Consider the following 230,686-nt stretch of genomic DNA (forward strand, 5'->3'; position numbering starts at 1 on the left):
CCATCGCTGACATACCGCCACCGTTGATGGTGGAGTTACCGCCCAAGACTGGCATTTTTTCTAAAACAACTACGTTTGCGCCTGCGCGTTTTGCTTCAATCGCTGCAGACAGCCCAGCAAAACCACTACCGACCACGATCACATCAAATGTTTTGTCCCAGCTTTTTGGAACAGGTACAGCTTCAGCTGCTTGAGCAGTACTTAAACCGCTTAACGCTAATCCAGAAACAGCTGTTGCTGCACCAGTAAATTTGAGAAAATTACGTCTTTCTAAATCAGTAGTATTTTTTAAGTTGCTCATATTCGCCCCACTTAATCTTATTGCGTTTAATCAGTAATTTTTAATTTAATCTCAACTTTAAAATTGAGTTTTTATCTATGCATTCTCAATATGGCAGTATCTGTGCCAACTTTAAAAATATCCTAACTTACTGATTAAACTAGATTTAAGAAAAACATAATTTAATATTGAATTTAAATATGAGAATATTTTTATCGAATTTAATACATATGACAAATGACTTTTAGTGAGTCAGCTCAAAAATATAAAAACACTAAAGTAATTAAAGTAAACGAGATGACAAACATCACAATTGCTTATATTTTTAGCCTTATTTAACGCATAAAAAGATATTTGTAACGGCAGGCAAACTTTTTTAAAAAAGTGATATTGGCTCACAAATATTTATATTTGTGTGAAGTTAAAAAAGCCGTAGATCACATATTTTAAAAAGTTAATACATTGAATAAATATTAATTAGTGAATTACCTTAATTTAATATTCACCAAAACGGGAGCGTGATCACTCGCGTAATCATCGTGGGGATGTTGGGGGCTAATCAGGTGTTGATTGAAGATTTGGTATTGGCTTACAGAGCCGAGACTATGTTGCTGTTGGCAATCAAATTCTTGGCTTAGCAAAATGTGGTCAACGATGAAACCGAGCGCACCGTGGTAATGACTTACCCGCCGCTGATGCTCAGGCGCACAGGCTTGAGCAATGGCTTGCGCATCTTGCAGCTGAAAGTGGCGTAAGTGCCGTAGCCGCTCCCGTTCGGTTAACGCCAGCAAGCCGGTGGCGTGCAGATCGCCACGGTACAGCTGATGTGGAGCAGTCAGCAAGCCACGGAGCTCACTGCTATCAATGGTGGCGTTAAAGTCGCCCATCACTACCACCGCATTGCCACTTTGGCCTCTGCGCTCAATAATGGCTTGATAGAGCAACATCGCTTCAGTACCGCGCTTGACCACTGAAGCCCAGCGCCCAAGGGCACTGCCAGCCAGCGCTGCGCCGTAACCATCAAGATTAACGTCTTGATGATCGAGCATAGCGCGTGGCGATTTGAGATGGACGACATAAATATCTGTGGTGCCGAGATCCGGCAAAATCACCGTTGCCCGCAGCATCTCACGGCTTGGGCTGAACTCTTCATTCACACCAAAGCGGGCTGCCAAAGTGAAATCAAGCGGAACATAGGCGGATTCAAGGATAGGAAACTGGCTGGCTAACATCACCACACTTTGATTGGCGACATAGCCCTCAATTGAAGGTTCACCTGCTTTCGCAAAATGAGAAAAGCCATGCGTAGCCAGTTGCGCTTGCAGAGCATCGGGGCTAAATACCTCCTGCATGCCAAGCAATTGCGGCTGTACTACGTTGACCCAATCGGATAACCACTGCTGTTTTAACTGCCACTGTGCTTGAGTGTAGATGCTATCAAACTCATGGTATGCCAGCGGCGGCTCGGCATAGTTAAACAGGTTGAGCGTGGCAATCTTGACCTCAAATGTCATAGCAACGGCTTAAATCAAAAGTTCCTTTACTAGCATCTTAGGTCAGTGTGGGTATTTGTAAAGCCATAGCGAGGGCGACATATTTCGCAAAATAAGGCGGTTAGCACGCTGCCCTAACAAGGCTATGATGCCAATCGATGTGCAAATTGAGCAGCAGACGCAAGCAGACAGGCCTTACTGCGACAGCATTAGCGCAGCAAGGCCAAACAGCAGTAGTCAAAATTGATAGCGAGATATCACTGCGCTTGAATGTAGTCCACGAAACGTTGCATTACCGCACTATTTGCCAAAATACGGCGGTCAAAATTTTGCGTTGCCGGTGTTTCGCTACAGGCGCCGACTTTGGCACCACTGCGCACCAGCCAAGCTTCAAATGAGCTATCAAAGTGATTGAAGATAAACCCATTTTCCACCGGGCAACCGTCAATATCGTCATCCTGAGCAACATCAAAATACTCTGACAAAGCACCCAGTAGCTGCTGGCTGAACTTGCCAGGCTGCTGCCGTGGTTCAAACGAGTAAAGATAGGTGCGGGTTTGCAGTACATCTTCGTGACAGGTCAAAATGCCATCTTTACTGGCAGCTTGGATCAACTGCCCATGCTCCAGCAAGATTTTACCTTCAACGGTTGGCTTAGCGTCATCCACGCCCGCGAGATAACCGCGATTTGGGTTTTCGCCAAAGATATTAAAGCGGTGACCTTTGATAAAGCCAGTGGGATTATTCAGCGGCAACAGGGTTAAATTAACCCGCTCGAACAGCTCGGGTGACACACTAGAAAGAAAATGCAGCATTCCCCATGGACCGGCAGCTTCTTCGCCGTGGAAGCCAGCGCTAATGAGAATAGATGGTAAGCCAGCAGAAGCATTGGGGGATTGCAGCATCATAATCGGCTGCCCTTCAACTTTACCTAATACTCGTTGCTGCAAGTTAAGTCGCTGACACTCCTCGTTTAACAACGCCATAAAGCGTTCAATGTCATTGTTTGCAGTTTCAAAAATATCAGATTGCCAGCTATAACGCTGATAGGGCGAGCGACTCATGAGTAAAATCCTTTCAACTAATTCGCTGCTATCTTAGCAGCTGTTTTTGCGAATTCCTTGCACTTGATGCGGCGCATTATTCACTTTGCTGCTTTTCTGGCCCAAGGATATCGCCATAAATCTCCACCACCTGTGTGGCTTGGCGCGCCACCTCTTCGAGCGGTAAATGGGAAGGTTTCCCCGCTAAGGTCAAATGATGACTTTCATCGCGTAATTGGCAGTAAATTTGGGTCAACGCCTGAGCGCACATCACCGGCAGCAACTCCAAATCGGCGGCAACCTCAAAAATGCGTACGTTATCAGACCAGACACACAACTCGTGATATTGCTGGGCATGTGCCAGCACTAAAAATTGGGCAATGAATTCAATATCAGCAATCCCACCTGGGCTTTGCTTTAGATCGAACATCCCTTTCGGCACTTTAAGCAGATGCTCACGCATCTTCAGCCGCATCTGATGCACTTCGGTGGCCAAGGTCTTGGTATCGCGGCTGCGACTCAGCACTTCGGTGCGAATATCAGCAAAGCGCTCGGCCAGCGCCGCATCACCATGAATAAAGCGTGCTCGCACCAACGCTTGATGTTCCCATGTCCAGGCTTGTTCGCGCTGGTAATCAGCAAAGCTGTCGATGCTACTGACCAGTAAGCCAGAAGCGCCGCTCGGGCGTAAGCGTAAATCCACTTCGTAGAGGATGCCGGACACGGTGCGCGTAGAAAACAGATGCTGAATACGTTGGGCTAACTTGGCATAAAACAGCCCGACTTCAATCTGCTTATCGCCATTTGTCATCCCTTCCGGCGCGTTATGTAAAAACACGAGGTCGAGATCGGAACCATAACCCAACTCGATGCCGCCGAGTTTGCCATAACCCACCACCGCAAATGCCATATCACCGGCTTCTACGCCGTTTGGCGTGCCATAACGTTCGGTCAGTTGCAGCCAAGCGTAATGCACCACTTGCTCAATCAGGGCTTCAGCTAAAAAGGTTAAGTGATCGCTGACCTGCATCACCGGCAGCACACCGGTGACATCGGCGGCGGCAATCTTTAACTGTTGTGACAGCTTGAATTGGCGCATGCCTTCCATCAGCTGTTCCATATCATCAGCGGGGATGCGCAGCAGATATTGGCGCAACTCACTGGCGTAATCATCAAGCGAAGTAGTGTTGTATAACTGTGCCGGATCAATCAGCTCATCAAGCAGCATTGGAAAGCGGGCTAACTCGGAGGCAATCCACGGACTGGCGCTACAGAGGCTAATTAACTGTTGTCGCGCCCCCGGATTTTCATACAGCAACTCTAAATAGGTGGTGCGGGTTAGGATCTGTTCCAGCACGCCGCTGACCGGCACAAAGGCATCAACAGGCGCAGCACACAGACCAATCTCTTCCAACAACTTAGGCATTAATTTGTCGAGCGTTTCACGACCACGCGGCCCAATCGAGCGACGCGCAATCGCATCTTTCCACTGGAACAGTCGCTCCGCCAAGGCATCGTCTTCGACGCCATGCTCTTTGAGCATCAACTTGGCATCATTCAGTTGATGTGCGCACCACAGCTGCACAGTCCAACAGTCGTAAGTGGCATCAGTGTTCTCTTCACCGCCGACGGCATCGCGGAAATGACGGTGGATCTTCTTCATCGCCGCTTCGATTTCAGCGCGCAGCTGCGCTTCATTGGCGGTATCGGTGGCATAACACAATCGGTGCCAGCTCAGACCGTCCGACGGCAAGGTTTGGGTTTGTTTATCGTTGATCGCTTGCAACAAATTCTCGACCCGTCGCAGCAGACTGTAACTTTGGCGCAGTTCGTCAGCAGCAAAGTAATCCATTTGATGCAGTTGATACAGGGCGTCAATTGCTTCGTAGATACTCTGACAGCGCAGCTCTGGCTCACGACCACCGCGGATCAGCTGAAAACTTTGCACCACGAATTCCACTTCGCGAATGCCACCCGCGCCTAACTTGATGTTATCGGTCAACTGGCGACGACGTACTTCCTGGGCAATCAACTGTTTCATCCGCCGCAACGAGTCGATGGCGGAGAAATCGATATAACGGCGATAGATAAACGGACGCAGCAAATCGTGCAGTTGATCTGAGTATCGGTTCCACGGCCCTAACGCACGCGCTTTCACCATGGCGTAACGTTCCCACTCACGCCCCTGCTCTTGATAGTAATCTTCCAACGCGCTGTAACTGACCACCAGCGGGCCACTTTCACCATAAGGGCGTAAACGCATATCAACGCGGAAGACAAAGCCATCTGTCGTGACCTGCCCAAGCAGATTTACCAAGCGCTGCCCCATACGGATAAAGAATTGTTGGTTGTCGAGGGTGCGGCGACCGCCCACAGTTTCACCATGTTCTGGGAAGGTAAAAATCAGATCGATATCGGAGGAGAAATTGAGCTCACGGCCACCGAGTTTGCCCATCCCGAGGATCATCAACGGCTGCGCTTGGCCATGTTTATCACACGGCATCCCCAGCGAGCTGCACATCTCATCATAAAGCCAATCACGGGCGGCAATAATCAGCGATTCGGCCAGTACCGAGAGATCGAGTAACGAATTTTCCAGCGGAGCAAGCCCCATAAAATCGCGCCATGCAAGCCGCACCATCTGCTGATTACGGTATTGGCGCAATTTTGCTTTAGCATCTTCTTCGTCGTGAACATCGCGCATTAGCTCAGCGATATGACGGGCAAAATGCTGCCGTTCAGGCACGTTAAATTCTGTCTCGAAGAAGTCGACAATCCAGTGTGGATGACGCAACAGTTGCTCAGCGACAAAATCGCTCAAACCGAGTACATGGTGTAACTGGGTTAATTGCTGTGCCGTCAAAGACTGCCACTCAGGCCATACTTGCTTGAGATCTGCTAGATATTTGTCAGCCGCTTGGTTGAGCAACTCAGACTGGTATTCGCCCCGCTCTAACGTCATTACCGAATCGCCCTCGCTAAAATTCGTTCGACATATTATGTCAATGTATGCTATAGATCAGCTCACTCTGGGTTTGTATCATGCATCAAAATTTGTTGATATGGTGCAGAGATATAACAGGCAACGCCTTTATCAGTCGAACAGATTACACCAACTCTAGGCCGAGGCATATGGTCGGATGAGAACAGAGTGTTTCGTGCTGATGATTTATAAACAATGGAGATGACATGGCGAGGATTTTTATCCGGATTGTCGGCGTATTACTGCTGCTATCGCTTACAGGATGTGGTGATGACACCGCTGAACGTATCGCGCAGCTGCAACAAGCAGATAATCAACGACTCAGTCGCTTAAGCCAAATGTTGGATAATGGCGAAATCCGCAACGCGATGCTGCTCAAGCATTACACTGAGTTATTAGCCAGCGAACGCAGCGATCTTAAACCGCTGCTCACACAGCTGGGCTTAGACGCCACCGCTGAGGGCCCGATGTTTAAGTCGCTGCAACAACGGCTGAGCGATGCCAGCAACAGCGCCAACTTTCCCGATAAAGCCACTCAACTTGCCGAACTGCAAAATATCTACGAGGCGGCAGATCCCACTCAATATAACGATATGTTGTCCGATCCTCTGAACGTGGTGGCCGATATGTCCAATGGCACCTTAGCGCGGGTAAACGCCATCAGTAACGAAGCCTCAAAGCTGGCAAATGGTGCTGAAAATTACGGCGCGGGTAGCCAATTGGTCGGTAACCCATCGTATGGCCATTGGCGCACTGACAGTAGCGGCATGTCGTTCTGGGAATGGTATGGCATGTACTCGATGTTCAATAACATCTTTAATCGCCCCATTTACTACGACAACTGGTCACGTCACCGCGACTACAGCTATTACAACGATGTTGGCCGCTATCGCTATTCTTCGCCGGAGCAACGCCGGACGCAGGATAGCGTTTATCAACGCACCAAGAAAAGCTTTGATTCTCAGGGGAAGCGCTTTGATAGCCCGTATGCCAAATCAAGAACTGGCTCAAGTGCGCTCTCTCGCCAAAGCACCAGCACCCCAAAACCAACCACCTCGGCAAGTCAATCGAAGAGTAGCAGTAGCACCTTCCGTTCTAACTATGCCAAGGACAGTAGTTTTAGAAACTCCAGTTCCCGCACCACTCGTGGTATTAGCCGCGGTAAATAACTGACAAAGAATTAAGGAACGACAATGACGCTTTTTCAGGACTTCGGTATTACTCAAGAATTGGTGACCATGCTGGCCATTGACCTTGGCATTGCGGTGTTACTGCTGACGGTTATCCGCTACATGCAAGGTTGGAGCGCTAAGGTCAATAGCAGTGACGAACTGGCAGTACGCGATAATTTTGCCTTTGGGATTAGCACTGCCGGTGCGGTTGCGGCGCTGGGGATTGTGCTCACTGGCGCCATTACTGGCGCGGCAGCACATACCTACGCCCAAGAAGCGATCGGCATGGCAGCTTACGGTGTATGTGGTTTAGTGCTGATTAAATTTGGCCGTTTTATTCACGACAAAGTCGCGTTAAATCAAGTGGATAAAACTGCTGCGATTTTAAAAGGCAATATTCCCGTCGCCATTGTGGATGCCGCCGCGGCAATGGCAACCGCGCTGGTGATCCGCGCGGTATTGCTGTGGGCTGAAGATCTAACCGTAAACACTTTTATCGCCATTTTTAGCGCCTTTATTGTGTCGCAGCTGATGTTAGTGGTGTTGACGCGCGCGCTGGAAATCACCTATCGCCGCCGCAATCTCGGCCAAGATCTGCAGCAAGCGCTGCAAGAAGGCAATACCGCGCTGGCGATTCGTCATGCCGGCAGTATGATTGCCATGGGCTTTACCTTTAACGCCGCCAGCCATTTTATGCTGTATGAGCCAACGGCTTACATGACCAATCTGTTTGGCTGGTTTGTGTTTTCCTTGGTGATGTTGTTGGTACTCAGCATTTTGCTGTGGCTGGTGAAAAAACTGGTGCTGGCTCGCATCAACCTGTCGGATGAGATTGAACGCCAACAAAACATCGGCCTTGCTGCGGTTGAGATGGCCATTAGCATCGCAGTCGCGATCATCATGACTGGATTGATGGCATAAGCTGATGTCCACCACTCCCATGCAGGCGCAATCGCGGCGTGGTCCCCATTGGTTTGATGACATGTTGCTGCTTGGCATCATGGGGGTTCTCGCTGCTTGCGGTCTTATCTACGAATATCTGTTATCCCACTACGCCGGACGGGTACTTGGCGCTTTAGAAGCCGCCATCTACACCATGATTGGCTTGATGATTGTATCGATGGGCTTGGGTGCCTTTGCGGCACGGCATATCAAGTCCGCTTTCACTGGCTTTGCCTTGCTTGAACTCACCGTTGCCTTTATTGGCTCGTTAGCGATTTTGGCAACCGCAGCCATTATCGGCTTTGGCCATGAACTGCCGAAAATCGTTGCAGAAACCCTCGGTTTACCACCCGATCAACTGCCCAATGGCGGCTTTATTGGCAGCTTTCAAAAGTTGTCCGTCTATCTGCCGTATGTCTGGGGCGTGTTGTTGGGGTTGATGATTGGCATGGAGATCCCCCTGATTGCGCGGGTTCGTCAAGCATTGTCAGAAGAACACCTGTTGCATAACGCGGGCACCATTTATGGCGCGGATTATATTGGCGCTGGTGTGGGTGCAGCAATTTGGGTTGGCTTTATGTTGGCACTGGATACTCAACTGGCCGCCTCGATCACCGCCGCGTTTAACTTGCTGGCTGGCCTAGTGTTTATTCTTCGTTTTCGCGACCGCATTAGCGCCGCAAACGGGTTGATAGTCGCCCATACGCTCGTTGCTGGCGTGTTACTGATGCTGGCTATTAAAGGGCCATTTTGGGAGCAAAGCTTTAATAATTTGCTTTACCAAGACAAGGTGATTTACGCCAAGGCGACACGCTTTCAGCAAATCAACTTTACCGAACGTTTGATGGGCAACCAGCAAGCGCCAGTGTATTCGCTCTACCTCAATGGTCGCTTACAGTTCTCATCGATTGATGAGCATATCTACCATGCGTATTTAGTCCACCCAACCTTGGCAGCCAGTGCCCGCCAGGACAATATTTTGGTGATTGGCGGTGGTGATGGTTTGGCGCTAAAACAGATTTTTAAATGGCAACCCAAACATGTCACACTGGTCGATTTAGATGCGGAGATGATCAAACTCTTTTCCGAGCCACCTGCGGATATGCCGCAGCGACTGCAACAGGCGCTACTGCAGTTAAATGGCGATGCCTTTCATGAGCCGCGAGTCGAGGTAATGATTGCCGATGCCTTTAACGGAGTTGATAAGCTGCTGGAGCAAGGTAAAAAGTACGACGCCATCATTGTGGATCTGCCCGACCCTTCGCACCCCGATTTGAACAAGCTCTATTCCGACCTGTTCTATCGTAAGCTCGGGCAACTGCTCAGTGGTGATGGCGCGATGACGATTCAATCCACCTCACCTTATCATGCTACTAAAGCCTTTTTATCGGTCGGTAAAACCTTAACGGCGGCAGGTTTTGATACCAAGCAATATCACCATAATGTGCCAAGCTTTGGCGAATGGGGCTGGACCATAGGCACACTGCGCGGCCAAAACGCCCAGCAACGTTTAGCGAGTATGCAACAACTGCCGGTTGAAGATGAATGGCTTACCGCTGGTTTAGTACACGCGGCATTTGAATTTCCGAACCATTTTTATGACAAGTTAGACCAAGTGCAGGTCAACACACTTGGGTCGTTGCAGCTGTATCACTATCACCAACAGGCGTGGAGTGATAATCAAGGCATAGCGACATTTTAAATATCCGAGATAACGCTTGACATAATATGTCTCAGTGCTATCTTAATCCACAGACATAATATGTCAGCGAGGAGCAAAATGAATATTCACACTATTGCCAACCATCTGAACGGAATTGGCGACAACAGCTCTACCGGTTTTCGGTTTGACTGTTACCCCATTGATGGGGACGTGGAAGTATTACAAGTGAACGTGGTTGGCCGTGAAGAGATCCCGATTTTCGTATCGGTCACGGAAAACCAAGTGCTGTGCATTAGCTATCTGTGGGGTGAAGAGGAAGTTAAGCCTGAAACCCGCACTGAAATGTTCGAAACCATGTTGGGGCTGAACATTCCAATGCCACTCTCTTCATTCGCCAAAATTGACGACAAGTATGTGCTATTCGGCGCCTTGTCACTTGAATCCAGCTTGCTGGAAATCGAACAAGAATTGTCAGTGCTTTCAGACAACTGTTTGGAAGTTATCGACGAGTTGGTCGACTATTTGAAATAAGGAGCCACATCATGGGTATTTTAAATAAAATTCTGACCGCATTTCGCGGCGGCGCCACTGAGATCGGCCAAGGAATTGTCGACGCCAACGCCACCCGTATTTTTGAACAAGAGATCCGCGATGCTGAAAAGCATCTCACTAAAGCCAAACGCGACCTAACCGATGTGATGGCAAAAGAGATGCAAGCAGCACGTGAAGTAGAACGTCTGAAGCGTTCTATCGCAGAACATGAAGGTTATGCCACCCAAGCGCTTGAAAAAGGCAATGAGCCACTGGCGTTAGAAGTTGCCCAAAAAATTGCTGAGCTGGAACAGCAACTGGAAGAGCAAACTACGGCGAACCAAAGTTTTAGCGACCATGCCGTTCGTTTGAAAGATCTGGTGAAGAAAACCGAGCGTCAATTGGCTGATTACCAACGCCAACTGTCGATGGTAAAAACCACCGAAAGCGTGCAGAAAGCAACCGCTTCAATCACTGACTCATTTGCGTCTAGCAACTCTAAGCTGCTGAATGCAAAAGATTCACTGGAGCGTATTAAAGCACGTCAGCAACAATTTGATGACCGCCTGAAAGCAGCTGAAACGCTGGAAGATGAAAACAGCGATAAGTCACTCAAGGCCAAGTTGGCTGAAGCTGGTATCGGCGAACAGAAAAACAGCGCCAACGACGTACTGGAACGTTTGAAAGCTAAGAAAGGAGCCTAAGGATGGGCTTCTTTGGCAAGCTGTTTGGCAGCGATGAGAAGCAACCGGCACGGACGCTAAACCATCCATCGCAGCTTAACGTCGGCGATATGATCTCCCTCGACGACAGTTTTGCCCTGCCTCCGCAGTTGCGGGGGCAGCAGTTACGCGTTGAGGCGGTCAATACTTATGAATTTGAGCGCCAACACTCTCCTGAATGGGTGCTGAAAGGCAAACTTGGTGATACTCTGTTTATGGGACTCGATGAGGACGATGAAGTCTGGTTGAGTTTCTCTATTAAACTGCCCCGTGCGGATGTTGAAGCACTGTTCGATATGGATGCCTTTGCCGAGATTTTTGATGAACCAGGCAAAGCCCAATTGGCACCGCTGCCCATCACATCAGCAACCGCTGACTTTGAACAGTGGCTCGGCCAGCAGTACTATCAAACAGGTTTCGCCCAGTTCGGATACTTCCATAGAAAAGACTATCGCAATGGTAAACCGTCTCAATATATGGAAAATGATCCGGGTGAACCTTTTGAATCCTATGAGTTATTGGATAGCCAAGAAGCTCACGCCATCGAGATTGAAGTGTACGAAGGCGGCGACACAGATGTGATGCTGACCCTCTACCGTCCGTTGAGTGATATTCGCGAGTATTGGCCCGGAGAGTAAAGTTCAATGAGTAAAGACCACCCGTTACCGGAAAAATGGCTGCAGAACCAAAAGGCCGCCAAAGCCACTCAAGTCGCCTTCGACTTGGATGAAAATTTCCAGTACTCCATTCGCAAAGCCGCATTGGATACGGGGGTTAGCCCATCAGATCAAATCCGCATGATTTTGGGGCTGAGCGTCGCACGCCGCCCCAAACGTCCGCGTCTAACCGTGTCGCTGAGCGCTGAAGACTATGTGCAATTAGCGGAAAAATACGGTCTCCCCGTCGAAGCCCAGCTCGACATCAAAAAGCGGGTGTTAGAAGACCTCGTCAACTACGTGAAAGAACAAGACTGATTTTGCCGTTTACAGGCGAATGGATTCTTTTTAACCTGTCACTATGGTGACAAAAAGCCCAACCACCTCATGGCACATAAATACCGTTGGTTTGTAGCAAAGGAGATTGTCAGCCCGTTTGAGTTGGCAATGATGCTGTTATCGTTTATCTCAGTGATTCTGATCATCCTGATGACGTTTGTGCCCATGGATAAAGAGACCAAACGCTTACTGTTTCTTATCGATACCAGTATTTGCGTGATCTTCTTATTGCACTTTTTTGTCGGTCTGTTGCAAGCAAATGACAAAAAAGGCTTTCTCAAACTGCACTGGATCGATTTTATCGCCAGTATTCCTGCCATCGAACCGCTGCGTTTTGCTCGACTATTCCAAATTTTACGGGTTATTCGGCTGATCCGAATGAGCCGCTCAATCATTGCGGTACTGCTCAAACAGCGGCGACAAGCCACCCTCGCCAGCCTTATGGTGGCAATGGTGACGATTATTGCCTTCTCTTCGGTAATGATTTTGTTAGTGGAAAGCGGCATCGACAGTGCCAATATCAAATCTGCGGAAGATGCCATCTGGTGGTCGCTGGTGACTATCTCAACCGTTGGCTACGGTGATTTTTACCCGGTGACCACCGTGGGCCATGTGATTGGCGCTATTGTCATCGTCTGTGGGGTGAGCTTCTTCGGGGTGATTTCGGGGTATATGGCCTCGTTATTTGTCGCCCCAGATGAAGAGGAAAATAGAGAAAGCCAACGCAAAGAGATGCGTGAGGAGTTAGCCGTAGTTCTCAGCCGCATGGAGCAGAATCAACAGCAGATGATGAGCGAGATTACTCATTTAAAACAGGCTCTTACTGAGGCTAAATCGCAGCAAGCAAATCCCTCGGCACAATCCACCCCATCAGATTAAGCCGAGGAATAAGCCTCTTGCGCGTGATTCTACGCCGCTTGCGCCATCAGTATCGCTAACAGCTGCAATTGCAGTTGGCCGTAACGCACATCGTGTTGCAATGCAGTCAATTTCTGCGCTGGCGCCAAGCTTGATGCGGTTTGGGTTTCGCCAATTATCCACAAGGCTAAACCACTTATCGCCTCATCCAATGCCCGCTCACCGAGAACTCGCGGTAGTGCTGCCTGTAACTCGGCTAACCATTGCCAATACTGCTGAGCTAACTCGCAGTCATCGCCAAAGCAATAAATCGCCTCTTCTAACAGCTGCCAAGCGCTTAACCACTCAGTTAAGTTCATATTGGTCAACACTGGCTGAGTTGGTTGCTTAGCCTGTTGCTGCCCAGATAAGCGATAACCGCGCTGTGCCTTGCTCGCTTTGCCTAATCTTACGGGCACCACCGCCGCCACTTGTTTAGCTAAGGTAAGTAATGCGTTGGCATCACCGGAAAACAGTTCAAACTCCAATTCACAAATAGGCTCTTGTTTACCATTGGCCGCGACTGTGCCTTGGTCAAAAGCCACTTCTACTTCAGCATCAGCGCGCTGAATTAACCAAATTGTTCGCACAAAGTCAGTACTAAAAATGCAGCGCAGTTGTTGCTGCAACGCTGCCACATCAGTGCCTTCTGGCCAAATTTCTGCCGGGAACAACGCCAATGTAGGTTCTTCTGAATTGATATCGACATTGTATTCAGGGCGGCTATGAAGACCACCGACCACCTTACCTGCGGTTTTAATGGTTTGCTCCAGCGCCCCATTGCAACCGCGCACGCGCAAGCCCATATCCAACTGACGTAACGCCAGTGATGGCGTATCAAAATAGCGGTTTACTAAGGTCTTCTGTTGACCCGCTTCAACGTTGGCTAACTGATTAACGGTGGTTTTTAAGGCGCTAATGGACTCAGGCGCCAATAATAATTTCAGCTCTATCTCTTGTGGTTGTGCATTGTTCGACATCGGCTAAATCGCTCACTCAGTCATGAAATCATCATAAAATTGTCACACATACACTTATATGTCACACAATTGTCATAAAAGTGTCTTACTCTCTGCGCGCTTGATATATAACCCAAATAAATTAAAACTGTGGTTATGTATGAAAAAACACAGTTTCAATAAATGGGCGCATGGGGTAACATTCGCCCGCGTTTCCAATAGTGGAACTAAGCTGAGTAGGTAAACGGCTATGCCAGTAAACTCTATTTTAGGCGTGTTCGCCAAGTCGCCGATTAAACCGCTGCAAGAGCATATCGACAAAGTATACGATTGTGCATCTTTGCTGGTACCTTTTTTTGAGGCTGCCAATGCCGGAGATTGGGACAGTGCAGTCACCATTCGCAAAACCATCAGTCAGGAAGAAAAAGACGCTGATACATTGAAGCGTGAAATTCGTCTGACATTGCCCGGTGGTTTGTTTATGCCCGTTGAGCGAACCGATTTGTTGGAGCTGTTAACCCAACAAGACAAAATCGCCAACAAGGCAAAAGATATCTCTGGTCGAGTGATCGGCCGCCAATTGCTTGTACCACAAGCAATTCAAACTCCTTTCATCGCCTATCTACAGCGTTGTTTAGATGCCGTAGCACTGGCAAAAGAAGCGATTAACGAACTTGACGATCTGCTCGAAGCGGGCTTCCGTGGCCGCGAAGTAGAGTTGGTTGCCAAGATGATCAGCGAGCTCGATATCATTGAGGAAGACACTGACGATCTGCAAATTCAGATCCGCCGTCAACTCTATGCATTAGAGCCAGGGTTGAATCCAATCGACGTAATGATTCTATATAAGGTAATTGAATGGGTCGGAGACCTAGCGGATCTTGCGGAACGGGTTGGTTCTCGTCTTGAGCTGATGTTAGCTCGCGTTTAAAAAGAATAACATTACAAGGTTACAGTATGGTTGAGGTATTAGTAACTAACGGTCCTTGGTTGATCGGAATTGCTGCTGTCTTTGGATTTCTTATGGCTTGGGGTATTGGAGCCAACGACGTAGCAAATGCGATGGGCACATCTGTGGGTGCCAACGCAGTTACCATTAAGCAAGCGATTGTTATCGCGATGATTTTTGAGTTTGCGGGGGCTTACTTAGCCGGTGGCGAAGTGACCAGCACAATCCGTAACGGCATTATCGACTCAAAGTTTTTTGTTGATACTCCAGAACTGCTGGTTTACGGCATGATTGCCTCGCTGCTTGCAGCGGGTATCTGGTTGGTTGTTGCATCTGCGCTTGGCTGGCCGGTATCCACTACTCACTCAATCGTGGGGGCGATTATTGGTTTTGCGGCTGTGGGTGTTGGCAGCGAGTCTGTTGCTTGGGGCAAGGTAGGCGGTATTGTAGGATCGTGGATTATCACCCCTGCGATTTCCGGTTTTATCGCCTTCTCCATTTTCCAAAGCGTGCAAAAGTTGATTTTCAATACTGATGATCCGCTGAAAAACGCTAAGAAATATGTCCCATTTTATATGGCAGTTGCCGCGTTTGTGATGTCACTGGTGACTATCACTAAAGGGCTGAAACACGTTGGTTTAAAACTGGAACCCGTTGAAGCCTACGGTTTAGCAATTGCGATTGCCGTTGTTGTAGGTATCTGCGGTAAGTTTGCCATCCAACGTTTGAAAATGAACCCTAAGAATGAACGCCAAGCCAACTACAACAACGTAGAAAAGGTGTTTGGTATTCTGATGATTGTGACCGCTTGCTGTATGGCATTTGCGCACGGTTCAAACGACGTTGCCAACGCGATTGGCCCATTGGCTGCGGTAGTTTCAGTGGTCAGTAGCGGCGGTGAGATCGCCAGTAAATCACCGTTGGTGTGGTGGATTCTGCCGGTTGGCGCGTTTGGTATCGTATTCGGCTTGGCTATATTTGGTAAGCGCGTAATGCAAACCATCGGTAAGAATATCACTCACTTGACCCCAAGCCGTGGTTTTGCGGCAGAGCTGGCAGCAGCAAGTACAGTGGTGATTGCATCAGGTACTGGTTTGCCAATCTCTACCACCCAAACACTGGTGGGTGCGGTGCTCGGTGTGGGTATGGCGCGAGGTATTGCGGCCATCAACATCAACGTGGTGCGTAACATCGTAGTGTCCTGGGTAGTGACGCTGCCTGCTGGCGCTGGCTTGTCTATCCTGTTTTTCTTCACCATTAAAGGTATCTTCGGCTAAACCCAACTGGCTGAGTAAAATCAGGAAAAATCAAGTTGATAAGAGGGAAGCTCAGCGCTTCCCTCTTGCATTTCTAAGGCAAGATCCCCTAGCATGGACGCAACACTTATTGAGAGAGACTTGACCCGTGCTGAGAGGGATTTTACTCCTAGGAGCATTAGCGTTCGCATCGGTTGCTAGTGCCGAGGAACAAGCTGGCTATATTTCTGACGACATTTATATCTACATTCATGGCGGCCCAGGCAATCAGTTCCGTATTTTGGGCAGTATTGAAGCGGGGCAACCGGTCACTGTCACAGGTGAAACCGAGAGTGATTACAGCAAAATTGTTGACCATAAAGGCCGTGAGGGTTGGGTTAAAACAGAATTTTTGACAACCCAGCAGACATTGCGCTTTCAGGTGCCAGAACTGCAAAACCAGCTCACCGAAGCGCAGCAACAGTTACAAACCGCCATCAGCGACAAAGCCAATGAACCGGAGCAGCTCAGTCAACTGACCGCCGAGCTGGCACAAGTCAAACAAGCCTTGGCAGAAGTGACTCATGCACGCGATCAAGCACAACAACAGCTAACGGCGATACACGATGATGCCCAATATAAGATGTGGCGTGAAGGCGGCATTATTGCAGCAATCGGCGCACTCATTGCGGTAATTTTGGTGTATCTGCCAAGACCGCGTTCTAAAAAGCGCGATCGTTGGTTTTAAGCGTACATAAATCAATACAAAGGCGATGTTTTCAAACATCGCCTTTTTTATTTTTACTATGTAAATCAATTTGAAAAACCTAGTAACTAAACAATGATCCCAATAACACCCAGATAAGTGCTATAGCTCACATTTTGTAGGTATAATCGCTGCGCGTAAGCGCCTGATGTTCAATAAAAACGATAAGCGCTGGCTGTATATTTGAGATGTTTAGCAGACCCTAACTGCCTTCTGGCTTGGATGGATAAAAACTATGTTTAAAGCGAGCGAAGTACTTGCTGGCTATTATGACAATGCCACTCTCGACCAACTCTTTAGCGCCATCAGCGACAATTACATCGTTGATGAAGAGCTGTACCTACAAGAGTTAATTCAATTGGTGCCCGCCGACGATGCAACCGTCACTAAAGTGACCCAAGCGGCACACGATCTGGTAAGCCAAGTGCGCCAGTACGACAAAAAAGGCTTAATGGTCGGTATCGATGCCTTTTTGCAGCAATACAGCTTAGAAACTCAGGAAGGCATTATTCTGATGTGTCTTGCTGAAGCACTGCTGCGGATCCCTGATGCTGCCACCGCAGATGCGCTGATTGATGACAAACTGTCTGGTGCTAAGTGGGATGAACACCTATCAAAAAGCGATTCGGTGTTGGTCAACGCTTCTACCTGGGGCCTAATGCTGACCGGTAAAATCATCAAGTTGGACAAAAACATTGATGGTACCCCGAGCAACTTATTGAAACGTTTAGTCAACCGTGTCGGCGAACCGGTGATACGCCAAGCTATGTATGCCGCGATGAAAATCATGGGCAAACAGTTTGTGTTGGGGCGTTCAGTTAAAGAAGCCCTGAAAAATAGCGAAGCGAGCCGTAAACTCGGTTACACCCACTCCTACGACATGCTCGGCGAAGCAGCGTTAACCGCCAAAGATGCGCAAAAGTATTATAACGATTATGCCCATGCCATCGCCGAACTTGGCGCGAATCAATACGATGAAACTGAAGCGCCACGCCCTACCATTTCTATCAAGCTGTCGGCACTGCATCCCCGCTATGAAGTCGCCAACAAAGAAAGAGTGATGACTGAGCTGTATGCCACCGTCATCAAACTGATTGAACAAGCACGCAGCCTCAACGTGGGCATTCAAATCGATGCCGAAGAGGTGGATCGACTTGAACTGTCGCTCGAACTGTTTGCAAAGCTTTATATCTCTGAAGTCGCCAAAGGTTGGGGCTTACTCGGCTTAGTGGTGCAAGCCTACTCTAAGCGCGCGTTGCCGGTGCTGCTGTGGATTACCCAACTGGCCAAAAGCCAAGGCGATGTGATTCCGGTGCGTTTGGTGAAAGGCGCCTATTGGGATAGCGAACTGAAATGGGCGCAACAAGGGGGCGAAGCGGGTTATCCGCTTTATACCCGCAAAACCAACACTGACTTGTCATATTTGGCGTGTGCGCGGTATCTGTTGTCTGAGAAAACCCAAGGGGTTATCTATCCGCAATTTGCGACCCATAACGCACAAACAGTTGCGGCAATCATGAATATCGCCGGAACACGCCAATTCGAGTTCCAACGATTGCATGGCATGGGACAAGAGCTGTACGACACACTGCTGGCAGCCACCGACAAACTCACGGTTCGAATTTATGCGCCAATTGGTGCCCATAAAGACCTACTGCCGTACTTAGTACGCCGCCTGCTGGAAAACGGCGCCAATAGCTCATTTGTGCACAAACTGATTGACCCGAAAACCCCGATTGAGTCACTGATCCAGCATCCAGTTGTGGCAGCACGCAAATTTACTACCCTGGCCAATAACAAAATCGCCCTACCTACCAATATCTACGGCGGTGAGCGTAAAAACTCCAAGGGATTGAATATGAACATCATTTCTGAGTCGATGCCGTTCTTTAACGCACTTGAGCGCTTTAAATCACAACAATGGCAAGCCGCACCGTTAGTGGCAGGCAAGAGCTTGAGCGGCACCGCACAAGCTGTGTTGAGCCCTTACGACACCACCGAACAAGTGGGCAGTGTGATTCATGCCGACGATGCCGCGATCGAACAAGCACTCAGTAGCGCCAGCGTGGCATTTAGCGATTGGTGCCGTACACCAGTAGCACAACGGGCAACAGCATTGCAAAAACTGGCCGATCTGCTGGAAGAAAACCGCGAAGAACTGATTGCCCTCTGCACCCGCGAAGCAGGTAAAAGCTTGCAAGATGGTATCGATGAAGTGCGTGAAGCAGTTGATTTCTGTCGTTACTATGCCATCAACGCGAAAAAGATGATGAGCAAACCTGAACTGCTGCAAGGCCCCACAGGTGAGCTCAACGAACTGTTTTTGCAAGGTCGTGGCGTGTTCGTTTGTATCAGCCCATGGAACTTCCCGCTGGCGATCTTCCTTGGCCAAATCACTGCCGCGTTAGCTACCGGCAACACCGTTATCGCCAAACCGGCCGAACAAACCTGTTTGATTGGCTATCGCGCGGTGCAACTTGCCCACGAAGCAGGTATTCCAGCTGACGTGCTGCATTATCTGCCGGGTGCTGGCAGCGTTGGCGCTAAACTCACCGCAGATGAACGTATCGGCGGCGTATGTTTTACAGGCTCGACGGGGACTGCCAAAGCCATCAACCGTGCTTTAGCAAATCGCGAAGGCGCCATCATTCCGTTGATTGCCGAAACCGGTGGCCAAAATGCCATGGTGGTCGACTCCACCTCTCAACCTGAGCAGGTGGTCAACGATGTGGTCGCGTCATCATTTACCAGCGCTGGTCAACGCTGTTCAGCACTGCGAGTATTGTACCTGCAAGAGGATATCGCTGAACGTACCTTAGATGTGCTCAAAGGCGCAATGAACGAGTTAAGCATAGGCGATCCGAATCTGCTGCAAACCGATGTTGGTCCCGTGATCGATGCAACGGCGAAATCGAACCTTAATGGCCATATTGAGCACATCAAGCAGGTTGGTAAACTGCTGAAGCAGGTTGAACTGCCACCCGCCTGTAGTAAAGGCCATTTTGTGGCGCCAACGGCGGTTGAGATCAACTCAATCAAAGTGCTGGACAAAGAGCATTTTGGCCCGATTCTGCATGTGATTCGCTACAAGGCGGCCGACTTGCCGAAAGTGATTGATGAAATCAACAGCACAGGTTTTGGTTTGACGTTGGGCATTCACAGCCGCAACGAAGGCCATGCGCTGGAAGTGGCTGATAAAGTCAATGTGGGCAACGTCTATATCAACCGTAACCAAATTGGTGCGGTTGTGGGGGTACAACCTTTTGGAGGTCAAGGGCTGTCTGGTACTGGGCCAAAAGCCGGTGGTCCACACTATCTGCAGCGGTTTGTGACTGAGAAAACGCGCACCAACAACATCACCGCAATTGGCGGTAACGCCACCTTGTTATCGCTAGGTGACGCAGACTAATCACTTCCGTGAGTGTACAAAAAAGCCACCGAACTCGGTGGCTTTTGTTTGGCTAAAACAGCGCAGTTTACGCTACTTTGTCGGCCTCTTTCGGCGCGTACTTATCCATGATAATCGCACAGGCCGCATCACCTGAGATATTCAGCGCGGTGCGGATCATGTCAAACAAACGGTCGAGCGCGAACAGCAGTGGCAAACCATCAATTGGGATGCCCGCTGACAGCAATACCGCCACCACCAAGAAGGTTGGGCCGGGTACACCCGCTTGGCCAACTGCGCCCAGCGTCGAGGTCAAAATGATTGCCGCATAAGCCGTCATCGACAGATCGATGTGGTACATCTGGGCAAAGAAGATTGCCACCAAACCGTAATAAATTGCGTTGCCGGTCATGTTGATGGTGGCACCTAGTGGCAGCACAAATGACGCAGTGGCGTTGCTGACTTTGAAGTCTTTCTCAACGGTTTGCATATTGACTGGCAGAGTCGCCATCGATGACGCGGTCGACAAGGCCATCACCTGCGGCTTTTTCATCAAGCTGATAAATTTAATCGCCGAGACAGACGACATCAGCTGCACCAACAGCGGATAAACAATAAAGCCAAACACCAAGATAGCCGCGACGTAAACCCAGAATAGATCCAGCACCACTTTCAAACGGTCAAAACCATAGGTTCCTACCGCTTCAGCCATCAAACCAAAGACCCCCAACGGCGCAATCACCATTACTTTGGTAATCATCCATACCAGCGCATCTAATACCGTTTGTAAGCCACGTTGCAGCGCTTCAGCCCCCTCACCTTTCACCTTGGTCAACGCGATACCAAAGAAGATGCTGAACACCAAAATTTGCAGAATGTTACCGCTAGTCAGCGAATCAAACACGTTGGTGGGGATCATGCCGATAATGGTATCCACTGCGCCTGGCAATTCACCTTGTTTAGCAGTGATTTCCATCAAATCGTGTGTAGCTTGATTGCTAAAATCGACCGATACACCCGGTTCAAACCAGTGACCCATCAATAATGCCCAGACAACGGCAATGGCTGAGGTGGACAAAAAGAACACAAAGGTGCCAATACCAATTTTACCGGCGGAGGGTGTGTTGCCCAGACTGGCTGAACCCGTGACAATCGCCACCAGTACCAGCGGGATAACTAACATCTTGATCAATGAGATAAATAAGGTACCTAACGGTGCAAAAATTGCGGCGTCAGCGCCCATCAGGCTACCAACGACTGCACCAATCAGCATGGCAATAACCACTTGCACGCCGATGCTGCTAATCCACTTTTTGATTTTCATTATTGTTGTCTTCCAATTGTTATTTTACAGCCTGTAGGAGGTTGACTGTGGGTACAGCTGAAGACGTTAACACAGAAAAACATCAGATTGGATTAAAAACCCGTATCAAAAGATTAAAATCACATTTTACGCTGAAGCAGAGCGCGACTAGGACTAAGGTCAGTAAGCAAATTTAGCAATGGCTTACTATACTTTCGCGGTGACAGCATTTAGGAGCCAAACCATGAGTAATGATATGTTGACCTTGGAAGAAGTCTGCGCCTTGTTAGACAAGACCCCAAGCACCATCAAGCGCTATGCCCGCGAGAATCTGCTATCGAGTGTGCAGGAAAACAATCAGTTACTGTTTCCTGCGGAAGAGGTGCATCGCTATCTGGAGTTTTCCAAAAAGCTAGGCCGCTGATGTGTAAACTCCTGAGCTAAGCCATGAGCCCAACGAAAAGGACGCTATTTGAGCGTCCTTTTGCTTTGTTATTCTGGCGAACAGGGTTTGCTACTGCAGCTTGTTATAAAGCGCACTGTAAGCGGGCTCACTGGCCAACAACTCAGTGTGTGTGCCCGATGCCTTAATCTGGCCGCCATCCAACAGGTGAATACAATCCATTTGCGCCATGCCGGTGAGACGGTGGCTGATCATCAACATGGTTTTGCCCTGCGCATGATTCAGCAGCAGTTTAAGGATCTCTTGCTCCGTACGACGATCCAATCCCTCTGTTGGTTCATCCAGCAGCAAAATCGGTGCATCGCGCAGTAACGCTCGCGCCACGCCAATACGCCGTTGTTCACCGCCTGACAACTGACGTCCACCTTCACCAATCCAAGTTTTAAGCCCTTGGCCTTGCAGCAGATGAGCCAAGCCCACTTGGGTTAACACTTCAGCCAGTCGTGTATCATCCACTTTCTCTGGGGTCGCTAATTGCATATTGTCGCGCAGCGTTCCGGCAAGTAAGGCAACCCGCTGACTCACTACTGTGATAGCCGCTCTTAGGCTGGCTTCATCAAATTGTTCAACGGCCACGCCATCCAGCAGAATTTGCCCCTGTTGTGGCTGCCACTGACGAGTAATCAGCGCTAACAGTGTCGATTTACCACAGCCAGTTTTGCCCAATAACGCTACCTTGCTACCGGCGGCGATCGCTAAGTTCAACTGTTGTAACACCGGTTGTTGAGCAGACGCAAGCTGATAGCCAAAGCTAATTTGCTGTAGGCTGATTGCCCCTTGTGTTACATGAGCATCACTTGTGGCTGGAAAGGTAATATCCGCTTGCTGTGAAGTCAGCTCAGTGACTCTCTCTGCCGCCAATAGACAAGCGGAAAGATGTTGGAATGCCCCCGCTAACGGCATCATCATTTCAAAGATCGCCAAGGCGCAAAATACTGGCAGCGCCATCATTGGCCCCGGCGGCGCATCACTGCCGACACCATCGGCCGCAAACCACAACATTAACAACAGAATCATACCGTGGAACAAAATCAACGCAGCTTGGCTTAAGCCCGTCACCCACGCCATCGCCCGCTGACTCGCCAGCCATTGACGTTCAACTGCATCCAACTGTTGTCGCTGCTGCGTTGCAGCACCAAACAATGCCAGCTCCGCCTGCCCGGCTAACCACGCCAACAAGGCGATCCGGTATTGACGGCGACCTTCTAACACGGCGGTACCCGGCGCTTTGCCTAAGCGATAAAACACCCATGGCAGCAACAACCAAGCGAACAACAAGCCGCCGCAAAGCAGTGCGGCCAACTGCCAATCAAACCATCCGATAAAGCCAAATAACGCCACCAGCATCACTGCAAACGCGGTCAATGGTGTGAGTAAACGCAGATAAAGATGATCAAGGGTATCAATATCGGCCACCAAGCGATTCAGCAGATCGGCGCTGCGCATGCCTGCAAGGTTAGCTTCACTTAGCGGCAATAGTGACTTCCACGCCCACTGACGCAGGTCAGTCAGAATGCGGAAGGTGGCTTCGTGGGTCATCAAGCGCTCGCCATAGCGGCCAGCGGTGCGCGCGATAGATAAGCCGCGCACGCCGCCTGCCGGAGTAAAGTAGTTCATGCCCACGCCCGCCAGCCCAGCGACTGCTGCTGCAGAAAGGAACCAGCCAGAAAGCGATAGCAAGCCGATACCGGCAGCCAAGGTCAACACTGTAAGCAACAGGCCGATACACATCATCAACCACTGACGGCGGAATAAGCGCAGAAATGGCATTAACTGTTTCATGCTGCACCTCCTGCATTGACGCCAGTCTCAATTGTGTTCAGCTCTTCTTCAATATCAGTTTTCGTCGACTCGTCGAGATCTTGAGCGAGAGTATCCACCTGATCTAACGAGACTTGCAGTGGTAACTCGGCCAACATCTGCTGAAATACCCCCGGCTGCGCCGACAATGCGGCCAACGTGCCTTGCTGCACAATTGCGCCTTGCTGCATTACCCATACCTCATCAACCCGATCGAGTTGATCCAATCGATGGGTGATCATCAAACAGCTTTTATCGGTTAAGGCTTGCCATAAGGCATCTAACACCCATTGCTCATTTTGGCTGTCGAGACTGGCACTTGGCTCATCCAGCAGCAGTAACGGCGCCTGCTTGGCTAAGGTTCTCGCCAGAGATAACCGCTGCGCCTGCCCCACCGACAACCCCGCACCAAATTCGCCGATAGTGTGCTGTAAACCGTTCGGTTGCCCGTGCACAAAATCATCAACCCGTGCCTGCTTTAACCAATGCCACAGTGCGTCATCGGTCAGGTCTGTTTGCCCTAATCGCAGATTGTCGGCAATGCTGCCATGAAACAGCTGCGGGTTTTGCCCCAGCCAGCCCAAGCGTTGACGCCAGCTGGCAATATCAAGTTGTTTAAGCTCTATACCGTTAATACGAAGGCTGCCTTCATAAGGTAAAAAGCCCAATAACGCATTGAGCAAACTGGTTTTACCGGCACCGCTTGGGCCCACTAATGCCAGCTTTTGCTGCGGCTGAATGGTGAAAGATAACGGCCCAACTAAGCTCACCCCATCCATGCTCAACACACTGAAGTTTTCGGCAACAATCGTGAGTTCGCCTTGCGGCACTGGAGTATCCCCAAACGCCAACGGCTCAGGGGCGTTGAGCAATTCCATCAAGGCTTCTGCCGCGCCAATCGCTTGCGCTTTAGCATGATAGTGACTACCCAGATCCCGCAGTGGTTGATAAAACTCTGGCGCCATAATCAAGATAAACATGCCGGTAAACAGTGAGATAGGCGCGCCATAATGACCAAAATTCAGCTCACCGAGATAGCTAAATCCAAAATAGACCGCCAGTACTGCAATTGATACCGCGGCAAAAAACTCCAGTACCGCCGAACTTAAAAAGGCCAAGCGCAACACCGCCATAGTACGTTCGCGAAACTCTTCTGACGCCTTGGCAATCGCTCGCTCTTCGGCGGCGGCGCGGTTAAACAGTTTTAGAGTCGACAGCGCTTTTAAGCGATCCATAAAATGGCCGCTCAGTTGCTGTAATGCGCTGAAGTTACGCCGGTTCGCATCAGCCGCGCCCATGCCCACCAAAATCATAAACAGCGGAATTAACGGCGCAGTAATAAGCAGGATCAGCCCCGCCGCCCAGTTTAATGGAAAGGCACAGCAAAGAATGATCAGCGGAATAAAGCCTGCTAGGCTCATTTGCGGCAGATAACGGGCGTAAAAATCTTGCAGATCTTCAATCTGTTCCAACACGATGCTGGCCCAAGCGCCTGCCGGTTTGCCATTGATATACGCCGGCCCCAGTCGCGTCAATTTACTCAGTACCACCTCACGAATGTGGGCGCGTAAGCGCAAACCAGCTTCAAAACTGACCTTTTCGCGACTAAACGCCACCAAGGCTCGCAAGCCAATCAACAATGCAAAGGCGGCAATATGTGGCACAAATTCAGCGCGGGCTTGCTGTTCAATAATCACGCCATGCAGCACAGTAGCCAGCAACCATGCTTGCACCACCAGTAATGCACCGTTAAGCACGCCCAACATCATCGACAATTTAAGATATACACCACAGGCGCCTTTTTGGTTGCGTAACCACAGAGCCAGTTGATTTTCGAGGGATTTATCCATGAAGTGAAATTAAAACAGCAAGTTAGTATCAGTATGACGCCAAACACTCGTTAAGGTTCACAGCGCTTGACCCACGGCCATCAGTTCGATAGGAGCCAGTATCGCAGGCCTTAGCAGCAGAATAAACCTCAACCGCCGTTTTTGTTGCTGAAGGTGCCCGACCAGCACAGACATCAGCCCCGGTCAGCAAACTGAGTAAACTTGACCATCACCACCCTTGAGAATGGCGAACGACGGCCTTTTGCTGTAAACTTGCCGCCCGCCCAACATCGGGCGCTTTTAATCTTCGGCCCGCGGCCAATAACTGAGTATTCTGCATGAGTTTTGCCTCTCTCGGCTTATCTACCCCAATCCTAAATGCCATCACCGATATGGGTTACAGCAACCCATCGCCCATTCAAGCACAAGCGATTCCAGCGGTATTGGAAGGCAAAGACGTGATGGCCGCTGCACAAACTGGTACAGGTAAAACCGCCGCGTTTGGCTTGCCAATGCTGCAACTGCTGACTGGCGGCCGTCGTCCAGCAGCTGGGCATATTCGCGCACTGATCCTGACGCCAACCCGCGAGTTAGCGGCGCAGATTGCTGAGAACATTGACCTATTCAGTAAAAACCTACGCTTACGCCATGCAGTTGCGTTTGGTGGGGTATCGATTAATCCACAGATGTTGGCGTTGCGACGCGGAGTAGATATTCAAGTGGCCACTCCGGGCCGCCTGTTGGATCTGTACCAACAGAACGCGATTAAATTTGACCAACTGGAGATGTTGGTACTGGATGAAGCTGACCGCATGTTGGATATGGGCTTTATTCACGACATCAAACGTATTCTGGCACTGCTGCCGCGCAAGCGACAAAATCTGCTGTTCAGCGCTACCTTTTCGGACGATATTCGCGCCCTTGCTAAAGGCCTTGTGAATAACCCGGTGGAAGTGTCTGTCACACCACCGAACAGTACCGCAGAGCGCGTCAGCCAAACCTTGTATGCGGTGAATAAAGATCAAAAATCAGCTGCATTGATTGAGCTGATTCAACGCGATGATTGGCAACAAGTCTTAGTGTTCTCGCGCACAAAACACGGCGCCAACCGCTTAGCTAAAAAGCTCGACTCGTGCGGCATTCATGCAGCAGCGATTCATGGCAACAAGAGCCAAGGCGCACGCACCAAAGCACTGGCCGACTTTAAAGCTGGTGCGGTAAAAGTGTTGGTGGCCACCGATATCGCCGCTCGCGGTTTAGACATCGATCAACTGCCGCAAGTGGTTAACTTTGAATTGCCAAACGTGGCAGAAGATTATGTGCACCGCATTGGCCGCACCGGCCGCGCAGGTGCATCTGGCCATGCTGTATCTCTGGTGTGTGATGAAGAGTTAAAGCAGCTAAGCGACATTGAAAACCTGCTGCGTGGCCATATTCCTCGCCAAGAGCTGCCAGGTTTTGCCCCAAGTAAGCCGCTGCCAGAAACCCGTTTGCGTGTTGATGGCCCGAAAAAGCCGAAAAAACCGAAGAAGCCCAAAGTGGTGCTCGATGACGCAGTAACCGCCGACAAAGCACAGGCGAAGCAACCGTCTGATAAAGCACCACAGGCGCAAAATGGACAGAAGCTGCAACGCCGTAGACCAGAACGCGCAGGCACGGCTAAAAACAGCAATGGTGGCAACGCAAACGCGAAACGTAAGCCAACCTCAAACGGTGGCCAGCGCCGACAAGAAGGTGCACAGCCGCAAGAGAAAAATGGTGCCGCACGAGGCAAACCACAAGGGCAATCGCGGCAACAGGCTGGGCAAAGCCAAAGCCAAGACTCACACACTAAAAATGCGCGCTACAACAGCAGCCAGCCTAAAAGTGCTAAGCAGCCAACAGCGCAGCGTCGAGGCAATCAGCCACAAGCAAAACCGCAGCGTTAAGCCTAATTAGCACTCAAAAAAAGAGGAACAGATGAATACCATCGTTCCTCTTTTTTGTTGTGAGTCTCTTTATTGCAGCGATAGCGACTTAACTCGGCACACCAAAACGCACCAGCACATGCCACAACAGTTTAAGTTGCTGCATCACCTCTCCTTGTCCGCCAAACTCACGCCAATTCACCGGCTGTTTACTGATCGACTCTGCTGCAACGCCGATATCCACCGCCGTCAGATAGCCATCTCGCGCAACTCTGGCGGCTAATGCTGGCATCTGCGCACCACGAAAATCATTCGGCACCAACGCTAACGCCATGCGATAACCTTGATGCCAACAGAGTTGGATGTTGTAACGCTGGCATAACTGCAGCATTAAGCGCTCAATTTCAGTGCCGCGATAACAAGGGTCAACCACCAGATGGGAGATATCGCGTTCCAGCCGTAATTCACCGTGATATTGCGCCTCAATGTAATGATCTAAATCGCCACTCATTGGCCGTGAAAAACGCTCGCTAATGCTTTCCGGCAACTGCTCACACAGATATTCCACCAAGGCTGCTGGACGCATTGGATAACAGCCGAGGGCAGTATCACGTTCGAAGCTTTCGTTAAATAACGCGGCAAACACATCTTCAAAACAGGCTAAGGTGCCACGCTCTTTCGGTTCACGACAGGAATCGAGGTAACAAAAAGTGCATTGTTCCATCAGTTGCGGTGTCGATAGCAGATAACAGCTACCAAACCGCGCGGCGGGGCCACTTTGGTGCAGACCAATATCCAATGCACCATATTTGGGGCGGTTACGTGCGCCAACGTAGCAGTCACCAAACTGTTGGTTTTCCCAGTGATCGCGAATGCCGCCGAGTTGCGGCGACAACTTACCGTTCGAGAGGCGGGTTTCAAACTGGGTGCGATAGACGCCGTCATTGAGCAGCCCCATAACCACCGGCCAGCCACGGCTATCAAGCCGATCGGGATGAAAGTGAAATGCAATACGACCAAACTCGCCGAGGTTAAGCAGAGCGTGATTTAGGCGCGGCGTGGCAATGGCAGACATCTGCTGCACGTTACGGATCAACGCCAATGCTGCGTCCCGTCGCGATAACGCTTGCTGCCGAATAAATTCAAGAGCGACCATAACCTTGCCTTCCATTTGCCTGATCTCTATCAAGATACTGCAATTACAGTGTTTTTGTTAGCCTAGACAGAAGGATCTTCAGCGGAGATTCAGATAAAAAAAAGCCGATGGGGAAACCATCGGCTTAACGCAACATGAAGACCTGAGAAGCACTCAGGCAAGTAGGTGCTCAATGACTTGAGCGATACCACTAAACTCTGGGGAAGCCGTGGTCAAAATTGTCACAACAAACAAATTAGGAAAACATCCAAGCAAACACTGGGGCGAAAATCACCATCACAATGCCAGCAAAAATCATGGTTAAACTGGCCACCACACCTTCTTGTTGACCAATCTCAGTCGCTTTCGCAGTCCCAGAACCGTGAGCACTTGCACCAAGCGCCACACCTTTACCAAGTGAGGTGTGGATTTTAAATAACTTCATCAGCGGCTCACCGATCACCATGCCGATAATGCCGGTCAGCATCACCATCAATGCGGTCAGCTCAGGCACGCCGCCAAACGCACTGGTCGCTTGCAACGCAAATGGGGTCGACACTGAACGCACCAACACGCTATGTACTAACTCATCTGGCAGCGGGATCACTTTGGTCAGCAACCACGTCGAGGTTAAGCCAAACATCACCCCCGCAATCACACCACAGGTAATGGTGAGCGGATACTGACGGATTAACTTGCGTTCGCGATAAATCGGAATCGCAAAAGCAATCGTCGCTGGCGCTAATAAGGTGACTAACCAATGGGTGTATTCAAAGTAAGTGGGCAGCGGAATCGACAGCAACACCACCAGAATTACCACCACAACGGGCGCCAAAATACTCGGCAATAACCACCAGGTTTTATGGCGTTTATACATCGCCTTGGCGATGTAATAACTGCCCACCGTAATGGCTAAACTCAGCAGCGCTAATAAAGTTGACTGATTCATTTTTCAGCCGACACCTGCTCAGCAAGGTGCTGCTCACGTTGATGTTTTACGAGCTGACGCTTGAGATGCTGTTTGCGCTCAAAACGAAACACGCGATCCACCACAAAGCCCGTACCCAACAACACTGAAATCACCCCAAGCACAATGGTCAGCAGAATATTGAAGCCATACTGTTTTAACAGGGTTTCGTACTTCAACACCGAGATCATTGGCGGAATAAAAAACAGCAATAAGTCACCGATAAACCATGCTGCACCAAGTTGTAGTGCTTTCTCTGGAATAATTTTGAGCGCCAGCGCCAACAGCACCACCGCGAGGCCGAGTACACTACCCGGAATTGGTGAGTGTAATGCCGTCGCCACAGCATGCGCCGCCCAAGCCATCAAACAGATCACCGCCACTTGCAACATAGCGAGGCTGATTTGAATGCTTTGGCGTCTGAGTAAAGCAAATCGCGCTGTGGAATGAGCCAGATGCATGATTGGTCTCGGATAAAATTGATAGCGCAATTGTAGGGTGCTATTTTAGATAAAAAAAATGAATATTATTAATACAAAACATTCCAAAGGGTTATATTAGTGGATCTTAAGGTTATTCGCTATTTCATAGAAATCGTCGACAACGGTGGATTTGCCAAGGCCGCCGAGGCGATTCATATCACTCAGCCCGCACTATCTAAAGCGATTACTCAGCTCGAGTCAGATCTGGATTTAGTGCTGTTAGAACGCGGTAAACGCGGCAGTCAACTGCGCCCAACCGCGTCGGGACAAGTGGTATATCGCTATGGCAAATCATTGCTGAATACCCGCGACGAAATGCTCAGTGAACTTGCGGCACAACGGAGTTTGCTGACCGGTGAGTTACATCTTGGCCTAGCCCCCTTAGGCAGTGCCGAATTATTTACCCCAGTCATTAGCCGCTATCGCGCGCTTTACCCCAACATCAAAATGCAGTTGCTGGTTCGTGGTGGCACCGAACAAACTCAGAAGTTGAAAAAAGGCGAAGTGGAGCTCGCCACCGGGATTATCTCCTTAGACGATAATTTTGAAGGCTTCTGTATTCGGCGCGATCCGATGATGGTGGTGTTACCGCAGCAACACCCTTTTGCCAGCGAAACTGAACTTAGTCTCAAACAACTATCTGAAGACCCGCAGATTATCTTCAATGAAGAATATGCCTTACATGACTTAGTGCTGAACGGCTGTGTGCAGCGCGGTTTTATGCCCAAAATCGTCACCAAGGTCAGCCATCCTGACTTTGGTGTAGCCTTGGTTGCCGCCGGGACTGGCGCAATGATCATGCCGCGCTTTTTGGCCACTCGCCATCAAGTGCCTGGGGTGGTGAATGTGCCGTTGAGCCAACAGGATCTGATTTGGGAGCTGTCGATGTATTGGCGCAAAAGCCACACGCTTTCGTTTGCGGCGCTGGCGATGGTCGAGCTGGTGCGGGAATATCATGTTGCAGATCACTAAGCCGCGATTACGGCTGGGTATGGCGATGTGGTCGCTGCCGCAGTGGCAAAAATCGTTACAGCAGGGTTGCCGCACGCCCGCAGAGCGACTGATGGCCTACGCTGAAAAGTTTGATAGCGTTGAAGGCAATACTAGCTTTTACGCCCTGCCCGATGCCAACACTGTGGCCATGTGGGCGGCGAGCGTACCAGACAGTTTTCGCTTTACCTTTAAATTGCCAAAAACCATCACCCACGATAAGCAATTGCAGCATTGCGAGTTAGAGCTCAACGAGTTTCTGCAGCGGATGGCACCACTGCAACCCCATACCAGTATCTGGAAGATCCAACTGCCGGCGCAATTTGGCCCAGACGCACTGCCCCACTTGGCGACTTTTTTATCGCAGCTGCCACCTGAGTTCACGACCGGCGTGGAAGTGCGCCATCCTGCGTTTTTTGCCAAAGGCGAAGCGGAGCAACAACTCAACCGCTTGCTGCTGCAGTACAACAGCAACCGCATCATCATGGACAGTCGGCCGATTTTTGCTAAACCCGCTACCAATGAGCTGATGCGTGATGCGCAACGTAAAAAACCACGAGTCCCGGTACACGCCATCGCCACCAGCGATATGCCCATCGTCCGTTTCATCGGTGACTTAGAGCAAACGCAGAATGACGCTTTTTTCACGCCTTGGTTAGCCAAACTCAGCCAATGGCTTAGCGAAGGTAAAACGCCGCACCTGTTTGTACACACCCCAGACAACATCCATGCACCGGAACTAGCCCACCGACTTTACCAACAGTTACAGCAACATATTGCCAGCCAGCAGCCGTGGCGGCTCGACGATTTAGCACCACTGCAAAACTCGGAGCAACAAAGCCTGTTTTGATAACAAAATGGCACATTGAAACTCAGGTTTAGCTGCGGCGTTGCTGGGTATTTCCGACTATGCTGAAATGAATTGGCGAATTGATTTTGGTCGGTACTGCTCATGCTCTCCAAAGCGCAATTATCACAACTGCTCGATAAACTGCCCATTCCGGCGTATCTGCTTAATGCCCGCGGGAAATGCCTGCAACGCTTTGGTGCGCAAACAACCACAGCACAGCCTGAGCTGATACAACCGCAAATGGCACTCGCGGAACTACTGTGCCCTGAAAAATGTCAGTGGTTATTAGCCCAGTTGCAACAGGTGTTAACCTCAGCCCAGCCGCTAGAAGTGGCTTTTACAGTGAGTCAGCAGGAGTTACTGTCCCCCCATCTTTTGGCGGCACCGAAACGCTGGTTTAACGCCCAACTGCAACCGCTAGAGTTTCCCATCAACAGCGCCCAACTGGTGCTGATGCAGCTGCAAGATGTGACCTTGTATCAACAGCAACTGGAGAAGTCGTCGCACATTGATGGCGTCGACACACTGGCGAATCTTTATAGCCAACGCCATATGGATAAAGAGCTGTCTGCCTATTTTAGCCTGTATCACCGTCATCATGCCCAATCGAGCTTAGTGCTGTTTGAACTGGATTACTTCAATGAGCTCAAACGTCAATGTGATGCCGCGACCTGTGAGCGAATTATTGAGTTGGTGGGGAATATCAGCCTGAGTGCGATTCGCCAAGAAGATCGCGCATTTCGTTATCAACAAAATGGCTTTGTGATTTTAATGCCCTACACAGATGCTGAACACGCTTGGGGGCTCATCGATCGCTTACGCCAAACACTGCATCTTCGCCTGTTGGATATGGATTTACCGCAAGCCTGTACCTTTATCAGCGGTGGCCTTAGCCAATTTCATCACAGCGATCAACGCTATATCGATGTGCTCAGCCGCGCCGACAGTGGCTTAATCCACGCCAAAGAGTTAGGCCATAACCGCATCTGCATGGAACAGCTACATTAAGCAAAATCCTTTTTGAGTGAGCACCTTAGCCATAAAAAAACCGGTCGAGTGACCGGTTTTTAGTGTGCTTGCGGTAACTAATTACGCTTGTGGGCGCATCGCCGGGAACAAGATCACATCACGGATGGTGTGGCTGTTGGTGAACAACATCACCAGACGGTCGATACCAATACCTTGACCCGCTGTTGGTGGTAAACCGTGTTCCAGTGCAGTGATGTAGTCTGCATCGTAGAACATCGCTTCATCATCACCCGCATCTTTGGCAGCAACCTGTGCTTTAAAGCGGCTGTCTTGGTCTTCTGCGTCGTTCAACTCACTGAAGCCGTTGGCCACTTCGCGGCCACCGATGAAGAATTCAAAACGGTCAGTGATGAATTCGTTGTCATCGTTACGACGTGCCAGTGGCGAGATGTCCGCTGGGTAGCCAGTGATGAAGGTCGGTTGCATCAGCTTAGGCTCGGCGGTTTCACCGAAGATCTCTTCCAGCAATTGACCACAGGTCCAGAAGCTTTCGATATCCAAACCGACTTCTTTACCCAAAGTGCGCATAAATTCCAGATCTTTAACCTCCTCGTAGGTCATTGCTTGGATTTTGGCATTGTCTGGATTGTAGTGTTGAATCGCTTCCAACATGCTCATGCGCGCATATGGGCCACCGAAATCAATCACATGTTCACCGTATGGCAGTTTAGTGTCGCCAGTCAGTTTCAACGCAATTGATGACAACATCTCTTCGGTCAGATCCATCAGATCTTTAAAGTCTGCGTACGCCATATAGAATTCCATCATGGTGAATTCTGGGTTATGACGTGGTGACAAACCTTCGTTACGGAAGTTACGGTTGATTTCGAACACGCGTTCAAAACCACCTACTACCAAACGCTTCAGGTACAATTCTGGCGCAATACGCAGGTACATATCGATGTCCAGCGCGTTATGGTGAGTAATAAATGGACGCGCAGAAGCACCGCCTGGGATGACATGCATCATAGGGGTTTCCACTTCCATAAACTCTTTGCTTTCCATAAAGCTACGGATAGCACCAACCACTTGTGAACGCATTTTAAACGCATTACGAGATTCTTCGTTCACAATCAAATCAACATAACGTTGACGGTAACGCATCTCTTGGTCGGTCAGACCGTGGAATTTTTCTGGCAATGGACGCAGTGCTTTGGTCAGCAGTTGATATTCATCCATATGCACATACAGCTCGCCTTTACCAGACAAGTGCAGTTGGCCTTTAACACCGATGATGTCGCCGATATCCAAACCTTTGTAGCGCTCTTTCAAGTCAGCTTGCACTTCTTTTTCAGCGTACGCTTGAATGCGGCCAGACACGTCTTGCAGCACCAAGAAAGGCCCACGTTTTGCCATCACACGGCCCGCAATCGCGGTGGTGAAGCCCAGAGATTCCAGCTCTTCCTTAGTCTTATCGCCAAACTCAGCTTGCAGCTCAGCCGCCTTATGGCTACGACGAAAAGTGTTCGGGTGACCATTAGCAGGACTGCTAGTGCGGATTTGGTCCAGCTTAGCGCGACGTTCCGCGATCAGTTTGTTTTCATCCAAATGTTCAGTCATTTTCAGCGTCTTCTCTGTTACAGCCCTGATTTAAGGCTGGCTTCAATAAACTTGTCTAAATCGCCGTCTAGTACGGCTTGTGTGTTGCGGGTTTCAACACTGGTACGTAAATCTTTGATGCGCGAGTCATCCAGCACGTAAGAGCGGATCTGGCTGCCCCAACCGATATCAGACTTCAGGTCTTCGGCGGCCTGCTTCTCGGCATTTTGCTTCTTCAATTCCAACTCGTACAGCTTAGCTTTCAACTGCTTCATCGCAGTATCTTTGTTTTTATGCTGTGAGCGATCGTTCTGACATTGCACCACGGTATTGGTGGGCACGTGAGTAATACGTACAGCAGATTCAGTACGGTTAACGTGCTGACCACCTGCACCTGAAGCACGATAAACGTCGATACGTAGATCGGCAGGATTGATATCGATGTCGATAGAATCGTCAATTTCAGGGTAAACGAACACAGAGCAGAACGATGTATGGCGACGACCACCTGAGTCAAACGGTGACTTACGCACTAAACGATGTACACCAGTTTCAGTACGCAACCAGCCATAGGCATATTCACCGGTGAACTTGATTGTGGCACTCTTGATACCGGCCACATCACCGTCTGAAACTTCAATGAGTTCAGGACTATAGCCGTGATCTTCACCCCAACGCAGGTACATACGCAGTACCATGTTGGCCCAGTCTTGGGCTTCAGTGCCACCAGAACCAGATTGAATATCAAGGTAACAATCAGACGCGTCACTATCACCAGAGAACATACGGCGGAACTCGAGCTCAGCCAAACGCTGTTCTAGTTCGTTCAGTTCACTGCTGGTTTCGTTAAAAGTATCTTCATCTTCTTCTTCAACGGCCAGTTCTAACAAACCTTCGACGTCTTCGAGACCAGAGGTTAAGTCATCAATAGTTTCAACGACAGTTTCAAGGGCAACCCGCTCTTTACCGAGCGACTGGGCGCGTTCAGGGTTATTCCAAACTTCGGAGCCTTCGAGCTCCCTGACAACTTCTTCTAGACGCTCTTTCTTGGCGTCATAGTCAAAGATACCCCCTCAGGAGTTCTGTACGCTCTGACAGCTCCTTGATTTTGTTTTTGACTGGATTCACTTCAAACATGTGATTTCAATTACTCGATTGGAATGTTACTAACGGAAATTTGCAAACGCGGGATTTTAACTCAAAGGCGTGTCAAAACCTATGCTGCGGCGAAATTTAAATCGAAAAAATGGCAAATTGCAGCAAAAGCAACAAAGCTTTTTAGCGCTGAAGTTGAAACTCGACCCACAAATAACAAAAACGGCGCCCGAAGGCGCCGCTATATTAATCTAATCGATGATTAGACGCGGAACTGATTCACCAAGGCGCCCAACTTATCACCGCTCGCGCTGACCTGTTTACTGACATCCGCAGCAGACTGGCTGGTTGCCATCAACGCATTCACAATCTCTTGAATTGCATAGACATTCCGGTTGATTTCTTCCGTCACAGAGCTCTGCTCTGTGGCTGCTGTCGCAATTTGGGTACTCATATCATTAATGCTGGTCACAGATGAGGTTACTGCGCCCAAACTGTCGGAAATCAAACGTGAAGCCGACACACTGCGTTTACAGTTTTCTTGGCTTTGCTCCATCGCCGTTACAGCGCTGGTCACCAAACTGTGTAGTTCATTGAGCATCTCATTGATTTCAAGGGTGCTGGCTTGAGTACGGCTGGCGAGATTACGCACTTCATCGGCCACCACCGCAAAGCCACGGCCTTGCTCACCGGCTCGAGCCGCTTCAATTGCCGCGTTCAATGCCAACAAGTTAGTTTGCTCAGCAATGCCACCAATCACAGACAACACGCTGTTAATTTTCTGCGATTGCTCATGTAACTTCTGAATGTGCGATGCGGCGTTATTGATTTCGCCCATCAGCGCCGAGACTTGCGTTAATGAATCATCGACACACCCTTGCGCTTTGGCCACTTCAGCAGAAGCATCCTGTGTCGAATCAGCCACTTGGTTAGTATTTGCAGCCACCTCGTGTGCCGTAGACGACATTTCGGTAATCGCAGTCACCACTTGCTCCGTCTCGTGGTTATGACTGGCCAACTGACGCGCAATCAACTGGTTTTGGGTTTGTATTTCATGAGATGCCTTCACCACATCATTGGTGGCGTCAGTAACGTCACGAATAATTCGCTGCAGCTTGTCCACAAAACGGTTAAACGCACTGCCCAATGCGGCAATTTCATCGGATCCCGTCACCGGTACACGGCGGGTCAAGTCACCTTCGCCTTGCGCGATATCATTCAGGTTATCCAACATGTTGTTCAGTGGCTTCACCATGCGGTTACTGAACACTGTGATGATAACGGCGGTCAGCAGCACTAACACCAAGGTAGAAATCGAAATCACCCACAACTTGCTGCTCATTTCGCTTTGCGCCGATTGACGGTAGATGCCGACCGCTTCATCGATATCATCGTAATAAGCGCCAGTACCAATAATCCAATCGGTACCAGGAACAGGTTGGACGTAGCCCAATTTTTCAATCAGCTCAGTGCTGCCGGGCTTTTGGTAATAGAATGTCAAAAAACCATCTTGCTGGTTGGCGCTTTTTAACAGACCTTGGACAATCTTGATCCCTTTCGGATCGGTCATGTTGATCTGCTCTGTGCCTTCTAGCTTAGGTGATAGACCGTGAAAAATGTTACGGCCTTGGCCGTCATACATGTAGAAATAGCCTGAATCACCGAACTTAGCATCACGCAGCGCAGCTTTAAAATCACCACCTTGCTGTTGCTGGAACACCACAATCTGTTTAGCAATTTGGGTGACATGCACTAACTCTTGTCGACGCTCTTTAATCAACTTGGCACGAAAATCAGCCACTGAGTTGTCGAGCGTTTGCAACTCCATTTGACGAGCAAACAGCGAGGTCACGATAGTAACGATTATCAAAGGTAGAAGCGCCAAAATCATGATTTTGGTGCGAATGCCCAAGTTATTCATAGGAGAGTCTCAACTACACGATTAGATATTTCTAATTATAGTGTGAAACTTGATTACTCAAACTGGAACTTGTCACAAAAACCAACATTTTAGTGAAATTAAGCAAACTTTAGTTTCAATAACACAGAAAATGTTAAATTTGTGGGCGATTAGCAGTTTTCATTCTAAAAATTTGCTAAGCACATAATTTAACCAGATTTTCTTTGTAGCAGTACTAAAACTTCGTAATGGTCTGTGTGCGGAAACATATCAAACAGCTGCGCCCTTAGCGTTGCATAGCCCTGCAAATGGCCCAAATCTGCCGCAAGAGTTTGAGGATTACAACTGGAATACAGAATGTAGTTGGGGGCAAACTGGTTGAGAGCAATGCTTAACGCTTGGCCTAAGCCCCGCCGAGGTGGATTCACAATAACCAGATCCGGCACTTGCCCAGCAGACTGTTCATCCGCAAAGCTGGTCGAATCTAAGGCGTTAAACTCAACCTGTTCAAGCCCAAGCTCTTCGGCAGAGAGTCTGGCACATGCGATGGCTTCTGGCTCAATTTCAATGCCGGTCAGTTGAGTGGTTTTATCGGCGCAGTGCAATCCAAAGCCTCCTACCCCGCAAAATAGATCCCATAAGCGAGTTAGCTTCAACGGGGCTAACCATGCTTTGGCGGCCGCATACAGTTGTGCCGCCACTTCAGGGTTGGTCTGAAAAAAGCTTTTCGGGCGAATATAGAGCGGAATGTCGTTAAACACTTCGCGCAGGCGCGGCTCGCCATGCAGCCAGATCTCCTGCTCACCTTCCAAACGTGCCATATGCACAGGCTGGATATTGGCTGTCACCAATTTGATCTTAGGAAACTCCGCCAGCAATGCGGGTAACTCACGCTCGATGCGAGGAATTGCCTGTTCTGAACGCAACACAAAGCGCAGCATGAACTCGCCGCTGCAGTGCGCTTGGGTTAACAGAATAAACTTAAGTTCGCCTTTGGCTTTGTCGACACGATATGGCGGAATTCCCGCATGTTGAATAAAGGGTTCCAACCGTGCCAGCAAGGATTGCATCGATGCTGGGTAAAGTGGGCAATGGACTAGACTTACCGCTTCACCACTGGGGCTGACAATCCCTAAAATCGGCTGATGTGCCGCGCCCAACGCCACCATTTTCGCTTTGTTACGAAACGCTAACTCAGGCCCAGCAACGGGCGCAAGCCATTCACTGATTGCAAACGGAGTCAACAGTTGTTGTAGCTGTTGTTGTTTGTGCTGCAGCTGTTCGGCTAACGGCATCTCAATGCGCTGACAAGATTGGCATTTGCCTTGTTGGAAAAATTGGCACGGGGATGGGTTGTTCACGCAATACACCTTTTAACTCAATGGGGCTTGGCGCGGTAAAGCGCTAAGTGGCGGCAAATGTACCCTGTTTGCCGCGGAAAATCACCTCTTGGAAGCCTTACCAGCGGAGCTTCACGCGACAATCTGAGATTATGCTGATTCAAATAAGCTGTCGGTCACTTGATCGCACAAGCGTTTGAGTTCAGCTAACAGGGTTAGCTCAACGCCAAGTTGGCAGAACATCTGTTCAGGCACGGCCGCAGCTTGCTGCTTTAATATGAGACCTGCATCAGTCAACTCAATGACGCGCACACGTTCATCCTGCTCACTACGGCCACGCTTGAGCAGTCCTTTGGCTTCTAAGCGCTTGAGTAATGGCGTTAGGGTACCCGAGTCCAGATGCAGTTTTTCACCGAGATATTTGACGCTGGCACCATCGTTTTGCCACAGCACCAGCATCGCCAAATATTGGGGATAGGTGAGATCCAGTGAATCTAACAAGGGACGATATGCGCGCACCATGGCATTAGCAGCGCGATAGAGCGAAAAACACACCTGATTATCGATGCAAAGAAGCTGTTCCACTGACATTTGCGACATCGAAGTAACACCAAAACACAATTAAATTGCGCACAATATACTTACATTCCGCCTAGAACTCGAATTAACATTGCTCACAATTTAATTCATCACAATATAAAATTAAGCCATCAACATCGGAGTATCATTTATGCTGTACCTAATCTCAGCCACTGCGAGTGTCGGACGTCAAGGTTAGGTTGAAACCGATGATAAACTGTTAGCTGTCGCGCTTTTCTACCCGAAACAGGTGGGAGGCAGTGGCAACACTACTAATCCACAACAGTTATTTTCCGCAGGTTATGCCGCCTGCTTTTCCAACGCTTTATTGTTTTTAGCCAATAAACAAATCTGCCGTTGGCAAAGGCTACTGTCACTTGCACTATCGGTATGCTCAGCAACGAGGTGGTAGTTTTGGCCTCACCGCCGCCCTAGCCGTAACGCTGGATTTGCCCGACGAAGCAGCAGAACAATGAGTACGCCACGCCCACCAAGTCTGCCCCCATTTAAACGCAATATCAGGCAATGTTGACGTTGCGCTCAGCGTCAACGGTAATTCACTCTAAGCTAATGAATGACCAATATAATTTTCCATTATGTTGGTCATAATTTTGGCGCATTACGGAATTTCAACACCGCAACACCACCCGTCAAAAAACCATCTAATTTATTGTTTTTTATAAACTAAACAGTTTCAATTTTTATTTGGAATAGTTTGCTTTTCAATTGTAAATGTTCTAATTTCATCCACCAGCGGCAATCTAGGTCTTCGTATTTGCAAGGAGGGCAAGTGATGCGTGCTATCGCACTTAGTACAGTATTGATACTGTTGTTTTCTAAATCAGTGATGGCGTCATGTAGTGACCAGCAGCAACTCGGACAGGTCGAATATCCATCCAATAGCTCCTATTTCAACGCCCAAGCATCAAATAAGCTCGATGAGATTTCTAAGGCGACGCATGATAAAGGGAATGGCTATTTAGTATTAGAGTTCAACCTGTTTCCGGTGGCAGCTGATAAGAAACTACAGCAATACAATATGTGGTTGGCGAATCGCCGTATCGAGCGGGTAAAGCAGTATTTAGCTAAATCTAAGCTGACAACGCCGATTGTCACCCGCATTAAAACGGCAGCACCAATGGAACAACGCCAAGTAGATATTGTATGGTGTTCGCTCTCTGGTGAAGCACCACAGCAAGTGATTAATCACTAATAACAAAATCCCAGCCCTAGTTGGATGACAAACCAAACTGAGGACTGGGATGTTGTATTTCTCTGATTATAAGCGGAACCGCCCCACCTCTTTTTGCAACGACTCAGCCAAACTCGACAGCTGCTGCGCTTTTTCAGTGGCGACCACCGATTCATCGGACAAAGTCATCGACACTTCACGAATCGATTCAGAGTTACGGCTAATCTCACTGGTAACCGAGGTTTGCTCTTCTGCTGCAGTAGCAATCTGGCTTGCCATTTCAGAGATATGATGAATCGCGTTGTTAATCTGCTCTAAACTACTGCTGGCAGATTCGGCATCTTGCACACTGGTTTCCGCCATGTGGTGACTGTGCGCCATCGAGGCGACTGCTTTTGATGCGGTTTGCTGCAGGGTTTCAATCATGGCCTGAATTTCTTGGGTTGACGCATGGGTACGCTGCGACAGCACTCGCACCTCATCCGCCACTACAGCGAAGCCTCGGCCTTGTTCACCGGCGCGTGCCGCCTCAATTGCCGCATTTAAAGCTAACAAGTTGGTTTGTTCGGCAATGCCACTGATGGTCAACAAAATACTGTTGATCTTTTGCGAGTGGTTATTCAGTTCACCGATGATTTGGCTAGCATTTTCAACTTCTTTGGCCAACCCATGAATTGATTGCTGACTTTTTACCACTTGTTGCTGGCCATCAACGGCTAAGGACACCGCATCTTGCGCAGTTTGTGCGGTTAACTCTGCATTGCTGGCGATCTCTGCGGTGGCACTCGCCATCTCGGTCACCGCGGTGGCCACCATTGTGATTTCATCTTGCTGAATCGCAATGCTTTGATTGTTTTGTTCCGCAGAGCGACGGGTATCTTGTGATTGGTTACCTAACTGCTCTGAAATCTGCCCCATACGACTGATCATGCCGTGCAAGTGCTCAACAAAGCGGTTAAAGCCGCCAGCGAGCACCCCGATTTCATCATAGTCTTTTTTAATATCAATCCGAACGGTGAGGTCACCCGCCCCTTGCGAGATATCATTGAGCGCTTGAGATACTCGCTCTAAATCGCGGAACTGAGCCTTAAATACTAGGAATAGCACTACGCCCAGCACGAGTAGGAAGGCCACGCCCACCATCGACATCATCCACGCTAATGAGGTCGCCGTAGACATGATGCTGCTCTTGTCCAACACAAACATCAGCGCCCAATCGGTATTGGGCACATTTTGCACATAGAGCAAGCTATCGGTGCCTTTGAGATTAAACTCCTCAAGATGATCCGAAGCTGCCCGCTGGCTGAGCCAACTGGCGCTGAAATGCGGTTCATGGTCGGTAATCGCTTTGCCATTTAACGCATCATTGGGGTGACTGATCACCAAGCCATTCCGCTCTAATAACACGCCATAGCCATCGCCCGGCAATTTGAGTTTGCGCACTGAGTTAGTGAGTTCTTCAATAGTCAGGTTCGCTGCGGCGGCTCCGACAAATTGCCCATTGACCATCACCGGATTGGAGATAGTCACCACCAGCTGTTTCATTGTGGCACTCACATAAGGAGATGAGATGAACACGGCGCGGGTTTCTTTGGCGCCTTTGTACCAGGGCCGAATGCGCGGATCGTAACCCGCGACATGTAGGCTAGGATCTTGGCGGTACATATTGCCCTGCTCGTCACCATAGTAAGTCAGCCCGAAAATCATGGCTTGATGCATCTCCATCAAGTAAGGCGTGACATCTTGTCCTTGCTGTTTTTCTAGTGTTTGCGCCAGTGATTTGACCGCATTTTCACGGTCTAACATCCACTGCCCCACCCCGCTAGAAAAGGTATTAATCAATTCGCGCACTTCTCGCTCAGTGCTATTCATGGCATTGGTTCGAATGAAGTAGGACGACATTCCCACCAGCAAAATCACGGTAAACAACACCGATAATGTACTGGCAGCTAACAGGCGAACTTTCAATGTAGTGCGCATGAAGACTCCTTGAAGATTTAGCAGCTGCGGTCAATCACAGGTAAGTTAACTATTCCTAAGTTTAGAAGGTAAACATACAAAATACCTACAAAGTCACAGACATTAGACCGGCAACCACGCAGAATGCAGCTAAGTAAGTGCAATAGATGATCACCACTGCTTTCTGACGTGGCTGAAATTCGATAATCACTAAACCATTTCGTCGAGCGAGGACATTGGACGACGAAACCGACGTAGAAAGGGTTGTTTTATGCTGAAAAAGCTAGTGCTGGGACTAACTTTAATGATGGCGGCGATTACCAGTGTGATGGCCGCCCCTGAAACTGTTGCATGGCATAAAGTGGACGCTCAAGGAGAGCTAAAAATTCCACTGTATTTCGTCTGGTCAAAGACCTGCCCACATTGTAAAGAAGCTCATCCATTTATCGATTCTTTAGCCGAAAAATACCCATGGATAGAACTGCACAGCTATCGTGTCGGTGATGAAGGCACCGCCGAAATGTGGCAACAATTGGCGGAAGCGACCAACAGTCCTAGCCGTTCTGTACCATTTTTATCTGCCTGCGGTAAAACCATCATTGGTTACTCTAGCCATGAAGTGACTGGCCAATTTCTGTTAAATCGACTGAAGCGCTGCTATCTCGAAAACGGTGGCCAATTGCCCACTGAGGAGATGCCCGGCAGTGATACCGTTGCCGCTGCACCGATTGCTGAGCCTGCCGAAGGTGAAAGCCTGTTTTCCACCTGTAGCAGTGACAGTGGTGATGGTGCTTGTGCCATTGGTGCAGATGAGCCAGAAGTACAACCGGTTGAATTACCATTAATTGGTAAAGTAAACCCTGACAGCATTTCATTGCCGATTCTTACCTTAGTGTTAGCCGGTGCGGATGCATTCAACCCCTGTGCCTTCTTCGTATTACTGTTCTTGCTATCGATTATGGTGAATGCGAAAAGCCGCAGCCGTATGCTGCTGGTTGGCGGCATCTTCGTGTTTTTCTCCGGCTTTATCTACTTCCTGTTTATGACCGCTTGGCTGAATATTTTTGAGCTGTTAGGCGCAAGCAGCGATGGGGGCATTATCATTTTAGTTGCAGGGCTACTGGCACTGGTGGCAGGCGCTATCAACGTGAAGGAGTACTTTTTCACTAAAGGCGAAGTGAGTTTGTCGATGACTGCGGAAAACCGCACCAGCTTAATTAAACGCATGGGCAAGTTGTCTAGCGCTTCAAGCTTATCAGCGATGATCCTCGGCACCACAGTACTGGCGATTTTGGCGAACGCTTATGAATTGCTGTGTACCGCCGGGTTCCCGATGATCTACACCAGTGTGCTATCGATGCATAATCTACCGACGTTTGAGCGGATGATGTATCTGGTGTACTACAACGTGGTTTACGTGATCCCGCTGATTGTGATTGTGGTGGCGTTCTCGATGACCTTGGGCAAACGTAAATTGACCGAGAAAGAAGGCCAAACTCTGAAATTAATGTCAGGCATTATGATGTTAGGTTTGGGGGGCACATTAGCGATGAATCCAGCGGCATTACAAAGTGTTACCGTTGCCATTGGGCTAATTTTTGGCGCAATCATCATCACCACTGTGATTGTGATTACAAGAAAAATTCTGCAGAAACGCGCAGCATAGCCGATAATTAGGTCATGAAGACTTAACACGGGGAACACGATGTCGACACCAGTAGCGTTACAACCTGCACAACTTAAGTTAGATGTCGGCGTTAGAGTCGCCCAACTGGCGAAGGAGCAGACCCAAGCGCAGGGTGAGATAATAATGAATCTCATCAGTGCCGCGGCTCCCACGCAAACTGTGGCACCAGCACCCGAAGGCAATCTTGGTAACAACATAGATGTGCATGTGTAACCCAGAGCAACACTAACCTTCACAAGCAAGTCTATTTCGAGAGCAGATCTAAACCATCTGCTCTCGTTATTTTTAGTGCTTGTGAACCTTCAGCACGCCATAGCTAAACCCAAAACTCTTTCACCGATAGCTGTAGCTCTTCAGCCAATTTTGCCACTTGGTAGCTGGATTCGGCGGTCTTATTGGCACCACTTGACGTTTTATCCGATAGGGTTGCAATGTGAGCTAACATCTCGGCCACTTGGCGGCTGACATCGGTCTGCTCTTGAGTCGCATTAGCAATTTGCGAGCCCGCTTCATGCGCCTGCTGCACCGCGCTGGCAATCGCTTGGAGAGCAAGATCAGCTAACTCGGTTTTTTGCACACACAATTGCGCTTGTTGCTGCCCCTTTTCCATTGTGGCCACCGCGTGTTTCGCGCCTTGCTGCAACACCTCAATCATCTGTTGTATTTCACGGGTTGATTGCTCTGTTCGTGATGCAAGATTGCGTACCTCATCTGCCACCACGGCAAAGCCGCGCCCTTGTTCACCCGCGCGAGCAGCTTCAATGGCAGCATTTAATGCCAGTAGATTGGTTTGCTCAGCAACCCCGCGGATCACGTCCAAAATCGAGCCGATGGCCCCGGTATCATGATGTAGTTGATTGATCACTTCACTGGCCTTAACCACTTCTGTCGCCAGTTGCTCGATGGTGCGTCGATTTTCATCGGCGATGGCACGCATTTTGTGGGTTTCTTCATCCGCTTGACTGATTTGAACCAAGGCGTGATCAGCACTATGTGACACTTGCTGGGCACTGGAGTCCAATTCGTTGGTTGCAGTGGCCACTTGATCCACCTGCGCTTGTTGCTGCTGAATACTGCTTAGCGATGCCGACATTACTGCCGAAGTTTGCTCCGCTGCACTACTGAGCTGATTGGCGCGAGATAAAATGCCGGTAATCAATAGCCGCAAGTTTTCAATTAAGGTGTTGCAGTTTTTAGCAACATCCGCCAACTCATCATTGCTGCTATCATCCAATCTGTGGGTGAGATTGCCCGAGGCCACCACGCTCAACGCCTTGTTAATTCGACTTAAGGCACTTTTTAACGGTTTAACAACAGCAATGGAAATCCCAATCGCAACCACAATTGCGAGTACCGCTACGGCAATCGTATTGGTTTGTGCCCCTTCAATTTGTGCCAGGGTTTGCTGATTAAGTTCTTGCGTCAGTCCCTCAATCGCGTTGGAGAGGTTTTTCATTGCGGTCAAAGTATCGGATTTGAGATTATCGGTTTGGCCAAGCATCTCAGCTAAGCGCTGCGTAAGCACCAGTTGCTGCCGTTTAGCCGCAACAATGGAGTCAGGCCCAACCAATTGCTGCAATAACTTGTCAGTGTTTTGCTTTAAGGCGCTGAGTTGCTGCTCATCTAGACTCGCTTTGCCGAGTCTAGTTATCTCTGCCAGCTTATTGTTTGCTTCTTGCACAATAAAACTCAGCTCCTGCGCGATAAGATCAAAAGTGCCTTGTTCGCCCGTTGCAACCAAGTCATAAATGCTGCTTACGGTGTTGGTCAGGCGCTGATCAAGCGTGGTAGCAATACTGGCGATTTGCTGCTGATTGGCATCGTCGCTCATGTCGAGATCCATCAACTCAAGCAGCACGACGCCGCTGTCATCAAGTTGGCGCTCAAATGCATTTCGGCGCTTAGTGAGTGTTTCTAACATCTGCAAACCGTTGGCCTTGTCTTCAATCATTCCTGCCGCTGCCAAGCTAAATTGTTGGTAGCGCTGCTGCAGTAGATCCGCCAACTGCAAAATGTCCTGCCGCTGTTGCACTAAGGTTTTGAGGTTAGTCAGTTGCTTGGCAAAAAATTGTTGCTGCTCGGAGAATCGGCTCGCAATATCGGCCATTGCCGAAATACTATCGTTGTGATAGCCGATAAGCAGCATACGTTGCTGTTCGGTCAGCGCTTCTGAAAGCCGATTAGTAGCATTGAGGGCAGGAATACTGAGCCCGTGGGTAACTTGAGTGGCTCGCTTTAATTCTTGATTGGCTAACCAGCTGACACTGCCCATCACTAGCAACAACAGTGTCAGCAGCGTAAAACCTGCAATTACGCGAGTTGATACATTCAGCTTCATATGCGGCTCCGCCTATCTTTGTCGCTCGTTCGGTTTTCTCAACCTGAGTATGGACAAAGTTTAGTAGGTCACCGCGCGAACGCAGGTTTTTAGCTATTTGAGTGCCGCTTGGGTAATGAACTGGTTAGCTTCTAGGTGCCACATGGTCATAAACTCACCCCAGCAACAGCCGGTATCCAATGGCAGAATCTCTGGATTGGTACGCTGCCCCATCAGTGCAGCCCAATGACCAAACACTTTTAAGGTCCCCGATGAGCGCGCTGGCACGTCGTACCATGGCGTCAATTCAGGATTACGCCCTCGCGCTGGTGGCAACTTACATTCAAAATCCAGTTGGCCATCTGCAAACAGATAACGCATACGGGTTAGCGCATTAATACAGTATCTGAGGCGCGCAAAGCCGGATAACGCTGGGTCCCAGCCTTCGGGGGTATTGGTGTACATTTTTTGCAGAATCGCTTCAACATAGTCCGGCTGCTGCAACGCTGCCGATACAGCTGCGGCTTCAGCGCGCGCGGTGGCAATATCCCATTGCGGCGGAATGCCAGCATGGGTCATGACCAGATTATGCGCAGGTAATTCGTGTAACAGCGGCTGTTGTCTAAGCCAATCGATCAGTTTATTGATGTCTTTAGATTCCAGTAATCTTGTCAGCTTATCGCCACTTTTGGCGCGACGAATACCGGCATGTACGCTTAACAGGTTGAGGTCGTGATTACCCAGCACCACGCGCCCCGCATTATCAAGCGATTCAAAAAATCGCAGCGTAGCCAAAGAATCTGGGCCGCGCGCCACCAAATCGCCCACCGCCCACAATACATCTTTAGAGGGATTGAAACTGACGCGGTCTAGCAGTAACCGTAACTCGTTAAAACATCCTTGAATGTCACCAACAAAATAGTTAGCCAAAACAACTCCTAATGAATAATTCCGGGTACTGCAAGGCGAAACGGTGCCACCATAGCGTAAAACTTTCGACCACTATCGGTCTTCATCTGATACTTACCTTGCATCACACCGACGGAGGTTTCAAGTACTGTACCGCTGGTATATTGATATGCTTCATTCGGTTTAATGTGAGGTGTTTCGCCGACCACGCCCTCACCTTGGACTTCATTAATCTTGCCGTTGGCATCGGTAATTAACCAATGGCGAGTCTCAAGCGTGACTGGTTCGTCGCTTAGGTTAATGATGGTGATGGTGTAACTAAAAAGGTATCGATCTTCTTTGGGAGAGGATTGTTGGTCTAAATACTGCGTTTTAACGTCTATTTTGATTGCGCTATCGTCAACAGTCATGTCCCATTCCATAAACAACAGGGCCGCTATTTAGCGGCCACATGCTTAACTATTTTTACTTGCCAGTAAGTTGGCGAGGGCAACGTATTGCTCAACGCTGACCTGTTCAGGCCTTAGACTAGCATCAATATTGAGGCGGCTAAACTCCTCATCACTGAATAGACCTTTGAGGTTGTTCCGCAGCGTTTTACGACGCATGTTGAATGCGGTAGAGGTCACATGCTGTAGCTGTTTGATATCGTCACATGGGTACGGCTTTTCTGCAAATGGCACCAAGCGTACCACGGCAGAATCCACTTTGGGCGGCGGTGTAAAGCTCTCTGGCGGCACTTCCAACACAGGAATCACTTGGCAGTAATATTGTGCCATCACTGTCAAACGGCCATAGGCTTTAGTGCCAGGTGAGGCAGACAAACGCAGCACCACCTCTTTTTGCAGCATAAAGTGCATGCTGGCAATCTGCTCGGCATATTCAAACAGATGGAACATCAAGGGGGTGGAGATGTTGTACGGCAAGTTGCCAAACACTTTCATCTTTTTGCCAGGCTGCATCAACTGCGAAAAATCAAACTGCAGTGCGTCACCTTGATGGATCTCAAGCTTGTCTTTCAGCACCGGATGCTGCTTTAAGCGCTCCACCAAGTCACGGTCAAGTTCGACGACGGTCAATTTATCAATCGATTCAGCAACAGGCTCAGTCAATGCCGCCAAGCCTGGGCCAATTTCTACCATCACGTGCTCGTTGTCAGGAGAAATTGCCCCAACAATACGGTTAATGATGTTGCTGTCAGTTAAAAAGTTCTGACCAAAACGTTTTCTGGCCGTGTGGCCAAGATGGACTTTATTACTCATTAAATTTCTGTATAGCTCAGTTTTTTGAGGCCAACTCAATGGCTTTGTTCAAGGCGCAGATAAAGCTACCTAAATCGGCTTTACCTGTTCCCGCAAGTTCAAGTGCGGTACCGTGGTCAACCGAGGTACGGATATAAGGCAAGCCGAGCGTAATATTCACCGACTGGCCAAAGCCCATCGATTTCAATACTGGCAAGCCTTGATCGTGGTACATAGACAGCACCACGTCTGCATCTTCGAGGTATTTAGGTTGGAACAAGGTATCGGCGGGTAATGGGCCGATAAGCGTGATGCCTTGCTCCCGCAGCTCGTTTAGCGCAGGGATCATTACATCAAGCTCTTCACGACCTAGATGGCCGTTTTCGCCCGCATGAGGGTTCAAACCACAGACGTAGATTTTGGGGTTTTCAATCGCGAAACGACTGACTAAATCGTTATGCAAAATACCAATGACTTGGTGTAAACGCTCGCGAGTAATGGCTTTTGAGACATACGCCAGCGGAATGTGAGTGGTCATCAACGCCACTTGCAATTTAGGACATGCCAACAGCATGACCACATCTTTGCATCCCGCTTGATGGGCAAAATACTCGGTATGACCTGAGAAAGGAATGCCTGCTTGGTTGATGATGCCTTTGTGTACGGGGCCCGTCACCACAGCATCAAACTCACCGCTGATATTTTTCTCACCGGCATAGGCCAAGGTTTCGACCACATAGCCGGCGTTTTGTTCGTCTAGCACACCGCAACGCGATTCAACCGCCATGCTAAAAGGCACAATCGTTAACGACCCTGCCTCTTGGGGTTTTGCTGGCATTGATGGCTGATAAGGTCGCAAATTCAAACCTAAGCCCAACATTTTGGCACGCGCTTGTAACAGTGACGGATCAGCACACACCACCAGCTCAACAGGCCAGCTGCGCTGAGCCAGTTGTACAACTAGCTCAGGCCCTATGCCAGCAGGTTCACCGGCAGTAATCGCGATACGTTTGGTAGTCAAACTGTTAACCTCTGATAGGCTCTGGTTCAAAGACTTCAATGTAAGCACTTGCGCGCATTTCGTCTAGCCAGGCTTGCAACTCTTCGTTGAATTTTCTTCTGAAGATCAACTGATGAGCGCGGTTGGTATTTAATTGCTGGGTCGCATCTGTCATGCGTGTATCATCCAGCTCAATGATATGCCAACCGAAGGTGGAACGGAATGGCTCGCTGAGCTCTCCCTTTTTCATGTTGTCGAGCGTTTGCTTAAACGCAGGAACATACGCGCTCGACTCAGACCAACCTAACTCACCACCTTTCGCAGCTGAACCTTCGTCTTCTGAATACTCACGCGCAAGATCGGCGAATTTAGCTTCACCACTGCGGATCTGCTTGAGAAACTCTTCCAACATCGCTTTGGCGCGCTCTTCAGACAAAATCGGTGATGGCTTCAGTAGAATATGACGCGCAAACACTTCTTTTACTTCTTTGGTTTCTAGACCACGCGCATCCAACACTTTAATGATGTGGAAGCCCGCACCACTCTTGATAGGACCAATAATGTCGCCCTTTTTCGCAGTGTTAACCACTTCAGCGAACAGCGTTGGCATCTCGTTGATGTTCATGTAATCCCAAATACCGCCTTCCAGCGCTTTCGGGCCTGAGGAAGACGCAATGGCTGTGGTACGAAAATCAGCACCACCTTTCAAGCGTTCAATAACCGCTTCTGCACGTTGGCGCGCAGAGGCTAACTGTTCGGTATCAGCATTTTCAGGGACATCAATCAGAATATGGCCGATTTGGAATTCGACGTTTTTCAGGCCTTGTTCTTGGATCATTTTCACCAAATGATCGATCTCTTGTGGCGATACCTGAATACGACGTTGCACCTGTATACGTTGAATTTCACCTAAGGTAATATCTTGGCGCAGCTGTTCACGATAGTGGCTAAAGCTTTCGCCGTCGGCTTCAACTTTGGCGCGCAGTTGCAGCAAGCTCATATTTTGCTGTGCCGCAATGTTGTTAATGGTTTCATCTAACTGCAGATCGCCGATGTGCAGACCAATACGGTCAGCGGTTTGCAGCTGCAAACGAGTCAAAATCAACCGTTCAATAACCTGGGTACGTAACGCTTTATCTGACGGCAGCGATTGCCCTTGCTTTTCAGCATCCGCTTTAACGTCATTGAGCATGTTCTGAACTTCACTTTCCAGAATCACCCCGTTATTAACCTGTACCGCAATTCGGTCCAAAGGCTGTGGTTCTGCCGAAACTGCATGGCTCATTGCCAGCGCAAACAATCCGAATATCAGTTTTTTACCAGGTGTCATTCAAAAATCCTTGCCACATTTTTTGTCTGGCGGCAGTCATTCCGCTGCCATTGTCGTTCAGTTTTGACTACGAGTTCATTTCGAGGTTCAGCAATCTACCACAAAAGTTGATTAATTCCTCAGATAAAGTGGTTTGCGGTAACTGAAGATACCGTCGTCCAGCATATCGCTGACCCCGAGCGGCCCTGAGCCACCTAACCCTTTAATCACGAAATTAAGCATAAATGCAGTTTCAAACAACTCGCGGTTATCTAGTACAGGGTTGTAGTTATCTTCGTAGTTAGTCTTGATATGGTAGTGATATGCAAAACGCACCGCCCAGCAGCAAGACTCATATTGGAATCCAGTATAGGTTTCGACCGCGCGCGATTCGTTAAGGTCGTAATAATAGTTACCCACAAAATAGACGTTATCGGTCAATGGCCACGCGGTACGAATACCGGCCTGCGAAATATCAACTTGGTCATTGGTGTTGCGGTTCACCAAGTCAGGCACATAACGGTAACTCAGCTGTACTAACTTATTAGGTCCCGGACGATAATCGAGGGTTACTTCGCTTTTTTTATTGTCGTGGTACTTGGTGTCATATTGAATTGCAGCACTGATAAACCAATCATCGTACAGATTGATATCGGTTTCAGCGGCCAGCACCGAGGTTGAAGTATCTTCGCTCAATTGGTCCGAATAAAGACTGACTTGGCTATTTTCAAAGTAGGCAATCTGACCCAAACTAAAGCGGAATTGCTCAACGTTATGCTCATCGAACATACGGGTAGTCAAACCCAAGGTGAGCTGGTTAGCATCAGCGATACGATCAAGCCCAGAGAAGCGACGATCCCGAAACAAACCCAGATAGTCTTGTTGCAGCTCAGCAGTATCATAGAGACCAATGTTTGACTGATCTTTGTGTCCAACGTACAGATACTGGAATTGTGGCTCCAAGGTCTGACGATACGGCATATCGAAGTAGTTGGTAAAACGCTCGAAATTCACCTGACCATTAATACGCAACTCAGGAACCGTACGACTGACATTATCCTTCAGCTGTGTATCCGCCCGCTCGACATCACGCTGGCTAAAGTAGGTTTGATAGAGTTTGACTTCACTGGTCAACGAGCCAGCTGGCCCTTGGAACGGCAAGGATATACTCGGTTCAACATGGAAACGGGTCGCCGTGTTGTAATGATTACCGCGATGTTCAAAGTTGGTCAGCTCAGTGTAGAGATTGAAATCAAGCTTGTTCCAGAATCTTGGTGAGCGATAGTTAACGCTCAACTGCGGCATCACTTGATAAGGGCTGATATCTTCGCCCAGCACCTTAATGTCCTGCACTCTGGCACTAAAATTCCAGAATTCGGTGAAATAGCTAATATCACCTACCCGCGACAACTGGTTCTCGGTGGAGCGATTGACATCAGAATTGAGGTCATTGAAATAGTTGTTGTCGGATACATCGATAAAGTTAGCCAGCACACGCCAGTTTTCATCGATTGCACCTTGATGACGGAAGTTCGCCATCCAGCGATCAGCGTTGTTCTCCAACATCGAATCGCTGCCTAAAAATTCGAGGTTAAACTGCCCCGATTGACGAGCCCCTGCGAGATAACGGAACTCGGTTTTGCTGAACAGTCCGCGCGAGCTCATGTAATCTGGAGTAAACGTAAGATCGTATTCAGGCGCAATGTTCCAATAGAAGGGAGTCGCAAATTCAAAACCATTCGTGGTACTTGAACTAATGCGCGGGAATAAAAAGCCAGTTTTACGCTTGCCCGAAATCGGCACTGTCATATACGGCATATAGAATACCGGCACATTGCCAATTTCTAACTTCGCATCCCAAATTTCACCCCATTCTTCAACCGGGTCAATTTTGATGCGGCGAGCCTTTAACAGCCAAGATTCGTCTCCCACAGGACAGGTAGAAAAATCACTGTCTTTTAACACCAACTTGTTGTCTTTGGTAATTTCCAGTTTATCGGCGCTGCCGTGCAACTGCTGACCATTCAACCAATATTGGGCGTTGTCTAGGGTAGCAACCTTGGAACCCATTTTGGCATTTAAGGAATCGGCCGTCACCGTGACCACGCTGTCTTGAAACACTAACTGACCATCGGCTTCAAACTTTTGCTCTTGCTGGTCGACCAACGCTTGCTCAGCAGTAACTTGACGCCCACTTTGGGTAAACACCACATTGCCATTAAAGGTTGCTTTATCGCCAAGCGTACCAGATGATGCATCAGATTTGATTTTGATAAGCTGACTCAACTCCTTGGCAGCGCCTTTTTCTGGCTTTGGCAAAGGAGGCACTGGCGGCGTGATGATACACTGATCGTCACTGCTTGCGTCAGTCTGCGGTGCCGTAGCTGCAACCGCGGTTACAGTCGGCAAAAGGCATAGCGTCACTAAATATCGTTTCAGCATCGTTGGTCTTTTTGCTGGATTCTCATTCGGGCTAATGTCGGTGGGAAAAGTTGCTTCACATATAAGCAATGCAGCTGTCAGAAAATCTCTGTCAATGCTGACTGTTTCCGGTATTTTTCCGCCGCTATAATAATGCAATTTTATGCCAAGAGCCACGAGGTTGCTTTGTCTGACTCTAGATTTCTTGCCCTACAGCAATGGCTTGCTGATTTTTTTGGCAGTCCTGTTACCCCAGTTTTAATCTCGGGCGATGCAAGCTTTCGCCGTTACTTACGCGTACAGCATGGCGGCAACAGCTATATTGTCGCCGATTCTCCGCCCGATAAAGTCGACAATCAGCCGTTTATTGCGCTTGCCAATGCCTACGCAGCGGCTGGTATATCAGTCCCTAAGATTATTGCGTTCAATGAAACAGCAGGGTTCATTTTGCAGCAAGATCTTGGTGATACCCAGCTATTGTCGCTGTTGAACAGCGACAATGTTAGCCACTGGTATGCAAAAGCCTTAGCGCTGCTGCCCCAAATTGCCAAGATCACCACATCAGCCAATGGCAGTTTACCCCGTTATGATGCAGCGTTCGTGGAGCGAGAATTAGCGATATTTCCAGAATGGTTGTTGGCGCATCATTGGCAGTTGTCACTTTCCGCCACCGAGCAACAACTGTTGCAACGCACGTTTAAATTGCTAACCGATAACGCCTTAGCACAACCGTTAGTGGGCATGCACCGAGACTTTCATAGTCGCAATTTGATGGTAATGAACGACGCATTAGCAGTGATTGATTTTCAGGACGCTGTGATTGGCCCACTCACCTATGACGGCGTATCGCTGTTGCGCGACTGCTATGTGCGCTGGCCGGACGCCTTGGTCGACCAATTATGTGTGCAGTTTTATCAGCAATGCCAGCAACAGCAGCTCTTGAGTAGCGAGGTAGCATTTAGCCAATTTCGTCGCTGGTTCGATTTGATGGGCATACAAAGACACATTAAAGCCGCCGGTATTTTTGCCCGATTACTGCACCGTGACGCTAAGTCAGGCTATATCAAGGATATTCCGCTTACATTAAGCTACATCCTTGATATCAGCCACCGTTACGCAGAGTTAACCGAATTTGCAGACTGGATGGAAAGTCGATTGTTACCACTGCTCGAACAGGATGTCAGCCATTGAAAGCGATGATTCTAGCCGCTGGGCGTGGCGAACGCCTGCGCCCTCTCACAGATCTGCTGCCCAAACCCTTGGTAACAGTCGCAGGCAAGCCACTAATTGAATATCATATCGAGCGCTTAGCGGCGCTGGGGATTCGAGAGATAGTGATCAACTGCGCTTGGTTAGCCGAAAAACTGATGGCGCATCTTGGCGATGGCTCTCGCTTTGGGGTGACCTTGTATTACAGCCAAGAAGCAAGCGCACTTGAAACCGGGGGCGGTATCAAGCAGGCACTACCGCTACTCGGCGATGCACCTTTTTTGGTGGTCAATGGCGACATTTTTATTGATAAACTTCCCGCACTGCCTACGCAGTTAGCGGCAGGCTGTTTAGCGCATCTGTGGTTAGTTGATAACCCGCAACATAATCCCAATGGCGATTTTGCGCTCATCAACAACCAGCTTTGCAGTGACGGCGAAAGCAAACTGACGTTCGCCGGGATCGGCCTTTACGATCCGGCCCTGTTTGCGAACTGCACTGAGCAACGTTTTCCGCTCGGGCCGCTGTTGCGCAACGCGATGCAGCTAAAGCAAATTAGTGGCGAACAGTTTACCGGTTTTTGGTGCGACGTAGGCACTATCGAGCGCTTAACAACAGCAGAAGCGTTCGCGTTAACACAACAATAATGGCAGTGGGATAACACACTGTTACGACAGGATTGATGATGCAAATTTGGGGTAAATTTTTTGGTGGTGTGATCGGTTTTATGTTCGGTCGTATTGCCGGGGCAATATTAGGCATTTGGTTAGGTCATCAGCTCGACAAGAGGATGTCGGGCGTACCACAAGGGATGCAAGAGCGCCAGGCGCTGTTCTTCGACACCACGTTTGCGGTAATGGGCCATATGGCCAAAGCCTCTGGCCGCGTCACCGAAAATGATATTCGCATGGCAAATGCGTTGATGGACAGTCTCAGGCTTAACGGCGATGCACGTCGTGAAGCGCAAGATGCTTTTCGCCGTGGTAAAGACAGTGATTTTGATCTGCAAGCCCACCTGCGCAGTTTTCGCGATCTGACCATTGGTCGCCGCGAAGTGCAGATGATGTTTCTTGAGATCCAAATTCAAACAGCCTTGTCAGATGGCGATCTTCACCCACGCGAATACACCATTCTGCAAACCATTGCGAAATACTTAGGCTTCAGTCAAGCGCAGCTCGATAACATGCTGCAGCGATGGCAAGCCGAAGCACGCTTTCAGGGTGCGGCCAATAATAGCGGCCCGTCACTCAGCGATGCTTACAGCGTGCTAGGGGTGGAAGAAAGTATTTCAGACCAAGATCTTAAGCGCACTTATCGTAAATTAATGGCGGAAAACCATCCTGATAAATTGGTCGCCAAAGGTCTACCGCAAGAGATGATGGAAATTGCTAAACGCAAGGCGCAGGATATTCAAGTCGCTTACGACAAGATCAAAAGTTCTCGAGGTATGCGCTAAACCGTTAATGCGCTAGATATCGGTCAGCTGTTATGGCAAAGACCGACAGGGAGGTGACGTGATACAGCGAATCGGATTATTAGTCGCGGCGGCGATGACTGTTTGCCTGAGCGCTCAAGCGTCTGCTGCCACCATTTTTGTAGCGCCCTTTGCTGGTTATAGCATCGGCTCAGCGGGATTAGGCACCAACACCAGCAACGATGGCTTCGGCTACCGCCCAAACGATAGAGGCGGCAGCTTAGATGACTCTGGCCACTGGGGCGTAAAGCTTGGCTATGCACGCGACGATTACACTGAATATTATCTGCTCTACAGCCATCAGCGCAGTACGCTACAACAGTACGCAGATGGGATAAATTACCCGATTGTCGATCTGTCCGTGCAGTACTTGCATCTAGGCGGTACGCACTATCTTACCTCTGGTCCACTGCAGCCGTATCTTGATGGAAGCTTGGGCGTAATACATTTTTCGCCCAATGTTTCTGACGACATAAATGACAGATTTTCCATCGCCATCGCAGGTGGGGCGCGTTATCTGTTTAGTTCGCATTTTTCGGTATTTGCTGAACTGCGGGGCTTGGCAACTTTCTTCGCCAATGATGATAGCGTGTCCTGTCAGCGAGATCGCAACTGTGTTTGGTCTGTCGATAAGAGTTTTTGGCAAGGACAAGCCAACCTTGGCTTGCAACTTCGCTTTTAATTAAATGGAGCAACACCCATGAGTACAAAGCCTAAAATCGTGGTGTTAGATGGATTTACCTTAAACCCAGGTGATCTTTCTTGGGAACCACTGCAAGCCATTGGGGAACTGCAGGTCTATGACCGTACCGCCCCAAACGACACCTTAGAACGTGCCCGCGATGCCGACATCGTCCTCACCAATAAAACAATATTGAGCGCGGAGTTGATTAACCAGTTGCCAAAGCTGCGTTATATCGGCGTGCTTGCCACCGGCTACAATGTGGTCGATCTTGCAGCGGCATCAGCTAAGGGGATTGTGGTCACCAATGTACCGGGCTACGGCCCAGACGCAGTAGCACAAATGGTGTTTGCTCATCTACTTCACCATACACAGCAAGTGGCAGCACACCACCAAGCAGTTGCCAATGGCGTGTGGCAAAACAGCATCGACTTTTGCTTTACCTTGTCACCGCTGACATCGTTAGCAGGCAAAACCATGGGCGTTGTCGGTTACGGCGATATTGGCTCACGGGTGGTAAATATCGCATTAGCATTGGGGATGAACGTACTCCTCAATACCCGTAGTCAGCGGGCTGACCTGCCCGAAGGTGTAAGTTGGGCACCAATGGAGCAACTGTACCGCGAATCTCATGCTATTTCGCTGCACTGTCCACTGACAGAAAGCAACGCGGGTATGATTAATCAAGATACCATCGCCTTGATGCGTGATGGCTGCATTATCATCAACACTGCACGTGGCGGTTTAGTGGATGAAGCGGCCCTAGCACACGCCCTCAACGCCGGCAAAGTCCGCGCTGGGGTTGATGTACTATCGAGTGAGCCACCAAAAGCAGATAACCCACTATTAACCGCAGCGAATATCAGCATTACCCCACACAACGCTTGGGCAACTACTGAAGCGCGGCAAAACCTACTCAATATCGCCATCAACAACGTGGCAGCATTTGTTCAAGGTAAGGTAACTAACTGTGTTAATCGCTAAGCGTTAGAACGACCGATAGACTACAAAAAGCCCAACACTTAATAAGTTATTGGGCTTTTGACTTTTATCCGTTTCGCAATTAGAAGCTAACTGTCACTTTAGCCGCTGCGGCTAATGCCTTTTCGACTGCGGCATCAATGTTCTCATCACGGGCTAGCGCAACGCCTAAACGGCGGCGGCCATTGATCTCTGGCTTACCAAATAAACGCAGTTGAGTGTCAGGCTGTGCTAAGGCTTCAGCTAATCCGTCATAACAAATATTGGTTGAGCAACCTTCTCGTAACACCACCGCCGACGCACTTGGGCCATGCTGATGAATATTGCTAATAGGCAAACCTAAAATAGCACGAACGTGCAAAGCAAACTCAGACAGGTCTTGACTGATCAAGGTCACCATGCCGGTATCATGTGGACGCGGCGACACTTCAGAGAAATAAACCTCATCGCCTTTGATAAACAGTTCAACACCAAATAAACCGTAACCACCCAACGCTTCGACGATCTTACGGCCAATGTCTTGAGCACGTTGCAATGCAAGATCAGTCATCGCTTGAGGCTGCCAAGACTCACGGTAGTCGCCATCTTCTTGACGGTGACCAATAGGCGCGCAGAAATGGATACCATTAACAGCAGAGATGGTGAGCAGCGTAATTTCATAGTCGAATGCAACGAAGCCCTCGACGATCACCCGCCCTTGTCCAGCACGACCACCTTCTTGGGCGTATTGCCAGGCTTTGGCGATCTGCGATGTATCACGAATGACACTTTGCCCTTTGCCAGAGGAGCTCATGACTGGCTTCACAACACAAGGCATGCCGATACGATTGACCGCATCATTAAACTCAGCTTCGGTGTCACAAAACTGATATGGCGACGTCGGCAGTGCCAGCTCTTCAGCCGCTAAACGACGGATCCCTTCACGATCCATGGTCAAACGCGTCGCGCGTGCTGTAGGTACAACATGCAGGCCTTCCGCTTCGAGTTCTAACAAAGTTTGGGTAGCGATCGCTTCGATCTCAGGAATGATCAGATGCGGCTGCTCCTGCTCAATCACCTTACGCAGCGCAGCACCATCCAACATATTAATTACGTGGAAACGATGCGCCACTTGCATCGCAGGTGCATTTGGGTAGCGATCCACACCAATCACTTCGACACCAAGGCGTTGCAGTTCAATGGCGACTTCTTTACCAAGTTCACCACAACCCAGTAACATGGCGCGTTTTGCGCCTTCACACAGCGGAGTGCCTAACATTATTTGGGTACCTTTATTTCGTTATAAGTGCGCTTTGCGCGCGATGGCGGTAGTGTACTCATTTGTGTGCCATCTTGCTGCGATTCCAGTAAAAATGTGAGCAAAATCACTTTGTGATTTTTAAAATAATCACGCTATACACGTTTAAAAAATCGCCTTTTATATGACAAAGTGCTATACCTTAGCCTCAAATACGAGTGATTTTCCTTTCCTTTAACCACAACAGCTGTAGATATTTAATGGAACAGTTAGCGTTTTTTGACATTCCCAGCCCCTGTATTGGTATCTGCCAAACAGATAATCGTGGTTACTGCAAAGGCTGTCTAAGAAGTCGTGAAGAACGCTTTGGCTGGTTAAATTTCTCCAACGCAGAAAAGAGCGACATTATTCGACTTTGCCAAGCCAGAAAACGTCGTCGACAACTGGCGATGCTGAAACAACGCCAAGAATCCGAAAAAATCGCCGCTGCAGAATTAAATCAACAACTGGACTTTAGTGCGTCAGAGGATACAACGTTAGATTTCAGTGATTTTTCGCTGGATTAATTTATTTCAGAACGGGACGCGGAAAAGCAAAAAGGCCACCCGTTTGGGTGGCCTTCTCTAATTGGGCGTCTGGCGATGACCTACTCTCACATGGGGAAACCCCACACTACCATCGGCGCGATTGTGTTTCACTTCTGAGTTCGGGATGGGATCAGGTGGGACCACAATGCTATTGTCACCAGACAAATTCTTTTCTGTTTCCGCCTTCTAGGCAAAAACAAGTAATTCGGAAAGCTGCTTTTTTGTAGTTCGTTTGAAATGGTGGTCGCTACTGGGTTCGAACCAGTGACCCCCTCCTTGTAAGGGAGGTGCTCTCCCAGCTGAGCTAAGCGACCCCTTTTCAAATTCTTTTAAGCTGTGTTCTCATACTTCAAATCAAGTATTTCTTTATTCATCAAGGTTACCAAAACCCATCGGGGTTGTATGGTTAAGCCGCACGAGTCATTAGTACAGGTTAGCTAAACGCCTCACAACGCTTACACACCCTGCCTATCTACGTCCTGGTCTTGAACGGCTCTTTAGTAGACTTAAAGTCTAAGGGATGACTCATCTTGAGGCTCGCTTCCCGCTTAGATGCTTTCAGCGGTTATCGATTCCGAACGTAGCTACCGGGCAATGCCATTGGCATGACAACCCGAACACCAGCGGTTCGTCCACTCCGGTCCTCTCGTACTAGGAGCAGCCCCTCTCAATCATCCAACGCCCACGGCAGATAGGGACCGAACTGTCTCACGACGTTCTGAACCCAGCTCGCGTACCACTTTAAATGGCGAACAGCCATACCCTTGGGACCGACTTCAGCCCCAGGATGTGATGAGCCGACATCGAGGTGCCAAACACCGCCGTCGATATGAACTCTTGGGCGGTATCAGCCTGTTATCCCCGGAGTACCTTTTATCCGTTGAGCGATGGCCCTTCCATTCAGAACCACCGGATCACTATGACCTACTTTCGTACCTGCTCGACGTGTCTGTCTCGCAGTTAAGCTGGCTTGTGCCATTACACTAACCGTACGATGTCCGACCGTACTTAGCCAACCTTCGTGCTCCTCCGTTACTCTTTAGGAGGAGACCGCCCCAGTCAAACTACCCACCAGGCACTGTCCCTAACCCCGATTAGGGGCCAAGGTTAGAACACCAACACTGCAAGGGTGGTATTTCAAGGTCGACTCCATCAGGACTAGCGTCCTAACTTCATAGTCTCCCACCTATCCTACACATGCAGGGTCAATGTTCAGTGCCAAGCTATAGTAAAGGTTCACGGGGTCTTTCCGTCTAGCCGCGGGTATACGGCATCTTCACCGCAATTTCAACTTCACTGAGTCTCGGCTGGAGACAGCCTGGCCATCATTACGCCATTCGTGCAGGTCGGAACTTACCCGACAAGGAATTTCGCTACCTTAGGACCGTTATAGTTACGGCCGCCGTTTACCGGGGCTTCGATCATGAGCTTCTCCGAAGATAACCCAATCAATTAACCTTCCGGCACCGGGCAGGCGTCACACCGTATACTTCCTCTTGCGAGTTCGCACAGTGCTGTGTTTTTGATAAACAGTTGCAGCCAGCTGGTATCTGCGACTCCCGTCAGCTTAGAGAGCAAGTCTCATCACCAACAGGAGCGTACCTTCTCCCGAAGTTACGGTACCATTTTGCCTAGTTCCTTCAGCCGAGTTCTCTCAAGCGCCTTGGTATTCTCTACCCGACCACCTGTGTCGGTTTGGGGTACGATTCCTACTAACCTGAAGCTTAGAAGATTTTCCTGGAAGCTTGGCATCAACCACTTCATCACCTTAGTGACTCGTCATCAGCTCTCAGTGTAAATGTGCCCGGATTTGCCTAAGCACAACACCTACTACCTTAAACGCGGACTACCAACGCCGCGCTGGCCTAGCCTTCTCCGTCTCTCCATCGCAGTTAGCAGAAGTACGGGAATATTAACCCGTTTCCCATCGACTACGCCTTTCAGCCTCGCCTTAGGGGTCGACTCACCCTGCCCCGATTAACGTTGGACAGGAACCCTTGGTCTTTCGGCGTGGAGGTTTTTCACCCCCATTATCGTTACTCATGTCAACATTCGCACTTCTGATACCTCCAGTGTGGGTTACCCCTTCACCTTCAACGGCTTACAGAACGCTCCTCTACCGCACATACAAAGTATGTACCCGTAGCTTCGGTGTATTGCTTAGCCCCGTTACATCTTCCGCGCAGGCCGACTCGACTAGTGAGCTATTACGCTTTCTTTAAATGATGGCTGCTTCTAAGCCAACATCCTAGCTGTCTAAGCCTTCCCACATCGTTTCCCACTTAGCAATAACTTTGGGACCTTAGCTGACGGTCTGGGTTGTTTCCCTTTTGACGACGGACGTTAGCACCCGCCGTCTGTCTCCCGAGTAGTACTCATTGGTATTCGGAGTTTGCAAAGGGTTGGTAAGTCGGGATGACCCCCTAGCCTTAACAGTGCTCTACCCCCAATGGTATTCGCTCGAGGCGCTACCTAAATAGCTTTCGAGGAGAACCAGATATCTCCCGGTTTGATTGGCCTTTCACCCCCAGCCACAGGTCATCACCGTCTTTTTCAACAGACGTGTGTTCGGTCCTCCAGTTGATGTTACTCAACCTTCAACCTGCCCATGGCTAGATCACCGGGTTTCGGGTCTACACCTAGCAACTAAACGCGCAGTTAACACTCGGTTTCCCTACGGCTCCGCTATTCGCTTAACCTTGCTACTAAATGTAAGTCGTTGACCCATTATACAAAAGGTACGCAGTCACGGTCTCAAGAACCGCTTCCACTGCTTGTACGTATACGGTTTCAGGTTCTATTTCACTCCCCTCACAGGGGTTCTTTTCGCCTTTCCCTCACGGTACTGGTTCGCTATCGGTCAGTCAGGAGTATTTAGCCTTGGAGGATGGTCCCCCCATCTTCAGACAACATGTCACGTGTGCCGCCTTACTCGTTTTCACTTAAGGTTAGTTTTCGTGTACGGGACTGTCACCCTGTACCGTTGCGCTTTCCAACGCATTCCACTAACACCCCAAAAGCTTAAGGGCTGGTCCCCGTTCGCTCGCCGCTACTAGGGGAATCTCGGTTGATTTCTTTTCCTCGGGGTACTTAGATGTTTCAGTTCTCCCGGTTTGCCTCATTAAGCTATGTATTCACTTAATGATACTTACTTATGTAAGTGGGTTGCCCCATTCGGAAATCTCAGACTCAAGCGGCTTTTACTGCCTCATCTGAGCTTATCGCAAGTTAATACGTCCTTCATCGCCTCTGACTGCCAAGGCATCCACCGTATACGCTTAGTCGCTTAACCATACAACCCGGATGAGTTTCCTCGACCGAATCGCATGCACGACCCATATGGTTTGTTTTCGCCTTGATTGTGTCCTTTCGAACACATGAATATCCAAAACACTTGATTGAAGTATTTTGAGAACTCAATTTCGATTAAATATCGCTATTTAATCTCTACTATCAGCTTTCCAAATTGTTAAAGAGCACATTAGTTAACAAGAACTAATGACTTGCTTCATCAGCAAGCAATCTGTGTGAACACTCATCAAATCATATATCGCTTAGGTAAGGAGGTGATCCAGCCCCAGGTTCCCCTAGGGCTACCTTGTTACGACTTCACCCCAGTCATGAATCACACCGTGGTAAACGCCCCCCCGAAGGTTAAGCTATCTACTTCTGGTGCAACCCACTCCCATGGTGTGACGGGCGGTGTGTACAAGGCCCGGGAACGTATTCACCGCAACATTCTGATTTGCGATTACTAGCGATTCCGACTTCACGGAGTCGAGTTGCAGACTCCGATCCGGACTACGACCAGCTTTAAGAGATTGGCTCCACCTCGCGGCTTCGCATCCCTCTGTACTGACCATTGTAGCACGTGTGTAGCCCTACTCGTAAGGGCCATGATGACTTGACGTCGTCCCCACCTTCCTCCGGTTTATCACCGGCAGTCTCCCTAAAGTTCCCGGCATTACCCGCTGGCAAGTAAGGATAAGGGTTGCGCTCGTTGCGGGACTTAACCCAACATTTCACAACACGAGCTGACGACAGCCATGCAGCACCTGTCTCACAGTTCCCGAAGGCACTGAGGTATCTCTACCAGATTCTGTGGATGTCAAGAGTAGGTAAGGTTCTTCGCGTTGCATCGAATTAAACCACATGCTCCACCGCTTGTGCGGGCCCCCGTCAATTCATTTGAGTTTTAACCTTGCGGCCGTACTCCCCAGGCGGTCTACTTAATGCGTTAGCTTGAGAGCCCAGTGTTCAAGACACCAAACTCCGAGTAGACATCGTTTACAGCGTGGACTACCAGGGTATCTAATCCTGTTTGCTCCCCACGCTTTCGTGCATGAGCGTCAGTCTTTGTCCAGGGGGCCGCCTTCGCCACCGGTATTCCTCCAGATCTCTACGCATTTCACCGCTACACCTGGAATTCTACCCCCCTCTACAAGACTCTAGCTTGCCAGTTCGAAATGCAATTCCCAGGTTGAGCCCGGGGCTTTCACATCTCGCTTAACAAACCGCCTGCGCACGCTTTACGCCCAGTAATTCCGATTAACGCTCGCACCCTCCGTATTACCGCGGCTGCTGGCACGGAGTTAGCCGGTGCTTCTTCTGCGAGTAACGTCACAGCTAGCAGGTATTAACTACTAACCTTTCCTCCTCGCTGAAAGTGCTTTACAACCCGAAGGCCTTCTTCACACACGCGGCATGGCTGCATCAGGGTTTCCCCCATTGTGCAATATTCCCCACTGCTGCCTCCCGTAGGAGTCTGGACCGTGTCTCAGTTCCAGTGTGGCTGATCATCCTCTCAAACCAGCTAGAGATCGTCGCCTTGGTGAGCCTTTACCTCACCAACTAGCTAATCCCATCTGGGCCTATCCATTCGCGGAAGGTCCGAAGAGCCCCTCCTTTCCCCCGTAGGGCGTATGCGGTATTAGCAGTCGTTTCCAACTGTTATCCCCCTCGAATGGGCAAGTTCCCAGACATTACTCACCCGTCCGCCGCTCGCCGGCAGAGTAGCAAGCTACTCCCCGCTGCCGCTCGACTTGCATGTGTTAGGCCTGCCGCCAGCGTTCAATCTGAGCCATGATCAAACTCTTCAATTGAAAGTTTTGACTCTAATGAATTCTGTTCGTATGAACACTCTTCATAAAGTCGATAAATCGTTGTCGATATATCAACCTGAGAGTGCCCACACAGATTGCTTGATAACTTGTTAAAGAGCAGCCTGAAGAACTCGCTTCAGGTCAGGGCTGCGTATTCTACACTTCCCCGTTCAGGCGTCAAGCTTGATTTCAAACTTATTTTCGCCTTGTGATGAGTCATCCTCATCACCACCTCAACCGCCTTTGCTTTCGCGCTGTGCCGTCTCAGTGGGTGCGCATTATAGGGACATCAGAAATTCGTGCAAGTGGGAATTTGCAAAAAATATTTCGATAGCGCAACAAATAATCAAATTAACTATTTGATTACGCTATCTACACCTGAAAACCCGATAAGTTAACGTATTCGAGACATTCGACCAAAGATAGCAACCTATTCTTTTGAAGCTGTGGTTGTTTTATCGGATGTTTCGCTATTTGTAGAGGTTGGCAAGATAGGTTCAATATCATCATCGCCTATCACGTCGGAGACTTTGAGTTTGTCGACACTTCGGAAGGTCGTAAAAGGCCCTGAGCACGCATAGAGGTAAAACAAACAACAGAGGATCAATGCCGGGTCAACAGATACCACCACAAACACTGCCACGACTAATAGCATGACGACGAAGTTTACTTTGCCGCGCCAGTCGATCTCTTTAAAGGATGCATAACGGAAGTTACTGACCATGAGTAAACCTGTGGCGGCGGTAATCAGGCCAAACAACCAAGAGACCGAACTGCTGTCGATGCCGTAATCCTGCCCCAGCCAAACAGTCCCTGCGATGATTGCCGCTGCTGCCGGACTGGCTAAGCCTTGAAAATAGCGTTTATCGGCAATTCCGACTTGGGTATTAAAGCGTGCTAAGCGCAATGCTGCGCCAGCGCAATAGATGAAGCAGGCTAACCAACCTATCTTACCCAGTTCTGATAAGCCCCAATTGTAGGCAATGAGCGCGGGTGCCATTCCAAAAGACACCATATCCGCCATAGAATCGTATTCGGCACCAAACGCACTTTGGGTATTGGTGAGCCTTGCCATACGACCATCTAAGCCATCAAAAATCATCGCCACAAAAATAGCGATGGCGGATGCTTCAAAGCGCTCATTCATCGAGGCGATGACGGCATAAAAGCCTGAGAATAACCCTGCGGTAGTCAGCAGGTTAGGTAACAGGTAAATCCCTTTGTTTTTTACTGTTGGCATAGAAGAATTTTGCATACACTTATCCAATACATGTTATAACGATGCACAGTGGCCAAAAAGATAGCACAGTATTTATGCCATCGTGCATAACCTAAGGACGGATTTGAACAATGTTACGGAACAGTTTGTTAATCGTCATATTGGCAGCACTCTCGCTACCAGTCGCCCAAGCCACCACTATCTATAAGTGGGTTGATAAAAATGGGGTGACCCATTTCAGTCAAGATCCACCTCCCGCTGATCAAACTGTGCAGCAGCTAGATGCCAACAGCATGGAACCACAGAAGATCGGCACTGTTGCGCCCGAACGCACTAACGATACCCCAGCCACGGATCCAGCTGCTGAGAAGCTGCGCGCACAAAATGCCGAGCAAGCCAAATCGATTTGCGAACAAGCGACCTTTAAACTTAATGTGCTAAAAACCCATACTCGCTTACAGACATCGGATCCAAAATCCGGTGATACGGTGCAGATGACGGAAGAGCAGCGCCAACAAGAAATCAAAGCTCAGGAAGAACGGATAAAGCTGTTCTGTAGTAAATAGCCGTTACCGCTGCACGGGTGTGATTACCGCCGAATAAAGAAAAGGAGCGCATTGCGCTCCTTTTTAACATCTAATGTTATTGATGGAAGTTCAAACCATCACTATCAGCATCAACATAGATGGTTTGCCCCGGCAACAACTTACCTTGCAGTAAACTTTGCGCCAATGGGTTTTCAACCTCTTGCTGCAATGCGCGTTTTAGCGGACGTGCACCGTAAACTGGGTCGAAGCCCGCTTGAGCAATATAAGCCAAGGCTGCATCGCTGATGTGCAGATCGTATTCTTTTTCCAACAGACGCTGACGCAGAATTTCAATCTGAATCGCCGCAATATTTTTAATGTGTTCCGCTTCCAACGGATGGAACACAACGGTTTCATCAATACGGTTCAGAAATTCTGGACGGAAGTGCATCTGCACCACATTCAATACTTGCTGCTTCATCTCATCGTAAGTGGCAGTAGCGAAGTGTTCTTGAATAACATCGGAACCTAAGTTCGACGTCATAATCACCACTGCATTACGAAAGTCCACTGTACGACCTTGGCCATCGGTCAAACGCCCATCATCCAGCACCTGCAATAGAATGTTGAATACATCAGGGTGCGCCTTCTCCACCTCATCCAACAAAATCACGGAATATGGACGGCGACGCACCGCTTCGGTCAAATAACCGCCCTCTTCATAACCGACATATCCAGGAGGCGCGCCGACCAAACGAGATACTGAGTGTTTCTCCATAAATTCCGACATATCGATACGCACCATGGCGCTCTCGGTATCGAACAAGAATTTTGCCAGCGATTTACACAGCTCGGTTTTACCTACCCCGGTTGGGCCAAGGAACAGGAACGAACCAATTGGCCGGTTTGGATCGGCTAAGCCGGCGCGACTACGACGAATCGCATTTGCTACTGCATCCACCGCTTCACTTTGACCGATCACTCGTTCATGCAGGGCATCTTCCATGTTCAGCAGCTTTTCACGCTCGCCTTCGAGCATTTTCGATACTGGGATACCAGTCGCTTTTGACAAGACTTCAGCGATTTCGACATCGGTCACCTTGTTTCGCAGCAGCTGCATATCTTGCATCTCAGCTTGTGCGGCTAAATCCAGTTGTTTTTCCAACTCAGGAATACGGCCATATTGCAGCTCAGACATGCGAGTTAGGTCACTTGCACGACGCGCCACTTCCAAGTCCATCCGCGCTTGTTCAAGATCCGCTTTAATATGTTGCGTTCCCGCCAGCGCCGCTTTTTCAGTAAACCAAATTTCGTTCAACTCAGCGGCTTTGCGTTCAACGTCATCAAGTTCGGTACGCAGATGATCCAAACGCTTACGGCTCGCCTCGTCGCTTTCTTTCGCCAGCGCTTGCTCTTCCAGCTTCAACTGAATAGCACGACGCTCCAATTTATCCAGCGGCTCAGGTTTGGAGTCGATTTGCAGACGAATTGAAGACGCCGCTTCGTCAATCAAGTCGATGGCTTTATCAGGCAACTTACGATCGGACACGTAACGGTGCGACATCGTTGCCGCAGCCACAATTGCCGGATCGGTAATTTCTACATGATGGTGCAGCTCATAGCGCTCTTTCAGACCACGCAAAATCGCGATGGTGTCTTCCACTGTGGGTTCATCCACCAGCACTTTTTGGAAACGACGCTCCAATGCCGCATCTTTTTCCACATACTGCCGGTATTCATCCAACGTGGTGGCTCCGACGCAGTGCAGCTCACCGCGCGCCAACGCAGGTTTGAGCATGTTGCCCGCATCCATCGAGCCTTCGGATTTCCCCGCGCCGACCATGGTGTGTAACTCATCAATAAACAGAATGACTTGGCCTTCTTCCTGCGCCAGCTCATTCAGCACGGCTTTTAAACGCTCTTCAAATTCACCACGATATTTTGCCCCAGCAACCAAGGCGCCCATGTCCAATGACAATACGCGTTTGTTCTTAATCCCTTCAGGCACTTCACCATTGATAATACGCTGCGCCAACCCTTCGACAATAGCAGTTTTACCTACACCAGGCTCACCAATTAATACGGGGTTGTTTTTGCTACGGCGTTGCAACACTTGAATGGTACGGCGAATTTCATCGTCGCGGCCAATAACCGGATCGAGCTTGCCTTGTTCTGCGCGCTCGGTCAGATCGATGGTGTACTTTTTCAATGCTTGGCGTTGATCTTCGGCGTTCGGGTCATCGACCTTTTGTCCGCCACGGATCTGCTCGATGGTTTTCTCCATCAGCTCTTTGGTCGCACCCGCTTGCTTCAAGCATTTGGCGAGAGTGTCACTACCTTCTAACGCCGCTAACACAAAAAGCTCACTAGAGATAAATTTATCACTGCGCTTTTGCGCTAATTTGTCGCACAGGTTGAGCAAACGGATCAGCGCTTGGGACAACTGTACATCACCGCCCGAACCATCCACCTGCGGCAAACGTTCTAACTCTTTGGTTAACAGTGAACGCAGCGTGCTAACTTGAATGCCCGCTTGGGTTAACAATGGATGAATAGATCCAGAATCTTGGTTTAACAAAGCCATCATCAGATGGACAGGTTCTATAAACTGATGATCGCGTCCTAGCGCCAGTGACTGTGCATCTGAGATAGCGATTTGGAATTTGTTGGTCATACGATCGAGTCGCATATCCCCTCCTAACAATCTCAAAATAGAGGAATAACTTCGTTGATTTAAATGTGGGGCTATTCGCGACTAATTCAAGCCTGAGAGGCAACTATTTTGCTGAGAGATTGCGCAATTTTAGCCGCTAGGCTGCAATGCGTTGACGTTAATCACGCCAAATAAGTGAGGCCATCCGTCCGGTGATCGGCGAGCGGCGGTAGGAAAAATAACGATCGGCAAGTGTGTAGGTGCAATCCCCTAAAGCATAAATATGGGCGACACCGGCGGCTTGCAATCGTAACTGGGCAAGTTTGACCAAATCAGCCAGATACTTGTCTGGTACGGCTGCATTTGTAGACGGGATAAAACAAGTTTCGGCTTGAGGCGTATTCGCCATAAAAGCAGCCCGCACCTCAGCCCCCACTTCAAAGGCCGATGGACCAATGGCGGGGCCAAGATAGGCGTACAGTTCACTGCCCTTAGCAAACTTAGCAATACCTGCTTCTAAAATGCCATGGCATAAGCCGCGCCAGCCCGCATGTAATGCAGCAATTTGCCCGCCTGCAGCATCACACACTAAAACGGGCAAGCAATCAGCGGTCATAACCGCTAACACTTGCTCTGCTTGACAGCTAAATGCGCCATCGGCACGGCGGTTTGCATCGATATCAACCTCGACCACATCAACACCGTGCACTTGGGTTAACCACTGCGGCGCCGCGGGTAGGCTAAGCTGCTCGATTAACAGAGCACGGTTATGCGTTACCGCGACTGGATCATCATCTACGTGATCGCCTAAATTTAGGCTGGCATAAGGCGCTTTACTGACGCCGCCAGTGCGATCAGTAAAGGCAATATGAACCCCCGCAGGGATAAACCAGTCAGCTGGGATCAATAGAGCATATCCTCAGGATGTTCTTCGGTATCCTTGCGCAGCGCTTTGGTCAGATTCTGCATATCTTCTGGGATTGGCGCTTGCCAACTCATCACTTCACAGGTGATAGGATGTGCTAACTCTAACCGAATCGCATGCAGCGCTTGGCGTTTAAATTCTTTCAAGATTTCGATGAATTCAGGGCTCGCCGCTTTGGGTGGTCGCGGACGACCGCCATAAACCGGATCACCGACCAATACATGACCGATGTGAGCCATGTGCACACGAATTTGGTGAGTACGGCCAGTTTCCAAGCGTAAACGCAAACGGGTGTGAGCACGGAATTTTTCCGCCACACGATAATGCGTTACTGATGGACGACCAGCATGATGCACCGCCATATGAGTCCGTTTGGTCGGGTGACGGCCAATAGGCTCATCCACGGTGCCACCCGCGGTCATGGTTCCCAACACAATCGCTTCATACTCACGGGTGATCTCACGCGCTTGCAGCGCTGCGACCAGATGCGTTTGCGCTTCGACCGTCTTGGCCACCACCATCAAACCTGTGGTGTCCTTATCGAGACGATGCACAATCCCAGCCCGGGGTACATGCTCAATGTTGGGGCAATGATGCAGTAATGCGTTCATCAAGGTGCCGTCACTATTGCCAGCACCCGGATGCACCACCAAGCCCGCTTGCTTGTTGATCACCAGAATGTGCTCGTCTTCATAGACGATGTCCAAATCTATTTGTTGCGCCACAGCGACCGTTTCTTCTTCGATCTGTGCGTCAATCTCAATAATTTGCCCTTCCAGCACTTTTTCGCGAGGTCGACTCACAACCTCACCATCAATGCTGACATTACCTGCCAGAATCCACTCTTTTAGGCGGGTTCTGGAATAATCAGCAAACAATTCGGCCACAGCCTGATCTAATCTCTGGCCTGTTTGGGTTGCTGATATCTCGCTTTTTAGATTAATCTCTTGCGTCATAGGAACCGTCCCCAATTATTGGGGTCATAGAACTGTGTTAAATTCAGTTAAACACGGAAATGATCCATTTTATCTTGAAATGGCAAATTTCTTAACTATAACTTTCAAAAAGACACTCATAGAAGTATGCATATATTTGTCAAAGGCGCTGCCATCGCCTTTTTTTCATTGGCCTTAGCAGCTTGTAGTAGCTCTCCAGACGAAGACGGTTTTACAGGAAAAGAGACTGTTGACGTGCTTTATAGCCAAGCACAAACCGCTATGGAGACCGGAAATTTCGCCAAAGCAGCCAAAACGTTGGAACAGATTGATTCTCGCTTCCCGTTTGGCGCCTACAAAGATCAGGTACAGTTGGATCTGATTTATGCGTACTACAAACAAGACAGCACTGCCGACGCGTTAGCGAATATCGACAAATTTTTAAAGCTGAACCCAACTCACCCAGACAGCGACTATGTCATTTACATGCGCGGTTTAGTGAACATGCAAGCAGATAACTACTTCCTGCACAATATGCTCAATATCGATCGTACAGACCGCGATCCACAGTACGCGCAAGATGCGTTCAAAGATTTCGGCCGTCTCATTCGTAGCTACCCAAACAGTAAATACGCTGTGGATGCACAGCAACGGATGCAGTTTTTGAAAGACCGCCTTGCCAGCTATGCGATTCGCGTGGCCGAATACTACGTCAAGATCGACGCTTGGAGCGCTGCAGCAGTTCGCGCACAAACTGTGCTGGAAATGTATAACGACACTCCGTATGTGGAACGCAGCCTCGAAATTATGGCGCAAGCCTATCAGGCACTTGGCCAAACTCAAATGCGTCAACACGTATTAGAGGTGATGAAAGCCAACTTTCCAAGCAACGAATTAGTGGCAAATAACCGCTAAAAAACAAAGTTGTTATGAAGCCCCAGTTATTGGGGCTTTTTTGTGACTGACGCGTAGGTTTCGCCGCTTAGCGTTCATAAAATCAGCGCCAGCGAATTGGCCGCAAAGGCTTATAAATAGGCGTTTTTGCCCCTGCTAAAAATCTTGTAAACCCTTTTCGAATAAATCTTGCTCAAACACTCGAACTTTTGAAATATTTCTCAGAAAAGAGTTGACTCAAAACCACAAAAGCCTTTTAATGCACGCCGTCGCCCGAATAGCTCAGTCGGTAGAGCAGCGGATTGAAAATCCGCGTGTCCCTGGTTCGATTCCGGGTTCGGGCACCACCTTTAATTTAAAGGTGCGGGAAACCGAAAATATAGTGAAGTACAGGGCAGGTGTGGTGGAATTGGTAGACACGCCAGCTTCAGGTGCTGGTGCCCTTACGGGCGTGGAAGTTCAAGTCTTCTCACCTGTACCAACTATATAATCGTAATCCTGACTCTGTTGTGCAGGTGTGGTGGAATTGGTAGACACGCCAGCTTCAGGTGCTGGTGCCCTTACGGGCGTGGAAGTTCAAGTCTTCTCACCTGTACCAATCTCAACAGAGTGACAATAAGATGCAATGCAGGTGTGGTGGAATTGGTAGACACGCCAGCTTCAGGTGCTGGTGCCCTTACGGGCGTGGAAGTTCAAGTCTTCTCACCTGTACCAACTTAAGACCTCGTCATGACGAGGTTTTTTTGTGCCTGAAATTCGGCATTTGATAGCCCTTTCTATAGCCCTTCACGCCGTTATTGCAGCTGAAACAGACCATCGTTTACTGAGCCCAACGCATACCTCATGCTACCTGCATCGATATAGCTGCTTATAATCCAACACTTGAGGCCACACAGCCAACATGCAGCCTCATCGTCGTTCGGTTAGTCAATGCTGGCGATTTCGGCCTCAGTTAAATAACGCCATTCGCCCGGCGCTAAGCTTTCATCCAACTCAATCGCCCCTATCGCTTCACGATGTAACTCAGTCACCTTGTTGCCTACGGCAGCAAACATACGTTTTACTTGGTGATATTTACCTTCGGTGATGGTCAGCAGCACTTCAGCGTCACTTATCCGTACGAGCGTTGCCGGACGGGTCAGCTCCTTTTCGCCATTCAATGCCACGCCATCAAGAAAACGCTGTTCAGCATCTTCCACTAGCGGTTCGGCGAGCCATGCGCGATAACGCTTGCCGCACTCGCGCTTGGGTGATGTGACCCGATGCGACCATTGCCCATCATCGGTGATCAGCAATAACCCGGTCGTATCCGCGTCTAAGCGTCCAGCAAAATGCAAACGGTCAACCAGCGGTTCATCAATCAGATTGAGCACACTTGGGTAAACTTCATCGACATTTGAGCATAAGGTTTCCAGCGGCTTGTGCATCATGATGTAGCGCATACCAATCAAACTCAGCAGTGCACCTTCAAGAGTTACCATCATATCTGGCTGCAACTTAAAGCTGGCGTCTTTCACCACATGGCCATCCACTTCAACCTCACCCTGCTTTAGCGCTCGCTTTGCCAAATTGCGGGTAAAACCAGTCGCTTCACAAATAAACTTATCCAGTCGCACGTTCACTACTCATCTGAGGCTAATCTCGGTGGCGCATTATCCGTGAAAGCGCATGGCAGCACAAACGCGATAACATTCGATGACAATTTCGTCACACGTAACACTTGAGACAAAATGTGATAACAACTTAACATGAGCCACCTGCAATGCGACAGCCAACGGCTGACGACGAACATCGTGCGAGCTCTTTGCAGACAACTCAATAATCGCAAAGCTATAAAGGACTAATAATGAATAAGTTACTGATTGGCGGCCTGTGCGCCACCATGATTGTGGGTCTGAGCGCCTGTAATGACGACAAAGCGGAAGTGAGCACTTCAGCCGCCCCAGCAACCCAACAAACTGCTGCGGCTACCGCGGTAAAAGCTGCCTTAACCTCCGGTATCGAGCTGGCAAATTTTGATTCTAGCGTCCGTCCACAAGACGACTTCTATGATTATGTTAACGGTAGCTGGATCAAAAACACTGAAATCCCTGCTGACCGCACTTCAGTAGGCGCGTTCTACGATCTGCGTGAAAAATCTAAAGACGACATCAAAGCGATTATCGAAGACGTTGCCGCGAAGACAGATCTGCAAGCGGGTACCGATGAGCAGAAAGTGGCAGATCTGTACCGCTCATTCATGGACACCGAAACGTTAGACAAACTCGGCATCAGCCCACTGAATCCTGAATTGGCTAAAATTGATGCCATCAGCAACACTGATGAACTGATGACCTATTTTGGTGAAAGCCAAATGGTCGGTGGCGGTACACCGATTGGGTTTTATATCGGCATCGATGCCAAAGATTCTAGCCGCTACGCCACCCATTTATGGCAGTACGGCCTGACCTTGCCAGAGCGTGACTATTACTTCAACGATGCAGAACGCTTCGTCAAAATCCGTGAGCAGTTTGTTGACCATATGATCAATATGTTCAAACTGGCAGGTTGGGAAAAGCCTCGCAAGAGCGCCGAAGCGATTTTGAAGCTGGAAACCGCGATAGCAGACGCCCACTGGGATGTTGTTGCCAGCCGCGACAGCACCAAAACCTACAACAAATATCTGTTAGCAGATCTGAAAACCGTTGCGCCAGAAATCAACTGGAATAACTACCTGCATGCCTTAGGTGGTGACAAGCAACCCGACATCATCATTGGTCAGCCTAGTTATGTCACTGCGTTAGGTAAGCTGATTAAAGATACCGATTTAGCGACTTGGAAAACCTACCTACGTTGGCACTTGCTGACCAGCTTTGCCAGTGATTTAGGCAGCAATTTTGATGAAGAAAACTTTGATTTCTTTGCCCGTAAACTGAACGGTCAAGCCGAACCAGAACCACGTTGGAAGCGCGGTGTGAGCAAGGTGAACGGCCTGCTCGGCGAAGTTGTGGGTAAAGTGTATGTGAAACGTCACTTCACTCCAGAAGCCAAAGCTCGTATGGAGCAGTTGGTTGAAAACCTACGCCAAGCCTACGCTGACAGCGTTGATGAACTGGACTGGATGACCCCTGAGACTAAAGCCGCCGCGAAAGCGAAACTGGCCAAGTTCAATCCAAAGATCGGTTATCCAAACAAGTGGGAAGACTACAGCAAGCTGACCATTAAAGCGGATGACTTGGTGGGTAACGAAATGCGTGCTGGCCAGTTGGAACATGAAAAATCACTGGCAAAATTGGGAGGTCCAATCGATCGCGAAGAGTGGCATATGACACCACAAACCGTGAACGCTTATTACAATCCAACCATGAACGAAATCGTGTTCCCAGCAGCCATTTTGCAACCGCCATTCTTTAATATGGAAGCAGACGACGCAGTGAACTACGGTGGTATCGGTGCGGTAATTGGCCACGAAATGGGCCATGGTTTTGACGACCAAGGCGCCAAATTTGATGGCGATGGCAACATGCGTGACTGGTGGACTGAAGCTGACTTGACCGCGTTCCACGAAAAAACCAAAGCCTTAGTTGCCCAATACAACGGCTTCTATGTGTTCCCTGATCTGCACGTTAACGGCGAGCTGACCTTAGGCGAAAACATTGGTGACTTGTCAGGCGTAACCATCGCCTACAAAGCATACAAGAAGTCACTGGAAGGCAAAACAGCGCCTGTACTGGATAACTTGAGCGGCGATCAACGCTTCTTCATGGGCTTTACCCAAATTTGGCGTGGTAAGTTTAAAGAGGAAGCAGTACGTAACCGCGTCGCGACTGATCCACACTCACCGGCTAAATTCCGCGCCTTGGGTGCATTGGAAAACATGCCAGAATTTTACACCACGTTTGATGTTAAACCGGGCGATGGTATGTACATAGAACCCGCGCAACGAGTGAAAATTTGGTAATTGTCATCTATTGATTAAAAGGCGCTGTAAAGCGCCTTTTTCATTTCTAACTCGCGAGGATTCGCACAAAACTTGTGCCTTTTTGCCAAGCCGTTATACTCTCGCACCTTAACTGCCATTTGAGGCCAAAACCATGCATGAAGTCATCGAACAACTGCAACAACAAAGTGAAACTGTGCCAGTGCCACTGGAGCTGCCAAGCTTTGATCAAATTGTTGAAGCAGAAGAACAAATCCTGCTGCCAATCCCGGCAGAAGTGAAAGAGTACTTAATGTATGCCAGTGATGTGATTGTCGGCTCGCTCGAACCTATCACGGTTGCCGATCCCTATTCACACACCTATTTGCCTGAAGTGACCGCATATGCTTGGTCGATTGGATTACCGCGTTATCTGATGCCAATCTGCCAAATTGGCGATGATTTTTACTGTGTGAATGAAGAAGGCATCGTCTACTTTTGGCAAGATGGCTACCTCGATGAAGACAACTGCTATGAATCGTTCTGGCAGTGGGTTGAAGAAGTGTGGCTGCCAAGCTAATCATCCAATAACAAGGAATCATTATGGCGAACAACGCCCTAAATCCGATTGAATTTCAATGCCTACGCCTGTCACTCGGTTTGTCAGTTGCGCAAACGGCTGAGCTACTCAAAGTTGACGTTGCCACCATCGAAGCGTGGGAACAAGGCGCAAGTGAGATTGCCGAAATCGCTGTTAAGAAGCTGCTTGAAATCGACGATATCATTGAGATGCAAGTGCTCAACACCTGCGATTCGATTGAAGCCTTATTTAAGAAAGAGCCGAAGCGTCGTTTGGCGTTTGTCGTCTATCCGACTCAAGCCCTTTATACCCAATACAACCACGAGTTTTTAGCCTCGCTGCCACTGACCGAGTTGTATAACACTGCTGCATGGCGCATCAAAAAAGAGTGCAAACTGGTGCTGGAAGTGGAGATCAGTTTGGTGCCGTTGAATGTGGAAAGCTACAAAGCATTCCGCGAGCAAGCCGGACTGGGCGAAAGCCGTGAAAGTCGCGCCAAGTGGGCAGCGAGCCAACTGTAAATGTACTGCGGTAGCGTTTAGCCAATACCGCCAAATAGATAAGATAACAGCATGACCAATAACGATATTCTGCGCCGATTGCGCTACGCTCTTAACCTGCACGATAGCAAAATGATCCGCATGTTTGCCCGCGTGCACCGCGAAATGGAGCAGGAGCAGCTGCTGGCACTGATGATGAAAGAGGACGAGAAAGATTACCGTCCTTGTGATAACCGCACGCTGTGCCAGTTTTTGGATGCACTGATCATTGAAAAACGCGGCCTAAAACCCGGCGCAGGAATTCCACAACCCTCCAATGATTTGAACAATAACATCATCCTCAAGAAGCTTCGGATCGCGCTGCAGTACAAAGAGGAAGATTTTATTGAACTGCTGGCTCTGGCAGATTTCCGCCTGAGTAAATCGGAGCTGTCGGCGTTTTTCCGCAATCCAGATCAGAAAAACTATCGTTATTGTGGCGATCAAGTGATGCGCTATTTCCTTAAAGGTTTGTCGACCAAATTGCGCGGTAAATAAGCTCAAACGTTCACTTCATTTTAGATGCCAGCAGCCGTCAGTTACTTATTGAACCTGCTGGCATAATTTCTCCTATAACTGCCGCAATATCGTTACTCACCACTCGCTCAAGCTGGCAAATCTATCAGCCGCATCTTTTTTAAACGAAATAAAGTCACTAAAGTCTCAAAAACCAAACAAAGGTCACATTTCGTGCTACGCTATGCCCATCAAGATCACGAAAAACCCAACCACTAAAAATCTAAAAAAGGTTCGCTATGGACGACAATAAACGCCCGCTCTATATGCCATTTGCGGGTCCAGCACTTCTAGAAGCACCGTTGATCAACAAAGGCAGCGCCTTTACCGAAGAAGAACGTACTTCGTTCAACCTCGAAGGGTTGCTGCCTTATTACATTGAAACCATTGAAGAGCAGGCATCTCGTGCCTACGACCAATTCCGTAGTTTCAATAATGCGCTCGATAAACACATCTATCTGCGCAACATCCAAGATACCAACGAAACCCTTTTTTACCGTTTGGTACAAAACCATATCACCGAAATGATGCCGATTATTTACACACCCACAGTGGGGTTGGCGTGTGAAAAATTTTCGAAAAACTGGCGTCGTAACCGTGGCTTATTCATCTCTTACCCAGCGAAAGAGCGTATTGACGATATCCTCAATAACTCCACTCGCCACAAGGTAAAAGTGATTGTTATCACCGACGGCGAACGCATTTTGGGCTTAGGTGACCAAGGTATCGGCGGCATGGGGATCCCGATCGGTAAACTCTCTCTGTACACCAGCTGTGGCGGTATTAGCCCAGCGTACACGCTGCCAATTACGCTAGACGTAGGGACCGATAATCCACACCTGCTGGAAGATCCTATGTACATGGGCTGGCGTCATAGCCGTGTCGGTGGCGAAGAATACGCAGAATTTGTGGATTCGGTACTCGAAGCCATTCACCGTCGTTGGCCTGATGCACTGATCCAATTTGAGGATTTCGCTCAGAAAAACGCAATGCCACTGCTGCAACGTTACAAAGATAAATACTGCTGCTTTAACGATGATATTCAAGGCACGGCTGCCGTGACTGTGGGTTCATTGCTGGCTGCATGTAAAGCCGCCAACACCCAATTGAGCGAGCAACGCATCGCCTTCTTGGGTGCCGGTAGCGCCGGTTGCGGTATCGCTGAAGCTATCGTTGCCCAAATGGTGTCTGAAGGTATCAGCGATGAGCAAGCACGCCGCCAAGTGTTTATGGTGGATCGCTGGGGTCTGCTGCAAGACAATATGCCGAACCTGCACAACTTCCAAAGTGTGTTGGCGCAAAAACGCGAGCATATCGAACACTGGACTAACTTCTGTGACAACATCTCGTTGTTGGATGTGGTCAACAACGCCAAGCCAACTATTTTGATTGGGGTTTCTGGCGCGCCGGGATTATTTAGCGAAGAGATCATCAGAGCCATGCACAGCCACTGTGCTCGCCCGATTGTGTTCCCGCTGTCTAACCCAACCAGCCGTGTAGAAGCAACGCCAAAAGATATTCTGTATTGGACTGATGCCCAAGCCTTAGTTGCCACGGGTAGCCCATTTGAGCCAGTGGTCGTTGATGGCAAAACCTATGAAATCGCCCAATGCAACAATAGCTATATCTTCCCAGGTATTGGCTTAGGGGTATTGGCAACGGGTGCCAGCCGCGTCTCAAACGAGATGTTGATGGCGTCGAGCCGCGCATTGGCTGAATGTTCGCCATTGGCGCTAAATGGTGAAGGTTCATTGTTGCCATGCTTGGAAGAGATCCACACGGTCAGTAAACACATCGCCTTTGCTGTAGGTAAAGTGGCCATTGAACAGGGTTACGCCCTGCCAAAAACCGACGAGCTGTTACAACAAGCGATTGAAGATAACTTCTGGAAACCAGAATACCGTCGCTACCGTCGTACCTCGTTCTAATCAGCGCTTTTGCTGCGAAGCAAACAAAAACGGATGCCTATGGCATCCGTTTTTGTTTTGCATTCAGTGCCAATCTACATCGGCATACCAATCACTTCACGCATGCTGTTCAGCAAGCGGCGATCAGTACGAGCTTTCTTCAACTTACGAATACTTTCACGCAGCGCATATTTAGCAATTTGCGCATAAATACCATCGGTATCTTGCTGAGTGATTTCCTGCTCGCTTTCCGCTTGTTTTTCGGCGAGCTGTTGACCAACCATACTCAGTTGCAACCACGCCGCAGCAATAAAGAAACCATGAAAGTGCGCTTTAGGCATCAGCTTAGTCGCACTCGCGGGCAGGTTCAGCCATGCCTCTTCAAACGTGGCGGTGTTATCTGTCAGCAACTCATCAAACAAGGCATCGTAGGCTTCACGCAGGCCCTCTGGCAGTTTGTCCATCGGCAAAACCGTGGCGCAGATATTTACCGCTGCGGTATAAGCTTGCTCGCGATATTCAGGTGTTTGTTTGCTCATATGCACTCCCAATCAAAATCGGCGGCAAGTATAGCATTGCGCAGATGCCATTAGCAGCGATTCGCTGCCGTCTAGCGCGTGAATTTGCTATCATGGCGCCAATTTCATCTTAGCTAAACACCAACTACTGCATGACGGATACGCCAGCTTCTTTTGATGCCAGCCTTCTCAATCAACTTGCCCGCGACATTAAACTGTGGGGGCGCGAGCTTGGCTTTGCCAAAGTTGGCATCAGCGATATCGATTTAGCCGCAGAGGAGCCGAAATTACAGCAGTGGTTGGCTAACGGATACCATGGTGAAATGAGTTATATGGCGAGCCACGGCATGATGCGTGCCCGCCCAGATGAGTTACATCCCGGCACTGTACGGGTGATTTCAGCGCGGATGGATTACCTGCCACCAGACGCCGGTTTTGCCCAAAATCTCAAAGACCCCACCAAGGCGTATATCTCCCGTTATGCGGGTGGGCGTGACTATCACAAGCTGATGCGCAACCGCTTGAAACAGCTGGGTGAGCGTATCAACCAAGCCTTAGCCGAACTTAATCTGCCCGACAGCGGCTATCGCCCATTTGTGGACTCCGCCCCCATTTTAGAACGGCCATTGGCCGAAAAAGCCGGCTTAGGTTGGACCGGCAAGCATTCGCTAATTCTGGCGCATGACGCTGGCAGTTGGTTTTTTATTGGTGAACTACTGATCAACCTGCCCTTGCCAGTTGATGTGCCCGTCAGCGAAGGATGTGGCAACTGCGTTGCCTGTATCACCTCCTGCCCCACTGGCGCGATTGTCGCGCCCTATGTGGTTGATGGCCGCCGTTGTATTTCCTACCTCACCATCGAGTTGCAAGGCGCGATTCCGTTGGAATTTCGGCCATTACTCGGCAATCGCATTTATGGCTGTGATGATTGCCAGTTGGTGTGTCCGGTCAACCGCGAAGCACCACTGACGGCTGAGCCAGATTTTCATATTCGGGCGCAGCTTAAACAGATGCCGCTGCTCACGCTATTTAGTTGGGATGAAGCCAGCTTTTTGCAACACACCGAGGGAAGCGCGATTCGTCGCATCGGCCATGAGCGTTGGCTACGAAATATTGCCATTGCCCTCGGCAATGCCCCCTACAGCGAACAGATTGTGGCCGCGCTAAAGCAGCGCCAAGCAACTGCGAGCGAGTTAGTTGCCGAACACATTGCTTGGGCACTCACTCAGCAATTACAAAAGCAGCTGATTCATGCGAGCGCAGCAAGCAGTGACCGTAAGCAGCAGCGATTACTGCGGATTATTGAAAAAGGCTTACCGCGCGATGCGTAAGCCCTCTTAGCTACTCACTGCTATCGAGTGTAAAGCCAACCTTTATCGTAACCTGCCAATGGGCAATCACGCCCGCCTCAATATGCCCGCGACTTTCCACCACTTCAAACCAGCGTAGGTGGTGCAATGATTGACTGGCCGCCGCGACCGCAGTTTTTATGGCATCATCTGAGCTGATGGGGGAAGAACCCGTTAACTCAATGATCTTATAGACATGACTCATAACAGACTCCTCAATGATGGGGTTACTCACAGTATAGTCAGAGATGTAACCACTGACATTTGTTGGCTATCTCTGCTTAGGTCTGTCGTTAATCGTGGCGCATCACATTTTACAGATGTCTAGATGGCTAAAACTTTGATATAGTATGCGCCATTGAAGGATGGCGATAGCAATTGTCAATGACAGCAGTAGGATACGAATGGCAATGATTGAACTGCGACACCTAAGAACCGTGCTCGCATTAAAACAAACCGGAAGTTTGGCCGCCGCAGCAGCCAAGTGTTTTGTCACTCAATCGGCGCTGTCACATCAGCTCAAGGAATTAGAAACACGCATCGATGCCAAGGTGTTTGTGCGTAAAAGCAAGCCGCTCAGCTTTACCGCAGAAGGGCTAACGCTGGTGAGCTTGGCTGAGGATATTCTGCCAAAAGTTGCCGCTACTGAGCAATCACTCAAGAGCACGACCAACCAAGCGCATGCACCATTACGCATCGGCATCGATTGTCATAGCTGCTATCGCTGGTTAATGCCGGTGATGGCGCAATTTAAACAGCAATTTCCTGATGAACGCTTAGATCTACTGAGCCGTTATTCATTTGATGCGCTCGATGCCCTTGAACAAGACGAGTTGGATTTGGTGTTAACCTCTGATCCGGTCAACAACCCAGCATTACACTTTGAGCATCTATCTGAATTTGAAGTGAAATTGGTGGTGGGAAAAGACACAGAATTAGCACAACAAGCCTATGTCAGCCCTGAACAACTGGCGGGTGAGACCATTATCAGTTATCCAGTGCCGCTATCTCGGTTAGATCTGGTGCAGTATTTTCTCGCACCTGCTGGCGTCACGCCCGGCCCCCAAAAAACCTGCGATCTCACCAATATGCTACTGCAACGTATCGCCTGTGGCGAAGGGGTGGCAAGCCTGCCAAGTTGGTCGTTGACCGAGGCGCAAGGGCTGAGTTTAACCAGTGTAAGATTGGGCGAAAATGGCTTATATCGCCCCATGTATGCGGCAGTGAGGCGCGATACACAGGCCGAGCAAAATCCATTAATTCAGCGGGTAATGCAGCTGATAGCTAGCGCTACCAGCTCAGCGGTTACAGCGGATTAAGCAATAAGCCGCGCATAGACAGAATACGGCGCAACACCAAGCCGGGTGAGTTGGCATCGCGGGTTTGGCGCAGATTATGGGCAATCATAAACTCGTGCTGCAATTCATCGTCCAAGCCTAACGACTCAAATGCTTCAAGGGTTAACGTTTGCTGCTGAGTATCAATCAAATTTTTGATAATACTCAGTGGAAAACTCTGCTCAGAATCCGCATTGAGATAAGCAAACGCCGTCAGCGCAATAATCTGGCCAAATACGCTAAACAGTGCCAAGGTTTGCACTTCATCTGGGTCGATATTCACGCCTTGCATCTGGTGCAAACTATCCACGGCTTCTACCGCAATACTTTCAGTTAAACGCCAGTAGGCCTGCACCAACTTGCGATACGGCTGCGGCAACTCGTCTAAACGTTCTTTAAGATAGAAGGTAAAGGCGTAGCGATAGATATTCACTTGGCCTAAACGGATCAGCGCATCCTTTAAGGTACGGTTATTGGTATTGATGCTAGGTGACGCGGCGCAATTGCAACGCCATAACAAGTGTGCTGCCAGCGCAGGATCGGTCGACACAATGTCAATCACGTTACGGATGTCACCATCGGCAATGATGGCTTTTTTCAGCGGCACTAGGGTTGCTCGGCGACCAATAACCTGCTCTTCGTTGGAAATAATCGCGCGTACCTGAGTCAACACTTGCTGTTCCAGATCTGTCATAGCAATCTTAACCTGCTGTATTTGTCCGTATAACTGCTTGTTTAGTATGGCAGGAATTTACCCATAAAACGCCCCTAAGGGTCAAGTTGATTCGCCGAATCTGCTCACCTCAGGACGAAAAGGCGCCTTCCTGCTGTAATTTTGAAAAGATTTCAAGTGCCAGTTGTTGGTAACCTGCAGCATTCAAATGTACCGCATCGGACTTCAGCGACGACTTACGCAACAGGCTGGGGAGCGTATCATTCAACAACGGCACATTAAACTCATCGGCTAACGTTTGATAAATAGGCGACGCCGACAGTAACAAACTCTTCTCTGGTACTGATAATAGCACCACACTGATGCCACGGCTTTGTGCTGCGACGATCATCGAAGCTAAATTTTGTTGAGTGTTGACCATTGGCTGGTTGCGCAAAATATCGTTCCCCCCCTCAAGCAAAATCAGCAGGTCGGGTTGGGTTTCATCTAACACTTCTGGCAAACGTGCGACACCTTCGGCGGTGGTCTCACCTGAAATTCCCGCATTAATCACTTGGCAGCCACAAAGGTGAGCTAATTGCGCCGGATAATCCTCGCCCTCCGCCGCGCCAACACCCGCAGTGAGACTATCGCCAAACGCCAGCACTGTGGCTTGACTATCAAAAGGTGGCAAGCTTGGCCCAGAACAGGCGGTGATCGCTAACAGCAGCAAACAGACAAGGCTACGCACGATATTTTGCTCCAATTTACCAGTGCTTAGCGTTTCATAATGCCGTAAAAAAAGCCGCGCTTACAAGCACGGCTTCAACAGATTTTGCTTCAATGGTGGATTAGAATCGATAACCCAGCGTTAACTTAAGCTGGCGTCCTGCGCCTGAGTAATAGCCATTGCCCCACGCACTGTAATAGCCTGAACTGGCATAGTCTTTATCCAGCAGGTTATCGGCGCGCAGACTCGCTTGCCAATCACCGCGGCGATAGTTCAGCGCAAGATTCGCTAACCAATAACCCGCAAGTTTGTCATCAGCATTGGCGTTATCACCTTCCATATAACGCTCACCCAGATACTGGCCTTCAGCGTACAACTGCCACACGTTGTCGATATCGTAGCTGGTAAACACACGCCCTGCGTGCTTCGCCACCCAAGACAGCGACTTACCTTGGTTAATCCCTTTGGTAAATTCAGCATCGGTGTAGTTGTATTCCGCGCCGATATTCAACGCAGGCAACAGCTGCCAACTTGCCGCAAGGTTAGCGCCATAACGACGTGATTCATCAGCATTCACGTTCGCACCGGCAAATGCGCCACCAACGGGCATTTCTGCACTGTTGTCATAGACGATTTCGTCGGTCAGGTGCAAACGATAGAGATTCAGCTTAAGTTGATATTGGTTTTTCAACAAATCCCAACCCGCTTCAATCGAATCGCCTTTTTGCGGTTTCAGCCCCAATACTCCGGGTGAGGTGTAAGCCTGCTCATCCACTTTGGCAAAACGGAAGTTTTGTTCAGCGCGCAGATAGAAACGTTGTCCCGCTACCGGACGATAATTCACCCCGATTTCCAACGCATGGGCGTGTTCGTCAAGATCAATGCCATCAGCATAGATTGCCGCATCGTACAGCTCATCTTTCACCTTGGCATAACGACCACCGATCACGTAATCCACCGAGGTGGAAAACGGCACAGTTGCTTGCACATAGGCGCTGCTAAGCGTTTGTGTGTTATGGCGATCCGTTGAACTCAGATCAAAATCGGCCTTACCACGATGCAGGTCAGCACCGATAATCAACGTCAACGGCCCTTTATCGGTTACATACTCGCCAATCGCTTTTGGGTTAACTTCCAGCAATGAACGGCTGTTTTGCCCCAGCGAACCGTAGCTGATGCTGCTTACCAAAGAATCGGAATAGTTAACATCGCCCGCCAGTGTCCAATGCTTGCTCACTTGCTGCTGCAGATGGGCACGCCACGCGTCGGTCATCTCATGAATGTAGTCGCCAAGTTGCCAAGGGCTTGCTTGACGAGGATCGGCGTTAAATTCATCTAACGTCAACGCCCCCGGCGTCTGCTGTTTGTTGTCGTAATAGCTGCCTTCAACAAAGAACTGGCGAGTTCCCTTTTCGTACTGCACGCGCGCTAATACTGAGCTCGTTTCGTTATCGTTGTTACGACGATAGTTATCCGCTTGGTGATAATCTGCCGCCAAGAAGTAACGCCATTCACTGTTAATTGCCCCAGCAAGATCCGCTTTGGCTTCATAGCTGTCATAACTCCCTGCCGCAACGCTGATATTGCCGCCGGTGGCGCTTGGTGCTTTGGTGATGATGTTAATCACCCCGCCCACCGCTTGGTCACCGTAAAGCACACCGGCACTGCCGCTGAGGATTTCAACCCGCTCAATTTGATTCAGTGGAATTGCGCTGATGCTGGCGGCCGCGATGTCGATATTGTTCAGCCGACGGCCATCGAGCAGGATCAGCGTGTTGTTTACCGCGGTGCCCGAGTTAAAACCACGCATGGCAAACACAGCGCCGTTGTTGCTATCAGAAATCTGAATGCCCGCCCGACCACGCAATACTTCGGTAAGATTTGTCGCGCCCGTCAAGGCAATTTCAGTTGCATCAATCACTGTGACGTTGGCAGCGATATCAAGTGGATTTTCAAGCTGGCGACCGATAACAATCATCTGTTCGTCGGTCGTTGCTTGCGGTTCTGCCAATGCAGGAAGTGAATACGCCAGCGCACATAGCACCGCGAGAGAAGTTGGTTTAAATCCCATTTCCTTTTGCTCCTAAAGGGAAACGGGGCATTTGCCACAGCCAATCACTAGATATGCCGGCCCATTTCGCGATCTGCCCACCGAAATACGCGAAATACCTTTAGGGCCGGTCTCCGGACTTTGGCTATGCGAGCTACGCACGATGCTGACTGATTAACGCTTACGCGCGCCAGCATCTCACCATTTACCGTTGCGGGGGCAGTGCCGGAATTTCACCGACTTCCCGATTATCCCATCCTTGATGGGCACCACAAAAGGTTGACTAAATAAGTATGATACTCCCGTAAGGGAGGCGCATTATAGACATCTAGGCGGCTAAAAGTCCAACCGAATTCGCCGATATAAAGCAAAAGGGGCAAGCCCATAAGACTCACCCCTACATTACTTACTCATCGACGTTAAACGTTGGTCACGCCATAATCGTCATCAGCGTCAATCCCTTTAGGATTATGACCGTATTCGTTGTCACCTGGCTCACCATCTTGGCAATAGAACACAATTAATACTATCCAACCGATAACCGGAATAATCCCAATCAACTGCCACCAGCCGCTACGCCCAGTATCATGCAAACGGCGTGCGCCTACAGCAAGGCTTGGAAGCAAGACGGTCAGTGAATAGAGCGTTGAAATCACCACAGTACCTAAGATCACGTCGACCAGTTGCAGTAGGATCGACACAATCAGGTTAAATAGGAAAAACATCCAATACTCTTTGCGCCGTGCGCGGTCAGTAAAGTCTGCAAATTTCTTAAATGCGCCAATGTAATATTCCATCTTTTCTCCCTCACCACAGGTGCTAAATAGGCCTTTCCATGCTTAAGCATCCTGCCAAATAACAATCAAATATTATGTTTTTCAGATGGATATAATTCCACCAGCGCTTACCATAACATAGCCATACAGTTAGCCAAGTGATCGCGCTAAGAATTTACATCGGTGCTATTTATATCAGCGCTTTAGGCAAAGGAGAGTAGCATCTAGCCCTACCCTTGCCCATGCGCCGATTAACGCCGATTGAATACACTGTGAGATTGCGACAGCACCAGCCAATAAAACTGAAATCCGCCCAACACCAATTGATTGGAAAATACCGACGGCGCACGCCCAGTCCATAAATCTTCCAGCATCAATGGGTCCACATAGGCGGTTTGGCGCAACTTATCTAACTCTACCCGCTGTGGCTCTGGCGACAGATTGGCAATCACGACCACTTTCTCTGACGGATTCGCGTAGTTGTAGCGCACAAAACCAAATACCGCGTCATTGGCCAGATCCAGCATCTCGCGATTATTAAAGTCAGCAAACGCGTCCGCTTGTTTGCGCAGCTCGATAAGCTTTTTCATGTCTAAAAATAGCTGCTGTTGAATTGAGCCCGGTTCATGGCGCTTTTCCATCACGGCCCAATCCAATTTGGGTCGGTGCAGCCAACGGCTGTCCGCTGATTTGTCGGTGTCACGCTCATAGTTGTAGTCGTTTAGCGTGCCTACTTCATCGCCGTAATACAGCAATGGAATGCCACCAAACGACATAATCAAACTGTGCAACATCACAATATGTTTGCGACTGTTGCGGATCAGTGTTTCATCGCCGTTTTCAATCCCCGCTTGCAGCCCCACCAATGAGGCTAGTGAGCCGGAGATCCTTGCATCACCGGTTTTTTCATTCTTACCAAATGGCCGTCCACGCGCCGAGCTGTTATCAAACTCGCCGGTAAAATAGTCCACCAAAAAGCGACGGTGCATCGCTGGGTTATAGCCCACCAAACCGATATCTTTGTCATCAAAACCAAAGCCGATATCGTCATGGCAGCGCAGATAATTGAGCCAAGTTGCCCGCTCCAATTTGGCTGGCAGACTTTTAAGCCCCTGATTAAGCAGGCGCGCATTTTTGGTGGCTACACTCTCCCACAATAACGCCATAAAGGTGGCGTTGTAGGCGATATCGCATTCCTTGGCGACCACCGCATCTTCACCAAAGTATTTGATGATCTCCGATGGCGACACAATCGCTTCCGCGATAAAAATCAACCCCGGTGCCACAACCTGACAGCAATCTTTAAACAGCTGCAACACCTTGTGTGCCTCAGCCTCGTTTTGGCATGGCGTACCAATTTTTTTCCATAAAAAGGCCACCGCATCGAGGCGTAACACGTCGACACCTTTGTTGGCCCAGAACAGAATGACATCCAGCATTTCAATAAATACTTCTGGGTTTGTGTAGTTCAAATCCCATTGATATTTATGGAAAACGGTCATTACCCATTTGTTGATTTTGTCGTTCCAACTGAAGTTGCCAGGGTCGGTTTCGGGGAATACTTCCGGCATGGTTTGCTCAAACATGTCGGGAATGGTGCGATCATCAAACATGTAGTAATAGCTTTGATACTTGGCATCGCCCTGCATCGCTTTTTTTGCCCACGGATGCTGATCTGAAGTGTGATTGACCACGATATCGAGTGCGATCAGCGAATCTTGCTGATGCAGCGCATCGATAATCTCTTGCAGAATCTTATTTGAGCCCATGCGTGAATCAACCTTGCGGAAGTTACTCACCGCATAGCCGCCATCACTCTTGCCTACCGGACATTCACAAATTGGCAGAATGTGCACCAGATTAACCCCGAGCTCGGCAAAGTAATTAACGCGATCACGCAGATCGGCCAGATCCTTGGCAAAGCCATTGGCATAGAGTGCCATGCCTACCCAACGTTGCTGCAAAAACCAGTTGTGATCCGCTTCGCGCTGCCGATCCACCTGTTTAAATTTGGCATCGCGCTCGCTGTAATTGCGCGCCATCACCCCAACCAAACTGGTTAACTGCTCTTCGAAATCACGTCGATGGCCATAAAGCTTGTTAAACAAGGAATAGATAGCGTAAAAATTAGCGCCAAGCCGACTGTAGAAAAAGCGCAAATCGGTCGCATTAATGTCCGGTTTGAGTTCATCGAGGATACGGTTCAGCAGGGTATGGGATACCTCTTCATACATAGTGAGCCCCTTGTCCTAGAGAGTTAAATCATGCCCCAAAGGCATTTGAAATCGCCATAAATTGCGGGATTGTCGGATACCGCCCCCTGCTGCGTCACGATGAAACCGGCAAACTGCTGCGCGCGTTCTAAAATCGTGTCCCACTGCCAATGGTGCAGCATACCGAGCAGTACGATGGACGCAAATGCGTCGCCAGCACCGACGGTATCAACCACTGTGGTGGTTTGTGGCGGCATTTCATGGCTGATAATTTGCCCCATTTCATACACCAGAAACGCGCCATCAGCGCCGAGGGTGACAATCAGATTGGCAATGTTGTTTTCTAAACGGAAGTTGCGCGCCAGCGCTTGTAACCATTCAATATCATCTTGGGCTTGTTCGGTCTTTGACAGGCAAATCAGCTCCTGCCGATTGAGCTTCACACAATGGGCACCATGCACTTCGGCAAGCACCCACTCCAACTCCCACCAAGGATCGCGCAGGTTAACGTCGACAAAGGCTTTTTGCGCAGGCCAATCTCGTAACTGCGCTAACGAGTCGCGACTGGTACTGCATCTTGCCGCTAAGCTACCGTGATAGAACAGATGTTCTCCCTCAGGCGTCGATAGGTTTTGCGGTTGAATATGATCATAAGCGGTATCCAGCACAAACTCATAGCTAGGCTCGCCCTCGATGATGCTGATCTGCACTCGGCCGGTGTCATGCAAAGGATCAACCGCCACGCTGTCGGTGACCATCTGCCACTGCTGCATTTTCGCCAAGATCTGCTTGCCGCCATCATCATCGCCAACAGCAGAAATCAAACGTGGATTCACACCAAACGCTTGCAGATGCCAAGCCACATTAAACGGGGCGCCGCCCAACAACGGCTCACTATCAGCAAAGCAATCAAACAACACTTCACCGAAGATATAGATGGGTAAACACTCGTTCATCGTTGTTTCTACTCCACGGTTAACCATCTTTTAAGTTGCGGATAAAAATACAGCAGCCCTTCAACAATCCCGCCGCTGTAATTACCGTTTAGCCCAAGCGATTCATCGCCTTGTGCCACCCAGAGTTGCTCATCCAGCCCTTGCATCTTGCTGCGATTGACCGCTTGCATTACCACCTCGGCCAAGGCGTTTTTCACAATAACGGCGGGATAAGGACTCACCAGCACATCAAGGTCATTGCCGCTGTCGCCACTGAAAAATACCTTGTCATGCTGCAGCCCAAGTTCGGTTACCAGAAAATCGATCGCACCGCGTTTACTGGCATTTGGCGGCAACAAATCCACCAGCCCTTGGTCAGCGGTTTCATCAACACTGGTAATCAGATGCACTGGCCACGCGATGTTGGCTAAGCGCCGTTTGACCTCGGCCACCTCGTTGGGGAGCAATTTGGCGGGTATCAGTTGATAACAAAGCTTAAAGCGTTTTTGACGTGGCTCAGGTTGCGGTTGCAGTTGAGCAAACTGGCCTAACTGGCGAGCAAGTTGCTGACTGTCCTGCGGCCATTGCTGTGCTAAATAGTCGTGCCAATGCGGTAGCAGCTGATACTGCTCACCTTCGCGCACATAAATCATGCTGCCGACATCGGTAATGGCGTAATCCGGCAACGGCAGCTGATACTCTGCTATAGCGTGTTGCACTAACGCAATATCGCGCCCTGTAACATAGGCGAGTTTACATTGACTGCCAACAACGAGCTGGGCAAACATTCTCCGCGCCGCAGCAGACTCAGGCTGTTCACCATTGGGCAATAGGGTTCTATCCAGATCAGTACAGAGCAACTCAAGCACAGTCAACCTCCTCGGGCTGTGCATCGAAGAAGTGGTAGTGCTCAATAGCTTCTAAAATGCCCAGCGCGTTGGGCTGACTGGCGTAAAAAATCTGGTGATCTTGCTGGGTAGTTTGGCTGATCTGTTCATGGGCGCGGTTACTCACCACGACCGACAAGGTTTTACCCGTGATCATATCTTCATCACTGCCAGCCCCAGCAGCCACCAGCACCCGCTCTAACGGAATACCCCAAATCGAAGCGACATAGCGCAGTGCCAACCCTTTGGACACCCTAGCGGGCGTGATATCAAGATTTTGCCCAGCGGTGATAAACACATTGATGCTCTGCTCTTCTTGGCGCAGTAACTTCATTATGCGGTCTCGGGTCAAACTGTCTTGATAGGCAGGGTCGATGTGAAACGAAATCTTGAACTTGCTTTGCTCCGATTCATCTTGCAGCGACAAGCCATCGACTTTGCGCAAAATACGGCGAATCGCCCGTGGGTTCCAATCATGGTCAACATGCTCTTCCCAATCGGTGCTGACTTCCAGCTCGCGACCATAGTGAATTTGCGAGCCCAAACTGCTGATCAAAATGTCGGGCTTTGGAATGCGGTATTTCTTCAACACCTTGAGCACCGAATCCAGCCGCCGCGCGGTGGCAATGCCAAACGCCACCTCTTTGCGGCGCTCACGCAACATCTGGCAAAACTCTCTAAGCCCGGTGGGATTACTCAACAAGGTTTTATCGAGGTCGGAAACAATCATACGATCGGCAAAGCGGGATGCTTTGACAATGGCCGCCGAATATTGCTGCGGTTTGTGGGCAGCCACCAACGGCTTAATCTGCTTCAAATAAGCACGCGCGTGAGCATTCCAGCTATATTTTAGCGCCACGTTCTTAATGCCATTGGCCGAAAAAGCACGCCACATATCGCCGTCGAGTAACAGATTTTTAATGGCGTTGCCCAAATCGCGCGAACTGAGCGGATCGACCAACAGGCCAGCTTCGCAATTTTCCACAATGTCCACTGGGCCACCGTTTTCAGTGGCCACAAACGGCAAGCCAGAGGCGGCACATTCCAACAAGGTCAAACCAAACGGCTCGGTTAACGCTGGGTTGATAAAGATGCCGCGCGAACTGGCAGCCATACGGTAAATAGCAGGAACTTCTGAGGGCAGATGTTTTTTAGGAATGGCCACCTTGCCGTAAAGGTCATAGTAATCAATCAGCACCAACAGCTCAGACAACACCTCTTGCGCCCCATTGTCCATCTCACGAATATCATCGCGATTACCGGCAATGATCACCAAGTTGGCCATTTCACGCAGTTCCGGTGACTCGCCATAAGCCTGCATCAAGGTGGCAATGTTTTTGCGCGGATCGGGGCGCGACAATGCCAAAATCATCGGCTTATCTGGGTCATCTAAAAAGCGTCGAATCGCACTGGTGATTTGCGAGGGGGCTTCACCCAATTCGGGCGGATGAAACAGGCTTAAATCGGTGCCGGGTGGGATCACTCGCATGCTTTCTGGTGAGTAGTAATCGTAAAGTTCGTATTGGGATTCAATCTCTTGCCACGTGCTAGTAATCACTAACGAGGCGTTAGCCAGCACTTGTTCTTCCGCTTCAATGCGGTGACGCATGTTGTAGCGCTGCTCCACATCACGCGAGGTCATCCCAGACGCCATCAAACGCTTACGTTTGTCACGCCCAAGCGAGTGTCCGGTATGTACCAATGGAATGCCAGAAAGATGGTTGATTTGCGTGGCAACATAACCCGCATCAGCGTAATGGCTATGAACAACATCCGGCATACGGGCTTGTTGATGAAAGTAATCGAGCAGATTGTCTGCAAAGGTGTCGAGATGCTGCCAAAGTTTCTCTTTGGCGAGGTACTGTTCGGAGCCACAGTCGATTCTGACAATCTGTGCTCCGGCCACCTCTAACGGTTCAATCGGCACACTGTAATCGCTATGAACTTTGTCATCGACAATACGACGAGTGATTAGGTCAACTCGCGCAACCCCAGGTTGGCGCGCTAACGCATTAGCTAAATCAACCACATACTTGGTTTGGCCGCCAGTGTCGGCATCACAACCGAGTTCGAGGTTTTTGCCCCGAATTAACCCATGAATACTGATTAGCGCTAAATATAGCCCTGAATCGTCCTGTTGCAGCTGCATAGACATCTTCTCCGTAAGATGGGTCGAACGTCACGTCAGGTTAGTTTCTCTACAACCGATAAATTCTATATAAATTCAGTAACCTGCGTTCGACTTCTATTCCCAAAAAGTGCTGACTGTTACCGGATAACTCACCATAAGTTGCCCATCACAGCGCATGTAGAGCTTATGCATCGCTGTCATGATTACCCTGCGCCACAGGATAATGATGATAGCGCTCAAAAAACGACCATTTGGCCGCTGTTTTTTCAACCTACCACAACAAAAGCGGAATTACCAAATTCGCCTTAGCGCATAAAGTGTTGAGATTGTGCTGCAATCAGCGCCTAAATCGGGCGATATTGACGGCAATTGAAAGTTGCAGGAACAGATGATTTGTTTTTGATAATCAATAAATTAAAAAGGCACCCGTTGAAGGTGCCTTGTCTTATCTAAGGGGTTCGAGCAGCGCATAGCGCAGGGGGTGAGTTTTATTCAGCCTGCGGTTTGGCATCCTGCGGAGGTTTTAGCGCACCATCGGTAACAACCCCCAACAACGCAAATGGATGTTGTTTATTGGCCTTGGCTAACTGAGCAATGGTTTGCGCTGGGTTATCGACGTGGATCCCTTTGGCCTCCAAATCACTGATCAATTTGGTCACAGGCTGCTGTTGCAGTTGCGCAACGGCGGTTAATGGCGAGTTCATCACCAGATCCATCATCAGTTTGACTGGATGACCTTTGTTATCGTTATTGGCTGCATTGTAGATAAAGGCGCCAGCCACCAGCAGCACCACAATCATCAAGGCTGCGGCGATTTTCTCACTGAAATAACGTTTGAACGGTCCCCAATGGTTGAGGATATGAAACAGGGTTGCGACGACAAATGCCATGCCCAACCATTCATGCATCAGCTTGACTAAGCCTTCCGACAGATGGAAAAACAGCATCACCCCACTCACACCCACAACCACCGAGGTGCCAATCACTAATGGTGTCGACCAGTGACGCATTTTTGCCCTAAACATCTGAGGTTATCTCCCTAATTACAAATAATTACCTAGCTATTGCATAGGATGGAGAAAGCCTTGCTTGGCGGCAATATGGTTTACGTTATCTTTACATTTTGCGCAATAGCCGCAGACGGATGCGGCCACATCCGCCTGCAGCGCCCATCACTATGGGTTGGTGTTGAAGAATGGCAGGGTGCTATTTGGCAGCATGGTACTTGGCAATTTGCCATCCCACTTTTCCGCCTTGGTCAGTTCGATTAAGTCTTTATTTTTGGCCAATGCATCGGCGCGGCTTTTGATCGCGGCCGCTTCCGCATCACCTTTGATACGAATAGCCTCAGCTTCTGCTTTGGCACGCGCCAGTTGCGAGTCAGCTTCAGCTTGCGCTTTGGTGACCGCGATTTGGGCAGATACCCGCTCTTTTTCGAGGTTCTGTTTCTGGGTTTGCACTTCCACTTCAGCGCGCATTCTGTCTTCTACTGATTTTTCGTATGCACTCGAAAAATCGATATTTTCTACTTGGACTGAGGTGATTTCGATTGGGCCTTCTACACTGGCTTTAATCGCATTCGACACATCCAGCACAAACTTCATCCGCTCTTGTACTGCGGAAATTGCGGTATATTGACCAAAGATGTTTTCGACCTGCGTAGGCACTTGGCGATCGACCAAGCGATCCACCATTGCCTGAATACTTTTGAAGTTAGCGTACACCTCAGCCACTTTGGCCTCAGGTACCCTATAGGTAACCGATGCACGAATGGTCGCCGGTTGTTGATCACGGCTGTAGGCCTGCAATCTGTCATAGCTGACAGTATGGGTTTGGGTCGAGATTTTAACTATGCTGTCAAACAGTGGCAGTTTAAAGCCCATTCCCGGTTCGGCGGTGCCAATGATTTTACCGTTGCGCAGGTGCACGCCGCGTTCGCCTTGATCCACAGTAAACCAGCTGCTAAAGCCAAGTACGAATAACAGCAGTAACACGATAATTGAGATTACTTTACCCAATGACGGCGCATTGGATAGTCGAGGTTGTAATACCATAATCAGCTTCCTTTCAAACGTGGTTGACCACCAATCTCACTCAATCGGTGAGGCCTTTGCTTGCCAGCTAAGCTAACAAATCAGCCACATAAATCCCACGTTTTTATCACGAATCAACCCCAGTAATGCATAAATTTACTGTTGTAGAGTCAATAAGATAGCTTTGGCGAAGCGAAGCGAGACAGGCTTAACCGGTACTCACGGTTAGCGCTCAGCGCTGTATACAGCTTTTGCGATTAACCATAAAAAAAGAGCACCCGAAGGTGCTCTCATTTAACCAAGCTGCGCGACTTATTTGTCAGCAGCTGGTGCAGTTTCAGCTGGGGTGAAATCCAACAGTTCTACTTCAAAAATCAGAGTAGAGTTAGCCGGGATGACGTCACCCATGTCACGGTTACCGTAAGCCAGTTCTGCAGGAATCACGAAACGGTATTTAGCGCCTTTTGACATCAGTTGCAGACCTTCAGTCCAACCTGCAATCACGCGGTTCAGCGGGAATTCGATTGGCTCACCACCGTTTTTCTCGGTGCTATCAAATACAGTGCCGTTGATCAGTTGGCCTTTGTATTTCACTTTTACTGTATCTTCCGCTTTAGGCTTAGCACCTTCACCGGCTTGCAACACTTCATATTGCAGACCTGATTCAGTGGTTACTACACCTGCTTTGGCTTTGTTTTGTTCCAGATAGGCTTTGCCGTCGGCTAAATTTTTATCAGCAACTTCTTGCACTTTAGCGGCGCGCTTTTCACCCACGATTTTATCTAATGCTTCGAGAGTGGCTTTGATCTCTTCGTCAGTCATTCTTGACTCACCAGCTAAGCTTTCTTGGAAGCCAGCAACGATGGCACCTTTATCAACCTCAAAGCCCAGTGTTTCTTGCTCTTTAACGTGTTGAGCTACATAACGTCCTACCGAAGCACCGATACCATAACCTTGTTTTTGTACATCTGTTTTAAGTTCGGTTTTTGCCGCTGGTGCTGCTGCTTTTTGTTCTTGATTACAAGCAGCCAGGCCAACCACGGCCAGCGCTACCAACGAATATTTAAACATGCTCTTCATTCAATTCTTCCTTAGGACTTGAGGCGGTGTTAGATAACCTACAATGTTAAGAGGCGCTTCACTCTATAACAGTTATCTTGTTTATTCAAAATGGGATAATCTCATTAAAGATTTAGGTCGCCAACTCTATTCTTCAGGCTTAAGGCAACCAAAACAGGCGAGAGTTCATGAATTTTCTCCATTTGTTTAAATTTTCCACGTTTGTTCTGTTAGTACCGCTACTTTGGGCCTGTTCACCAGCCGGTAAGCCTGTATTTAATCTCAGCCCCAGTGGCAACTACGCAGCGGCATTATCGCAAGATGGCTCCCTCGCCATCGTCAGCAGCAGTGATGGTATAACCTTGTGGGATATCCCCAATCAACGCGCTAAATATCAATGGTGGCAAGGCGATCGGCGCGATAACGTCATCGCGGTAGCCTTATCCAACAATAATCAATATGCCGCCACCTTGAGTAGCGACTCGGTTGCCTTGTGGCAATTGAGCGATGGCAAGTCACTGGGATGGTGGTCACTGAGCGGTCAGGCGCAATGTGTCGCGGTGGCTAACGACGGCCAACTATTGGTGGGCAGCGCCGATGCCAGCGTGTTTTATCTGGCCGCAGAACGCCAACGCTTGGTGAAATTTCTGGGGCACACCGAAAAGGTCAACAGTGTTGCCTTTGCAGCCGATGGCAAGTTAGCGCTCACTGGCGGCAATGATGCCAAGGCGCTGTTATGGCGTACCGCTGATGGCAAAATTATCAAGCAATGGGCCACCGACTCCCGCGTACTGACCACGGCAATTTCGCCTTCTGGCAAATTGGCGTTTGTTTCCGATAGCACCGGCAATGCGTTTATTTGGGATATAGCGCAGCAGCGGCAAGTCAGCCGATTAAACATTCACACCCGACTAATGAACTTTACTGCGGTCAGTTTTATCCAACAGGAACAGCAGTTGCTCACGGGCACGCCCAATCGCGAATCTCAGCTGTGGCGCATCAGTACTGGCGAAAAACTCGGCAGTTGGCAAGTTGCGATACCGCCAAAACCACAACCTCCGGGCGCGGTGGTCTACGCTGTGTCACAATGGGGCGGAAACGGTATTCAAGCCATCAGCTCCAGCGGCATGTTGGAACGCTGGCAACATCCATAGTAGAGGTAATAATGGAAGGACTGAGCCTAAGAGTCGAAGATCTGGAAACCAAGCTGGCATTTCAGGAAGCCACCATCGACGAGCTCAACAACGAAGTGATTGCGTTGAATAAGATTGTGGCAGAGCAACAATATCAGTTGCAGTTAATCGTAAATAAACTCAAAGCGATAGAGCCAAGCAATATTGCATCGCAATCAGAAGAGACACCACCACCCCATTATTGATGGAGCGAACGCTATGTTATCCATTGCAATTTACGGCGAGCAGGTACTCAATCAAGTCGCGCAACCGGTTACTGTGTTTGATAGTGAACTGCAAACACTGGCAGATGAAATGCTAAATACCATGCAGCAAGCGCATGGTGTGGGTATTGCTGCACCGCAGGTTCATCGTTCATTGCAAATGTTTATCATGGCGTCGAATCCCAACTCGCGCTATCCCGATGCACCGCTGATGGCGCCACAAGTGGTCATCAATCCACAAATATTGCAAACATCAGAGGCGCAAGTGTGGGGCGAAGAAGGCTGTTTATCGCTGCCGCAGGAGCGCTGCCAAGTTGCTCGGTTTGAATCGATCGAAGTAAGATACCAAGACTTATCTGGCGAATGGTGCCAAGAGTGGTTATCTGGGTTTGTTGCTCGTATTTTTCAGCACGAATTTGACCATTTGCAAGGCATCACCTTAAGAGAGCGCACCGCGAAATCGACATGATGTTCAACCGCCTGAGGGAGTTAGGCCACTTCACCATCACAACCCTGTTGCCTGCACTTGTTGCGTTGGCGTTGTCTGGCTGCGCCTATCACGGGGTGTTAACCAGTTATCCCGCCAGCATCGCGCCCCTTAAAACGGGGCTTGATAGCAGCGCACCTGCGGTATTGCCAGACACATTCAAACAAGGGCTACAATCGGCCGATCAACTGCTATATGCCGAGGAGGCTGGCAGAGTAGCGCAGATCCAAGGCGACTTTGATGGCAGCATTAACTATTTCAAACAAGCCATTGCCCGTTATGAAAAACTGGATGAACGGGCGCTGGTCAGCCTATCGAACGTGGGCGCTAACAGCAGCAGTTACTTTGTGAACGACAAAGTGATCCCTTACGAGGGCAACAGCAGCGAACGCATCATGCTGCATCAGTATCAAGCGCTGAACTATCTGATGCTCAACCAACTATCAGCAGCGCAAGTTGAACTGCGCAAAACCAACGAACTGCAAACGCTACAGCAACAAGCCTTGGAAGATGATGACAAAAAAGCGCAAAAGCTGGCCAGTGGTGAAGTCAGCGCACAAGTGGAACAGCTAAAAGCGCTCGGCGATACTCCGCTGAATCCCGCCGGTTACTACCTCACCGGCTTGCTGCATGAACTGTTTAACGAACCCAACGATGCCTACATCGATTACCGTAAAGCTGCTGAATTAGCGCCGAATAACCCAGCCCTGCAGCACAATTTGTTACGCTTAGCCAAACTGCTGAGTATGCCGCAATTAGAGGAATTTAGTGCGCGCTGGGGAGAGCCGAATTTACCGAAGCAAGGCCAAGGACGCATCGTCATCATCAGCGAACGTGGCTTTGTGGCCAGCAAGATGGCGGTAGATCTCACCCTGCCGATAGACGGCAAACTCATGAGTATTGCACTCCCCAGCTATCAAGGCTTGCCAAGCCTAACACCGCTGCCCCAGGTGAACCTTGGCGACAACAGCATGCCCTTTGCCGAACTGAGTAATATCTCCAGCATCGCCGCAGCCGAGCTCAGCGCTGAATTGCCAAGCATTTACTGGCGCCAAGCGGCACGGCTTGCCACTAAAACCTCGATGGTGAATCAAACCGAACGTGATACACCGGCATCATTGCTCGGCAATGTGTTATTGCAAGCCTATAACGTATTGACCGAACAGGCAGATTTGCGCAGTTGGCTGACCCTGCCCGCGCAAGTCGATCTGCTTGATAACTTTATTCAACAGGGTCAATATCAACTACATTATGGCGCTCAGCAGCAAACTGTGTCAGTCGTGGCTGGGCAAACTACACTGGTATGGATAATCGATACTGGAAATATGGTGCGTTTTTATACAAAATCGCTGTAACAATGGATAAATGGAAACGGATATGAAACAACTGAAGCTGATATTCCTCGCCGCGATGGCGTTGTCATTAACGGCATGTGCCAACAAGGTCGAGTACGGCAATGCAAGCGCTGTGGAAACCGTGAGTGAGAACTTCGGTTCAACCGATCTGCAAGCCATTACCGATAAAATGGTCGATAGCATGCTGACCACCCCCTCAGTGATGATGCTGACTGCCAACAACAAAAGACCGATTATTTTTGTTGATAGCGTGAAAAACAAAACCTCTGAACATATCGATACCGAATCGGTGACAGACTCCATCAGTACCAAGTTGCTGCAATCGGGTAAGTTCCGTTTTATCGATATGACCAAGGTAGATGCAGTCCGTAAGCAATTGGATTATCAAAACAATGCGGGCATGGTTGACCCTTCAAGCGCGATTAAATTTGGTCGTCAAATTGGCGCGCAATATATGCTGTACGGCAACCTGTCGAGCATTGTGAAACAGGACGGCAGCACCAAAGACGTTTACTACAAAATGACCATGCGCTTGATGGATTTAGAGACTGGCCTGATTGAATGGGCAGACGAAAAAGAGATCCGTAAAGAGCGTTCAAAAACCCTGTTTGGCCTTTAATACTGCCCACACAGTAGGTTAATCGCAGAAGCCACCGCACGGTGGCTTTTTTGTAACATTTTTTTGTAACACTTAGCTTTTGGTGAAAAAGCTAATTTACGTTACCTTATGCCGCTGAAAATCTTTTTGGTTTAGCTTAAAAAGGACATCAGCGTGAATTCGCTTCGACAGATTGCAAAAAGCAGTGCATTACTGCTGACCATTTCTTGGCTTTCGGCCTGTGCGACACAGCCAACCACCACTCAAACCCGCAGCGATAAACCTTACCTGACCGAGCAGCAAGCAATGGCGCGCTCGGCGCGAGTAAGCAATGTCAGCTACAAACTGCAATTTAATTTGGATGGTAGCGACACCTTTAGCGCGGTGACAGATCTGAGTTTTCAGCTTACCGATACACAAAAGCCGCTGACAATCGATCTCAACCAAGCGACCATTACCCGCTTAGTGATCAACGGTCACCCGCTCTATCCAAAATATAACGGCCTGTTTTTGTCGTTGAATCCTTTGATGCTGAACACTGGCCTCAACCAGATCCACATTGAGTACAGCCGTCCACATTCAACCAACGGGGAAGGTCTGCACCGCTTTGTTGACCCTGTTGATGGCAAAGTCTATCTGTACTCACATTTTGAGCCAGCGGCAGCTCAGCAGATGTTCCCGGTATTTGATCAACCGGATTTAAAAGCCACTTACGAGCTCAGCGTATCAGCGCCGAACGATTGGCAAGTGATCAGCGCCACCCGCGAAACTTCTATCGAACCACAAGGCGATCGCAAACTGTGGCATTTCCCAGTCAGCCCGAAATTAAGCCCCTATAACTTCGCAATGCATGCGGGGCCGTACCACATGTGGCAAGACAACAGCGGCAAATACCCAATGCGCCTGTTTGCCCGTCAATCTGTGGCCGCACAAGTGACACCACAAGATTGGTTTACCTATACCGATGCCGGTCTGCGCTTCTTTGATAACTACTTCGGCATTGCTTATCCATTCAAAAAGTATGACCAAGTGTTGGTGCCTGACTTCCTCTATGGCGCAATGGAAAACGCCGGTGCAATCACGTTTGCCGAAGGTCGTTTCCTCTATAACGCGGCCATGACCGCTGAGCAGAAGCAACGTCTGGCTGGGGTGATCATGCATGAGATGGCACACCAATGGTTTGGCGATCTCGTCACCATGAAATGGTGGAACGGCCTATGGCTCAACGAAAGTTTTGCGTCGTTCATGGGCACCTTGGCCACAGCCAAGGCCACCGAGTTTGATTACGCTTGGCGCAGTTTCTATGCCGGTGGTAAGCAAGGCGCCTATCAAAAAGACAGTAAAGTCACCACTCACCCGATTGAAGTGCCAGTACCAACCACGGCCAATGCTTTTGATAACATTGATGCCATCACCTACCAAAAAGGCGCTTCTGTGCTGAAGCAGCTGAATTACCTGCTCGGTGAAAAGGTGTTCCAAAAGGGTGTGCAAAACTATCTGCAACAGTACCAATGGCAAAACGCTACCCTGCAAGACTTTATCGGAAGTCTCGCAAACGCTGCCAACCGCAATCTGGATCAATGGACCCAAGATTGGCTCTATGATGCTGGGGTGAACACGCTGCAAGCGCAATTCAGCTGTTCAGGCGATCGCATTGACTCGTTCAAGTTGATTCAAAAATCAGCCGAAACCGGTGCCAAGACACTGCGCGAACAGAAAGTGCAAGTGGCCTTGCTGGTGAAAGGGCGTCACGAACTGCATCTGCTCAAAAAAGAGCCGGTTATCTATCAAGGCGCGGAAACAGCTGTACCGTCACTGATTGGCGCGCAATGCCCTGACTTGGTGTATCCAAACTATGAAGATTGGGGTTACGTCAAAGTTGCGCTGGATCCTCGTTCATTTGCAACGGCGCAAAGTCAATTAGCTAAAGTGACAGATCCTTTCCTGCGCTCAATGCTGTGGCAAAGCTTGTGGGATGGCGTGATGAGCGGTGCGCTGCCATTAAACGACTATCTCGACACCGTATTCGTAAACTTGCCCAAAGAGCAGGATTACACCATCGCAGGTCAAGTGTTGGCGTCGCTGCACACCAGTAAATACTGGTTAGAAAGCATGTTACCGCTGCACCAAAATTACAGCGAACGTGCGCAACGCGCGATGGCACAAATGAGCTTACGTTTAGCAATGGAAACCGTCGGCAATAGCGATATGCAACGCCGCTGGTTTGATGCCTATATCAGCTTTGCCAGTGATGAGCTGTCGCTGTCGCATTTAAAACAGCTGCTGCAAGGCGATGCGACCTTAGACGGTATCAGCTTAGATCAAGACACACGTTGGAAGATCATTAGTCAGCTCAACCGCTATAACGTCAAAGGCAGCGAGCAATTGCTGCACGCTGAAGCCAAAGCTGACCAAAGTGATACCGGTGAAAAAGCCGCAATTGCCGCCGAAGTGATTCGTCCAGATGCGGCAATTAAAGCGCAATGGTTGCGTCGTATTAACGACGATGCGGCGCCGTTCCCGAAACTGCGGATAGCAATGAGCAACATCTACCCTGCTGAACAAGCCGCATTAGCGCAAAAAACGGCTGCGGAGCGTCTGCAAAACTTGGCGGATATCGACAACCGTAAAGGTCGCGTGTTTATGCGCTCTTATGCGCCGAGCTTGATCCCACGCGAGTGTACTCATAGCTCGGTTGTCAACTTGCAACAAGCGATTAAGGACAATCCTAATTTGTCGACCTTGACCATGCGCGCGCTGCAAGAGATTGCCCAAGAGGAGCAACGCTGCGTATTGGTCAGCGAAAGCATGACCCAATAATCGCTGTGCTTGTTTAGGTGATTAAAAAAGCTGCCTGCGGGCAGCTTTTTGTTTTTGTTTTGGCGACGGAATAGTGGCAGGCGACTAGCCCTTTAGCTGCAGTTAGCGTGGCTTAACCTCACTGTTTGGCGTTACTGCTGCATCAGCATCTTGCAATGGCGACACCGGTTCTGCTGGCGCGCTTCGGTTAGCAATAGCAGCGTCCTGCACCACCACAGTTTCGCCTATTTTATCTTGAATACATTGGCGGTTGTTGTCCCAATAGACTTGCAAGAAACCCAGCAAACCGGTGGCAATACCGGCACCGTAGCCACCATAGCGACCAAAGGCTGCCCACAGCGATAATGGCTCACCGTTCAAACGGACCACACGAATACCCAACAGTTTTTTACCTGGGGTTTGCCCTCGCCCTAGCGCGGTAAATAAGGTGAAATAAGCGGCGCCCCAACTCAGCCCCAAACCCAGATCGGTAATGATCCCTTTTATCCACGCAATCAGTGACGGCGCTTGGTTCGCATCGGTGTCGCTCAGCTCGGCCGTATTGGCTAACGAGCGCTCAGTTATGGCGGGCGGCTTGGCTGATGCACTGTCAGCTTGCGAGGGGGAAGTAACAGTTGGCGAACGAGGGCTAAGCTGCGGCACCGCTTCAATCGGCGCTAACAATTGCTGGCGATAGTGCTGCTGTTGTTCAGCGGTGAGAAACTGAAGCTCACTCAATAACTCGCCAACCAATGCATTGCGTTCAGCGGGGGCATTGGCATAAATCGCATCCAACTGTTGCTGCAGCGCCGGCAGATTGCCATCAATACAGGCGGTATTTTCACACGCCTCGATCTTTGCCGCCAGCAACACCACGGCACCCGTGCGAGCCAGCGTTTCCACACTGGGGCGATTGAGCGACCCATCTACATCAGACTCAGCGGGCTTAGTGAACTGACTCACCACTGAAGCGACACTGACAAAAATCACTAAGGCGCTGACGACTCTTAACCAGCGCCGCGCCCAAGGGGAAACCACTTGTTCATGCCGTTTACTGACAATCCAGGTTGCTACCGCCGCTACTAATGCCACCACAAAGCTGGGCACATAACTCAGAACACTGATCAGCAGCAGATCTAACAACATCGCTAAGCCACGCCGCCATGGTTTAGCCAGTGGCATCCCCATCAATTGCTGATCGAGTGTAAACGCAAATGGCGTGACGATAGCGCGGGTTTCTTTGCCAGCACGCCACGCTTCAAGCGCCGACTGATATTGCTTATCCTCAATATTCACCTGCAGTTTCCTTGTGCAATAAGCGACCGACCGCTCAGCAGCCAATAGATGCTGATTAATTAAGCAAAAATCATACAGGGAATTTGAGGCAATAGGCTAACCTTGGCCAATAAATCATGCGGTTAATGTACGTGATTTCGAGATTGAGGCAGACAGAACGTCATCAATTGCGGCCAAAAAAAAGAAGCGCCGCAGCGCTTCTTCTGTTGCAACCGTTATCGATTAATCAAACAGATCACGAATGTTGCGGAAATCACTCTTACCTTCAGTGATCTCTTCAGGGGTTAAGCCTGACACTTCGTGCGGGAACACCAACCATTCATCAGAAGAGTGGATGAAGTAATCGGGCTTCATCGGCACTGCGGTATTTTTTGGCTTGTAGTATGGACAAGCGATACGAATGTCGCGCGGCAGATTCAAACGCATGGTTTGCGCCAGTTTTTCTTTCAACGCATGCACGCTACGGCCAGAATCAAACACATCGTCCACAATCAGCAGGCCATCATCGGCATTGGCGTTTTCGATGATGTAATGCAAACCGTGTACTTTGATCTCTTTACTCTGTTTATCGTTACCGATGCCATAGTAAGAAGAAGTACGTACGGCGATATGGTCAGTGTCGACTTTCTTATAATCAAAGTATTCCTGCACTGCGATACCGATTGGAGCACCACCACGCCAGATCCCTACGATAAACTGTGGCCGAAAGCCACTTTGGTAAACCTGAGCCGCCAGACGGAATGAATCCTCGAGCAGTTCCTGAGCTGTGATATAGCGTTTTTCGATCATCGCCACGACCCCGAATGTTAACAAAGAGATAAAACTTGCCGCCGTGTCTTGCGGCCAGACCCAGCGCATACTGCATGCGCCATGGAATATTGGGCGCGAATTCTAACGCAAAACCAGTACGTTTGCTGTGCTTTATCGCGGCTCTTTTGTGAATCATGCCAAATTAATGTGGCTAAATGTTCAGCAAACGCTAATTTTGCCATTATTGATCTACATCCAACCGTTTGCTTGAGCAATTGCGTACATTAAGAGGCGTTGAATTATCCCCTTTCGTATCGGTTACAAATGTTAAGGAAGTTGTATGTCTGTGCTGTCTGAAATTGCCCAACGCCGTTATACCAGCAAAGCGTTTGATGCCACCCAAAAGATCCCGCAAGAGAAAATCGAGCAACTGAAAACTCTGCTGCAATTCAGCCCATCGTCGGTTAACTCGCAGCCGTGGCACTTTGTGATAACGGCCTCTGACGCAGGTAAAGCCACCATTGCCGAAGCCACAGCCAACTTTCCATTCAACACCGCGAAGATCCAAAATGCGTCGCATGTGATAGTCCTGTGTACCCGCAATCAGTTTAGCGATGAACATCTGCAGCGCTTATTGCAGCAAGAAGAGGCTGATGGCCGTATTCCCGATGAAGCTGCCCGCGCCGCATTGCATAATGGCCGTGAGTTTTTCGTCAATATGCACCGCTTTGAGTTGAAAGATGTGCAGCATTGGATGGAAAAACAAACCTATATCGCCTTAGGTAATCTGTTGCTGGGTGCCGGCATGTTAGAGGTAGGTGCCACCCCGATTGAAGGCTTTGATGCCAGCGTCTTAAACAAGGTGCTCGGCCTACGCGAACAGGGATTTACCGCCAGTGTGATTGTCGCCTTGGGCTACAGTGATGCCAGCGACTTTAATGCCAAGCTGCCCAAATCTCGCTTGCCGCAAACGGAACTGTTTAGCGAAATCTGAACCATCCGGTCGGTGAGCCTTACGCTTGCCGACCGTGTGCCAGCTCACATTTCGGTTGCGCTCACCTTTGGCTGTGGCATAGTAGCAATAATCGCCTTTCAGGATTAATGACGCTATGTTGCTTGCCAAACCCGCCATTGCAGAGAAAGTTCAGGAAGCGAATGCCGACATCAAATGTTTGCGCGAAGATAACCCGCTTATCTGGCCGCTGATGACTCTGTTCAAAACCTCTGCCCGCAGTTGGAAAGTGCACCACCTTGCCACCGAACTGCAGCAACGCGGCTTAATGCACAACCTCGATGAATCCCCCGAGAAAGACCTGTTTAAACGCAATTTTCTATTGATGAATGCGCTCTACGAACTGCAGCAAATGTTGCTGCCTGAGCAATGGCTGCAGGTGAAATCGATGGACATTCAGCTGCTTCGCTTAGCACCCGCTAACGTGGACTTGCTGCAATATGAAGATCAATCGCTGCGAGAGTATTATCTCGACTGGCACAACTACGATACTTGCGCCAACGTGGTCAAAGAGATGCTGGCGTCTTTCTGGCATTCTTATGAAAAATATATCGGCGCCAATCCTAAACGCTTGGCACATCTCGATGCGCTAAAGGTCATGGAGTTGGCAGCCGATGCCAGCGATCAAGATATTCGCCGCCAATGGCGTAAACTGGCGTTGCGCTGGCATCCCGATCGCCCTGATGGCGATGCAGTGAAATTCCGCCAGATTTGCGAGGCATGGCAAGCACTCAAAGCCAGCTGAAACCTGTGCCATTTCACAGTTATCACTAAAAAATCATTGTTTAATATTGGATTAAGTCAGAATACCTAACCTCAATCCATTCAAGCCTATTTTTGTTCGCGAAATTCAAGGAGTCTATTTTGCTGAAACCTGCTCTGGCCGTGCTACTCCTCGCTGGTGCCTCTATCACTGCTCATGCAACGGAATTTGTTGAAGGTAAACAATACGTTCAGGTGGCAGATAAAGCGAGTGACACTCCCAAAGTCACTGAGTATTTCTCTTTCTACTGCCCACACTGCAACATGATGTCAAAGAAGTACATCACCTTTATCAAAGCGAAAATTAAGCCGGAAATCGCCTTTGATGATGCACATGTGGATTTCATGAACAGTGCCATCGGCACTGAAGTGATGCGTTCGCTGGCCGTGATGAAAAAACTCGGCCTGGAAAAGCAGCTAACCCCAGCCATGTTTAGCGCGATTCAAGGTGAAGAGGAACACAGCCATAATCACCCTTCTGCGATTAACAGCCGTGACGACATCAAAAAAGTGTTCGCCGGTGCTGGCGTTGATGCAGCCAAATACGATGAAGTTGCTGATAGCAGCGAAACAACCGCGATGATCAACAGCTGGCGTCAACAGCAAAACACTTTTGCGATTGATTCGATCCCGACCTTTATCGTTAACGATAAATACCGTGTCAATCTGGAAGAGATTAAATCGATCGCTGAACTGACAGAGTTGATCGATTATCTAGCAACCGAAAAGCCGGAGAAAAAATCGGGTGGTAGCATGGGTTGGGTATTTTTAGCCTTTGCTGGCTTGGCTGCCATCAGCCGCCGCCGTGTAAGCTAATTAACTGGCGCAAACATAAGTAAGCAAAAGGCCTCAATCGCGAGGCCTTTTTCGTTGTTAAATCTTATGGTGATGCCAAAAATCGTAACGATTCCAATGGCGTTAGTTACTCAATAACCGCTGCCACCATGACTTAGGTTTACCGCAGTTTTCTGTCGGATGATAGCTTTCTGCCAACGCGGGGACTTTCACAACGGGACTGCAATCAGCGCCTTTAGCCAAGCCGCTGTCACGATCAAAGTAGCCCTGCACTATGCCGCTCTCTGGCGGTAACCGCAGCGATAATGGTGCTCGATTACCTAAAAACTGGCGATACACCGCCATCGCACCACTGCTGCCGTAAAGCGAGGTTTTGCCGTTATCATCGCGGCCAACCCAAATGACCGCCACATTTCGCTCATCCATGCCGGCAAACCAAGAGTCACGCCGATCGTTACTGGTGCCGGTTTTTCCCGCAAGCATATCATTAGGAAAGGCTTCACCCAGTTTTTTGGCCGTACCCGACTCGACAACCTTGGTCATAGCATATTGCACTAAGTAATCCACATTCGGGTCGATGGCTTGATGTTGCGCCAACGGCGTGGCTTGAATCGGCTTATTATCTTTATCCAACACTTGAGTGACCGCCGCCAATTGACGGTAGCGCCCACGCGATGCAATGGTTTGGTACATCTGTGCTACCATTAATGGCGAGCCATTCACCGCCCCCAACAGCATGGATGGATACGGATTAATTGTTTCACTCCAGCCCACTTGTTTTAGGGTGGTGGCAACCGCATCCACCCCAAGCGCCATCCCCAAATTAACCGTGGGTACGTTCATCGAGTCTTTTAAGGCTGTCAGCAATGGCACTTGACCTTTGAATTGGCGATCGTCGTTTTGCGGTGACCACGTTTCGCCGCGCTCATTCTTCAAGGTAATCGGCTCATCTTTCAGTGGGGTCACCAAGTTATAGTTATTCGGTTGCGACAAAGCAGTGGCATACACAAACGGTTTCACCAAAGAACCAATTGGACGGCGAATATCGGTTGCACGGTTAAAACCGTAGTAGGACGGCACTCGGTCCCCCACCATTGCGGCAATGCCGGCGCTATATCGATCGGTAACCACCATGCCCGTTTGCAATTGATACTTTTCGGCATTGAGTGATTTCATCGTCTGCAGCACGGCTTTTTCAGCCGCTTCCTGCGCTAAAGGATCCAGTGTGGTATAGACCTTCACCCCCGACTGCTTTAGCAAGGCTTCGCCGTATCGGTCACGCAGTTCCTGTTTAACTTGGGCAAAAAACGCTGGCAACTTTTGGTGTACAGGACGCTCGGAATCGCGCAGTGATAACGGTGATGATGCCGCCAGTTGGTATTGTTTTGCGGTGATTTTGCCGCCTTCCATCAACAGCCGTAGCACCAAGTCGCGACGTTGCTGAGCCCGCTGATCATAGCGCCACGGGTTGTAATAGGAAGGACCTTTAATCACTGCAACTAAAAACGCCTGTTGTGCGAGGGTCAGCTCGCCGATGGGTCGGCCAAAATAGAACTGCGACGCCAAGCCCATGCCGTGAATGGCGCGGCTATGATCTTGCCCCATATAAACTTCATTCAGATAGGCTTCGAGGATCTCCTCTTTGCTGTAACGGAAATCGATAATCAGCGCCATTAACGCTTCACGGACTTTACGAATGAGCGAGCGCTCGCTGGAGAGGAAGAAGTTTTTGGCTAACTGCTGGGTTAAGGTTGAGCCACCTTGCACGGTGCGCCCTGCGGTAATGTTGACAAACGCCGCCCGAGCAATGGCCAGCGGATTTACCCCAAAATGCTCGTAGAAGCTACGGTCTTCGGTCAATATCAGCGCTTCAATGACCAAAGGTGGCATTTCGGTGGTTGGCACAAATAGCCTATCTTCACCATCACCGGTGACGATGCGATCAAGTAACACAGGTTCGAGATGGAACACGGCCAGCTGCCGATTGTCTTCGCCACGGCTGACCGCCGTCACCCCGTTGCTATCAAAACTGATAAGCACCCGTTGCTCTGGTTGTTTGCCTTCTGGATGCAAAAATGGCCGCCGCCAAATATCCACCTTGGTGCTAGATGCCGAAAATTCGCCCACTTGACGCGGATTAGCAACCTTGCGATAGCCGAGCAGTTTTAGTTCATCGATCAGCTGCTGGTGGCTCACCGGCGCACCGGGATACAGCGCCATTGAGCGACTGAAAATCTGCGCCGGCAGATACCACTTTTGCCCCTCAAATTTGCGGGCGATGATCTGATCAAGATAGATGCTATAAACCGCCAGCACGGCAGCAAGAATGATGGCGAGCTTCCAGCTAATTGACCACACCTTGCGCCACAATGACGTTTTTGGGCTGCTATTGCTGCGCTTTCCCTGAGTTTTTTTGGTTGTTTTTGCCATGAATAATCTTTGCGTCTACTGATTCAGTGTACGTTTCTTAGTAAATTTTGTCGGTTGCGTGTTGGCGGGATCATCCGGCCATAAGTGCTTAGGATAGCGACCTCGCATCTCCTTTTTAACCTCAACATAAGGCCCAGCCCAAAAACTGGCCAAGTCAGAGGTTAACGCTAACGGTCGCTGAGCGGGCGACAGTAACTCCATCGTGACCCCCAGCGTGCCGTTCAATAGTTGTGGGCTTTGCGCCATCCCGAGCGCCTCTTGCAGTCGCACACTTAACAAGGCGCGGCCACTTTCATCATAACGAATGGGCGCATGAGTTCCGGTGGCCATTGGCCAGCGCTCTGGCAGCCACTGCGCTAACTGCTGCCGCTGCGACCACTCCAGTGTATTCAGCAGAATATGCGTAATATCAAGAGCTTTTAGCTGTGTCACATTGCGCACTTCGGTTAGATAAGGCGCTAACCAGGTTACTAGGTTATCCAGCAACCAAGCATCATTAAAGTCGTTGAAACTTTGGTCAATGGATCTTGCAATGGTTAACCTGTACTGCAGCTGTCTTACGCTATCATCGATATTGAGTACAGTTAAACCTTTACGGCTAACATAATCGATAAAGCCAGCAATGCGGAGAACATCACTCAGCGGCATAACCTCGGTTTTGAGCACCAATTTGCCCAAGCGCAGCTGCTTTTCAGCCTGCATGCGGCCACGCGCTTCATCCCACTGTGCAATCTCTTGCCACTGACACAGATAGTTAAGCTCTTGACTGAATAATGCGATGGGCAATTCACACGCCAGCCACACTCGTCCGGCGCTGCGCCCCTGCTGCTCTTGAAAATCGGCCACCACTAACCAGTCGGCTTGATTCAAGGCTTCATCCTGCGCCAACTCTACGCCAGTGCCGTTGGCTAACAAAAAGCCTTGCTGACCACGTGCTTTGGCAATCCGATCAGGAAACGCAAATGCCAATAACATAGCCACATCGTAGCTGTTAGCCGCGCGCAGCAACTCAGCCGGCGCTTGGCTGATATTGAACTTTTGCAGCCAGTTACGGCACAGCCGCCCCGCCAGCCCCGTGGTGGCATTGGCAAGACTGCGTTGAATATCGCAACTTGCCCCGCTGACATTGGCATCTAACAAGGCTGCCAGCAAACAGGCCAAACCAAGTAGCTGCGGCTGTTGGCGGCTTGTGGCCAACGCTTGGGCTTTGACCAACATATGCGCCAAACGCACTGAAGCCCCGAGTCCATATGCTTGGCGGCCAATCGCAGTGATATTGCGTTGACCATCCACCAGCTCAAGGCTTTGCAGCAATTGCCAAGCGACCATTTCATTGGCGGCATTTGGTGGTGTCAGCAGCATTAACTCGCTAATCGACTTAACGCCCCAGTTGGCGGCTTCAAAGGCCACACCGAGCAGATCACTGGTGACGATTTCGGGTTCGTCAGCACTGAGCAAACGTTCCTGCTCCTCAGCACTCCACAACCGCAAACAAAACCCGGCACTTAAACGTCCCGCGCGACCACAGCGTTGAGTGGCCGAGGCTTGGCTAATTCGTTTCAGACTTAAACGCGTGACCGCCGTCTTGGGATTAAAGCTGGCTTGGCGTTTATAACCACTGTCCACCACCATGGTGATGCCTTCAATGGTCAAGCTCGACTCGGCCAAATTGGTGGAGAGCACCACCTTTTGTTGACCGGCAACTGCGGGCGCAATGGCGGCGTCTTGCTCAGCAGCATTCAGCTCACCATATAGAGGAAAGATCTTCACCTGCTCGCCAAGGCGGCCAGTGAGATATTCCGCCAGCTGTAAAATCTCCCGTTTACCCGGCAAGAATGCCAGCAGTGAACCGGCGGCTTGCTCGGCGCTGGCGCCTAACGTCAGCGCTGTATCTGCTTGCATCAGGCTGGTAATCATACGCCCCATGTGCAGTAACCAGTCGGGTAAGTGACTTTGTCCTGCCAGCGGCTTGGGCGCCTGATAGGCGATGGTCACAGGGAAACTACGCCCTTCACTCACCAGCTTGAGCGCATTCGGCATCAAGCTCGCTAATGGCAGGCCTTGCAAAGTGGCCGACATAGCAACAATGGTGAGATCGTCCCGCAATGATTGTTGTACTTCTAACGCCAACGCCAAGCCGAGATCGGTACTCAAATGTCGCTCGTGGATCTCATCAAAGATGATCATCGCCACGCCATCCAAGGATGGATCTTGCTGGATCATCCGTGTGAGAATGCCTTCAGTAATGATTTCCAGTTTGGTGGTGCGCCCGACCCGGCTTTCACCACGTACCCGATACCCGACCTCATCACCTAAGCTTTGTTGGCGCTGTTTAGCCAGAAAGCTGGCAATACTGCGCGCGGCCACTCGCCGCGGTTCCAGCAGCAAAATCCGCCCCGCAATTTCGGGCCAATCCAGCATGGCGTAGGGCAACGCAGTAGACTTACCTGCGCCAGTTGGCGCTTCAATAATCAGTTGCCTTTGGCTTGGTAGCGCTTGACGCAACGCTGGCAGCAGGGCTTGGATGGGAAGATGATTCAAAAAATCGACCGCAACTCGCTAATGAAAAAAGCTAGTGTACTCAGTTTGCCAATGGCTGGCTAACGCAGTGGCCGATTTGTTAGCCAACTGATTGCGGTGAGGTGGGCGCTTGCGGCAATAGAGTGGCAATGTCGTCTAATGGCATCGGCTTATGAATGGCATAGCCTTGGGCGTAATCGACACCAATCTCAGCCAACTGTTGATAGATTTGCTCAGATTCGACGAATTCGGCCACGGTTTGAAACTGCAGATCTTTGGCCAACTGACACACCGCCGAGACAATGGCGCGATCGGCGGGGTCATCACAGAGATTAACCACAAACTGCCCATCAATTTTTACGTAATCCAGTGCCAGCTTTTTCAGGTAAGAAAAGGAGGAAAATCCCACGCCGAAGTCATCCATCGCCAGCTTACAACCTAAAACTTGTAACATATCCAGTAGCTGACAAGATTGCTCTACTTGGCTCAACATGGCGGTTTCGGTGATTTCAAAACAGAGTTTTGCTGCCAATTCTGATTCAGCAAGCAACTGATTTTGCAGCCACTCCATAAATTCCAGTTCACCGATTGAGGCGGCAGAAAGGTTCACGGACAACTGTTCACACTGTTGCCAGAGTTCGGGGTGAGCATTGCCCCAACGCAACAGATGATCAATCACCCAGCGATCGACCCGCGATACCAAGTTGTAGCGTTCAGCAGCGGGGAAAAACACCCCTGGTGACAGTAACTCACCGTTTTCGCGCCGCATACGCAACAAGATCTCCAAGTGCAGCCCCTCACCTTTGCCTTTGATTGAGCGGATCTCTTGGAAGTAGAGCTGAAAACGATCATTGGCGAGCGCTTCTATAATCTCTAGCGAAGCGGTCATCTCTGTATAAAAACGCTTAAAGCGATTATCGCGTTCGTCATAGATTTGGTACTGATTACGGCCTAAGTCTTTAGCTAAGCGACATGCTGCATCCGCCTGTGCCATCACCGCATAGATATCCTCTTCACTGCGCTCTAGTGGCGCAATGCCGATGCTGGCTGACACTTTATGGTCGCGCCCTTGCCAGCGAAATTCATGGCCGCGGATCTGACCACAGATCCGTTCGGCAATCACTGCGGCAGAATCTCGATTGCAGGCGTGCATTAAAATCGCAAACTCGTCGCCGCTAAGGCGAGCCACGATATCGCCTTTACGTACCAGCAGTTTGAGTCGTTCGGCCACTTGGCAGATCAAGCGATCGCCCGCCATATGGCCACTGATATTGTTGATCACTCGAAACTGATCTAAATCGACAAAAGCGATGCACACTGGCGTTTGTTGGCTCTCCATTAATAGCCGTTGCAACATATCTTCAAAATGTGCTCGATTAGGCAACCCAGTGAGCACATCATAGTTGGCTTGAAATGAGAGTTCTGAGGCCAAACGACGCCGTTCACTGACATCCTCGGCAATCACAATCAAATTTTGTCGGTCACTTTGGGCAGGGTATAAGCCTAGCCGTTGCCAACTCAGCTCGGCACCGTGGGCAATGCCGACCTCACACCACGCTTGGCCAAGTACCCCATCGCGCACCATTGACAGCGTTTCGCGCAGATTCTCGCGATCTTCTTCCCGCACCGATTGCAGCAGGTTGGGGTTATCACTGGTCAGTAAGGTGAGTTCGGCGATGCGATTCATCATCACCAGCTCATCGCGGCGATTCAGTTGGGCACAAGCTAACGGTAATTGATGAAATAACTCATGATAACGCCGTTCACTCAGCAGTAACGCTTGGGCAATGCGGGTCAGCTCCATGGCGGACGCAATTAAGGCTTGCGCGTGCTGCAGTTGCTCAATAAACCCATCACTCCATTGTTGCTCTTGCTGACAATCAACTGCGCCCAAGGCAATTAAGGTGTCGCCCAGTTTAACCGGCGGTAACACTACTAAGCTTTTGACATGCCACTGCCGCAACATCTGCTTTTCTAATGTCGCGTCTTTGGGGAGTTGCGCTAACGAACTCAACACAAATAATTTGGATTGCTTCACTAATTCGCGAAAGAACGGGGTTTTACCGAGCGCCCATTCCCGCACACCTTGGCCGCTATTGAATTGCGGTTTGAGATAGAGATTACGGGCGCTCAAATGGCCACGAACAGACAGCGGTGACAACACAAATACCCCATCACAGGCCAATTGGGCCGTGATTAATTCCAACGCGCGGTCTACATTTTGTTCAAGTGTTACCAGTGGGGCATCACTGAAAAGTTGCATCAGCGTTTGTTGTAACGGGGCAGTAAACTGCTGCGCCATGCGTGCCCTCCTATGTGCGCTGAAACTAAGACATTCCCTTAGTTACAGCCTAGTATAGTTGAGCCAATTTGGTAGCTGAGCGACAAAGAATAGCCAATGAATATCGATCAAAAACGCCTGTTTCTCGGATTTGGATTGAACGATGCCCAAGTGCAGCGACTGACAAGGCTGCAAAGCGCCTTTGCAACCGATGACTTCAAGCCAGTTGCAGCGGCGAACCTGCATATGACCTTGCTTTTTTTGGGCAACGTCACCGACGAGCAACAACAGCGATTACAGCAGTACATCGACAGCTTGCTGTTGCCGCGTTTTACTCAGCCTCTCAGTCAGTTAGATTTTTGGCCCAAACCGAAAATCCTCTGTCTGCGTCAAGCTGAGGTGGCGCCGCCATTGCTGGCGATGCAGCAGCAAATCGCCGCATTTGCCAGTAACTTGCTGCCGTTACAGCAACACGACAGTTATCGCCCGCATGTGACCCTCGCTCGAAAAGCGAAATATCTGCCAACACTGGCGGCTAAAAGTATTCCACACATCAGTTTAGCGCCGACGGCATTACAGCTGTATCAATCGATTAACTTAGGTGCAGGGGTGCAATATCCCATTCTACAAAGCTGGCCACTACGTCAATGAAGTTATGGGTGATTAAGGCTGCTATTTCAGCGACTTTTCCATCAATACGCTGGGCAAGCTAATTCCCGCTGGGGAATGATAGGTTTCATGGCGAACAATACGATAACCACAGCGTTGATAGAAGTTCACCGCATTGAGGCTGGCATCCAAGGTAAGTGATTTGATGCGGCGCGATTGCGCCAGTTGTTCGAGATGGGTCAATAGTTGCTGCCCAAGCCCTTGCCCCATAAAGCTTGGCAACACAAACAGGCCTTCAATCTTATTGCTATCCTCATCTAGCATGCCGACTGCAACCAGCTCTGCATCGATTTCAATGCCATAAAAGCCACGCGCGACGAGTTCTGCAAAGCCTGCTGGGGTTTCGTAAGGGGTCCAAATCTGCAAGGTTTTGGCATCGTAAACCTTGGCACAGCCCTGTAAGATTGCGGCATTGCGCAGCTCCCAGACCTCATCGGCATCCAGCCGTTGTAATTTTCGAATATTCACACCCAGTTCCCGTGATTAGATTGCGGCCATAAAAAACGCCCGACTGCCGCCGAGCGTTTTCATCTGTATTGAAGCAAATTTAACGGGAGAGGTCTAATGGCACGCCATTACTCTGCATCTAACAACTGAGCGATGGTCAACATGCCGTGGGTTGTAGCACCCGCCGCCCACATGGCTGAGGCATTGTCTTCAAACGCTGCCGCCAAATCGATATGCAACCAATCCGCTTGTGGCGAGACAAAGCGCCACAAGAACCCAGCTGCATTAGACGCACCGCCCGGACCACCACCTTTAACAGCACGGCTGTTGGCCGTATCTGCATAAGCTGATGGGCAGGCATCTTGATGCCAAGGATCTAATGGCAACGGCCAGACATTTTCCGCCACTTCTGCCGCTTTTTGTTGGGTCAGTTTTAATACTGATGGTTGTGGGGAGAAAATCGCGTTGTATTGACTGCTCACCGCCATCACAGCAGCGCCAGTCAGGGTTGCCGCGTCAATAATAAAGCGAGCGCCTGATTCACTGGCGGCTTGCAGACCATCAGCCAGCACTAACCGACCTTCCGCATCGGTATTCACCACTTCAACTGTCGTGCCGTTTTTGTAGGTCAGAATATCGCCCAGCTTGTAAGCACGGCCACTGACCAAGTTTTCCGCACAGCAGAGGTACAGTTTCACCCGTTTGTTTAAGCCTTTTTGAATCGCCAAGCCCAAGGCGGCGGCGACAGTTGCAGCGCCCCCCATGTCGGCTTTCATGCCCAACATGCCTTCTGAACTTTTAAGACTGTAGCCACCAGAATCAAAGGTGATCCCTTTGCCGACCAGCGCCACAGACACGGGCGCATCAGTATCAAACGGGTTGTAATCTAACTCGAGCATGGCGGGATGACGTTCACTACCACGGCCGACGGCGTGGATCCCAATCCATTGCTGTTGCAACAACTCATCGCCACTGATGATGCGATAGCTCACCTTATCTGGCGCTAATGCACTTAACCATGCTGCGGTGTCGCTCGCCAGTTTGACGGGATAGAGATTTTCCGGCGTTTCATTGATCAGCTGACGTGCAAAGTCGGCACTTTTGGCGCGTTGGTAAAGTTCCGCGGTTAATGCGGCATCGCCACACCACACCACTTGGAAACCACCTTTGGCGGTAACAAAGCCTTGATAGAAGCTCCACTGCCGATCTATATCCCAACCGTCGCCGGTTAATGCTACAGCAGCAATACCTTGGCTGCGTAATTTACGCGCCGCCATCTGGATTTGGCGCAGTGGCATTGCAGATTTTAAGTGGATGGTGGCAGTTTGCTCATCAAAGCTCACATCCGCTTTGCCCCAATAGGCTGGCGCTGCTTCGTTCGACAACACCACATTCAGTAATTCGTTCATCGGATTTCCTTTCATCACTGATGAAAATGTGGCGACATTGTACAGCAAATTGCAACGCTTACCGAATAGCCGCCGCTAAAGCGCGAGTTGTCTGAGGGGAAAGCGACTGCTAGGCTAACCTTTTTCAATGAATTGGCTGCAGTTGATGCATTTTGATCCCCCATTACAGCAAGGGCGTTTAATCAAGCGTTATAAACGTTTTCTGGCCGATATTGAGCTTGCCGATGGCAGCATCACTACCATTCATTGCCCCAATACCGGGTCGATGAAGAACTGTCTATTTCCTGGTGAGCCAGTGTGGTTCAGCGTGTCAGACAATCCTAAACGCAAATATCCGTTTACCTGGGAGTTGATGCAAACCAGCAGCGGCGAGCTGATTGGCATCAATACTGGCCGTGCTAACCAACTCGCTGAAGAGGCCATTCTCCAAGGTGTGATTACTGAACTGCACGGCTATAAAAGGTTGCAGCGGGAAGTGCGTTACGGTGAAGAAAATAGCCGAATCGACATTAAGCTCACAGAGGGTACACAGCCCGATTGCTATGTTGAGGTGAAAAGTGCCACTTTATTAGACGCTGGACACGGCTACTTTCCCGATGCTGTCACTGAACGTGGACAGAAACATCTAAGAGAATTAATGGCGGTGGTCAAAAATGGTCAGCGCGGAGTGCTATTGTTTATAGTACAACATACTGGCATCAAAGATGTTGCCGCGGCTAAGCAGATCGATCCCGCCTATGCCGAATTACTCGACACAGCAATATCCGCGGGTGTAGAAGTATTAGCCTATTGTAGTGAGCTGAATAATAACGAGTTTAGAGTGAGTAATTCAGTGCCATTTTTGCGATAAATTCAAAAGAAAATACGACTAAAGTTGGCGCTATTACGATTTAGCAAGCATAGTCAAATATATTGTTATCGATATGTGGAAATGTTTGCCTAGGTATTCTTAATCTGCTATATGTAGCGGCCGTTTATTGAAAACGCCCTATGACGCAAATGAAAACAGGAGATGCGTTATGCCTGAAGGCACTAAAACACTTGGTGTACTCGCTATCGCTGGTTTGAGCCCTTACCAGGAATCTCCCGGTGAGGAGTATATGAACCCAAAACAATTGGGTCATTTCAAAACCATACTCGAAGCCTGGCGTAATCAACTGCGTCACGAAGTGGATCGTACCGTTACCCATATGCAGGATGAAGCCGCAAACTTCCCTGATCCGGTCGATCGCGCAGCGCAGGAAGAAGAGTTCAGCTTAGAACTCCGCGCTCGTGACCGTGAACGTAAGTTGATTAAAAAGATTGAAAAAACACTACAGAAGATTGAAGAAGATGATTTCGGTTTTTGTGAATCTTGTGGTGTTGAAATCGGCATTCGCCGTCTAGAAGCTCGCCCAACCGCCGATCTTTGCATTGACTGCAAAACCTTAGCAGAAATCAAAGAAAAGCAGATGGCAGGTTAAGACGTCGCTTCAGGCGGGACATGATGCAGTCCCGCTCTTGCGATTGTGTGTCCTATGTCCGATAAGCGCGTTTCTCCCTATGTCGGCCGCTTTGCGCCGTCCCCCTCTGGCTCACTTCATTTTGGCTCTCTGGTCGCTGCTCTCGGCAGCTATTTACGTGCCCGTTCTCTCGCTGGCAAGTGGCTATTACGCATTGAAGATATTGATCCGCCAAGAGAAGTTGAAGGTGCTGCCGACGATATTCGGCGCACATTAGAACTGTTTGGCTTTGAATGGGATGATCGCGTCCTTTATCAAAGCCAACGTTTTGATGCGTACGATGCCACCATTAACGCTTTTTTAGCCGATCAACAAGCCTATTACTGCCACTGCTCTCGTAAACAGATCCAGCAAGAGATGCATGGCATTTACGATGGTCGTTGTCGCCACGCCCATCATAGCGATGGCGCAGTACGCTTATATAACCAACACGCAGTGGCCGAATTTAATGATCTATTGCTGGGTAAGATTCAGGTGCCGACGGAGTTCGCCAGTGAAGATTACATTATTCAGCGTAGCGATGGCTTATTTGCCTACCAGCTGGCGGTAGTGCTGGATGATGCGCATCAGGGTGTCACGGAGATTGTCCGAGGTGCCGACTTATTGGACGCCAGTTGTCGGCAATTAACCCTCTATCGCCAATTGGGGTTAGCGGAGCCAAATTTTATTCATCTGCCGCTGGCCTCCACCGAGCCAGGCTTTAAGTTATCCAAGCAAAACCACGCCACGGCACTCAATAAGAAGCAGCCGCAAGCCGAGTTAGCCGCCGCACTCGCCTTTCTTGGGCAAGCGCCAGTAGACACTGATAGCCCGCAGCAAATGCTGGCACAGGCGATAAATCAGTTCCAACTCAGCGCCATTCCTGCGAAAACCGAAATACTCATCGGTCACTGATATACTCATTAGCCTGCAATTGGTATATGATAGCGGCCAGTTTTTTCCGCCGATTATGTGTTAATAATTCAGAGGTGTACTATTTTTCGCCGTATCACGCAGTTCTGTAAGCAGTTGTTTGACGACGCTCAGACGGCCAAAAATCCCCAATCTACCCATGAAGATGGTTTGCTCAGCCTGGAGATCATTCCCCGGGACGGACACAACATATCTCGTCGTCAGATCAGTGAAAACGCACTCAAGGTTTTGTATCGCTTGCATAAAGCTGGTTACCAAGCCTATTTAGTCGGTGGTGGCGTGCGCGATTTGTTATTGGGGCACCAGCCAAAAGATTTTGATGTGGTCACCGATGCCACACCGGAAGATATCAAAAAACAGTTCCGCAATTGTCGCCTAGTCGGCCGTCGCTTCCGCTTGGCCCACATTATGTTTGGCCGCGAGATTATTGAGGTGGCCACTTTCCGTGGACATCACACCGAAACCAACGACAAGATTTCCAAAACCAACGCCTCTGGCCGTTTGTTGCGCGACAACGTTTACGGCAGCATTGATGAAGATGCTCAACGCCGCGACTTTACTGTGAACGCACTGTACTACAACATTGGCGACTACAGCATTCGTAGCTACGGCGGTGGTATTCAAGATCTGAATAATCAAACCTTACGTTTGATTGGCGATCCAGAAACCCGTTATCGCGAAGATCCAGTGCGGATGCTACGTGCGGTGCGTTTTGCAACCAAGTTAGGCATGCGCTTAGACGAAGCAACAGCCGCGCCGATTAAATCCTTGGCACCGCTGTTAAAAGACATTCCGGCCGCTCGCATGTACGAAGAAGTGTTGAAGCTATTCTTCGCCGGTAAAGCGGTACAAAACCTGCGGATGTTGCGTGAGTATCATCTATTTGCACCACTGTTCCCGTTGGTAGAAGCGCAACTGCATGATGAGCCGAAAGGCCCAGCCATGCGCCTGCTGGCCGAAGTGATGCAAAATACCGATGCCCGCATTGCCGAAGACAAGCCAGTGACGCCTACCTTCTTCTATGCCGCCATCTTGTGGTATCCGCTGCAAGCTCGGGCACAAGATATCGCCCTCGAAAGTGGCTTGAGCCCTTATGACGCCATGTTTGCTGCCATGGGTGATGTGTTTGAGCAGCAATGCCAAACCATCAGCATTCCACGTCGCTTCAGCGTACCTGCGCGCGATATTTGGCAGCTGCAACAACGTTTTGAACGTTCTAAAAATGGCCGAGCCATTAAATTGCTAGAACATCCAAAATTCCGCGCCGCCTATGACTTGCTGTTATTGCGTGCCGTGGCAGAGGGCGGAAATACGGCCGCGTTAGCCGAATGGTGGCAACAGTTTGTGGAAGCGGATGATGAGCAACGTCAACTGCTGATAAAAGGTGGTAGCAATAAATGTGGTCAACGTAATCGCAGTGCACAACAACGCCGCCGTCGTCCACCGCGTCGTAATGGCAACAAACCCGCCGATGGTAATGGGGCCGCTGAATAATGCCACAAGTGTTTGTCGCTCTCGGCGCTAACCTTGATCAGCCAGTAAAACAACTCGATGCCGCCAGCCAAGCACTGGCGACATTGGCTGAACCCGACAGTTATCGGATATCCAGCTATGTGCAATCCAAGCCCATGGCAGACATGGACCAACCCGATTACATCAACGCCGTTGCCACATTCACTACCGCGCTTGAACCGTTAGCGCTGCTTGATGCATTCCAAGCGATTGAGATCAGCCAAGGCCGCGAGCGCCATGAGCGTTGGGGCGCACGTACACTCGATTTAGATTTATTGCTGTACGATGAGCTGCAATTACAGCACCCTCGCCTCACCATCCCCCATTACGACATGCAACAGCGTGCATTTGTGTTGCTGCCACTTTATGAATTACAGCCGGATTTGATTTTGCCAGATGGTACTCAGCTTGCGGCGCTTATCACTGAAGCGATGCGCCAATCACTGCATCCTTTACAAACGCCTGTCTGAGATTCGACAGCGAATGATTGCGCCAACTTGATGGTTGGCATATAACACTGTTCACTCTTGCACTAGAAGATTATTTTTATGTCAAAAGTCACTGCTGCAACCCTGCTGAAATTCAAGCAGGAAGGAAAAAAATTCACCTCACTGACTGCTTACGACGCCAGCTTTGCTGCTGCCTTTGATGAAGAAGGGGTTGATGCGCTGTTAGTCGGTGATTCATTAGGCATGGTGTTGCAAGGCCATGACGATACGCTGCCAGTTACCGTAGACGAAATTGTCTACCACACGCGCTGCGTACGCCGTGGTATTAAGCGTGCACTGTTGATTGCCGACATGCCATTTATGTCATACGCGACCCCAGAACAAGGCATGGAAAACGCTGCGAAACTGATGCAAGCAGGCGCCAACATGGTCAAGCTGGAAGGTGGCGAATGGATGTTGGAAACCGTGAAAAAGCTGACAGAACGCGGTATTCCTGTGTGTGCCCATATTGGCCTGACTCCGCAATTCGTGAACGTGTTTGGCGGTTTTAAAGTACAAGGCCGCGATGAAGACAACGCCAAGCGAATTCTCAACGAAGCCATCGCCTTTGAAAAAGCCGGTGCGCAACTGATTGTATTGGAATGTATTCCAGCTAAATTGGCCAAAGATATTACCGTAGCGGTGCAAATTCCGGTGATCGGTATTGGCGCGGGTAAAGATACCGATGGCCAAATTTTGGTGATGCACGATGTGCTCGGGATCTCCAGCGGCTATATTCCACGTTTTTCAAAAAATTATTTGCTGCAAACTGGGGAAATTCGCTCTGCTATTCGCGCTTATATTGAAGAAGTGCAGCAAGGTACCTTCCCTAGCGAAGAGCATATTTTTAACTGATTCAGCAGGACAGGTTCATCATGTTAACAACTGCTAAAGTTGACGAGATCCGCGCCCGTATCAAAAGCTGGCGTATTCAAGGTGAAAGTGTGGCGTTTGTGCCGACCATGGGCAATCTGCACCAAGGCCATGTCACGCTGGTGAAAGAAGCGAAGCAACGCGCCGATCATGTGGTGGTATCAATTTTTGTTAACCCACTGCAATTTGGTCAGAACGAAGATCTCGACGGCTATCCACGGACGCTGGAAGCAGACAAAGCCAAGTTGGTCGATGCCGGCTGTGAAATGCTGTTTGTGCCCACTCCAGCGATTATGTATCCCAAAGGTCTTGAGCAACAAACCTTTGTTGAAGTGCCGGGGATCTCCAACGAACTGTGTGGCGCAACCCGTCCAGGTCACTTCCGCGGCGTAGCCACTGTGGTATGTAAGCTGTTTAACATCGTCCAGCCAGATATCGCCTTGTTTGGCCGTAAGGACTATCAGCAATTACAAGTCATCCGCACTATGGTGGAAGACCTGTCGTTGCCAGTAGATGTAATTGGCGTGGATACTGTGCGTGAGGCGTCCGGCCTTGCCATGAGTAGCCGCAATGGCTATCTCACTGCTGAAGAGAAAGCAAAAGCCCCAGCGCTGAAGCAAGCGCTAGACGCCTTGGCTACCGCCATCAAGGGTGGCAGTGACATTAATGCCGCGATTGCTCAGTGCAAAGCCAGCTTAACCGCGGCAGGGTTAACCCCTGATTACATTGAAGTGCGCAACGCCCACACCTTGGCTGAGGTTCAAGCGGACGATAAAGCCCTGGTAGTACTGGCCGCCGCCTACCTAGGCAAGGCCAGACTGATCGATAACCTGCCGTTTAATCGATAACGCCGAACATCTTTGTAGACGCCCAGCCACGCAGGGCGTTTTTGTTTTTTATCTCGTTGAGATTAATGTCAAAAATCTGAATCATGCCAATTATTTGACACCTTGTGTTATTGCTTTTTTACCACGATTGCGCCACATTGCATCTTTAGCAAACAATTTTCTCGGTAGGCGGCATGGAAGGCCTTTTTATATATCGACTGTTTTCAATTTCTGGCCAGTTTGGATTACTTGCCAGTGCACTATTATTTGTTATCCCTTCGGCATCAGCCGCCACCGTATACAAGTGTGAAAAACAACAAAAAGTCATCTATAGCCAACAACCATGCGAAGCTGACTACAAAGAGCACCGAGTTGATTATAAGTTTGGTGTGACCACCATTACCGATTCCGATGAAGCCAATAAAGACCCCATCCAAAAGTTGCTAGAAAATCGCAACCTGTCGCAGGAAGAGTTTATTAAACAGCTGGAGCAGGAGATTTTTCGGCTGAATCAGCAGAATAGTTATATCGATTTGGTACGTGACGCTGAGCTAAAAAAACTCGAACGCCAACATTTTTGGCATAAAAAAGAAGAAGATAAAATCGATTATCAACAACAAGTACAGTACTTGAATAACTATTACGATGAGCAACTGCGCTACAACAACAAGAAACTGAGCTTGTTGTTGCAGCACAAAGAGCAGGCGCTCAGCAATAGTGATTAGCTGCGCAAGCCGATGCCGCGAGACACCAGATAGTAAGCCAATCCCCACAACGCCACACAGAAGATGCCGATCACCACTAACGATGCGGCCACACTGATATCGGCAAAGCCTAAAAAGCCGAAGCGGAATACGTTAATCATGTACACCACAGGGTTGAGCTTGGACACGCCTAACCAAAAATCTGGCAACAGCGACAGAGAATAGAACACCCCACCCAAGTACGTTAACGGAGTCAACACGAAGGTAGGGATAATACTGATGTCGTCAAAACTCTTGGCAAATACCGCGTTAATTAAGCCACCCAAGGAAAATAACATAGAGGTAAGGAAGATGGTCAGCATCACCAAAAACGGATGTTGTGGCTGAAAATCAACAAAGAACATCGCCACTAAAGTGACAATTAAGCCCACCAATAACCCACGTGCGACACCGCCGGCAACATAGCCACCAATCATCACTAAATGTGGCACAGGCGCGACCAGAATCTCTTCCAAATTGCGCTGAAACTTGGCACTGAAGAACGACGAGGCAACGTTGGAATAGGAGTTAGTAATCACTGACATCATGATCAGTCCCGGTGCGATAAACTCCATATAGGACACACCACCCATCTCGCCAATGCGACTGCCGACTAAATTTCCGAAGATCAAAAAATACAGCGTCATGGTAATCGCTGGCGGTAGCAGGGTTTGAATCCAAATCCGTGTAAAACGGGTGATCTCTTTGATCAGAATGCTTTTAAAGGCGATAAAGTACAAACCTCTCATGCCTTACCTCCTTTGGCGTTTTCTACCAATTCGACAAACAACTCTTCCAGTCGGTTAGTTTTATTGCGCATTGATAGCACTTCGATATTTTGTTCAGTCAATGCGGCAAACACCGCGTTCAACCCTTGAGCTTTAGCCACATCCACTTCAAGCGTGGTGGGGTCTAATAGGCGGCCAGTCATGCCGCCGAGCGCCGGAACCGCCTCAATCGGCTGTTCTAGGTCGAGCACGAAGGTTTCCATATCCAGCTTGGCCAGCAGCGCTTTCATGCTGGTGCACTCCACCAGCACACCCTTGTCGATAATGCCGATATTACGACACAACATCTCTGCTTCTTCGAGATAGTGCGTCGTCAAAATGATAGTGACACCCTCTTGGTTAATCTGCTTAAGGAACTCCCACATTGAGCGGCGCAGTTCGATATCAACCCCAGCGGTCGGTTCGTCAAGGATCAGCAGTTTAGGGTTATGCATTAAGGCACGGGCAATCATCAAACGGCGCTTCATCCCGCCCGACAGTTCGCGGGCGCGGGCATTACGCTTTTGCCATAAATCCAGCTGTGATAGATACTTTTCAGCCCGTTTAAAAGCTTCGGCGCGCGGCACGCCGTAGTAACCCGCTTGGTTCACAACAATTTGGAGGGGGGTTTCAAATTGGTTGAAGTTAAACTCTTGCGGTACTAAACCAATGCATAGCTTGGCTTGTTCGAGATGCTGATCGATGTCCAAACCAAATACGCGGACCTTGCCGCTGGTTTTGTGCACTAAGGAACTGATAATGCCGATCGATGTCGATTTACCGGCACCATTGGGGCCTAACAGGGCAAAGAAGTCACCCTCTTCCACCTGCAGGTTAATCCCTTTCACGGCTTCAACGCCGCCTTTATAGGTTTTTTTAAGGTTGTCCAGTTCCAACGCCAGACTTTTGGTCATGTCGTTTACCTCTGTCGAATGAAACAAAACTCCCGCGGAATGCGGGAGCCTTTTTATAAGAATGAGAATATGCCGAGATGGCTGCGGTTATTCTTGTGGAATCACCTTGGCGATGTAAGGCAGATTGCGATATTGCTCGGCATAGTCGATGCCATAACCTACCACAAATTCATCTGGGATAGTGAATCCCACAAAATCGACCGGTACGTCGACTTCGCGACGATCAGGTTTATCCAGCAGCGTGCACAAGGCCAAACTTTTCGGCTCACGCAAACGCAGCATTTCACGTACTTTATTGAGCGTGTTACCTGAGTCGATCAGATCTTCCACAATCAATACATGGCGACCATCGATATCTGACTGCACATCTTTAAGAATTTTGACGTCGCGGCTGCTGGTCATCGAGCTACCGTAGCTAGAGACTGCCATAAAATCGATCTCAACATGGCCTTTGATGCGGCGGCATAGATCAGCCATAAATACCACTGAACCTTTCAGCAGTCCAACCATCAACAGCTTGTCGCTGCCTTCATAATGCGCGTTGATTCGCGCCGCTAACTCATCCAGTTTTTGATCGATTTCTTCTGCAGAAATCATCATTTCTGTGGTGTGTTTCATAGCCATCTCAGTCTTGTAAAGCCTGCTGAGGTGTGTTGTAACCCCAACGTCCAGTTAATGAATGCGCGATGCCCAAATGATCGAGAATACGAGCGACGACGAAGTCTATCAGATCTTCGATCGATTTTGGATGGTGATAAAAGCCCGGTGCTGCCGGCATGATAACCGCGCCCATGCGGGTTAAGTTCAGCATGTGCTCTAAATGAATCGCATTAAACGGCGTTTCCCGTGGCACCAAGATCAGTTGCCCGCGCTCTTTAAGCACCACATCGGCCGCACGCTCCAGTAGATTGTTGCTCATGCCGGTCGCCACCGCCGCCAAGGTGCCCGTCGAACAAGGACAGATCACCATCTGCTTCGGCGCCGCCGAGCCAGATGCTGGCGGCGAAAACCATTCATCTTTACCGAGCACAGTTAGCGTACCCGTGCTTGGCATAATGGCGCGCAGTTGCTCGGTGGCCTTTTCTGGCGCGGCACTGAGCTTAATATCATTCTCAGTGGCCAACACCACCCGCGCTGCGCTCGAGATCATCAAAAACACCTGATAATTCGCCGCCAATAAACACTCAAGTAGTTTCAGCCCATACGGTGCGCCCGAGGCTCCCGTCCATGCTAAACTAATGGTTTTGTTGCTCATGCGTTCTCCGCAAATTTGTGTTCAAGCGCGGCAATAATTTTGCCATGCACGCCACCAAAGCCGCCGTTACTCATCACCACAATCGCATCGCTCGGCTTGGCCTCGGCAACAACGGTATCGACCAAGCGCTCGAGTTCAGCATAGACGCTCACAGGAATTTCAGCCTGCTGCATCGCGCTTTGAATATCCCAATGCACGTTATCGGCTTGGTAGAGATAGGCAATATCAGCTTGATTCATCGAAGCCGCCAAGGTGTGCTGATGCACGCCGCGCTTCATGGTATTCGAGCGTGGTTCGAGCACCACCAAAATCCGTTTGTCACCCATGTTGGCGCGCAGGCCATTGAGCGTGGTGGCGATTGCCGTCGGGTGGTGGGCAAAGTCATCAAACACCCGCACATCATGCACGTTGGCCAGTAACTCTAAGCGGCGTTTCGGTGGAATAAATTTGCTCAATGCTGCAATCGCATCCGCTGGTAATACGCCCACATGGCGCGCCGCCGCAATGGCCATAGTGGCGTTTTCCATATTGTGACGCCCCAAAAGTGACCAAGTAAGCTCACCTTGCTGTTCGCCATTGAGACTGATGGCGAAATGATGGCCATCTGCTGCCAACGGCTTAGCGTGCCAGTTCCCTTGCGCATCTTCATGACTAAAGGTTTCTTGCTCGCTCCAACACCCTTGGGCTATCACGTCGCTCACTGCTTGGCTATCGGCCGGCCAAATCACTCGGCCTGATTGCGGCACTAAGCGCATCAAGTGATGAAACTGCTTTTGAATCGCGGCCAGATTGTCAAAGATATCGGCATGGTCAAACTCAAGGTTGTTGATCACCAAGGTGCGCGGCTGATAGTGAACAAACTTAGAGCGCTTATCAAAAAAGGCGCTGTCATATTCATCGGCTTCGACCACAAAAAAGGGTGAGTCACCAAGGCGAGCAGACACACCAAAGTTCAGCGGAATACCACCAATTAAGAAGCCTGGCTGATAGCCACAATCTTCGAGAATCCACGCTAACATGCTGGCCGTTGAGGTTTTACCGTGAGTGCCCGAAACCGCTAACACCCAGCGTTCTGGCAGAATATGATCATGAAGGAATTGTGGCCCGGAGGTATAACGCATGCCCTGCTCTAGCACGGCTTCGACACAAGGATTACCCCGGCTCATGGCATTGCCAATCACCACTAAATCTGGCGCTGGTTCGAGCTGCGCCGGATCAAAACCTTGAATCAAGGCAATACCTTGCTGTTCAAGTTGGGTGCTCATTGGGGGATAAACGTTTGCGTCAGAGCCGGTGACCTTGTGGCCCATGGCGCGCGCTAACAACGCTAACCCGCCCATAAAGGTGCCGCAGATACCAAGAATGTGAACGTGCATGCATAATTCCTGCTGAAAAGTCTGAGGCTTATTCTAACGATCCCGCTTGAGCTTGTCAGTGAATGGCAGCTGTCATGGGCGGATAAATTATAAATAGAAGTAAAAACATCTAGACGGCTAAATTGACAAAAAAGGTGCTTTTTTTTATGCTGGCGCAACATTGGCGAGTGCTGTTTATCTGTACGCCGCCACACGAATGATAACCCCCATCAGGTGAGCACCTGATCATAAAAGAGATTCCGTTTTGTCTAACGCTACTGCTGCGCCAGTAAAGGGCTCATTTGTTGCTCTACTGCCGCTTTTGATATTTTTGGTGCTGTTTATTGGCGCCGGTGTCTATTTCCAGTCAGAAGGGGTGGATTACGCCTTCTATCAACTGCCTGCACCTATCGCGATTATTCCGCCGATTATTTTGGCGATTATCCTGTCAAAACAGCAACTCAATGCCGCACTAGAGACCTTCATGCGCGGCATCGGCCACAGCAATATTATTGCGATGTGCTTGATCTATTTGCTGGCGGGCGCCTTTGCGTCGGTAGCAAAAGCTACAGGCGGGGTCGACGCGACTGTCGCACTAGGCTTGCAGTTCATTCCCGCGCAATTTTTGCTGCCGGGCTTTTTCATTATTGCCGCCTTTATTGCTACCGCGATGGGCACCTCGATGGGCACCATTGCTGCCGTGGCACCGATTGCATTTGGTGTGTCAGAGGAAGCCAATATCTCTCATGTACTGATGGCGGGTGCGGTGATGTCTGGCGCACTGTTTGGCGATAACTTATCCATTATTTCCGACACCACCATTGCCGCCACGCGTACCCAAGGCTGCGGCATGAAAGAGAAATTCCGCGAAAACTTGGTGTTCTCGATTCCCGCCGCCATTATCACTTTACTGCTATTTGCCTTTGTTTCTGATGGTCAAGCGCAGATAGCCCCGCAACAGGTCGATTTTATCAAGGTGCTGCCTTACCTCAGCATTCTGATTTTGGCCGTTGCCGGACTGAACGTGTTTGTGGTGTTAACCCTTGGCATTCTGTTGGCAGGAATTGTTGGCATCGCCACCAGTGACTATCAATTTTTGCAGTTCACCAAAGATATCTACGCAGGCTTCACCAATATGCAGGAAATCTTTGTGCTGTCGATGTTTGTTGGCGGCTTGGCAGCATTGATGCAGCAACAGGGTGGATTGGCCTTTGTCAGTGGCATTATTGAAAAGTTGATCAGCCGTTTTTCTCGCAAACAAGGCGATGCTTCCTGCCGTGCAGCTGAGCTGGGGATGGCGGGAATTGTGGCGGTGACCAATGCCTGTGTTGCTAACAACACTGTGTCGATTGTGGTCTCTGGTGAGATCGCTAAACAGCTGGCACAAAAGCACGAGGTATCTGCTAAACGCGCGGCCAGTGTGCTGGATATCTTTGCCTGTATTATTCAGGGCTTAATTCCGTATGGTGCTCAGGCACTGCTGGCGGCGGCCAACTTTAAAATTTCTCCGCTGCAAGCAGTATCCTGTGTTTGGTATTGTATTATACTGGCTGTTGTATCACTGGCAGTGATCGTCTTTCGCCCAAGAAGCGACTGATTTTAAATAATTAATCTACGCCAAGGGATGGCTGGCAATTATTATGCGAGCGATTTTATGTCTGCTTACGAGCCATTCCACCAGCATGATCTGACCCGATTTGCCTACTATTGCTCATTATTAGGCGTGGTGATTGCGGTATTGGGAATTTTTATTTCCATCTTTGCCGCAATTAGCCAATTGGGTATCAATGTACTGCAGATGCGCATTGATCAACTAGGGGATTACCTCAACTCCCCGCTCGCCTACGTGTTTAATATTTCTTTACTGCTTTGTGGCGCCTTCTTTACTTTTGCTATGGGCGGTTTGATTCGACAACGCTTTAGTCACAGTGCGGATTTGCTCGCCATTTTTGGTGGTATTACCGGTATGGGATTAGTGATCGTGGGCTGGTATCCCTATAACGATATTAAGCCGCATCAAGTGGGTGAACTGATCTATGTGGTTGGCAGCATTCTGGTGTTTAGTATGCTGATTTACAGCTTTTTTTACTGCAAAATGATGTGCGGGCGCATCACGTTAGGGCTCAGTATTTTAGGCTTGATCAGCGGCATCGAACTGCTGCGGCATGTGAACCTTGGCGATCTTGATTATCACGTATGCGATCATGGCGATTGCTACCTTTATCCGGTCATGTGGTTGCACTCGCTAATGGCCATTTTCACTGCACTGTCGATGGCATCAACCGTGATGCGTTTAGGTGTCTCGCGGCAACAGCTTATCTCTGAGATATGAGCTTCGGAAATATGAGCTCTGACAACCCGCCCTTGGCGAATCAACCTGTCACTGTGCGCTTGGCGCATTTTATCGCACTTGCGGGAGTCTGCTCTCGCCGTCAAGCCGCGCGCTTGATTGAGCAGCAACGCATTACCGTAAACGGCGCGCTTGGCACCCATCAGCAACGGATCGACCCCAATAGTTCAGTGCAAGTCAGACTGGATGGTGAACTGCTGTGTGGCCAGGTCAGCCCTATCTACTGGCTATATCACAAACCTGTCGGCATTGATTGCCGCTTACTCCAGCATGATCCAACTAGCTTATGCCATCAATTACCGCCAAGCAGCCATTGCTATCCTATCGGTCGGCTCGACAAGGACTCCCGCGGGCTGTTACTGATCAGCAATGATGGCACCCTGACCCAGCGTTTACTGCACCCGGATTTTGAGCATCATAAATGCTATCAGGTCACCGTTGATAAACCGCTAACTAGGCATTTTTTGGAGTCAATGACTGCAGGATTAGACTATGGCGAGGGGTTAACGCGGCCATGTCAGTTGCAGCAGTTAAGCGAAAACCAGTTTGAAATTTGCTTAACCGAAGGCAAAAAACGGCAGATCCGCCGCATGAGCCGCCATCTAGGCATGCGGGTCACCGATTTGCTGCGAACCCACATTGGCGAACTGGCGTTGGGCAACTTAGCTGAGCATTGTTTTCGCGCGCTTACCCGTGAAGAGTATCAACAGCTGATGGCGCTCAAGCACTCACAACCCGCGACATAACGTTGAAATAACAAAGCCCGCGACCGCGGGCTTTGGATATTGAGCTCAGACAGCTTACTTGATCTGTGGATCTAACTCGCCAGTTTGATAACGCTTGTACATTGCCTGCAATGACAGCGGTTTGATTTTTGAACCCATGCCAGCAGTACCAAAGGCTTCATAACGTTCAGTACAGACTTCTGCCATCGCATCCATTGACGCTTTAAGGAATTTACGTGGGTCAAATTCACTTGGGTGTTCCGCCATAAATTTACGGATTGCCCCAGTAGATGCCAGACGCAAGTCAGTATCAATGTTCACTTTACGCACGCCGTGCTTGATACCTTCAACAATCTCTTCCACCGGTACACCGTAAGTTTCCGGGATTTCACCACCGTATTGGTTGATGATCTTCAACCAGTATTGTGGCACTGAAGAAGAACCGTGCATCACCAAGTGGGTATTCGGAATACGCGCGTGGATCTCTTTGATACGATCAATACGCAGCACATCGCCAGATGGCTTTTTGCTGAACTTATACGCACCGTGGCTGGTACCAATTGCGATGGCTAACGCATCAACGTGAGTATCAGCAACGAATTGCGCTGCTTCATCAGGGCTGGTTAGCAGTTGGTCATGGCTCAAAATACCAGCTGCACCCACACCATCTTCTTCACCGGCAGTACCGGTTTCAAGGCTACCTAAGCAACCGATTTCACCCTCAACTGACACACCACACGCATGAGCGAAAGCTACAGTGCGACGAGTCACATCAACGTTATATTCGTATGATGCTGGGGTTTTACCATCGGCCATCAACGAGCCGTCCATCATCACTGATGACATACCCAACTGGATTGAACGCTGACAAACATCTGGGTGAGTACCATGGTCTTGGTGAATACAGACTGGAATATCGGGATACTGCTCCAGTGCTGCTGCCATCAAATATTTTAAAAACTGTGGGCGAGCATACTTACGCGCACCGGCAGAAGCTTGCACGATAACTGGGCTATCGGTGGCTTCAGCAGCCTGCATAATGGCACGCATTTGCTCGAGGTTGTTTACGTTAAACGCTGGAACGCCGTATCCGTGTTCCGCCGCATGGTCCAACAATTGACGAAGGGAAATTAGGGACATCTCTTCTTATCTCCATAATGAGGTGAGGGTCAGTCACCGATGTCATTATTTGAATTGTGCTGCTCAGCGCAATCATTTGCCTGAGCCAATGGTTATTGCTGCTCACGGTCGTTGCCGCGGCTTATCGTTATATAAATGCTCCCGGTCATTGCCGGGAGCTTATGGTTATTTAGTTACCGCGTGCAGTGAGCATAGACACTGCAGGTAGCTCTTTACCTTCAAGGAATTCCAAGAAGGCACCGCCACCAGTAGAGATGTATGACACTTTGTCAGCAATCTCATATTTATCAACCGCAGCAAGGGTGTCACCACCGCCGGCGATTGAAAACGCAGGTGATTCGGCAATCGCTTGGGCGATACGCTTAGTACCTTCACCAAACTGATCAAATTCAAACACGCCAACCGGGCCATTCCATACGATGGTGCCCGCTTCCATGATGATTTTAGCCAAGGTTTCAGCACTGTCAGGGCCGATATCGAAAATCATATCGTCTTCAGCAACCTCGGTTACTGCTTTCAGGGTCGCTACGGCTGATGGGCTAAATTCTTTACCGGTGACAACGTCAGTAGGCACAGGAATATCACCGCCACGGCTTTGGGCATTCGCCACTAAGCGCTTGGCTTCATCGATCAAGTCTGCTTCGTAGAGTGATTTACCCACACCATTGCCTGCAGCGGCAATAAAAGTGTTGGCGATACCACCACCGACCACCAACTGGTCAACGATTTTTGACAGGCTTTCAAGCACAGTAAGTTTCGTTGAAACTTTAGAGCCACCCACAATCGCCACCAATGGACGTTTTGGATTGTCCATCGCCTTGGCTAATGCGTCGAGTTCAGCCGCCAACAGTGGGCCAGCACAGGCGATCGGCGCATGAAAACCAACGCCATTAGTTGACGCTTCGGCACGGTGCGCCGTACCAAAAGCATCCATCACATAGACGTCGCACAGGGCGGCCATTTTTTTAGACAGGGCTTCGCCGTTTTTCTTTTCGCCTTTGTTAAAGCGAACGTTTTCAAACACAACAACTTCACCTACTGCAACTTCAACACCGTCCAGATAGTCAGTTGCGAGGCGTACCGGGCAATCCAATGCCTTCGCCAAGTAATCAACCACAGGTTGCAGTGAAAATTCAGGGTTATATTCCCCTTCGGTAGGACGACCGAGGTGTGACATCACCATCACCGCCGCGCCTTTTTCCAGCGCCAGCTTGATAGTAGGTAACGACGCACGCAAACGTGCATCACTGGTCACCACACCGTCAGCCACAGGAACGTTAAGATCTTCACGGATAAGTACGCGCTTGCCCTGAAGATCCAGTTCCGACATTTTAATAATTGCCATAAGTTAGCTTCCTTAAGTACACAAAAACAATTCGGTTTTCGTTAGCGCCGCCATCCTTGCCACGCATGAAAATACTGTTGCCAGTCAACCTTATTGGCGGTCAAACATGGCCAAGCTGGTGTCGAGCATACGGTTCGCAAACCCCCACTCGTTATCACACCACAATAGTAATTTAATCAAGTGACCATCGCTCACGCGCGTTTGGGTACCATCCACAATACTGGAGCGTGGATCATGATTAAAGTCGCATGATACCAAAGGCTCATCGGTAAATCCCAGTATGCCTTCGAGCTTCCCCTTGGTCGCCCCTTTGAGTACTGCGTTCACTTTTTCGATATCGACCCGCGTAGCCACCGTCAAAGACACATCAATCGCGGTAACGTTAATGGTCGGTACTCGCACTGAGATCGCTTCAAACTTATCTTTCATGTGCGGCAAAATCCGCTCAATCCCGCGCGCCAGTTTAGTGTCCACCGGAATAATCGACTGACTCGCAGCGCGGGTACGCCGCAAATCATCATGATAAGCATCTATCACTTGCTGGTCATTCATTGCCGCATGGATTGTAGTGATCGCGCCGCTTTTTATCGCAAACTGTTTATCAAGTTCAGCGATGACCGGAATAATGCAGTTAGTGGTACAGGAGGCGTTAGAGACCACCCGATGCTCAGGCTTGATCAGCTCGTCATTAATGCCATACACAATGGTGGCATCCACATCGGCAGAGGCCGGGTGACTGATCAGCACTTTCTTGGCGCCCGCCTCAAGATGCGCTTCGCAGCTGGCGCGGTCATGCAGTGCGCCGGTGGCTTCAATCACCAAGTCGATATCCAGTGCCTGCCACGGCAACTGCGTCGTATCCGCTTCATGCAACAAAATAATGTTGTCATTACCAATCTGCATCTGCTGTTGCTGCAGCTCTGCGCGCAACGAAAAACGACCATGTGTGGTGTCGTAGTTGGTCAGGTGCACCATAGCTTCAGGTTTCGCCAGTTCATTAATGGCGACGACTTGGATCTGCTGCCGTTTGCCTGATTCATACAAGGCGCGCAGCACCGACCGGCCGATGCGACCATAACCATTAATTGCCACTCTGATCATTCGTACGACTATTGCTCCAATAAAGGGTAAAAACAACAACGGCCTATCATATGACAGGCCGCTGTAATTGGCGAGAAGCCAGCTATCACTTCAGCATATTTTTAGGCAAACAATGCCTGTGCTTTAGCAACAACGTTTTCTACGGTAAAACCAAACTCTTTGAACAGAGCAGCACCCGGAGCAGATTCACCAAAGGTGGTCATGCCAACAACGGCGCCTTCAAAGCCTACATACTTGAACCAGTAGTCAGCATGCGCAGCTTCAATCGCGACACGTTTGGTCACTGCTTTTGGCAGGACAGATTCTTTGTAAGCTGCATCTTGTTCATCAAACTCAGTGGTTGATGGCATAGATACAACGCGAACCGCTTTGCCTTGTTCGCTCAGTGCTGCTGCTGCATCAACTGCTAGTTGTACTTCACTGCCCGTCGCGATCAGGATCAAGTCTGGTGTACCGACGCAATCTTGCAGTACGTAACCACCTTTCGCCACGTCAGCTAACTGTGCGTTAGTACGTGCTTGGGCTTTCAAGTTTTGACGGCTGAAGATCAGTGAGGTTGGTGCATCACGACGTTCAATCGCCGCTTTCCATGCAACTGCAGTTTCTGCGGCATCACATGGGCGCCATACCGCCATTCTTGGGGTCATACGCAGGTTAGCCAGTTGTTCAACCGGTTGGTGAGTTGGGCCGTCTTCACCTTGACCGATTGAGTCGTGGGTGTAAACGAAGATGTTTTGAATGCCCATCAGCGCAGACATACGTACCGCATTGCGGGCGTATTCCATAAACATCATGAAGGTCGCGCCATAGTTGATGAAACCACCGTGCAGTGACACACCATTCATAATGCCGCTCATACCGAACTCACGTACGCCGTAGAATACGTAGTTACCTGCAGGATCAACTTGAATACCTTTTGAACCCGCCCAAAGCGTTAAGTTAGAACCCGCTAAGTCAGCGCTACCGCCGAATAGTTCAGGCAACAGTGCACCAAAAGCGGCGATCGCATTTTGAGAGGCTTTACGACTGGCAATGCCTTCGCCTTTGGCTTGGCATTCTTCGATGAAGGCTTGTGCTTTGGCTTCAAACTCTGCTGGCAGTTCGCCTTTCAGCACGCGACGCTCATATTCAGCCGCCAGTTCAGGATAGGCTTTCGCATATGCAGCGAACTTGTCATTCCATGCAGCTTCGCGAGCAGTACCTGTTTCCTTAGCGTCCCAACCTGCGTATACATCAGCAGGGATTTCAAATGGGGCATAAGGCCAGCCTAAGAATTCACGTGCTGCAGCGATTTCAGCATCACCCAGCGGTGAACCGTGGCAATCGTGGCTGCCTGATTTGTTTGGCGAACCGAAACCGATGATCGTTTTACAGCAGATCATGGTTGGTTTGTCGGTAACGGCTTTTGCTGCTTCGATTGCGGCACGGATGGCGTCGCTGTCGTGACCATCCACATCGGCAATCACATGCCAGCCATAAGCTTCAAAACGTTTTGGTGTGTTGTCGGTGAACCAACCTTCAACGTGACCGTCGATAGAGATACCGTTGTCATCCCAGAAAGCGATCAGTTTACCCAGCCCCAAAGTACCGGCCAAGGAGCAAGCTTCGTGAGAGATACCTTCCATCAAGCAACCATCGCCGAGGAAACAGTAGGTATAGTGATCAACAATGTCATGACCGTCACGGTTGAATTGTGCAGCCAGTGTTTTTTCAGCAATTGCCATACCGACTGCGTTGCTGATCCCCGCGCCCAATGGGCCAGTGGTGGTTTCAACACCTGGGGTATAGCCATATTCTGGGTGACCTGGGGTCTTTGAATGCAACTGACGGAACTGTTTCAGATCGTCAATGCTCAGATCGTAACCCGTCAAATGCAGCAGTGAGTAGATCAGCATTGAGCCATGGCCGTTTGACAGGACGAAACGATCTCGGTCTGACCATTTTGGATTGTTCGGGTTGTGCTTGAGGAAATCGTTCCACAGCACTTCAGCAATATCAGCCATGCCCATCGGTGCGCCTGGGTGACCTGAATTTGCCTTTTGAACTGCGTCCATACTGAGTGCACGGATAGCGTTAGCGAGTACTTTCCGAGAAGACATGCTCTCTCCTGCTTAAAATGTGTGAGGTCTTAGAGGGTAAAAATGTGATGGGCATCATTTTCACGCAGAGTGACTAATGAATCAAATAAAATTCCATCAATTCGTATTGCGATTTAGCTATAAAAAACTACAAATGACCACAAATCATTCAACATTATTGAAAGCTTATTAACAAAATGCTAATCGCAATCGAAAATCCTCAACCATGTAGTGCTGCGCGTCGCCCCATCAAACCCCGTTGTTCGTTAGATGTTCAATAATTTGCACGATAGCTAATGCACAATTTCTGACATTGGGGGTGTTATCAGCCCCATTTTTGATTAAAATAGACGTCTAGATGGAAAAGCATCTAAACTGCTTTTACCGAGTTGTCACACTCACTAACGAGATTTTCCCTATTATGGCAAGACACCTGTTTACCTCTGAGTCGGTCTCAGAAGGACATCCAGACAAAATCGCCGATCAGATTTCTGATGCGGTGCTCGACGCCATTTTGGCCCAAGACCCAAAGGCCCGCGTCGCATGTGAAACCTATGTCAAAACTGGCATGGTAATGGTTGGCGGTGAAATCACCACTTCTGCATGGGTTGATATTGAAGAATTAACCCGTAAAACCGTTCGCGAAATTGGTTACACCAGCTCAGAAATGGGTTTTGATGCCAACTCTTGTGCGGTGTTGAGCGCGATTGGTAAACAATCACCAGACATCAACCAAGGCGTGGATCGCAAAGATCCTAAAGAACAAGGCGCCGGTGACCAAGGCTTGATGTTCGGTTACGCCAGCAACGAAACTAGCGTGCTGATGCCAGCCCCTATTACTTATGCGCACGCATTGGTAAAACGTCAATCTGAAGTACGTAAAGCAGGCATTCTGCCTTGGTTACGTCCAGATGCGAAATCACAAGTGACCTTCGCCTATGACGAAGGCAAAATTGTGGGCATCGACGCTATCGTGTTGTCAACCCAGCACGGTGAAGAAGTCTCAATGAAAGAGCTGCAAGAAGGTGTGATGGAAACCATCATCAAACCGACTCTGCCAGCAGAATGGTTGACCAAAGAGACCAAATATTTCATCAACCCAACTGGTCGTTTCGTGATCGGTGGTCCAATGGGTGACTGTGGTCTGACTGGCCGTAAAATCATCGTAGATACTTACGGTGGTATGGCACGTCACGGCGGTGGTGCGTTCTCAGGTAAAGATCCATCAAAAGTTGACCGTAGTGCGGCATACGCTGCACGTTACGTTGCCAAAAACTTGGTGGCTGCAGGTCTAGCTGACCGTTGTGAAATCCAAGTGTCTTACGCGATTGGTGTGGCTGAGCCAACTTCTATCAGCGTAGAAACCTTTGGTACTGGTAAACTGTCTGAAGAAAAATTGGTGCAATTAGTGCGTCAACACTTCGACCTGCGCCCATACGGCCTGACTGAAATGTTGGATCTGGCACGCCCAATCTATCAAGCAACGGCAGCATACGGCCACTTCGGTCGTGAAGAGTTCCCATGGGAGAAGACCGACAAGGTTGAAATCCTGAAAGCGGACGCTGGCCTGTAATTCGATGAGTCAGCAATGTCGCCAAATAAAGTCGCCAAGTGCGGCTTTATTTTTGCCCGTCATCTGCGGTGTTACGCGCATAAAAAAGAGCCCGGTTGGGCTCTTTCTTTATCGCTATTAGCCAGCGGTCGTCGCTATAGCTATTGCAATCAACGCGCTCGGTGTCATTAGTCTTCTAAATGACCGCAGAAACGATAACCTTCACCATGAATAGTGGCGATGATTTCAGGAGTTTCCTGATGGTTTTCGAAGTGCTTACGAATACGACGGATCGTCACATCGACAGTACGGTCATGTGGCTTCAGTTCGCGGCCAGTCATCTTCATCAGCAATTCAGCGCGGGTCAGGATCTTGCCTGGGTTTTCAACAAAGTGCAGCATGGCGCGGAATTCAGAACGTGGCAGCTTGTGCGCTTCGCCTTCTGGGTTCACCAAAGAGCGGCTGTTCACATCCAGCGTCCAACCATTGAATGCATATGCTTCAATCGCAGACTTTTCTTCAGGCTCTGAGCTCACACTGGTGACACGCGTCAACAGGTTGCGTGCACGAATGGTCAATTCACGTGGGTTGAAAGGCTTAGTGATGTAGTCATCAGCGCCAATTTCCAAGCCCAAGATTTTATCCACTTCGTTGTCACGACCAGTGAGGAAGATCAAGCCAATGTTGTTGATTTCACGCAATTCGCGGGCTAACAACAAACCGTTTTTACCTGGCAAGTTGATATCCATTACTACCAGATTAATTTTGTTCTCTTGTAACGCTTTGTGCATCTCCGCACCGTCGTTTGCTTCTGAAACGACATATCCTTCAGCTTCGAAAATGCTTCTCAGAGTGTTACGGGTAACAGCTTCGTCTTCTACAATAAGAATGTGCGGGTTTTGCATATCATTTACCTAAATAAATCAGTGGATTCTAACCATGAGCTGCGCTCATGCCTGTATCGCTCTGCTAATTCCAATACGTTGAATTTTAATGGCTATTAACCAAAATCAGGTTACACAGTCAGTACTTCATGATTAGTTGAATTTTTGTGTACAACAAAGGTGTACGAAATGTAATAACTCAGATACTCAGTGTGGCATTAAGTTCCAGCTTATTCTTGAATATCCGGTCAAAATTCTTTCTCGTTCAGGAACCGAACAGCTTGGCACGACTCAAGTTGCGCCTAGCAAATATCCTGTTCGGTGGCAATCGAGCAAACTTGTGATCGTTAGCCGATATTGTACTCTTATTGGGCATTTGTTAACAAATGAAATGTTAACAAATTTGCCGCAAAAGCCCATTTTCAAGGGATTTTTAGTTAAATAAGGGACGGTTTGTCCCAAAGATTGATAAAGTTCGTCACATAAGAGAATTACTTTGGATTTTGTTTCGGCTTTGCTAGACTACTGCGAGCTATCTTTAGGAGCCGCTTAAGAATGGACGTAGCGTTCAAACAGCTCTGGCAACATTATCAAAATAGTTGTTTTTTGCTGACTCAATATTTAAATCCCCCGTGCGCATTTGCCATTATTACTGCCAGTAACCCTTTGGGTATTCTCCTTTCCAGCAGTCAAAATCGTTTACGAGACAAACAACTTCAGCAAGATATTCATCAAAGTGGCTGTGCTTATCGCGCCATGATGGGTGCCTCTCCCGATTTACAACATATGGAAAAAAGCTGGGCGGTCTATCTCGATCAAGCCAGTGCACATCAGTTAGCCCATAAGTATCAGCAAAATGCTTTCTACTACGTAGAGAACGGCCACATCCATCTAATCCCTTGCCACAGTAAAGCTGAGCCGGTAACCATGGGTGAATTTAGTCAGTATGTTCGTATCGTTGAAGAGCTGCCAGAGATCTTAGACTAATACCTCTTTTGGCTGGTTTTGCACGAAAACTACACGCCAGCGTTGACAATGTAGCCATAGCACTGTAATTTTCCTTCTCCTTCCTTTGGGAAGAAACAGAAGAGGAGCGTCTACTAGGTAGTGAGTTTGAGGATACCAATTATCCACTGACAACTCATGAGGGAGATAGACGCCGAGGTTAACGTGAGATTGGTAGCGCGTTTACCGGTTGGTTAGGCTGAATCCTAACGACTGTCACCGTATTTTTGGTGGAGAGCTTCTGGTGTGACCATCGCTTTTCCCTTCTTAGGGTGCCTTGTACTAGCACCAGGCTCTTCGAACGAAATTTGTTCGGAGCTGACATGAAATTCAATCCAGTTACAGTTTGTGTATTCTTCCCATGTGGGAGGGTCTGCTAATGTCTTTAGTTGTCGCAAAATTTGGCGGTACTTCCGTCGCTGACTACAGCGCGATGAATCGTTGTGCCGATATTGTGCTAAATAATCCTAACACTCGGGTTGTGGTCGTAAGCGCCTCAAGCGGTGTGACCAACTTACTGGTGGAATTAGCCCAAGCAAACCTCACCGAGGCGCAACGATTAGCACTGTTGAAAAAAATTGCGCAAATCCAGTATGCCATCGTGGATTGCCTAGCCCGTCCTGACGATGTTAGCGCGGCGATAGATCGTTTACTGAGCAAGGTTGACGTATTGAGTCAACAGTTCCAAGCCGATCCAAACAAAGCCACTGCCGATGAATTGTTATCACTCGGTGAGCAGTGTTCATCACAGTTGTTTGCCGCGGTGATCAGAGAACGTGGCGTAGTGTCATCAGCCTTTGATGTGCGCCAAGTGATGCGTACCGACAGTTTATTTGGTCGTGCAGAACCGCAAATTGCTGAGCTGAAAGCACTTGCCACAGAAAAACTGCAGCCATTGCTCGCCAGCCAAATTATCGTAACCCAAGGCTTTATTGGTGCCGATGAAGAAGGCCGTACTACTACCTTAGGCCGTGGTGGCTCAGACTACTCTGCGGCCTTGCTCGCTGAAGCGTTAAATGCTGATGCAGTAGAAATTTGGACTGACGTGCCAGGGATTTTCACCACGGATCCACGCTTAGCACCAAATGCTACTGCGATTCCTGAGATCAGCTTTAACGAAGCTGCGGAAATGGCCACCTTTGGTGCGAAAGTGTTGCACCCAGCAACGATTCTGCCTGCAGTCAGACAACAGATTCAGGTGTTTGTCGGTTCTAGCAAAGCGCCAGAATTAGGTGGCACTTGGATTCGCCATCAAGTTGATAATCCGCCAGTTTACCGTGCGGTTGCGTTACGTCGCGACCAAACCTTGTTAAACCTACACAGCTTGCAGATGTTGCACGCTCAAGGCTTCTTGGCACAAACCTTTGCAACCTTAGCCAAACACAAAATCAGTGTGGATTTGATTACCACCTCTGAAGTGAACGTGTCGCTGACGCTGGATAAAACCGGTTCCGACTCTAGCGGTCAAGGTCTGCTGACTGAAGCGCTGCTGCAAGAACTGTCACAACACTGCCGAGTGCGCGTTGAAGATAAGTTGGCGTTGGTGGCAATCATTGGTAACCGTATCGCGACCACAGCTGGCATCTGCCAGAAGGTGTTTACCGTGTTGGCACCGCACAATGTGCGAATGATTTGCCAAGGCGCAAGCCCACACAACTTATGTGTGTTGGTACATGAGTCAGAAGCTGCAGATGTGGTTGCAGCGTTGCACCGCGATTTATTCGAACAGTAAGCTCAAACCCGTTGTTCTCAGTCTTATGGTCGCCGAGCATTGTGGCGGCCATTAGATTGCACAGAATCTGCAAAATCCTCAACATCTTCACAATCAGTGCTGCACTTCCCCTAGTGCGTAGTGGCTGTTATCCCACTATTTTTCGCTGCGTTTTATTCAAGCATCTTACGCTGACCGGCGCATTGCATGTGTTGTTCAACCGCATCGTAGACTCACGTCTGTAATCGCTCGGATTGTATCGGCTGAAAAGTTTCTGCTGCAAAAGCTACAGGCACAAAAAAGCCCGCATTCGCGGGCTTTTCATTAATTAGCGCAGCAACGCTTATTTAGCAGCAGCTTTTTTCGCTTTAGTTTCTGCGATAACTTTTTCAGCTACGTTAGCAGGACATGCAGAGTAGTGTGAGAACTCCATAGAGAACTGACCACGACCTGAAGTCATTGTACGCAGAGTACCGATGTAGCCGAACATTTCAGCCAATGGCACGTCAGCTTTAACGCGAACGCCAGTCAGACCAGCTTCTTGGTCTTTGATCATGCCGCGACGACGGTTCAAGTCACCGATCACGTCACCAACGTGGTCATCTGGAGTGAACACGTCAACTTTCATGATAGGTTCCAACAACTGTGGACCCGCTTTTGGCATAGATTGACGGAACGCGCCTTTTGCTGCGATTTCAAACGCGATGGCTGATGAGTCAACTGCGTGGTAAGAACCATCGAACAGGTCAACTTCAACGTCCAATACTGGGAAGCCAGCCAAAGGACCTTCGCTCATCATTGATTTGAAACCGAATTCAACTGCTGGCCAGAATTCACGAGGTACGTTACCACCAACAACTGATGATACGAACTTGAAGCCAGAGTTTGGTTCGCCTGGACGGATGCGGTAATCGATCTTACCGAATTGACCAGAACCACCAGATTGCTTCTTGTGAGTGTAGCTGTCTTCAACGGCTTTGGTGATGGTTTCACGGTAAGCCACTTGAGGAGCACCAACAGTCAATTCAACACCGTGAGTACGTTTCAGGATGTCTACTTTAATGTCCAAGTGCAGTTCACCCATACCTTTCAGGATGGTGTCGCCAGTTTCTTGGTCAGTTTCAACTTGGAATGATGGATCTTCAGCAACCATTTTACCCAGTGCGATACCCAGTTTCTCAGAAGCACCTTTGTCCTTCGGAGTTACTGCGATAGAGATTACTGGAGTTGGGAAGATCATCGGTTCCAGAGTACATTCATGCTTAGGATCACACAGAGTGTGACCAGTCTGAACGTTCTTCATACCTACAACTGCAATGATGTCGCCAGCTTGTGCGCTATCGATTTCAGCACGGTCGTTAGCGTGCATCATCACCATACGACCAACACGTTCGGTCTTGCCGGTCGCGCTGTTCAGAATGGTGTCACCCTTGTTCAGTTTACCTGAGTAGATACGGATAAAGGTCAGAGCACCGAAACGGTCGTCCATGATCTTGAACGCCAACGCGCGGAATGGCTCATCAACAGATACAGTCGCAACTTCACCAGTTTCTTCACCAGTTTCTGGGTCAGTCAGCGGTTGTGGCACAACTTCAGTTGGGTTAGGCAGGTAGTCTACAACACCGTCCAGAACCAACTGCATACCTTTGTTCTTAAACGCAGAACCACAGAAGGTTGGGAAGAATGCCAGGTTGATAGTACCTTTACGGATACAACGCTTGATGTCTTCGATAGAAGGTTCTTCACCTTCCATGTAAGCTTCCATCAGATCATCGTCTTGCTCAACGGCAGTTTCGATCATCAGTTCACGGTATTCTTCTACTAGATCAACCATGTCTTCTGGTACGTCACTAACGGTGTAGTTTTCTGGCAGACCAGTTTCGTCCCAAATGTAGGCTTTACGGGTCAGAACGTCTACTACGCCTTTGAAGTCATCTTCGATACCGATAGGCAGAGTCATCACCAATGGGTTAGCTGCCAGAACGCGTTTAATTTGAGCAACTACGCGCAGGAAGTCGGCACCCATACGGTCCAGTTTGTTTACGAAGATGATACGCGCAACTTCTGATTCGTTCGCATAACGCCAGTTGGTTTCTGATTGTGGTTCTACACCACCGCTACCACAGAATACACCAACGCCACCGTCCAGAACTTTCAGAGAACGGTATACTTCAACGGTGAAGTCAACGTGTCCAGGGGTATCGATGATGTTAAAACGGTGATCTTTCCAGAAACAGGTAGTCGCAGCTGACTGAATGGTGATACCACGTTCAGCTTCCTGATCCATGAAGTCCATGGTTGAAGCGCCATCATGTACTTCACCCAGTTTGTGGATCTTACCAGTGAGTTTCAGGATACGCTCGGTGGTGGTAGTTTTACCCGCGTCAACGTGAGCAAAAATACCAATATTTCTGTATTTCGATAAGTCAGTCATGATTCAACTTCATTATGAGTTAGTGAATAGGAGACGGAGTGTGCCACTTCGTTTGCTGCGACAGACGGTACCCCATTTATTAAGGCGCGTATTATAACACCGAAATCCCACCTTCCTGCAATCCACAGATTCAAATTTCACCAGCGTCTTAACAATAGCACGGTAAAAATAGGAATTTACGGCTTATTACCTTTACTTTTCAACACCTTAAATGACAAAAAATATAGATGTAATTGCAACTAAGTTGGTTTTCTGCGGCTGGTTTTACAGGATTTTGCCGGATATTTCAAAAAAACCTCGAGATCTTGAGGAATTTGTTTACAGAAATTCGCATTTAGCCATCACAAAAATCGAGTGTTTACCCGCGCCGGATAAAGTGTAGTCAACAAAAAAGCCCGCAATGCGGGCTTTTTATGACATTTCGTTTACCGCTTAGTTGGCATCAACCGGTGAGATAACAAACAGCAAGTCACCTTGTGATACTTGTTGGCCGTTACCGTTAAGAATACGCTCGATACGATATTGCTTATCTTCTGCGTACAGCACCGCGTTCTTACGGTTAAAGCCTGCCAACGTGATTTGCGAGAACATCTTCATCGCTTCGGTCAAACCAAGGGTTTGATCCACAGTCACAATGTCGCCTTCTTTAACGAAGTCGGCTTCACCCGGTGCTGGCGAGCTGTAGAAGATACCTGCGCCTTGTGCCAGCACTTTCAGTTCGTTCGACTCACCCACACGCAGTGATTCGGTATCAACCGCTTTAGCTTCTGCCGCCGCTTCCATTTCCGCGATCAACGCAGGAATATCCAATTCCGCCATCAAGCGTGGCAGGTAATTGGTATCGTACACGCCTTCACGGAAGGTACGATCCGCCAGAATGCGTTTCAGCAATGGAATGTTAGTCGCGATACCTTTGATCGATACGCTATCCAAGTAGCTCAGCATACGGCTGATAGCATCTTCACGGTCTTCACCATGAACGATGATTTGCGCAATCAAGCTATCGTAGTAAGGCGATACTTCTTTGCCTTCTGCCGCGATAGAGATCACGTCGATATCATCACGCTCAGGCATCACACATTCAGTGATCAAACCTGGGTTAGGCAGCAGTTGCAGAATGCCATGGCTGTCCAGCGCTGCTTTCTCAGCAGTCACACGCACTTCCATCGCATAGCCCAGCTCTTGTGGTTGCAGCTCTTCGATAGAACGGCCAGACGCGATGTCAAACTGCGCGGTGACAATATCAATACCAGAGGTCAGCTCAGTTACTGGGTGTTCTACTTGCAGACGAGTATTCATCTCCATGAAGTACACTTCGTTGGCATCCAAGTTATAGATGAACTCAACAGTACCAGCTCCCATATAGTCGGTCGCATCGCCCAAAGCTTCAGTGTATTTCATCACTTTGGCTTTCAGCTCATCTGGCAGCATGGTTGAGCCAGATTCTTCGATCACTTTCTGGTTGTTACGTTGTACCGAACAGTCACGCAAACCCAATACTTTGGTGTTGCCGAACTGGTCACGCAACAGCTGTACTTCGATGTGACGTAGTGAAGTCACATATTTTTCCAAGTACAGGTCGCCGTTACCGAACGCCGCAGCAGCTTCAGTTGCAGTTTTTTGGAACAGGCCAATCATCTCTTCTGGACGACGAACTACCTGAATACCTTTACCGCCACCGCCTTGTACCGCTTTCAGCAGCACTGGGTAACCGATCTCATTAGCCACGTTCACCGCTTGCTCAGCATTGGTCAAAATACCGTGTGAACCAGGCACTACTGGTACGTTTTGCGATTGAGAGGTCTTAATCGCATTCGATTTGTTACCCATGGTGGTCATTGAGTTCACGCTTGGGCCAACAAAGTTCACGCCGTTGTTTACACACAATGCAGCAAACTGTGGGCTTTCAGACAAGAAGCCGATACCTGGGTGCAGTGCGTCAACTTGCTCGTAATCAGCAACACGCAGCACTGAGTAGGCGTTCAAGTAAGATTCGTCAGAGGTGTTACCACCCAAACAAACCAGCTTGTCGTTCTCTTTCAGCATGTCGGCTGGTACTGAGGTCATGTCAGGATCTGACGCCACCAAGACCACATTGATGTTGTTGTCGTGTGCTTTACGGATCAGTTTCACTGCCGTACAACCACGGGCATGAATCAACACTTTATCGATCGGCTTCATCAACTTACGCGGATCGTCTTGGACGATTTCGCCAGTGATTTCGTTATGGTTTTCTGGCACCAGCGACGACAGCGCTGAACTGATCACATCTTCAATGTTTTCAGTCGGCATTGGCATCAATGGGTCGATACCGGCCAGTGCATCATTCAAAGTATCGCTGAATGGGTTGTTCACCAGACCATTCATCGCACCCGGTACTTTTGACAAGTAGTTCGACAGGGTGGAGGTTGATGGCAGGTAAGCCGGTACTACCATTTGGCCTGCAAATGGCATGTTAGTACCAGACAGGTAATAGGTTTGTACCAATGGGTGAGTCACGAATGACGCTTGCGCACCACCAGTACAGTCACCGAAACCAAACATCATCACTGGCAATTCGTTATCACGAATGAAACGGGTCAGACGGTCGTTTACAACTGCCATAGAGAACAGCGCAGAGCCACCCTCTTTGGTCTGCATACCACCAGAGCTGATAAAACAGATCACTGGCAGACGACGTTTAGCACATTCGATCAACAGTGCAGAGAATTTCTCAGCACTCGCCATATCAAACGCACCGGCTTGGAACGCTGTGTTAGATACCGCAACACCCACACGCAGCTTTTTGCCATTGTGCTCAAAGTCCGCGAGACCAGTAATCAAACCACATGGGCGAATACCTTTATCTAGCGCATCTTCGATAGAAAGACGGAAGCCTGGGAAGTTCAATGAGTTAGCAGTCATCTTGTCGCCGTTCAACTCATCAAAATTGTTGAAGAACGTATCAACAATGTTGTTCCAAGTCATCTTGCCGGTTTTCTTCTCTTCACGCAGCACTTTCTGGATCAACAAGTCTTGATAACCCATGGTCAGACGGTTCCAGAAGTCTTTACGACGACCGATACGCACTGGGTTAATCGCACCTGTGTACTGAGTGTTGTCTTCTTCGCTGTCGAAATATTCAGGCAACAGACGCTCAAAGAAGTAGGTCAGAATTACGAACAAGCTGTTGTTCAGTTGTGGGAAACCAACGCTCTTCCACTGCTCAGTTTTGGTCAGCAGTTCAGCGCGGTTTGACTGTTCCATGAAGTACTTCAGCCACTTGTAGAACTTGCTCTTGTCGTTGGCCACATCTTGGGTCGACATCGCACGGTCAATCGACTTGTGCAGCAAGCTATCAACTGAACTACGTGACAGGCTCTTGTTCATCATCGCTTCTTTAGCGATAGACGCTAGATTGCCAACAACGTGGTCGTACAGAGCGTTGAAGATCAGAATGTTGTAACACTGCCAAATAAAGTCTTCACGCAGCTCTTGATTCACCACCACGTCAAGTACGGTCAGCTCATTCAGCTCTGGCCATGGCGCTTGAGTCACTTCTGTTGGCAGGGTTTCCAGATACTGGATCAAGCCTTTGAAGTTATTCGCTGCGTTCGCTTTCCAACGGTGGTACAGCGACCAGCAGATGTTGAACAACAGAGCCTTACGTGCTTTTTTGTAGTTCTCTTTTGGTTCGCCCAAAATCAAACGAGTCAGCATGTTACGTTCAGTGCTTACGTCGTCACGCTTAGCCACAAAGTTGTTCCACAACTTGGCCAGTTCTTCGTCGTAAATCACTTTATCTGGGCTAGACAGCCAAGATTGGAATACTTTTTCCTGTTCTTTTTGAATACGTTGCAGCAAGTCACCTTCAGGCACACTGACTTTTGACAAGCGGCCGTATTGTTCCATTGAAATTGAATGGATGCGGCTACGCAGGGTCAAATAACGCAGATAACGGTAAGCACTACCGAACAGGTTAAGGTGCATAGTTGGGTTGCTTGACTGTGACATATGCACAGCGCTATCCAACGCTTTCAGATCCTTTGAAGGATACAAGAAACGGTTCAAACTACGGCGATAATGCTCTTTGAGATCGTCAGATTCTTTAACGAATTCAATCGCTGCCGATTCAATGGCTTCGATACCGCTGATAATCGCACGGCGCAAGTTGTGTTGACGCTCATCGCGATCGCTTGGCGAGAAGTCGATGATGCCGTCGATACAACCGGCAGTGTAAAGCTCTTCTGGCGACACGCCCACTGACTTAGCACATTCCTGCCAAGACAAGTTGAACTTGCGCGCAATGCTCTGCAGACCCTGTGGCTGAATGGTGTTGAAGATACCGTCACGTAGCGACAACAAAATGTTGGCTGCCGCTAAGGGAATCGCACCACCGGAGTAACCGGCACCAATCACGATACCCAGCGTAGGTACATCTACGTTAACGCTTTCAGCAATAGCACGTGAAATAGAGTGTGCTTGGTTATGGCTGTTAGCAACTTCGCCAGCATCTGCCCCCGGAGTGTCAATCATAAATACGATTGGCATCGAAAGCTCAGCGAAGTGACGTACCGCTTCACAACACATTAAGTGATGTTCTGGCATCCACGCACCATTTGAGGTGGTACGTTCTTGGGCAACAAAACCGATACGGCGGCTGCGGCCACCGAAGTTCAATTCAATTTCGGCACGATAAAAAGGACCGTGAGTCTCTTCTGCAATCATTTTGCCTTTCAGTTCGGCAATGATGCGTTTTGCCCCAGGACGGTTTTTGTCCAAGGTTGGCTGAATGACTTTGTTAACGTAGCCGTCAACGTCTAACTGTGACAGAGATTTAAGGTTGGCCTGAATGGCATCTTCATCTAATAAACCTTTGATCTCGTCGTTCAGACTTTTCTTGCTATGTTCAGGGAAAAGGGAGAAATCTTTTGCCAGATGTTCCGCATGTAAAAACAACGGATCTGGAGTTTGTGACTGAGTCATGTTTGCGGGCTGCTTTGTGCTGGTCATCGAATCGATCCTCTGCTAAGCCTCTTTATTTATGATACAGCGATCAAATATAACTTTGATGCACTCAAAATTACTATTAAACTGGCTTAGACACTTTGTTCCATATTTGAGACAGTAAGAAAAACATGCCAGATTTGAATGGGATGCTGCTATTCGCGGCAGTGGTCAGAGCAGAAGGATTCTCACAAGCAGCAAGAGAACTCGGATTGCCAAAATCCACTATCAGTCGCAAAATTGCCCAGTTAGAGCAAGAGCTCGGTGTCCGTTTATTGCAACGAAACACGCGCTCAATCAGCCTGACACAGATTGGTGCGCTATTTTATCAGCACTGTCAAAATATAACCAATGAAGTGGAAGCTGCAAAGGCGACCATCGAATATACCCATAACGATGTTGCGGGTTTGTTGCGGATTGCGATTCCAGTCTCATTTAACCAAGAAGTGATCGCTAACTTATGCAGTGGCTTTATGCATCTTTATCCCGGCATTGAGCTTGATGTGCAGTTTACCGATGCTGAAGTCGGCTTGGTCGGTGAAGGCTATGACATTGCCATCAAATATGGCCCGCTGCAATCTTCTGACTTGGTGGCCAGATTACTGTTTGAACGCCAACCTATCTTAGTAGCCAGCCCCGCCTATTTAAAAGCCAAGGGCACGCCTGCTACCCCCAAAGATTTAGCACAGCATGATGGTATTTTGCTGGGGACATTACGCTCGGCGCCCATTTGGCCGCTCGGTAAGGGCAACCGCAAAACCATGGCCAGCTTTAAACGCCGCGTGCGGGTGAATAGCTCTGTAATGGTGAAGCGGATGGCGCTAGATGATTTTGGTATCGCCATTCTGTCTAACTCGGTTTGCAAAAGTGAAATCGCCAGTGGCACTTTAGTGCCATTACTGCAGGAATGGCCGATTGAGCCCTTTAAGGTCTACGGGGTTTATTCCAGCCGTCGTCAATTGGCAACCAACATCAGCGTCTTTCTCGACTTTTTTACCAAACGTTTCGGCAGCCAAGAGTCACTACAGTCATTAATGATGTAGTGCGAGTCGACAAATCATCTAAGATTAATGGCTTATATCCTTTAATGTGGCGAAATGCTGGTGCATACTTAACTGATAAGGAATTGTTAAAATCGTTGCTGCTAAGGAACTGTCCCATGCACAAGTCGCTGTTATTCAGTACATTACTCCTAAGTTGTTGTGTTTCACTTACCGCCAACGCTGGTGTAGAAGAACAGCGTATCGCAACTGCTGCTGCAGCCATGCCGCAAGTCGTTGACCGCTATCAAGCCTTTGTTGATGACTTGGGCAGCAAATATGCCAAACAAAATGACGAGCTGAAGGTTACGCAGATGGTGGCGCAGTTAGGTAAACGCGTCTGGCAACAAGCAGTGCGCGATGTGCAATCTGGCCATCCCGATGATCGCTCGCTTTATTGGTCACGGTTAAAGATGCGTCAATTGCTGGATGATTCAAAACCCGCCTTCAACATTGCCGATTGGCAAAAGCAGATACTCATTAAAGCCGTCGAGAAATCCTCGCGCGGCTTTAGTGATCTTGAATACGCCGATAACGCCACGGTTAAAATTCTGCTCACTGGGTTTGACCCGTTTTTCCTCGACCGCCACATAGATCAAAGTAACCCTTCGGGTTTAGTGGCTCTTGCGCTTGATGGTTATCAGTTCCAAGTGAACGGTAAAACCGCGCAAATTGAAACTGTGATGATCCCGGTGCGCTATGCAGATTTTGATGAAGGCATAATCGAATCCTTACTGACGCCGGTATATCGCGATCATCAAGTCGACATGATATTCACCGTGAGCATGGGGCGAGACAATTTTGATATCGAGCGTTTCCCAGGGCGTAACCGCTCAGCAAAGGCGCCTGACAATCGTAATGTTTACACCGGTGCCGATAAAACCCACCCCATCGCGCCAATGCTCGATGGCAAAACCCTGAATGGTCCAGAGTTTGTTGAATTCTCACTGCCAGTAGCAGCAATGCAAAAAGTGGCTGGGCGTTGGCCGATTAATGATAATCATCAGGTCACTACCCTGTCTCGTGGTAGCTTTGCAGCCTCATCTTTAGCCGAATTGCAAAACGAAACCTCAGTTGAAGGCTCAGGTGGCGGGTATTTGTCGAATGAAATCTCATATCGCTCCATCCTGCTGCGCGAGCAGTTGGGCAGTAAAATTCCGACCGGCCACATTCATACACCGAAATTAACCAACTACGATGCCGAAATGGAACAAGCGGTCGTAGAGCAAGTGAAGCAGATGATTGCTGCGGCAGCGGCGACACTGTAAGCTGACGCCCGACATTTGCTATCAATGTCGGGCGAAATTTTAGGTGGAGTATGTGGTTTTCTCGTCGAGCAGTTAGTCGTCAACCTTCAGCCGCAATCGCAAAATCTGCGTTAGCCAAAACCAGCAACCAAGCTGCCGTTATGCAGCGTATTAATGAGTGTTATCAACTTGCTGAGCAACACTTTCGCAAAAGCTTTACACGGCCAAGTGTTCATTTTAGTTTGCGTGGCAAAGCTGCTGGCACCGCACATCCAATCCAACAAATGCTCCGTTTTAACGCTGTATTACTGGAAGAAAATCCCAACGTATTTTTGAGCGAAGTCGTGCCCCATGAAGTGTGCCACCTGCTGACGCATCAGCTTTATGGCAAGGTAAAACCTCATGGGATTGAATGGAAGGCGCTGATGCAGCAGCTTTTTCAGCTGTCCGGCAAAGTAACGCATCAATTGGATATCAGCTCTGTGACGCCAAAGGGTGTGATGTATCGCTGCCATTGTGGCCCGCTTGAGCTGAGTGTCAGACGCCACAATAAAGTGATGCGCCAGCAAGCACATTATCAATGTCGCCGCTGCGGCCAAAAGCTCGAACCCGTTCTCAACGACTAGCCATACAGTAATAAAGGTTGCAGTCTGAGAACGGCTGATAATTGAAAAGGGTTACAACCAAGCCCAATAACTGGGTAAAATATGCCAACTTTGGCAAGTAGGCGCGACAGTTAGCGCAGCCGATAACTTGTATCACTTACCAATTCGCCGTGTTTTTCAGGATAGAGCATGAGAGTTCCCCGTATTTACCAAGGTGCCGCGCTAGGGGCCAAAACTGAAGTCACCCTAGATGCAGACGCAAGTGCCCATATCGGCCGAGTGCTGCGGATGACAGAAGGTCAAGCCATCAGTTTATTTAACGGTGATGGTAATGATTACCCTGCCACCATAGTTGCAGCAGGCAAAAAGGCGATCACTGTTGTGGTAGAACAGTGTGTCGTTAACCCGTCAGAGTCTCCATTGAATCTGCATCTTGGCCAAGTGATTTCGCGGGGTGACCGAATGGATTTCACCATACAAAAATCGGTCGAGTTAGGCGTTAATACCATAACACCATTGTTTTCAGAACGTTGCGGCGTCAAACTGGACGGCGAACGATTGGAAAAGAAAATTCAGCAGTGGCAAAAGATAGTGATCAGCGCTTGTGAACAATCGGGTCGTAGCGCGGTGCCTGAAGTGCGCCCGGCGATGAATCTTATCGATTGGTGTCAAGAAGCCACCAGCGCTATCAAGCTCAATCTGCATCCGCGTGCGCAGCATGGCATCAGCGGCTTGAATCTTGCCACAGCGCGAGTACGCTTGCTGATTGGGCCAGAAGGTGGCCTCTCTGATGAAGAGATTGCCATGACCGAGCAACAAGGGTTTACCGACGTATTACTCGGCCCTCGCGTACTCAGAACAGAAACAGCCGCATTAACCGCCATCTCCGTGTTGCAATCTCGATTCGGTGATTTGGGCTAAGTCATTCGCAGTAAGGAAATTAAAATGATTAAACTGGGTATCGTGATGGACCCCATTGCGGGCATCAACATCAAGAAAGACACAAGCTTTGCTATGTTGTTGGCAGCGCAAAGCCGTGGTTATGAGCTGTTCTACATGGAAATGGCCGATCTGGCTATGGTGGAAGGTGAAGCCCGCGCCAACATGCGCAAGTTGACCGTGCGCCAAGACGCGAATGATTGGTTCAGCTTAGAAGAAGCACAAGAGCTGCCGCTGAGCGATCTTGACGTCATACTTATGCGTAAAGACCCACCGTTCGACACCGAATTTATCTACGCAACTTACATGCTTGAGCGCGCAGAAGAAGCTGGCACCTTGATTGTTAACAAGCCACAAAGCCTGCGTGACGCCAATGAAAAACTGTTCACCGCTTGGTTTAACGAATTCACACCAATTACCGTGGTGACTCGTGATGCCAAACGCCTGCGTGCCTTCCACCAAGCGCACGGCGACGTGATCCTCAAACCGTTAGACGGGATGGGTGGCGCATCGATTTTCCGCCTGAAACAAGACGATGCCAACGTTGGCGTCATTATCGAAACGCTGACCAATCACGGTCAACGTTACGCAATGGCGCAAAAATATATTCCTGAAATCGTCGATGGCGACAAACGCATTTTAGTGGTTGATGGCGAACCTATGCCGTACTGCTTAGCCCGTATTCCACAAAAAGGTGAAACCCGTGGCAACTTAGCAGCGGGCGGCAGCGGTCGCGCTCAACCGTTATCAGAAAGCGATTGGAAGATTGCCAATGCCATTGGTCCAGAGCTGAAAAAGCGGGGACTGATCTTTGTTGGACTCGATGTCATCGGTGACAAACTGACCGAAATTAACGTTACCAGCCCAACATGCGTGCGCGAAATTGAAGCCGCCTTCGAAGTGGATATTACCGGTAAATTAATGGATGCCATTGAGCGCCGTCTCAGCGAAAAGACTAAAGGATAAACATGAAACTGACGCGAGTTTGTTTATTAGCGATTGCTTGTTGCTTACCTTTTGCAGCAAGCAGCAATGACGCACCACTTAATCCGACTGCGGCACCTGCTCGCCCTAAGAATGTCGTGATTATGATTGGTGATGGAATGGGCGCGGCTTACACCAGCGCCTATCGCTTTTACAAAGACAATCCTGAAACTGAAGAGATTGAACAGACGGTATTTGATCGTTTGTTAGTGGGGATGGCCTCCACCTACCCTGCAAGCGTCAGTGGTTATGTTACCGACTCGGCAGCCGCAGCGACGGCGTTATCGACCGGGTTCAAAAGTTATAACGGCGCCATCAGCGTCGATGTCAATAAACGTCCACTGCCCACCCTGTTAGAGCGTGCTAAAAAGCTCGGCTTGAGCACAGGTGTTGCCGTGACTTGCCAAGTCAACCACGCCACCCCAGCGGCATTTTTAAGCCATGACGAAAGCCGTCGTAACTATGATGCGATTGCAGCCAGCTATATCAATACCGATGCTGATTTGATTCTTGGTGGTGGCCAAAAGTATTTCCCTGAGCCTCTGCGGCAGCAATTTATTGCTAAAGGCTACCAAGTACTCACCGACTTTACCGAGCTGGCGGGGTTAACTCAGCCCAAAGCGCTGGGCTTATTCGCCGATGTGCAGTTGCCTTGGTCAATGGATGAGCCGGAAGCCCATAAACTCAGCAACATGACCAGCAAGGCGTTAGCGCTTTTGTCGCAGAACACTCAAGGCTTTGTACTGCTCGTCGAAGGTAGCCAAATCGATTGGGCCGGTCACGACAACGATGTAGCAGCAGCCATGGGCGAAATGGATGAATTTGCGCATAGCATTGAAATTGTTGAGCAATTCGTTCGTAGCCATCCTGATACCTTATTGGTGGTGACGGCTGATCACAACACTGGCGGGTTCTCAATTGGTGCAAATGACAAATATGAATGGCATCCAGAAGTCCTGCGTCAGCTGAAATCGAGTCCAGACGAAATGGCCGCAAGCGCAATTGCCGTTGAGCAATGGCGCGAACCACTAGCGACCAGCTTAGGCTTTGCGATTGATGATGAACTGTTTAGCAAGTTGGAACGCGCCAGAATGCAAGGCAAGAAAGCGCTGGCGACGGCAATCAAGCATGAGATTGACCTGCGCACCAATACCGGTTGGACAACTGGCGGCCATACAGGGGTTGATGTACAGGTATTCGCCGCGGGGCCTGGCTCTGAGCTGTTTATTGGCAGTCAAGATAACACCGACATTGCCAATAAAATTATTAGCTTGCTACCAAAGCCGAAAAAAGACGTTAAGTAACACCAAGGGCTCTATTGAGCCCTTTTTCATTTAACGACGCCTCGGCTTATAATAGGGACAAAATTTATTTGAGATCACAGCCTTGCTGACCGCGCCTTCTGAATTACTGATTCGCAACCAACACCTATTTCAAGACAAACAGCTGTTACTGCTCAACCATGAGGCTGATCGCTGCGCCGAGCAGTTAGCGTCGGGTTGCCGTTCAGTCACTGCATTAGCGCTGGATTTTAATCATCATCAACAGCTGCGCGGCATTCCCGCTAACGTGACCGCCGAATTTGGCCATCAGTTGCAAGACGTCAATGCCAAATTCGACACTGTGGTGATCTATTACCCTAAAGCAAAACCGCTGCTCCAATATCTGCTGACCTTAGCCGCGTTCCATCTGCGACCAGAGGGTGAGCTCATTGTTGTTGGCGAAAACAAAGGTGGCATACGCTCGTTCAACAAATTGCAGTCGTCCTTTTTCAGTCAACCACTGAAGTTAGATAACGCGCGCCACTGCTTACTGTTTAGTGCCATCTGCCATGCTCAACCAAAAAGTCTCGACATCAATGCGTTTGTAAGCCGTTACACACTTACCCTAGGTGACAGTCAAGTCACTATCTGTAATATGGTGGGCGTATTTAGCGAGAAGCAACTTGATCAAGGCACTGAGTTACTGCTGCAACACCTCACCCCGCTGTCGGGGCGGGTGTTAGATTTTGGTTGTGGTGCTGGAGTAATTGCCGTCGCACTGCTGCAACATCAACCTGAGCTGGCATTGGAATGTGTGGATATTAACGCAATGGCTTTGCTGTCTTGCACACTCACCTTGGCGGCCAATGGCATGAACGCAAAAGTGTATCCATCAGATGGCTTAGCACAAACCAACGGCCAATTTAACGCGATTATTTCTAACCCGCCGTTCCATGATGGCTTAATGAGTACCACAGATATTGCAACCCGCTTCGTGCAAGACAGTCGCCAACAATTGGCGCGCAATGGCGTGTGGCAGATTGTGGCAAATCGCCACTTACCTTATGGCGATGCCATTGAAAATGCGTTTGGTAATGTAAATGTTGTGGCGGAGAACAATCGCTACAAAGTTTATCAAAATAAGATATAAAACAGTGGCTAACTGTGAAATGTAGCGCAAAAATCAGTAGATAGTTACTTCTTTGTTACAAAAAAATGCGCAACATCAAGCACTGTTGATATAATTCAACGGTAAAGTAGGAGCGGTGATAATAATTTAAGCTTGGATAATAATATGCTCACACCAGATCTACTCCATTTCAGTAGCGATAACCTATTCGCCGAGTTGACACTGGTGCCCACTACCCATGGGCCGGTCTCAGAGAAAGAGATCCTACAACTGTTGACCCTTCCAGAGTTCAACACTCTTTTCCCAATCGATTTCAGCATCAAAAAAGCCGTCAAAGATATTAATGCGTTGGCGGCTCAAGATGAAGGTAAAACGAAACAATCTTTTAAAATTGCCGAGCGCCGCGATGCCCAGATCATCCTAGAAACCAGCAATGACAAAATGCAAGCGACCATGACGATTGTCGCGGCGTGGGGGGGACGTACCGTTCAACTGCCTGACGTCTTGCATCATCTCAAAAAAGAAGGCATTAGCATGGGGCTATCACGCCTCAAAATTGAAGCCATGCTAAAAAAGGTACAAGTGCTCAAGCCCGGCGAAAGTGTTAGCAGCGTCATCGCACATGGCAAGGCTGCGGTGAATGGTACTCATGCCAAAATTGAACGCAAAGTGCCACTGGCGCGGGAACGTTTGCTGCATCCACAAGAGCGTGAAGATGGTACCGTCGATATGCGCAATCTCGGTTCGGTAGTGATGGTCGCACCGAATGATCTGTTGATGGTCAAAATCCCCGCAACTGAAGGCAGCAAAGGTTACACCGTACTTGGTGAAGTGCTGCCCGCCACCGCTGGTAAAGACCTACCATTAATGGCTGGCGATGGTACACATCTCGATCCCGCCGACCCAAACAAATTGATCGCTACAGTCGCAGGCCAACCGGTCGAAACCGGCAGTGGTATGCAAGTCGATGACGTACTGCAGATCAAAAACGTGGATGTGGGTTACGGTAACGTCGAATTTAAGGGCAGTATTCTTATCAGCGGTGACGTGTGTGAGGGCATGCAGGTTCGCAGCTCAGGTGATATCACGGTCATGGGCTTTGTTGAGTCAGCGGTATTGGAAGCGGAAGGTGATATTACCGTAAGCAAGGGCGTGTTAGGTCGCCAGCTTGGTGGTAACGAACTCTCCACCAAACTGATTGCTCAGGGTCAAATTTCTGCCCAATTTGTGCAGTATTCAGATCTTAAAAGTCACAGCAATATTCTGGTCACCAAACAGTTACTGCACAGTAAAAGTGATGCTCAAGGCACGATTACGGTCAGCGATACCAGCGGCCGCAGAGGTGACTTGATCGGTGGTACGGCTTATGCCGAAAAAGGGATCTGTGCCGTCACCATAGGTGCAACTGCCGACACAAAAACCGATGTCTATTGCGCTATGAAGCTCGACGAGCTGAAACAACATCTGAAAGAGCTTGATGAAGGTGGACGTAATCTCACGGTTGCCAAGCTTGATACCGAAGCAAGATTGCGCCGGCTGCCACCCAAAGAGGAGTGGCAAAACGATTCTGTGATGGTCGACCAAGTCAAAATGATGCTGGCCGAAAAGCATCGAATTGAGGAAGAACTCAATCGCGAGCTCACTGAGAAAGACTTGCTCGCAAAAGAGGTCGAAGGCTATTACGACTTCTATTTTATTGAAGCTAAAAAGCACATCTATTCCAACGTGGAAATCCATATTGGCTCCGCCACCCAACGTACCCAACGAGAACATGGCCCTTGCCAAGTGCACAACCTTCACGGCGAACTCAATTTCGATTATGGCAATAAAAAATAATCCTCAATTTCAATGGCCTGCTTTGCATCTAACCCAGCAGGCCGACGAACTACTAGTGCTCGAAAGTGAAGCGGATCTCACCGCTTATTTTGGTGAGGAGCTACAGCTATTACTCAGCTATGACCGCATTATTGATAGTCTGCAGCAGCAATTTATTTGGTTAAATAATCAATGGCAGCAGCTTGAAGACAGTGTGGACTTGCAATGGTTGCAGCAGCGAGTGCAATACCATTTTGCCGCGGCGAACGTTTGCTGCATCAGTAAATTCACCCTCAGCAACGTCGAAGACGTTATCGATTTAGTAAAATCCATCGCCTAGACTTCACCCGTTACCGCTGAACAGGCATAATCGCCGCATTCAAGATTTAATGAGAATGTAAGTGGAACTACTTAATATTGAATGCCTTGGTAAGTCACTGCGACTAGAAGGCTCAATGGCTGGCTGGCAGCAACTGTTTTGGGATGAACAGTTAGTCTCTCAAAAACAACAAAGTAGCGCCGACGGTCTACGGGTGCATATTTTTCATCTACACCGTCCCGGCGTAGAAAAACCGCTGGAAGTGCGGCTTGAAACCGACGTGCGCTGGCAGCCCTTTGTATTGGACTATCGGCTGGTGATTGATGATGAAGTGGTCGTCAGTGGTCAACGCACGACTCAAGATATTGAGCGACAAACACCACCACCAAACGTCCCGGTAACTAAGCTGAAACCACTCGGCTTACTGGCACTTGGCTTAAAGCTGTTTAAAAGTGCCAAGGTCATCAAAGTGGTGTTGGCGGGCGCCAGTGTCGCAGCCTATAGCTGGTTGTTTTCGTTTCAATTTGCGCTTGGGCTGATCCTCTGTTTGGTGATCCACGAATATGGCCATATCCGCGCAATGAAGCGTTTTGGCTTAAAAACCAAAGGAATTTATCTGATTCCGTTCATGGGCGGGCTTGCGGTGAGTGATGACAAGATCAATACCCGTTGGCAAAACGTGGTGATTTCCATCATGGGTCCCACCTATGGCATGTGGCTGTCAGTGATAGCGTTAATCGCCTACCAATTCACCGGGATTGAGCTACTTGCGGGGCTCGCAGTATTTAACGCGCTACTCAACATTTTTAATTTGTTGCCCATTTTACCGCTCGACGGCGGCCATATTCTGAAGAGTATTGGTTATTCGCAAAATCACTACACAGGGCTTATCGTGTGCGTTGCAGGTGCGGTGTTAGGTGTGTATTTAAGCTATATGCTTGGGCTTACCCTGCTCGGTGTATTGCTGGCTGTGGGTAGCTTAGAAATCATAATGGAGTGGAAATATCGCCATCAAAGCCACTTGCTGCCCATGGATCGCTACGGGCAGATAGTGTCTGCGCTGTGGTATCTGTTCACCGTATGTAGCCTCGCGGCTATCATCTGGTACTTAGCCAGCACCAGTGATAACCCGATTATGCAGATCCCGCTGCATATTTTACGCGGCTAACACGCCCTGCTCGATGAAAAGGTCAGTTCGGTGACCATTGTGCTCAATGCTAGACAATGTCACCGAATTTACCGCTCTGATAATCACGCACCGCCTGCATAATTTCCGCCTGAGTGTTCATCACAAACGGTCCCATCTGCACCACTGCTTCTCCAATCGGATTACCCGCCAACAGCAACATACCCGCGCCCTGCTCACCCGCAACAATCTGCACCTGAGTTTGGCTGTCGAGCACTAACAACTGGCCAGCTGTCACTGCACCGCCAGAAGGCGACTGCAGGCTTCCGTCATAAAGATAGACAGCGCTAAATCCATAGCGGCTAAAATCGATGCTGATTGAGCTATTGGCGCTCAGCGAAAGATCCGCCAAGGCACTGTCAGCCGCAAGTTGGGTTAACGGCCCTTGCGCCTGCTGCTGATTTGCGTCCCACGCTCCGGCTAACAAATACAGCTGGCTACCATCCCCTTCAATCACCGAATGCTGCAACTCACCACTGTCTTGATACTGCGGCGGGCGCATCTTGTCTTTTGCCGGCATATTGATCCAGATCTGAAAGCCGTGTAGGCCATCTTTGGCATCAGCAAGCGGCATCTCGGAATGCACGACGCCGCGACCAGTGCTCATCCATTGCACTTTGCCAGCACGAATCGCTTTCACGTGGCCCATCTGATCGCGATGTTCAAAGCCACCTTTGCGAATATAGGTGAAGGTTTCCATGCCGCGGTGCGGATGCGGTGGAAAACCGCCGACATAGTCTTTCTCATCGTCAGAGCGGATTTCGTCCAACATCAGATAAGGATCAAGCGCTAAGCGATGAAAATCAGCAACACGGCGAATATTCACGCCGTCACCATCTTGGGTCGGTTGTGCTCGAAGAAGTTGTAAAATACGCATGAGAATCTTCCACTAGAGAGAATAACTAGTATCAGATTAAAACCAAAAAAATGGCAAGAAAAGCGCGAATAACCGCAGGAGTTTTTCGATTCTATAGAATGATTAACAGTTGAATGGGGTAGCTGGCAGACCTTTCACGCCAACATTGAGTTCAAACAAGCAGCCCGCCTGAGGATACTTGAGTCGCTGTTGCAGGCTAAGTCCTTGATACGCTGTGGTTACGAACAGTTTGTCGAGATTTGGGCCACCGAAACAAACGTTAGTCACTTGCGGTACTGGGAGTTCAACATGACGATCGATTGTGCCATCCGCGAGAAAACGAACAATGCCATGACCGCCCCATTGTGCGACCCACAGACCGCCATCAGCGTCCATCACCATCCCATCAGGACAGCCCATCGCATCGTCAAACTGCGCAAACACCTCTTTGGTGATTGGCATTCCGTGCGAATCGAGCTTGAACTGATAAACGGTACGTTCAAGCGTCGAGTTATGATACATGGTGCTACCATCAGCAGTAATCACCGGGCCATTACTGACCACATAGCCATCATCTACCACCTGCGGGCGCTGCGACATACTCGCCATACGGTACAGTTTACCCGTAGGTTGCAACTCGCGGTCGTCCATAGTACCGAACCATAAGCAACCTGATGGATCGACTGAGGCATCATTCAATCGATTTGAGATCGGCTCTGGTGGTTTAGCGATCGCTACGCGATCACCGCTACTAAATTCAACCTGATAAATACCACTAGCAAAGCCCGCAACCATGTCACCCTTGGCACTATGAACAACCCAGCAAACGGATTCATCAAAGGTGCGGTATTGGTGTACTTGTGTTTGCGGATCAAACTGGTGGATGCGGTAACGACGAATGTCGACCCAATAGAGGCAGTTATCGAAGGTGTTCCAGTGAAGTCCTTCACCCAGTTGGCAAGGGAAACCCCAATTTCTTAAACCTTGAAATTGGTCTCGATGATAATGCGATAAAAAAGCGGTTCTCCGGGAAACCCCGGAGAACCTGAACGCCTGTTCGCCCCCCATAGGCACAGACTGAATTTCGCTATCAAAAAGGTTATTGGTTTTCACTAATACGACACTGAATATATTTTTTCACTTTAATCGGTGAAATAAATTTATGTCTTAGTAATTAAATTACATTACGACTTTTTTTAAGCTTTGGCAGTTTATTCTAATTGATAATTAGAACCGCTATCGCTCCCCAAATAGTGAGTTAATGATGCCTGTTATTAATGGCAAATAAAATCTTTTTTACCGCAGCAACTATAGACTTTGGTCTATATAAAACTGATACCTTTAATATAAACTTAATTAACTAATTGATTTGAAAAGTATTCAGATGATTTATTAGATAATCTTCGAATAAAATAATGGGATCTATTTCACACTGAGTTGTAACTATGAGAAGAAAGAGGCAATCCCAGAGATTAGCGAGGCAAGTAGTGTAAGCTTTCTGACGATGTCGTTATTGATATAGTTTTGCATAAACTCAGACATCAACCAGCCCAGTAAAATCGCCGGGATACATTGAATAAACAGCACCACATCTGAATAACCTGCTGAGCCAGCATACCACAACACTATCAAACCAAATATATTGATATATAAAAAGAAAACACTCAAATTTGCTTTAATTTTGTGATGTTCTGCCGACTGATACAGCAGCCCCATTGGCGCGCCGCCTGCCGAGGTGGTGGTTCCCATAAAACCAGACAAGGTACTGGCCATCAGGTTAGTGAACAGATTAATTACCGGCTTATGCCCAACAAATGAGGCAATAACACCGAGAATAATGGTTGAACCGAGTAAAAATTTATAATGATAAGGTTCGATATACAGCATTACCAAGCCTGCAATCCCCACACCTAAAGTGCCGCCAATCACAGAAACTGAGGTTTGTTTGACATCGATCGCGCGAATATTTCTTACCGACAACAATAAGGTAAGAAATAAAGCATTAAGGATCATTGGGGCAGGCACTAATTGCGGATAAATTAAAAAGAGTACGGGAGCACAAAGTAAGCCAAGGCCGAAACCAATGACACTTTGTAAACAGGCGCCCACCATCAGCACCAGATACACCCATACCATATCAGTCAATCTGAATTACCTATTATTATGTATTTTTATTTAGATAGTACCGAGTATCTTGACGCCCCAAACGAAGATACTCGGCCGATATATTAAACGTATTATAATATAATTAGTTGCAGACGCAAAACGCGAACGTTAATAAAGAGTAATAATTGAGACTTAGCGCCAGTTGTTATATCCAACCGCCATCAACAATCAATGTTTGCGCGGTGAGCATGGCACTTTCATCAGAGGCTAAAAACAGCGTGGCATTCGCAATATCATCCGGCCCAAGACGCTCTTTAATGCATTGATTATCTTGGATCTCTTGGAGCATATCGGGAGTTAGCCAATGAGAAAGTTGTCGCTCAGTGATCACCCATCCTGGGATCAGGGTGTTCACCCGGATATGGTTTTTTCCAAACTGCTTGGCCAGCGTGCGAGTCAAGCCCTCCAACCCTGCTTTAGCCGTAGTGTAAGCAGGCATACAGGCTTGTTTGATGTGCCAACTGATCGAGCCCAGATTGATAATACTGCCGCCGCCTAGACGTTGCATTTGTGGCGCAACAGCTTGAGCGGTGAAGAAACACGGTCGCAAGTTGATCGCCATACGATCATCCCAATACGCCACAGAAACATCTTCAACTTCATGACGGGTATCATCAGCGGCATTGTTGATTAATACCGAGATATCGCCCTGTTGCTGTTGCACCTGCTCAATCGCCTGTTGCAACGCGGGCACGTCACGGATATCACAATGAATGAAGGTAGGATCCCAATCAAATTTACCACGCAGGCGCTGGCAAAGTGCATGACTTTCATCATCGGCGATATCAACAAAACTGACTTTGGCGCCCTGTTCACAGAAACGCTCCACCATCACCGCACCAATACCTGCACCGCCACCCGTGATAAACACACTTTTGTCCTTGAGACAAGGATAGCGAGTTCGACTCTTAGATTGCATACTCATTCTTAAAACGACCTGTAAGGCAATGACGTGATTCTAGCGTTAAAGCAATTAAGCCTCTAGTTTAGCAGCGATCTCTTTTTCAATAACCGCCATCGCTTCTTCAATCAACGCTGTCATCTGTTTACGCGCCAACTCAGGTTGTCGAGCGGCAATCGCGTCATAAATTACTGCATGGTCTTCAGCCACACTCACATCACTGCCTTTCGCTGGCGTAGTATGTTGAATACTCACACCTAATGCAGTGTTGATAAAATCGCGCAGATGGAAGAAAAAGCGGTTGCCACTGGCTTGCAGAATACTGGTATGAAACGCCAAATCGGATTCATGCAGCGTTTGATTTGGGGTTCTTGCCGCTTTGCGCATGTCATCAAGTGCCGCCGCAATATTGGCGATATCCTCATCTTTACCATATTGTGCGGCCAGCGCAGCAGCTTGAGGTTCAATGGCTAAACGTACTTGTAAGAACTCTTTTAACACTTGTAGCGACGGCCCACTCTCTAACATCCAATTGAGCACGTTAGTATCGTACAAGTTCCAATTTCCGGCTGACTCAACGCGGATCCCCTGTCTTGGGCGCGACGAGATTAACCCTTTTGCAGCTAACATCTTTACGGCTTCACGAATGGCGGTACGACTGATGCCATACATATCACACAACTGAGCTTCAGTAGGTAAGCCAGTGTTTATGTTGTATTTTCCAGCAACAATCGCCTTACCCAACTCGTTAGTCACTCGCTGTGACAAATTTAAATTTTCTAGCCTTGCCATGGGATGTCCTTAAACGGAGTGAGGTCAATCATAGTACAATAGTTTTTTTCCACAACAAGTCAATCAGTTAGCGCTATCTTCGGCGCTGTTTCACAGATTATTTGCGGAGAAAGTGAACTTTGTGAAACACCTCTGCAATCTACAGATCTACATTTTTTAATTCAGGTTACTATGATGCCATAGCGAGTAACAAAATAATCTAAGATAAGCCGCGGAAAACCTTAATTAACTTTATTTTATATTATAATATGCTCTAAGCTCTCATAGCAGGATTCTGTAATGTTGATGGGGATCACCATTACAGCCACTACAAGCACAAACGGAATACGACACTATGGTTGAACTAAGTACCTTAGACTGGCTGGTACTCGGCGGCTTTTTTATATTGCTGGTGGGTGTAGTCGTTATGTCTTTACGACAAAAAGAAGAAGATACTGCTGACTACTTTCTTGCTGGCCGCAATGCCAGTTGGTTAGTTATCGGCGCCTCAATTTTCGCGTCAAATATTGGCTCGGAGCACCTTGTAGGCCTATCTGGCTCAGGGGCTGAAACCGGGATGGCAATGGCGCACTGGGAATTACAGTCGTGGATTATTCTGCTGCTCGGTTGGATATTCGTACCTTTTTATTGGAGTTCGAAAGTCTACACCATGCCGGAATTTCTCGAACGCCGCTTTAACTCCAAGTGTCGCACCTTCCTCTCGGTCATTTCACTGGTGAGCTATGTACTGACCAAAGTGGCAGTGACTGTGTATGCCGGTGGGGTCGCATTTAAGACGATTCTCGGCATTGAGTCGATCTGGGGCATCGATTTCTTCTGGATCTCGGCCATCGGGTTGGTGGTGATCACCGGTATCTATACCGTGCTCGGCGGTATGAAAGCGATTATGTGGACCTCGGTACTGCAAACACCAGTGCTGATTATTGGCTCTTTGGTGATCTTAGTGGTTGGCTTAGAAACCCTAGGTGGCGGTAACGGCATGATGGCCGGTTGGGACGTGGTTGAACGCGTGAATGGCGATAACATGCACCTGATGCGCTCTGCTGCAGATCCGAACTTCCCATGGCCAGGCATCATTTTTGGCTCATTTATTATCGGCTTCTGGTACTTCTGTACTGACCAATACATAGTACAACGGGTGTTGTCTGCTAAAGGCATTAAAGAAGCACGTCGCGGTACTATGTTTGCCGGTTATCTGAAACTGCTGCCGGTGTTTATTTTCTTGGTGCCAGGCATGATCGCCGTAGCACTGAAGCAAACCGGCGTTATCAGTTACGATAGTTCTGACCAAGCGTTCCCAACCTTAGTTGCACAACTTCTGCCCGCGGGCGTAAAAGGGATTGTGATCGGGGGCTTGGTCGCAGCATTGATGAGCTCTTTGGCGTCACTGTTCAACTCATCTGCCACACTGTTTACCATCGACTTCTACAAAAAGTATCGTCCAGATTGCAGCGAGAAAAAACTGCTGCAAGTTGGCCGTATCGCTACCGTAGTGGTGGTGGTACTGGGTATCGTTTGGATCCCTGTGATGAACGCCATCGCCGATGTGCTGTATGAATATCTGCAAAGTGTACAATCATTGATTGCGCCGGGCATTGCTGCGGTATTTGTGATGGGGCTGCTTAGCCGTAAGATCACCCCTAGTGCCGGCTTTGTTGGCATGGTGGTTGGCTTCGTACTCGGTATGGTGCGTTTGGTGCTGCTGCCGTTCAAAGACAGCGTTGCTGGTACCTCACTGGCTTGGGTGGTTGAAATGAACTGGCTCTACTACTGCGTGATGCTGTTTATCATCGTCTGCGCGGTTATCGTGGTCACCAGTATGTTTACCAAAGCAGCGACGGAAGAGCAGATCCAAGGTTTGACCTTTGGCACCTTAGGCAAAGGCACCATGAAAGAAGTGCTCGATGGACTAGATAAGTGGGATTACATCCATACCATTGGTATTTTGGGTATCACCGCTGTTATCTACTGGCGCTTCTGGTAAGCCAACAAGTAGATTCATCACAAGGCCGTCATTACGACGGCCTTGTTGTTTTGGGCTTCATTGAGGTTTAAGGCGCCAGCTTTACGCTCTACCCTATTCTTCCGCGGAGTTACCCAACTCAAGCGGCTGCGTCAGATCGCGGAATTCAGTTTAAATATTATTATTGTATTACTTATGTGCTACCATCCGACCCTGGGGGATTTTAGGTTTCGGATGAACAATTCTTTGATAGGAAACGATTCATGAAGGCAATAGCAAAACTTGCCGCAGCAACCTTGATGGCGTTGGGCGTCAGCCATGCTGCAAATGCAATACAAGTAGAAGTTCATGACCCGGTAATGGCCAAAGATGGCGATACCTATTATGTGTTTAGCACAGGTCCTGGCATTACCTATTACCAATCAAAAGACATGAAACACTGGGAAAAAGTGGGGCGTGTTTTCAAAGATGAACCAAGCTGGGCGCGTCGTGTGGCACCGGGCTTTGACGGCCACTTGTGGGCACCAGACGTATACCACAAAGATGGTAAATTCTATCTCTATTACTCGGTGTCCTCATTTGGTAAAAACACCTCTGGAATTGGCGTCACCGTGAATAAGACGCTTGATCCAAAGTCACCAGACTATGAATGGGTTGACCAAGGTATCGTACTGCAATCAGTACCAAACCGTGACAACTGGAACGCCATCGATCCTGCTATCGTAGAAGATGATAACGGTACGCCTTGGATGAGTTTTGGCTCGTTCTGGGATGGCTTGAAGATCGTAAAACTCGATCCCAACATGACCCGTCTAGCTGAACCACAAGAATGGCACACGATTGCCAAACGCCCACGCAATTCAAACCTGCCCGATACCGAAGCCGGTAACGGTGCTATTGAAGCGCCCTATATCTTCAAGAAAAACGGCTACTACTACCTATTTGTGTCGTTTGACCTTTGCTGCCGTAAGATGGACAGCACCTATCACATCATGGTGGGGCGCAGTAAAAACGTTGAAGGGCCTTACTTAGATAAGAACGGCCACGACATGAACCAAGGCGGCGGCTCATTAGTATTGAAAGGCGACAAAGATTGGGTCGCTCTTGGGCACAACGCCGCATATACCTTTGATGGCAAAGATTATCTGGTGTTCCACGCCTATGAAACCGCTGACGATGCGCTGCAAAAACTGCGGATATTGGAAATGAAGTGGGAAAACGACTGGCCAGTTGTAAACCCAGCCGATCTCAATAAAAACACCACAGTGTTAAAGAAGTAAGCGGTAGCAACTGCTGAACACTCTGACATGAAAAAGCCCTGCACTGCAGGGCTTTTGGTATTTGCGCAAACCTTATTCAACACTATTTCGCGGTTGCCTTTAATAGCCGAATACCGTAGATACCGCCAGCAATCGAGCCCGGTTTCGCCACAAACTTGAGGCGATAACCTTGCTTGCTCGCCAGCTTAGCTGGGATTGGATAATCCACTTGATACATCTCGTCGCCATGCCCCGGTTTCATCTCCACCGTTTGCAGCAACTTGCCGTTAAGCAAAATATCAAAGCGACGATTCACATCACCACCAAAGTAGGTGATACGCAGGGTTTTGGCTTCGCCTTGTCTATCCGTCAGATCGTACGCAAACCAGTCGCTACTGTCGCGCCAGTGAATGCCTTTGTTGACCCCAGCACGACTGCCCTCGCCGGCAAAATTATGCTCAGCTTCAGGTTGTTGTTCACCGGGATTGATCTTATCCAGCGTTTGCTGCGCTAACAGCTCAGCAGCAGCTTCTTTCGCCTTTGCCTGCGCCATAAACTCAGGGTACTCAGCCACTGACATCTGCGGCAGATACACTTCGTAGCGCGACTCATGAATACGGAAGAACGGCACCAGATCAATCTGCTTGGGTTGATCCTTTTCACGCACGCCCTGCTCGGCCGAAAATGCCAACTTATCACCCGGTAAACGCTTCAAGCCTTGCAAGAATGCTTGCGGTTCGCCCACCATAATAGGTAGCGCTTCTGGCGGGCAAGTTGGCCCCGCCGCAATGTGCCCCATACGGCTGCCATTGGCGATAAAATCGAGCTTCTCATCAGCAAATGGCGCGACATTCGATGCCAGCACCACTGGGCCATAAAGCACTGAGTAGTAGCTGCTGCCGTCTGGCAGTTGCTCTAAAGTCGGTTGCACCCCAAAGGAGAACGCGAGCTTGTCACCTGCATGCCAATTGCGTTCAACGGTCAAGTAACCCGACCGACGTTGCTCAGCCTTAATCGGTTTGCCATTCAACGTCAGTTGCGGCGCAACGCCATTCATCCACGCCGGCACGCGAATACTGATCGCCTGCTTGTCCTTACCTAACGCTTTATCCACGGTCAGTGTCATCGCGTTTTGATCGGGAAAATGGGTGCTCTGGGTAACTTGTAATCCCTGTTCTGGCCAGTTCAAGGTTGAGCCAATAAACATGTTCACCAACAGCTCATTGTGCTCGTGGGCGTAAATCATCTCACCATATTTACTGTGGTTCTCAATCCCCGAACCAACACAACACCACATCGACTTATCGACATTGGAATACATGCGATAATGCCCTGGGCGCATTGCGGTAAAGTACACCAAACCGCCGTTATCAGGGTTTTGTGACGACAAAATATGGTTAAAGGTGGCGCGTTCATAAAAGTCGAGATAACGACTATCGCCACTTTCTTGGTAAAGCATTTTGCTCAGTTTGAGCATATTGTAGGTGTTACAGGTTTCTGGCCCTTCCACATCTTCCATCATGCTGGTGAAATCTTTGGAATCGTGGAAGTGCTCGCGCACGCTGTTGCCACCTATCGATACGGAACGATGTTTCGTCACCGTTTCCCAGAAAAACTCTGCCGCATCATGCCAATCCGACTTTTGTTCCTCTTCGCTCACACGCAGATAACCGATCACTTTGGGGATTTGGGTATTGGCGTGCAGGCCGTTGAGCTTATCTTCATGCTTAACCAATGGGTCAAGAATGATCTTTTGCGAGAACTGCTCGGCCAGCTTGAGATAATCTTTATCGCCGGTGATATCGTACATGTCGGCGAATACTTCGTTCATGCCGCCATGTTCTGAGATCAGCATGGTTTGGATCTGCTCATCACTGAGATTCGCCACCAGCGCTTTGGCCCATTTGCCTAAATCCACCAGCATCACTTTGGCCAGTTCGTTGTGCCCCAGCAGATAGGCATCGCGAATACCAGCAAAGGTTTTGTGAATGTTGTACCAAGGTACCCAATGGTCATTCAAACTGAATAAATCGGCTTTAATTTTGCCCGCTTGAATATCGGCCCACATCTGCATGCCGCCGGGGATCCCGCCAACATAACCATTAGCGTTTTTCAGCTGCGCGCGGCGCAATTCGCTAATCATGTAATCTAAGCGATGCTTCATTTCAGCATCGCCCGTCGCTTCATAAGCCAAGCTCAGCGCAGACAGATAATGGCCGCCGATATGGCCATCTAAGCCGGTATTTTCCCAGTTGCCGTAAGATTCTGCTTTGGTGGCTAAGCCTGCTTCCCGTAAAAATGGGGCTAACAACTTATCAGGTTGCAGCTGCTCGATGTAACGGATATTGGTTTGCTGCGCGTGCGCAAACGGACTGCCCGCGGTGAGACGCACTTGCTCTAACGAGAATAGCTCCATCGCATCGACATTAGCACTGGTTGCCAAGGCAACGGCTAACGCTACTGGAGACACAAACCGCCCGAAACGGGCGGCTGGTGAGCAAATCATGCGTGTCCGGGAATGCCAAACAGCGGCATCCCGGCCTCAACTGACTGAATGAGTGTTACAACACGTAACTGTGCTGCGTGTGATAGCAACTCATTAAACATCATAGTTATTTTGCCTCAGTAACTAAGTTAGGTTGTGCTGGTGCAACCTCGTCTTGAGTCTCATTTGACTCTTCAAAATGCACATCCAAGTGGGTCAACAATTCACGATAGGCTTCGTCAGTGATGTGATACTTCATCATCAATGCACCGTTAATGAAGTGGAATACCCCAGGGATCACGGTCAGCATCAGCGACAAACCAAGCAAAGACGTGGCAGATTGCGCTTGGTCAGCCACATAGCCGAATTGAGTCAACAACCAGCCGACAACCGCACCGGCAACACCCATACCCGCTTTTTGGAAGAATGAGATACCACCAAATGCTAAGCCTGCTACGCGTTCACCGGTTTTCACTTCACCGTAGTCCACCGCTTCCACAATGGCAGACCAGAAGACTGGCGCATGCAGATCCACGACAAATGACAGCAGGAAGTACAATACAAACGCGGTCACCACATCATCAGGGCCGCCGACCATAAAGAACATCAGCGCACTGATCACACCAACGGCCATTTGGCTGTAGCGGAACAGTTTCAGTTTACAGTAGCGTTTGGTGATCCAAGTAGAGGCGACCATTGCCAGAATCGCGGCGATAACCCCAGTGCCTAAGAACATGCCTTTATCGGTGTTCAGGTAATATTGTGCGTAGTAGATCGCGATAGAGTTACGGATTACGTAGCCCACAGTTCCCAACAAACACACGCCACAAAGGATCATCATCTGGTCGTTTCGGAACAGATGCTTCATTTGGCTGGTAATCGGTTTAGGGTCAACATGGTGTTCTAAACGTTCTTTGGTCGAGAAGAAGCAGAACATCAGCAGCGCGATTCCCAACAGCGCCATAATGCCCATCGCCACTTTGTAGCCTAGCGCTTTGTCACCGTCCCAAATTGGCGAGTCCGCCAGTTTTGGTACCACAATAGAGACCAAGAACGCCGCAATTTTTGCGAAGAATAAGCGATAACCGTTGGCAGACAAACGTTCTTTAGGATCGTCGGTCAACACCCCAATTAATGAGATGTACGGAATGGTCACCCCGGTAAACATCAAGGTTACCAGCGTGTAAGTTGCGTAGGCGTACGCCAGTTTCAGGTTGTAATCAAAGTCCGGCGTACTGAACGTCAAGAAGATTGAAATACCAAAAGGAACTGAGAGGAACAGCAGATAAGGACGATACCGTCCCCAGCGCGTAGTGACTTTATCAGTCACCATGCCCATTAACGGGTCAGCGATACCATCTAAAATACGTACAATCAAAAACATTAAACCCATGTCGGTGGGTTTAAGACCAAAAATATCGGTATAAAAGAAAGAGATAATCAGGAAAAATGACGATATCACGACGTTAACCGCCATGTCACCGGCACCAAAACCGACTTTCTCAAACGTTGACAACTTGAACGAACTCATGATTTCTCTTCCATTCCAATTATGTCCAAGGGCAGGCGACTATGGAGCAACCCCATCAGTGTTACTGCCACTCCCCGGCATTCATCTACTGCTACTGAAATCTAGCAGAAACAGAGAAGCGATAGAATAGTTAAATACTATTATCATACCAATGATATGACAATGATTTCCTCAGCCCATGAGATGGGTTTGCAACAGTGTTCACATATCAGAAAACTGCCATTTGGTGGGGGTTAAATCTAACAGGAATGCCGACGGTTGCCGAGTAATAAAAAACCCCGCAGCAGTGCGGGGTTTTTCAGATTTGAGCTAGGTCATCATTACATTGAGTAACGAATACCTAAACCGAAGGTGCGGCTATAGATAGAATTACTGAAGTTGAATACATCTTGGTCTTCATAGTATTGCTGGAACATTTCATTGGTGATGTTAGTTGCATCAAAGGTCACCACCAAGTCGTCAGTAACGTTATAGCTGAACTGGAAGTCCAAGCTCTGCTCTGGACGACGATATACACCACGTGGGTTTGCAAACAACGGCGCTTCATAAGCATTTAAGAATGCATCACGCCATACATAAGACAAACGCGCACTGTAATCTTCTTTTTCATAAATCAATACGGCACTGTATGAAGACTTAGACACGCCAAATACATCTCGAGTGGTATAACCGGTCAACGCACCTAATTCATCATAGTTAGGTAGGTCTTGGGATGAATCCAAGAACGTACCGCTTGCTTGGATACCAAAACCGTCTAGCCATGCTGGCACGTTTTCTAGGAAGTAAACGGCGCCGATTTCATAACCTTTCAATACCCCGTTAGAGGAGTTATCTGGCATGGTTACAATATAGGTTTCGTCATTGAACACCATACGACGCAGTGAGCTGTATACAAAGCCCTGAATATCACGGTAGAAGTAAGTACCATAAACTGAGCTACCTTCACCGAAATAGTATTCCAACGATAGGTCGTAGTTCTTAGATTCTACAGGTTTCAGATTAGCGTTACCGGCTGAACCAGTGCCATAGCCGATGTTAGTTACATCTGGAGACAAAAGAACATAGCTGTTCATCTGATCAAATTCAGGGCGGCGCAATGTCTCAGTATAAGCAAAGCGTAGTTGCAGGTCGTCGGTCAGATAATAGCGCGCAACCAAGTTAGGCAAAAATTTGCTACTGCTGTTAGTCACGTTTTGCAGTTCACCCGTGCCATCAACATCGAAGAAACCCAAATCTGCATCTGCCTTGCTATAACGCAGACCAATTTGACCATCAAGACGTTTACCAAACAGCGTTGTCTCAAAATCTGATTGGGCATACAAGGCCCAAGAGGTTTGTTCAACGTCGAAGGTTTGCGCGAGTTCTAAATCGGAAGAACCTGTAAAGCCATACAAGTCACGATACGCATCACGATTAGCCCACAACTCATAACCATTAATAGTTACCCATGAAGTAGGAATATCAGCTTCGCCATCGAAGAAGTTGCTATTGGTATGCAGCATGCTTGGGTCAAGTGCTGCCAAGCTCTGCTGATTATAACCTTCCTTCGTGCGAGTATAAGCCTCAGAGGTACGACGGTCATAGCGCAGACCTGCTTTAGCCTTGGTGAAAATGCCCCAATCGAGGTAAACATCGGCATCTAAGGTAAAGGTCAACGCATCACCTTTAGATTTATTACCCCGGTCGTACATTTGAGCTGTGTTCCACATAGCAGGATCTGCTACGTCAACAGTCTCACCACCTTCCCCTGTCAGTACGCCCCATGAAGGCACCCCGTCTTTATCGTTAAAATCAACTTCTACATACGGCAGTACGGTGTCGGTGCGCATTGCCAAGAAATCACTTTTAAATTCACTGGTTTGATAAACTACTTCAGACTTAAGGGTAGTGTTATCACCAAGATCCCATTTGCCGCCCAAGGCAAACATATAGCTATCCGTTTGGTTCTTAGTCAGGTCACCAGAAGTGAATGAGTAAGGGTTCCCTAATCCACGAGACTTAATAACGTTAGTCCCTTCATAGAACTCTGGCGCCGCGGCAGGTAGGTTGCCCCACCAGTCAACGAACGAGAACAAAATATTGTTGAAACTTTCGTTGCGATAACCGTTGTAGAAAGCTTCAAATACGTACTCAGAACTATCATTTGGTGCCCATTGTAATGATAAGTTCAGCGCTGGACGTTCGCGTTTACCAGTGTAGTCACTTTGGAAGATCGCATCACGAGACATCACATATTCAACTTCCTCACCAGTGCCGACCTGAGTAATGGTTGAGCCTGGGGCTGTTGATAAGCCACGTTCTAACCCCGGTTGCCAATCGTAACCATCAAGGAACATACGTTCTAGGTTATCGGCACGGAAAGGAACTACAGCACCAGGCGTTAAGTTCTGGTCACGATAGTTGGTACGGGCATAAGAAACGTTCAACAAGGCACCTACTTCACCGATTGAGCTATCCCAACGGTTACTGATCAAGGCACTGACGATTGGGTCAGTTTTTTCTGCTTGGTCTTGATAAACGCCACGCGCGTTCATCACAAATTTTGAACCTTCAAAGTTAAATGGACGTTGAGTACGTACATCTAACTGACCAGCAATACCACTTTCCAACTGGCTGGCAGAGCGTGTTTTATAAACTTCTACGGTTTCAAGCAGTGCAGCAGGAATGTCAGCAACCTGAAGCATGCGGCCGGCAGCAGTAAACATTTCGCGACCGTTAATGGTCGTGGTCACGTCTGTTAAACCGCGGATGGTGACATTGTTAACTTCGCCAGAAGCACGGTCAGTTACCTGCACACCGGTTACACGTTGCAATGCTTCAACTACGTTGTTGTCTGGGAATTTACCGATATCTTCGGCAACGATGGCGTCAACAACTTGCACGTTTTGACGCTTAAGGTTTACGGCTTTGTTCAAACTGCTACGAATACCGACAACCTGGATAACCTCCATATCATCAGTGGCTTGTTGTTCTTTGGTCGCTGCATCATTCTCAGCTGCAAACGCAACTTGACTAGACAACGCCAACAAAACAGCACTCGCTAGATAGGTCTGCTTAAACATCTGTTTGTTCTCCGGTAGTTATTATATGTGCCGGTAAGCCTTCAACCTCTCAATCCAACTTCCCGGTTATATCCCTTTCTCTTGCCGCTGCTAGTTGCCCCCAACGAAAGCCACAAGAGTTAAGATTATGTTATTCGAGTAAAATATTATTGTATGATTATTAGACTGTCAACGTTGCCGATCTCAATAGTTGATCGCAGATCGCACTTTGAATGGAAATTCTAAAACTCACACAAAAACAATAATATCCACATGTTTTATAAAGAAAATTTTTACACGAACTCAGATGCACAGAGGGAAAAATCAATCCATTAGACTAAGGTCTACACAACACTACGCTGTCATCGCCACCGGCATAAAAACATTAACATTTAATCAACATTCATTGATATTTCAGCACTTTTAGCCTGTAGATATTTGCGCTACAAAAATACAGTTTTCCTTTAATAACAAATAATTAAGATTAAATTCAGTATTGAAGATGATGCGATATAATGGTCAGAAAGCGTCCCAATTGGGTGGTCGAGGCAAGTGATACTTGCATTCTAAGAGTGTTAGCCAGATCAAACTTGCTTAACTCTTCATCTAATACTAATGCCTAATACTGTGCAGTTATCTATCCAAACGGAAAGCTAGATTTACAGCGAATGTTGCCATTAACGCCGCGCAAATTTCCGCATTTGTCACATCCCTTTTCGACAAAAAAGAGAGCACAACTGCGCAGCAGTGTGCTCTCTTTTTTGTGACGAGTTTAAGTGACTATCTTCAGTAACTAGATCCAGTATCTAGAGCCAGTCACTAACGTCAAACGTCTTAGAAGCTGTAACGTACCCCAAAGGCAAACGTGCGGCTGTATAAGCCAGTGCCATAGTTGTACATGTCTTCATATTCATAGTAGGACTGGAACAGTTCGTTGGTGATATTCGTGGCATCGAAGGTCACCACCAAGTCATCGGTCACGTTATAGCTTAGCGATAAATCTAAGCTCTTCTCTGGACGACGGTAGATACCACGAGGGCTGGCGAAGGTGGTGCCATCGTAGCCCGCCAAGAAAGCATCACGCCATACATAAGACAAACGCGCACTAAACGATTCTTTATCGTAAATCAGCACTGCACTGTACGACTTGTCAGACACGCCGAACATATCGCGGGTGTTGTAGCCGAGTAGTTCACCGGTCTCAGTATTAAACTGCGGAATATCTTGCGATGAATCTAAGAAGGTTGCGCTCAACTGAGTACCGATACCATCTAACCAGCTTGGCAAACCTTCTGGGAAGTAAACCGCCCCCAGCTCATAACCTTCTAGCTTACCGTTTGAGGTGTTACCTGGACGGCGCACAATATAGTCATACGCTTCAGTTTCACCCGGCTCAATATGATCGCGCTCCAACACCAATGAGTCATAGGTAAAGCCGTTAATATCACGACTGAACCAAGTGCCATAAACAGAGCTACCATTGCCGAAATAGTACTCTAAAGACAGGTCATAGTTTTTAGACTCAACTGGTTGCAGATCGGGGTTACCGCCCGCAGCGTTACCACGTGTTTCAGTTTGGTTAGTACCACCGGCTAAGTTTTTGGTGTATACCACGTTCGGGTTCAATTGGTTGAACTCAGGTTGGCGTAGCGTTTGGGTGTAAGCAAAACGCGCCACCAAATCATCGGTCAACCACAAACGGGCGATAAAGTTAGGCAGGAATTTATCATTGCTGCCGCTGCCGGTATCAGTGGCGGTAAGCACATTGGCTTCATTTGGAAGATCACTTTCATAGCGCATAAACTTCAAGTCGTTTTCGGTGCGGGTATAACGCACACCAATTTGACCATCGACACGTTTACCCAGCAGCTCAGTTTCATAGTCAGATTGGAAATAAGCTTCGTAGGTTTTTTCAGTGATATCGAACACTTTACGCAGCGCTAACTTATCCGCTGGCAAACCGAAGAATTCACGGTAATAAGCGCGATTAGCAAATAGGCTTGGGCCATGAGGCACAATCCAGCTGGTTGGCACATCACCTTCACCATCAAAGAAGTATGGATTGGCGTACGCCAACTCATCACTCAGCTGTTCGCCATCATGGTGAATATAGTTGCCGTTATCCACACCGCGAGTTTTGGTGGTTGCGCCACGGTTTTCGTAACGAATACCAAACTTGGCTTTGGTGAAGATGCTGTAATCGAGGTAATAGTCACCATCTAAGGTGAACTGAATTGAATCGCCTTGATCTTCGCCACCATTGTCGTACAAGGTGCCGTAATTCCACTGAGTTTGGGTCAAGTCAACGCGAGTCGCGTAGTCATTTTCCACAATCGCCCAACTTGGAATACCGCTACCATCATTAAAGTCGACTGCGACGTTTGGTAGGCCGATGGCATTAGCACGCATTGCGATAAAGTCAGTTTTGAACTTACTGGTTTGATACACCAGTTCAGACTTCAACTGCAGATCGGAAGAGATATCCCACTTGCCACCCAAAGCGAACACATAGCTATCGGTACTTTGTTTGGAATAGTCGCCAGAACTCCAAGCGGCAGGATTGGCGACAATACGAGATTTCACCACGTTAGTGCCATCGTAGAATTCCATTGGCGCATCATAGTCGAGGTTGCCCCACCAATCGGCATAGCTGAACAACATCGAGTTAAAGCTTTCGTTGCGATAACCGTTGTAGAAGGCTTCAAACAGATATTCTGAGGTATCGTTCGGCGCCCATTGCAGCGACAGGTTAACCGCGGGGCGATCACGCTTGCCGGTGTAGTCGTTTTGGAACACGGCATCGCGCGACAAAATGTACGGCACGCCTTGTTGGTAAACGTTGCCATCACCATCGGTTAAATCAAAGGTAGGCAACTCACCATTCGCGCCCAGTTGAAACGGCACGCCGTTATCCAATCCCATTGGCCAACCGCTAAACATCCGCTCATATTGGGTGCCAAAACCATGTTCACCCGCAGTCCCTGCGTAGAAAGGTACAACCGCACCTGATGTGACGTTTTGGTCACGATAGTTTGAACGGGTATAAGAGACGTTCAACAAGGCACCGACTTCACCAATGGATGAATCCCAACGATTGCTCAGTAGCGCACTTAGTGAAGGATCGGTTTTATCTGCTTGATCTGAGTAAACGCCGCGCGCGTTGACCACCACTTTAGCGCCATCGAAGTTAAATGGGCGATGGGTACGAATATCAATTTGGCCGGCCAAACCGCTGGCTAACTGACTGGCGCTACGGGTTTTGAACACTTCAACGCTTTCCAGCAGTGATGCTGGAATATCGGCAACAGCCACCTGCTGCCCTGCCGCAGTAAACATTTTGCGGCCGTTGACTGTAGTGGTGACGTCAGTCAAACCACGAATACTCACGGTATTCACTTCACCCGAGGCACGGTCAGTTACCTGCACCCCAGTGACCCGTTGCAGCGCTTCAACTACGTTGTTATCGGGGAATTTACCGATATCTTCGGCGACGATCGCATCAACCACCTGCACGTTTTGGCGCTTAAGGTTAACGGACTTATTAAGACTGCTACGAATACCGACCACTTGGATCACTTCGATATCGTCGGCGGCAGCTTGTTGAGTAGCTGCGTCAGCGGCGGCATCTTCCGCTGCATAAACGGCTTGGCTGCTGATCGCTAAAAAAATAGCGCTGGCCAATGTGGTGTGTTTAAACATCATTATTTGTCTCCGGTAGTTTTTATATCAACACCGGCAATCCCTTTCAGACACCCAATTAAGACTACCGGTATCTCTTAAACCTTCCCTGACAATTCTTTTGCCAATCGTTATTTAAAACCGATTTTGTAATTTTAATAAACAAAGGAACCTCAGTGACAAAAATCATATTGTATGATCATTAGTGAGTCAACGCCGGCTAATGGGGAGATTATTCAATATCGATCCCAGCTCTCACTTTTAGATCACTTAAATAATTTACGCGAAAGATATTTATTTAACTATATGTTTATATTGACTTTATAGCTCATATAAACCATAAATCTTAGATGTTAAATTCCAATCTTAAACAGATCAAATTTAACGTTGCAATAACAACTGCCGATATTTCATCCACAATCACAAACAACGCCACATGTAATTAAATTAACAATTTGGTAATAAAAATAAATTCAGCTGATAAAGTGAGCAACTTGCTTTCTATTTAAATCCCCCGATAACTCACTATCCAGATTGAAATATCTAAGGCTAACCGAGTCGCTTTATTAGCCCTAATGACACTGCCGAATAATCATGAGCATTTAACCAGCGCTCATCTCAAGCACCATGGCAGACATCCGCCAATAATTCGCATACCAAAAGCCATGAATGTGGCAGATTGGCCACAGCGCAATTGAGCAGCATCAGAAAAGAAGCTCAGATAACAGCGTGAAACCAACGCGCGAGGTAAACGATCAGTGGAACACTCAGCGATAGGGAAAATAAAAAGCCCCGAGGAATCTCGAGGCTTAGAAACATCGTTAAAACATTATCACGCTTGCTTAGAAGCTATAACGCATACCCAGTGAGAAAGTACGGGTGTAGATGTTGTTGGTACGGTTAAACAGGGTTGAATCTTCATAGTACTCTTGATAGATGTCATCCAGAATATTGGTGGCATCAAAGGTCACTACGAGATCATCACTCACGTTATAGCTCATTTGGAAGTCTAAGCTCTGTTCAGGCTTACGATAGATACCGCGAGGCATCGCAAAGCTCTTCGCATCGTAGCTGTTCAAGAACTTATCACGCCAAGTGTACGACAGACGGGTACTAAACACGTCTTTATCGTAAATCAACACTGCACTGTAAGAGCTCTTAGAAACTCCAAACAGTTCACGAGTCGTTGAACCAATTTGTTCACCGCTGTTTGCATCAAACTCTGGAATATCTTGCTCAGAGTCGAGGAAGGTTGCACTCAATTGCGCACCTAAACCATCCAAATAGCTAGGCAGATTTTCTGGGAAGTAGATAGAACCCACTTCATAACCAGTCAACTTACCGTTTGAGGTGTTGGCGGGTTGGCTCAGAATGTAGTTCTTAACTTCACCATCAACTTCACGGCTGATCATCCGTGATGAACTGAAGACGAAACCATCAATATCACGGCGGAAGTAGGTACCATAAACTGACGAACCAGAACCGAAGTAGTACTCCAATGAGAAGTCATAGTTCTTCGACGTGGTTGGTTTCAGATTTGGGTTACCACTCGACGCTTGACCAAAGCCAAGGTCAGTCAAATCTTCGGTGTAGCCTACCGCAGTACTGAAATCACCAAATGCTGGACGACGAATGGTTTCAGAGTACGCCAAACGTGCGACCACATCATCGGTCAACCAGTAACGTAACATCAGGTTCGGCATCAATTTAGAGCTGCTGTTGTCACCTGAGCTTGGGTCGATGTAATAATCACCGCCTTCTGCAGCACTATATTTCTTACGTTCACCAAAGTTCATCTCGGCTTTGGCGTGTTCATAACGTAAACCAATCTGACCATCTAGGGTCTTACCAAACAGCTGAGTTTCAAAATCACTCTGAATATAAGCGTCATAGGATTTTTCGCTGATATCATAGTTTTGGTACATCGCCAACGCGGCAGGATTGGCTTCGTAGAGCGCTTCGATTTCGCTGCGATGTGAATAGAGGTAGTTACCATCAGGCAGAATCCACTCTGTTGGTACATCGCCGCGACCTTCATAGAAACCGCTTACGGTGGTGAACATGTCAGGGTCAAGGTCGGTATACGCGATATTTTTCGCTAATGAGCCAGCATCATACAGATTGTGTTTAGCACCACGATCTTCATAACGCACACCAAATTTCATCTTGGTGAAGATGCCCCAATCGAGATAGTAATCACCGTCTAAGGTCCAAGCGACAGAATCACCTTCATCCTTAGTACCGCTGTCATACAGCTCTGCAGTTTGCCACAAGGCCGCTTGGGTGATATCAGATTCATCAATAGCTGTGCTTGGGTCATCCAAATAGCTCCATGCAGGAACGCCACCGCTTGAAGCGTTATAGTCGATATCTACACCGTAAAAACGCCCTGCATTGGCACTGATACCACGCATCGCGAGGAAGTTAGATTTGTAGGTACTGGTTTGATAAACCACTTCTGATTTCAGCGATACATCACCCAATTCCCATTTACCGCCCAGCGCAAATACGTAGCTGTCGGTTGAGTTATGGCTGTGGTCAGCACTGCTAAAACCACCCACATTGTAAGAAGTTCGCGACTTGACTACGTTGGTGCCGTCATACAATTCAATCCCGTTGGCAACCACTTGGTCCCAATTGGCATTACTATCGACGTTACTGAACAACATAGAGTTAGCGCTATCGTTGCGATAACCGTTGTAGAACGCTTCAAACAGATACTCAGAAGTATCGGTTGGTGCCCATTGCAGTGACAGGTTCAATGCTGGACGAGTACGTTCACCAGAGTTGCTATTTTGGAATACCGCATCACGCATCAACAAATAAGGAACACCCGTACCATCAGTGGTGGTCGCCCCGTAGGTGGTGTCCATGCCGTGTGCCAAACCGCGCGTCCAATATGCATCGCTAATTTGGTGGCCGTCTTCTGCTGAATAAGGCAGTGACGCACCTGGCGCCACACTTTGGTCGTTATAATTGGTTCGGATATATGAAACGTTTAACAGTGCACCAACTTCACCGAGGCTGGTGTCCCAGCGGTTACTGGCTAAGGCACTGAAAGCCGGATCGATTTTGTCTGGCTGATCAGAGTACACGCCTTTGGCAGCCATGCTGACTTTGCTGCCTTCAAAATCAAATGGACGATGGGTGCGGATATCAATTTGTCCAGCAATACCGCTACCGACTTGAGATGATGAACGGGTTTTAAAGACTTCAACACTACCCAGCAACGCCGCAGGTACGTCAGCAATCGCCACTTGGCGGCCTGCTGCGGTAAAGATTTGGCGACCGTTGACTGTGGTCGTTACATCGGTCAAACCACGAATACTGACGGTGTTCACTTCACCAGAAGCGCGGTCAGTAACTTGCACGCCGGTCACGCGTTGCAAAGCTTCGACTACGTTGTTATCTGGAAACTTACCTACGTCTTCCGCCACAATGGCATCAACCACTTGCACGTTTTGACGCTTGAGGTTGACTGACTTGTTCAAACTGCTACGAATACCGACGACCTGAATCACTTCGATATCTTCAGCACTGGTGGCTTGTTGTTCCGCGGTCGCGGTTTGTTGTGCTTCTGGTAGTTCATCTTCTGCAGCGTATAGCGCATGACTCGTCAAGGCCACAAAGATGGCACTTGCCAGATATGTTTGCTTAAACATCTGTTTCATCTCCGGTAGTTTCGTTACCGCCCGCTTCTCAACACCCCTGAAACGTGCGGTCTTAATATCCATATTTCTAGTCTTTACATTTCCCCAAACGCTCGACGACAAAATATAGAATCAATGGTCAAATTAAATCATATTGTATGACTTATGTTAGTTCAACTAATAAACATAGATTTACGCAAGCTAGATCTCACTTTTATAAATATGTTGCGTAAATCGATAAAGACCGCAAATCTAGCAGGTTAAAATAATAAATCGATAAAATATCAATTAGTTGTATATATTTTCAGCGTCAAAAAAATCGTACGACAGCGGGGTTTAATGCAAGTTGCACTCGCTATCCATCAGCTGCGGTTTTGTCAATTTGCCTAATTTTCTGCGTTAATCGCCTCAGCAAAACCAGTGAGGTGCATAACAAAAATTAGAGCTGGGTACACAAACTACTACTTTTGGGACTATTTTTATACTACTGTCGTATTGTATGATAAAATGGCTTTTGGCATTTTAAGACAAAATAACTATCAAGTGATTAACCAAAAGGATTGATTCTTATGGTATTTCAACGCTCACTCGTGTCGTTGGGGATAGTACTAGCACTGGCATCCTGTGGGGGGAATGACAGTGACCACGGTACAAATGACACAAATACATTTGCAGTTCCAGATCCCGTTACCGTAGCTGATCCCACCCTTGCGGGTGAAGTAAGTTACACCAATGTCTCTGTGCACGACCCTTCAATTATTAAAGACACAGATGGCACCTACTATGTATTTGGCTCTCACCTGGCCTATGCAAAATCCACTGACCTGATGAACTGGGAACAGTTGTCTCGTGACGGTGTTGCCAGCAGCACGTTGTTCCAAGATTCATACGCAGCGCAAGTGCCAGAGGGGCTTGACTGGGTCGGTGGCTATGTTGGTTCTTGGGCGCCAGACGTCAAAATACTTGGCGATGGTAAATACCATTTCTTCTTTGATCACTGTGCTGGTAACGGTGCAGATGGTAGCGCCTGTTGGCGTCGTTCCTATCTGGGTGTAGCCACCGCAGATAGCATCACTGGCCCTTATACCAGTGAAGGCATTTTCCTCTACTCTGACCAACGTGCCGATGAAGAGGATAAACTGCCCGATGGCGCAACAGCACCTTATAATGGTGCGACCAATCCTAACGCCATTGACCCAGCGGTATTTAACGATGCCGACGGCGGCCTGTGGATGACCTATGGTTCTTACTCAGGTGGTATTTTTGTCCTGCAGTTAGATCCTGACACAGGTAAGCCACTGCCAGGCCAAGGCTTTGGTACCCACGTGGTCGGCGGTAACTTTGAGCCAGTAGAAGGTTCCTATGTTATCTACAGCCCTGAAACTAAGTACTACTACATGTTTATGTCATTCGCCGGCTTCGACCAAAACGGCGGTTATAACATTCGTGTAGCACGTGCAACCTCACCGAATGGCCCTTACTTGGATGCCAAAGGTCAGGACATGGTGGAAGCTGCGATTGCTGGTCCAGATAACCTTGAGCTGCTTGGCGACTATGGTGTGAAACTGATGGGTGGTTTCCTGTTTGACGCCAATACAGGTGATGCAGGTACTGACCACGGTTATATGTCTCCAGGGCACAACTCTGCGTTCTACGATGCTGAAACTGGCAAATACTTCTTAGTGTTCCACACCCGCTTCCCTGGTCGCGGTGAAGGCCATGAAGTACGCGTGCATGAAATGTTCATGAATGCCGACGGTTGGCTCGTTGCTTCGCCACACCGTTATGCGCCAATCAGCGGCGACAATGTGGTGGATGAAATCGATGTTACTGGCTCGTACCAGTTCATTGACCAGAGCAATGACAACAATAAAACGGTGCATAGCTCTAGCTATATCACCCTCAAGCGCACTTGGACCAACCGTGGTGATGTGACTGGCGCCTACACAGGTCGCTATGAAACTGATGACGACCACCATATCACCCTGACGTTGGATGGCTTAGGCACCTACGAAGGTGTGGTTGAATGGCAATACAACGACAATATTGGCCAGTTAGTGCCAGTATTTACTGCGATTTCAACTGATGGTGCGACTGTCTGGGGCTCTAAACTGCCCGTCAGCGATACCGCACAAGCAATCAGCAACATTGCTGCAGCAATCAACCTGCCAGAAAGCACAACCACTAACTTAGATTTAGTGACCATGGGTACCATGGGCGCGACTATTAGCTGGTCATCTTCAAACCCAGCGATTGTAAGCGCCAATGGCAGCGTGGTTCGTCCAGCGCCAGGTAGCGGTGATGCAACCGTCACCTTGACTGCATCAATCACCCTGAATGGTCAAACCGTTACTCATGAGTACACGGTGACTATCCCTGCTCGCTACGAATACAACCGCGTAGCCAACTACAGCTTCGATGGTAGCTTAAGTGACAGTTTAGCCAACAAAGCTGATGGTACTTATGTACTGCAAGCCATGGCAGCTGCTGAAGGCACACCTAGCTTCGCTGCAGGTCAAGAAGGACAAGCGCTGGCACTGGATGGTACTTACGGTATCAAACTGCCTGATGGCCTGATTGATAGCTACGAATACACTGTGTCTTTGTGGATGAAAGGTAACGCCTTCACCACTCACACGCCTGTATTCTATGCTGCAAAAACCAATAGCTCTTGGGCAAGCTTAGTACCACGTGCTTGGGACTCTAACATCATGGTGTGGAGTAACAACGATGGTGCTTGGTATGACGGTAGAACCATGCAGCCAGCAACCGCTGGTCAATGGACGCACTTAGCCTACTCTGTTAACCACGGTGTGATTAAGATCTATGTTGATGGTGAAGAGCGCTACTCAGGCGGTAACTTCCCAGATCTTTACACCAATGTAGCAGGCACATTTGCTTTGGGTGTTAACTTCTTTGCTGATGCACCGTTTAACGGCGATGTTGATGAACTGAAGATCTACGATGCCGCATTAAGTGCTGCCGAGATCAAAGCGCTGGATATCGACCACTTGGACGCAGCTGCATTGCTACAATCAGCGGTTGAGCAACTGGATTTGGGTGACACGACTGCAGTGACTGAGAACCTAAATCTGGCCGCGTTTGGCCCATATGCATCACAAGTGAGTTGGGTATCAGCTAACCCTTCATTGGTTTCGAATGGCGGTATCGTCACTCGTCCAACGGAAGCACAAGGCGACCAAACCACCACGTTAACGGCCACGATTACACTGGCTGGCGCAACGGCGACCAAAGAGTTCACCGTAACGGTACGTTCAATGGCAGCACCTACGCCACTGGCTGAGTTCAACTTTGATGCGGATGACTTGTCAGATGCACAAGGCAACTTTGCTGCGGGCAGTGTGACTGGCGCGTTGATTGGAACCACTGGCGGCGCAGTAACTTATGCTGACGGTGCTGTCGGTCATGCCTTGGTACTGGATGGTAGCTCAGGCGTACAACTGCCAAACAACATTCTGGATGACAACACCTACAGTATTTCACTGTGGCTGAATCCGAAAGAGTTGAGCATGTACACCACCGCACTGTTTGGTTATGCCTCAAACAACAGCTGGATCAGTATCCTGCCTAACGGTAACTCCGCAGTGGGTGGTAATACCATGGTGTGGTCAGGTAACGCTTGGTATGACGCAGGCACTACAGGTCAAATCCCTGTGGATACTTGGTCACATCTGGTGATGGTACTGAATGGCGGCAGCTTGAAGATCTATGTTAACGGTGAAGAGCAGTTCTCTGGCACTGGCTTCCCTAACATCTTCGGCAACGCAGCATCCCCTGGCTTCGCCTTGGGTGTGAACTTCTGGGATACCCCATACAAAGGGATGATCGACGAAGTGCAGTTCTTTGATAACGCCATTAGCGCTGACGATGTGCAGCTGCTCTATCGCGAAGGTCTGAACTAAACTTTAGTCGTAAGCCAAAAAGCCATGCCGTTCGGCATGGCTTTTTTGTCTTTGAAAGCAACACACTAGCAAGCTGTGTAAGGGATCACAGTTAACTGCACTCAGCTCACGAACCACCACCGCAACCGTTGACATTTGCCGCTATTTCCCAATAATTGTATTACAATAATATTTACCCAGAAAAGTTGCAGCGTAGTTGTGCGGGGGAATGACAGACACTACTGCCTGTGAACATTTGCATAAGCCAAAGGAATCATAATGCGCAAAACATTACCTTTTTTGATTGCCTCAGCCTTGCTTACTAGCACCGCTGTACAGGCTCAAAATCCGCTGTTTAATGATGTTTTCACTGCAGACCCCGCAGCCTTGGTTGATGGCGATACCGTCTATCTCTACACCGGCCACGATGAAGCCCCTAACAACAACGTGTTCTTTGAAATGCACGATTGGTTAGCCTTCTCCAGTAAAGATATGAAAACTTGGACCCCACATGGTCCAATCATGAAAGCGATTGATTTTAAATGGGCGACTGGCCAAGCATGGGCAGCGCACATGATCAAACGCAACAACAAATACTATTTCTTTGTGACTGTACGTCACGATGAAACCCATCCTGGCTTTGCCGTGGGTGTGGCGGTGGCTGACTCGCCACTTGGCCCGTTCAAAGATGCGATTGGCCATGCACTGATCACCAACGACATGACCACTCAAACCAAGAACGATTGGGACGATATCGACCCAGCCATCTTCATCGATGATGACGGCCAAGCCTATATGTTCTTCGGTAACTTAGTACCAAAATACGTCAAGCTGAAAGAGAACATGATTGAGCTTGATGGCGAGATCAAAGTGGTCGACGTACCGAACTACACCGAAGCATCATGGGTGCATAAAAAAGGCGATAACTACTACTACTCATATGCCTGTGAGTTCCCAGAGAAAATCTGTTACGCCATGAGCAAAAACATCAATGGCCCATGGGAATACAAAGGCATTTTGAACGAGATCGCCGGTAACAGTGAAACCAATCACCAGTCGATTATCGACTTTAAAGGCCAAGGTTACTTTATCTACCACAACGGCTCAGTACCGCCGTTGAATGGTCAAGAAAGTGGTGGTCGTTTCCGTCGCTCAGTGTGTGTCGATGAGTTGAACTACAACCCAGACGGCACCATCAAGCGCATCATCATGACCAGCGAAGGTATTCAGTAACCATAAGGACTTGGCCCATGACCCAGATTAAACCCAAATTACTCGCGTTAGCTGTCGCGGCATTATTACCAGTAATGGCACAAGCCCATCAGGTCAGCATTCAAGTGGATGCCAGCCAACAAGGGCCGGTGATCAACCGCGATATCTACGGCCAATTTGCCGAGCATTTAGGCCATGGGATTTATGGCGGTTTATGGGTCGGTAAAGACTCAACTATTCCAAACACCAAAGGCTTTCGTAACGACGTACTGCAAGCGCTAAAAGCGATCAAGGTGCCGTTAGTGCGTTGGCCCGGTGGCTGTTTTGCCGATGAATATCATTGGCGTGAAGGGATCGGTGCCCAGAATGAGCGACCAACTAAAGTGAATACCCACTGGGGCGGCGTTGAAGAAACCAACGCTGTGGGCACTCACGAATTTTTTGACTTGGTCGAATTGCTGGGCGCCGAAGCCTACATCAACGGTAACTTAGGCACAGGTACGCCACAGGAGATGGCCGAGTGGTTGGAGTATATGACCTCCGACAAAAACTCCAGCCTCGCCAATGAGCGCCGCGCCAATGGCCGTGAAGCACCGTTTGAAATCGCCTACTTTGGCGTGGGTAACGAAGCCTGGGGCTGCGGTGGCAATATGCGTCCTGAGTACTACTCAGATCTGTATCGTCACTACGCCACCTTCTTAAAAACCCCGCCGGGCAAAATGCCTAAATTGGTGGCCAGCGGTGGTGATACCTCAGATACCAAATGGACTGACGTCCTCAGCAGCCATATTCCGCTGCGAATGATGGACGGCATCAGCTACCATTTTTATACCCTGCCCAAAGACGACTGGCAGGATAAAGGCGATGCCTTGAACTTCAGCGAACATGAGTGGTTTACCACCATGGAACGCACCTATCGCATGGAAAAATACGTGACCGACAACATCGCCAAACTGGACAAAAACGATCCAGACGGCAAGCTCGGTTTCTACGTGGATGAATGGGGCACTTGGTTTAACCCAGAGCCCGGCCGTGAACCCGGCTTCCTCTACCAACAAAACTCCATGCGTGATGCGGTGGTTGCCGCGGTCAACTTCAACATCTTCCATGAGCATGCTGATCGCGTCCGTATGACCAGTATCGCCCAGATGGTGAACGTGCTGCAGGCGATGATCCTCACCGACGACGACAAAATGGTACTAACACCGACCTACCATGTGTATGACATGTACAAGGTGTTCCAAGATGCCACCAGCATTCCATTCACTATCAAGGCGGATAAATACGCCGAAGAGGGTAAGAGTGTGCCTGCGGTGACAGCATCTGTGGCCAAAGGTACTGATGGCAAACTTTATCTGGCACTGGTCAACTTAGATCCGTCTGAGTCAGCCAGCGTCAAACTCGCACTTAAAGGTGTCAAAGCCAGCAAAGCGGTCGGACAAATCCTTACCGCCGACAAAATGGATGCCCATAACAGCTTTGATAAACCTTCGCAGGTAAAACCTGCCCGTTACAGTTCTTCCCTGGATGAGCTTTCACTGCCAGCTAAATCAGTGGTGGTGGCCGAGCTTATCCCCTAAAACTTAGTGTCCGCATTGCCGAAAGGGTCGGGGAATCGTTTGATTCCCCATTTTTTTGGCCAAATTTAGCCGCTGTTACTCATGAGTTGGCCTTGGTGGACGCCACGACAGGTTACCTTGCAATTACTGTCCCGCTGGCGGTTGCCACAACTCCACTTTATTGCCATCGCAATCGAGCACCCAACCAAATTTGCCAAATTCTGATGACTCAGTTTCATCCAGCACCTCACAGCCTTCAGCACGCAGTGCCGCCAGTAGTTGCTCCAGATCCGCAACCCGAAAGTTGAGCATAAACGGCACATTGCTCGGCGCCATTTTGTCAGAATCAGCCGCAAACACACTCCAGATGGTCATGCCCGGCGCACTGCCCTCGCCGCCCCACTGAAATACCGCCCCGCCCCAATCGGCCACATCTAAGCCAAGATGATCGCGATACCAGTTAGCGATCCGCTGCGGATCGGCCGATTTAAAGAAAATACCGCCAATTCCTGTTACCCGTTGCATAGCATCGCCTCCATGATGTTTAAGACGCTGTATCTATAATGTTAAAAGCCAGTCTCGATGGTGTTTAAAGCCAGTCTCGATGACGTTTTCAAGTGAGTCTGCCGCGCCCGCCCCACTCATCGGCCAGTCGCCCAGCATTTATCAGCTAAAACTCAAGCTAACGGCCTATCTATAGCATTGCTAAGTCGCTACGCCAATGAGATATGACGCCATTGTCATTGTCATTGTCATTGTCATTGCCATTGCTATTGCTATTGCTATTGCTATTGCTATTGCTATTGTCATCGTCAGAGCAGCGCACGGCGACCAATACTCAATCAAGCCAAACATGGGTGGCGCGGTTGTTCGGCCATCAGCGTTGCCCTGCATGCAATCAATTCTGGCGCACGCGAACACGCAATTATTTGGCCAAAATACTTATGATGAAATCGAGTTAGCGTTAGCCATTGACCCAGTTAGCCCGATACGACAAAGTTAACGCTCCTTTGATGATGCATGGAATAATTTATGGCAATGGATGACTGCGAGTGCATGCAGCCACGTCAGCTTGCGTGTGAAAGCCAAGGCGAATTTATTGGTGTTGATATGAGCAACAGTCGCTACGGCGATGTATGGCGCTATCAATGCCCACAATGCCAGCAACAATGGTTGTTCTACCGCGTAGAATATCCGTCATTCAGCCAATCTGGCCGATGGTTTCGCGCCTTATTGGATGCGTCGCTTGCCCTCGACAGCATTACACCCGCCGATGCCGAAACCCTGCTTAACCGTGCCAGCTACCGCATCGTCGGCGGCAGCTATTATCAGTCAGCTGGCATCGTTATTCGTGGTGAAACTACTCTGCCGTTTGATTAAGCCTGCCGTTTGGTTACAGCTCTCTCCCGTTTGATTAACCAACCTTGCAGGTCAACAACTCAGCACCCAGCCCAATGCCAGCGCGCGGCACAACCACGTTATTGGCACTTTAATCAGCGCCTATTCGGAGTACACTGAATACGAGAATTTGCCCAGCAAACGCGATAGGGAAGCACCATGGTATTGATCGAAATTGTTGTCATCATCATCGTCGGCTTAATCATCTTTAAATTCATTGATGGATACAGCCAACAAAAGGCTGCCGCCAGTGAAATCGCCGAGCAGAATCAGCGCTTGCAACAAGAGTTAGATGATATTAAAGCGCGATTGCGTAACCTTGAGAGTATCGTGATTGATGATGATTTTGATATTAAAAGGAAAATGAAGGATTTATAGCTGCGAACGCAGCTGAGGTTTTGGCTGACGCCAAGGTCTGGTGTTGTTTGAAAGTTGGCACTTTCATCTGCCAACTATTTTATGGCTTGCGCCATACCAAGCTGCGCTTGGCCTTTATGGCTTGCAGCCATTGCAACCTACGGTTGTGAAAGATTTATCACTGCGTGATAGCAAACTTCGTTTGCCAAAGTCGTGGAACTACTCGTTCCACACCAGAGCCAAGGGGCGATGCTCGTCCCTCGCCCCTTGGAACCCCGACGACGCCCCGACGTCGCGAAACGCTACGGCGCTTCTGGTTTGCCATTTTCGCAAATCGCTCTGATTCGGAATCCATTCCTCACCATCGCTTCTCGGTATCCATCCCTCGATTGCTCAATGGCTGCCCAACGCTCCTTCGCCGCGCCCTAAGGAATCCCCTCATAATAGCGAAGTCTTTCAATAAGATAGACACGCATGGAGCGATTTGATCTAATTCATTTCGCCAAAAACCAACTAGAACTACACTCCATGCGTGATGTGACTATCTTACATGATCTTCTTAAGAATCAATGCCCTAAAATTCACCAGAAGCGACTTAATTCATTAATGATTGCTGTGCAATCATTACTTGAAGGACAGCGACTGTCCTTAACCGAGTTAGGACGAAATATTACTGGGCGAGTCGCCGCGAAACATAACATCAAACGCATAGACCGACTGCTTGGAAATCCCGCTTTGCATCAAGAGCGACTCGATATCTATCGTTGGCATGCACACCTTCTTTGTGGCGCCAACCCAATGCCTATAATTCTGGTTGATTGGTCAGATGTGCGAGACAAAGTGCGGCATCTCACCTTGCGGGCATCAGTGAGTTTCGAGGGGCGCTCAGTCATTATTTATGAACGTGTTTTTGCTTCTGCCGACCATAACTCACCAGTGAAAAGTCACGCGCCTTTTATCAAAGAGCTCGCAACAATCCTACCGCCTAACTGTTGTCCGCTGATTGTGACCGATGCAGGCTATGGCAATTCATGGTTTAGAATTATTGAAGCACAAGGATGGTTTTGGCTCGGCCGAGTGCGCGGGCATATCGGCTTTAAACCATTCGGTAGTAAGCAATGGCATAGCAATAAGTCCTTCTATCCATCGGCTAACACTAAAGCTCGCTGTTTGGGTTTTGGTGAGCTAAGCAAACGAAATCCAATTTATGCCACCCTGCATTTATACAAGGCTAATGCTAAAGGCCGTAAAGACGTACGTTCATACACGGCAGGACGTAACCATACATCCCAAGAAAGTTATCGCCTCGGAGCTAAGGAGCCATGGCTCTTAGCGACCAATCTCCCTGCTCAAGCCATGACATCTAAACAGCTCGTTAATATTTACGCCAAACGTATGCAAATAGAGGAAACTTTCCGTGATATGAAGAGCTCACAATACGGGCTAGGCTTGCGTCATAGCAATACGAGATGTGCTAAGCGTTTCGATATCTTAATGCTGATCGTAATGTTGGCTGAATGGACGCTACGATTGTTAGGGATGATAGCGACAAAACACAATTGGACACGTGAGTTTCAGGCTAACACGACGCGTCACCGGAGAGTGCTATCGTTGATCCGCTTAGGCCGAGAGGTACGAAAACGCAGGCGAGATTACCCCATTAGTAGCGAAGACATAAGGTGGGCAATAAGGCATTACATCATGCAAGTTCATCACATGGGAATGCCTAAATTATGAGGGGATCCCCCAGCGCCGCGCCGAGGGGTTATCGGAGTCGCCTGAAAATTGTGTGTTGACCAAATTTAAATTGGCGGCTATAGCCTTTCAATTAACGCCGTAAACGCCTGATTATCTTTTTTTACCTGCATCTTTGGCTAATGCAAATATACCTAACATTGAACTAGACAACACTTTTCGCTCGTGTGATTCCTCAAGTTTATCCGCAGTGTATTTTCCACTGGCGGCCAATGCTAAAGGGATAGCAGCCCCTAAAAAAGGAGCCAAAGCTGGAACCATAGTTACAGCAAGACCTCCGCCTGCTATCAAAGCCGATTTCATGTGCTTTGCTTTATACTTCCCATTTAATATCTCTACTTCTTTTTGATGTGTAGCGATTAGTGACTCTACATGTGAGCATACTTCTGCAGCAGTGTAGTCAAGATCCTCAATTTTTACCGTTGGAAGACTAGTTATAAATCCTCTAAGATCATTCCTAAATTTGACGTTCTCATCACTCTTTCTAAGTTCAATTATTTGCTCATCGTTAATGTTTGCCAAATAATCCAATCGACTATTGGTCAATGCCGAAATAGCTGTATTAAGAATCTGATCGGAGCCCGATAATTCAAAAACCCTTGAATTATCCATTCGGCTTAAAAGGGAGAAATAATGAGCTTGAGCAGGTATGCACAATAATGGATTGCTGTTCAGCTCATTAGAATTTTCAAATAAGTGAAATTGCGGTTGAATGCGTTCCATTATCCCATTTAAAACAATTTGACCTTCCGACGCATGAGCGAGCATTTCATTAAATTCTGCAGTTCTCCACAGCTCTGCCTCTTCTCTATAATTTTTTAAAGCATCTCTGATTGGCTCTCCAATTTCACCTCCGGGAGAAATAAAAAGTCCCTGTCTTTCAACCCCCACGAGAAAATTTTTCTCATCACTAGCTACGTAATCAAAAACGTCAACAATGCTTAAAATTTCCCTGTTGACATAGTATGAGAAAAAGTCCGCGATAAGTTGATTCGTTTCATCCTTAGTTTGCTGGTCATTTTCTTCAAGTGACTTTTCCCAACTCGGAAAAACAAGAAATGGAGGGATGTCGAAGTCTTGCGAAAGCAGGTTTTTAAGATGTAGAGTAAAAAATACTGCTTGGATTATATTTACGAATCTGAATTTCTCATGCTCTCGCTTTGCCTCTAGCCAAGGCATAACCGGATCAGGAATCAATACGATATCAGAAATAAGAATAGTCTTTTTAACAGCATTGAGTTGTGTTTCTAGAAACCTACTGCTGCCGCCAAGATTGATCTTGCAACATTTTATGTTCTTGGCTGATTTAAAACACTCCATGCTTTCTTGCGAATATAACTTTCCTAGATTTTTAGCAAGATTCTCAAATGAAGTCATGCAGGCAGAAGACCGCTTTGAATCATTCCTAAGGGATTCTCCCAACTTATTAATGGCCTGTGAAAATTCTGAAGGTGAGGAAAATTTGTCAAATGCACAGCCGGTAGCACCAACAAAGAATTCTTCCAATATTTCGAAATACGCTCTTTGATAGATCAACAGTGTATGTAAATCAGACTCTTGCACCTTGCCTTCCTTTTAACAGATAACGTTTAAACTAACCGGCCTCGCGTTAGCGCGGTCGGGTTGAGTGTTTTGTTAGGCCTAATAGTTCGCTTCATCAATAGCTGCTTGACCTTTTTCCTTGATCCTTTTTATGTCGTTGTTTGCATTCTCAATATATTCATCGATACAGCTCAAATATTGCTGTAGTTGAGAATTGTAAAGTTCGACATCAGAATTGTAGGAGTCGATTTCCCACTGACTGTTGAATGAATATGGTTTAAACGGTTTGGTAGGCTTGGAGCAGGAGTGGGAAGGATAGCCTCTAAAGCCAAGATTGCTTCCCCCAAAAACCACAGCGTATGTGCTCAGTGGAAAAAGCAGAACCAGCAAAATTGATAGAATTCGTTTTTTCATTATCTGAAGCCCTAACAGTATTAGACGACATCATGTTGGAATTTATAACGACAAGGAGCCGCATCACTCATCCTCACCGCTCAACTTAAGCGCATACGCCACTGAGCACAATAGAAAAATCAACAAATGTTGATCTCAATGTCTGTGTATAAAACGACTCTCTGACAGCACAACTGCATATAAAGCAACACTGAGTAAATCAGACGTATATCAAATAGCTTAAAGCATCCCCGATGTCGCAGGAGTACTCCGAGAATTCCCAGCACATGCGGACTTGTGGCCGTCGCCAGCATGGATGCTGGCGCCGAGCTTCCAAGGATGGATTCACAGCGTGCCACAAGGATGCGTGTGCATAAGCCCGCTGCAGGCGATTTATAGCGATGCGCTAACAAGCAGCTTTTCAACACTAATGAAAGTACCAACGTTCAGGCAACGCCAATTCCCCTTCGGCGCGGCGGAGGAGCGTTGGGCAGGCATCAAGCAATTGAGGCATGGATGCCTCAAAGCCGCGCCGAGGAATGGATTCCGAGTTGGCGGCGATTTGCGCAGATGACAAACCAGAAGCGCCGTAGCGTTTCGCGACGTGGGGCGGCTGGGGGATTGATAAGGGGGCGAAGCCGTCTAGCCCCCTTATCCTCTGGTGTGGAACGAGTAGTTCCACGACTTTGCCAAGCGCAGCTTGGAATGGCGAAGCCATCAATCTTTCGCAACCGCAGGTTGCTATCGCGCAGCGATAAAATTGGAAAGCGTAGCTTTCCAGCCGCAACAAAAAAGGCTCTGCAATCGCAGAGCCTTTCCAATCACCAACAAGTGAAACTAACTACTTAGTTTCACGCAAATGAAACACTTGGCAATTCGTACCCAGCGCTGGCGCTTGGGCAAAGTTAGTACCGTCGGCTAAGCCACAGCTCGATAAGTCGAGCACTTGCTTGGTGTAACGGTTGTGCAGCTCAATACCACCGCCTTCCAGTGGCGTAATGCGCCAATGTGAAGTCTTGGTTTGACACTGACCAGTGATCAGGTTGGCGCCAGGCACTACCGCATCATCTTTGGCTTCAATACATTGCTCGCCATTGCTGATGTGGAAGAAACCGTTGTCGGTTGGTTTGAAGTGCCATTTTTGGTTGGCGCTATCAGACCACGCGGATTGCTCCACGTTACCTTTGACAGTAGAAACCACTTTACCGGATTGTTGGCTAACAATCGCCACCTCGCCGGTTGGGTTCAGTTGCCACTGGCTGGCATCATCGATTTTATCGACCAAGCTCAGGCCGTTAGCAGCCAACGCCAGATACTTGCCCGAGTCGCGATGTTTGATCAGGGTGTAACCACCCATTCCCACATCTAAATGCCACTCTTGGAATGGCTCGTTATGCCATACATCTTCGTTCACCTTGCCTGCAGCAACGCCAAGGAACTTGCCATCATCGCTGTTTGCCAGACGGAAGAAACCTTTGGTGGTGGCATCAATCACCCAACCACTGGTGCTGGCAGAACATGCAGCAACGCCTGCGTCAGACGCGATACATTGCGTAGATTTGCCATCTTGCAGTTGGTAGCGTTGACCTTGAATCGCCGTTTTCAGTGGGCCATCTTCGCCAGAGGGTGGCGGCACTAATTCGCCCGGAGTCAGCGGCTTACCAAAGTTTGGCGTGCCGTCTGCGTGCCAAGTGAATTTTTGCGCCCGCAGTGAGCGGCTGGCGCCACAACCGTCGGTGACGTGATCGTTACCGTGGTACACCAACCAGTTTTCTTTACCGTCTGGCGAGGTGAAGAAACCGTTGTGACCAGGACCAAACACCTTGTCGGTGCGTTCAAATACTGGCTTAGGTGATTTCTTCCATGAATTGATATCCATTGGATCGTTACCGACCAATTCATACTGGCCTAACTTATAGTCAGGGGTATCACAGAAGCTGCCTGAATAGATCAAGAAGGTGCGACCATCGTGCTGCAGGATTTCTGGCCCTTCAGTCACTTTACGGCCACTAGTTTCCCAATCCAGCACTGGACGGGTCAGCACCACGTGTTTGGTGTCTGGCTTCAGTGTCCATGGGTTTTCCATCTCTGCAATGATGTTACGTTGCTCATCGCCTTGCCACTGTGAGTACAGCAGATACAGGCCGCCGTTCACTTCGAGGTAAGTGCCGTCGATGTTCCACGTATTCGGCATCATTGAGCCTTTGTAGGTGTACGGGCCCATTGGGTCATCACCGGCGCTTTCCAGCACATTAAGGTGCTGATGGTCTAAGGTGCCGTCTTGGCCTGCGGTGTACATCATGTACCAACGATAGCCGTTCGGGCCTTTTAAGCGGTGGAATTCAAACGCCCAGAAGTTACAACAGGCTTCGGGCAGTGTTGATGACCAGACGTTGACCGGCGTAGCGTTGGCCAGACCTTCCAAGGTGGGTGATTTACGCATCACCAACTCTGAGGTCCAGGTGGTGGTGGTCAGGTAATAGTTGCCGTCCCAGTATTCCAACCATGGGTCGGCACCGTTTGGAAACAGTGGATTAGTGAAACTACCCTTGGGGGTTGTTTGTGCTGCGGATGAAGTTGCCTGACTGACGTCCTGTTGCGTTGAGGCACAGGCGGCTAATGCAAGTGTCAGCGGCAAAAGTGCAAGCTTACTGCTTAGTCTGTTTTTCATTATCAACGTCTCTCAATTAAAAACCATCACAAAACCGGCGGACGGTTTCAGTGTTAGCTGGCGGATACTGCTGTCGATATCAGACTGCACCACCGCACGCGGGGTATCGCCGTCTTCAATTAACCATCCCTGTCCATTTCCCACAAAGGACAGATCCAGCGCGAGTGTTTTAGGTTCTTTTTCGGCGTTAATGCCAGCGATGAACCATTGTTTGCCTGCACGTCTGGCGATCACAGCGTATTTGCCGGGATATCCCCCAAGAAATCGACTCTCATCCCAACTGCCGGGCACAGAGCGCAGGTAACGCTTCACGAACTCAGGCATTGCACTCATCTGCTCAGGCGTGGTGACCAGATGTTGAATGCCTGAAGTTAATAACACCGGCAGCGCTAACTCAAAACCATTGCTGGTTTTGCGCTCGATATTGGGAATATCGCCCAGTACCATCGGTGTGAAATCCATTGGGTCAAACAGGTTGCGGGTAAACGGCAACATGGCAATGTGGGTCGCTTCGCGATCGGCCACTTCTTGGAAGAAGGTGATCATCTCAAAGCCTTTCACCGCTTCTGCGGTGAGCAGGTTTGGCCAAGTGCGCTGCAAGCCACGGGGGAGCGTGGTGCCGTGGAAGTTCACCAGCAGTTGATGCTCAGCAGCATCTTTCAAAATATCTTGGTAATACTGCATCACTGAAGATGCATCACCAGGGAAGAAATCGACTTTAACGCCCTTGATGCCCATCTTTTGCAAACGGGCAAATTCGCGCTCGCGATCATCATGGGTCAGCAGTTGGCTTTTAGGGGTGTATTGGGTGCCGTTCCAAGGGCCAGAGGAGTTGTACCACACCAGTAAGCCAACATTTTTAGCTTTGGCGTAAGCCGCCAGTTCAGCCATTTTTTGGTAGCCGATGTTTTGATCCCAATTCACATCCACCAAGATGTACGGCCAGTGCATATCAGCCGCGTAATCAATAAATTGCTTTTGAATGGGGTAAGTGACTGACTCATCTTTGAGTAAGCCCCAGCTCCATGCCGAAACGCCCGGTTTAATCCAAGCGGTGTCGGTGATTTTGGCCGGGTCAGCTAAGTCGGTGCCGAGGGTAGAGCTCATCAGGGTATTTAAGTCACCCACGGCGATAATCCGCCACGGAGAATGCAACGGCAGTTTGGCTTCAGGCAGCCATTTACCGTTGGTGAGCGCTTCTTTCTCGCTCGGGAAGCGTAACTGATACAAGCCATCAGGGCTTTGTTGTGCCAAGTTACTGCCAGCGTAGTGGCCGTCGTTGCCCGCTTCGGTAATCGCAATCCAGTCGTTACCGTATTGATACAGTGCAGGATAGATCCAGCCGTTTTCAGTTGGGGATGGCGTGGTGACGCTGATATTTTGGCTGTAGTCTTCTTCGTAAGACGGGTTAGTCCGTTCCCAGCCCGACTTAGCATCGGCTTTGTGTTGCAGCCAAGCTTTGGTTTCAGGGAAGAAGTGGAAGCCAGTCAGTTCATTCATCACAATGCGGCTATCGGTTGATTTTTCAGGCAATACATAACGGTATGCCAAACCATCATCGGATAAACGCATCTCAATGGTGAGCGTGTGCCCTTGCGGATTACTGAAGCTGACTTTGATGTCGTTGGCTTGATACTCCACATGGCGTTGTTTGCCGGTCCACAGCTCGTATTGGCTACGTACCTGCTCTTGGCCGAACTCTTTTTTAAAGCTCAGCGCTTTATCAAACTGGGTGGTATTGAGGTTAAGCCCCAGTGGCGAAGGTTTCAGCACCGGTTGGTTATGGTGAAACAGCTGATACCACAAACGGCCTTGCTCATCGAGGCTGAGTGAAGCGGATAGCTGTTTGTCTGGGCTGGTGAAGCGGGTTTGCCATGCTGCTGCGGATGCTGAGCATGTTGCCAACAGCGCCAATACGCCAGATAACGCCAGATAACCTTTCATACCGAATTCCTTTCTGTTTGAAGAAACGAATGTCGGCTAGGCCGACATTCGCATTGCTGAGTGAACAGCGCTCAGATTAGATCGTAGTGAAGTGATACACGATTTGGATCTGATAGGTTTCCCCTGGACGCAACTCAGTGGTTGGCCATTCTGGGTGGTTCGGTGAATCTGGGTTGTGCTGAGGCTCCAACGCAAAACCGCTGTTTTTGCCGTAAGTTTTGCCTTTGCCTTTCAGTGAACCATCCAAGAAGTTACCTGAGTAGAATTGGATTGCAGGCTCGTCGGTCAGCACTTCTAACGCACGGCCGCTGACAGGATCAGAGACTTTCGCCGCCAATACCAGTTCGCCTTTGGCGTGTGGACGCAGCACGAAGTTGTGGTCGAAACCACCGGCCATTGTCAGCTGCTCGTTATCCACGTTGATGTCTTTACCGATCGCTTTTGGCTGACGGAAATCAAACGGCGTGCCTTCTACAGCTGCCACTTCGCCAGTTGGGATCAAGCCTGGGCGAGTTGGAGTGTATTGATCAGCATTGATTTGGATCTGTTGATCCAAAATGCTGTCGCTATCCGCCAAGTTGAAGTAGCTGTGTTGGGTCAGGTTGACGATGGTTGGCTTGTCAGTGGTGGCAGTAAACTGCATATCAAGCTTGTTGTCTGCGGTCAGCTCGTAAACCACTTTGGTTTCCAGTGTGCCTGGGTAACCTTCTTCGCCATCAGGGCTGGTCAGGGTGAGCTCAACGCAGGCTTTGCCGTCTTTCACGAATGGCTTGATGCCCCACACTTTTTGGTCAAAACCCAATTTACCGCCGTGCAGGTGGTTATCACCATCGTTGGTGGCGAGGGTGTATTCTTTGCCATCAAGGGTGAATTTACCGTCAGCAATACGGTTGCCGTAACGGCCAATCAGCGCGCCAAAATATGGGTTACCGTTTTTAGAGGCAATGTATTCTTCCAGCGTATCAAACCCAAGGGCGATATCTTTCATATTGCCTTTGGCATCAGGGGTGATCATCTTGGTGATGATGCCGCCGTAGCTGATCACTTCCACTTCAATACCGTTGGCGTTGGTCAGAGTGACCTGTTTTACTTCGGTGCCATCTGGCAGCGTGCCATAGCTTTTTTCTGTTGCACTGACTTTTGTTTCATTCATAGCGTGATGTTCCGTTGCTGCAGGCTTGGCAGTGGGGGCAGAGTTTTGTTCCGCAGGGCTACAGCCTGCTAACGCAATCCCGGCCAGCGATAAACCAGCTGCTTTCAGGCAATAACTCAGTAGGGATGGTTTGCCCCGTCCTCGTTGTTCAGTTTGTCCTTTCATGCCTATACCTTTTTCAATGGGTAAATTTATCGTTTTATATTATAAATAAACGGCAAGTTGCAAGCTTTTAACACTGGATCTTGCCATCTTTCACAATTACACAATCCATTCCTGCTGCGGCCGCAGCATTGGCACCAATTTGCGTGTCTTCAAAGACCACACACTCGGCGGGAGTGAGCCCTAACTGTAACGCAACGTCCAGAAAGGTATCTGGTGCAGGCTTACCATTTTTGACATCAGATGCCGTCACTAACGCATCAATTCTTGGCAGAATGCCGGTGGCTTCGAGCATCTCAATGGCGTGAGCGCGCTCTGCACCAGTGCCAACACCTATTTTCATGCTCGGGCGGTAATGTTCAAATACGGCCAAAGTATCAGCAATCAATTTAGGGGTATGGTCGCCGTTTTCCCACAGCTGTTTTTTACGGTTGGCGACTTCTTCAGGGTTATGGCTCATGCCATATTTTTCATTGAGTACCACCACAGTTTGCAGCGTTGGCACACCACCGAGGCTGTACATATACTCCTCGTTCCATGGATAACCATATTCTTCAGACACTAAGCGCCACGCCTCTTGGTGTGAGCCCATAGAATCAATCAGAGTGCCATCCATATCAAAGATAATGCCGCGATATCGGCTTAAGTCGATCATCAAATACCTCTAAATTTTGTGTCTGCAATAAGTGGGGTTGTTTGTTATCGGATTCGCTCTCAGACGAACTTAACGACCAGCAAACAAGGTTTGCCAGCTAAACATATTCCGAATGGCTTGGCTATTAGCCGCGCTACTCACCATTCGCTTTTTCACTCTTTCGCTTTCGCGTTTTGGCTCTTCACTCTTTCGCTTTAACGCTTATCTCACTGCTTTTTTCTTGTCGCTTTTGCTCTAACCAAACATGCAAGCAATGGCAGAGTGCGAGTTGGTTTTCCTGCTAGGCGGCGGGCGCGACGCGTAGTGGTCTACGCGAGCGCTACGCCAACAACGCAGGGGAATCAAATCGCCTCTGCGCTAAAACGACAAAAAGGCCAACTCCGTCACCGGAGTTGGCCTTTTCTAAACTCAGATCTTACAGACCTTTGCTCAGGTGGTAGTAAGCAGCACTCTGACGCAATTCATTCTTGAATGAACGCACAGTGGTATCACCATCAATCACCGCACATTCAACACCGGCCATTTCTGCATAATCGATGATCATGTCAGTGTTAACAGCTTGGCTGTAGGCAGTGTGGTGCGCGCCACCAGCGTAGATCCATGCTGCAGCAGCGGTGGCCAAGTTTGGACGTGGTTCCCACAGTGCAGAAGCCACTGGCAGTTTAGGGGTATCAGCAGGTGGATTCACTGCGTCAACTTCGTTCACGATGATACGGAAACGATCACCCAGATCCACTGGCGATACCGCAACACCAGCACCGGCTTTGCCTTTGAACAGCAGACGAGCAGTATCACATTTCACACCGATGGTGTGGCGATGGATTTCCACTTTTGGCTTAGCAGCAGCGATTGTTGGACATACTTCCAACATGTGTGCTTGCAGGGCTTGGTCAACTGCACCGAAGTTGTAAGTGTAGTCTTCCATGAATGAACAACCACCGTCACGGCCTTGACCCATCACTTTCATGATGCGCACCATGGCAGAAGTTTTCCAGTCACCTTCTGCACCGTAACCGTAACCTTGAGACATCAGGCGTTGGGTTGCCAAACCTGGCAGACCAGTCATACCTGGTAAGTCTTGGAAGGTGTTGGTGAAGGCACCGAAGTTACCGGCTTCAAGGAAGCGTGCCATACCCAGTTCCAAACGTGCTTCGTTTTGCAGCATTTTGAATTGGTATTCATCTTCCAGCAGCGCAGCGGCTACATCGTATTCTGTACGATAGATTTCGATTTGGCCTTTAACGTCAGCGTCGGTCACTTGGTTGATCACTTCAACGAGGTCAGCTACGCCGTAACCGTTAACTTCATAACCGAAAGTGATTTGGGCGCTAACTTTGTTACCTTCAGTTACCGCTACGTCACGCATGTTGTCGCCGAAACGGGCAACTTTCAGGTTACGAGATTCGTTCCAGCCCAGTGCTGCACGACACCAATCATCGATTTGGCTCTGTACAGTTGGGTTTTGCCAGTGACCTACAACCACTTTGCGCTCTTTGCGCATACGGGTACCGATGAAGCCGAATTCACGGTCACCGTGAGCACTCTGGTGAGTGTTCATGTAGTTCATGTCGATTTCAGCCCAAGGCAGCTCAGCACGGAATTGGGTATGCAGGTGCAGCCAAGGTTTGTTCAATACGCTCAGACCTGCAATCCACATTTTGGCTGGAGAGAAGGTGTGCATCCACAGTACCAAGCCCACGCACTCAGTGCTTGAGTTTGCTTGTTGGCACAGGTTGTAGATCTCTTCTGGGCTTTTTACGGTTGGTTTACATACCAATTTTACTGGCAGTTTACCGGTTTCATTCAAGCTGGCTACGATAGTAGCGCTGTCATCAGCAACGGTTTCCAACACTTTTGGTCCGTACAGGGTTTGTGAACCTGTAACAAACCACACTTCTTTATTTGCAATGCTATTCATAACGACCTCGATTTAGTTGAAAGCGGGGCTTACGTGGTTAGTTTTGACCGTAGTAAGCGTTTTTACCGTGCTTTCTGTAATAATGCTTGTCTGCGATTGCTTGGCTCAGCACTGTGCCTTGTGGCGCCAGTGTGCGCGTCAGATATGACATCTTGGCAATCTCTTCGAGCAGCACTGCGTGGTATACCGATTTGCCTGCATCAACACCCCATGTAAATGGCGCGTGACCAGCAACCAGCACCATCGGTGCAGCTTCATAATCTTTGTCTTTGTAGCAATCGGTGATTTGAACACCGGTTTCTTCTTCGTAATCACGGGTGATCTGCTCTGCAGTCATCTCTGCAGTACATGGGATTTCACCGTATACGAAGTCTGCGTGCGTAGTCCCCAAACATGGAATAGCCACTTTGGCTTGTGCCCATGCGGTTGCATAAGTGGAGTGGGTATGAGTCACGCCACCAATTTTGTCAAAATGACGGTACAAGTGAGTATGGGTTTTGGTATCAGAAGAAGGACGCATTTTGCCTTCGACGATATTGTTTTCCAGATCCACAATCACCAAATCTTCAGGCTGCAACTTATCGTAAGATACGCCACTTGGTTTAATGGCGATCACACCTTTGTCGCGGTCGATTTGAGATACGTTACCAAAGGTGTAAACCACCAAATTACGGGTTTGCAGCTCCATGTTGGCTTCATAAGCCTGGCGCTTGAGTTCCTTGTAACTCATTATTTTGCTCCGTTAACGTACTGACCCAGCGCCTGATATTTCTTATACAGACGGTCATACACCGCTGCATTTTCAGGAATAGGTTGATAAGTTTTACATACAGGTGACGCCATCACAGCTTGTGCAGCTTCGACGGTGTCAAACTCACCGGCGGCTACCGCTGCGAAGATGGCTGCACCAAGCGCACAGCTTTGGTCACTTTCCAATACTTCAATCTGGCAGTTCCACACGTCGGCACAAGTCTGCATCACGAAGTCAGATTTCTTCGAGATACCGCCGATGGTGACTACTGACTCGATGTTCACGCCTTCTTCGCGGAAACGTTCGGTAATCGCCCGGGCGCCAAACGCGGTTGCTTCAACCAGACCACGGAAGATTTGCGGTGCGCTGCTGCCCATTTTCAGGCCCGTAATTGCCATGCTCACGCCTTGGTTAGCATCAGGGGTACGACGGCCGTTCACCCAATCCAGCGCAACAATACCCTGTTCGCTGATAGGCAATTTAGCGGCAGCATTAGACATGGCCACTAAAGTTTTATCTTCAAACGCTTGCGCTAACGCCGCTTGATCAACACCTTCAATGGTTGGCAACACTTCGCGGATTGGCCACAGCAGCAGGTTTTTGAACCATGCATACAAGTCACCAAATGCTGATTGACCAGCTTCCAGACCAATCATGCCTGGCAGTACAGAACCATCCACTTGACCACAGATACCGCGCACTGACTTGCCCGCCAGTTGCTCTTTTGAGGTCACAGTGATGTCACAAGTAGAAGTGCCCATCACTTTGGTCAGCACGCCTGGACGTACCTTGGCAGCCACTGCGCCCATGTGGCAGTCAAACGCGCCATAACCAATTGCGATACCTGCTGGCAGACCCAGTTTCGCCGCCCACTCTTCAGTCAGGCGACCTGCCACTTGGCCAGCGGTTTCGGTTGCTGGGTTTAAGGTATCCACCAAACCGTCTAACAGTGGGTCGATACCAACAAAGAATTCATTCGGTGGGAAACCGCCCCACTCTTCGTTCCACATGATTTTGTGGCCCGCTGCGCAGCGGCCCATGCGGAATTTTTCTGGATGGGTAGTACCAGCTAGAATCGCGGTGATCCAGTCACAGTGCTCAACCCATGAATAGGTGGCTTCACGCACTTTGGCATCGCTACGGTAAACATGCAGCGCTTTAGCCCAGAACCACTCAGATGAGTAGATGCCGCCCATATGCTTGAGGTAGTTCACCTCACTCTTGTTAGCAGCGTTGGTGATTTCAGCCGCTTCTTCAATCGCTGTGTGGTCTTTCCACAGGACGAACATCGCATTTGGGTTTTCAGCAAACTCAGGCGTCAATGCCAATGGCACGCCGTCTTTGTTCACCGCAACGGGTGTTGAACCCGTGGTGTCGAAACTGACACCAACAACCTTGTCCGCTGCACCTGCAGGAGCAACTTGCCACAGACCTTGGAGTACTTGTTCCAAGCTGTCGAGGTAGTCGAGAGGATGTTGACGGAATTGATCCTTTGCCGGCTCGCAATACAAGCCTTTGGACCATCTAGGATAGTAAATCAAATGGCTAGCCACCTCTTCACCAGTTGAGGTGTCTACCAAGAGGGCTCTGACGGAGTCTGAACCGTAGTCCAAACCTAAGGCATAACGAGACATAACAAACCCTTCGCTTAAACTGAAATATGGCTGAAATTAGTCAATCTTGAACATATTGTATGATAATAAGACCAAGGGCTACTTGTAAAGATGTTGCGCAAATTACCCGACAAAATAGAAACTGTTTTATGGCTCATAAACAGCGGCAGTTTTGTGACCTAGGTAAAACTTAGCTATCGATTCAGAGTGGCTAATTTTCGTATTAAATCGTACAAATCACCAGCAATTTTTCACTGGTTATTTTCGATAATACTTATCGATGAAAACGATAAGAATTCCTTTATTCATGCGGGTTAACAGGGTGCTGAAATCCGCATTAGCAGCGCTGAGACAGGGGTGAAATCATCCCAAGGAGCCGCTTCAGAAGGCGTAATTTTACTACAGAGATAAGCGGTGGGAGTTAGCGAAATTTTTCATCTTGTTTTGTGATCTTGATATAACGCGCAAATTTTCAGATTTTCGCCTCACTCATCTGATGAGTCACTCAAGGTAAAAGCAAACCGCATCGGCACCAAGCAGTCAGGTCATTTCAGCGTAACCGAAGCATGGCTAATTATTTTAAGCCAAATAGCAAAAGGGATACCGCTGTGGGTATCCCTGTAAATTAACCTGCGCTGATTGAGCGATTATTGAATGGTAAAGCCGCCATCAACCGCCAAGGCATGGCCAATCACAAAGCTTGCCGCATCACTGCTTAACCACAATACCGCATTGGCGACCTCTTCCGGGCGACCCAAACGGTTGATCGGTTGTTTTTTGGCAACAAACTCTTCGGTGATCACCCCTTTATCAATCATGTCTGACACCATTGGGGTATTGATTGCGCCGGGGCAAACAGCGTTGATACGGATGCCGCGCTCAGCATATTCCAACGCAGCGCTTTTGGTCATTCCCAATACGCCGTGTTTTGAAGCGTGGTAAGAGGCCAGTTTTTCTAAGCCAACTAAGCCACCGACCGATGAACAGTTGACGATGGAGCCTTTGCCTTGTTCACGCATATATTGCAGTTCATGCTTCATACAAGCCCACACACCGCGCAGGTTGATGGCATTCACTTTATCAAAGTTTTCTGCTGTCTCATCGGCGGCATCAACGGCAGGCACTTGAATACCGGCATTGTTATAGGCCATATCCAAGCCGCCAAAAGTGGCCACGGTATGGTTAACTAAATCGGCAACCTGCGCTTCATCGGTGACATTACACACAAAACCGGCCACTTGGCCTTTTTCAGCGCTTAATTCGGCGACAGCTTTGTTCAATGCAGTTTCATTAACATCAGACAGCATGACGGCTGCACCTGCTTGTGCATACGCTTTTGCTGCAGCAAAGCCCATACCGGACGCTGCACCAGTAACTAAGGCAACCTTGCCTGTGAAATCATAAGTGACATTCATTGTCATACTCCTAATCTGTACCACTTAAAAAGCGTGATCATTATCACTCATTTCTAGCGTGCTACATTAGTGTTCTCGAATAATACGCTTATGACTTTATCTAATGAATCCACTGGTAGATGCATAAAAAAACAGCGTAATACGCGGTAACCTATTACGCTGTTTCTATGCAAATGTGACTGGATAACCGCCGTTTATGAGGCTTGCGCTACACGCTCTGGCTGATGTTTGGTGATCACCCAATCGCCCACCGCAAATGCGGAGCGCTCCGCCATCACCCAACATTTAATCTGGGTTAAAAAGTAGATTTCGCGCTCAGCATCATGCAGTGATTCAAAGTTAGCCATCCCTTTGGCAATCACCACATCGGCGCTATCAAAGTAATGTTTAAAGCTCACCGAACACTGGGCTAACGGCACACCAGGCGCATCACAGCCGGTATCAATCACTTTGGCCAACGCCGCAATGCCCGCATCAACCGTATCCGCTTCGGTCGCATCATTAATAACCGGTGATGCTTTTACGGCGTAAATAACTTCAACATGCGGTGGCAGTTGTTCGATTAACAGTTTATCGAAGAAGGTTTCACCCACATTGTCCGCCAAGATCAACACCCGCTCAGCGGTTTGCAGCTCAGCTTTCAGCTGCGCCACCATTGCGGTATCAATTGGCTGCACCAGCGCTTTATCGAGGATCTGCGGAGCATGTTCAAACGCCGCAATCGGCAACGCGCCAAAATCGATAATATTCCCTGCAATCGCAAAGCGCAGTGCGGCTTCAAACGGATCATCGGCACAGGCAATTTCCCGCTTGGCATTGTGTGCCAGTGATAACGCAATCGCAGCGGATTGAGCTTTCATCTTGGCGTAGGGATCGTGGCAATCGGTTTCTTGGCGCAATACTCGATGGATGAGTTGTGCCATTTCCGGCGGTGACAATGACAGATCAAAAGCGGCCGTTTGGGCAAGCACGCGCTGTAGCACTTGCTCCGCTTGAGCTTCATCGGTACATGCTTGCTTGGCCGCCTCTGCGGCTTGGCGCGTTAAACACGCAATACACGCTGCACTGGTTTTCACTTGGCACCATCCTATTCAAATTCCTTTTAGCCGAACGAGTTAGCATAAGCCAAAAATTTGGGTCGGAAATTGATGTAAGTCCAAGATCCAGCCTGCCGTGCTGAGTGGCTAACTTAGCGCGGGCTGGCGCCTAAAAAACAAAACGGCGGTGATTCTATTTGAATCGCCGCCGCTATTACACAAGCTGTTTGAGCTGTTACCTAGCCCACAGGGCTGGCTACGAATTACTTTTTCGCACCACTAAGCCAAGGGTTAAATGCTGGCTGCTCGCCGCTTGGCGTGGTGTTGCTATCATCGTTTCTGGTTTTTTTGACTTCAGTGGGTTTATTCATTTCAGTAGGTGCATTCACCTCAGGACGACTACGACGCAGTTGGATGCGGCCACGCGCTGGCTCAGGATGCTGCTCGCCCTTACGCTGTTCACCTTTAGCCGCTGCCAGCTCTTGCTGCGTACGTGGCAAATGGTTTGGTTTTGGTTTGGCTTTAGCGCTGCGATGCTTTTTGGCGTGGCTGCTATCGAAACCGCCTTCACTGCTACGCTGAGCATCACCTGCTTGTGAATCGCGCTGACGCGGCGCTGAGCCTTGTTTGGCGGTTTTACTTTTTGGCACAAAATTCAGCACAGACACCGGCACTGGCTTTTTCGGAGCAAAGCCTTCAATGTCGCGGCGCTCAATCAACTGATTTAGGCGGCGTTCAATGGCGCACAGATTGCGAAAATCATCTTTTGATAATAGCGAAACCGCTTCGCCGACATTGCCCGCGCGTCCAGTACGGCCGATACGGTGGATATAATCATCGGCCTCATCAGGTAAGTCGTAGTTGACGACGCGCGACAAGCTATCAATATCGATTCCGCGCGAAGCCACCCCAGTGGCCACCAGAAACCGCAACTTGCCCGCTTTAAAATCTTCCAGCAGTTGTTCACGCGATGCTTGGCTACGACCACTGTGAAATGCTTCGGAGGCAATGCCGCGTTTTTCTAACTGGCTGACCAACTTTGCCGCACCGTGTTTGGTACGAATAAAAATCAGCGCTTGCTGCCAGCCTAGCGTATCAATCAGGTGACTCAGTAACGCGGATTTGGTGTCTTTATCAACCGTCACCAACCACTGTTCAATCTTAGGCGCATTGGCTTTGCTGCGAGTCAGTTCGATCTCGACCGGATCAAACACCACTGTTTTGGCTAAGCCTCGTACTTGGTTTGATAAGGTAGCGGAAAACAACAGGTTTTGGCGTTGTTCAGGCAGACGTTCGATGATCTTATTGATCGCATCAATGAAGCCCATATCGAGCATGCGATCGGCTTCATCCAGCACTAACACTGAGGTCTCATCAAAGTGAATCGCCCGCTGCGTGTACATATCCAGCAAGCGCCCCGGCGTTGCCACCAGAATATCAACCCCTTCAATTAGCCGCTGCTTTTGTGGTGCTTCATCGACGCCGCCATACATCGCCATGGAGGTTAATTTCAAATGCTTGGCGTAGCGAACGATGTTGTCGTGCACCTGCAGCGCCAGTTCACGCGTAGGCGTTAAAATAATCGCACGCACGCGCTTAGGGCGAATCGGCGCACAATCGGCAAAACGCTGGAGCAGCGGCAACACAAAGCTCGCGGTTTTACCGGTACCGGTTTGCGCCGCAGCTAACAGGTTTTTCCCTTCAAGCACCACCGGAATCGCTTTCTGTTGAATAGGCGTAGGTTGGGAATAACCCAGCTCGGTTAAAGCGCTAACGATAGAATCGCGTAATCCCAGTGAAGCAAATGACATGGTAAATCTCAGGTGATAAATGATGAAAGGTGGCAGTGACGCTAACACGCGGTGTGCCTAAATCAATATGCGGAATAATCGTCCGCCAATTGCGGCGCAAGTATAGTTGAATGTTGGGGGTAAAGGTAGCTTAGTAAACACTCCAACAAATGAAGCACGTTAACGAAAGTCCACCGTCTAAAAGAAAAAATGAAGGCTAAGCCTTCATTTTCATGGGTCATTCACTCTGAGCGCTTACCACTCCACACAGATTTTACCGAAGTGCTTACCGCTCAATTGCAACTTAAAGGCTTCGGCCAGCTGCGCGAATGGCAAGGTGGTATCAATCACTGGGCGAATACCATTGACTTCCATCGCGGTGATAAAGTCTTGTTGGTCTTGGCGACTACCGACAATCAAACCTTGTAAGCGTGCTTGTTTAGCCATCAACAACGCCGTTGGCACTTCGCCTTGCACACCGGTCAGCACGCCAATCAGCGCAATATGCCCACCGACTTTTACTGAGGCAATCGATTGAGCCAAAGTGCCTGGGCCACCAACTTCAACCACATGATCCACACCTTGGCCATTTGTTAGACGCAATACATCTTCGGCCCATTGCGGATGCGATTTGTAGTTCACCACCTCATCAGCCCCCAGCGCCTTCACTTTGGCTAACTTCTCATCGGACGAAGAGGTTGCAATCACCCGCGCGCCCATCGCTTTGGCTAACTGAATTGCGGCAATAGACACACCACCCGTTCCCATGGTCAACACAGTGTCACCGGCTTTTAACTGACCATCCACCACCAACGCTCGCCATGCGGTTAATGCGGCCGTGGTGATCGTGGCACTTTCCGCGTGGCTCCAACCGCTTGGTGCTTTGGTAAATGCGCTTACTGGGCGCACCACATATTCTGCCGCCATTCCTTGTTGGCCATCGCCTGGGGTATGACCAAAATGCCCAACGTCGGCAAAGGCTTTGCCTGCACTCCAGTTTGGAAAGAAGGTAGAGACCACAGCATCACCCACGGCAAATTCGTCGACGCCCTCGCCCACGGCTTCCACCACACCCGCACCATCCGACATCAGAATGCGATCTTCTGCCGTAGGCACAGTGCCATTGGCGACCAAAAGATCGTGAAAATTCAGCGAACTGGCTTTAATTGCCACGCGGATTTCGCCAGCCGCTGGCTGACCCGGGTCAGCCAGTTCCGTCAAGGTGATCTGCTCAAAACCGCCGGGTTGCTTCAAGGTCATGGCTTTCATATCGAATTCCTTTTGTTGGTGTAATGCACGCATGCGAGGTACAAAAAATCACTGTGAGATTAACAATCAATATTGGGATAGGATAGAAGATCACAAGGATGATGAGTGAATTAGCTTCGATTAAAGCTGACATCATAGCTAACGCGCATGACATTCATAAATCGTGATTTTTTGTTAGTCGCTTAGGCGATGTGACTCTGATAGATTACTTATCAATCAATCGTTTTGCTGCAGCAATACAATTCGTGAAGGGAAAATCATGAGAATCATCTTGTTATTAATCGTATTAGTCATTATCGCGTGGCTATCGGTGAATCAATTGAAAACGGTGAGTCCGGTTGCCAACCAAGATGCCCAAACGGGTGGCGAAGTTGTTGTTCCGCAAAACGCGCAAGATCTTAAAAAACTTAAAAGTAATCTTGATTCACTGGTGCAAAAGTCCGCTGAAAACACTCAGCAACAAATTGATGCGGCGACTAAGCAAGATAACAAGGATTAATGCCGCATTCCGCAAGCACTTGCTTTGACGATGCGAGAACACCCTACATAAAGGAAGATACGATGAAGATTTCAGGTAAATTCGAGGTCAGCGTTAAACCGCTAGAAACATATGCGACAGGCAAACAGGGAGTCAGTCTTGGGCGCATGTCGATTGATAAGCATTTTTTCGGTGAACTTGAAGCACAAAGCCAAGGCGAGATGCTTAGCGCTATGTCACCGGTAAAGGGTTCTGCCGGATATGTCGCCATCGAACAAGTCGAGGGCTCGCTTGCAGGAAAACAGGGCGGATTTGTACTGCAACACTTCGGCACGATGGCACATGGCAGCCAACATCTTACGCTTGAAGTGGTGCCCAATTCTGGCACTGGCGAATTGGTCAACCTGTCAGGTTCTATGGCGATAAAAATCGAAAACGGCCAGCATTTCTATGAATTTGATTACGAATTGAGTTAATAGGGTTGCTACAAAGACACGATCTTTGCGCGTATCTGAGAATTTCAGGACGGGACTATTTCAGGACAGAACCCAACAAAAAAGCCACTGTAATCAGTGGCTTTTCTCTATTTAATCGTAGAAGCGCTTGCTTCGTTAAATACGATCAAAATGGAATATCATCATCCCAACCATCATCCAGATCTGGGGTATAGTTCTGTTGTGGTTGCTGTGCTGGCGCAGGCTGCTGTGGCGCTGGACGTTGAGCCGCTTGTGGCTTAGGTGCGTAACCGCTGTTTTGTTGCGGTTTTGGCGCATAACCAGTGTTTTGCTGTGGCTGCTGATACGCAGGTGCGGCAGCTTGTGGTGCATTATATTGCTGCTGTGGTTGCTGTTGCTGTGGCGCGGCATATTGTTGTTGAGGTGCTGCACCGTAGTTATTGTCGCCACCTTGCGGCGCATAACCGCCACCCATGTTGCCAGCGGCTTGACCACCTTGTTGACCTTGATTACGGCCACCAAGCATCTGCATAGTACCGCTTTGATCGACCACGATTTCAGTGGTGTAACGGTCTTGACCACTTTGGTCTTTCCACTTGCGGGTTTGCAGTTTACCTTCCAGATAAACTTGCGAACCTTTGCGCAGGTATTCTCCAGCAATTTCAGCTAGCTTGCCGAAAAACACCACGCGATGCCATTCGGTACGCTCTTGTTGCTGACCTTGTTGGTCTTTCCAAGAATCACTGGTAGCAACCGTGATATTGGCAACGGCGTTGCCGTTTGGCATGTAACGTACTTCTGGATCTTGTCCAAGGTTACCCACCAGAATGACTTTGTTAATACCACGACTGGCCATTTAACTCTCCTGAATTTTGCTTAGCTGTGCATAAACGATTTAACTGGCAGAGCCTAACACAGCTCGCGCCTGTCTTAAATCAAATTTGTCATCAACCTTGAGGTAAGCGACCTTCTCTTCAAGCACCACAATCGCTTCGGCAACGCCCGCCAATTGCGATAATTCAGTGGCCATTTTCCGTGCTTGTTCGCGGCCATTTACTTGCGCTTCAAGGGTGTAACTTTTGAGCAGTTTAGGGTTTTGCATGCCAAAGGTCAGTGACAACCACAGCAACATTAAGACGATGCCCGCACAAAAAACGCCCTCAGCGCCCACTAGCTGATAAGCACCGCCGCCGAGCACACCGCCACAAAATGCTCCGAAGAATTGACTGGTCGAGTAAACGCCCATCGCTGAGCCTTTTGCCCCTATTGGACAGAACTTGGAAATCAAACTTGGCAGTGAGGCTTCGAGATAGTTAAAGCCAGTGAAGAAGGCCACAATCGCAATGCATAACATCACCAGCGAGTGCGAGAACATCGCCATCAACAACAAGGCAATCACCATGATCACTAACGCGACTTGGAACATCTGCTTAGTATTGGCGCGTTTTACGCCGATGATGATCATTGGCACCATCAAAAAGAACGACAAGACAAAGGCTGGGAAATACAGCATCCAGTGTTGTTCTTTGGCTAAGCCCGCATCGACTAAATCCAACGGCAAGGCGACAAATACCGCGGTGAGCGTTAAGTGCAGCAGGAAGATCCCCGCATCTAAGCGGAACAGCTGCGGATCTTTCAGCATTTTCAGCAGCTTGCCAGCATCAGCAGTGGTATCGCCACTCGGTGCTTGCCCCACGGGATTAGGCACCAACAGGTACATAATCGCCATCCCCACCAAGGCTAATACGCCGGTTAACCCAAACAGGCCGGACAGCCCTAGATACTGAGTCACTACCGGCCCAGCCAGCAGCGCTAACGCAAACGAGCCGCCGATGCACATGCCGATGATGGCCATCACTTTAGTGCGCTGTTCATCGCGGGTTAAGTCTGCCGCTAAGGCTAATACGGCAGCGGCAATCGCCCCCATACCTTGCAATGCGCGACCTGCAACCACGCCATAAATGGTATCTGACATCGCTGCAACCACACTGCCAGCAGCAAACACTAACAGCCCACCGAGGATCACGGGTTTGCGCCCAATTTTATCGGAAAGCATGCCCATCGGGATCTGTAATAGCGCTTGAGTCAGACCGTACGCGCCAATGGCGATACCGACCCAAAATGGAGAAAAACCTTGCAGGTGCTGACCATATAATGCGAACACGGGCATGATCATGAACAAGCCCATCATTCGCAGTCCAAACACACTCGCGAGCGAAAACGCGACCCGTTTTTCGGTGCCGGAAAGCCCGTTATTGGCCATTTTTGCGATGCCTTTTAATTATCAAAAACTTAATAAAGTGAATGTTAACACGAGGCCAATGTTCACCCAAAAGCAAAATCAATCACTTGCGAGCTCGCACGCTAAAAAATTAATTTAAGTTTAATTTTTCAACGAGATAGCTGAATTAAATTGTGTTAATCCAGCAACCGTGTTTTGTCGACACTTGCGCGCTTGGCACTGAGCGACCGCCGCAAACTGCGGCAAATCGCCTTTCGCAACGCGGCGTTTACCTGTTGACGCCCGGGGATAAATGAACATGCGTTGCATCTATGAGCTGTGTTGATTTTGTGCAATACTGCACGTTTTCCTCCAGCAAGCAGTAAAAGCCTTTTCAACATGGAAAACATCGAAATCCGCGGTGCCCGCACCCATAATCTGAAAAATATCAATCTCACCATTCCTCGCGATAAATTGATTGTAATCACCGGGTTATCTGGCTCAGGCAAGTCATCGTTGGCGTTTGATACCCTGTACGCCGAAGGTCAGCGTCGCTATGTTGAGTCGCTGTCAGCCTATGCGCGACAGTTCCTTAGCTTGATGGAGAAGCCGGATGTTGATCATATTGAAGGCTTGAGCCCAGCGATTTCGATTGAACAAAAATCCACCTCGCATAACCCGCGTTCGACCGTCGGTACCATTACCGAAGTATACGATTACCTGCGTTTGCTGTTTGCCCGCGTGGGCGAACCGCGTTGTCCAACCCACGGTGAAACACTGGCGGCACAAACAGTCAGTCAGATGGTTGACCAAGTGCTGGCGCGCCCCGAAGGTGAACGTTTAATGCTGCTGGCACCGGTGATCCAAGGCCGTAAAGGCGAGCACGTTAAACTACTGCAAAGCTTGGCAGCACAAGGTTACATCCGTGCCCGCATCGATGGCGAAGTGTGCGATCTGTCCGACCCACCAGAGCTGGAGTTACACGTTAAACACACCATCGAAGTGGTGGTTGACCGCTTTAAAGTGCGGGCTGATTTGCAGCAACGTTTAGCCGAATCGTTTGAAACCGCACTGGAGCTGTCAGGCGGTATTGCCTCTGTGGTGAGCATGGATGACGAGTCTGCGCCGGAGTTACTGTTCTCGGCTAATTTTGCTTGCTCCCAATGTGGCTATTCAATGGCCGAGCTGGAACCGCGCTTATTCTCGTTCAACAATCCAGCCGGTGCTTGCCCTACCTGTGACGGTTTGGGTGTGCAGCAGTTCTTTGACCCTGCGCGGGTCATTACTAATGATGAGTTGTCGCTGGCGGGCGGTGCAATCCGTGGTTGGGATCGGCGTAATTTCTATTACTTCCAAATGTTGAAGTCGCTAGGGGAACACTACCACTTCAGCGTGGAAACCCCGTTTGCCGAACTGCCAAGCGCTATTCAGCAGATGGTGCTCAACGGCTCTGGTGAAGAAACCATTGCCTTTAAATACATCAATGATCGCGGCGACGTGGTGGTACGTAATCACCCGTTTGAAGGCATTCTCAACAATATGGATCGCCGTTATCGCGAAACTGAATCCAACACAGTACGCGATGAACTGGCCAAATTTATCAGTACCCGCCCTTGCGCCAGCTGTGGCGGCTCACGTCTGCGTGAAGAAGCGCGCAACGTATTTATTGGTGATATCACCCTGCCCACCGTCAGCGACTGGTCGATTGCCGATGCCAGTGACTATTTCAATCAGCTCCAGTTTTCTGGTCAGAAAGCGCAGATCGCTGAAAAAGTGCTGAAAGAGATTGGCGATCGTCTCGGCTTTTTGGTCAACGTCGGGCTGAATTATCTGAGCCTATCGCGCTCTGCCGATACCCTTTCTGGCGGTGAAGCGCAACGGATTCGGCTGGCGAGCCAAATTGGTGCGGGCTTAGTTGGTGTAATGTACGTACTCGACGAACCCTCGATTGGCTTGCATCAACGCGATAACGAGCGTTTGCTAAGCACCCTGACCCACCTGCGCGATTTGGGCAACACCGTGATTGTGGTGGAACACGATGAAGATGCGATCCGCATGGCGGATCATATTATCGACATCGGCCCAGGTGCTGGCGTGCATGGTGGCGAAGTGCTCTGCGCTGGCGATCTTGCCAAAATCACCGCCTGTGATGCGTCCATCACCGGCCAATATTTGTCAGGCAAGAAAAAAATTGAAGTCAGTTCACTGCCAACGCCGTGCGATCCGAACAAGATGATCAAACTGTTTGGCGCCAGCGGCAACAACCTCAAAGATGTCGATCTCGAGATCCCGGTGGGGCTGCTGACCTGTATTACTGGCGTGTCGGGATCAGGTAAATCGACCCTGATTAACGATACCTTTTTCCGTATCGCCCACAAGATGCTCAACGGCGCGACAGTCACCGAGCCTGCGCCGTATAAAAGCATTGAAGGCATGGAGCAGTGCGACAAAGTGGTCGACATCGACCAAAGCCCGATTGGCCGGACACCGCGCTCCAACCCAGCCACCTATACCGGCATCTTCACCCCAATCCGTGAGCTGTTCTCGGCGACCCAAGAATCACGTACCCGCGGTTATCAGCCGGGGCGTTTCTCGTTCAACGTCAAAGGCGGTCGCTGCGAAGCCTGTCAGGGCGACGGTTTGATTAAAGTGGAGATGCACTTTCTGCCCGATGTGTATGTACCGTGCGACGTGTGTAAAGGCAAACGCTATAACCGCGAAACGCTGGAAGTGAAATACAAAGGCAAGAGCATTCACGAAGTGTTGCAGATGACCGTTGAAGAAGCGCGTATCTTCTTTGATGCGGTTCCTGCAATTGCCCGTAAACTGCAAACCCTGATGGAAGTGGGCTTGTCTTATATTCAACTTGGCCAAAGCGCGACCACACTTTCAGGCGGTGAGGCGCAGCGGGTGAAACTGGCCAAAGAGCTGTCAAAACGCGATACCGGCCAAACCCTGTATATTTTGGATGAGCCCACCACCGGGCTGCACTTTGCCGATATTCAGATGCTGTTGGATGTATTGCATCGCCTCAAGGGCCAAGGAAACACCATAGTGGTGATTGAGCACAACCTTGATGTGATCAAAACCGCTGATTGGATTGTCGATCTCGGCCCGGAAGGTGGCGCGGGCGGTGGTACCATTTTAACGGCTGGAACACCTGCTCAAGTCGCTCAGCACCCAACATCGCATACAGCGCGTTTTTTGAAACCGATGTTGAGTTGAGTTTTTTCGGTGAAACAAATAGTTACCCGCTAGACACAATTTGATAAAAAAGACAGTTATCTCAAGCGTAAGCTGGCGATTTCGCGGGCTTGCGCTACAATTTTGTGGATATTTGTTGGCCACAGCGCTATAATCCGCCCCTTTTTAACGGAAAAGTCGGCGCGGGGTCGGATTTTCCGTCTGTGTGAAACCATTCCTGTGTCTATTTTGACACATCCACAAGGCTACAAAATTCAATGTCATCTGAACTTACTTTCCGTGAACTCGGTTTGTCCGAGGAGCTTTTAGTTGCGCTCAACGAGCTTGGCTATGAGCATCCAACCCCTATCCAAGCAGCGAGTATCAAACCGCTGATCGAGGGCAAGGATATCCTTGGTCAAGCCCAAACTGGTACCGGTAAAACCGGTGCATTTGCGTTGCCGTTACTGAACGCAATCAAACGTGACCTCAACGCCCCGCAGATTCTGGTTCTGGCGCCAACGCGCGAACTTGCTGTACAAGTTGCCGAAGCCTTTTCCAGCTATGCCAAATTTATCAAAGGGTTCCACGTACTGCCTATCTATGGCGGTCAAAGCATGCATCAACAGTTGCAAGCTCTGCGTCGTGGTGCTCAGGTTGTTGTAGGTACACCTGGCCGCGTGATGGATCATATGCGTCGCGGCACGCTTAAACTTGATAATCTGCAATCTTTAGTGCTCGACGAAGCCGATGAAATGCTCAAAATGGGCTTCATCGATGACATTGAATGGATTCTTGAGCACACCCCAGAAACTCGCCAATTGGCACTGTTTTCAGCCACCATGCCTGAGCAGATCAAGCGTGTGGCAAACAAGCACCTGAACGAACCAGTCAATATCAGTATTGCGGCCAGCCACACCACCGTTGATTCTATCGAACAACGTTTTGTGCAAGTTGCGCAACACAACAAACTGGAAGCCTTGGTGCGCGTACTGGAAGTGGAAAACACGGAAGGTATCATCATCTTCGTGCGTACCCGTAACTCATGTGTGGAACTGGCTGAGAAGCTGGAAGCCCGCGGTTACGCCAGTTCACCACTGCATGGCGACATGAACCAACAAGCGCGTGAACGCGCAGTTGAACAGCTGAAATCTGGCAAGCTGGATATTCTGATTGCGACTGACGTTGCAGCGCGTGGTTTGGACGTTGAACGTATTGGCCACGTTATCAACTACGATATTCCATACGACACCGAAGCCTACGTACACCGTATTGGCCGTACTGGCCGTGCTGGCCGTACCGGTATGGCGATCCTGTTTGTGACTAACCGTGAAATACGCATGCTGCGCACCATCGAACGCGCCACCAACAGCCGTATTTCGCCAATGAAGATCCCAGGTCCAGAAGTGGTGGCAGAGCGTCGTTTGTCTCGTTTAGGCGAGCAGATCGGTAGCGTCATCAACAATGAACAGTTGGACTTTATGCAAAGCGCTGTGGGCACCCTGTGTTCACAACTGGAAATCGAAATCGATACCCTGGCTTCAGCACTGCTGTACTTAGTACAACAAGAGCGTCCACTGCAACCACCAGCGATCCAAGAACGTGTGCGTGATAGCCGTGACAGCCGCGAAGGTCGCGATGGTCGTGATGGCGGTTCACGTGGCGATGACCGTAACGGTGATCGTAAACCACGTCGCGCCCGCCCAACTGGCGATCTCGGTATTGCTGAACAGCTAAAAGACAACCCAGAGATCAAGATGGCGCGCTACGTGATTGAAGTGGGTCGTGACCACGGTGTAGGTGTGGGCAACATTGTTGGCGCGATTGCTAACGAAGCCAACATCGACAGCCGTTACATCGGTCAAATTCAATTGCTGGATCAGATCAGTACTGTTGACCTGCCTACTGGCATGCCAAAAGAAGTGTTAGCCCACCTGCGTGGTGTGCGTGTATGTGGTCGCCCAATCAATATCCGTGAAGCGGGTACTGAAGTTGAAGGCGCTTCATCATCACGTCGTCCACGTCGTGACGGCGGCGCACCTCGTCGCAGTGAAGGTCGTGGTGAAGGTCGCAGCAGCGAAGGCCGTAGCGAAGGTCGTGATGGCCAACGCCGTGAACGCCGCAGCGAAGGTGGCGAACGTAAGCCACGTCGTCGTGACAGCAAATAATTCACGCCAACGCTAAATGCAAAAGGGAACCCATGGGTTCCCTTTTTCGTATCGCGATTACCGTTACATGAACATAGATGAGCTGAGCCATCGATAAACCGCCTTAGAGCTCAGCGGTTAAGTCCCGAAGCGCGTCATCTCAAAGCGGTTTAGCAGTCGGTGGATCAAATACAGCACCACCAAGGTTGCCACAATCGAGCCAAGAATACTGCTGATGCGGTACATGGCGCTAAACACCATATCGCTATTTGGCGACAGATATTGCCCAAACAAAATACCAAGGGTGGTCATTGAACCAAAGCCGATGCCAGAGCCCGAACGCTCTTTGACGTGGATTTGAGCACAGAGCATGACGCATATCCAAAACAGCGGTAGCAGGAACAGCAAAATCTCAGCCCAATCATAGAGTAAGATTTGAATCATTAATCCCATCCCTACGCCCACAATCGTACCGTAAGCGCGCTTACGAGCGTAACCTAACGCACCGTTCCAATGCATCGGGAACAACAGCAGTAACGTTGTAGCTTGGGCCGATAATGAGTCTTGCAGATCAAACATCTGAAACACCACAAACGACATGGTTGCCATCGTGGCGCCGAGTATCGCTTCATGGCGACGGCGATGGGGCTGTTTGCCTTCAGGCTTAAATGCTGGACGTTGTTCAACATCGGGGATGAGCCACTTCATCAAGTAGGCAATGCCCACAGCCACAAAGGCCGACATCAGGTTCAGAGTGATGAGGTCATTCACATCCACCGTTGAATAGCTGGCAAAGTGCAGCATGATGCTGAGATTGATGACACCACTCGCGCCGTACAGAAACAACGGCCCTTTCGACATACAGGCAAACCGATGCAGAAATAACACAAAGGCAAACAAGGTCATCGCCACCGGATGACTGCCCAACATGCCACCGACCAAGCCCACCTCAAGCGCGCATAACACACTGGAGGCAATCATCTGTCTGGCCGCATGCGCATTCATCACCGGCACCAAGCCAAGCAACAACATCGGCGTCACTACAAAAAATACGCCGTTGTCCCAACCCATAACCTTGCACAGGGCAAAGCCCAAGGTCGCGCCGGTGGCAATCCGTAAACATTGGCGTAAGTCGTTTGCAGTTAACGACATATGAGGTAAAAACATAACGGCCTTTAGTAGATGTAGTGCAGCAAGGCAATGAACTTAATTTGCGCTTTGGCAAACCAGTGCATGATGCCGGACTCAGGCAGCAGTTGCACTGTGGCACGCGCGCCAGCGGCCAGTTCACGTTGCGATGGATGCTCCAAGGTAAAGTGCAACCGTAGGCGCTGTGCATCACGCACCCAGCGGTTAGATTGCTCTGGCGCAGCCAAAGAGCCATCGGCAGAAAACTGCCCAGCACTCACACCGGCATCAATACTGCTAACACTGGCGGCATACAGCATGCCCGGATCACCGTCGAAGGTGACGTAGGCGCGATAGCCTTGCGCAACATTGCGAATGGTTTTTTCACGAAAGTCAGCAATCACATCAAGCTGATCAGACACCAAAGCCATCACCGGCGCATTGGCGGATAACACGCTACCTTGCTGCAACTGCAGGTTACTGACCACTCCATCTTGATCCGCTTTCACTTGGGTGTAGGACAGATTCAGCTTTGCTTGCGCCAATTGGTTTTTGGCCAGTCGTAAGCGCAAGTTATCTTCGCCAACACTCCCGCGAGACACCTGCAATCTGCGTAAGGTTGCCCGTGCGGCATCTAAGCTTGCTTGGGCGGTTTTCACATCGGTAAAACTTTGCTCTTCGCTCTGGCGCGACACACTGTTATCTGCCACCAGTTTATGCAAACGCCGTGCTTCACGTTGGGCTTGCTCTAGCGCCGCATCATCGGCAATCACCGTGGCTTTGGCAGCGGCAATCTGCGCATCGAGTTCGGCGTTATCTTGCAGTGCTTGCTCTAAGTTCAATTGTGCTTGTTGCAGTGCTAACTGATAAGGTGCAGCGTCAATCTCAAACAGCACTTGCCCTTGTTTGACGTGTTGGTTGTTACTCACCTGCACATTGACGACTTTGCCCGATACCTGCGGTGCCACTTTGGTGATTAGCCGGGTCGCCATCGCTTGGGGAGTTAATGGCGCCGACATATCCGCAAAAATAAAATAGCCAAACAGCAAAACAAACCCACAGATAGCGAATTTAATAATGCGGGCGAATTGTTGATCTGGTGTCATTTACAACAAGGCTCCTTTAACGGTCTAAGGTTTTTAATTGATCGAGTTTATCCAGTGCTGACTGAGTGATTTGACTCAGCACTTGTTCGAAAATCTTGAGTTGTTCAGAGGAGACGTCTTGCAACATTTCAGCGCGAATTTTGACGATACGCGACTCGAGCTGTGCTAACACTTGGCGGCCAGCCTCGGTGGTGTTCACGATGCGGGCGCGTTTATCTTGGGTACAGCTCACGCGGGTGACTAGCCCCTGCTCCTCAAGTTGACCAAGCGTACGCATTAACGAGGGCAGTTCGATCTCCAGCGATTCCGCCAACTGCTTTTGGCTCACACCATCGCCCATGCGCTTTAATTTCCACAGCGCGGTCCAGCGCGGATGGGTTAACCCTAATGGCGCCAATTCAGCATCGGCCACCATGCGCCATAACCGCTGGCAGCGCCCAAGATGTTCAACGAGTGAGTACTCGCGCAGATGTGTAGCTTCGGCGGTCATGTGATCTCCAACTTACTTAGCAGGCGAAGTATTATATTTATTTAGCCTGCTAAGTAAACAGTAAATACTAATTTTCTAAAGAAGATTTAGATCACGTTTTACAATTGGTGGAATAAGCGCCGAAATGACACCAAGAGAGCAATAAAAAACCCGCAACTAATGCGGGTTTATGGAAAGTTTGCGCAGCGCTTATTCAGCGGCGCTTTGTGGTCTTACGCCAAGGGTATGGCAGATAGCGTAGGTGAGCTCAGCACGGTTCAGGGTATAAAAGTGGAAATCTTTCACCCCTTCACGGCTCAGTACTTTCACCATATCAATCGCAACGTTCGCCCCGACCAGTGAACGGGTGCCCGCATCGTTATCCAAGCCTTCAAACTGACGATGTAACCAGCGAGGCAGTGACACATTGGTCATGCCAGCAAATCGTTTCAGTTGGTTAAAGTTAGTCACCGGCAAAATGCCCGGCACAATCTCTACGTCTATCCCAGCGGCTACGCAGCGATCACGAAAGCGTAGATAAGATTCAATATCAAAGAAAAACTGGGTGATCGCGCGGTTAGCACCAGCATCGATCTTGCGTTTCAGATTGATCAGATCTGCCTGAGCATTCGGCGCATCAGGGTGAACTTCTGGGTAAGCGGCCACCGAAATATCAAAGTCCGCCACGCTTTTCAGCAAGCGCACCAGATCATTGGCAAAACGGGTTGGCTTTGGGCTACCGTCAGGCAAATCACCACGCAGCGCCACAATGTTACGTATACCAGTGTTCCAGTAGTGTTTAGCCAGCTCTAACAGCTCTTCATCCGTCGCATCAACCAGGGTCAAATGCGGTGCCGCCACCAAGTTGGTTTCTTTCTGAATACGTTCAATCACGCTATGGGTACGGTCACGCACCCCTGAGTTAGCGCCATAAGTTACCGATACAAACTTAGGGTTAAGCGGCTCCAAACGTTGAATGGAATTCCACAGAATGGTTTCCATTTCAGGCGTAGATGGCGGGAAAAATTCAAACGAAACATTAATATCACCGTTCAGATCAGCAAGACTCTGGTTGAGTGAGTTGGCGTGTTGTGCGTGATGAAAAGCCATGTTGAATTCTTCCTCGATTTTTATCTATCTGGACGTTTGGACGTCTATATGGCTGTATACTAGAGAAACTGACACTGAAGTCAAGCAAAAAACAGCCTAGATCACAGTATAAATGGCGTGCGATCTATCGAGTCGTTAATTTTTATTGGGGACAATTGCGAATATGTGAATATGCAATAAGAAATGAATGGATACTGGCGAGATTAAAATCGTAGATGGGTACGCTAAGCCAAGGTACTTAGGCCAACTGAGATGCTCAAATAGAAAAGATCAACCAGCCAAACGCCAGCATTAAGGCAATCGACAGCAATACCATCACCACTAACATTCTTGAGCGACGCATTGATTCACCAAGCGCTTTCATCGCTTGCGTCGGCAACGCCGATAAACTTTGTAGAATTAAACTGACGATACCGTCCATTGTTTCCCTCAATTTAGCTACGAAAGCTAACGTCATTATTTTACTCAGACCACACAGCAAACTCATTGCCACTGGGTTCCAAAAACTGGAACCGGCGACCACCGGGAAAGCTAAAAATAGGTTTAATAACCTCACCGCCATTGGCGACGACTTTGGCCAAGGTAGCTTCTAAATCAGCGCTATAAAACACCAGCAACGCGCCACCAGAAGCCGTTTGACTTGCCGCCGCAGCCTGATAAAAACCGCCATCCAAGCCTTGGTTACTAAAGGCGGTGTAGTCTGGGCCATAATCCACAAACGCCCAGCCAAATACCGCCGTAAAGAATGCTTTGGTGGCCACTAAATCTTGCGCGGCAAATTCAACATAGTTGAGTTTTTCATGTTCCATGGTGCTACATCGCTAAGCTGTTGTGCATTAGGCTTCAACTTACGCTAGTTAGCTGAATTGTCCATAAAAAAACCAGGAGAGATTCACCAGCTTTCGCACCAGCCTGTTTGACAGTATTTAGAACTGATAACCTACCGCAAAGCCGCCGGTGAAGCCCTCTTTATCAAAGTCGGCACCGGAGATCCGCCCATAGCCCCACTCAAGCCGTACCCGTAGGCCGCGTTCACTTAGGCCGTGACGGTTATAGCTATAACTCACGCCTAGCCCGTTTACCGTATGATTATCAAAGGGTTCAGCAAGCGCAGTGCCAATTGCGCAGCCCATCGTATAACCAACACTGCCGGACTCGCTGTCACTACCACACCATTCCTTATGGCCATTACGCACCCCAAGAGCGCCAGCAACAATCCCCAGCGCATGGCGATTATTATCATCCACTGCCTGTTCAAAACCGGCGGATACACCATCATCCAACCCCACTTTGTAGTTGGCGAACCAACGCTGTTGGTCATTTGGGTGATAGGAGACTTCGGGGATCACCATAAACGGCAAGCCACCGGTAAGGCTGAAGTGCGTTTCGCCCGCGACAGCAGGCAAGGTAGAGGCAGCAACGACAACCGCTGCAGCAGCAGAGATGAATTTCATTGGATATCCTTATCGACATTAAGCAATGATGCATTGGAACTTTCATAATACAAACACAGTCGACCATCACCAAGAGCACAAATGTAAATTCTCTTTAATAAGCATACTGTTAGCATCTTTAACTGGGCTTGAACCTACCCAAAGCGTTGGCATTGATCTCCAACAAAAAAGCTCCCGAAGGAGCTTTTTTCGCGTGCGGTTGAGACGGCGAATCGGTTAGTCTTGCAACAAATCTTTACAGATCTGCACTAAATCAGACTGCACCGCAGCAGCAGTGACTTCGCGCCCCGCCCCCGGACCACGAATGATCAGCGGATTGCCTTGATAGAAGGTACTGCGAATAACAAATACGTTGTCACCAGGGGTTAAGTTGGCATACGGATGCGAGTTTTCCACCCATTGCAATGAAACTTCCGCTTGAAGGCTATCACCTGAACGATCCAACGCCGCCACGTAACGCAACACTTTGTTTTGCTCATTGGCCGCAGCAAACTGTTGCGCCAAATCATCATCCATCTCATGCATGCGCGCCAGAAACTCATCCAACGGCACATCCACCAGATTAGCGGGCACCAGTGAACTCAATTGAATATCTTCCAGCTCTAACTCTAAACCAATCTCGCGGGCCAAAATCAGCAGCTTACGTTGCATATCACGGCCAGAGAGATCGTCACGCGGATCGGGCTCGGTAATGCCCAAGCCCTTGGCTTGCAGCACCAATTCAGAGAAAGGTTTTACCCCATCATATTGTTCAAATAGCCAACACAAAGTGCCAGAAAAGATACCGCCAATTGCCGCCACTGAGTCACCGCTGTTATGCAGATCGTTCAACGCATGTTGGATCGGTAAACCGGCACCACAGCTGGCGTTATAACGCCAGAACAAGCGGCGGTTACTGAGCATCTGCTTCAGTTCACGATAGAAAGTTAGCGGGCCAGAACCGGCCAACTTATTGGCGCTGACCATGTGAATGCCGCGGCTGAAAAACTCTGGGTATTGCAAAGTCAGCGCCGCACTGGCACTGATGTCGAGCGCTACCAACTCATCGGCGGTCAGAGTTTCAATGCGCTCAAACAAGTGATCATATTGATACGGCGTGGCTTCGTTAGCCATCCGCGCTTGCCAATCGCTGCTGCTGATACCGTTATCATCCACTAATGCTTCACGCGAGCGCACGATGCCGACCAGTTCAACTTGGGCTTCTAGCTCACGGCTCAAACGCTTTTGCGCGCTTTCAAACAAGTTCAACCAAGCTTCACCAATGTTGCCAACACCCAGCACAATAATGCCGATGCGTTTACGCGGTCCAGCACAGCGGCGATGTACTTTTTGGGTCAGCAGCGACACTTGGCCTTGTGGCACTAAGGTCACGAGGCTCAATTCATCTTGATACAGCGGCCGCGCATCACGGCTGAGCAAACGGGCAAAACTGCGACGATACTGCGCGGCGGCACTGCTCACCAAGGCGACTAAGCCAAAGCCGAGATGTTCTTGAATATCGCTAATCTGCAACTCAGCGCTGACGGATGTCAACAGCGCTTGGGCTTGCTTACGCAGTTCCGGGGTGAACACCACTTCATGGCGGAATTTGCTGTGTTGCCAATGCGCTAACGGGCGTAACCCTGCGGCAATAAAGGCGTCAAATAATGCATTCCACTCACTGTCTAATTGGAAAGTGATCGACAGCACTTCATCCAGATTAGTCACCACTGGCGCACTAGCCGCGTCGCATTGCGGCGTCACCAGGGTAAATTCGGTTTGCGGCGCATAGCTTGAGCGCACCGCTAAGCTGACCTGAGTGTCAAACAGCGGTTGCAGTGTGCGCGAGTGCAGCACCGGCGAACCAAGGCGTGCCAAGCGATCTGCTTCAACCAATGACATGGTTTTCAGTAGCTTAGCACCTTGGATCTTGTTCGGATCGGCATTGAATACCCCTTCGACATCGGTCCAAATGGTAACGCGATCGATATCGGCGAGGCTGGCAATCAAGGTGGCGCTAAAGTCAGAGCCATTGCGCCCCAACAACAGCGTTTCACCGTTCGGGTTGGCGCAGATAAACCCGGTGATCACCAAGCGCTCATCAGGATGTTCCTGCAGCGTTTTTTGCACCAACTCGCGCGATGCCTCGGTGCGGATTTTCGGTACTGCGCCTTCATCGGCAATCAGCAGCTGTCGCGCATCGATGTTGCTGGCGGCAACGCCCGATTCACGTAACAGTGCCGCCATCAAACGGGCGGACCAACGCTCACCAAAGCTCACCACTTCGCTGCATTGGTATTCGCTCAGTTGCTCGAGTTGCAATAAGGTCATCAGCTGCGAGCGATCTGAACTCAAACGCTCGCGCAGTTGCCGCGCTTGCTCGTTGCCTAGCAGCTGTTCAATCAAGTTTTGCTGATAGTTCATCAGCACTTGCAGCTCTTCTTGCCACAACTGCTTGGCTTCGCGCAGGGCGAGTAATTTGTAGAGGAAATTGGTGGTTTTACCTGCCGCCGACACCACGACCAAATCATCTGGGCGTCCATGAGTAAGCAGGATATGCGCAACGCGGCGATAGCAATCTGGGTCTGCCAGACTTGAGCCGCCAAATTTATGCAAGTGACTACGCGCCATCTCGTTTAATGCTCCAATATTCAGCAAGCTGCAACAGCAGCGAGGCCCGCAGCGATATCATTCAGCAGGTCTTGCGGATCTTCAATACCGACCGACAGGCGGATCAGTGTCTCTTTAATGCCAGCTTCAGCGCGAGCTGCTGGCTCCATCGCACGATGGGTCATGGTGGCCGGAACTGCCACGAGGCTTTCCACCCCGCCTAAACTTTCCGCCACTGAAAAATAGTTAAGTGCGCTTAAAAATGCCGCCACTTCTTGCTCGCCACCCTTGAGCTCGAAACTCAGCATGGCACCAAAGCCTTTTTGTTGCTTGGCAGCGATCTCATGGCCGGGATGCGATTTCAACCCTGGATAATATACCTTGTCTACTTGATCGCTGTTGCTTAATAACGCAACTATTTGTTCGGCGTTACTTTGATGCTCGCGAATGCGCAATGACAAAGTGCGTAAACCACGCAGCGTGAGGTAACTGTCAAACGCGCCGCCGGTCAAGCCAAGGGTATTTGACCACCAGTGCAGTTGCTCAGACACCGCAGGATCTTTGGCAATGACGGCACCGCCAATCACATCGCTGTGACCATTGATGTATTTGGTGGTGGAGTGCACCACGATATCGGCACCCAAGGTCAACGGTTGTTGCAGCGCGGGGGATAAGAAGGTGTTATCCGCCACCAGCAGCGCACCAACCTTTTGGCATTCAGCGGCCATCGCCGCAATATCCACCACCCGCACTAACGGGTTGGAAGGGGTTTCAATCCATACCATTTTTGGCGTTTGCGCAAAGGCTTGATTGACTGCATTGGCATCGGTTTGATCAACCACCAGCAGCTTAAAGCTGCCTTTCTTGGCCAGATTGGTGAACAAACGATAGCTGCCACCGTAACAATCGTGCGGCACTATCAATAGGTCGTTTGGCCCAAGCAAGCTGGTGACCAGCGTAATCGCCGCCATACCACTGGCAGTGATTACGCCCGGGCAACCTTGTTCTAATTCACCGAGCGCATCGCCGAGAATCGAACGGGTTGGGTTACCTGAACGACTGTAATCAAACGCACGTGGATTTTTGTGGCCATCAAAGGCATAGTTAGTCGAAAGATAAATCGGCGGAACCACGGCCCCGTGCTGTGTATCGGATTCAATCCCTTGACGGACAGCCGCTGTTGCTATTTTCCGCTGTGTCATTTTCGACTCCTCTGCATGCGGTTCAACATCTATAGATGTCTGGACGTCTAAATTCTACCAAGCTAACCACTATCGTCAATAGGCATATAGACGTTTAGACATCTAAAAGTATAGAATTCTATCTATCCAACACAGTTTTTGCCTACCGACATTTGACTGGCTGCCTTTAGCGGTTAAAATCGGCGGCGAATTTAAGATATAGCAGGTGCAACGATGACTGAATGGAACGGAGAATACATCAGCCCATACGCTGAGCACGGCAAGAAGAACGAACAAGTGAAAAAAATCACTGTATCGATTCCGCTCAAAGTGCTGAAGATTTTGACTGATGAGCGTACGCGCCGCCAAGTAAACAATTTACGTCATGCCACCAACAGCGAACTGTTGTGTGAAGCCTTCCTGCATGCTTACACAGGTCAACCCTTACCGAACGATGGCGATCTATGTAAGGATCAACCCGATAGTATTCCTGCCGATGCCAAACGTCTGATGGACGAAATGGGCATTGAATGGGAAGAGTTAGAATAACGCTTGCCGTTAATCATTAAAGCGGTCTTTGACCGCTTTAATGCTTACTTATCATCATGCAGTCACTTATCGACCCCACCACGCTGCTACTCGCCTCGCTGATTATCTTTTCTGGGGCTGTGGTACAAAGCCTCATCGGCTTCGGCCTAGCCGTTGTCTCCGCACCGCTACTCTATATTGTTGACCCTGAATTGGTTCCTGTGCCAGTGATTTTAATGGGATTCACTATCTCGTTACTCACGCTAGTGCGCGAACGCAGCCATCTTGAATTTAATGGCTTGCAATGGGGCTTAGTGGGGCGTATTCCCGGCGGCTTAATTGGCGCCACTTTATTATTGCTGGCACCGCAGCCTGTACTGGGCTTAATGATTGCCGCGATTGTGGCAATTGCGATTCTGCTCAATGTAAAGCACTACAGTATTGCGGTGAACCGAGTCACCATGTTTATCGCTGGTATCTTTTCGGGGATTTTTGGCACTATTGCTGGCATTGGCGGCCCACCAATGGCGCTGCTGCTTACGGGGCGTGATGCGGGTAAGTTTCGTGCGGCACTGTCGGCCTTTTTTGCGCTTGCGAGTTTGCTCAGCCTGCTGATCTTATTGTGCGTTGGCAAACTACATTGGCACCATCTATTACTGGCATTGGTGCTCGTCCCAGCGGTATTTATCGGATTTTGGGTGTCGAATTTTATCGTGCCTTATATTGACCGGCGCCGCACACGTCAATTTACGCTTGCGCTTTGTAGCCTCAACGTCTTGGTATTAACAGTTAAATCCTGTTTAAGCTGGTAAAAAAAGAGCCCGCAATGGCGGGCTCAAAGACGCTAACAACCACAACTAACTTAGCTTGCGTTTCACGGATGTCGCTTTTAACTGACGCGGCGCTTAACTGATATAGCTTTGACCGGCATACAAAATGAAGTGCCGCAGTGCCAATACTCCGGTCAAACTGGCGCAGGCCGCTAATACGGTCACGCCTTTGCCATGACGCAGCTCGGCAGGGAGTAACCGTGATAACAGCGGAATACCAAAGCCCACCCCAACCACCAGCGCCCAGAACACTACTGCCCATTGGCCCGTGGTCAGTGACGCCAGCGCCGATGCTGCCGCACCACCTTTGAAGTACAGCGCGGAGAACAGCATCAGCAGAAACAGCATCTCGATACCCACAACAGGCAGCTCAACCCTATGCAAGCCACTGATTTCGGCGCTATGGCTATCGGTTTTAAACCAAATCAATGCGACTAAGGCATTGGCCGCTGCACCTGCAGAAATCCCTGACACCAAGAACAGCGCCGGTAAAATTGCGGTATTGAGCATCGGGTACACATTCATGGCAGAGATCAAAAAGCCAGTGTAAGCGCCCACCACAATCCCTAAGCCAAACAGCAACACTTCCAGCGGTTTGCGCCATCCAAGCAACGCCTCGGCAACTCCGCCCAATAGCGGCCAGTTGGCTAATGGCGCACGGAATACCAGCAGCGCATAGGCAAAGGTCAGCGGAATGTAGAGCAGCAGTGCAATCACCCCAATCGACATCACTGAGCTGAGATTGTAGTTAATCAAAATCAGCCAGAAGTGGAACGGTTTGGTCAGGTCAAACACCAAACACAGCATGCCTAAACAGATCGCCAGCGGTGCCACCAGTGCCGCCGCTTTGATAATTGGGCTTTCAAACTGTTCGCCTTTGGCCCAGCGTAGCGCCAATGCCACCATGACCGCCCCAGCGGACAACCCCGCCAGAAACAGATAGACCGCGATTACCCAGTGCCAAGTCACCGGATCATATTGGCTCATGTCGCCCCAAATATTGTTCATGATGCGATTCCTCCTTTTTTGGCGGGAATTCGATACACCCGAGGCTCTGCGCCCAGATGGACTTTGTCGCGGTAAGTTGCGCGAGTTGCGATGATTTGTGCCACTTCGGAGCTGGCATCGTTGGCATCGCCAAACACCAAGGCGTTGGTTGGACACACGGTCACGCAAGCCGGTTGTTCACCGCGTTTCAGGCG

General features: G+C 49.2%; 183 protein-coding genes, 5 tRNA genes, 3 rRNA genes, 1 pseudogene and 2 riboswitches (2 of these 194 running past the window's edge). Of the genes and pseudogenes, 89 read left to right on the forward strand and 103 right to left on the reverse strand.

From position 1 onward, the window contains the following. The 4 genes from JYB87_RS14785 to glnE form a co-directional block, all read right to left on the reverse strand. Positions 1 to 301 carry the 5' portion of a flavocytochrome c gene (locus JYB87_RS14785; protein WP_207354226.1) on the reverse strand. The gene continues 1,229 nt to the left of window position 1, outside the view, so 301 of the gene's 1,530 nt are visible here — the first part of the coding sequence; its start codon is at positions 299 to 301; its stop codon lies beyond the left edge, outside the window. Positions 302 to 765: 464 nt separating this feature from the next. Next, positions 766 to 1,794, reverse strand: coding sequence for an endonuclease/exonuclease/phosphatase family protein (locus JYB87_RS14790; RefSeq protein ID WP_207354227.1), 1,029 nt, complete (start codon positions 1,792 to 1,794; stop codon positions 766 to 768). Between the two features lie 236 nt (positions 1,795 to 2,030). Beyond that, positions 2,031 to 2,837 (reverse strand): N-acetyl-ornithine deacetylase, encoded by an 807-nt coding sequence (locus tag JYB87_RS14795; RefSeq protein WP_207354228.1) that lies wholly within the window; start codon positions 2,835 to 2,837, stop codon positions 2,031 to 2,033. 76 nt (positions 2,838 to 2,913) lie between these two features. After that, positions 2,914 to 5,778 carry a bifunctional [glutamate--ammonia ligase]-adenylyl-L-tyrosine phosphorylase/[glutamate--ammonia-ligase] adenylyltransferase gene (gene glnE, locus JYB87_RS14800; protein WP_207354229.1) on the reverse strand — a complete coding sequence of 955 codons (2,865 nt, stop codon included), beginning with the start codon at positions 5,776 to 5,778 and terminating at the stop codon, positions 2,914 to 2,916. A gap of 227 nt (positions 5,779 to 6,005) precedes the next feature. On the opposite strand from glnE, the gene JYB87_RS14805 reads away from it, so the two are divergent. The 8 genes from JYB87_RS14805 (at position 6,006) to JYB87_RS14840 (ending at position 12,703) form a co-directional block, all read left to right on the forward strand. Beyond that, positions 6,006 to 6,968, forward strand: coding sequence for a hypothetical protein (locus tag JYB87_RS14805; protein ID WP_207354230.1), 963 nt, complete (start codon positions 6,006 to 6,008; stop codon positions 6,966 to 6,968). Between the two features lie 24 nt (positions 6,969 to 6,992). After that, complete coding sequence (locus JYB87_RS14810; RefSeq protein WP_207354231.1) at positions 6,993 to 7,892, forward strand: DUF350 domain-containing protein; 900 nt, start codon at positions 6,993 to 6,995, stop codon at positions 7,890 to 7,892. Positions 7,893 to 7,896: 4 nt separating this feature from the next. Further along, positions 7,897 to 9,615: a polyamine aminopropyltransferase gene (locus tag JYB87_RS14815; protein ID WP_207354232.1), complete on the forward strand. Its 1,719-nt coding sequence runs from the start codon at positions 7,897 to 7,899 to the stop codon at positions 9,613 to 9,615. 78 nt (positions 9,616 to 9,693) lie between these two features. Then, positions 9,694 to 10,107, forward strand: coding sequence for a YjfI family protein (locus JYB87_RS14820; RefSeq protein ID WP_207354233.1), 414 nt, complete (start codon positions 9,694 to 9,696; stop codon positions 10,105 to 10,107). Positions 10,108 to 10,118: 11 nt separating this feature from the next. Beyond that, entirely contained in the window at positions 10,119 to 10,811 is a 693-nt protein-coding gene (locus tag JYB87_RS14825; protein WP_207354234.1) for a PspA/IM30 family protein, read from the forward strand. 2 nt (positions 10,812 to 10,813) lie between these two features. Further along, a complete protein-coding gene (locus tag JYB87_RS14830) occupies positions 10,814 to 11,467 on the forward strand; it encodes a hypothetical protein (RefSeq protein WP_207354235.1) in 654 nt (217 codons plus the stop codon). Positions 11,468 to 11,473: 6 nt separating this feature from the next. After that, positions 11,474 to 11,803 (forward strand): hypothetical protein, encoded by a 330-nt coding sequence (locus JYB87_RS14835; RefSeq protein WP_207354236.1) that lies wholly within the window; start codon positions 11,474 to 11,476, stop codon positions 11,801 to 11,803. Between the two features lie 69 nt (positions 11,804 to 11,872). Then, a complete protein-coding gene (locus JYB87_RS14840) occupies positions 11,873 to 12,703 on the forward strand; it encodes an ion transporter (protein WP_207354237.1) in 831 nt (276 codons plus the stop codon). 29 nt (positions 12,704 to 12,732) lie between these two features. Here JYB87_RS14840 and JYB87_RS14845 read toward each other — a convergent pair whose 3' ends face one another. After that, positions 12,733 to 13,701, reverse strand: a complete 969-nt coding sequence (locus JYB87_RS14845; protein ID WP_207354238.1) for a CYTH domain-containing protein — start codon at positions 13,699 to 13,701, stop codon at positions 12,733 to 12,735. 229 nt (positions 13,702 to 13,930) lie between these two features. On the opposite strand from JYB87_RS14845, the gene JYB87_RS14850 reads away from it, so the two are divergent. The 4 genes from JYB87_RS14850 to putA all read left to right on the forward strand — a co-directional run bounded on the left by JYB87_RS14850 (position 13,931) and on the right by putA (position 20,039). Then, on the forward strand, positions 13,931 to 14,611 hold the full coding sequence (locus tag JYB87_RS14850) for a TIGR00153 family protein (protein WP_207354239.1): 681 nt from the start codon (positions 13,931 to 13,933) through the stop codon (positions 14,609 to 14,611). Between the two features lie 26 nt (positions 14,612 to 14,637). Beyond that, on the forward strand, positions 14,638 to 15,906 hold the full coding sequence (locus JYB87_RS14855) for an inorganic phosphate transporter (RefSeq protein ID WP_207354240.1): 1,269 nt from the start codon (positions 14,638 to 14,640) through the stop codon (positions 15,904 to 15,906). A gap of 127 nt (positions 15,907 to 16,033) precedes the next feature. Continuing rightward, on the forward strand, positions 16,034 to 16,612 hold the full coding sequence (locus tag JYB87_RS14860) for a TIGR04211 family SH3 domain-containing protein (protein ID WP_228729882.1): 579 nt from the start codon (positions 16,034 to 16,036) through the stop codon (positions 16,610 to 16,612). A 253-nt stretch (positions 16,613 to 16,865) separates the two neighbouring features. Then, positions 16,866 to 20,039 carry a bifunctional proline dehydrogenase/L-glutamate gamma-semialdehyde dehydrogenase PutA gene (putA, locus tag JYB87_RS14865; RefSeq protein WP_207354241.1) on the forward strand — a complete coding sequence of 1,058 codons (3,174 nt, stop codon included), beginning with the start codon at positions 16,866 to 16,868 and terminating at the stop codon, positions 20,037 to 20,039. 67 nt (positions 20,040 to 20,106) lie between these two features. On the opposite strand, the gene JYB87_RS14870 is transcribed toward putA, so the two are convergent. Continuing rightward, positions 20,107 to 21,342 (reverse strand): dicarboxylate/amino acid:cation symporter, encoded by a 1,236-nt coding sequence (locus JYB87_RS14870; protein ID WP_207354242.1) that lies wholly within the window; start codon positions 21,340 to 21,342, stop codon positions 20,107 to 20,109. Positions 21,343 to 21,565: 223 nt separating this feature from the next. On the opposite strand from JYB87_RS14870, the gene JYB87_RS14875 reads away from it, so the two are divergent. Beyond that, the gene (locus JYB87_RS14875) at positions 21,566 to 21,745 is read left to right on the forward strand and encodes a helix-turn-helix domain-containing protein (RefSeq protein WP_207354243.1); all 180 of its coding nucleotides are present in this window, start codon (positions 21,566 to 21,568) and stop codon (positions 21,743 to 21,745) included. Positions 21,746 to 21,835: 90 nt separating this feature from the next. Here the strand turns inward: JYB87_RS14875 and cydC are convergent, their stop codons facing one another. Together cydC and cydD are read right to left on the reverse strand one after the other, a co-directional pair. Further along, on the reverse strand, positions 21,836 to 23,566 hold the full coding sequence (cydC, locus tag JYB87_RS14880; protein ID WP_207354244.1) for a heme ABC transporter ATP-binding protein/permease CydC: 1,731 nt from the start codon (positions 23,564 to 23,566) through the stop codon (positions 21,836 to 21,838). Beyond that, the gene (gene cydD / locus JYB87_RS14885) at positions 23,563 to 25,434 is read right to left on the reverse strand and encodes a heme ABC transporter permease/ATP-binding protein CydD (RefSeq protein WP_207354245.1); all 1,872 of its coding nucleotides are present in this window, start codon (positions 25,432 to 25,434) and stop codon (positions 23,563 to 23,565) included. Before cydD ends, cydC begins: the two co-directional genes overlap by 4 nt. A gap of 317 nt (positions 25,435 to 25,751) precedes the next feature. On the opposite strand from cydD, the gene JYB87_RS14890 reads away from it, so the two are divergent. Next, positions 25,752 to 27,341, forward strand: coding sequence for a DEAD/DEAH box helicase (locus JYB87_RS14890; RefSeq protein WP_207354246.1), 1,590 nt, complete (start codon positions 25,752 to 25,754; stop codon positions 27,339 to 27,341). Between the two features lie 88 nt (positions 27,342 to 27,429). On the opposite strand, the gene JYB87_RS14895 is transcribed toward JYB87_RS14890, so the two are convergent. The 3 genes from JYB87_RS14895 to JYB87_RS14905 form a co-directional block, all read right to left on the reverse strand. Next, the gene (locus JYB87_RS14895) at positions 27,430 to 28,476 is read right to left on the reverse strand and encodes a DUF3626 domain-containing protein (RefSeq protein ID WP_207354247.1); all 1,047 of its coding nucleotides are present in this window, start codon (positions 28,474 to 28,476) and stop codon (positions 27,430 to 27,432) included. A 235-nt stretch (positions 28,477 to 28,711) separates the two neighbouring features. After that, positions 28,712 to 29,404: an LrgB family protein gene (locus JYB87_RS14900; RefSeq protein WP_207354248.1), complete on the reverse strand. Its 693-nt coding sequence runs from the start codon at positions 29,402 to 29,404 to the stop codon at positions 28,712 to 28,714. Further along, positions 29,401 to 29,814, reverse strand: coding sequence for a CidA/LrgA family protein (locus JYB87_RS14905; RefSeq protein ID WP_228729883.1), 414 nt, complete (start codon positions 29,812 to 29,814; stop codon positions 29,401 to 29,403). The genes JYB87_RS14900 and JYB87_RS14905 overlap by 4 nt, the downstream gene beginning before the upstream one ends. Before the next feature lie 168 nt (positions 29,815 to 29,982). On the opposite strand from JYB87_RS14905, the gene JYB87_RS14910 reads away from it, so the two are divergent. The 3 genes from JYB87_RS14910 (at position 29,983) to JYB87_RS14920 (ending at position 32,752) form a co-directional block, all read left to right on the forward strand. Then, positions 29,983 to 30,876, forward strand: a complete 894-nt coding sequence (locus JYB87_RS14910) for a LysR substrate-binding domain-containing protein (RefSeq protein WP_207354250.1) — start codon at positions 29,983 to 29,985, stop codon at positions 30,874 to 30,876. Continuing rightward, positions 30,860 to 31,744 carry a DUF72 domain-containing protein gene (locus JYB87_RS14915; RefSeq protein WP_228729884.1) on the forward strand — a complete coding sequence of 295 codons (885 nt, stop codon included), beginning with the start codon at positions 30,860 to 30,862 and terminating at the stop codon, positions 31,742 to 31,744. Before JYB87_RS14910 ends, JYB87_RS14915 begins: the two co-directional genes overlap by 17 nt. Before the next feature lie 102 nt (positions 31,745 to 31,846). Then, positions 31,847 to 32,752 carry a GGDEF domain-containing protein gene (locus JYB87_RS14920; RefSeq protein ID WP_207354251.1) on the forward strand — a complete coding sequence of 302 codons (906 nt, stop codon included), beginning with the start codon at positions 31,847 to 31,849 and terminating at the stop codon, positions 32,750 to 32,752. An 81-nt stretch (positions 32,753 to 32,833) separates the two neighbouring features. On the opposite strand, the gene lysS is transcribed toward JYB87_RS14920, so the two are convergent. From lysS to JYB87_RS14945, 5 genes are all read right to left on the reverse strand, one after another. Then, positions 32,834 to 34,333 carry a lysine--tRNA ligase gene (gene lysS / locus JYB87_RS14925; RefSeq protein ID WP_207354252.1) on the reverse strand — a complete coding sequence of 500 codons (1,500 nt, stop codon included), beginning with the start codon at positions 34,331 to 34,333 and terminating at the stop codon, positions 32,834 to 32,836. 17 nt (positions 34,334 to 34,350) lie between these two features. Continuing rightward, positions 34,351 to 35,449 (reverse strand): peptide chain release factor 2 gene (gene prfB / locus JYB87_RS14930; protein WP_207354253.1). Its coding sequence is split into 2 segments (ribosomal slippage): positions 34,351 to 35,373 and positions 35,375 to 35,449, totalling 1,098 coding nucleotides; the frame shifts between segments, so codons are not numbered across the junction. Between the two features lie 220 nt (positions 35,450 to 35,669). After that, entirely contained in the window at positions 35,670 to 37,328 is a 1,659-nt protein-coding gene (locus tag JYB87_RS14935) for a methyl-accepting chemotaxis protein (RefSeq protein ID WP_207354254.1), read from the reverse strand. 188 nt (positions 37,329 to 37,516) lie between these two features. Beyond that, entirely contained in the window at positions 37,517 to 38,668 is a 1,152-nt protein-coding gene (gene rlmC, locus JYB87_RS14940) for a 23S rRNA (uracil(747)-C(5))-methyltransferase RlmC (RefSeq protein WP_207354255.1), read from the reverse strand. A gap of 129 nt (positions 38,669 to 38,797) precedes the next feature. Further along, positions 38,798 to 39,247 (reverse strand): MarR family winged helix-turn-helix transcriptional regulator, encoded by a 450-nt coding sequence (locus JYB87_RS14945; RefSeq protein WP_207354256.1) that lies wholly within the window; start codon positions 39,245 to 39,247, stop codon positions 38,798 to 38,800. A 130-nt stretch (positions 39,248 to 39,377) separates the two neighbouring features. Here JYB87_RS14945 and JYB87_RS18760 point away from each other — a divergent pair. Together JYB87_RS18760 and JYB87_RS14950 are read left to right on the forward strand one after the other, a co-directional pair. Next, positions 39,378 to 39,792, forward strand: a pseudogene (locus JYB87_RS18760) (Ohr family peroxiredoxin). Positions 39,793 to 40,016: 224 nt separating this feature from the next. Beyond that, positions 40,017 to 40,439 carry a hypothetical protein gene (locus tag JYB87_RS14950; RefSeq protein ID WP_207354257.1) on the forward strand — a complete coding sequence of 141 codons (423 nt, stop codon included), beginning with the start codon at positions 40,017 to 40,019 and terminating at the stop codon, positions 40,437 to 40,439. Between the two features lie 66 nt (positions 40,440 to 40,505). Here JYB87_RS14950 and JYB87_RS14955 read toward each other — a convergent pair whose 3' ends face one another. Beyond that, on the reverse strand, positions 40,506 to 42,398 hold the full coding sequence (locus JYB87_RS14955; RefSeq protein WP_207354258.1) for a methyl-accepting chemotaxis protein: 1,893 nt from the start codon (positions 42,396 to 42,398) through the stop codon (positions 40,506 to 40,508). 250 nt (positions 42,399 to 42,648) lie between these two features. On the opposite strand from JYB87_RS14955, the gene JYB87_RS14960 reads away from it, so the two are divergent. Continuing rightward, the gene (locus tag JYB87_RS14960) at positions 42,649 to 44,043 is read left to right on the forward strand and encodes a thioredoxin domain-containing protein (RefSeq protein WP_207354259.1); all 1,395 of its coding nucleotides are present in this window, start codon (positions 42,649 to 42,651) and stop codon (positions 44,041 to 44,043) included. Between the two features lie 39 nt (positions 44,044 to 44,082). Beyond that, positions 44,083 to 44,277, forward strand: a complete 195-nt coding sequence (locus tag JYB87_RS14965; protein ID WP_207354260.1) for a putative motility protein — start codon at positions 44,083 to 44,085, stop codon at positions 44,275 to 44,277. Between the two features lie 103 nt (positions 44,278 to 44,380). Here JYB87_RS14965 and JYB87_RS14970 read toward each other — a convergent pair whose 3' ends face one another. The 7 genes from JYB87_RS14970 to lptD all read right to left on the reverse strand — a co-directional run bounded on the left by JYB87_RS14970 (position 44,381) and on the right by lptD (position 53,282). Beyond that, the gene (locus JYB87_RS14970) at positions 44,381 to 46,402 is read right to left on the reverse strand and encodes a methyl-accepting chemotaxis protein (RefSeq protein ID WP_207354261.1); all 2,022 of its coding nucleotides are present in this window, start codon (positions 46,400 to 46,402) and stop codon (positions 44,381 to 44,383) included. A 93-nt stretch (positions 46,403 to 46,495) separates the two neighbouring features. Further along, positions 46,496 to 47,311: a symmetrical bis(5'-nucleosyl)-tetraphosphatase gene (locus tag JYB87_RS14975; protein WP_207354262.1), complete on the reverse strand. Its 816-nt coding sequence runs from the start codon at positions 47,309 to 47,311 to the stop codon at positions 46,496 to 46,498. Positions 47,312 to 47,319: 8 nt separating this feature from the next. Then, the gene (gene apaG / locus JYB87_RS14980) at positions 47,320 to 47,700 is read right to left on the reverse strand and encodes a Co2+/Mg2+ efflux protein ApaG (RefSeq protein ID WP_207354263.1); all 381 of its coding nucleotides are present in this window, start codon (positions 47,698 to 47,700) and stop codon (positions 47,320 to 47,322) included. 45 nt (positions 47,701 to 47,745) lie between these two features. After that, positions 47,746 to 48,552: a 16S rRNA (adenine(1518)-N(6)/adenine(1519)-N(6))-dimethyltransferase RsmA gene (gene rsmA / locus JYB87_RS14985; protein WP_207354264.1), complete on the reverse strand. Its 807-nt coding sequence runs from the start codon at positions 48,550 to 48,552 to the stop codon at positions 47,746 to 47,748. A 16-nt stretch (positions 48,553 to 48,568) separates the two neighbouring features. Beyond that, complete coding sequence (gene pdxA / locus JYB87_RS14990; RefSeq protein ID WP_207354265.1) at positions 48,569 to 49,552, reverse strand: 4-hydroxythreonine-4-phosphate dehydrogenase PdxA; 984 nt, start codon at positions 49,550 to 49,552, stop codon at positions 48,569 to 48,571. Between the two features lie 4 nt (positions 49,553 to 49,556). Continuing rightward, the gene (gene surA, locus JYB87_RS14995) at positions 49,557 to 50,861 is read right to left on the reverse strand and encodes a peptidylprolyl isomerase SurA (RefSeq protein WP_207354266.1); all 1,305 of its coding nucleotides are present in this window, start codon (positions 50,859 to 50,861) and stop codon (positions 49,557 to 49,559) included. A gap of 111 nt (positions 50,862 to 50,972) precedes the next feature. Next, a complete protein-coding gene (gene lptD, locus JYB87_RS15000; protein ID WP_207354267.1) occupies positions 50,973 to 53,282 on the reverse strand; it encodes an LPS assembly protein LptD in 2,310 nt (769 codons plus the stop codon). Between the two features lie 132 nt (positions 53,283 to 53,414). Between lptD and JYB87_RS15005 the strand changes: the two genes are divergently transcribed. The 5 genes from JYB87_RS15005 to JYB87_RS15025 are packed head-to-tail and all read left to right on the forward strand — an operon-like array spanning position 53,415 to position 57,610. Then, positions 53,415 to 54,452: an aminoglycoside phosphotransferase family protein gene (locus JYB87_RS15005; RefSeq protein WP_207354268.1), complete on the forward strand. Its 1,038-nt coding sequence runs from the start codon at positions 53,415 to 53,417 to the stop codon at positions 54,450 to 54,452. Beyond that, complete coding sequence (gene murU, locus JYB87_RS15010) at positions 54,449 to 55,117, forward strand: N-acetylmuramate alpha-1-phosphate uridylyltransferase MurU (RefSeq protein ID WP_207354269.1); 669 nt, start codon at positions 54,449 to 54,451, stop codon at positions 55,115 to 55,117. Before JYB87_RS15005 ends, murU begins: the two co-directional genes overlap by 4 nt. 38 nt (positions 55,118 to 55,155) lie before the next feature. Next, entirely contained in the window at positions 55,156 to 55,926 is a 771-nt protein-coding gene (gene djlA, locus JYB87_RS15015; protein WP_207354270.1) for a co-chaperone DjlA, read from the forward strand. 58 nt (positions 55,927 to 55,984) lie between these two features. After that, complete coding sequence (locus tag JYB87_RS15020) at positions 55,985 to 56,626, forward strand: outer membrane beta-barrel protein (protein WP_207354271.1); 642 nt, start codon at positions 55,985 to 55,987, stop codon at positions 56,624 to 56,626. A gap of 18 nt (positions 56,627 to 56,644) precedes the next feature. Beyond that, positions 56,645 to 57,610: a D-2-hydroxyacid dehydrogenase gene (locus tag JYB87_RS15025; RefSeq protein WP_207354272.1), complete on the forward strand. Its 966-nt coding sequence runs from the start codon at positions 56,645 to 56,647 to the stop codon at positions 57,608 to 57,610. A 79-nt stretch (positions 57,611 to 57,689) separates the two neighbouring features. Here JYB87_RS15025 and purT read toward each other — a convergent pair whose 3' ends face one another. Further along, positions 57,690 to 58,865: a formate-dependent phosphoribosylglycinamide formyltransferase gene (gene purT, locus JYB87_RS15030; RefSeq protein WP_207354273.1), complete on the reverse strand. Its 1,176-nt coding sequence runs from the start codon at positions 58,863 to 58,865 to the stop codon at positions 57,690 to 57,692. 239 nt (positions 58,866 to 59,104) lie between these two features. Here purT and JYB87_RS15035 point away from each other — a divergent pair, with 239 nt between their 5' ends. Beyond that, positions 59,105 to 59,410, forward strand: a complete 306-nt coding sequence (locus tag JYB87_RS15035) for a DUF1289 domain-containing protein (RefSeq protein WP_207354274.1) — start codon at positions 59,105 to 59,107, stop codon at positions 59,408 to 59,410. A 67-nt stretch (positions 59,411 to 59,477) separates the two neighbouring features. On the opposite strand, the gene rrf is transcribed toward JYB87_RS15035, so the two are convergent. The 5 genes from rrf to pssA all read right to left on the reverse strand — a co-directional run bounded on the left by rrf (position 59,478) and on the right by pssA (position 65,788). Beyond that, positions 59,478 to 59,593, reverse strand: a 5S ribosomal RNA gene (gene rrf, locus JYB87_RS15040). A gap of 76 nt (positions 59,594 to 59,669) precedes the next feature. Next, positions 59,670 to 59,745, reverse strand: a tRNA-Val gene (locus tag JYB87_RS15045). 88 nt (positions 59,746 to 59,833) lie between these two features. Then, positions 59,834 to 62,723 (reverse strand): 23S ribosomal RNA (locus JYB87_RS15050). A gap of 267 nt (positions 62,724 to 62,990) precedes the next feature. Further along, positions 62,991 to 64,533 (reverse strand): 16S ribosomal RNA (locus tag JYB87_RS15055). The 16S, 23S and 5S rRNA genes sit together here with 1 tRNA gene alongside, the layout of an rRNA operon. A gap of 430 nt (positions 64,534 to 64,963) precedes the next feature. Then, a complete protein-coding gene (gene pssA / locus JYB87_RS15060; protein WP_207354275.1) occupies positions 64,964 to 65,788 on the reverse strand; it encodes a CDP-diacylglycerol--serine O-phosphatidyltransferase in 825 nt (274 codons plus the stop codon). 95 nt (positions 65,789 to 65,883) lie between these two features. On the opposite strand from pssA, the gene JYB87_RS15065 reads away from it, so the two are divergent. Further along, the gene (locus JYB87_RS15065) at positions 65,884 to 66,318 is read left to right on the forward strand and encodes a DUF4124 domain-containing protein (RefSeq protein WP_207354276.1); all 435 of its coding nucleotides are present in this window, start codon (positions 65,884 to 65,886) and stop codon (positions 66,316 to 66,318) included. A gap of 76 nt (positions 66,319 to 66,394) precedes the next feature. On the opposite strand, the gene clpB is transcribed toward JYB87_RS15065, so the two are convergent. The 3 genes from clpB to rluD form a co-directional block, all read right to left on the reverse strand. Then, positions 66,395 to 68,968, reverse strand: a complete 2,574-nt coding sequence (clpB, locus tag JYB87_RS15070; protein WP_207354277.1) for an ATP-dependent chaperone ClpB — start codon at positions 68,966 to 68,968, stop codon at positions 66,395 to 66,397. 142 nt (positions 68,969 to 69,110) lie between these two features. Then, positions 69,111 to 69,839, reverse strand: a complete 729-nt coding sequence (gene pgeF, locus JYB87_RS15075; RefSeq protein WP_207354278.1) for a peptidoglycan editing factor PgeF — start codon at positions 69,837 to 69,839, stop codon at positions 69,111 to 69,113. Continuing rightward, complete coding sequence (rluD, locus tag JYB87_RS15080) at positions 69,836 to 70,813, reverse strand: 23S rRNA pseudouridine(1911/1915/1917) synthase RluD (protein WP_207354279.1); 978 nt, start codon at positions 70,811 to 70,813, stop codon at positions 69,836 to 69,838. Before rluD ends, pgeF begins: the two co-directional genes overlap by 4 nt. Positions 70,814 to 70,939: 126 nt before the next feature. Between rluD and JYB87_RS15085 the strand changes: the two genes are divergently transcribed. The 5 genes from JYB87_RS15085 to JYB87_RS15105 all read left to right on the forward strand — a co-directional run bounded on the left by JYB87_RS15085 (position 70,940) and on the right by JYB87_RS15105 (position 72,400). After that, a complete protein-coding gene (locus JYB87_RS15085; protein ID WP_207354280.1) occupies positions 70,940 to 71,707 on the forward strand; it encodes an outer membrane protein assembly factor BamD in 768 nt (255 codons plus the stop codon). 250 nt (positions 71,708 to 71,957) lie between these two features. Then, positions 71,958 to 72,033 (forward strand) — tRNA-Phe (locus JYB87_RS15090). Positions 72,034 to 72,080: 47 nt separating this feature from the next. Next, positions 72,081 to 72,167, forward strand: a tRNA-Leu gene (locus JYB87_RS15095). Positions 72,168 to 72,197: 30 nt separating this feature from the next. Further along, positions 72,198 to 72,284, forward strand: a tRNA-Leu gene (locus tag JYB87_RS15100). Positions 72,285 to 72,313: 29 nt separating this feature from the next. After that, positions 72,314 to 72,400: transfer RNA gene (locus JYB87_RS15105), tRNA-Leu, on the forward strand. Positions 72,401 to 72,609: 209 nt separating this feature from the next. Here JYB87_RS15105 and rsuA read toward each other — a convergent pair. Beyond that, positions 72,610 to 73,302, reverse strand: a complete 693-nt coding sequence (gene rsuA / locus JYB87_RS15110) for a 16S rRNA pseudouridine(516) synthase RsuA (RefSeq protein WP_207354281.1) — start codon at positions 73,300 to 73,302, stop codon at positions 72,610 to 72,612. Positions 73,303 to 73,532: 230 nt separating this feature from the next. Between rsuA and JYB87_RS15115 the strand changes: the two genes are divergently transcribed. The 5 genes from JYB87_RS15115 to JYB87_RS15135 all read left to right on the forward strand — a co-directional run bounded on the left by JYB87_RS15115 (position 73,533) and on the right by JYB87_RS15135 (position 79,147). Beyond that, positions 73,533 to 75,626: a M13 family metallopeptidase gene (locus JYB87_RS15115; protein WP_207354282.1), complete on the forward strand. Its 2,094-nt coding sequence runs from the start codon at positions 73,533 to 73,535 to the stop codon at positions 75,624 to 75,626. Positions 75,627 to 75,759: 133 nt separating this feature from the next. Then, positions 75,760 to 76,164, forward strand: a complete 405-nt coding sequence (locus JYB87_RS15120; protein ID WP_207354283.1) for an SMI1/KNR4 family protein — start codon at positions 75,760 to 75,762, stop codon at positions 76,162 to 76,164. A gap of 23 nt (positions 76,165 to 76,187) precedes the next feature. Beyond that, on the forward strand, positions 76,188 to 76,685 hold the full coding sequence (locus JYB87_RS15125) for a DUF4447 family protein (RefSeq protein WP_207354284.1): 498 nt from the start codon (positions 76,188 to 76,190) through the stop codon (positions 76,683 to 76,685). A gap of 51 nt (positions 76,686 to 76,736) precedes the next feature. Next, positions 76,737 to 77,201: a YehS family protein gene (locus JYB87_RS15130; RefSeq protein ID WP_207354285.1), complete on the forward strand. Its 465-nt coding sequence runs from the start codon at positions 76,737 to 76,739 to the stop codon at positions 77,199 to 77,201. 257 nt (positions 77,202 to 77,458) lie between these two features. Next, positions 77,459 to 79,147: an NAD-dependent malic enzyme gene (locus JYB87_RS15135; RefSeq protein WP_207354286.1), complete on the forward strand. Its 1,689-nt coding sequence runs from the start codon at positions 77,459 to 77,461 to the stop codon at positions 79,145 to 79,147. A 74-nt stretch (positions 79,148 to 79,221) separates the two neighbouring features. Here JYB87_RS15135 and JYB87_RS15140 read toward each other — a convergent pair whose 3' ends face one another. Then, positions 79,222 to 79,665, reverse strand: a complete 444-nt coding sequence (locus JYB87_RS15140; protein ID WP_207354287.1) for a DUF3069 domain-containing protein — start codon at positions 79,663 to 79,665, stop codon at positions 79,222 to 79,224. Positions 79,666 to 79,796: 131 nt separating this feature from the next. On the opposite strand from JYB87_RS15140, the gene queG reads away from it, so the two are divergent. Continuing rightward, complete coding sequence (gene queG / locus JYB87_RS15145) at positions 79,797 to 80,975, forward strand: tRNA epoxyqueuosine(34) reductase QueG (protein WP_207354288.1); 1,179 nt, start codon at positions 79,797 to 79,799, stop codon at positions 80,973 to 80,975. Between the two features lie 10 nt (positions 80,976 to 80,985). Here queG and JYB87_RS15150 read toward each other — a convergent pair whose 3' ends face one another. Continuing rightward, on the reverse strand, positions 80,986 to 81,198 hold the full coding sequence (locus tag JYB87_RS15150; RefSeq protein WP_207354289.1) for a dodecin: 213 nt from the start codon (positions 81,196 to 81,198) through the stop codon (positions 80,986 to 80,988). 205 nt (positions 81,199 to 81,403) lie between these two features. Between JYB87_RS15150 and JYB87_RS15155 the strand changes: the two genes are divergently transcribed. Continuing rightward, entirely contained in the window at positions 81,404 to 82,312 is a 909-nt protein-coding gene (locus JYB87_RS15155; RefSeq protein WP_207356726.1) for a LysR family transcriptional regulator, read from the forward strand. On the opposite strand, the gene JYB87_RS15160 is transcribed toward JYB87_RS15155, so the two are convergent. The 11 genes from JYB87_RS15160 to fkpA form a co-directional block, all read right to left on the reverse strand. Then, positions 82,299 to 83,024 carry an HDOD domain-containing protein gene (locus JYB87_RS15160; protein ID WP_207354290.1) on the reverse strand — a complete coding sequence of 242 codons (726 nt, stop codon included), beginning with the start codon at positions 83,022 to 83,024 and terminating at the stop codon, positions 82,299 to 82,301. The genes JYB87_RS15155 and JYB87_RS15160 overlap by 14 nt on opposite strands. A 109-nt stretch (positions 83,025 to 83,133) precedes the next feature. After that, entirely contained in the window at positions 83,134 to 83,748 is a 615-nt protein-coding gene (locus JYB87_RS15165) for a GDSL-type esterase/lipase family protein (RefSeq protein WP_228729885.1), read from the reverse strand. Between the two features lie 85 nt (positions 83,749 to 83,833). Beyond that, positions 83,834 to 85,783, reverse strand: coding sequence for a TonB-dependent receptor (locus tag JYB87_RS15170; RefSeq protein ID WP_207354291.1), 1,950 nt, complete (start codon positions 85,781 to 85,783; stop codon positions 83,834 to 83,836). Positions 85,784 to 85,870: 87 nt separating this feature from the next. Continuing rightward, a riboswitch (cobalamin riboswitch) is annotated at positions 85,871 to 86,051 on the reverse strand. Between the two features lie 130 nt (positions 86,052 to 86,181). After that, on the reverse strand, positions 86,182 to 86,559 hold the full coding sequence (locus JYB87_RS15175) for a DUF805 domain-containing protein (RefSeq protein WP_207354292.1): 378 nt from the start codon (positions 86,557 to 86,559) through the stop codon (positions 86,182 to 86,184). A gap of 230 nt (positions 86,560 to 86,789) precedes the next feature. Then, positions 86,790 to 88,772 carry an alpha-amylase family protein gene (locus tag JYB87_RS15180; RefSeq protein ID WP_207354293.1) on the reverse strand — a complete coding sequence of 661 codons (1,983 nt, stop codon included), beginning with the start codon at positions 88,770 to 88,772 and terminating at the stop codon, positions 86,790 to 86,792. 23 nt (positions 88,773 to 88,795) lie between these two features. After that, a complete protein-coding gene (locus tag JYB87_RS15185; RefSeq protein WP_207354294.1) occupies positions 88,796 to 89,707 on the reverse strand; it encodes a PfkB family carbohydrate kinase in 912 nt (303 codons plus the stop codon). 8 nt (positions 89,708 to 89,715) lie between these two features. After that, the gene (locus JYB87_RS15190) at positions 89,716 to 90,555 is read right to left on the reverse strand and encodes an HAD-IIB family hydrolase (RefSeq protein ID WP_207354295.1); all 840 of its coding nucleotides are present in this window, start codon (positions 90,553 to 90,555) and stop codon (positions 89,716 to 89,718) included. Beyond that, entirely contained in the window at positions 90,548 to 92,722 is a 2,175-nt protein-coding gene (locus tag JYB87_RS15195; RefSeq protein WP_207354296.1) for an HAD family hydrolase, read from the reverse strand. The genes JYB87_RS15190 and JYB87_RS15195 overlap by 8 nt, the downstream gene beginning before the upstream one ends. A 470-nt stretch (positions 92,723 to 93,192) precedes the next feature. Beyond that, entirely contained in the window at positions 93,193 to 93,729 is a 537-nt protein-coding gene (locus tag JYB87_RS15200) for a DUF4405 domain-containing protein (protein WP_207354297.1), read from the reverse strand. A 150-nt stretch (positions 93,730 to 93,879) separates the two neighbouring features. Next, on the reverse strand, positions 93,880 to 94,758 hold the full coding sequence (locus JYB87_RS15205) for a prohibitin family protein (RefSeq protein ID WP_207354298.1): 879 nt from the start codon (positions 94,756 to 94,758) through the stop codon (positions 93,880 to 93,882). A 291-nt stretch (positions 94,759 to 95,049) separates the two neighbouring features. Beyond that, positions 95,050 to 95,817 (reverse strand): FKBP-type peptidyl-prolyl cis-trans isomerase, encoded by a 768-nt coding sequence (gene fkpA, locus JYB87_RS15210; protein ID WP_207354299.1) that lies wholly within the window; start codon positions 95,815 to 95,817, stop codon positions 95,050 to 95,052. A 167-nt stretch (positions 95,818 to 95,984) separates the two neighbouring features. On the opposite strand from fkpA, the gene JYB87_RS15215 reads away from it, so the two are divergent. The 6 genes from JYB87_RS15215 (at position 95,985) to pepN (ending at position 102,452) form a co-directional block, all read left to right on the forward strand. Next, positions 95,985 to 96,950, forward strand: coding sequence for a WD40 repeat domain-containing protein (locus JYB87_RS15215; RefSeq protein ID WP_207354300.1), 966 nt, complete (start codon positions 95,985 to 95,987; stop codon positions 96,948 to 96,950). Positions 96,951 to 96,961: 11 nt separating this feature from the next. Then, complete coding sequence (locus JYB87_RS15220; RefSeq protein WP_207354301.1) at positions 96,962 to 97,174, forward strand: SlyX family protein; 213 nt, start codon at positions 96,962 to 96,964, stop codon at positions 97,172 to 97,174. A 13-nt stretch (positions 97,175 to 97,187) separates the two neighbouring features. Beyond that, a complete protein-coding gene (gene def / locus JYB87_RS15225; protein WP_207354302.1) occupies positions 97,188 to 97,661 on the forward strand; it encodes a peptide deformylase in 474 nt (157 codons plus the stop codon). Further along, complete coding sequence (locus JYB87_RS15230) at positions 97,658 to 99,034, forward strand: COG3014 family protein (RefSeq protein WP_207354303.1); 1,377 nt, start codon at positions 97,658 to 97,660, stop codon at positions 99,032 to 99,034. Before def ends, JYB87_RS15230 begins: the two co-directional genes overlap by 4 nt. Positions 99,035 to 99,056: 22 nt before the next feature. Continuing rightward, positions 99,057 to 99,653: a penicillin-binding protein activator LpoB gene (gene lpoB / locus JYB87_RS15235; RefSeq protein WP_207354304.1), complete on the forward strand. Its 597-nt coding sequence runs from the start codon at positions 99,057 to 99,059 to the stop codon at positions 99,651 to 99,653. A 153-nt stretch (positions 99,654 to 99,806) separates the two neighbouring features. Continuing rightward, positions 99,807 to 102,452: an aminopeptidase N gene (pepN, locus tag JYB87_RS15240; RefSeq protein ID WP_228729886.1), complete on the forward strand. Its 2,646-nt coding sequence runs from the start codon at positions 99,807 to 99,809 to the stop codon at positions 102,450 to 102,452. A gap of 102 nt (positions 102,453 to 102,554) precedes the next feature. On the opposite strand, the gene JYB87_RS15245 is transcribed toward pepN, so the two are convergent. Together JYB87_RS15245 and JYB87_RS15250 are read right to left on the reverse strand one after the other, a co-directional pair. Continuing rightward, the gene (locus JYB87_RS15245) at positions 102,555 to 103,727 is read right to left on the reverse strand and encodes an RDD family protein (RefSeq protein WP_228729887.1); all 1,173 of its coding nucleotides are present in this window, start codon (positions 103,725 to 103,727) and stop codon (positions 102,555 to 102,557) included. Positions 103,728 to 103,949: 222 nt separating this feature from the next. Continuing rightward, a complete protein-coding gene (locus JYB87_RS15250; RefSeq protein WP_207356730.1) occupies positions 103,950 to 104,516 on the reverse strand; it encodes a phosphoribosyltransferase in 567 nt (188 codons plus the stop codon). A 301-nt stretch (positions 104,517 to 104,817) separates the two neighbouring features. Between JYB87_RS15250 and nfsB the strand changes: the two genes are divergently transcribed. The 3 genes from nfsB to JYB87_RS15265 all read left to right on the forward strand — a co-directional run bounded on the left by nfsB (position 104,818) and on the right by JYB87_RS15265 (position 107,067). Further along, positions 104,818 to 105,471 carry an oxygen-insensitive NAD(P)H nitroreductase gene (gene nfsB / locus JYB87_RS15255; protein ID WP_207354305.1) on the forward strand — a complete coding sequence of 218 codons (654 nt, stop codon included), beginning with the start codon at positions 104,818 to 104,820 and terminating at the stop codon, positions 105,469 to 105,471. Positions 105,472 to 105,586: 115 nt separating this feature from the next. Beyond that, complete coding sequence (locus JYB87_RS15260; RefSeq protein ID WP_207354306.1) at positions 105,587 to 106,234, forward strand: DNA-J related domain-containing protein; 648 nt, start codon at positions 105,587 to 105,589, stop codon at positions 106,232 to 106,234. A 119-nt stretch (positions 106,235 to 106,353) separates the two neighbouring features. Continuing rightward, on the forward strand, positions 106,354 to 107,067 hold the full coding sequence (locus JYB87_RS15265) for a DsbA family protein (RefSeq protein WP_207354307.1): 714 nt from the start codon (positions 106,354 to 106,356) through the stop codon (positions 107,065 to 107,067). Positions 107,068 to 107,169: 102 nt separating this feature from the next. Here JYB87_RS15265 and mrcB read toward each other — a convergent pair whose 3' ends face one another. The 3 genes from mrcB to JYB87_RS15280 all read right to left on the reverse strand — a co-directional run bounded on the left by mrcB (position 107,170) and on the right by JYB87_RS15280 (position 114,298). Beyond that, positions 107,170 to 109,476, reverse strand: coding sequence for a penicillin-binding protein 1B (mrcB, locus tag JYB87_RS15270; protein WP_207354308.1), 2,307 nt, complete (start codon positions 109,474 to 109,476; stop codon positions 107,170 to 107,172). 15 nt (positions 109,477 to 109,491) lie between these two features. Next, positions 109,492 to 112,017: an ATP-dependent helicase HrpB gene (hrpB, locus tag JYB87_RS15275; RefSeq protein WP_207354309.1), complete on the reverse strand. Its 2,526-nt coding sequence runs from the start codon at positions 112,015 to 112,017 to the stop codon at positions 109,492 to 109,494. Positions 112,018 to 112,096: 79 nt separating this feature from the next. After that, entirely contained in the window at positions 112,097 to 114,298 is a 2,202-nt protein-coding gene (locus tag JYB87_RS15280; RefSeq protein ID WP_207354310.1) for a putative bifunctional diguanylate cyclase/phosphodiesterase, read from the reverse strand. Between the two features lie 96 nt (positions 114,299 to 114,394). Between JYB87_RS15280 and thpR the strand changes: the two genes are divergently transcribed. Then, on the forward strand, positions 114,395 to 114,928 hold the full coding sequence (gene thpR / locus JYB87_RS15285) for an RNA 2',3'-cyclic phosphodiesterase (protein ID WP_207354311.1): 534 nt from the start codon (positions 114,395 to 114,397) through the stop codon (positions 114,926 to 114,928). A 21-nt stretch (positions 114,929 to 114,949) separates the two neighbouring features. Here thpR and JYB87_RS15290 read toward each other — a convergent pair whose 3' ends face one another. Beyond that, positions 114,950 to 115,414, reverse strand: a complete 465-nt coding sequence (locus JYB87_RS15290) for a GNAT family N-acetyltransferase (protein ID WP_207354312.1) — start codon at positions 115,412 to 115,414, stop codon at positions 114,950 to 114,952. Between the two features lie 107 nt (positions 115,415 to 115,521). Then, complete coding sequence (pepB, locus tag JYB87_RS15295; RefSeq protein ID WP_207354313.1) at positions 115,522 to 116,802, reverse strand: aminopeptidase PepB; 1,281 nt, start codon at positions 116,800 to 116,802, stop codon at positions 115,522 to 115,524. Between the two features lie 145 nt (positions 116,803 to 116,947). Here pepB and sfsA point away from each other — a divergent pair, with 145 nt between their 5' ends. From sfsA to JYB87_RS15335, 8 genes are all read left to right on the forward strand, one after another. After that, on the forward strand, positions 116,948 to 117,652 hold the full coding sequence (gene sfsA / locus JYB87_RS15300) for a DNA/RNA nuclease SfsA (protein WP_207356731.1): 705 nt from the start codon (positions 116,948 to 116,950) through the stop codon (positions 117,650 to 117,652). 169 nt (positions 117,653 to 117,821) lie between these two features. Continuing rightward, positions 117,822 to 118,265 (forward strand): RNA polymerase-binding protein DksA, encoded by a 444-nt coding sequence (gene dksA, locus JYB87_RS15305; RefSeq protein ID WP_207354314.1) that lies wholly within the window; start codon positions 117,822 to 117,824, stop codon positions 118,263 to 118,265. 54 nt (positions 118,266 to 118,319) lie between these two features. After that, positions 118,320 to 119,198, forward strand: coding sequence for a tRNA glutamyl-Q(34) synthetase GluQRS (gene gluQRS / locus JYB87_RS15310; protein ID WP_207354315.1), 879 nt, complete (start codon positions 118,320 to 118,322; stop codon positions 119,196 to 119,198). A gap of 186 nt (positions 119,199 to 119,384) precedes the next feature. After that, complete coding sequence (locus tag JYB87_RS15315) at positions 119,385 to 120,710, forward strand: polynucleotide adenylyltransferase PcnB (RefSeq protein WP_228730021.1); 1,326 nt, start codon at positions 119,385 to 119,387, stop codon at positions 120,708 to 120,710. After that, a complete protein-coding gene (folK, locus tag JYB87_RS15320) occupies positions 120,710 to 121,198 on the forward strand; it encodes a 2-amino-4-hydroxy-6-hydroxymethyldihydropteridine diphosphokinase (RefSeq protein ID WP_207354316.1) in 489 nt (162 codons plus the stop codon). The genes JYB87_RS15315 and folK overlap by 1 nt, the downstream gene beginning before the upstream one ends. A gap of 78 nt (positions 121,199 to 121,276) precedes the next feature. Next, positions 121,277 to 122,071: a 3-methyl-2-oxobutanoate hydroxymethyltransferase gene (gene panB, locus JYB87_RS15325; RefSeq protein ID WP_207354317.1), complete on the forward strand. Its 795-nt coding sequence runs from the start codon at positions 121,277 to 121,279 to the stop codon at positions 122,069 to 122,071. 20 nt (positions 122,072 to 122,091) lie between these two features. Further along, positions 122,092 to 122,937: a pantoate--beta-alanine ligase gene (gene panC / locus JYB87_RS15330; protein ID WP_207354318.1), complete on the forward strand. Its 846-nt coding sequence runs from the start codon at positions 122,092 to 122,094 to the stop codon at positions 122,935 to 122,937. A 173-nt stretch (positions 122,938 to 123,110) separates the two neighbouring features. Next, positions 123,111 to 123,641, forward strand: coding sequence for a DUF4124 domain-containing protein (locus JYB87_RS15335; protein WP_207354319.1), 531 nt, complete (start codon positions 123,111 to 123,113; stop codon positions 123,639 to 123,641). Here JYB87_RS15335 and JYB87_RS15340 read toward each other — a convergent pair. From JYB87_RS15340 to mpl, 5 genes are all read right to left on the reverse strand, one after another. Then, positions 123,638 to 124,408 (reverse strand): ABC transporter permease, encoded by a 771-nt coding sequence (locus JYB87_RS15340; RefSeq protein ID WP_207354320.1) that lies wholly within the window; start codon positions 124,406 to 124,408, stop codon positions 123,638 to 123,640. The genes JYB87_RS15335 and JYB87_RS15340 overlap by 4 nt on opposite strands. Continuing rightward, positions 124,405 to 125,340, reverse strand: coding sequence for an ABC transporter ATP-binding protein (locus JYB87_RS15345; protein ID WP_207354321.1), 936 nt, complete (start codon positions 125,338 to 125,340; stop codon positions 124,405 to 124,407). Before JYB87_RS15345 ends, JYB87_RS15340 begins: the two co-directional genes overlap by 4 nt. Before the next feature lie 87 nt (positions 125,341 to 125,427). Next, complete coding sequence (gene hpt, locus JYB87_RS15350; protein ID WP_207354322.1) at positions 125,428 to 125,958, reverse strand: hypoxanthine phosphoribosyltransferase; 531 nt, start codon at positions 125,956 to 125,958, stop codon at positions 125,428 to 125,430. Positions 125,959 to 125,965: 7 nt separating this feature from the next. Next, positions 125,966 to 126,595, reverse strand: a complete 630-nt coding sequence (locus JYB87_RS15355) for a flavin prenyltransferase UbiX (RefSeq protein WP_207354323.1) — start codon at positions 126,593 to 126,595, stop codon at positions 125,966 to 125,968. Beyond that, positions 126,592 to 127,971: a UDP-N-acetylmuramate:L-alanyl-gamma-D-glutamyl-meso-diaminopimelate ligase gene (gene mpl / locus JYB87_RS15360; RefSeq protein ID WP_207354324.1), complete on the reverse strand. Its 1,380-nt coding sequence runs from the start codon at positions 127,969 to 127,971 to the stop codon at positions 126,592 to 126,594. Before mpl ends, JYB87_RS15355 begins: the two co-directional genes overlap by 4 nt. Positions 127,972 to 128,215: 244 nt before the next feature. Here mpl and JYB87_RS15365 point away from each other — a divergent pair, with 244 nt between their 5' ends. From JYB87_RS15365 to JYB87_RS15375, 3 genes are read left to right on the forward strand one after another with little or no spacing between them, the layout of a single operon-like run. Beyond that, on the forward strand, positions 128,216 to 129,547 hold the full coding sequence (locus tag JYB87_RS15365; RefSeq protein ID WP_207354325.1) for a Na+/H+ antiporter NhaC family protein: 1,332 nt from the start codon (positions 128,216 to 128,218) through the stop codon (positions 129,545 to 129,547). 57 nt (positions 129,548 to 129,604) lie between these two features. After that, positions 129,605 to 130,282, forward strand: coding sequence for a hypothetical protein (locus JYB87_RS15370; protein WP_207354326.1), 678 nt, complete (start codon positions 129,605 to 129,607; stop codon positions 130,280 to 130,282). A gap of 11 nt (positions 130,283 to 130,293) precedes the next feature. Next, a complete protein-coding gene (locus JYB87_RS15375) occupies positions 130,294 to 131,046 on the forward strand; it encodes a pseudouridine synthase (protein WP_207354327.1) in 753 nt (250 codons plus the stop codon). A gap of 54 nt (positions 131,047 to 131,100) precedes the next feature. Here JYB87_RS15375 and fba read toward each other — a convergent pair whose 3' ends face one another. The 4 genes from fba to tkt all read right to left on the reverse strand — a co-directional run bounded on the left by fba (position 131,101) and on the right by tkt (position 136,710). Further along, complete coding sequence (gene fba, locus JYB87_RS15380) at positions 131,101 to 132,165, reverse strand: class II fructose-bisphosphate aldolase (RefSeq protein ID WP_207354328.1); 1,065 nt, start codon at positions 132,163 to 132,165, stop codon at positions 131,101 to 131,103. Positions 132,166 to 132,334: 169 nt separating this feature from the next. After that, positions 132,335 to 133,510, reverse strand: a complete 1,176-nt coding sequence (locus tag JYB87_RS15385) for a phosphoglycerate kinase (protein WP_207354329.1) — start codon at positions 133,508 to 133,510, stop codon at positions 132,335 to 132,337. A gap of 90 nt (positions 133,511 to 133,600) precedes the next feature. Then, positions 133,601 to 134,611, reverse strand: a complete 1,011-nt coding sequence (gene epd, locus JYB87_RS15390) for an erythrose-4-phosphate dehydrogenase (protein ID WP_207354330.1) — start codon at positions 134,609 to 134,611, stop codon at positions 133,601 to 133,603. A 101-nt stretch (positions 134,612 to 134,712) separates the two neighbouring features. Further along, positions 134,713 to 136,710 carry a transketolase gene (gene tkt, locus JYB87_RS15395; RefSeq protein WP_207354331.1) on the reverse strand — a complete coding sequence of 666 codons (1,998 nt, stop codon included), beginning with the start codon at positions 136,708 to 136,710 and terminating at the stop codon, positions 134,713 to 134,715. Positions 136,711 to 137,110: 400 nt separating this feature from the next. On the opposite strand from tkt, the gene metK reads away from it, so the two are divergent. Further along, positions 137,111 to 138,262, forward strand: a complete 1,152-nt coding sequence (gene metK, locus JYB87_RS15400; protein WP_207356733.1) for a methionine adenosyltransferase — start codon at positions 137,111 to 137,113, stop codon at positions 138,260 to 138,262. Between the two features lie 167 nt (positions 138,263 to 138,429). Here metK and arcA read toward each other — a convergent pair whose 3' ends face one another. Continuing rightward, positions 138,430 to 139,146, reverse strand: a complete 717-nt coding sequence (gene arcA, locus JYB87_RS15405) for a two-component system response regulator ArcA (RefSeq protein WP_207354332.1) — start codon at positions 139,144 to 139,146, stop codon at positions 138,430 to 138,432. Between the two features lie 534 nt (positions 139,147 to 139,680). Here arcA and JYB87_RS15410 point away from each other — a divergent pair. Together JYB87_RS15410 and lysC are read left to right on the forward strand one after the other, a co-directional pair. Then, the gene (locus JYB87_RS15410) at positions 139,681 to 140,112 is read left to right on the forward strand and encodes a DUF3293 domain-containing protein (protein WP_207354333.1); all 432 of its coding nucleotides are present in this window, start codon (positions 139,681 to 139,683) and stop codon (positions 140,110 to 140,112) included. Between the two features lie 91 nt (positions 140,113 to 140,203). Beyond that, a riboswitch (Lysine riboswitch) is annotated at positions 140,204 to 140,379 on the forward strand. Between the two features lie 130 nt (positions 140,380 to 140,509). Continuing rightward, positions 140,510 to 141,862: a lysine-sensitive aspartokinase 3 gene (gene lysC, locus JYB87_RS15415; protein WP_207354334.1), complete on the forward strand. Its 1,353-nt coding sequence runs from the start codon at positions 140,510 to 140,512 to the stop codon at positions 141,860 to 141,862. Positions 141,863 to 142,184: 322 nt separating this feature from the next. Here the strand turns inward: lysC and fusA are convergent, their stop codons facing one another. Together fusA and JYB87_RS15425 are read right to left on the reverse strand one after the other, a co-directional pair. Further along, positions 142,185 to 144,275 (reverse strand): elongation factor G, encoded by a 2,091-nt coding sequence (fusA, locus tag JYB87_RS15420; protein ID WP_207354335.1) that lies wholly within the window; start codon positions 144,273 to 144,275, stop codon positions 142,185 to 142,187. Between the two features lie 432 nt (positions 144,276 to 144,707). Continuing rightward, positions 144,708 to 149,267, reverse strand: coding sequence for an ATP-binding protein (locus JYB87_RS15425; protein ID WP_207354336.1), 4,560 nt, complete (start codon positions 149,265 to 149,267; stop codon positions 144,708 to 144,710). Between the two features lie 125 nt (positions 149,268 to 149,392). Between JYB87_RS15425 and JYB87_RS15430 the strand changes: the two genes are divergently transcribed. From JYB87_RS15430 to JYB87_RS15475, 10 genes are all read left to right on the forward strand, one after another. Then, a complete protein-coding gene (locus tag JYB87_RS15430; protein WP_207354337.1) occupies positions 149,393 to 150,304 on the forward strand; it encodes a LysR family transcriptional regulator in 912 nt (303 codons plus the stop codon). Between the two features lie 116 nt (positions 150,305 to 150,420). After that, positions 150,421 to 151,569: a pyroglutamyl-peptidase I family protein gene (locus JYB87_RS15435; RefSeq protein WP_207354338.1), complete on the forward strand. Its 1,149-nt coding sequence runs from the start codon at positions 150,421 to 150,423 to the stop codon at positions 151,567 to 151,569. A 50-nt stretch (positions 151,570 to 151,619) separates the two neighbouring features. Further along, on the forward strand, positions 151,620 to 152,174 hold the full coding sequence (locus JYB87_RS15440; protein WP_207354339.1) for a SprT family zinc-dependent metalloprotease: 555 nt from the start codon (positions 151,620 to 151,622) through the stop codon (positions 152,172 to 152,174). 168 nt (positions 152,175 to 152,342) lie between these two features. Then, a complete protein-coding gene (gene rsmE, locus JYB87_RS15445; protein ID WP_207354340.1) occupies positions 152,343 to 153,074 on the forward strand; it encodes a 16S rRNA (uracil(1498)-N(3))-methyltransferase in 732 nt (243 codons plus the stop codon). Between the two features lie 24 nt (positions 153,075 to 153,098). After that, on the forward strand, positions 153,099 to 154,058 hold the full coding sequence (gene gshB / locus JYB87_RS15450; RefSeq protein WP_207354341.1) for a glutathione synthase: 960 nt from the start codon (positions 153,099 to 153,101) through the stop codon (positions 154,056 to 154,058). 2 nt (positions 154,059 to 154,060) lie between these two features. Continuing rightward, positions 154,061 to 155,380: an alkaline phosphatase gene (locus tag JYB87_RS15455; RefSeq protein WP_207354342.1), complete on the forward strand. Its 1,320-nt coding sequence runs from the start codon at positions 154,061 to 154,063 to the stop codon at positions 155,378 to 155,380. An 82-nt stretch (positions 155,381 to 155,462) separates the two neighbouring features. Next, a complete protein-coding gene (locus JYB87_RS15460) occupies positions 155,463 to 156,488 on the forward strand; it encodes a methyltransferase (RefSeq protein ID WP_207354343.1) in 1,026 nt (341 codons plus the stop codon). A 144-nt stretch (positions 156,489 to 156,632) separates the two neighbouring features. Further along, the gene (locus JYB87_RS15465) at positions 156,633 to 158,303 is read left to right on the forward strand and encodes a DUF342 domain-containing protein (RefSeq protein ID WP_207354344.1); all 1,671 of its coding nucleotides are present in this window, start codon (positions 156,633 to 156,635) and stop codon (positions 158,301 to 158,303) included. Further along, the gene (locus JYB87_RS15470; RefSeq protein ID WP_207354345.1) at positions 158,287 to 158,622 is read left to right on the forward strand and encodes a DUF4144 family protein; all 336 of its coding nucleotides are present in this window, start codon (positions 158,287 to 158,289) and stop codon (positions 158,620 to 158,622) included. The genes JYB87_RS15465 and JYB87_RS15470 overlap by 17 nt, the downstream gene beginning before the upstream one ends. A 115-nt stretch (positions 158,623 to 158,737) precedes the next feature. After that, the gene (locus tag JYB87_RS15475; protein WP_407695851.1) at positions 158,738 to 159,769 is read left to right on the forward strand and encodes a metalloprotease; all 1,032 of its coding nucleotides are present in this window, start codon (positions 158,738 to 158,740) and stop codon (positions 159,767 to 159,769) included. 49 nt (positions 159,770 to 159,818) lie between these two features. Here the strand turns inward: JYB87_RS15475 and JYB87_RS15480 are convergent, their stop codons facing one another. The 5 genes from JYB87_RS15480 to JYB87_RS15500 form a co-directional block, all read right to left on the reverse strand. After that, positions 159,819 to 160,664: a pirin family protein gene (locus JYB87_RS15480; RefSeq protein WP_207354347.1), complete on the reverse strand. Its 846-nt coding sequence runs from the start codon at positions 160,662 to 160,664 to the stop codon at positions 159,819 to 159,821. A 102-nt stretch (positions 160,665 to 160,766) separates the two neighbouring features. Continuing rightward, positions 160,767 to 161,756, reverse strand: coding sequence for an SMP-30/gluconolactonase/LRE family protein (locus tag JYB87_RS15485; RefSeq protein ID WP_207354348.1), 990 nt, complete (start codon positions 161,754 to 161,756; stop codon positions 160,767 to 160,769). 330 nt (positions 161,757 to 162,086) lie between these two features. Further along, entirely contained in the window at positions 162,087 to 162,779 is a 693-nt protein-coding gene (locus tag JYB87_RS15490) for a sulfite exporter TauE/SafE family protein (protein WP_228730022.1), read from the reverse strand. Positions 162,780 to 162,954: 175 nt separating this feature from the next. Further along, positions 162,955 to 163,734 (reverse strand): SDR family NAD(P)-dependent oxidoreductase, encoded by a 780-nt coding sequence (locus JYB87_RS15495; RefSeq protein ID WP_207354350.1) that lies wholly within the window; start codon positions 163,732 to 163,734, stop codon positions 162,955 to 162,957. A gap of 48 nt (positions 163,735 to 163,782) precedes the next feature. Beyond that, positions 163,783 to 164,502, reverse strand: a complete 720-nt coding sequence (locus tag JYB87_RS15500; RefSeq protein ID WP_207354351.1) for a FadR/GntR family transcriptional regulator — start codon at positions 164,500 to 164,502, stop codon at positions 163,783 to 163,785. Between the two features lie 334 nt (positions 164,503 to 164,836). Between JYB87_RS15500 and JYB87_RS15505 the strand changes: the two genes are divergently transcribed. Together JYB87_RS15505 and JYB87_RS15510 are read left to right on the forward strand one after the other, a co-directional pair. Further along, positions 164,837 to 166,486 (forward strand): sodium:solute symporter, encoded by a 1,650-nt coding sequence (locus tag JYB87_RS15505; RefSeq protein ID WP_207354352.1) that lies wholly within the window; start codon positions 164,837 to 164,839, stop codon positions 166,484 to 166,486. 242 nt (positions 166,487 to 166,728) lie between these two features. After that, positions 166,729 to 167,745, forward strand: a complete 1,017-nt coding sequence (locus JYB87_RS15510) for an arabinan endo-1,5-alpha-L-arabinosidase (protein ID WP_207354353.1) — start codon at positions 166,729 to 166,731, stop codon at positions 167,743 to 167,745. Positions 167,746 to 167,827: 82 nt separating this feature from the next. Here the strand turns inward: JYB87_RS15510 and JYB87_RS15515 are convergent, their stop codons facing one another. The 5 genes from JYB87_RS15515 to JYB87_RS15535 form a co-directional block, all read right to left on the reverse strand. Continuing rightward, positions 167,828 to 170,230: a glycoside hydrolase family 127 protein gene (locus tag JYB87_RS15515; protein WP_207354354.1), complete on the reverse strand. Its 2,403-nt coding sequence runs from the start codon at positions 170,228 to 170,230 to the stop codon at positions 167,828 to 167,830. A 106-nt stretch (positions 170,231 to 170,336) separates the two neighbouring features. Beyond that, the gene (locus JYB87_RS15520; RefSeq protein ID WP_207354355.1) at positions 170,337 to 171,740 is read right to left on the reverse strand and encodes an MFS transporter; all 1,404 of its coding nucleotides are present in this window, start codon (positions 171,738 to 171,740) and stop codon (positions 170,337 to 170,339) included. A 320-nt stretch (positions 171,741 to 172,060) separates the two neighbouring features. Continuing rightward, a complete protein-coding gene (locus tag JYB87_RS15525) occupies positions 172,061 to 174,802 on the reverse strand; it encodes a TonB-dependent receptor (protein ID WP_207354356.1) in 2,742 nt (913 codons plus the stop codon). A gap of 813 nt (positions 174,803 to 175,615) precedes the next feature. Further along, a complete protein-coding gene (locus tag JYB87_RS15530) occupies positions 175,616 to 178,483 on the reverse strand; it encodes a TonB-dependent receptor (protein WP_324032271.1) in 2,868 nt (955 codons plus the stop codon). Between the two features lie 818 nt (positions 178,484 to 179,301). Next, complete coding sequence (locus tag JYB87_RS15535) at positions 179,302 to 182,121, reverse strand: TonB-dependent receptor (RefSeq protein ID WP_207354357.1); 2,820 nt, start codon at positions 182,119 to 182,121, stop codon at positions 179,302 to 179,304. 557 nt (positions 182,122 to 182,678) lie between these two features. Between JYB87_RS15535 and JYB87_RS15540 the strand changes: the two genes are divergently transcribed. The 3 genes from JYB87_RS15540 (at position 182,679) to JYB87_RS15550 (ending at position 188,803) form a co-directional block, all read left to right on the forward strand. Then, on the forward strand, positions 182,679 to 186,032 hold the full coding sequence (locus tag JYB87_RS15540) for a LamG-like jellyroll fold domain-containing protein (protein WP_207354358.1): 3,354 nt from the start codon (positions 182,679 to 182,681) through the stop codon (positions 186,030 to 186,032). 258 nt (positions 186,033 to 186,290) lie between these two features. Continuing rightward, complete coding sequence (locus JYB87_RS15545; RefSeq protein ID WP_207354359.1) at positions 186,291 to 187,244, forward strand: glycoside hydrolase family 43 protein; 954 nt, start codon at positions 186,291 to 186,293, stop codon at positions 187,242 to 187,244. 17 nt (positions 187,245 to 187,261) lie between these two features. Next, positions 187,262 to 188,803, forward strand: coding sequence for an alpha-N-arabinofuranosidase (locus tag JYB87_RS15550; RefSeq protein WP_228729888.1), 1,542 nt, complete (start codon positions 187,262 to 187,264; stop codon positions 188,801 to 188,803). Positions 188,804 to 188,926: 123 nt separating this feature from the next. Here the strand turns inward: JYB87_RS15550 and JYB87_RS15555 are convergent, their stop codons facing one another. Next, entirely contained in the window at positions 188,927 to 189,307 is a 381-nt protein-coding gene (locus JYB87_RS15555) for a VOC family protein (RefSeq protein WP_207354360.1), read from the reverse strand. Between the two features lie 196 nt (positions 189,308 to 189,503). On the opposite strand from JYB87_RS15555, the gene JYB87_RS15560 reads away from it, so the two are divergent. From JYB87_RS15560 to JYB87_RS15575, 4 genes are all read left to right on the forward strand, one after another. Further along, on the forward strand, positions 189,504 to 189,785 hold the full coding sequence (locus tag JYB87_RS15560) for a hypothetical protein (RefSeq protein ID WP_207354361.1): 282 nt from the start codon (positions 189,504 to 189,506) through the stop codon (positions 189,783 to 189,785). A 29-nt stretch (positions 189,786 to 189,814) separates the two neighbouring features. Continuing rightward, positions 189,815 to 190,162 carry a hypothetical protein gene (locus JYB87_RS15565; protein WP_207354362.1) on the forward strand — a complete coding sequence of 116 codons (348 nt, stop codon included), beginning with the start codon at positions 189,815 to 189,817 and terminating at the stop codon, positions 190,160 to 190,162. A 177-nt stretch (positions 190,163 to 190,339) separates the two neighbouring features. Beyond that, a complete protein-coding gene (locus tag JYB87_RS15570) occupies positions 190,340 to 190,558 on the forward strand; it encodes a hypothetical protein (RefSeq protein WP_207354363.1) in 219 nt (72 codons plus the stop codon). Positions 190,559 to 191,065: 507 nt separating this feature from the next. Next, positions 191,066 to 192,274: an IS4 family transposase gene (locus JYB87_RS15575; RefSeq protein WP_207356736.1), complete on the forward strand. Its 1,209-nt coding sequence runs from the start codon at positions 191,066 to 191,068 to the stop codon at positions 192,272 to 192,274. 111 nt (positions 192,275 to 192,385) lie between these two features. Here the strand turns inward: JYB87_RS15575 and JYB87_RS15580 are convergent, their stop codons facing one another. The 13 genes from JYB87_RS15580 to JYB87_RS15640 form a co-directional block, all read right to left on the reverse strand. After that, positions 192,386 to 193,855, reverse strand: coding sequence for a hypothetical protein (locus tag JYB87_RS15580; RefSeq protein ID WP_207354364.1), 1,470 nt, complete (start codon positions 193,853 to 193,855; stop codon positions 192,386 to 192,388). Between the two features lie 78 nt (positions 193,856 to 193,933). Then, positions 193,934 to 194,248, reverse strand: a complete 315-nt coding sequence (locus JYB87_RS15585; protein ID WP_207354365.1) for a hypothetical protein — start codon at positions 194,246 to 194,248, stop codon at positions 193,934 to 193,936. An 820-nt stretch (positions 194,249 to 195,068) separates the two neighbouring features. Further along, the gene (locus JYB87_RS15590; RefSeq protein WP_207354366.1) at positions 195,069 to 196,898 is read right to left on the reverse strand and encodes a family 43 glycosylhydrolase; all 1,830 of its coding nucleotides are present in this window, start codon (positions 196,896 to 196,898) and stop codon (positions 195,069 to 195,071) included. A gap of 12 nt (positions 196,899 to 196,910) precedes the next feature. Beyond that, positions 196,911 to 198,842, reverse strand: coding sequence for a glycoside hydrolase family 97 protein (locus JYB87_RS15595; protein WP_207354367.1), 1,932 nt, complete (start codon positions 198,840 to 198,842; stop codon positions 196,911 to 196,913). Positions 198,843 to 198,918: 76 nt separating this feature from the next. Continuing rightward, positions 198,919 to 200,160, reverse strand: coding sequence for an aldose epimerase family protein (locus JYB87_RS15600; protein WP_228729889.1), 1,242 nt, complete (start codon positions 200,158 to 200,160; stop codon positions 198,919 to 198,921). Positions 200,161 to 200,227: 67 nt separating this feature from the next. Further along, on the reverse strand, positions 200,228 to 200,812 hold the full coding sequence (locus JYB87_RS15605; RefSeq protein ID WP_207354368.1) for a beta-phosphoglucomutase family hydrolase: 585 nt from the start codon (positions 200,810 to 200,812) through the stop codon (positions 200,228 to 200,230). Between the two features lie 415 nt (positions 200,813 to 201,227). After that, positions 201,228 to 202,730: an L-arabinose isomerase gene (araA, locus tag JYB87_RS15610; protein WP_207354369.1), complete on the reverse strand. Its 1,503-nt coding sequence runs from the start codon at positions 202,728 to 202,730 to the stop codon at positions 201,228 to 201,230. A gap of 37 nt (positions 202,731 to 202,767) precedes the next feature. Beyond that, positions 202,768 to 203,460 (reverse strand): L-ribulose-5-phosphate 4-epimerase, encoded by a 693-nt coding sequence (locus JYB87_RS15615; protein WP_207354370.1) that lies wholly within the window; start codon positions 203,458 to 203,460, stop codon positions 202,768 to 202,770. Continuing rightward, positions 203,460 to 205,115, reverse strand: coding sequence for a ribulokinase (locus JYB87_RS15620; RefSeq protein ID WP_207354371.1), 1,656 nt, complete (start codon positions 205,113 to 205,115; stop codon positions 203,460 to 203,462). The genes JYB87_RS15615 and JYB87_RS15620 overlap by 1 nt, the downstream gene beginning before the upstream one ends. A gap of 626 nt (positions 205,116 to 205,741) precedes the next feature. Next, entirely contained in the window at positions 205,742 to 206,509 is a 768-nt protein-coding gene (locus JYB87_RS15625; RefSeq protein WP_207354372.1) for an SDR family oxidoreductase, read from the reverse strand. 194 nt (positions 206,510 to 206,703) lie between these two features. After that, on the reverse strand, positions 206,704 to 207,585 hold the full coding sequence (locus tag JYB87_RS15630; protein ID WP_207354373.1) for a damage-control phosphatase ARMT1 family protein: 882 nt from the start codon (positions 207,583 to 207,585) through the stop codon (positions 206,704 to 206,706). A 224-nt stretch (positions 207,586 to 207,809) separates the two neighbouring features. Then, positions 207,810 to 209,357 carry a DEAD/DEAH box helicase gene (locus JYB87_RS15635; protein ID WP_207354374.1) on the reverse strand — a complete coding sequence of 516 codons (1,548 nt, stop codon included), beginning with the start codon at positions 209,355 to 209,357 and terminating at the stop codon, positions 207,810 to 207,812. 234 nt (positions 209,358 to 209,591) lie between these two features. Continuing rightward, positions 209,592 to 210,605 carry a zinc-dependent alcohol dehydrogenase family protein gene (locus JYB87_RS15640; RefSeq protein WP_207354375.1) on the reverse strand — a complete coding sequence of 338 codons (1,014 nt, stop codon included), beginning with the start codon at positions 210,603 to 210,605 and terminating at the stop codon, positions 209,592 to 209,594. A gap of 259 nt (positions 210,606 to 210,864) precedes the next feature. Here JYB87_RS15640 and JYB87_RS15645 point away from each other — a divergent pair, with 259 nt between their 5' ends. Beyond that, positions 210,865 to 211,104 carry a hypothetical protein gene (locus JYB87_RS15645; RefSeq protein WP_207354376.1) on the forward strand — a complete coding sequence of 80 codons (240 nt, stop codon included), beginning with the start codon at positions 210,865 to 210,867 and terminating at the stop codon, positions 211,102 to 211,104. Between the two features lie 62 nt (positions 211,105 to 211,166). Further along, entirely contained in the window at positions 211,167 to 211,559 is a 393-nt protein-coding gene (locus tag JYB87_RS15650; RefSeq protein WP_207354377.1) for a DUF3224 domain-containing protein, read from the forward strand. Positions 211,560 to 211,704: 145 nt separating this feature from the next. Here JYB87_RS15650 and ssb read toward each other — a convergent pair whose 3' ends face one another. Together ssb and JYB87_RS15660 are read right to left on the reverse strand one after the other, a co-directional pair. Beyond that, the gene (gene ssb, locus JYB87_RS15655) at positions 211,705 to 212,394 is read right to left on the reverse strand and encodes a single-stranded DNA-binding protein (RefSeq protein WP_207354378.1); all 690 of its coding nucleotides are present in this window, start codon (positions 212,392 to 212,394) and stop codon (positions 211,705 to 211,707) included. Between the two features lie 39 nt (positions 212,395 to 212,433). After that, positions 212,434 to 213,801, reverse strand: a complete 1,368-nt coding sequence (locus tag JYB87_RS15660) for an MFS transporter (RefSeq protein WP_207354379.1) — start codon at positions 213,799 to 213,801, stop codon at positions 212,434 to 212,436. Positions 213,802 to 214,158: 357 nt separating this feature from the next. Between JYB87_RS15660 and uvrA the strand changes: the two genes are divergently transcribed. Both uvrA and JYB87_RS15670 read left to right on the forward strand, forming a co-directional pair. Then, positions 214,159 to 216,984, forward strand: coding sequence for an excinuclease ABC subunit UvrA (gene uvrA, locus JYB87_RS15665; RefSeq protein WP_207354380.1), 2,826 nt, complete (start codon positions 214,159 to 214,161; stop codon positions 216,982 to 216,984). A gap of 236 nt (positions 216,985 to 217,220) precedes the next feature. Then, complete coding sequence (locus JYB87_RS15670) at positions 217,221 to 219,110, forward strand: DEAD/DEAH box helicase (protein ID WP_207354381.1); 1,890 nt, start codon at positions 217,221 to 217,223, stop codon at positions 219,108 to 219,110. A gap of 117 nt (positions 219,111 to 219,227) precedes the next feature. On the opposite strand, the gene JYB87_RS15675 is transcribed toward JYB87_RS15670, so the two are convergent. The 9 genes from JYB87_RS15675 to metB form a co-directional block, all read right to left on the reverse strand. Continuing rightward, on the reverse strand, positions 219,228 to 220,256 hold the full coding sequence (locus JYB87_RS15675; RefSeq protein ID WP_207354382.1) for a DUF2955 domain-containing protein: 1,029 nt from the start codon (positions 220,254 to 220,256) through the stop codon (positions 219,228 to 219,230). 8 nt (positions 220,257 to 220,264) lie between these two features. Beyond that, positions 220,265 to 221,323, reverse strand: coding sequence for an HlyD family secretion protein (locus tag JYB87_RS15680; RefSeq protein WP_207354383.1), 1,059 nt, complete (start codon positions 221,321 to 221,323; stop codon positions 220,265 to 220,267). 16 nt (positions 221,324 to 221,339) lie between these two features. After that, positions 221,340 to 221,813: a MarR family transcriptional regulator gene (locus JYB87_RS15685; RefSeq protein WP_207354384.1), complete on the reverse strand. Its 474-nt coding sequence runs from the start codon at positions 221,811 to 221,813 to the stop codon at positions 221,340 to 221,342. 189 nt (positions 221,814 to 222,002) lie between these two features. Continuing rightward, the gene (gene metF, locus JYB87_RS15690) at positions 222,003 to 222,902 is read right to left on the reverse strand and encodes a methylenetetrahydrofolate reductase (protein WP_207354385.1); all 900 of its coding nucleotides are present in this window, start codon (positions 222,900 to 222,902) and stop codon (positions 222,003 to 222,005) included. 256 nt (positions 222,903 to 223,158) lie between these two features. Further along, entirely contained in the window at positions 223,159 to 223,323 is a 165-nt protein-coding gene (locus tag JYB87_RS15695; protein ID WP_207354386.1) for a hypothetical protein, read from the reverse strand. 40 nt (positions 223,324 to 223,363) lie between these two features. Then, positions 223,364 to 223,711 (reverse strand): VOC family protein, encoded by a 348-nt coding sequence (locus JYB87_RS15700; protein ID WP_207354387.1) that lies wholly within the window; start codon positions 223,709 to 223,711, stop codon positions 223,364 to 223,366. Between the two features lie 117 nt (positions 223,712 to 223,828). Further along, the gene (locus JYB87_RS15705; protein WP_207354388.1) at positions 223,829 to 224,356 is read right to left on the reverse strand and encodes a hypothetical protein; all 528 of its coding nucleotides are present in this window, start codon (positions 224,354 to 224,356) and stop codon (positions 223,829 to 223,831) included. 216 nt (positions 224,357 to 224,572) lie between these two features. After that, entirely contained in the window at positions 224,573 to 226,966 is a 2,394-nt protein-coding gene (locus JYB87_RS15710) for a bifunctional aspartate kinase/homoserine dehydrogenase II (protein WP_207354389.1), read from the reverse strand. A 20-nt stretch (positions 226,967 to 226,986) separates the two neighbouring features. Continuing rightward, positions 226,987 to 228,147, reverse strand: coding sequence for a cystathionine gamma-synthase (metB, locus tag JYB87_RS15715; protein WP_207354390.1), 1,161 nt, complete (start codon positions 228,145 to 228,147; stop codon positions 226,987 to 226,989). Positions 228,148 to 228,360: 213 nt separating this feature from the next. On the opposite strand from metB, the gene metJ reads away from it, so the two are divergent. After that, a complete protein-coding gene (metJ, locus tag JYB87_RS15720) occupies positions 228,361 to 228,675 on the forward strand; it encodes a met regulon transcriptional regulator MetJ (protein WP_207354391.1) in 315 nt (104 codons plus the stop codon). Between the two features lie 56 nt (positions 228,676 to 228,731). Beyond that, on the forward strand, positions 228,732 to 229,466 hold the full coding sequence (locus JYB87_RS15725) for a sulfite exporter TauE/SafE family protein (RefSeq protein ID WP_207354392.1): 735 nt from the start codon (positions 228,732 to 228,734) through the stop codon (positions 229,464 to 229,466). Positions 229,467 to 229,559: 93 nt separating this feature from the next. Here JYB87_RS15725 and nrfD read toward each other — a convergent pair whose 3' ends face one another. Next, positions 229,560 to 230,492, reverse strand: coding sequence for an NrfD/PsrC family molybdoenzyme membrane anchor subunit (gene nrfD, locus JYB87_RS15730; RefSeq protein ID WP_207354393.1), 933 nt, complete (start codon positions 230,490 to 230,492; stop codon positions 229,560 to 229,562). Next, a protein-coding gene (locus tag JYB87_RS15735; RefSeq protein WP_207354394.1) for a 4Fe-4S dicluster domain-containing protein crosses the window boundary here: on the reverse strand, positions 230,489 to 230,686 show its 3' end. The gene runs 375 nt beyond the window's last position; the window shows 198 of its 573 coding nt (coding positions 376-573); its start codon lies beyond the right edge, outside the window; the stop codon is at positions 230,489 to 230,491. Before JYB87_RS15735 ends, nrfD begins: the two co-directional genes overlap by 4 nt.

This window comes from Shewanella avicenniae (assembly GCF_017354945.1).
Lineage (GTDB): Bacteria > Pseudomonadota > Gammaproteobacteria > Enterobacterales > Shewanellaceae > Shewanella > Shewanella avicenniae.

What these genes read in the sequence shown, in the direction of transcription:
- panB (WP_207354317.1), top strand. Translation starts at nt 121,277, where the DNA reads ATGTCAAAAGTCACTGCTGCAACCCTGCTGAAATTCAAGCAGGAAGGA.
- JYB87_RS15535 (WP_207354357.1), bottom strand. Translation starts at nt 182,121, where the DNA reads ATGTTTAAGCAAACATATCTGGCAAGTGCCATCTTTGTGGCCTTGACG.
- JYB87_RS15260 (WP_207354306.1), top strand. Translation starts at nt 105,587, where the DNA reads ATGTTGCTTGCCAAACCCGCCATTGCAGAGAAAGTTCAGGAAGCGAAT.
- JYB87_RS15505 (WP_207354352.1), top strand. Translation starts at nt 164,837, where the DNA reads ATGGTTGAACTAAGTACCTTAGACTGGCTGGTACTCGGCGGCTTTTTT.
- JYB87_RS15130 (WP_207354285.1), top strand. Translation starts at nt 76,737, where the DNA reads ATGACCAATAACGATATTCTGCGCCGATTGCGCTACGCTCTTAACCTG.
- sfsA (WP_207356731.1), top strand. Translation starts at nt 116,948, where the DNA reads ATGCATTTTGATCCCCCATTACAGCAAGGGCGTTTAATCAAGCGTTAT.
- JYB87_RS15725 (WP_207354392.1), top strand. Translation starts at nt 228,732, where the DNA reads ATGCAGTCACTTATCGACCCCACCACGCTGCTACTCGCCTCGCTGATT.
- cydD (WP_207354245.1), bottom strand. Translation starts at nt 25,434, where the DNA reads ATGGATAAATCCCTCGAAAATCAACTGGCTCTGTGGTTACGCAACCAA.
- JYB87_RS15155 (WP_207356726.1), top strand. Translation starts at nt 81,404, where the DNA reads ATGATTGAACTGCGACACCTAAGAACCGTGCTCGCATTAAAACAAACC.
- JYB87_RS14900 (WP_207354248.1), bottom strand. Translation starts at nt 29,404, where the DNA reads ATGAATCAGTCAACTTTATTAGCGCTGCTGAGTTTAGCCATTACGGTG.
- purT (WP_207354273.1), bottom strand. Translation starts at nt 58,865, where the DNA reads ATGTTAGGCACTCCGCTGTGTGAAGGCGCAAAACGCGCCATGTTACTG.
- JYB87_RS15125 (WP_207354284.1), top strand. Translation starts at nt 76,188, where the DNA reads ATGGCGAACAACGCCCTAAATCCGATTGAATTTCAATGCCTACGCCTG.
- JYB87_RS15570 (WP_207354363.1), top strand. Translation starts at nt 190,340, where the DNA reads ATGGTATTGATCGAAATTGTTGTCATCATCATCGTCGGCTTAATCATC.
- thpR (WP_207354311.1), top strand. Translation starts at nt 114,395, where the DNA reads ATGAATATCGATCAAAAACGCCTGTTTCTCGGATTTGGATTGAACGAT.
- JYB87_RS15220 (WP_207354301.1), top strand. Translation starts at nt 96,962, where the DNA reads ATGGAAGGACTGAGCCTAAGAGTCGAAGATCTGGAAACCAAGCTGGCA.
- JYB87_RS15410 (WP_207354333.1), top strand. Translation starts at nt 139,681, where the DNA reads ATGGACGTAGCGTTCAAACAGCTCTGGCAACATTATCAAAATAGTTGT.
- lpoB (WP_207354304.1), top strand. Translation starts at nt 99,057, where the DNA reads ATGAAACAACTGAAGCTGATATTCCTCGCCGCGATGGCGTTGTCATTA.
- JYB87_RS15205 (WP_207354298.1), bottom strand. Translation starts at nt 94,758, where the DNA reads ATGGTATTACAACCTCGACTATCCAATGCGCCGTCATTGGGTAAAGTA.
- fkpA (WP_207354299.1), bottom strand. Translation starts at nt 95,817, where the DNA reads ATGAAGAGCATGTTTAAATATTCGTTGGTAGCGCTGGCCGTGGTTGGC.
- JYB87_RS15565 (WP_207354362.1), top strand. Translation starts at nt 189,815, where the DNA reads ATGGCAATGGATGACTGCGAGTGCATGCAGCCACGTCAGCTTGCGTGT.
- hpt (WP_207354322.1), bottom strand. Translation starts at nt 125,958, where the DNA reads ATGAAACACACCACAGAAATGATGATTTCTGCAGAAGAAATCGATCAA.
- JYB87_RS15650 (WP_207354377.1), top strand. Translation starts at nt 211,167, where the DNA reads ATGAAGATTTCAGGTAAATTCGAGGTCAGCGTTAAACCGCTAGAAACA.
- JYB87_RS15530 (WP_324032271.1), bottom strand. Translation starts at nt 178,483, where the DNA reads ATGATGTTTAAACACACCACATTGGCCAGCGCTATTTTTTTAGCGATC.
- pepB (WP_207354313.1), bottom strand. Translation starts at nt 116,802, where the DNA reads ATGAACGAATTACTGAATGTGGTGTTGTCGAACGAAGCAGCGCCAGCC.
- JYB87_RS15555 (WP_207354360.1), bottom strand. Translation starts at nt 189,307, where the DNA reads ATGCAACGGGTAACAGGAATTGGCGGTATTTTCTTTAAATCGGCCGAT.
- JYB87_RS15280 (WP_207354310.1), bottom strand. Translation starts at nt 114,298, where the DNA reads ATGGCGCAGCAGTTTACTGCCCCGTTACAACAAACGCTGATGCAACTT.
- glnE (WP_207354229.1), bottom strand. Translation starts at nt 5,778, where the DNA reads ATGACGTTAGAGCGGGGCGAATACCAGTCTGAGTTGCTCAACCAAGCG.
- JYB87_RS14945 (WP_207354256.1), bottom strand. Translation starts at nt 39,247, where the DNA reads ATGTCGCAAATGTCAGTGGAACAGCTTCTTTGCATCGATAATCAGGTG.
- JYB87_RS15185 (WP_207354294.1), bottom strand. Translation starts at nt 89,707, where the DNA reads ATGAACGAGTGTTTACCCATCTATATCTTCGGTGAAGTGTTGTTTGAT.
- JYB87_RS15440 (WP_207354339.1), top strand. Translation starts at nt 151,620, where the DNA reads ATGTGGTTTTCTCGTCGAGCAGTTAGTCGTCAACCTTCAGCCGCAATC.
- JYB87_RS14815 (WP_207354232.1), top strand. Translation starts at nt 7,897, where the DNA reads ATGTCCACCACTCCCATGCAGGCGCAATCGCGGCGTGGTCCCCATTGG.
- JYB87_RS15200 (WP_207354297.1), bottom strand. Translation starts at nt 93,729, where the DNA reads ATGTTTAGGGCAAAAATGCGTCACTGGTCGACACCATTAGTGATTGGC.
- JYB87_RS15545 (WP_207354359.1), top strand. Translation starts at nt 186,291, where the DNA reads ATGCGCAAAACATTACCTTTTTTGATTGCCTCAGCCTTGCTTACTAGC.
- queG (WP_207354288.1), top strand. Translation starts at nt 79,797, where the DNA reads ATGACGGATACGCCAGCTTCTTTTGATGCCAGCCTTCTCAATCAACTT.
- JYB87_RS14805 (WP_207354230.1), top strand. Translation starts at nt 6,006, where the DNA reads ATGGCGAGGATTTTTATCCGGATTGTCGGCGTATTACTGCTGCTATCG.
- JYB87_RS15605 (WP_207354368.1), bottom strand. Translation starts at nt 200,812, where the DNA reads ATGATCGACTTAAGCCGATATCGCGGCATTATCTTTGATATGGATGGC.
- nfsB (WP_207354305.1), top strand. Translation starts at nt 104,818, where the DNA reads ATGTCTGTGCTGTCTGAAATTGCCCAACGCCGTTATACCAGCAAAGCG.
- fusA (WP_207354335.1), bottom strand. Translation starts at nt 144,275, where the DNA reads ATGACTGACTTATCGAAATACAGAAATATTGGTATTTTTGCTCACGTT.
- JYB87_RS14835 (WP_207354236.1), top strand. Translation starts at nt 11,474, where the DNA reads ATGAGTAAAGACCACCCGTTACCGGAAAAATGGCTGCAGAACCAAAAG.
- JYB87_RS14970 (WP_207354261.1), bottom strand. Translation starts at nt 46,402, where the DNA reads ATGAAGCTGAATGTATCAACTCGCGTAATTGCAGGTTTTACGCTGCTG.
- araA (WP_207354369.1), bottom strand. Translation starts at nt 202,730, where the DNA reads ATGAATAGCATTGCAAATAAAGAAGTGTGGTTTGTTACAGGTTCACAA.
- panC (WP_207354318.1), top strand. Translation starts at nt 122,092, where the DNA reads ATGTTAACAACTGCTAAAGTTGACGAGATCCGCGCCCGTATCAAAAGC.
- lysS (WP_207354252.1), bottom strand. Translation starts at nt 34,333, where the DNA reads ATGACTGAACATTTGGATGAAAACAAACTGATCGCGGAACGTCGCGCT.
- JYB87_RS14895 (WP_207354247.1), bottom strand. Translation starts at nt 28,476, where the DNA reads ATGGTCGCTCTTGAATTTATTCGGCAGCAAGCGTTATCGCGACGGGAC.
- JYB87_RS15375 (WP_207354327.1), top strand. Translation starts at nt 130,294, where the DNA reads ATGAGCTCTGACAACCCGCCCTTGGCGAATCAACCTGTCACTGTGCGC.
- JYB87_RS15335 (WP_207354319.1), top strand. Translation starts at nt 123,111, where the DNA reads ATGGAAGGCCTTTTTATATATCGACTGTTTTCAATTTCTGGCCAGTTT.
- JYB87_RS15495 (WP_207354350.1), bottom strand. Translation starts at nt 163,734, where the DNA reads ATGAGTATGCAATCTAAGAGTCGAACTCGCTATCCTTGTCTCAAGGAC.
- rluD (WP_207354279.1), bottom strand. Translation starts at nt 70,813, where the DNA reads ATGACGCAAGAGATTAATCTAAAAAGCGAGATATCAGCAACCCAAACA.
- JYB87_RS14960 (WP_207354259.1), top strand. Translation starts at nt 42,649, where the DNA reads ATGCTGAAAAAGCTAGTGCTGGGACTAACTTTAATGATGGCGGCGATT.
- ssb (WP_207354378.1), bottom strand. Translation starts at nt 212,394, where the DNA reads ATGGCCAGTCGTGGTATTAACAAAGTCATTCTGGTGGGTAACCTTGGA.
- clpB (WP_207354277.1), bottom strand. Translation starts at nt 68,968, where the DNA reads ATGCGACTCGATCGTATGACCAACAAATTCCAAATCGCTATCTCAGAT.
- nrfD (WP_207354393.1), bottom strand. Translation starts at nt 230,492, where the DNA reads ATGAACAATATTTGGGGCGACATGAGCCAATATGATCCGGTGACTTGG.
- JYB87_RS15510 (WP_207354353.1), top strand. Translation starts at nt 166,729, where the DNA reads ATGAAGGCAATAGCAAAACTTGCCGCAGCAACCTTGATGGCGTTGGGC.
- JYB87_RS14890 (WP_207354246.1), top strand. Translation starts at nt 25,752, where the DNA reads ATGAGTTTTGCCTCTCTCGGCTTATCTACCCCAATCCTAAATGCCATC.
- JYB87_RS15700 (WP_207354387.1), bottom strand. Translation starts at nt 223,711, where the DNA reads ATGGAACATGAAAAACTCAACTATGTTGAATTTGCCGCGCAAGATTTA.
- JYB87_RS15250 (WP_207356730.1), bottom strand. Translation starts at nt 104,516, where the DNA reads ATGATCGAAAAACGCTATATCACAGCTCAGGAACTGCTCGAGGATTCA.
- JYB87_RS15670 (WP_207354381.1), top strand. Translation starts at nt 217,221, where the DNA reads ATGTCATCTGAACTTACTTTCCGTGAACTCGGTTTGTCCGAGGAGCTT.
- metB (WP_207354390.1), bottom strand. Translation starts at nt 228,147, where the DNA reads ATGACACAGCGGAAAATAGCAACAGCGGCTGTCCGTCAAGGGATTGAA.
- metK (WP_207356733.1), top strand. Translation starts at nt 137,111, where the DNA reads ATGGCAAGACACCTGTTTACCTCTGAGTCGGTCTCAGAAGGACATCCA.
- JYB87_RS15595 (WP_207354367.1), bottom strand. Translation starts at nt 198,842, where the DNA reads ATGAAAGGTTATCTGGCGTTATCTGGCGTATTGGCGCTGTTGGCAACA.
- JYB87_RS15085 (WP_207354280.1), top strand. Translation starts at nt 70,940, where the DNA reads ATGCATATATTTGTCAAAGGCGCTGCCATCGCCTTTTTTTCATTGGCC.
- JYB87_RS15435 (WP_207354338.1), top strand. Translation starts at nt 150,421, where the DNA reads ATGCACAAGTCGCTGTTATTCAGTACATTACTCCTAAGTTGTTGTGTT.
- JYB87_RS15575 (WP_207356736.1), top strand. Translation starts at nt 191,066, where the DNA reads ATGCGTGATGTGACTATCTTACATGATCTTCTTAAGAATCAATGCCCT.
- JYB87_RS15340 (WP_207354320.1), bottom strand. Translation starts at nt 124,408, where the DNA reads ATGAGAGGTTTGTACTTTATCGCCTTTAAAAGCATTCTGATCAAAGAG.
- JYB87_RS15065 (WP_207354276.1), top strand. Translation starts at nt 65,884, where the DNA reads ATGTTACGGAACAGTTTGTTAATCGTCATATTGGCAGCACTCTCGCTA.
- JYB87_RS15515 (WP_207354354.1), bottom strand. Translation starts at nt 170,230, where the DNA reads ATGATTTGCTCACCAGCCGCCCGTTTCGGGCGGTTTGTGTCTCCAGTA.
- JYB87_RS15550 (WP_228729888.1), top strand. Translation starts at nt 187,262, where the DNA reads ATGACCCAGATTAAACCCAAATTACTCGCGTTAGCTGTCGCGGCATTA.
- JYB87_RS14870 (WP_207354242.1), bottom strand. Translation starts at nt 21,342, where the DNA reads ATGAAAATCAAAAAGTGGATTAGCAGCATCGGCGTGCAAGTGGTTATT.
- epd (WP_207354330.1), bottom strand. Translation starts at nt 134,611, where the DNA reads ATGATCAGAGTGGCAATTAATGGTTATGGTCGCATCGGCCGGTCGGTG.
- JYB87_RS15215 (WP_207354300.1), top strand. Translation starts at nt 95,985, where the DNA reads ATGAATTTTCTCCATTTGTTTAAATTTTCCACGTTTGTTCTGTTAGTA.
- gluQRS (WP_207354315.1), top strand. Translation starts at nt 118,320, where the DNA reads ATGTCCGATAAGCGCGTTTCTCCCTATGTCGGCCGCTTTGCGCCGTCC.
- JYB87_RS15560 (WP_207354361.1), top strand. Translation starts at nt 189,504, where the DNA reads ATGAGATATGACGCCATTGTCATTGTCATTGTCATTGTCATTGCCATT.
- JYB87_RS14790 (WP_207354227.1), bottom strand. Translation starts at nt 1,794, where the DNA reads ATGACATTTGAGGTCAAGATTGCCACGCTCAACCTGTTTAACTATGCC.
- dksA (WP_207354314.1), top strand. Translation starts at nt 117,822, where the DNA reads ATGCCTGAAGGCACTAAAACACTTGGTGTACTCGCTATCGCTGGTTTG.
- JYB87_RS15140 (WP_207354287.1), bottom strand. Translation starts at nt 79,665, where the DNA reads ATGAGCAAACAAACACCTGAATATCGCGAGCAAGCTTATACCGCAGCG.
- JYB87_RS15470 (WP_207354345.1), top strand. Translation starts at nt 158,287, where the DNA reads ATGGCAATAAAAAATAATCCTCAATTTCAATGGCCTGCTTTGCATCTA.
- metF (WP_207354385.1), bottom strand. Translation starts at nt 222,902, where the DNA reads ATGGCTTTTCATCACGCACAACACGCCAACTCACTCAACCAGAGTCTT.
- JYB87_RS14810 (WP_207354231.1), top strand. Translation starts at nt 6,993, where the DNA reads ATGACGCTTTTTCAGGACTTCGGTATTACTCAAGAATTGGTGACCATG.
- JYB87_RS15475 (WP_407695851.1), top strand. Translation starts at nt 158,738, where the DNA reads ATGGCTGGCTGGCAGCAACTGTTTTGGGATGAACAGTTAGTCTCTCAA.
- JYB87_RS15500 (WP_207354351.1), bottom strand. Translation starts at nt 164,502, where the DNA reads ATGGCAAGGCTAGAAAATTTAAATTTGTCACAGCGAGTGACTAACGAG.
- JYB87_RS15430 (WP_207354337.1), top strand. Translation starts at nt 149,393, where the DNA reads ATGCCAGATTTGAATGGGATGCTGCTATTCGCGGCAGTGGTCAGAGCA.
- JYB87_RS15645 (WP_207354376.1), top strand. Translation starts at nt 210,865, where the DNA reads ATGAGAATCATCTTGTTATTAATCGTATTAGTCATTATCGCGTGGCTA.
- JYB87_RS14830 (WP_207354235.1), top strand. Translation starts at nt 10,814, where the DNA reads ATGGGCTTCTTTGGCAAGCTGTTTGGCAGCGATGAGAAGCAACCGGCA.
- JYB87_RS15520 (WP_207354355.1), bottom strand. Translation starts at nt 171,740, where the DNA reads ATGAGTTCGTTCAAGTTGTCAACGTTTGAGAAAGTCGGTTTTGGTGCC.
- JYB87_RS14935 (WP_207354254.1), bottom strand. Translation starts at nt 37,328, where the DNA reads ATGAATAACTTGGGCATTCGCACCAAAATCATGATTTTGGCGCTTCTA.
- JYB87_RS15180 (WP_207354293.1), bottom strand. Translation starts at nt 88,772, where the DNA reads ATGTATGAAGAGGTATCCCATACCCTGCTGAACCGTATCCTCGATGAA.
- fba (WP_207354328.1), bottom strand. Translation starts at nt 132,165, where the DNA reads ATGTCCCTAATTTCCCTTCGTCAATTGTTGGACCATGCGGCGGAACAC.
- metJ (WP_207354391.1), top strand. Translation starts at nt 228,361, where the DNA reads ATGACTGAATGGAACGGAGAATACATCAGCCCATACGCTGAGCACGGC.
- JYB87_RS15005 (WP_207354268.1), top strand. Translation starts at nt 53,415, where the DNA reads ATGCAATTTTATGCCAAGAGCCACGAGGTTGCTTTGTCTGACTCTAGA.
- JYB87_RS15195 (WP_207354296.1), bottom strand. Translation starts at nt 92,722, where the DNA reads ATGCAGCTGCAACAGGACGATTCAGGGCTATATTTAGCGCTAATCAGT.
- JYB87_RS15590 (WP_207354366.1), bottom strand. Translation starts at nt 196,898, where the DNA reads ATGAAAAACAGACTAAGCAGTAAGCTTGCACTTTTGCCGCTGACACTT.
- tkt (WP_207354331.1), bottom strand. Translation starts at nt 136,710, where the DNA reads ATGTCTTCTCGGAAAGTACTCGCTAACGCTATCCGTGCACTCAGTATG.
- JYB87_RS14915 (WP_228729884.1), top strand. Translation starts at nt 30,860, where the DNA reads ATGTTGCAGATCACTAAGCCGCGATTACGGCTGGGTATGGCGATGTGG.
- JYB87_RS14955 (WP_207354258.1), bottom strand. Translation starts at nt 42,398, where the DNA reads ATGCGCACTACATTGAAAGTTCGCCTGTTAGCTGCCAGTACATTATCG.
- folK (WP_207354316.1), top strand. Translation starts at nt 120,710, where the DNA reads ATGCCACAAGTGTTTGTCGCTCTCGGCGCTAACCTTGATCAGCCAGTA.
- JYB87_RS15355 (WP_207354323.1), bottom strand. Translation starts at nt 126,595, where the DNA reads ATGAGCAACAAAACCATTAGTTTAGCATGGACGGGAGCCTCGGGCGCA.
- JYB87_RS15625 (WP_207354372.1), bottom strand. Translation starts at nt 206,509, where the DNA reads ATGAATGTCACTTATGATTTCACAGGCAAGGTTGCCTTAGTTACTGGT.
- JYB87_RS15120 (WP_207354283.1), top strand. Translation starts at nt 75,760, where the DNA reads ATGCATGAAGTCATCGAACAACTGCAACAACAAAGTGAAACTGTGCCA.
- lysC (WP_207354334.1), top strand. Translation starts at nt 140,510, where the DNA reads ATGTCTTTAGTTGTCGCAAAATTTGGCGGTACTTCCGTCGCTGACTAC.
- JYB87_RS14850 (WP_207354239.1), top strand. Translation starts at nt 13,931, where the DNA reads ATGCCAGTAAACTCTATTTTAGGCGTGTTCGCCAAGTCGCCGATTAAA.
- JYB87_RS14845 (WP_207354238.1), bottom strand. Translation starts at nt 13,701, where the DNA reads ATGTCGAACAATGCACAACCACAAGAGATAGAGCTGAAATTATTATTG.
- JYB87_RS14840 (WP_207354237.1), top strand. Translation starts at nt 11,873, where the DNA reads ATGGCACATAAATACCGTTGGTTTGTAGCAAAGGAGATTGTCAGCCCG.
- uvrA (WP_207354380.1), top strand. Translation starts at nt 214,159, where the DNA reads ATGGAAAACATCGAAATCCGCGGTGCCCGCACCCATAATCTGAAAAAT.
- JYB87_RS15035 (WP_207354274.1), top strand. Translation starts at nt 59,105, where the DNA reads ATGGAACAGTTAGCGTTTTTTGACATTCCCAGCCCCTGTATTGGTATC.
- JYB87_RS15345 (WP_207354321.1), bottom strand. Translation starts at nt 125,340, where the DNA reads ATGACCAAAAGTCTGGCGTTGGAACTGGACAACCTTAAAAAAACCTAT.
- JYB87_RS15685 (WP_207354384.1), bottom strand. Translation starts at nt 221,813, where the DNA reads ATGACCGCCGAAGCTACACATCTGCGCGAGTACTCACTCGTTGAACAT.
- JYB87_RS15600 (WP_228729889.1), bottom strand. Translation starts at nt 200,160, where the DNA reads ATGAAAGGACAAACTGAACAACGAGGACGGGGCAAACCATCCCTACTG.
- JYB87_RS15150 (WP_207354289.1), bottom strand. Translation starts at nt 81,198, where the DNA reads ATGAGTCATGTCTATAAGATCATTGAGTTAACGGGTTCTTCCCCCATC.
- JYB87_RS15385 (WP_207354329.1), bottom strand. Translation starts at nt 133,510, where the DNA reads ATGGCAATTATTAAAATGTCGGAACTGGATCTTCAGGGCAAGCGCGTA.
- JYB87_RS15160 (WP_207354290.1), bottom strand. Translation starts at nt 83,024, where the DNA reads ATGACAGATCTGGAACAGCAAGTGTTGACTCAGGTACGCGCGATTATT.
- JYB87_RS15525 (WP_207354356.1), bottom strand. Translation starts at nt 174,802, where the DNA reads ATGTTTAAGCAGACCTATCTAGCGAGTGCTGTTTTGTTGGCGTTGTCT.
- JYB87_RS15640 (WP_207354375.1), bottom strand. Translation starts at nt 210,605, where the DNA reads ATGAAAGCCATGACCTTGAAGCAACCCGGCGGTTTTGAGCAGATCACC.
- rsmE (WP_207354340.1), top strand. Translation starts at nt 152,343, where the DNA reads ATGAGAGTTCCCCGTATTTACCAAGGTGCCGCGCTAGGGGCCAAAACT.
- JYB87_RS14905 (WP_228729883.1), bottom strand. Translation starts at nt 29,814, where the DNA reads ATGTTGCAAGTGGCGGTGATCTGTTTGATGGCTTGGGCGGCGCATGCT.
- lptD (WP_207354267.1), bottom strand. Translation starts at nt 53,282, where the DNA reads ATGCTGAAACGATATTTAGTGACGCTATGCCTTTTGCCGACTGTAACC.
- JYB87_RS15635 (WP_207354374.1), bottom strand. Translation starts at nt 209,357, where the DNA reads ATGTCATTTGCTTCACTGGGATTACGCGATTCTATCGTTAGCGCTTTA.
- JYB87_RS15490 (WP_228730022.1), bottom strand. Translation starts at nt 162,779, where the DNA reads ATGGTATGGGTGTATCTGGTGCTGATGGTGGGCGCCTGTTTACAAAGT.
- JYB87_RS15175 (WP_207354292.1), bottom strand. Translation starts at nt 86,559, where the DNA reads ATGGAATATTACATTGGCGCATTTAAGAAATTTGCAGACTTTACTGAC.
- apaG (WP_207354263.1), bottom strand. Translation starts at nt 47,700, where the DNA reads ATGACTGTTGACGATAGCGCAATCAAAATAGACGTTAAAACGCAGTAT.
- surA (WP_207354266.1), bottom strand. Translation starts at nt 50,861, where the DNA reads ATGACACCTGGTAAAAAACTGATATTCGGATTGTTTGCGCTGGCAATG.
- JYB87_RS15170 (WP_207354291.1), bottom strand. Translation starts at nt 85,783, where the DNA reads ATGGGATTTAAACCAACTTCTCTCGCGGTGCTATGTGCGCTGGCGTAT.
- JYB87_RS15710 (WP_207354389.1), bottom strand. Translation starts at nt 226,966, where the DNA reads ATGGCGCGTAGTCACTTGCATAAATTTGGCGGCTCAAGTCTGGCAGAC.
- JYB87_RS15615 (WP_207354370.1), bottom strand. Translation starts at nt 203,460, where the DNA reads ATGAGTTACAAGGAACTCAAGCGCCAGGCTTATGAAGCCAACATGGAG.
- JYB87_RS15370 (WP_207354326.1), top strand. Translation starts at nt 129,605, where the DNA reads ATGTCTGCTTACGAGCCATTCCACCAGCATGATCTGACCCGATTTGCC.
- JYB87_RS14965 (WP_207354260.1), top strand. Translation starts at nt 44,083, where the DNA reads ATGTCGACACCAGTAGCGTTACAACCTGCACAACTTAAGTTAGATGTC.
- JYB87_RS15680 (WP_207354383.1), bottom strand. Translation starts at nt 221,323, where the DNA reads ATGACACCAGATCAACAATTCGCCCGCATTATTAAATTCGCTATCTGT.
- pssA (WP_207354275.1), bottom strand. Translation starts at nt 65,788, where the DNA reads ATGCAAAATTCTTCTATGCCAACAGTAAAAAACAAAGGGATTTACCTG.
- putA (WP_207354241.1), top strand. Translation starts at nt 16,866, where the DNA reads ATGTTTAAAGCGAGCGAAGTACTTGCTGGCTATTATGACAATGCCACT.
- djlA (WP_207354270.1), top strand. Translation starts at nt 55,156, where the DNA reads ATGCAAATTTGGGGTAAATTTTTTGGTGGTGTGATCGGTTTTATGTTC.
- JYB87_RS15695 (WP_207354386.1), bottom strand. Translation starts at nt 223,323, where the DNA reads ATGGACGGTATCGTCAGTTTAATTCTACAAAGTTTATCGGCGTTGCCG.
- JYB87_RS15705 (WP_207354388.1), bottom strand. Translation starts at nt 224,356, where the DNA reads ATGAAATTCATCTCTGCTGCTGCAGCGGTTGTCGTTGCTGCCTCTACC.
- JYB87_RS14855 (WP_207354240.1), top strand. Translation starts at nt 14,638, where the DNA reads ATGGTTGAGGTATTAGTAACTAACGGTCCTTGGTTGATCGGAATTGCT.
- JYB87_RS15115 (WP_207354282.1), top strand. Translation starts at nt 73,533, where the DNA reads ATGAATAAGTTACTGATTGGCGGCCTGTGCGCCACCATGATTGTGGGT.
- JYB87_RS14920 (WP_207354251.1), top strand. Translation starts at nt 31,847, where the DNA reads ATGCTCTCCAAAGCGCAATTATCACAACTGCTCGATAAACTGCCCATT.
- JYB87_RS14820 (WP_207354233.1), top strand. Translation starts at nt 9,694, where the DNA reads ATGAATATTCACACTATTGCCAACCATCTGAACGGAATTGGCGACAAC.
- gshB (WP_207354341.1), top strand. Translation starts at nt 153,099, where the DNA reads ATGATTAAACTGGGTATCGTGATGGACCCCATTGCGGGCATCAACATC.
- JYB87_RS15135 (WP_207354286.1), top strand. Translation starts at nt 77,459, where the DNA reads ATGGACGACAATAAACGCCCGCTCTATATGCCATTTGCGGGTCCAGCA.
- JYB87_RS15540 (WP_207354358.1), top strand. Translation starts at nt 182,679, where the DNA reads ATGGTATTTCAACGCTCACTCGTGTCGTTGGGGATAGTACTAGCACTG.
- JYB87_RS15455 (WP_207354342.1), top strand. Translation starts at nt 154,061, where the DNA reads ATGAAACTGACGCGAGTTTGTTTATTAGCGATTGCTTGTTGCTTACCT.
- cydC (WP_207354244.1), bottom strand. Translation starts at nt 23,566, where the DNA reads ATGAAACAGTTAATGCCATTTCTGCGCTTATTCCGCCGTCAGTGGTTG.
- JYB87_RS15585 (WP_207354365.1), bottom strand. Translation starts at nt 194,248, where the DNA reads ATGAAAAAACGAATTCTATCAATTTTGCTGGTTCTGCTTTTTCCACTG.
- JYB87_RS15025 (WP_207354272.1), top strand. Translation starts at nt 56,645, where the DNA reads ATGAGTACAAAGCCTAAAATCGTGGTGTTAGATGGATTTACCTTAAAC.
- JYB87_RS14825 (WP_207354234.1), top strand. Translation starts at nt 10,119, where the DNA reads ATGGGTATTTTAAATAAAATTCTGACCGCATTTCGCGGCGGCGCCACT.
- JYB87_RS15480 (WP_207354347.1), bottom strand. Translation starts at nt 160,664, where the DNA reads ATGCGTATTTTACAACTTCTTCGAGCACAACCGACCCAAGATGGTGAC.
- JYB87_RS15620 (WP_207354371.1), bottom strand. Translation starts at nt 205,115, where the DNA reads ATGTCTCGTTATGCCTTAGGTTTGGACTACGGTTCAGACTCCGTCAGA.
- JYB87_RS15465 (WP_207354344.1), top strand. Translation starts at nt 156,633, where the DNA reads ATGCTCACACCAGATCTACTCCATTTCAGTAGCGATAACCTATTCGCC.
- arcA (WP_207354332.1), bottom strand. Translation starts at nt 139,146, where the DNA reads ATGCAAAACCCGCACATTCTTATTGTAGAAGACGAAGCTGTTACCCGT.
- JYB87_RS15660 (WP_207354379.1), bottom strand. Translation starts at nt 213,801, where the DNA reads ATGGCCAATAACGGGCTTTCCGGCACCGAAAAACGGGTCGCGTTTTCG.
- JYB87_RS15675 (WP_207354382.1), bottom strand. Translation starts at nt 220,256, where the DNA reads ATGTTTTTACCTCATATGTCGTTAACTGCAAACGACTTACGCCAATGT.
- mrcB (WP_207354308.1), bottom strand. Translation starts at nt 109,476, where the DNA reads ATGGCAAAAACAACCAAAAAAACTCAGGGAAAGCGCAGCAATAGCAGC.
- JYB87_RS14875 (WP_207354243.1), top strand. Translation starts at nt 21,566, where the DNA reads ATGAGTAATGATATGTTGACCTTGGAAGAAGTCTGCGCCTTGTTAGAC.
- def (WP_207354302.1), top strand. Translation starts at nt 97,188, where the DNA reads ATGTTATCCATTGCAATTTACGGCGAGCAGGTACTCAATCAAGTCGCG.
- rsmA (WP_207354264.1), bottom strand. Translation starts at nt 48,552, where the DNA reads ATGAGTAATAAAGTCCATCTTGGCCACACGGCCAGAAAACGTTTTGGT.
- JYB87_RS14795 (WP_207354228.1), bottom strand. Translation starts at nt 2,837, where the DNA reads ATGAGTCGCTCGCCCTATCAGCGTTATAGCTGGCAATCTGATATTTTT.
- mpl (WP_207354324.1), bottom strand. Translation starts at nt 127,971, where the DNA reads ATGCACGTTCACATTCTTGGTATCTGCGGCACCTTTATGGGCGGGTTA.
- JYB87_RS15425 (WP_207354336.1), bottom strand. Translation starts at nt 149,267, where the DNA reads ATGACCAGCACAAAGCAGCCCGCAAACATGACTCAGTCACAAACTCCA.
- JYB87_RS15230 (WP_207354303.1), top strand. Translation starts at nt 97,658, where the DNA reads ATGATGTTCAACCGCCTGAGGGAGTTAGGCCACTTCACCATCACAACC.